This window comes from Thermomicrobium sp. 4228-Ro (assembly GCF_026241205.1).
In the GTDB taxonomy this organism is placed as follows: domain Bacteria; phylum Chloroflexota; class Chloroflexia; order Thermomicrobiales; family Thermomicrobiaceae; genus Thermomicrobium.
The window spans coordinates 1,142,934-1,371,780 of sequence record NZ_JAPFQM010000001.1; the positions used below are offsets into that span (position 1 = coordinate 1,142,934).

The 228,847-nt window shown below is 65.8% G+C and carries 204 protein-coding genes, 1 tRNA gene and 3 pseudogenes (1 of these 208 running past the window's edge); 82 read left to right on the top strand and 126 right to left on the bottom strand.

Translation table 11 applies throughout. The features are described 5' to 3' along the window. The 3 genes from pdhA to OO015_RS05515 all read right to left on the bottom strand — a co-directional run. Positions 1-106 carry the 5' portion of a pyruvate dehydrogenase (acetyl-transferring) E1 component subunit alpha gene (gene pdhA / locus OO015_RS05505; protein ID WP_265940229.1) on the bottom strand. 908 nt of this gene lie to the left of the window's left edge, so 106 of the gene's 1,014 nt are visible here — the first part of the coding sequence; its start codon is at positions 104-106; the stop codon falls past the left edge of the window. Positions 107-216: 110 nt separating this feature from the next. Further along, complete coding sequence (locus OO015_RS05510) at positions 217-714, bottom strand: adenosine-specific kinase (protein WP_416236592.1); 498 nt, start codon at positions 712-714, stop codon at positions 217-219. 29 nt (positions 715-743) lie between these two features. Continuing rightward, positions 744-1,145, bottom strand: a complete 402-nt coding sequence (locus OO015_RS05515) for a zinc-binding dehydrogenase (protein WP_265940231.1) — start codon at positions 1,143-1,145, stop codon at positions 744-746. A gap of 183 nt (positions 1,146-1,328) precedes the next feature. On the opposite strand from OO015_RS05515, the gene pyk reads away from it, so the two are divergent. Both pyk and OO015_RS05525 read left to right on the top strand, forming a co-directional pair. Continuing rightward, positions 1,329-2,768, top strand: a complete 1,440-nt coding sequence (pyk, locus tag OO015_RS05520; protein ID WP_265940232.1) for a pyruvate kinase — start codon at positions 1,329-1,331, stop codon at positions 2,766-2,768. A 295-nt stretch (positions 2,769-3,063) separates the two neighbouring features. Continuing rightward, complete coding sequence (locus OO015_RS05525; protein ID WP_265940233.1) at positions 3,064-3,411, top strand: zinc-ribbon domain containing protein; 348 nt, start codon at positions 3,064-3,066, stop codon at positions 3,409-3,411. A gap of 55 nt (positions 3,412-3,466) precedes the next feature. On the opposite strand, the gene OO015_RS05530 is transcribed toward OO015_RS05525, so the two are convergent. The 3 genes from OO015_RS05530 to OO015_RS05540 all read right to left on the bottom strand — a co-directional run bounded on the left by OO015_RS05530 (position 3,467) and on the right by OO015_RS05540 (position 5,867). Next, on the bottom strand, positions 3,467-4,048 hold the full coding sequence (locus OO015_RS05530) for an FHA domain-containing protein (protein WP_265940234.1): 582 nt from the start codon (positions 4,046-4,048) through the stop codon (positions 3,467-3,469). Positions 4,049-4,170: 122 nt separating this feature from the next. Then, positions 4,171-4,608 carry a hypothetical protein gene (locus tag OO015_RS05535; protein ID WP_265940235.1) on the bottom strand — a complete coding sequence of 146 codons (438 nt, stop codon included), beginning with the start codon at positions 4,606-4,608 and terminating at the stop codon, positions 4,171-4,173. Positions 4,609-4,667: 59 nt separating this feature from the next. Further along, on the bottom strand, positions 4,668-5,867 hold the full coding sequence (locus OO015_RS05540) for an MFS transporter (RefSeq protein WP_265940236.1): 1,200 nt from the start codon (positions 5,865-5,867) through the stop codon (positions 4,668-4,670). 187 nt (positions 5,868-6,054) lie between these two features. Between OO015_RS05540 and OO015_RS05545 the strand changes: the two genes are divergently transcribed. Then, positions 6,055-7,092 carry a threonine aldolase family protein gene (locus OO015_RS05545; protein WP_265940237.1) on the top strand — a complete coding sequence of 346 codons (1,038 nt, stop codon included), beginning with the start codon at positions 6,055-6,057 and terminating at the stop codon, positions 7,090-7,092. A 9-nt stretch (positions 7,093-7,101) separates the two neighbouring features. Here OO015_RS05545 and OO015_RS05550 read toward each other — a convergent pair whose 3' ends face one another. After that, on the bottom strand, positions 7,102-7,578 hold the full coding sequence (locus OO015_RS05550; protein WP_265940238.1) for a DinB family protein: 477 nt from the start codon (positions 7,576-7,578) through the stop codon (positions 7,102-7,104). A gap of 34 nt (positions 7,579-7,612) precedes the next feature. Beyond that, the gene (locus OO015_RS05555) at positions 7,613-9,226 is read right to left on the bottom strand and encodes a transglycosylase SLT domain-containing protein (protein WP_265940239.1); all 1,614 of its coding nucleotides are present in this window, start codon (positions 9,224-9,226) and stop codon (positions 7,613-7,615) included. Positions 9,227-9,542: 316 nt separating this feature from the next. Here OO015_RS05555 and OO015_RS05560 point away from each other — a divergent pair, with 316 nt between their 5' ends. Further along, positions 9,543-9,833, top strand: coding sequence for a 4a-hydroxytetrahydrobiopterin dehydratase (locus OO015_RS05560; RefSeq protein ID WP_265940240.1), 291 nt, complete (start codon positions 9,543-9,545; stop codon positions 9,831-9,833). Here OO015_RS05560 and OO015_RS05565 read toward each other — a convergent pair. Continuing rightward, entirely contained in the window at positions 9,821-10,492 is a 672-nt protein-coding gene (locus OO015_RS05565; protein WP_265940241.1) for an HAD family hydrolase, read from the bottom strand. The genes OO015_RS05560 and OO015_RS05565 overlap by 13 nt on opposite strands. Before the next feature lie 101 nt (positions 10,493-10,593). On the opposite strand from OO015_RS05565, the gene gltX reads away from it, so the two are divergent. From gltX to OO015_RS05585, 4 genes are all read left to right on the top strand, one after another. Further along, the gene (gene gltX, locus OO015_RS05570; RefSeq protein WP_265940242.1) at positions 10,594-12,114 is read left to right on the top strand and encodes a glutamate--tRNA ligase; all 1,521 of its coding nucleotides are present in this window, start codon (positions 10,594-10,596) and stop codon (positions 12,112-12,114) included. An 11-nt stretch (positions 12,115-12,125) separates the two neighbouring features. Beyond that, complete coding sequence (locus OO015_RS05575; RefSeq protein ID WP_265940243.1) at positions 12,126-12,377, top strand: hypothetical protein; 252 nt, start codon at positions 12,126-12,128, stop codon at positions 12,375-12,377. 721 nt (positions 12,378-13,098) lie between these two features. After that, positions 13,099-15,798, top strand: a complete 2,700-nt coding sequence (locus OO015_RS05580; RefSeq protein WP_265940244.1) for an EAL domain-containing protein — start codon at positions 13,099-13,101, stop codon at positions 15,796-15,798. A gap of 57 nt (positions 15,799-15,855) precedes the next feature. After that, positions 15,856-16,566: an SDR family oxidoreductase gene (locus OO015_RS05585; protein WP_265940245.1), complete on the top strand. Its 711-nt coding sequence runs from the start codon at positions 15,856-15,858 to the stop codon at positions 16,564-16,566. A gap of 3 nt (positions 16,567-16,569) precedes the next feature. Here the strand turns inward: OO015_RS05585 and OO015_RS05590 are convergent, their stop codons facing one another. Further along, positions 16,570-18,285 (bottom strand): trypsin-like serine peptidase, encoded by a 1,716-nt coding sequence (locus tag OO015_RS05590; RefSeq protein ID WP_265940246.1) that lies wholly within the window; start codon positions 18,283-18,285, stop codon positions 16,570-16,572. Between the two features lie 154 nt (positions 18,286-18,439). On the opposite strand from OO015_RS05590, the gene OO015_RS05595 reads away from it, so the two are divergent. Next, the gene (locus tag OO015_RS05595; RefSeq protein ID WP_265940247.1) at positions 18,440-19,186 is read left to right on the top strand and encodes a PIG-L deacetylase family protein; all 747 of its coding nucleotides are present in this window, start codon (positions 18,440-18,442) and stop codon (positions 19,184-19,186) included. Between the two features lie 87 nt (positions 19,187-19,273). Here the strand turns inward: OO015_RS05595 and OO015_RS05600 are convergent, their stop codons facing one another. The 5 genes from OO015_RS05600 to OO015_RS05620 form a co-directional block, all read right to left on the bottom strand. Continuing rightward, positions 19,274-20,041: an ABC transporter ATP-binding protein gene (locus OO015_RS05600; RefSeq protein WP_265940248.1), complete on the bottom strand. Its 768-nt coding sequence runs from the start codon at positions 20,039-20,041 to the stop codon at positions 19,274-19,276. Beyond that, positions 20,038-20,901 (bottom strand): ABC transporter permease, encoded by an 864-nt coding sequence (locus OO015_RS05605; protein WP_265940249.1) that lies wholly within the window; start codon positions 20,899-20,901, stop codon positions 20,038-20,040. The genes OO015_RS05600 and OO015_RS05605 overlap by 4 nt, the downstream gene beginning before the upstream one ends. Continuing rightward, entirely contained in the window at positions 20,901-21,089 is a 189-nt protein-coding gene (locus OO015_RS05610; protein WP_265940250.1) for a hypothetical protein, read from the bottom strand. Before OO015_RS05610 ends, OO015_RS05605 begins: the two co-directional genes overlap by 1 nt. Before the next feature lie 479 nt (positions 21,090-21,568). Beyond that, a complete protein-coding gene (locus OO015_RS05615; protein ID WP_265940251.1) occupies positions 21,569-22,621 on the bottom strand; it encodes a DNA-processing protein DprA in 1,053 nt (350 codons plus the stop codon). Between the two features lie 4 nt (positions 22,622-22,625). Further along, positions 22,626-23,186, bottom strand: coding sequence for a ComF family protein (locus OO015_RS05620; protein WP_265940252.1), 561 nt, complete (start codon positions 23,184-23,186; stop codon positions 22,626-22,628). Between the two features lie 243 nt (positions 23,187-23,429). Between OO015_RS05620 and OO015_RS05625 the strand changes: the two genes are divergently transcribed. Continuing rightward, positions 23,430-26,618, top strand: coding sequence for an exo-alpha-sialidase (locus OO015_RS05625; RefSeq protein ID WP_265940253.1), 3,189 nt, complete (start codon positions 23,430-23,432; stop codon positions 26,616-26,618). A gap of 91 nt (positions 26,619-26,709) precedes the next feature. Here OO015_RS05625 and OO015_RS05630 read toward each other — a convergent pair whose 3' ends face one another. Continuing rightward, positions 26,710-27,057, bottom strand: a complete 348-nt coding sequence (locus tag OO015_RS05630; protein ID WP_265940254.1) for a histidine triad nucleotide-binding protein — start codon at positions 27,055-27,057, stop codon at positions 26,710-26,712. Positions 27,058-27,086: 29 nt separating this feature from the next. On the opposite strand from OO015_RS05630, the gene mutM reads away from it, so the two are divergent. Next, a complete protein-coding gene (gene mutM, locus OO015_RS05635) occupies positions 27,087-27,956 on the top strand; it encodes a bifunctional DNA-formamidopyrimidine glycosylase/DNA-(apurinic or apyrimidinic site) lyase (RefSeq protein WP_265940255.1) in 870 nt (289 codons plus the stop codon). Positions 27,957-27,978: 22 nt separating this feature from the next. On the opposite strand, the gene OO015_RS05640 is transcribed toward mutM, so the two are convergent. Next, entirely contained in the window at positions 27,979-29,232 is a 1,254-nt protein-coding gene (locus tag OO015_RS05640; RefSeq protein WP_265940256.1) for a threonine synthase, read from the bottom strand. A 190-nt stretch (positions 29,233-29,422) separates the two neighbouring features. Here OO015_RS05640 and OO015_RS05645 point away from each other — a divergent pair, with 190 nt between their 5' ends. Continuing rightward, positions 29,423-30,604 (top strand): glycosyltransferase family 4 protein, encoded by a 1,182-nt coding sequence (locus tag OO015_RS05645; RefSeq protein ID WP_265940257.1) that lies wholly within the window; start codon positions 29,423-29,425, stop codon positions 30,602-30,604. On the opposite strand, the gene OO015_RS05650 is transcribed toward OO015_RS05645, so the two are convergent. Next, complete coding sequence (locus OO015_RS05650) at positions 30,576-31,667, bottom strand: LLM class flavin-dependent oxidoreductase (protein ID WP_265940258.1); 1,092 nt, start codon at positions 31,665-31,667, stop codon at positions 30,576-30,578. The two genes, OO015_RS05645 and OO015_RS05650, sit on opposite strands and share 29 nt — an antisense overlap. Before the next feature lie 411 nt (positions 31,668-32,078). On the opposite strand from OO015_RS05650, the gene OO015_RS05655 reads away from it, so the two are divergent. Continuing rightward, positions 32,079-33,044, top strand: coding sequence for a TerC family protein (locus OO015_RS05655; RefSeq protein WP_416236593.1), 966 nt, complete (start codon positions 32,079-32,081; stop codon positions 33,042-33,044). 14 nt (positions 33,045-33,058) lie between these two features. After that, a complete protein-coding gene (locus OO015_RS05660; protein ID WP_265940260.1) occupies positions 33,059-33,928 on the top strand; it encodes a universal stress protein in 870 nt (289 codons plus the stop codon). A gap of 5 nt (positions 33,929-33,933) precedes the next feature. On the opposite strand, the gene OO015_RS05665 is transcribed toward OO015_RS05660, so the two are convergent. Then, positions 33,934-35,952 carry an amino acid permease gene (locus tag OO015_RS05665; protein ID WP_265940261.1) on the bottom strand — a complete coding sequence of 673 codons (2,019 nt, stop codon included), beginning with the start codon at positions 35,950-35,952 and terminating at the stop codon, positions 33,934-33,936. 142 nt (positions 35,953-36,094) lie between these two features. On the opposite strand from OO015_RS05665, the gene OO015_RS05670 reads away from it, so the two are divergent. Continuing rightward, on the top strand, positions 36,095-36,958 hold the full coding sequence (locus tag OO015_RS05670) for a cytochrome c oxidase assembly protein (RefSeq protein ID WP_265940262.1): 864 nt from the start codon (positions 36,095-36,097) through the stop codon (positions 36,956-36,958). Between the two features lie 5 nt (positions 36,959-36,963). Here OO015_RS05670 and OO015_RS05675 read toward each other — a convergent pair whose 3' ends face one another. Then, positions 36,964-38,457 carry an FAD-dependent oxidoreductase gene (locus OO015_RS05675; RefSeq protein WP_265940263.1) on the bottom strand — a complete coding sequence of 498 codons (1,494 nt, stop codon included), beginning with the start codon at positions 38,455-38,457 and terminating at the stop codon, positions 36,964-36,966. Between the two features lie 159 nt (positions 38,458-38,616). Continuing rightward, the gene (locus tag OO015_RS05680; protein WP_265940264.1) at positions 38,617-38,958 is read right to left on the bottom strand and encodes an ArsR/SmtB family transcription factor; all 342 of its coding nucleotides are present in this window, start codon (positions 38,956-38,958) and stop codon (positions 38,617-38,619) included. Positions 38,959-39,361: 403 nt separating this feature from the next. Between OO015_RS05680 and OO015_RS05685 the strand changes: the two genes are divergently transcribed. Then, on the top strand, positions 39,362-40,957 hold the full coding sequence (locus OO015_RS05685) for an amidohydrolase (protein ID WP_265940265.1): 1,596 nt from the start codon (positions 39,362-39,364) through the stop codon (positions 40,955-40,957). 97 nt (positions 40,958-41,054) lie between these two features. Here OO015_RS05685 and OO015_RS05690 read toward each other — a convergent pair whose 3' ends face one another. The 6 genes from OO015_RS05690 to cysS form a co-directional block, all read right to left on the bottom strand. After that, positions 41,055-42,461, bottom strand: coding sequence for a M28 family peptidase (locus OO015_RS05690; RefSeq protein WP_265940266.1), 1,407 nt, complete (start codon positions 42,459-42,461; stop codon positions 41,055-41,057). Between the two features lie 10 nt (positions 42,462-42,471). Then, positions 42,472-43,443, bottom strand: coding sequence for a PfkB family carbohydrate kinase (locus tag OO015_RS05695; RefSeq protein WP_265940267.1), 972 nt, complete (start codon positions 43,441-43,443; stop codon positions 42,472-42,474). 225 nt (positions 43,444-43,668) lie between these two features. After that, positions 43,669-45,285: an alpha-amylase family glycosyl hydrolase gene (locus tag OO015_RS05700; RefSeq protein ID WP_265940268.1), complete on the bottom strand. Its 1,617-nt coding sequence runs from the start codon at positions 45,283-45,285 to the stop codon at positions 43,669-43,671. A 64-nt stretch (positions 45,286-45,349) separates the two neighbouring features. Next, complete coding sequence (locus OO015_RS05705; RefSeq protein WP_265940269.1) at positions 45,350-45,607, bottom strand: hypothetical protein; 258 nt, start codon at positions 45,605-45,607, stop codon at positions 45,350-45,352. Between the two features lie 78 nt (positions 45,608-45,685). Beyond that, positions 45,686-46,954, bottom strand: coding sequence for a hypothetical protein (locus tag OO015_RS05710; protein ID WP_265940270.1), 1,269 nt, complete (start codon positions 46,952-46,954; stop codon positions 45,686-45,688). A 108-nt stretch (positions 46,955-47,062) separates the two neighbouring features. After that, on the bottom strand, positions 47,063-48,286 hold the full coding sequence (cysS, locus tag OO015_RS05715; protein WP_265940271.1) for a cysteine--tRNA ligase: 1,224 nt from the start codon (positions 48,284-48,286) through the stop codon (positions 47,063-47,065). A 73-nt stretch (positions 48,287-48,359) separates the two neighbouring features. Between cysS and OO015_RS05720 the strand changes: the two genes are divergently transcribed. Together OO015_RS05720 and OO015_RS05725 are read left to right on the top strand one after the other, a co-directional pair. Further along, positions 48,360-48,497 (top strand): hypothetical protein, encoded by a 138-nt coding sequence (locus OO015_RS05720; protein ID WP_265940272.1) that lies wholly within the window; start codon positions 48,360-48,362, stop codon positions 48,495-48,497. 9 nt (positions 48,498-48,506) lie between these two features. Further along, the gene (locus OO015_RS05725; protein ID WP_323053856.1) at positions 48,507-48,836 is read left to right on the top strand and encodes a redoxin domain-containing protein; all 330 of its coding nucleotides are present in this window, start codon (positions 48,507-48,509) and stop codon (positions 48,834-48,836) included. Here OO015_RS05725 and OO015_RS05730 read toward each other — a convergent pair. Then, on the bottom strand, positions 48,816-50,219 hold the full coding sequence (locus tag OO015_RS05730) for an NAD(P)/FAD-dependent oxidoreductase (protein WP_265940274.1): 1,404 nt from the start codon (positions 50,217-50,219) through the stop codon (positions 48,816-48,818). The genes OO015_RS05725 and OO015_RS05730 overlap by 21 nt on opposite strands. 176 nt (positions 50,220-50,395) lie before the next feature. Between OO015_RS05730 and OO015_RS05735 the strand changes: the two genes are divergently transcribed. Further along, the gene (locus OO015_RS05735) at positions 50,396-51,211 is read left to right on the top strand and encodes an LLM class flavin-dependent oxidoreductase (protein ID WP_265940275.1); all 816 of its coding nucleotides are present in this window, start codon (positions 50,396-50,398) and stop codon (positions 51,209-51,211) included. On the opposite strand, the gene OO015_RS05740 is transcribed toward OO015_RS05735, so the two are convergent. The 4 genes from OO015_RS05740 to OO015_RS05755 are packed head-to-tail and all read right to left on the bottom strand — an operon-like array spanning position 51,178 to position 54,987. Further along, positions 51,178-51,645: a DinB family protein gene (locus tag OO015_RS05740; RefSeq protein ID WP_265940276.1), complete on the bottom strand. Its 468-nt coding sequence runs from the start codon at positions 51,643-51,645 to the stop codon at positions 51,178-51,180. The genes OO015_RS05735 and OO015_RS05740 overlap by 34 nt on opposite strands. Before the next feature lie 31 nt (positions 51,646-51,676). Then, positions 51,677-52,237 (bottom strand): VOC family protein, encoded by a 561-nt coding sequence (locus tag OO015_RS05745; RefSeq protein WP_265940277.1) that lies wholly within the window; start codon positions 52,235-52,237, stop codon positions 51,677-51,679. A gap of 17 nt (positions 52,238-52,254) precedes the next feature. Then, positions 52,255-54,042, bottom strand: coding sequence for a glycosyl hydrolase (locus OO015_RS05750; RefSeq protein ID WP_265940278.1), 1,788 nt, complete (start codon positions 54,040-54,042; stop codon positions 52,255-52,257). Positions 54,043-54,087: 45 nt separating this feature from the next. Next, complete coding sequence (locus OO015_RS05755) at positions 54,088-54,987, bottom strand: HAD family hydrolase (RefSeq protein ID WP_265940279.1); 900 nt, start codon at positions 54,985-54,987, stop codon at positions 54,088-54,090. 177 nt (positions 54,988-55,164) lie between these two features. Between OO015_RS05755 and OO015_RS05760 the strand changes: the two genes are divergently transcribed. Then, complete coding sequence (locus OO015_RS05760; protein ID WP_265940280.1) at positions 55,165-55,980, top strand: fumarylacetoacetate hydrolase family protein; 816 nt, start codon at positions 55,165-55,167, stop codon at positions 55,978-55,980. Between the two features lie 211 nt (positions 55,981-56,191). On the opposite strand, the gene nrfD is transcribed toward OO015_RS05760, so the two are convergent. Genes nrfD through fdh form a run of 3 tightly spaced genes read right to left on the bottom strand, consistent with a single transcriptional unit; the run spans position 56,192 to position 61,123 of the window. Continuing rightward, positions 56,192-57,196, bottom strand: a complete 1,005-nt coding sequence (nrfD, locus tag OO015_RS05765; RefSeq protein ID WP_265940281.1) for an NrfD/PsrC family molybdoenzyme membrane anchor subunit — start codon at positions 57,194-57,196, stop codon at positions 56,192-56,194. After that, positions 57,189-58,037 carry a 4Fe-4S dicluster domain-containing protein gene (locus OO015_RS05770; RefSeq protein ID WP_265940282.1) on the bottom strand — a complete coding sequence of 283 codons (849 nt, stop codon included), beginning with the start codon at positions 58,035-58,037 and terminating at the stop codon, positions 57,189-57,191. The genes nrfD and OO015_RS05770 overlap by 8 nt, the downstream gene beginning before the upstream one ends. Then, the gene (fdh, locus tag OO015_RS05775; RefSeq protein WP_265940283.1) at positions 58,034-61,123 is read right to left on the bottom strand and encodes a formate dehydrogenase; all 3,090 of its coding nucleotides are present in this window, start codon (positions 61,121-61,123) and stop codon (positions 58,034-58,036) included. Before fdh ends, OO015_RS05770 begins: the two co-directional genes overlap by 4 nt. Before the next feature lie 217 nt (positions 61,124-61,340). Between fdh and OO015_RS05780 the strand changes: the two genes are divergently transcribed. Then, positions 61,341-61,691, top strand: a complete 351-nt coding sequence (locus OO015_RS05780; RefSeq protein WP_265941019.1) for a HEPN domain-containing protein — start codon at positions 61,341-61,343, stop codon at positions 61,689-61,691. Beyond that, positions 61,642-61,998 carry a nucleotidyltransferase domain-containing protein gene (locus tag OO015_RS05785; protein WP_265940284.1) on the top strand — a complete coding sequence of 119 codons (357 nt, stop codon included), beginning with the start codon at positions 61,642-61,644 and terminating at the stop codon, positions 61,996-61,998. The genes OO015_RS05780 and OO015_RS05785 overlap by 50 nt, the downstream gene beginning before the upstream one ends. Positions 61,999-62,328: 330 nt before the next feature. Here OO015_RS05785 and OO015_RS14185 read toward each other — a convergent pair. From OO015_RS14185 to OO015_RS05860, 16 genes and pseudogenes are all read right to left on the bottom strand, one after another. Continuing rightward, positions 62,329-62,448: pseudogene (locus tag OO015_RS14185) on the bottom strand (FmdB family zinc ribbon protein); the annotation flags it as partial. A gap of 300 nt (positions 62,449-62,748) precedes the next feature. Further along, positions 62,749-64,632: an endonuclease/exonuclease/phosphatase family protein gene (locus OO015_RS05790; protein ID WP_265940285.1), complete on the bottom strand. Its 1,884-nt coding sequence runs from the start codon at positions 64,630-64,632 to the stop codon at positions 62,749-62,751. 363 nt (positions 64,633-64,995) lie between these two features. Next, positions 64,996-66,921 carry a S8 family serine peptidase gene (locus OO015_RS05795; protein ID WP_265940286.1) on the bottom strand — a complete coding sequence of 642 codons (1,926 nt, stop codon included), beginning with the start codon at positions 66,919-66,921 and terminating at the stop codon, positions 64,996-64,998. A gap of 375 nt (positions 66,922-67,296) precedes the next feature. Continuing rightward, the gene (gene xseB, locus OO015_RS05800; protein WP_265940287.1) at positions 67,297-67,596 is read right to left on the bottom strand and encodes an exodeoxyribonuclease VII small subunit; all 300 of its coding nucleotides are present in this window, start codon (positions 67,594-67,596) and stop codon (positions 67,297-67,299) included. Beyond that, on the bottom strand, positions 67,589-68,827 hold the full coding sequence (gene xseA, locus OO015_RS05805) for an exodeoxyribonuclease VII large subunit (protein ID WP_265940288.1): 1,239 nt from the start codon (positions 68,825-68,827) through the stop codon (positions 67,589-67,591). The genes xseB and xseA overlap by 8 nt, the downstream gene beginning before the upstream one ends. 16 nt (positions 68,828-68,843) lie before the next feature. Beyond that, positions 68,844-69,341 carry an acetyl-CoA carboxylase biotin carboxyl carrier protein gene (gene accB, locus OO015_RS05810; RefSeq protein WP_265940289.1) on the bottom strand — a complete coding sequence of 166 codons (498 nt, stop codon included), beginning with the start codon at positions 69,339-69,341 and terminating at the stop codon, positions 68,844-68,846. 2 nt (positions 69,342-69,343) lie between these two features. Further along, positions 69,344-69,904, bottom strand: a complete 561-nt coding sequence (efp, locus tag OO015_RS05815; protein ID WP_265940290.1) for an elongation factor P — start codon at positions 69,902-69,904, stop codon at positions 69,344-69,346. 87 nt (positions 69,905-69,991) lie between these two features. Beyond that, complete coding sequence (locus tag OO015_RS05820) at positions 69,992-71,089, bottom strand: M24 family metallopeptidase (protein WP_265940291.1); 1,098 nt, start codon at positions 71,087-71,089, stop codon at positions 69,992-69,994. Continuing rightward, on the bottom strand, positions 71,086-71,541 hold the full coding sequence (gene aroQ / locus OO015_RS05825) for a type II 3-dehydroquinate dehydratase (RefSeq protein WP_265940292.1): 456 nt from the start codon (positions 71,539-71,541) through the stop codon (positions 71,086-71,088). The genes OO015_RS05820 and aroQ overlap by 4 nt, the downstream gene beginning before the upstream one ends. Beyond that, positions 71,538-73,211, bottom strand: coding sequence for a glycosyl hydrolase family 18 protein (locus OO015_RS05830; RefSeq protein WP_265940293.1), 1,674 nt, complete (start codon positions 73,209-73,211; stop codon positions 71,538-71,540). The genes aroQ and OO015_RS05830 overlap by 4 nt, the downstream gene beginning before the upstream one ends. A gap of 15 nt (positions 73,212-73,226) precedes the next feature. Further along, on the bottom strand, positions 73,227-74,432 hold the full coding sequence (locus OO015_RS05835; protein ID WP_265940294.1) for a hypothetical protein: 1,206 nt from the start codon (positions 74,430-74,432) through the stop codon (positions 73,227-73,229). A gap of 163 nt (positions 74,433-74,595) precedes the next feature. Then, positions 74,596-75,714, bottom strand: coding sequence for a 3-isopropylmalate dehydrogenase (gene leuB, locus OO015_RS05840; RefSeq protein WP_265940295.1), 1,119 nt, complete (start codon positions 75,712-75,714; stop codon positions 74,596-74,598). Next, positions 75,711-76,229, bottom strand: coding sequence for a 3-isopropylmalate dehydratase small subunit (gene leuD, locus OO015_RS05845; protein ID WP_416236568.1), 519 nt, complete (start codon positions 76,227-76,229; stop codon positions 75,711-75,713). Before leuD ends, leuB begins: the two co-directional genes overlap by 4 nt. 91 nt (positions 76,230-76,320) lie before the next feature. Further along, positions 76,321-77,580, bottom strand: coding sequence for a 3-isopropylmalate dehydratase large subunit (gene leuC / locus OO015_RS05850; RefSeq protein ID WP_265940296.1), 1,260 nt, complete (start codon positions 77,578-77,580; stop codon positions 76,321-76,323). Positions 77,581-77,586: 6 nt separating this feature from the next. Then, positions 77,587-79,125 (bottom strand): 2-isopropylmalate synthase, encoded by a 1,539-nt coding sequence (locus OO015_RS05855; protein WP_265940297.1) that lies wholly within the window; start codon positions 79,123-79,125, stop codon positions 77,587-77,589. 498 nt (positions 79,126-79,623) lie between these two features. Next, complete coding sequence (locus tag OO015_RS05860; RefSeq protein WP_265940298.1) at positions 79,624-80,220, bottom strand: heme-binding domain-containing protein; 597 nt, start codon at positions 80,218-80,220, stop codon at positions 79,624-79,626. A gap of 195 nt (positions 80,221-80,415) precedes the next feature. On the opposite strand from OO015_RS05860, the gene OO015_RS05865 reads away from it, so the two are divergent. Continuing rightward, complete coding sequence (locus OO015_RS05865; RefSeq protein ID WP_265940299.1) at positions 80,416-81,297, top strand: aromatic ring-opening dioxygenase subunit LigB; 882 nt, start codon at positions 80,416-80,418, stop codon at positions 81,295-81,297. Positions 81,298-81,553: 256 nt separating this feature from the next. Next, complete coding sequence (locus OO015_RS05870; protein WP_265940300.1) at positions 81,554-82,522, top strand: alpha/beta hydrolase; 969 nt, start codon at positions 81,554-81,556, stop codon at positions 82,520-82,522. A 585-nt stretch (positions 82,523-83,107) separates the two neighbouring features. Here OO015_RS05870 and OO015_RS05875 read toward each other — a convergent pair. The 14 genes from OO015_RS05875 to OO015_RS05940 all read right to left on the bottom strand — a co-directional run bounded on the left by OO015_RS05875 (position 83,108) and on the right by OO015_RS05940 (position 101,001). Next, positions 83,108-84,436, bottom strand: coding sequence for a phenylacetate--CoA ligase family protein (locus tag OO015_RS05875; protein WP_265940301.1), 1,329 nt, complete (start codon positions 84,434-84,436; stop codon positions 83,108-83,110). Positions 84,437-84,449: 13 nt separating this feature from the next. Beyond that, a complete protein-coding gene (locus OO015_RS05880; protein ID WP_265940302.1) occupies positions 84,450-85,307 on the bottom strand; it encodes an HAD-IIA family hydrolase in 858 nt (285 codons plus the stop codon). After that, positions 85,304-86,821: a biotin carboxyl carrier protein gene (locus OO015_RS05885; protein ID WP_265940303.1), complete on the bottom strand. Its 1,518-nt coding sequence runs from the start codon at positions 86,819-86,821 to the stop codon at positions 85,304-85,306. The genes OO015_RS05880 and OO015_RS05885 overlap by 4 nt, the downstream gene beginning before the upstream one ends. A gap of 12 nt (positions 86,822-86,833) precedes the next feature. Beyond that, the gene (locus OO015_RS05890) at positions 86,834-87,385 is read right to left on the bottom strand and encodes an acetyl-CoA carboxylase biotin carboxyl carrier protein (protein ID WP_265940304.1); all 552 of its coding nucleotides are present in this window, start codon (positions 87,383-87,385) and stop codon (positions 86,834-86,836) included. 98 nt (positions 87,386-87,483) lie between these two features. Then, on the bottom strand, positions 87,484-89,298 hold the full coding sequence (locus OO015_RS05895; RefSeq protein WP_265940305.1) for a PEP-utilizing enzyme: 1,815 nt from the start codon (positions 89,296-89,298) through the stop codon (positions 87,484-87,486). A 427-nt stretch (positions 89,299-89,725) separates the two neighbouring features. Beyond that, positions 89,726-90,109: a preQ(1) synthase gene (gene queF, locus OO015_RS05900; protein WP_265940306.1), complete on the bottom strand. Its 384-nt coding sequence runs from the start codon at positions 90,107-90,109 to the stop codon at positions 89,726-89,728. 96 nt (positions 90,110-90,205) lie between these two features. Then, on the bottom strand, positions 90,206-92,071 hold the full coding sequence (locus tag OO015_RS05905; RefSeq protein ID WP_265940307.1) for a hypothetical protein: 1,866 nt from the start codon (positions 92,069-92,071) through the stop codon (positions 90,206-90,208). A 22-nt stretch (positions 92,072-92,093) separates the two neighbouring features. Further along, entirely contained in the window at positions 92,094-93,704 is a 1,611-nt protein-coding gene (locus OO015_RS05910) for a TCP-1/cpn60 chaperonin family protein (protein WP_265940308.1), read from the bottom strand. A 93-nt stretch (positions 93,705-93,797) separates the two neighbouring features. After that, positions 93,798-95,255: an ABC transporter substrate-binding protein gene (locus tag OO015_RS05915; protein ID WP_265940309.1), complete on the bottom strand. Its 1,458-nt coding sequence runs from the start codon at positions 95,253-95,255 to the stop codon at positions 93,798-93,800. A gap of 18 nt (positions 95,256-95,273) precedes the next feature. Next, positions 95,274-96,173, bottom strand: a complete 900-nt coding sequence (locus tag OO015_RS05920) for a carbohydrate ABC transporter permease (protein ID WP_265940310.1) — start codon at positions 96,171-96,173, stop codon at positions 95,274-95,276. Between the two features lie 4 nt (positions 96,174-96,177). Further along, positions 96,178-97,122 carry a carbohydrate ABC transporter permease gene (locus tag OO015_RS05925; protein WP_265940311.1) on the bottom strand — a complete coding sequence of 315 codons (945 nt, stop codon included), beginning with the start codon at positions 97,120-97,122 and terminating at the stop codon, positions 96,178-96,180. 269 nt (positions 97,123-97,391) lie between these two features. After that, positions 97,392-98,270: an ABC transporter permease gene (locus OO015_RS05930; protein ID WP_265940312.1), complete on the bottom strand. Its 879-nt coding sequence runs from the start codon at positions 98,268-98,270 to the stop codon at positions 97,392-97,394. Between the two features lie 3 nt (positions 98,271-98,273). Continuing rightward, positions 98,274-99,236 carry an ABC transporter permease gene (locus OO015_RS05935; RefSeq protein WP_265940313.1) on the bottom strand — a complete coding sequence of 321 codons (963 nt, stop codon included), beginning with the start codon at positions 99,234-99,236 and terminating at the stop codon, positions 98,274-98,276. Between the two features lie 61 nt (positions 99,237-99,297). Then, positions 99,298-101,001 (bottom strand): ABC transporter substrate-binding protein, encoded by a 1,704-nt coding sequence (locus OO015_RS05940; protein WP_265940314.1) that lies wholly within the window; start codon positions 100,999-101,001, stop codon positions 99,298-99,300. Positions 101,002-101,432: 431 nt separating this feature from the next. Between OO015_RS05940 and OO015_RS05945 the strand changes: the two genes are divergently transcribed. From OO015_RS05945 to OO015_RS05975, 7 genes are all read left to right on the top strand, one after another. Then, the gene (locus tag OO015_RS05945; RefSeq protein WP_265940315.1) at positions 101,433-102,644 is read left to right on the top strand and encodes an acyl-CoA dehydrogenase family protein; all 1,212 of its coding nucleotides are present in this window, start codon (positions 101,433-101,435) and stop codon (positions 102,642-102,644) included. 1 nt (position 102,645) lies between these two features. Beyond that, positions 102,646-103,191 carry a gamma carbonic anhydrase family protein gene (locus OO015_RS05950; protein WP_265940316.1) on the top strand — a complete coding sequence of 182 codons (546 nt, stop codon included), beginning with the start codon at positions 102,646-102,648 and terminating at the stop codon, positions 103,189-103,191. After that, entirely contained in the window at positions 103,188-103,961 is a 774-nt protein-coding gene (locus OO015_RS05955; protein WP_265940317.1) for an enoyl-CoA hydratase/isomerase family protein, read from the top strand. The genes OO015_RS05950 and OO015_RS05955 overlap by 4 nt, the downstream gene beginning before the upstream one ends. A 39-nt stretch (positions 103,962-104,000) precedes the next feature. Continuing rightward, complete coding sequence (locus OO015_RS05960; RefSeq protein ID WP_265940318.1) at positions 104,001-104,765, top strand: electron transfer flavoprotein subunit beta/FixA family protein; 765 nt, start codon at positions 104,001-104,003, stop codon at positions 104,763-104,765. Positions 104,766-104,786: 21 nt separating this feature from the next. Beyond that, on the top strand, positions 104,787-105,776 hold the full coding sequence (locus OO015_RS05965) for an electron transfer flavoprotein subunit alpha/FixB family protein (protein ID WP_265940319.1): 990 nt from the start codon (positions 104,787-104,789) through the stop codon (positions 105,774-105,776). Further along, positions 105,773-107,071 (top strand): FAD-dependent oxidoreductase, encoded by a 1,299-nt coding sequence (locus tag OO015_RS05970; protein WP_265940320.1) that lies wholly within the window; start codon positions 105,773-105,775, stop codon positions 107,069-107,071. The genes OO015_RS05965 and OO015_RS05970 overlap by 4 nt, the downstream gene beginning before the upstream one ends. Positions 107,072-107,133: 62 nt before the next feature. Further along, entirely contained in the window at positions 107,134-108,012 is an 879-nt protein-coding gene (locus OO015_RS05975; protein WP_265940321.1) for a CvpA family protein, read from the top strand. Between the two features lie 114 nt (positions 108,013-108,126). On the opposite strand, the gene OO015_RS05980 is transcribed toward OO015_RS05975, so the two are convergent. Continuing rightward, positions 108,127-108,906 (bottom strand): hypothetical protein, encoded by a 780-nt coding sequence (locus OO015_RS05980; RefSeq protein ID WP_265940322.1) that lies wholly within the window; start codon positions 108,904-108,906, stop codon positions 108,127-108,129. 203 nt (positions 108,907-109,109) lie between these two features. On the opposite strand from OO015_RS05980, the gene OO015_RS05985 reads away from it, so the two are divergent. Beyond that, positions 109,110-110,597 (top strand): aminotransferase class I/II-fold pyridoxal phosphate-dependent enzyme, encoded by a 1,488-nt coding sequence (locus tag OO015_RS05985; RefSeq protein WP_323053845.1) that lies wholly within the window; start codon positions 109,110-109,112, stop codon positions 110,595-110,597. 7 nt (positions 110,598-110,604) lie between these two features. Here OO015_RS05985 and OO015_RS05995 read toward each other — a convergent pair whose 3' ends face one another. The 6 genes from OO015_RS05995 to glnA (OO015_RS06020) all read right to left on the bottom strand — a co-directional run bounded on the left by OO015_RS05995 (position 110,605) and on the right by glnA (OO015_RS06020) (position 117,971). Continuing rightward, positions 110,605-111,714, bottom strand: coding sequence for a hypothetical protein (locus OO015_RS05995; RefSeq protein ID WP_265940323.1), 1,110 nt, complete (start codon positions 111,712-111,714; stop codon positions 110,605-110,607). An 8-nt stretch (positions 111,715-111,722) separates the two neighbouring features. Then, positions 111,723-112,730 (bottom strand): uroporphyrinogen decarboxylase family protein, encoded by a 1,008-nt coding sequence (locus tag OO015_RS06000; RefSeq protein ID WP_265940324.1) that lies wholly within the window; start codon positions 112,728-112,730, stop codon positions 111,723-111,725. After that, positions 112,714-114,084 carry a DNA recombination protein RmuC gene (rmuC, locus tag OO015_RS06005; RefSeq protein WP_265940325.1) on the bottom strand — a complete coding sequence of 457 codons (1,371 nt, stop codon included), beginning with the start codon at positions 114,082-114,084 and terminating at the stop codon, positions 112,714-112,716. Before rmuC ends, OO015_RS06000 begins: the two co-directional genes overlap by 17 nt. A gap of 13 nt (positions 114,085-114,097) precedes the next feature. Then, positions 114,098-114,784: a hypothetical protein gene (locus OO015_RS06010; RefSeq protein ID WP_265940326.1), complete on the bottom strand. Its 687-nt coding sequence runs from the start codon at positions 114,782-114,784 to the stop codon at positions 114,098-114,100. A 195-nt stretch (positions 114,785-114,979) separates the two neighbouring features. Further along, positions 114,980-116,449: a type I glutamate--ammonia ligase gene (glnA, locus tag OO015_RS06015; protein ID WP_265940327.1), complete on the bottom strand. Its 1,470-nt coding sequence runs from the start codon at positions 116,447-116,449 to the stop codon at positions 114,980-114,982. A 73-nt stretch (positions 116,450-116,522) separates the two neighbouring features. After that, a complete protein-coding gene (gene glnA, locus OO015_RS06020; protein ID WP_265940328.1) occupies positions 116,523-117,971 on the bottom strand; it encodes a type I glutamate--ammonia ligase in 1,449 nt (482 codons plus the stop codon). Positions 117,972-118,674: 703 nt separating this feature from the next. On the opposite strand from glnA (OO015_RS06020), the gene OO015_RS06025 reads away from it, so the two are divergent. Genes OO015_RS06025 through OO015_RS06045 form a run of 5 tightly spaced genes read left to right on the top strand, consistent with a single transcriptional unit; the run spans position 118,675 to position 123,197 of the window. Further along, positions 118,675-119,025, top strand: coding sequence for a hypothetical protein (locus OO015_RS06025; protein ID WP_265940329.1), 351 nt, complete (start codon positions 118,675-118,677; stop codon positions 119,023-119,025). Between the two features lie 34 nt (positions 119,026-119,059). Then, positions 119,060-120,064 carry a hypothetical protein gene (locus tag OO015_RS06030; protein ID WP_265940330.1) on the top strand — a complete coding sequence of 335 codons (1,005 nt, stop codon included), beginning with the start codon at positions 119,060-119,062 and terminating at the stop codon, positions 120,062-120,064. Between the two features lie 37 nt (positions 120,065-120,101). Continuing rightward, complete coding sequence (locus OO015_RS06035; RefSeq protein WP_265940331.1) at positions 120,102-120,755, top strand: NYN domain-containing protein; 654 nt, start codon at positions 120,102-120,104, stop codon at positions 120,753-120,755. Continuing rightward, positions 120,736-121,872, top strand: coding sequence for a M20 family metallopeptidase (locus OO015_RS06040; protein ID WP_265940332.1), 1,137 nt, complete (start codon positions 120,736-120,738; stop codon positions 121,870-121,872). The genes OO015_RS06035 and OO015_RS06040 overlap by 20 nt, the downstream gene beginning before the upstream one ends. Positions 121,873-121,919: 47 nt before the next feature. Then, entirely contained in the window at positions 121,920-123,197 is a 1,278-nt protein-coding gene (locus tag OO015_RS06045; protein ID WP_265940333.1) for an aspartate aminotransferase family protein, read from the top strand. A gap of 552 nt (positions 123,198-123,749) precedes the next feature. On the opposite strand, the gene OO015_RS06050 is transcribed toward OO015_RS06045, so the two are convergent. Both OO015_RS06050 and OO015_RS06055 read right to left on the bottom strand, forming a co-directional pair. After that, complete coding sequence (locus OO015_RS06050) at positions 123,750-124,394, bottom strand: MarR family winged helix-turn-helix transcriptional regulator (protein WP_265940334.1); 645 nt, start codon at positions 124,392-124,394, stop codon at positions 123,750-123,752. A 94-nt stretch (positions 124,395-124,488) separates the two neighbouring features. Further along, positions 124,489-125,076 carry a protoglobin domain-containing protein gene (locus tag OO015_RS06055; RefSeq protein ID WP_265940335.1) on the bottom strand — a complete coding sequence of 196 codons (588 nt, stop codon included), beginning with the start codon at positions 125,074-125,076 and terminating at the stop codon, positions 124,489-124,491. Between the two features lie 512 nt (positions 125,077-125,588). On the opposite strand from OO015_RS06055, the gene OO015_RS06060 reads away from it, so the two are divergent. Then, positions 125,589-126,266 (top strand): helix-turn-helix transcriptional regulator, encoded by a 678-nt coding sequence (locus tag OO015_RS06060; RefSeq protein ID WP_265940336.1) that lies wholly within the window; start codon positions 125,589-125,591, stop codon positions 126,264-126,266. Here OO015_RS06060 and OO015_RS06065 read toward each other — a convergent pair. The 5 genes and pseudogenes from OO015_RS06065 to OO015_RS06095 all read right to left on the bottom strand — a co-directional run bounded on the left by OO015_RS06065 (position 126,251) and on the right by OO015_RS06095 (position 131,844). Continuing rightward, a complete protein-coding gene (locus OO015_RS06065) occupies positions 126,251-126,394 on the bottom strand; it encodes a hypothetical protein (protein ID WP_265940337.1) in 144 nt (47 codons plus the stop codon). The genes OO015_RS06060 and OO015_RS06065 overlap by 16 nt on opposite strands. Further along, positions 126,381-128,492 (bottom strand): heavy metal translocating P-type ATPase, encoded by a 2,112-nt coding sequence (locus tag OO015_RS06070; RefSeq protein WP_265940338.1) that lies wholly within the window; start codon positions 128,490-128,492, stop codon positions 126,381-126,383. Before OO015_RS06070 ends, OO015_RS06065 begins: the two co-directional genes overlap by 14 nt. Next, positions 128,467-128,853: an ArsR/SmtB family transcription factor gene (locus OO015_RS06075; protein ID WP_265940339.1), complete on the bottom strand. Its 387-nt coding sequence runs from the start codon at positions 128,851-128,853 to the stop codon at positions 128,467-128,469. The genes OO015_RS06070 and OO015_RS06075 overlap by 26 nt, the downstream gene beginning before the upstream one ends. Before the next feature lie 199 nt (positions 128,854-129,052). Continuing rightward, positions 129,053-130,861 (bottom strand): annotated as a pseudogene (locus OO015_RS14190) (acetate--CoA ligase family protein). Continuing rightward, complete coding sequence (locus OO015_RS06095; RefSeq protein ID WP_265940341.1) at positions 130,828-131,844, bottom strand: GNAT family N-acetyltransferase; 1,017 nt, start codon at positions 131,842-131,844, stop codon at positions 130,828-130,830. Before OO015_RS06095 ends, OO015_RS14190 begins: the two are co-directional and overlap by 34 nt. 111 nt (positions 131,845-131,955) lie before the next feature. On the opposite strand from OO015_RS06095, the gene metG reads away from it, so the two are divergent. Beyond that, complete coding sequence (metG, locus tag OO015_RS06100; RefSeq protein ID WP_265940342.1) at positions 131,956-133,710, top strand: methionine--tRNA ligase; 1,755 nt, start codon at positions 131,956-131,958, stop codon at positions 133,708-133,710. Positions 133,711-133,743: 33 nt separating this feature from the next. Here the strand turns inward: metG and OO015_RS06105 are convergent, their stop codons facing one another. Further along, entirely contained in the window at positions 133,744-135,996 is a 2,253-nt protein-coding gene (locus OO015_RS06105; protein WP_265940343.1) for a transglycosylase SLT domain-containing protein, read from the bottom strand. Positions 135,997-136,144: 148 nt separating this feature from the next. Between OO015_RS06105 and OO015_RS06110 the strand changes: the two genes are divergently transcribed. From OO015_RS06110 to OO015_RS06130, 5 genes are all read left to right on the top strand, one after another. Then, positions 136,145-136,411, top strand: a complete 267-nt coding sequence (locus tag OO015_RS06110; protein WP_265940344.1) for an SHOCT domain-containing protein — start codon at positions 136,145-136,147, stop codon at positions 136,409-136,411. A gap of 86 nt (positions 136,412-136,497) precedes the next feature. Continuing rightward, positions 136,498-136,788, top strand: coding sequence for an SHOCT domain-containing protein (locus OO015_RS06115; protein ID WP_265940345.1), 291 nt, complete (start codon positions 136,498-136,500; stop codon positions 136,786-136,788). Further along, positions 136,785-137,261, top strand: a complete 477-nt coding sequence (locus OO015_RS06120; protein WP_265940346.1) for a c-type cytochrome — start codon at positions 136,785-136,787, stop codon at positions 137,259-137,261. The genes OO015_RS06115 and OO015_RS06120 overlap by 4 nt, the downstream gene beginning before the upstream one ends. A gap of 68 nt (positions 137,262-137,329) precedes the next feature. Further along, a complete protein-coding gene (locus tag OO015_RS06125) occupies positions 137,330-138,121 on the top strand; it encodes a dolichyl-phosphate beta-glucosyltransferase (protein ID WP_265940347.1) in 792 nt (263 codons plus the stop codon). Between the two features lie 34 nt (positions 138,122-138,155). Beyond that, the gene (locus OO015_RS06130) at positions 138,156-139,184 is read left to right on the top strand and encodes a WD40/YVTN/BNR-like repeat-containing protein (RefSeq protein ID WP_265940348.1); all 1,029 of its coding nucleotides are present in this window, start codon (positions 138,156-138,158) and stop codon (positions 139,182-139,184) included. Between the two features lie 25 nt (positions 139,185-139,209). Here the strand turns inward: OO015_RS06130 and OO015_RS06135 are convergent, their stop codons facing one another. Then, entirely contained in the window at positions 139,210-140,466 is a 1,257-nt protein-coding gene (locus OO015_RS06135) for a multidrug effflux MFS transporter (protein ID WP_265940349.1), read from the bottom strand. Between the two features lie 436 nt (positions 140,467-140,902). On the opposite strand from OO015_RS06135, the gene OO015_RS06140 reads away from it, so the two are divergent. From OO015_RS06140 to OO015_RS06150, 3 genes are all read left to right on the top strand, one after another. Beyond that, on the top strand, positions 140,903-142,126 hold the full coding sequence (locus OO015_RS06140) for a DUF4352 domain-containing protein (RefSeq protein ID WP_265940350.1): 1,224 nt from the start codon (positions 140,903-140,905) through the stop codon (positions 142,124-142,126). Between the two features lie 59 nt (positions 142,127-142,185). Next, positions 142,186-142,533 (top strand): hypothetical protein, encoded by a 348-nt coding sequence (locus OO015_RS06145; protein ID WP_265940351.1) that lies wholly within the window; start codon positions 142,186-142,188, stop codon positions 142,531-142,533. Positions 142,534-142,608: 75 nt separating this feature from the next. Next, the gene (locus OO015_RS06150; RefSeq protein WP_265940352.1) at positions 142,609-142,812 is read left to right on the top strand and encodes a hypothetical protein; all 204 of its coding nucleotides are present in this window, start codon (positions 142,609-142,611) and stop codon (positions 142,810-142,812) included. A 6-nt stretch (positions 142,813-142,818) separates the two neighbouring features. Here the strand turns inward: OO015_RS06150 and OO015_RS06155 are convergent, their stop codons facing one another. Beyond that, a complete protein-coding gene (locus OO015_RS06155; RefSeq protein ID WP_265940353.1) occupies positions 142,819-143,856 on the bottom strand; it encodes a helix-turn-helix transcriptional regulator in 1,038 nt (345 codons plus the stop codon). Between the two features lie 95 nt (positions 143,857-143,951). Here OO015_RS06155 and OO015_RS06160 point away from each other — a divergent pair, with 95 nt between their 5' ends. Genes OO015_RS06160 through OO015_RS06170 form a run of 3 tightly spaced genes read left to right on the top strand, consistent with a single transcriptional unit; the run spans position 143,952 to position 146,319 of the window. Then, complete coding sequence (locus OO015_RS06160) at positions 143,952-144,752, top strand: WecB/TagA/CpsF family glycosyltransferase (RefSeq protein ID WP_265940354.1); 801 nt, start codon at positions 143,952-143,954, stop codon at positions 144,750-144,752. A 14-nt stretch (positions 144,753-144,766) separates the two neighbouring features. Continuing rightward, positions 144,767-145,318 carry a B-box zinc finger protein gene (locus tag OO015_RS06165; protein ID WP_265940355.1) on the top strand — a complete coding sequence of 184 codons (552 nt, stop codon included), beginning with the start codon at positions 144,767-144,769 and terminating at the stop codon, positions 145,316-145,318. Beyond that, positions 145,315-146,319 (top strand): bifunctional heptose 7-phosphate kinase/heptose 1-phosphate adenyltransferase, encoded by a 1,005-nt coding sequence (locus tag OO015_RS06170; RefSeq protein WP_265940356.1) that lies wholly within the window; start codon positions 145,315-145,317, stop codon positions 146,317-146,319. The genes OO015_RS06165 and OO015_RS06170 overlap by 4 nt, the downstream gene beginning before the upstream one ends. A 4-nt stretch (positions 146,320-146,323) precedes the next feature. Here the strand turns inward: OO015_RS06170 and OO015_RS06175 are convergent, their stop codons facing one another. The 3 genes from OO015_RS06175 to OO015_RS06185 form a co-directional block, all read right to left on the bottom strand. Then, positions 146,324-148,219, bottom strand: coding sequence for an ABC transporter ATP-binding protein (locus OO015_RS06175; RefSeq protein WP_265940357.1), 1,896 nt, complete (start codon positions 148,217-148,219; stop codon positions 146,324-146,326). A gap of 106 nt (positions 148,220-148,325) precedes the next feature. Then, entirely contained in the window at positions 148,326-148,511 is a 186-nt protein-coding gene (locus tag OO015_RS06180; protein WP_265940358.1) for a hypothetical protein, read from the bottom strand. 67 nt (positions 148,512-148,578) lie between these two features. Next, positions 148,579-149,541 carry an LLM class flavin-dependent oxidoreductase gene (locus OO015_RS06185; protein WP_265940359.1) on the bottom strand — a complete coding sequence of 321 codons (963 nt, stop codon included), beginning with the start codon at positions 149,539-149,541 and terminating at the stop codon, positions 148,579-148,581. Between the two features lie 143 nt (positions 149,542-149,684). Between OO015_RS06185 and OO015_RS06190 the strand changes: the two genes are divergently transcribed. Further along, positions 149,685-150,791: a class II histone deacetylase gene (locus tag OO015_RS06190; RefSeq protein ID WP_265940360.1), complete on the top strand. Its 1,107-nt coding sequence runs from the start codon at positions 149,685-149,687 to the stop codon at positions 150,789-150,791. A gap of 77 nt (positions 150,792-150,868) precedes the next feature. Then, positions 150,869-152,875: an excinuclease ABC subunit UvrB gene (uvrB, locus tag OO015_RS06195; RefSeq protein ID WP_265940361.1), complete on the top strand. Its 2,007-nt coding sequence runs from the start codon at positions 150,869-150,871 to the stop codon at positions 152,873-152,875. Between the two features lie 110 nt (positions 152,876-152,985). Here the strand turns inward: uvrB and OO015_RS06200 are convergent, their stop codons facing one another. The 4 genes from OO015_RS06200 to OO015_RS06215 form a co-directional block, all read right to left on the bottom strand. After that, positions 152,986-153,564 (bottom strand): DUF981 family protein, encoded by a 579-nt coding sequence (locus tag OO015_RS06200; RefSeq protein ID WP_265940362.1) that lies wholly within the window; start codon positions 153,562-153,564, stop codon positions 152,986-152,988. A gap of 120 nt (positions 153,565-153,684) precedes the next feature. Next, a complete protein-coding gene (locus OO015_RS06205; RefSeq protein ID WP_265940363.1) occupies positions 153,685-154,242 on the bottom strand; it encodes a hypothetical protein in 558 nt (185 codons plus the stop codon). Between the two features lie 177 nt (positions 154,243-154,419). Next, positions 154,420-155,076 (bottom strand): response regulator, encoded by a 657-nt coding sequence (locus OO015_RS06210; RefSeq protein WP_265940364.1) that lies wholly within the window; start codon positions 155,074-155,076, stop codon positions 154,420-154,422. Then, positions 155,054-156,487, bottom strand: coding sequence for a GAF domain-containing sensor histidine kinase (locus tag OO015_RS06215; RefSeq protein ID WP_265940365.1), 1,434 nt, complete (start codon positions 156,485-156,487; stop codon positions 155,054-155,056). Before OO015_RS06215 ends, OO015_RS06210 begins: the two co-directional genes overlap by 23 nt. Positions 156,488-156,715: 228 nt before the next feature. Here OO015_RS06215 and erpA point away from each other — a divergent pair, with 228 nt between their 5' ends. After that, positions 156,716-157,102, top strand: coding sequence for an iron-sulfur cluster insertion protein ErpA (erpA, locus tag OO015_RS06220; protein WP_265940366.1), 387 nt, complete (start codon positions 156,716-156,718; stop codon positions 157,100-157,102). Positions 157,103-157,190: 88 nt separating this feature from the next. Further along, positions 157,191-157,273, top strand: a tRNA-Leu gene (locus OO015_RS06225). A 225-nt stretch (positions 157,274-157,498) separates the two neighbouring features. Here OO015_RS06225 and dnaK read toward each other — a convergent pair. From dnaK to prfB, 5 genes are all read right to left on the bottom strand, one after another. Beyond that, positions 157,499-159,406: a molecular chaperone DnaK gene (dnaK, locus tag OO015_RS06230; RefSeq protein ID WP_265940367.1), complete on the bottom strand. Its 1,908-nt coding sequence runs from the start codon at positions 159,404-159,406 to the stop codon at positions 157,499-157,501. A 2-nt stretch (positions 159,407-159,408) separates the two neighbouring features. Next, entirely contained in the window at positions 159,409-160,062 is a 654-nt protein-coding gene (locus OO015_RS06235; RefSeq protein ID WP_265940368.1) for a nucleotide exchange factor GrpE, read from the bottom strand. Then, the gene (gene hrcA / locus OO015_RS06240) at positions 160,059-161,111 is read right to left on the bottom strand and encodes a heat-inducible transcriptional repressor HrcA (RefSeq protein ID WP_265940369.1); all 1,053 of its coding nucleotides are present in this window, start codon (positions 161,109-161,111) and stop codon (positions 160,059-160,061) included. Before hrcA ends, OO015_RS06235 begins: the two co-directional genes overlap by 4 nt. Positions 161,112-161,255: 144 nt before the next feature. Next, positions 161,256-162,356, bottom strand: coding sequence for a peptidase MA family metallohydrolase (locus OO015_RS06245; RefSeq protein WP_265940370.1), 1,101 nt, complete (start codon positions 162,354-162,356; stop codon positions 161,256-161,258). Between the two features lie 70 nt (positions 162,357-162,426). Then, positions 162,427-163,549 (bottom strand): peptide chain release factor 2 gene (gene prfB / locus OO015_RS06250; protein ID WP_265940371.1). Its coding sequence is split into 2 segments (ribosomal slippage): positions 162,427-163,479 and positions 163,481-163,549, totalling 1,122 coding nucleotides; the frame shifts between segments, so codons are not numbered across the junction. Positions 163,550-163,737: 188 nt separating this feature from the next. Here prfB and OO015_RS06255 point away from each other — a divergent pair. Together OO015_RS06255 and OO015_RS06260 are read left to right on the top strand one after the other, a co-directional pair. Then, positions 163,738-164,178, top strand: a complete 441-nt coding sequence (locus OO015_RS06255; RefSeq protein ID WP_265940372.1) for an RrF2 family transcriptional regulator — start codon at positions 163,738-163,740, stop codon at positions 164,176-164,178. Between the two features lie 37 nt (positions 164,179-164,215). Continuing rightward, positions 164,216-165,388, top strand: a complete 1,173-nt coding sequence (locus OO015_RS06260; protein WP_265940373.1) for a cysteine desulfurase family protein — start codon at positions 164,216-164,218, stop codon at positions 165,386-165,388. Here OO015_RS06260 and scpB read toward each other — a convergent pair. The 8 genes from scpB to OO015_RS06300 all read right to left on the bottom strand — a co-directional run bounded on the left by scpB (position 165,385) and on the right by OO015_RS06300 (position 173,032). Continuing rightward, entirely contained in the window at positions 165,385-165,927 is a 543-nt protein-coding gene (gene scpB / locus OO015_RS06265; RefSeq protein WP_265940374.1) for an SMC-Scp complex subunit ScpB, read from the bottom strand. The two genes, OO015_RS06260 and scpB, sit on opposite strands and share 4 nt — an antisense overlap. After that, positions 165,924-166,637 carry a segregation and condensation protein A gene (locus OO015_RS06270; RefSeq protein ID WP_265940375.1) on the bottom strand — a complete coding sequence of 238 codons (714 nt, stop codon included), beginning with the start codon at positions 166,635-166,637 and terminating at the stop codon, positions 165,924-165,926. Before OO015_RS06270 ends, scpB begins: the two co-directional genes overlap by 4 nt. A gap of 10 nt (positions 166,638-166,647) precedes the next feature. Then, positions 166,648-167,292, bottom strand: coding sequence for a site-2 protease family protein (locus OO015_RS06275; RefSeq protein ID WP_265940376.1), 645 nt, complete (start codon positions 167,290-167,292; stop codon positions 166,648-166,650). Positions 167,293-167,298: 6 nt separating this feature from the next. Further along, positions 167,299-168,333, bottom strand: a complete 1,035-nt coding sequence (locus OO015_RS06280; RefSeq protein WP_265940377.1) for an ABC transporter ATP-binding protein — start codon at positions 168,331-168,333, stop codon at positions 167,299-167,301. Beyond that, complete coding sequence (locus tag OO015_RS06285) at positions 168,323-169,348, bottom strand: ABC transporter ATP-binding protein (protein ID WP_265940378.1); 1,026 nt, start codon at positions 169,346-169,348, stop codon at positions 168,323-168,325. Before OO015_RS06285 ends, OO015_RS06280 begins: the two co-directional genes overlap by 11 nt. A 113-nt stretch (positions 169,349-169,461) precedes the next feature. Further along, positions 169,462-171,207 (bottom strand): ABC transporter substrate-binding protein, encoded by a 1,746-nt coding sequence (locus OO015_RS06290; protein WP_265940379.1) that lies wholly within the window; start codon positions 171,205-171,207, stop codon positions 169,462-169,464. Between the two features lie 73 nt (positions 171,208-171,280). Then, positions 171,281-172,231, bottom strand: a complete 951-nt coding sequence (locus OO015_RS06295; protein ID WP_265940380.1) for a branched-chain amino acid transaminase — start codon at positions 172,229-172,231, stop codon at positions 171,281-171,283. A gap of 33 nt (positions 172,232-172,264) precedes the next feature. Then, positions 172,265-173,032, bottom strand: coding sequence for an HpcH/HpaI aldolase family protein (locus OO015_RS06300; protein ID WP_265940381.1), 768 nt, complete (start codon positions 173,030-173,032; stop codon positions 172,265-172,267). Between the two features lie 1,693 nt (positions 173,033-174,725). Here OO015_RS06300 and OO015_RS06305 point away from each other — a divergent pair. From OO015_RS06305 to tatC, 9 genes are all read left to right on the top strand, one after another. Beyond that, entirely contained in the window at positions 174,726-175,250 is a 525-nt protein-coding gene (locus OO015_RS06305) for a YceD family protein (protein WP_265940382.1), read from the top strand. Between the two features lie 88 nt (positions 175,251-175,338). Continuing rightward, the gene (gene rpmF / locus OO015_RS06310) at positions 175,339-175,548 is read left to right on the top strand and encodes a 50S ribosomal protein L32 (RefSeq protein ID WP_265940383.1); all 210 of its coding nucleotides are present in this window, start codon (positions 175,339-175,341) and stop codon (positions 175,546-175,548) included. Positions 175,549-175,576: 28 nt separating this feature from the next. Then, positions 175,577-176,584 (top strand): beta-ketoacyl-ACP synthase III, encoded by a 1,008-nt coding sequence (locus OO015_RS06315; RefSeq protein ID WP_265940384.1) that lies wholly within the window; start codon positions 175,577-175,579, stop codon positions 176,582-176,584. A 4-nt stretch (positions 176,585-176,588) separates the two neighbouring features. Next, the gene (fabD, locus tag OO015_RS06320; RefSeq protein ID WP_265940385.1) at positions 176,589-177,509 is read left to right on the top strand and encodes an ACP S-malonyltransferase; all 921 of its coding nucleotides are present in this window, start codon (positions 176,589-176,591) and stop codon (positions 177,507-177,509) included. Between the two features lie 9 nt (positions 177,510-177,518). Then, the gene (fabG, locus tag OO015_RS06325; RefSeq protein WP_265940386.1) at positions 177,519-178,274 is read left to right on the top strand and encodes a 3-oxoacyl-[acyl-carrier-protein] reductase; all 756 of its coding nucleotides are present in this window, start codon (positions 177,519-177,521) and stop codon (positions 178,272-178,274) included. Positions 178,275-178,280: 6 nt separating this feature from the next. Further along, positions 178,281-179,633, top strand: a complete 1,353-nt coding sequence (gene accC / locus OO015_RS06330; protein ID WP_265940387.1) for an acetyl-CoA carboxylase biotin carboxylase subunit — start codon at positions 178,281-178,283, stop codon at positions 179,631-179,633. Positions 179,634-179,712: 79 nt separating this feature from the next. Continuing rightward, complete coding sequence (nusB, locus tag OO015_RS06335) at positions 179,713-180,219, top strand: transcription antitermination factor NusB (RefSeq protein ID WP_265940388.1); 507 nt, start codon at positions 179,713-179,715, stop codon at positions 180,217-180,219. Between the two features lie 176 nt (positions 180,220-180,395). After that, complete coding sequence (gene acpP, locus OO015_RS06340) at positions 180,396-180,644, top strand: acyl carrier protein (protein ID WP_265940389.1); 249 nt, start codon at positions 180,396-180,398, stop codon at positions 180,642-180,644. A 111-nt stretch (positions 180,645-180,755) separates the two neighbouring features. Next, positions 180,756-181,532, top strand: a complete 777-nt coding sequence (tatC, locus tag OO015_RS06345; RefSeq protein WP_265940390.1) for a twin-arginine translocase subunit TatC — start codon at positions 180,756-180,758, stop codon at positions 181,530-181,532. 4 nt (positions 181,533-181,536) lie between these two features. On the opposite strand, the gene OO015_RS06350 is transcribed toward tatC, so the two are convergent. After that, positions 181,537-183,303, bottom strand: a complete 1,767-nt coding sequence (locus OO015_RS06350; RefSeq protein ID WP_265940391.1) for an Rqc2 family fibronectin-binding protein — start codon at positions 183,301-183,303, stop codon at positions 181,537-181,539. 116 nt (positions 183,304-183,419) lie between these two features. Here OO015_RS06350 and OO015_RS06355 point away from each other — a divergent pair, with 116 nt between their 5' ends. Then, on the top strand, positions 183,420-184,073 hold the full coding sequence (locus OO015_RS06355) for a guanylate kinase (protein WP_265940392.1): 654 nt from the start codon (positions 183,420-183,422) through the stop codon (positions 184,071-184,073). Positions 184,074-184,083: 10 nt separating this feature from the next. On the opposite strand, the gene def is transcribed toward OO015_RS06355, so the two are convergent. The 3 genes from def to OO015_RS06370 are packed head-to-tail and all read right to left on the bottom strand — an operon-like array spanning position 184,084 to position 188,113. Next, a complete protein-coding gene (gene def / locus OO015_RS06360; protein WP_265940393.1) occupies positions 184,084-184,620 on the bottom strand; it encodes a peptide deformylase in 537 nt (178 codons plus the stop codon). Between the two features lie 44 nt (positions 184,621-184,664). Further along, entirely contained in the window at positions 184,665-187,097 is a 2,433-nt protein-coding gene (priA, locus tag OO015_RS06365; protein ID WP_265940394.1) for a replication restart helicase PriA, read from the bottom strand. Further along, a complete protein-coding gene (locus tag OO015_RS06370) occupies positions 187,094-188,113 on the bottom strand; it encodes a D-cysteine desulfhydrase family protein (protein ID WP_265940395.1) in 1,020 nt (339 codons plus the stop codon). The genes priA and OO015_RS06370 overlap by 4 nt, the downstream gene beginning before the upstream one ends. 82 nt (positions 188,114-188,195) lie before the next feature. Here OO015_RS06370 and OO015_RS06375 point away from each other — a divergent pair, with 82 nt between their 5' ends. Beyond that, positions 188,196-189,575, top strand: a complete 1,380-nt coding sequence (locus tag OO015_RS06375) for an aspartate aminotransferase family protein (RefSeq protein ID WP_265940396.1) — start codon at positions 188,196-188,198, stop codon at positions 189,573-189,575. Between the two features lie 21 nt (positions 189,576-189,596). Here the strand turns inward: OO015_RS06375 and OO015_RS06380 are convergent, their stop codons facing one another. From OO015_RS06380 to dprA, 9 genes are all read right to left on the bottom strand, one after another. Next, entirely contained in the window at positions 189,597-190,559 is a 963-nt protein-coding gene (locus OO015_RS06380; RefSeq protein ID WP_265940397.1) for a branched-chain amino acid transaminase, read from the bottom strand. 258 nt (positions 190,560-190,817) lie between these two features. Beyond that, positions 190,818-192,572, bottom strand: a complete 1,755-nt coding sequence (locus OO015_RS06385) for a peptide ABC transporter substrate-binding protein (RefSeq protein WP_265940398.1) — start codon at positions 192,570-192,572, stop codon at positions 190,818-190,820. A gap of 65 nt (positions 192,573-192,637) precedes the next feature. Then, positions 192,638-193,615, bottom strand: coding sequence for an ROK family protein (locus OO015_RS06390; RefSeq protein ID WP_265940399.1), 978 nt, complete (start codon positions 193,613-193,615; stop codon positions 192,638-192,640). 15 nt (positions 193,616-193,630) lie between these two features. Further along, positions 193,631-194,344 carry a glycosyltransferase family 2 protein gene (locus OO015_RS06395; protein ID WP_265940400.1) on the bottom strand — a complete coding sequence of 238 codons (714 nt, stop codon included), beginning with the start codon at positions 194,342-194,344 and terminating at the stop codon, positions 193,631-193,633. Positions 194,345-194,361: 17 nt separating this feature from the next. Next, positions 194,362-195,798, bottom strand: a complete 1,437-nt coding sequence (hslU, locus tag OO015_RS06400) for an ATP-dependent protease ATPase subunit HslU (RefSeq protein WP_265940401.1) — start codon at positions 195,796-195,798, stop codon at positions 194,362-194,364. Then, positions 195,761-196,354 (bottom strand): ATP-dependent protease subunit HslV, encoded by a 594-nt coding sequence (hslV, locus tag OO015_RS06405; protein ID WP_265940402.1) that lies wholly within the window; start codon positions 196,352-196,354, stop codon positions 195,761-195,763. Before hslV ends, hslU begins: the two co-directional genes overlap by 38 nt. 55 nt (positions 196,355-196,409) lie before the next feature. Beyond that, the gene (topA, locus tag OO015_RS06410) at positions 196,410-198,644 is read right to left on the bottom strand and encodes a type I DNA topoisomerase (RefSeq protein ID WP_265940403.1); all 2,235 of its coding nucleotides are present in this window, start codon (positions 198,642-198,644) and stop codon (positions 196,410-196,412) included. Positions 198,645-198,692: 48 nt separating this feature from the next. Continuing rightward, positions 198,693-199,766, bottom strand: a complete 1,074-nt coding sequence (locus tag OO015_RS06415) for a mannose-1-phosphate guanylyltransferase (RefSeq protein WP_265940404.1) — start codon at positions 199,764-199,766, stop codon at positions 198,693-198,695. Then, positions 199,763-200,866 carry a DNA-processing protein DprA gene (gene dprA / locus OO015_RS06420; protein WP_265940405.1) on the bottom strand — a complete coding sequence of 368 codons (1,104 nt, stop codon included), beginning with the start codon at positions 200,864-200,866 and terminating at the stop codon, positions 199,763-199,765. Before dprA ends, OO015_RS06415 begins: the two co-directional genes overlap by 4 nt. Before the next feature lie 104 nt (positions 200,867-200,970). Here dprA and OO015_RS06425 point away from each other — a divergent pair, with 104 nt between their 5' ends. From OO015_RS06425 to OO015_RS06445, 5 genes are all read left to right on the top strand, one after another. After that, the gene (locus OO015_RS06425) at positions 200,971-201,693 is read left to right on the top strand and encodes a response regulator transcription factor (RefSeq protein ID WP_265940406.1); all 723 of its coding nucleotides are present in this window, start codon (positions 200,971-200,973) and stop codon (positions 201,691-201,693) included. 67 nt (positions 201,694-201,760) lie between these two features. Beyond that, positions 201,761-203,026: a sensor histidine kinase gene (locus OO015_RS06430; RefSeq protein ID WP_265940407.1), complete on the top strand. Its 1,266-nt coding sequence runs from the start codon at positions 201,761-201,763 to the stop codon at positions 203,024-203,026. 350 nt (positions 203,027-203,376) lie between these two features. Continuing rightward, positions 203,377-204,570, top strand: coding sequence for a hypothetical protein (locus OO015_RS06435; protein ID WP_265940408.1), 1,194 nt, complete (start codon positions 203,377-203,379; stop codon positions 204,568-204,570). 32 nt (positions 204,571-204,602) lie between these two features. Further along, complete coding sequence (locus tag OO015_RS06440; RefSeq protein WP_265940409.1) at positions 204,603-205,841, top strand: Ig-like domain-containing protein; 1,239 nt, start codon at positions 204,603-204,605, stop codon at positions 205,839-205,841. Positions 205,842-205,981: 140 nt separating this feature from the next. After that, positions 205,982-206,344 carry an SPW repeat domain-containing protein gene (locus OO015_RS06445; RefSeq protein ID WP_265940410.1) on the top strand — a complete coding sequence of 121 codons (363 nt, stop codon included), beginning with the start codon at positions 205,982-205,984 and terminating at the stop codon, positions 206,342-206,344. A gap of 138 nt (positions 206,345-206,482) precedes the next feature. Here OO015_RS06445 and OO015_RS06450 read toward each other — a convergent pair whose 3' ends face one another. The 5 genes from OO015_RS06450 to OO015_RS06470 form a co-directional block, all read right to left on the bottom strand. Continuing rightward, a complete protein-coding gene (locus OO015_RS06450) occupies positions 206,483-207,781 on the bottom strand; it encodes a DUF1015 domain-containing protein (protein ID WP_265940411.1) in 1,299 nt (432 codons plus the stop codon). A gap of 19 nt (positions 207,782-207,800) precedes the next feature. Next, on the bottom strand, positions 207,801-208,193 hold the full coding sequence (locus OO015_RS06455) for a hypothetical protein (RefSeq protein ID WP_265940412.1): 393 nt from the start codon (positions 208,191-208,193) through the stop codon (positions 207,801-207,803). Between the two features lie 211 nt (positions 208,194-208,404). Beyond that, the gene (locus tag OO015_RS06460) at positions 208,405-209,571 is read right to left on the bottom strand and encodes a glycosyltransferase (protein ID WP_265940413.1); all 1,167 of its coding nucleotides are present in this window, start codon (positions 209,569-209,571) and stop codon (positions 208,405-208,407) included. After that, the gene (locus OO015_RS06465; RefSeq protein WP_265940414.1) at positions 209,564-211,342 is read right to left on the bottom strand and encodes a glycosyltransferase; all 1,779 of its coding nucleotides are present in this window, start codon (positions 211,340-211,342) and stop codon (positions 209,564-209,566) included. The genes OO015_RS06460 and OO015_RS06465 overlap by 8 nt, the downstream gene beginning before the upstream one ends. After that, a complete protein-coding gene (locus OO015_RS06470; RefSeq protein ID WP_265940415.1) occupies positions 211,329-212,267 on the bottom strand; it encodes a glycosyltransferase family 2 protein in 939 nt (312 codons plus the stop codon). Before OO015_RS06470 ends, OO015_RS06465 begins: the two co-directional genes overlap by 14 nt. A gap of 118 nt (positions 212,268-212,385) precedes the next feature. Here OO015_RS06470 and OO015_RS06475 point away from each other — a divergent pair, with 118 nt between their 5' ends. The 4 genes and pseudogenes from OO015_RS06475 (at position 212,386) to OO015_RS14195 (ending at position 215,788) form a co-directional block, all read left to right on the top strand. Beyond that, positions 212,386-213,057, top strand: coding sequence for an endonuclease III domain-containing protein (locus OO015_RS06475; protein WP_265940416.1), 672 nt, complete (start codon positions 212,386-212,388; stop codon positions 213,055-213,057). 75 nt (positions 213,058-213,132) lie between these two features. Next, a complete protein-coding gene (locus tag OO015_RS06480) occupies positions 213,133-213,711 on the top strand; it encodes a nitroreductase family protein (RefSeq protein WP_265940417.1) in 579 nt (192 codons plus the stop codon). A 138-nt stretch (positions 213,712-213,849) separates the two neighbouring features. Further along, the gene (locus tag OO015_RS06485; RefSeq protein WP_265940418.1) at positions 213,850-214,053 is read left to right on the top strand and encodes a hypothetical protein; all 204 of its coding nucleotides are present in this window, start codon (positions 213,850-213,852) and stop codon (positions 214,051-214,053) included. Beyond that, positions 214,053-215,788 (top strand): annotated as a pseudogene (locus OO015_RS14195) (heavy metal translocating P-type ATPase). The gene OO015_RS06485 and the pseudogene OO015_RS14195 overlap by 1 nt, the downstream one beginning before the upstream one ends. A gap of 47 nt (positions 215,789-215,835) precedes the next feature. Here the strand turns inward: OO015_RS14195 and OO015_RS06500 are convergent. Further along, positions 215,836-217,002 carry a class I SAM-dependent methyltransferase gene (locus OO015_RS06500; RefSeq protein ID WP_265940421.1) on the bottom strand — a complete coding sequence of 389 codons (1,167 nt, stop codon included), beginning with the start codon at positions 217,000-217,002 and terminating at the stop codon, positions 215,836-215,838. Positions 217,003-217,086: 84 nt separating this feature from the next. On the opposite strand from OO015_RS06500, the gene OO015_RS06505 reads away from it, so the two are divergent. The 5 genes from OO015_RS06505 to OO015_RS06525 all read left to right on the top strand — a co-directional run bounded on the left by OO015_RS06505 (position 217,087) and on the right by OO015_RS06525 (position 220,915). Further along, positions 217,087-217,743 carry an RNA methyltransferase gene (locus OO015_RS06505; protein WP_265940422.1) on the top strand — a complete coding sequence of 219 codons (657 nt, stop codon included), beginning with the start codon at positions 217,087-217,089 and terminating at the stop codon, positions 217,741-217,743. Positions 217,744-217,884: 141 nt separating this feature from the next. After that, positions 217,885-218,595 (top strand): TetR/AcrR family transcriptional regulator, encoded by a 711-nt coding sequence (locus OO015_RS06510; protein WP_265940423.1) that lies wholly within the window; start codon positions 217,885-217,887, stop codon positions 218,593-218,595. Next, positions 218,592-219,518, top strand: a complete 927-nt coding sequence (locus tag OO015_RS06515) for an ABC transporter ATP-binding protein (RefSeq protein WP_265940424.1) — start codon at positions 218,592-218,594, stop codon at positions 219,516-219,518. The genes OO015_RS06510 and OO015_RS06515 overlap by 4 nt, the downstream gene beginning before the upstream one ends. Then, entirely contained in the window at positions 219,515-220,324 is an 810-nt protein-coding gene (locus OO015_RS06520; protein ID WP_265940425.1) for an ABC transporter permease subunit, read from the top strand. Before OO015_RS06515 ends, OO015_RS06520 begins: the two co-directional genes overlap by 4 nt. A gap of 51 nt (positions 220,325-220,375) precedes the next feature. Beyond that, entirely contained in the window at positions 220,376-220,915 is a 540-nt protein-coding gene (locus tag OO015_RS06525) for a type 1 glutamine amidotransferase domain-containing protein (protein WP_265940426.1), read from the top strand. Positions 220,916-220,951: 36 nt separating this feature from the next. Here OO015_RS06525 and pyrF read toward each other — a convergent pair whose 3' ends face one another. Then, positions 220,952-221,797: an orotidine-5'-phosphate decarboxylase gene (gene pyrF / locus OO015_RS06530; protein ID WP_265940427.1), complete on the bottom strand. Its 846-nt coding sequence runs from the start codon at positions 221,795-221,797 to the stop codon at positions 220,952-220,954. A 48-nt stretch (positions 221,798-221,845) separates the two neighbouring features. Here pyrF and OO015_RS06535 point away from each other — a divergent pair, with 48 nt between their 5' ends. Beyond that, positions 221,846-224,512, top strand: a complete 2,667-nt coding sequence (locus tag OO015_RS06535) for a hypothetical protein (protein WP_265940428.1) — start codon at positions 221,846-221,848, stop codon at positions 224,510-224,512. Here OO015_RS06535 and OO015_RS06540 read toward each other — a convergent pair. The 4 genes from OO015_RS06540 to OO015_RS06555 are packed head-to-tail and all read right to left on the bottom strand — an operon-like array spanning position 224,490 to position 228,716. Then, a complete protein-coding gene (locus OO015_RS06540) occupies positions 224,490-226,109 on the bottom strand; it encodes a sensor histidine kinase (RefSeq protein ID WP_265940429.1) in 1,620 nt (539 codons plus the stop codon). The two genes, OO015_RS06535 and OO015_RS06540, sit on opposite strands and share 23 nt — an antisense overlap. Continuing rightward, entirely contained in the window at positions 226,106-226,816 is a 711-nt protein-coding gene (locus tag OO015_RS06545; protein ID WP_265940430.1) for a response regulator transcription factor, read from the bottom strand. The genes OO015_RS06540 and OO015_RS06545 overlap by 4 nt, the downstream gene beginning before the upstream one ends. A 46-nt stretch (positions 226,817-226,862) precedes the next feature. Then, entirely contained in the window at positions 226,863-227,702 is an 840-nt protein-coding gene (locus OO015_RS06550; RefSeq protein ID WP_265940431.1) for an ABC transporter permease, read from the bottom strand. A 15-nt stretch (positions 227,703-227,717) separates the two neighbouring features. After that, on the bottom strand, positions 227,718-228,716 hold the full coding sequence (locus OO015_RS06555) for an ABC transporter ATP-binding protein (protein ID WP_265940432.1): 999 nt from the start codon (positions 228,714-228,716) through the stop codon (positions 227,718-227,720). Positions 228,717-228,847 lie beyond the last annotated feature (131 nt).

The window sequence follows — 228,847 nt, forward strand, 5'->3', positions numbered from 1 at the left end:
CCACTTCCTCGAAACGCCGGATCAGCACCATCAACCGGTACATCTCGAGGAGCTCGCTCTTGGTGAGCGCTACCCCAGGCAGCTGGCCATCGACTGTACTGGTCATCGCAACCCTCCTGCCTCCAGTGGCTGGGTCACAGCTCGTCCCCTCTCCGAGGGATTCACGGCATCGTGAACGCTGCGACCTCCTGACGGTGACACCGGCACAACCAGCGCTTATGATACCCCAGGGCCGAGCTTATACCCAATCTGCCGCAGGAACTGCATTCGCTTGGCGATATCCTCGTCCCCCTCGATGCCCAGCGGCTTGAAGCCGTCGGCGACGCCGAGGACCGCCCGCTGCTCCCCGAGATCGGCCAGGACGACCGTGACCGGGTTCGCTGTCGCGCAGAAGATGGTGCAGACCTCGACGACGTTGCGGACCGCGGGCAGGACGTTGATCGGGTACGCATTGCCGAGCATGATCAGGAAACAGTGCCCTGCGGCGATGGCGAGGACGTTGCGCCGGGCGAGTTCCACGAGCTCCGGATCGGTGCCGCTCCAGCGTACCAGGCGAGGTCCGGATGCCTCGCTGAAAGCGAGGCCGAACTTGATCCCCGGTACGGCATTGACGAGCGCTTCGTGCAAGTCCTCGACCGTCTTGATGAAATGACTGTGGCCGAAGATGATGTTGACGTGATCGGGCTTCTCGATCGGCACAGTGACGAGTTCGATCGGCATCGATCCCCTCCTTTCCGACACCTTCACGGCACGATGACCGCTCGCCCCTCGATGCGACCATCGCGCAGATCACGGAATGCCTGATCGATCTGCGCGAGCGGATAGTAGGACACCGTCAGCTTGATCCGGCCATCGGCAACGAGTTCCATGAGTTCCACCAGTTCCGCGTACGTCCCGACCAGGTTCCCGACGATCGCCTTCTCCTGGTCGACTAGCTCGATCGTCGACACGTCCAGTCGTCCGCCATAGCCGATGCGGAACTGCCCCTCGACGATCCGGAGGTCGGTCCGGCAGACATCAGCACCCTCGATCCGGACGATCACATCGTCGGGTTCGTGGATCTCGGGATCCGGTACGTCCTCCAGTACCAGATGCTCCGGACCTGCCAGCGTCGTGTCGTATCCGTGCAAGCGCGCAGCGCGCATCGATTCCTCACATCCTTCCCTCGATCCGATACGCCGGTAACGGTTGTGATCCTAGCACGCTTGCCCGCCTGGAGCACCAGTGGTGCACACTCGCCGGGTACCGGTGGGATTGCATGCGACCATGGATCACCACTATCCTCGTCTGCTCGTTCGAGGGCCGGAAGTCTCCGAGGAGGGAAAACGGTGCGAGAGCGAACCAGCGTCCAGTGGCACCGTCGAGCGAAGATCGTCGCGACGGTCGGTCCAGCTTCGTGGGACGAGTCGATCCTCGGGCAGCTCATCGCTGCTGGAGTCGATGTCTTCCGCGTCAACGCAGCCCACAACACACCCGAAGAGCGCGGACCGATCGTGGCGCGCCTGCGTGCCGCGGCGAGTCGCGTCCAGCGTCCGATCGCGATCCTGCAAGACTTGGCCAGCTGGAAACCGCGCACTGGTCCGCTGGCGGGCGAGCCGTTCCGACTCATCCGCGAGACGCGCGTGCGGCTGGTGCCCGGCAGCGAGCCGATCACACCGGAGCGGATCAGTATCGACGATGCAGAGCTCGTCGCGCAGCTCGAGCCTGGACATCGGGTTTTGATCAGCGATGGATTGATCGAACTGGCGGTGGAAGCGCGCGAGGGTGCCGAGCTGGTCGCACGCGTCCTGCGTGGTGGAGAGCTGCGCGGGCGCCAGGGGGTGGCTGTCCCCGGTGTGCTCGGCCGACCGTTCCAGTTGAGCGACCGCGATCGCGCTGACATCGCATTCGCTGTGGAGCACGAACTGGAGTACATCGGGGTGAGTTTCGTCACCAAGCCGGAGGACGTCCAGGCAGTGCGACAGGTCGTGCAGGAGTGCGGCGGGCGAGCGCGCCTGGTCGCCAAGATCGAGCGGCCGGAGGCGCTGGCAGCGATCCGCGAGATCGCGCGGCTGAGCGATGCCATCATGGTCGCGCGAGGCGACCTGGGCGTCCAGTTGTCTCCGGAAGAAGTCCCGATCGCGCAAAAGCGCATCATCGCGGCGGCTCGCGCGGCCGGGATTCCCTGCATCATCGCCACCCAGATGCTGGAATCGATGACGACACAGCCGATTCCGACGCGCGCCGAAGTGAGCGATGTCGCGAATGCGGTGCTGGAAGGTGCGGATGCGCTGATGCTGAGTGCCGAGACAGCGACCGGCCAGTATCCGGCCGAGGCGGTGGCGATGATGCATCGCATCATCGTCGCGACCGAGCAACAGCTCAGCCCAGCGTCCGTACCGGAGAGTGACGAGCCGACGACGATCGCGGCGGCGATCGCCCGAACGGCGACCGACCTCGCGCGACGCTGGCGCGCTGTCCGGGCGATTGTCGCGATCACGCGGAGCGGTTTCACTGCCCGGGAGGTCGCGCGCGAGCGGCCCGCGGTACCGATCATCGCCGTGACTTGCGACTCGTATATCGCTCGGCAGCTCGCGCTGGTGTGGGGTGTCTCCCCGCTCGCTCTTCCCTCGTTCGCCGAAACGAGTGAGGAGTTGATCGAACAGGCAGCACAAGCAGCGCACGCCACAGGATTGGTCTGCCCGCAGGATCACGCCGTCTTCGTGGCGAGCCTCCGCTATTTCCCCGAGCCTGGCCATGCCGATACCTTGCATTTGCGTCAGCTGTGAGTGCGGAGGTGGGGGCCGGAGGAGGTGCGGATGCAGCCTGGCCCGCGGGTAACCCGGCCCCGGTGGAAGTGCCCAGCCCGCCGCTGCTCGGATAGCGGGACGCTCTTGCTTCGGGCCCCGCGGTGTGTTATATTGGAATCAATAGCCAAGGGTACCGCGCGCGTGGTCGAGGTGACAGAGAGGGCCTGTCTCCCCGGACTCATCTCAGCGGCGAATCCCCAAGGCTAGAGCGAGTACTGGTCCGGTGGCGGACGTTCGGTTCGCCACCTCGAGAGATCCTAAGGAGACCCACGAGATGAGTTTCGGGTTCGTTGACAAGGTCCTGACTTGCCGCGACTGCGGCACGCAGTTCGTCTTCACCGCGGGCGAGCAGCAGTTCTACGCTGACAAGGGGTTCACGAACGAGCCGTCGCGCTGCCCCACCTGTCGTGCGGCTGCGCGTTCCCGGCGTTCGGCGCGTGGCGAGGGCGGTTCGTACCGGAGCCGCGAGCCGCGCGAGTCCCGGCAGGATCGCCCCATGTATCCGGCGATCTGTAGCGACTGCGGTCGGGAGACGATGGTTCCGTTCCTGCCCCGGCAGGATCGTCCCGTCTATTGCTCCGACTGCTTCCGCGCCCGGCGTCAGGTTTCGTCCAGCTACTGATCGCCTGCACCGGTGAAAACGGACGCCGCCCGGTTGCCCTCGCTGGGCGGCGTTTTCATCGGCGACGGAGCGGCACCCCACCGCGGTTCAGGGCCTCGAGTGTCTTCGACCCCTCCAGATAGTGCACCGTGATCGCCCCGAGCGTGATCTGATCGCCGTCCTTGAGAATCGCTTGCCGGACCGGCGTGCCGTTGATCCGCGTCCCGTTCCGGCTCTCCCGATCGATGAGTTCATAGCGCCCGTCCGGTCGGCGGACGAGTTCCGCATGATAGGCAGAAACCGTCGGGTGGTCGATGACAATATCGTTGTTCGGATAGCGACCGATGCGGATGCGTTCCTGCTCGAGCGGTACCGTTCGCCCAGGCATCACCAACCGCGGACTGCTCCGTCGCCGTTCGCGGGCACGGGCATCGAGCGGCCGGACGAGCGCAGCCCAGAGGTCACCGACCCGTTCCACGAGACCTGGTGCGAACACGGTGAGTGGGGCCGCGAGGACGAAGAAGATCGCTGCTCCCGAAACCAGGTGGAGTACGTCATGGCCCCGCTCCTCAGCTCTCCGCGCGATCCAGTAAAGTTCACCGAGCCAGACCACGACGAGCACGAGGAAGACGATGCCGAGCCACACCTGCGTGCTCATCGCTGCCCCTCCACTCCCACCATGCGGGAGGCAGCGCGCGGTCGCCAGCGTACCTCGCCCTGCTCCCGGGCCGCTACTCAGGTGTCTCTCAGTATAGCGTTCCCTTCTTCCCGTGCAGGTCGTCATTCCAGCACTTCGAGGATCGCTGCGATGACGTCCACTCCCGGTACATCGCTCGCTTCCAGGCGACGGATGGTCTGGAGCAACTCGCCACGCAGTGACGCCCGGCGGAGTTCGGGCGCGAGGATAGGCTGGCTCGCGTGCCAGGCGAGCGCCAGGCTCTCCAACACAGTGCGTGCATGAGCCGGTGCGAGTTCCTCGGTGATCGCGAGGAGGAGCGTGCGGCTCGCTTCACGCGCTTTCGGCGAATGACTGACCAGCACGGAGATCGCGAGCAATGCCGGGACGCCGAGCATCGCCGGAACACGATCGACCAGAAGGGCTGCCACGTCGTCGACCAGTTGCCCGGCCATCGCCGGCGCGAGTCCGGTGAGCCGTGCCAGTTCGATCCGGTACGCTGCTGCCGAGCGATCCCCTTGGAACCAGCGTTCCCACTCCACGGTGCGCTGGTGTCGCTGATGAGCCGGAGCTGCTCGACGCAACGGACGAGGCACGGTTCTCACCGCAGCGGTCTCGCGAGTGGCATCGCACGATCAGTGCTGCGTTGGACGAGCCGCGTTGCGACTACCACGACAGCAGTGCAGGCGAGTCCCGTGACGATGGGTAGACGCGTGTCGAACTCGTACAGGATGCCCGCGAGGAAGGGGGCGATCGTCGATCCGAGTCCGCCGAGAATCTCCGCGACAGCGAACACGCGTGACCGCAGCTGCTCAGGTGTGATGAGCCCGAATACTGCGTAGAACGCCGACCAGGCGACCAGGAAACCGCCACGAAGGAGATACGCGAGAACGAAGATAGCGAAGTGATTCCCGATCAGCAGCAGGAGAAACCCAGCGACCACGGCGCCAGTGGCGACGAGCAGCGTGTTGAAGGGGTGCTGTAACCACCGGTTGCGACTGACCGCCAGGCTCAAGACGGTGCTCCCAACTGCCGCGATCGAGCCGAGCCAACCGATCTGCTCGAGACTCAGGCTGTGCACCTCCTGGAGATAGTTCGGTGCCAGCACCCAGCCGAGCATGATGCCACCGATCGTTCCGACCATGAGTATCGCCGAGAGCGCAATCGGGCGAATGGTCAGGAGTTCGCGATACGATCCTTCTCCCCGGGTGGTAGCCAGATCAGTAGGAAGACGAATCGTCCAGAAGATGAGCGCTGCCGAGGCGGTCGCCGCACTCGCGGCGACCAGCGTTGCCCGCAGTCCCCAGTGCTCGGCCAGCCAACCCGCAGCCGCCGGTGTCACGATCGTGGCGATCGAGGGGGCGACCGTGTAGATCAGTGTGAAATAGCGTGTCCGTGCTTCGCCTTCACTGGCGAGTCCGGCGATCAGGGTGCTCAATGCGGGGAAGGCCACGACACCCAGGCTGATCGCGACGACGCCGGGGAAGAGCTGCCACCACTCCCGCGCGAGCGCGCACAAGGCGAACCCGAAAGCGGCAACGGCACGCATCCCGGCAATCAGGAGGCGCAAAGGGAGACGGTCAACCAGCCAGCCTGATGGGAGCAAGAAGAGCAGCCGCAGGATCCCGGCTGTCCCGATGACGAGCCCGATCTCGGATGGTGCCGCGCCGAGCGAAGCGATGTACAGAGGCCAGAGCGTGAAAAAGAAACCGATCGCTCCCTCGTTGAGGAGCGATCCGACGAAGAGACGCCACGCTGTCCGCTGGACAGCTCCGTTTGCCTGGATCGATTCGTCTCCCATCCCGCCCCCAGCCCATCGCGGCTAGTATACGGGGAACCTGTCGATTCCGCGCCGAGCCCGAGCTGCATCGTCGTGAATGGCTCTGGCGAGCATGTTGTCGCGCTACTCGCTAGCTTCGTCCGATAATGGGTAGCGTGCGGTATCGGGTTGCCGCGCAGCGAGGGCGAAGTAAGGAGCGAGTGCAGGAATGATCGATCTCATCAGCGATACCGTCACGCGTCCCACTCCCGAAATGCGGCGGGTCATGGCGGAAGCGGAAGTCGGCGACGAGCAACTCGGCGAAGACCCATCGGTCAACCGTCTCCAGGAGATGGTCGCTGAACTGACCGGTAAGGAGGCCGCGCTGTTCTTGCCCTCCGGCACGATGTGCAACTTGATCGGCATCAAGGTGCATACGCAGCCAGGTGATCGGATCATCATCGAGCGAACGGCACATCCGGTGACCTCGGAGGCTGGCGGGCCGGGGCTCGTCTGTGGTGTCCTCACCTATCTCGTCGACGGGGTGCGTGGTGTCTTCGAGCCGGAGCAGGTCGAGGCGGCTGCTGACCCAGGCGATGGTGTCCATACGCCGCCGACGACGCTCGTTTGCATCGAGAACACGCACAATCGTGGCGGCGGAAAGATCTGGCCCCTGGAGACGCTCGAGGCCGTCTGTGAGGTGGCCCACCGGCTCGGGCTCAAGGTTCATATGGACGGGGCGCGTCTCTTGAACGCGGTAGTCGCTACCGGCATACCGGCTGCGGTCTGGTGTCGCAAAGTGGACACGGTCTGGATCGACCTCTCGAAAGGGTTAGGTTGCCCGGTTGGCGCCGTGCTGGCTGGTGACCGGGAAACCATCCGGCTTGCGCGCCGGTACAAGCAGATGTTCGGTGGCGCGATGCGGCAGGCGGGCATCCTCGCTGCGGCTGGCATCTACGCGCTGGAGCATCATGTCGACCGGCTGGCTGAGGACCATGCCAATGCGCGTCTCCTCGCCGAGGGACTCGCCGAGACACCCGGTATCGGTCTCGACCCCACCGAGGTCGAGACGAACCTGGTCTACTTCGACGTGCGGGATACCGGGATGACCGCACGCGCGTTCACCCAGGCGCTTCTTTCTGAAGGAGTCCGGATGGGTGCAGTCGGCACGTATCGCGTCCGGGCGGTGACGCATCTCGACGTGACGCGACACGATATCGAACGGGCGATCGCTGCCGTCCGGCGGGTCGTCCTCGCTCGGCGGTAAAGCAGGTTTTCAGCGCCTGATGCCGACAAACTGCCAGACATCCAGCGGTGGGAGCGGTGCACCGAACTGGGTAAAGAGCGTCGCCAGTTGCGAGCGGTGGTCGCACCCGTGAACGACGAGCTGGGAGAAGATCACCCAGGCGGGAGCCGACACGTCACCGAACGTGGGTGAGCGGTACGAGATCACCCGGTCGGCTGGGATGCTCTTGGCGAGCTCGATCAACGCCTGTCCAGTGCGCTCGAGCGAGGCAGCGATCTGGTCGAGGTCGGCATCGGGTGGGAGCCGCTGAGGTTCCTCGCCGCGCAGGCGTGCAGTGTAGGCGGCTTCCGCCGAGGCGATGTGGGCGAGCGTGGCCCGTATCGATCCGTACACCCCAGCCGGAGGGGCCGCATCGAGAAGTGCCGGGTCGACCGACCGGCAGTGACGCACGAGCGTCTGGTTCGCCCACCGGTTGTACGCCAGCAACGGTTCCAGCGACTGGAGCATCGCGACCTCCTTCCATCGAGGACGAGTCCTCGCCTCAGCGTGCCGGTGCCCAAACGGTCACGTCGTTGTTCCGGTCGAGGCCGAGGGCGACGAACGTCAGCCAGGACAACTCGATCACCCAACGGCTGCGCCAACTGGCCACATGACCGGCAGCGACCGTGTCCCCGATCGTACACCAGAGTGCGGTGCCGTTGGCGACCAGCAAGAGCCGTTCACCAGGACGGAAATCCGGATGCACGCAGTAGAAGCCGTTGGGGTCAGGGGCGGCACCAGCGACAGCTCCACCCCAATCGGCGTAGGCAGCCAGCGTTCGCTCCCACCAGGCGGTGCTGTAGCTCGGATCATAGTAGGCGGCGTGACCGCGACCGATCTCGACGAGGGGACGGTCACGCAGCGGATGCGTTCCGGCGGGAAAGCGCTGGCGGAGAGCATCCGCTGCTTGCCGGACGGCCTCGCCCGATGTACCGCGACCGGTCGCTGTCAGATAGGCTGCGAGTCCCGCCTCGGTTCCGTGTTGGGCGACGAGCGAGGCCAGGTAGGCCGCCGCTCGCTCCGCGTTGCGCGTCGGATCGAACGGATATGGTTCCCCAGCTAGTGCTGCGCGTGGTGCGAGCAAGAGGCCGCGCCCAGACAGTGTCTCGGCGAGCGGATCGAAGTGACTCGTCACAGCGGCCACTGCAGCGAACAGATACGGGTCGAGCCCATGGGCGCGAGCAGCTCGGACCAGGACTTCGCCAAAAGGAACGCCGCTCGCCAGAGCGAGATCGTCCGGCTGGATCGGTGCAGTCAGTCCGCGCCACACGCGGTAGTGGAGACCGGCATTACCCCATTCGACGCGCCAGCCGTCCGGATTCTGCGGATCGTAGGTAAGGACACGCCGTTCGAACGCCTGCACGAGGACGAGTCGTTCCTGCCCCTCGACGCGAGTCCGCACCCAGTACGGCTCGCTGATCGGGCGGCCAGTGAGTACCAGCCACGGCAGCGGTTGCGCCTGGAACCATTGCCAGAAGATCCCCGGAATGTTGTGGCCACTGTCGGTGTCGTACGTCTCGATGCGGACTGACGAGTCGCGCACCGCGTCGGGGAAGACACTCCCGTCGCGGGCAAGAAGCGCAGTGACTGGCTGGCCGATGCGTGCTGGTGCCCGGCGCGCTTCAGCCTGCGTGCCGATGGTCGCGAGCCTGTGGAGCGAGGCGTACGTCGGCGCATGCTCGTTGTTCTCCAAATCGCCGGCCAACGGAATCTCGGCTGGCGCGACCGGTACGAAGCGGTCGTCACCCACCTGAATAACGCCCAGCACCATATCGCGGACGAGAAGCCCGAGTGTCAACCCGTGACGCGGATCGCTGGTCGTCGGATCGGCGACTTCGACGCGCGCCTTGTCGAAATAATAGACGGTGCGGGTGCCATTCTGAGCGTCCGCGTAGGGTTCGGTTGCCACCGCGCGGATCGCGGGGCCGAGGATCCAAGACCGGCCAGCTTCCTGGTAGCGGACCCCACCATCGAGTGTCACCCAGAGCGCAGCGACGGCTGGCTGGGCGGTGGTCGGGTCGAAGGTGTCGGTACCTACCTGCGCGGCGAGCGCAGCAGGGGGCTGCAGAACGAGAAAAACTCCTAAAACGAGCAGCCGTATCGGCAATGCTCGCATCCCTTCCCTCCCTGTTCCAGTCACTTTGCACCGATCGCACGAGGCGATCGGCTGTGTGCGCGAGCAGTCGCACACACGGCGGCGGAGTATACGCGCACGAGCGGGAGATGTCAAATTCGTTGCGCGAGTAGAGGATTTCTGTGTACGGTAGTGGGTGCGAGCGCGCACGATCGTGCACGGGCCAATCGGTCGTTCGACGACCGTTCAAATGAAGAAAGAGCTCTCTATCAGAATAGACAAAGAGTAGTGCTACTTTCGGTACGATCGCTTCGCGCTACAATCGGTCGTGTTGGGTTGGCACAGGACGGGAGGCTGTATGCCGAAGCTCGACGACGTGGCGATCGCTCGCGCGCTCCAGGAGTTGCCCGGGTGGCAGCGCCAAGGAGAGACGCTGGTTCGGGACTTCAAGTTCAAGAACTTCCGCGAAGCGATGACGTTCGTGAACCGGGTAGCCGAACTCGCTGAAGAGCGGCGTCATCACCCGGACATCACGATCCGGTACAACCGCGTGCAGCTCGCGCTGAGTACGCACGAGGCCGGGGGAATTACCGAACGGGACGTGGAGCTGGCCCGCGCGATCGATGCACTGGTCGCTCAGTCGTCCTGAGCGAGCAGCGCAGCGACCGCATCCCAGCCGAGCCGGTGCACGACGCGGTCGGCTCGGGCGAGTTCTGGGAAAGGACGGCGGGCGACAGCCAGGACACGGAGTCCAGCTGCTCGACCTGCCGTGACCCCAGCTGGTGAGTCCTCGATCGCGATGCTCTGCTGCGGCGCTGTCCCCAGGCGCGTGCAGCCGAGGAGATACGGCTCGGGATCGGGCTTGCCGCGGGTGACGTCCTCTGCGCTCACGAGCACTGGGACGCGCTCGCGTACGCCAGCTGCCCGGAGCGCCCACTCCGCTTCGTCGGCCAGCGCACCGGTGACGACCGCGACCGGGTACCCGTGGCGGAGCGCTGCCTCGAGCGTGGCCAGTCCGTCCTCGAGAAGCTCGACTGCACCGGCGCGCACGAGTTCACGGTAAAACCGGGCTTTGGCCTCGAGCAGCGGCTCGAGCTCGTGGAGGGGGATCGCCAGTGCAGCCAGGCCAGCGGCGATCGCTTCGCGGTCGGGGCGCCCGAGCATGAGCGCCTGGTACAACTCTGCGGACAGCTCGGGCAACTGGCGCTCGCTGAATGCCAGGCGGGTCGCTTCGTAGTGCGCGTGCTCGCTATCGATGAGAACCCCGTCCAGGTCGAAGAGAATTCCAGCTTGCCGTTCGCTCTGCACCGCTCGTACCGCTCCCTCGTGCTTTCCAGCTCTTCCCGTACCAGCGTTGCATACTTTGTTGCGGTGCGGCGAGGCCGCTCCGGGAAGCGAGGGTGAAAACGATGGCCGAAACGCGTGTGCGTGTCCGTTTCGCACCGAGTCCGACCGGAGACCTGCATGTCGGTGGCGCACGGACTGCGTTGTTCAACTGGCTCTTCGCCCAGCAGCACGGTGGTGCCTTCATCCTGCGCATCGAAGATACCGACCAGGCACGGCTGGTCGGGCAGAGCATCGAAGGGATCATCGAAGGGTTGAAGTGGCTCGGCCTGGAGTGGGACGAAGGGCCCGATATCGGGGGCCCCTATGGACCCTACATCCAAAGCCAACGGCTCTCGCTGTACCAGGAGCATGCCCGCTGGCTGGTCGAGCATGGTTATGCCTACTACTGTTTCTGCACGCCGGAGCGGCTCGAGCGGGTGCGCCAGGAGCAGCGGGCTCGCGGCGAGCCGCCCGGGTACGACCGGCACTGTCGCTTCTTGCCGCCCGAAGAAGTCCAAGCGCGGCTGGCACGCGGTGAGCCAGCGGTGATTCGCTTCAAGATGCCGCTCGAGGGCGAGACGACGATCGTCGATCTCCTGCGCGGCGAGATCACCTACGAGAACCGGTTGCTGCAGGACCTCGTCCTGCTCAAGTCGGACGGGTTCCCAACCTACCATCTGGCCAACGTGGTCGATGACCATTACATGGAAATCTCGCACATCCTGCGAGCCGAAGAGTGGATTCCCTCGGCACCGCTCCATGCTCAACTCTATCGTGCTTTCGGTTGGGAGATGCCGGTGCTCTGCCACCTCCCGCTCATCCTGAGCCCGGACGGGAAAGGAAAGCTTTCCAAGCGACACGGTGCGACGGGTGTCCTGGAGTTCAAGCGGCTCGGTTATCTGCCCGAGGCGATGATCAACTATCTGGCGCTCCTCGGCTGGGCCTACGATGCCGAGCGGGAGATCTTCTCCCGCGAGGAATTGCTTCAGCTCTTCCGGCTGGAGGAGGTGAACCCGCATCCGGCTCGCTTCAACTTCGAGAAGCTCTTGTGGATGAACCAGTACTACATCAATCACATCCTCTCGCTCGACGACTTCGCGCAGCGGTGCGTGCCGTTCCTCCGCGAGGCAGGACTCGTCGGTCCGGAAGCAGAGGATCCAGCCAGCCCTGCCTTCGCCTACGTGCGCGAGGTGGTGGCGCTGGTCAAAGACCGCGCCAAGCTCTTGAGCGAAGTTCCGGAATTGACGCGCTTCTTCTTTACCGACGTCGAGGACTACGATCCGGAACTCCTGCTCCAGCGGAAAGTCGAGCCGGAGACGGTTCTCCACGCGCTCGAGCGCACACTCGCGGTGCTCGAGGAAGCCGACTTCGCCGACGAGGCGGATCTCGAGCGACGGCTGCGCGCGCTCGCTGAGGAGTTGGGTTTGAAGACTGGACAGCTCTTCATGCCGATCCGGGTGGCAGTGACGGGTCGGACAGTTTCGCCAGGACTCTTCGAGACGCTGCGCGTGCTCGGTCGTGAACGCTCGCTGGAGCGACTCGCTCGGGCCCGTGAGAAGCTAGCGAACTATCTCACCGAGCGTGCCGCCAGTACAGCTGGCTGACGAACGAGACGATGACTCGACAGGATCGCGAGCGACGGTACGACGAGGCGACTGCGACCTCGGCAGCCGCGAAGCGTCGCGGTCTTTTCGCCGCGCTCGCGGTCGTTGCCGTGGGTATCGCTCTGCAACTTGCCGTGGTACTCCTTTCCGACCGTACCGTCGGGTTGCTCGAGATCAGTCTCGCGTTCCTGGCGCTGGCACCGCTGGCTGTTGCCGTCGCCGGTGTGCTGTGGCTGATTCGACGTTTCCGTTCCGGGAGTTGAAGGCTCGCGAAGACCGGTATCGTAGGACCAGCGAAATTGTTGCGATTTTGTAACGCCTCTCCTCTTGCATTCGCCTCATCAGCTGGTATGCTCATACTAGGCCCCGACGATTCGAGGCCGGGAATCCGAGACCCGAAAGGGGAGTAGGAAACCCGAACCGAGGATCGTCGGGGTCTGTGCATCTGCTTCGCTTCGAAATCACGAAGCACACACGGCAGTGCTCCTCGTGCTCCGGCGCTCGCTGCGTTCCGTTGCGTCGACTCGCCAGGTACCTGCAGTCGTGGAGTGTTCGATTGCGCTCCGCGGACGATTCGACGCAGACCCACTGCTGGATCGTCTGCTCCGTGTTGCGTTCCGGCGGAGATACGGAGCGTCGGTCAGCAGCTGTGTCGACGTCGCGCTTGCTGATGACGACGGTTCCAGCCGCTGGCGGGATCACCTCCCTGCTGTCGGCAAAAGGGACTCGATCGACCAATCCGATCAGCGAGTAGTTGCCCGCCTGATCCGCTTGCTTCTCATCCCTGGCTGCCTGCTCCGGTAGGCTGCGGCTCGTTGCGCTGGTACGACGGCGATCAGCGAGCAGCTGCTGCTGTGATCCTCGCGAAATGGGACCGATGGGCTAGGAGAACGGTGTGAGAATGAGGCGATATCATAGACAAAGCCTGCAGATCTCGATGAGTAGGTGACGGAAGGCCGTTCACGGTGAGTAGGTAGGGGAACGGTGGAGAATTCAGCCGAATCGTCTCTCCCGGCTTCCGTAGCCGCTGGCACGTCGGCGGAGCAGGAGATCGCGACCCGGCTCGTTGCGCTCGCTCAGGTAGCGCTCATCCTGAATCGAGAAACGGATTTCAATCGAGCGCTGGCTCGAGTGCTCCCGCTCTTGGTTGAAGCTTTCGGGGCGGCAGCGGGGTGGATCACCATGCGAGTCGGCGATACCTTCGAGCTGGTCGCGACGACAGCGCTGCCGCCCGGCCTCGCGGCCGACAATCAGCAGGAGCTCCGTTGGTTTCCCTGCCGCTGTCAGCGACTCGCGCTGTCCGGTGAACTGACGGAAACCGCCGTAGTCATCGCATGCGAGCGGCTCGCCCGGCTACACGAGCGCAGTGCTGATCCAGCGGTGACCGGTGGGCTCACCTACCACCTGTCTGTGCCGCTCCGCCAACCGAACGGAAAGGTGCTCGGTCTCCTGAATTTAGCCTATCGTAGCACTTCCCATTTAACCGAGAGCGAAAAGACGTTGCTGAATCTGGTCGGCCAATTGCTGGCGAGCGCATTGGAGCGTGCGCTCCTCGCTGAAGAAGTAGCTCGGCTGCACGCTGCCGAACGCACCCAGGCGTTGCGACTAGCGCAGAGACTGATGAGTCAGCGGAGCGTCGTCGCTGTGGCGGATACGGTGTTCGCTGCACTCGAGCCGATCCTTCGCCCGGACGCTCAGAGCCTTCTCACGGTCGATCCGACTGGACGGTTTCTCGTCCTCCGTGCCGGCCGGGGATGGTCGGCCGACCGGGTCGGTCGTCTCTGGCTCCCGCTGGAACCGCCATCCCACAATGGACCGGCGTGGGCACTTCACGTGGGTCATGCGTTCGCTCTACGGCTCGACCACCTCGCCCGCCCCTTTCACGTTCCGGAGCCGGTTCTGCAGGCTGGTGTCAAGTTTTCGGCCTTCTTTCCGCTCTACAGTGGTGAGCAACCGGTGGGGGTCGTTGTCGCGAACTTCTTCGAGGTCCGTGAATTGAGCGAGGAGCAGCTTCGTTTTGCAGAACTCCTGTGCGGAATCGGTGCGCTGGCGATCGCTCGTGCGCTCGAGCAGGAACAGAGCGAGGCCTTGATCAGCGAGCTCCCGGTCGGTGTCTTCCAGGCCAACGGGCAAGGGGCGATCCAGCGAGCGAACCGGGCACTCGCGCGCTTATTGGGGTGGGAGAGAAGCGAAGAACTCGAAGGCCGCGTGCTCGATGATTTCTTCGTCGAGCGAGTCGAGGCACGACGCCTGTTCGGAATCTTGCAGCGCGGCGACGTGCTGGCTGGAGGAGAGTACCGTTGGCTCCGACGTGACGGGAGACCCATCTGGGTGCGTGTTTCGGCCCGGCCCGTACTCGGCCCAGGCGGGCAGCTGCTGCTCGTCGAGGGGGTGGTCGAGGATGTCAGCGATCGTAAGAGCGTCGAAGAGCACCTCGCCTATCTGGCCCGGCACGACTCCCTGACTGGGATCGCGAATCGGCATACACTGTTCGATGCCCTGCAAGAGCGAATCGCCCGCTCCATGCGTCGTGGCCAATCCGGTGCGCTCGTGCTCCTCGATCTGGACAACTTCAAGCTGGTGAACGACCAACTCGGCCATGCTGCCGGTGATTCCGTTCTGCGTGCTGTAGCGAACCGTCTCGTCAGCGTGCTCCGGACTGGCGAACTCGTCGCTCGCCTTGGCGGAGACGAGTTCGCGGCGGTGCTCTATCCGGTTACCCGTGAGGCTGCCGAGCGCATCGCAGCCCGCTTGCTCTCGGCGATCGCTCAGGTGACGGTCTCTTTGCCCTCTCGTATGTTGCGGCTCGGCGCGAGTTGCGGCGTCGCGCTCTTCCCAGAGCACGGTGTGACGGTCGAGGAGGTACTGATCGCGGCCGACCGCGCGCTCTATACGGCCAAATATTCCGGGCGTGGCCGGGTCCAAGTCTACGAAGCATCGCGGTCGTCGCACGAGCGAGCGGTTACGATGCCGGTCGAGTTCCTGGAGTCGGTACTGGCGAGCGAACGGTTGATCCTCTTCGCTCAGCCGATCCTCGACCTGCATACTGCTCGTGTGGTTGGCTACGAATTGCTGCTCCGTCTCCGCGAGGGGGAGCGCGTGGTCGACCCTGACATGTTTCTCCCACTCGCAGAGCGACTCAACCTCATGCCACGACTCGATCTTTGGGTCGTCGAGCAACTCGTGCAGTCCGCTCACGTGCACCACGGTCGCGTGCATGTCAATCTCTCGGCGCAGACGTTGCGCGATGTCGACTCCTTTCGCCCGCTCGGTGAGCTCCTGGAGCGCATTCCCTTTCCTGCTGGGCGCCTCGTGTTCGAGGTCACGGAATCAGCTGCGTTGACCGATTTGGTTTGGGCACGCGAGCGACTGCAAGCGCTGCGTGATCGAGGCTGTCTCATCGCTCTCGACGATTTCGGCGTGGGCTACTCGTCCTTCTACCAACTCCGTTCCCTCCCGTTTGACTTCCTCAAGATCGATGGCAATCTCATCGTCGATCTCGCCAGTGATGGAGTCAACCGCAGTATCGTCCGAGCGATCGTCGAGTTGGCCCGAGCGCTCGGCGCTCGGACGATCGCGGAGTGGGTGGAACAGGAGGATCTTCTCCCACTACTCGGCGATCTCGGCGTCGACGAAGCCCAAGGGTATGCGATCGGCAGTCCGCAGCCGCTCGATGCGCTCTAATCCCCAGCGGGCTACACTCATTCGAGGATTCGACGGACTCGCGCAAGGAGGATACCGATGACGAGCGAAGCGCCGGTCGCTCTCGTTACCGGTGGAACCGGTCAGGTCGGCTCGGTCGTCGTGCGTTTCTTCGCCGAGCGAGGAGCGCGCGTCTTCGTCCCGTATCGTACTCTGGCGCACTGGGAGGCATTGCGCGCTTCGCTCGGTCCGCTCGCCGGTTCGGTCGCCGGAGCACAGCTCGACCTCGGCTCAGCGGATGACGCCGAGCGTGCCGTGACCTCGGCGATCGAGCGATACGGCCGGCTCGACTGGGTGCTCTGCCTCGCCGGTGGCTACCGGCCGGGGCGGATCGCCGAGACCGATCCGGCGCTCTGGGAAGAACTGCTCGCCATGAACCTCTGGCCGACGGCCAACGTCCTGCGGGCGGCTGTTCCGCGGCTGCTCGAGCGCGGCACCGGACGGATCGTGACTGTCGGGGCTCGCGCGGCACTCGATCCTGGAGCCGGCTCGGTCGCTTACGCAGCGGTCAAGCAGGCGGTCATGACGATGACGCTCGCGGTGGCACGCGAGGTCCGGGGCACGGGGGTCACGGCCAACTGTATCGCGCCGGCGACGATCGATACACCAGCGAACCGGGAAGCGATGCCGAATGCGGACTATTCCAAGTGGGTACCGCGTGAGCAGGTGGCTGCCCTGCTCTGGTACCTCTGCTCACCCGAGGCTGCTGCGCTCAATGGGGCGATTATCCCGATCGCGGGCGGGCAGTGAGCCCTAGCGTGGGAACACTGCGTGCGTCGGCATGTCGCCGTGCGGCTGGCCGTCCCAGGTCGCTCCGTACAGGTGCCAGCGGAACGCCTCCTCGAGCGAGCGGAGCGTCGCGGAGATCGCTTCCGGAATCGGCTGACCATCTGGCGTGAACCACGGGCCGACCGGTTCCGGTGGGAGCAGCTGCGAACCATGCGTCGGCACTTCCGGATGTGCTGCGCCGTCCCAACTGATGCCCCAGAGGTGCCAGCGGAACGCTTCGACGAGCGCGCGGAGCGTGGCTTCGGTCGTGGCACGGTCGAACCCGTTCGCCGTTACCAGGACCGGCACCGGTTCCCCGGGTTGGAGGCGCTCAGCGTGCGTCGGCATGTCCCCGCGGTGGTCGCGGCCGTCCCAGCTCATGCCGTAGAGATGCCAGCGGAACGCTTCGACGAGCGCGCGAGCAGTTGCGTTGATCGCCTCTGCATTCGGACGTCCCTGGCTATCGAACCAGACTCCGTCCGCGAGGTCCCAGCTCACGACGATGTCCCACATGGTGACGAGGCGATTTCCAGCGACATCGCGTGCTCGCGCGGTTACCGTATAGCGCCCAGGGTCGAGCCAGGCGTCGAGCGTCACGGTCGGGGTGCTGCTGCGTGCCTCTTGGCCAGCGACCTGCAGGACGACTTCTGCGAGCGGCTGTTGTGCCGCGATGGTCGCACTGATCCGTACCTGTCCCGGAAGAACCGTCGACCAGCGAGCAGGCTGGACGTCGACGAACGTGATCGGTCGCTCAGGGCGAGGCTGCAGCGGTGGTTCCTGCGGTTTCTCAGGAGTCGGTGTCTCGGGCGGAGCCGGTTGACCTGGTACCAGAGTCCGAACCTGGCACCCGATCTCCTGGCAGAACGACTGGGCGAAGGCGACGACGTTCGCGTCGACCCGGCGTGCGAAGTTGCTGAAGGGACTTTCGGCGCTGGCGATGCCGAAAATGCCTGCGTCCTCGGTGACCAGCAGCGGGCCCCCGCTCATCCCGATGACGAGGTCCGCCTGTAGCCCGAGGACTTCCGGTGTGACCATCCTGACTCCGCGTCCTGGCGCTCGCCACTGCGTGCCGAACGGCTTGTCGCCCGGATAGCCGGCAGCGACGTAGGAGAAGTTGCTGTCCTGGATCAGCTGATCGTCGAGCAGCACGAGTGGCAGCGTTCCGGACTGGTTACCGACCGGTCGGTCGAGGCTCGCCAGACCGAAGTCGAAGCGCGCATCCCCGTCACGAGCGATCCAACCGCGCGGAACGGTCCCGTCGACCGCTTCGGTGACTCCGAACGGGCTGACCATGCCTTCGAGCGTTCGGTCGGCGCCGGGCACGACGAGGAGCCGATCGAACCAACCACCGAACTCCGCGCTGTAGAGACAGTGTGCCGCGGTCAGAACGACCGACGGTGCAATGAGCGTTCCCGAGCAGGAGTACACGGTTCCGTCCGGGAAGCGGCCGACGAGGAGCGCGATCGCCGAAGCTGGGAGCGACAGCGTCGGGGTCACCCGCTCGCGCTCGTCGGGCGGGAAGACGCGGAAGTACGTCGCCCGCTCGGTACCCAGCGCAGCGAAAAGATCGTCGGTAGCCGATGCGGCCGTGACTCGGTGAGGAACCGGGAGGTACAGGTCTTCCCCGATCGCCCGAGCGAGCGGAGCCGGAAGCGTCGCAGCGAGGAGCACGATGGCGAGTACCGCACCGAGCGAGCGCATCGACTGCCCTCCTCCGAAATCCAGCACCAGAGCCCATCCCAACTCTAGGTGTCGGCAGCGCACGCAGCAAGGATGAGCACATGCTAGAGTGACCGGTGCCGAAGGCGTGGCGGTTCCCGCCGCAGCGCGATCGGATAGCGGAAGGAGCAAGCGAATGACGGACGAAAAGCGGGCGTTGGTGATCGTCGCACACCCGGACGATATGGAAATCGGTTGTGGTGGAACAGTTGCACGGTGGGCCGAGGAAGGTTGGTCGGTCTGGCTCGTCGTCGTGACCGACGGCGGTGGGGGTGGACCGGACGATGCGAGCGACGTCAGCCCGGAGGCCCGCCGGCGCGTCAGCGAGACGCGCAAAGCGGAGCAGCGCGAAGCTGCGCGCATCCTGGGGCTCCGCGGTGTCGAGTTTCTCGACTACCCGGACGGCCGGGTGGAACCGACGCTCGAGCTCCGGCGCGATCTGGTGCGGGCGATTCGCCGGTATCGCCCGCAGATCCTCGTGATCCCCTCTCCGGATCGCAACTGGGTGCCGGCCTATCAAGTCGGGCGCTATCACCCCGATCACCTCGCGGTCGGGCAGGCAGCCCTGGCGGCTGCGTACCCGGCTGCCGGGAATGCCTGGGACTTTCCGGAACTCCTCGTCGAAGGGCTCGCGCCGCACCACGTGCAGGAGATCTGGGTGATCAATGCCCCGGTCTTGAACCATGCAGTCGATATCTCGACGACGATCGAGCGGAAGCTCGCTGCGCTCGAAGCCCACCGCAGCCAGTTCGGCGATCGCTTCCCGCTCCTCGAGCGCTGGCTCCGGCAAGCAGCGATGGAGCGTGGTGTGCGACACGGTCTCCAGTATGCAGAGGAGTTTCATCGCATCCGCGTGCGCGAGCCGTTCCCCTTCCGGCGCTGAGCCCGATGGAGAGTGAACCGCCGCCGACACGCACCGCCGCGCTCCGCCGGCTCCAGCATCCGCGTTCTCGTCGTCCTCCCACGGTCGTCATGGGCGGCTCGCTCGTACCGGCTCCTCGATCGCCTGCTCGTCGAGTGCCGCCAGGATGCGTGCGCGTAAGGCAGCAAGCCGCGCATCGCCACGGTCGCGTGGTCGCGGAATGTCTACCATGAATTGGTTTTGCGCCCTTGCCGGCTTCCCACCGAGCAGGATCACTCGGTCAGCGAGATACACCGCTTCGTCAACGTCATGCGTGACGAGAATCGCCGTGAAACCGAACCGCTCCCACAGTTCGAGCAAGTAGTCCTGCAAGCGCAAGCGGGTCAGCACGTCGACAGCGCTGAATGGCTCATCGAGGAGTAGCAGATCCGGCTCGGTGACCAGCGCTCGAGCCAGCGCGACCCGTTGGGCCATACCGCCCGAGAGCTGGCGCGGCCAGGCAGTGAAAGCGCGTTCGGGCAAGTGGACGGCCGCGAGCGCAGCCTCGGCGCGCTGGCGGCGCTCGGCAGCCGAGACTCCTGGCGCGACCAGCGCGATGTTTTCCCAGGTGCGGAGCCACGGGAGCAAGCGGGGCTCCTGGAAGACGAAGGCGATCTGCGGGGTCGAACCATCGTCCGGACGTTCGAGCCGAATCTGGCCTGCGTGCGCCGGAACGGTACCAGCGAGGAGGCGGAGCAGCGTCGTCTTTCCCACGCCGCTCGGGCCGACGATGGCGACGAACGAACCAGCCGGAATGTCGAGGGACAGGTCGGTCGGGACGGTGTGGCCACCGAGGTCGATCGCGATCGCTTCCAGCCGGACACGTGCGCCGCTCATGGCGTTCCCTCCCCGTCTTGAACGCTGGCGATCGTCTCGCGCCAGACGAGCAGCGCTCGTTCCAACCGGGCGAGGAGCGTGTCGGACAGCTTCCCGAGAAGGCCGAACGAGAGCAGGGCGACGAGGACGCGGTCCGGTCGCATCGTCGACTGTCCCTCGACCAAGAGGAAGCCGAGTCCACTGCTCGCGGCGATGAGTTCAGCGGCGACGACGAACATCCAGCCCAGGCTCAGACCGGCCCGCAGACCGGTCAGGACACCGGGCAGTGCCCCGGGAATGATGACGTGACGGAACGTTCGCCAGCGTCCCAGCCGGTAGATGCGGGCGAATTCGATGAGGCGCCAGTCGATGCCGCCCACAGCGGCGAGCACGTTGAAATAGACCGGGAGAAAGACCCCGAGGGCGATGAGGAGAATGCGGGATGTCTCGCCGATGCCGAACCACAGGAGGAACAGCGGCACCCAGGCGAGCGAGGGAATGGCGCGTAAACCTTGAACGGTCGGATCGAGTGCCCGGCGCAGCCAGGGAGCCAGGCCGGTCAGGGCACCCAGCACGATACCCGGGGCGCTGCCGAGCAGGTATCCCCAGGCCAACCGTTGGAGTGTCGCGACTAGGTGGGTGACGAGTTCACCGCGCTCGGCCATCTCGCGCGCTGTTGCCACGATGGTCTGCGGTGGCGGCAGCTGGTAGGAGGCAATCAAGCCGGCGGTGACGATCCCCCACCAACCGGCAACGATGAGGGCCGGAACGATCCAGGGGACGAGCCAGCCAGCGACGCGCCGCACCAGCGGCCGTGCCTGGTATGTCGCTGCCTGGCTTCGGCTTCGTTCAGTCGGTCTGGACAGTTCGCGCACAACCATCACGCTCCCCCGTTTGCGAGTACTCGTTCGGCCAGACTCGGTTCGAGCAGCGTTTGCAGTGCCCCATCGAGATCAGCCGACGACGGCACGAGATTTTCCTTTCGGATGAGGGGGACGATCTCGCTCAGCGTGCTGTGCAGCGCCTCGCCCGGTACCGGATCGGGGAAGGAAACCCGCTCGCTGAGCACTTTCCGCGCGATCTCGAGGTCAAGCTTGGCGGCCTCGCTCAGAATCTGGGCAAGTTCGTCAGGATGTTGCAGCGCCCACTGGCGCCCACGCTCATAGAGGGCGAGGACGCGCTCGACGACATCTACTGTTCGAGCGGCCGAAATCGATCAGGGAATCAGCACTGGGGGATCACTGGCAGCGGGAACACTCACCGATTCGCGGCCAGAAGGCGAAGACAGCGACCATCGCTGGGCACGGGGGAACCGGTACCGGTCGGTACTGCTCGGTGTTGGAACTCCGCGCCATCGCTCGCATCCTGGCCACAACAACATACCGGCAGTGTTGAACGGTGCTACCAGTGAGTGGAAGGAACAGTTTGCCGCTCGTCAACGATCGATGCCGGTGTCGAAAGAACCGTGCACACCGATGGAATCAGAGGTGATCGTGTCTTCGGAGCTTCGGCTTTTGCCGCCAACAGCCGCTGCGGGAAGCGGAGCGTCTACTCCGAGCGTCGTTCCGCTCCTGTGTCGTCGCTTCTTTCGTCCTTTTGCCTTGCGGCAACCCCTTCGCACGTCCCGGGAAGTGCCGCTTGCTGGTAGTGAGCCTTGTCTGTCGCTCCCCCTGTTCGTTCCCCAGGATTCCGTATCGGCTGCGTCGTGCATAGGGGAGCCGGTGAGCAGGCATGAGAGACTGGGGACGGGTCGCCAACCGGAGTCCTGAATGCAGATTCGGTGACCAGCAGAGCGTCAGAACGGACGGCATTGCTTCCACTCATGAGTCGTTCGAGCTCCGAGAGGTCCTCTGCCCACGCAACGGCGAGTCGTCGTTCGACGAGTTCCTGGCTATGGTCAACGGATAGAGAAGACTGCGGCACGATAACATGGCGGCGGATTTCATTCGCCTTCCTGACCGCGTGCCATGTCCCGCTCTTGCGTGGGCGATTCGACTGCTCGCGCGGGGTCTCTTCCGGACCGGCTTGCCCGACGATGACGATGTTGGCGAGAGCCACGATGAGCAAATTCCTGAGCATCGCGTTCTTGCCGGACCAGGGAGTGGACGGAGAAAATGGGCTCACGATGAGAACGCGTGACCGATATCTCGGGTCTCGCTGGATATCCCGAAGCCGACGCGGCAATCGCTGCCAATCGATCCCCTCAGCCAGGACAGCGATCGTCCTTCCGGTCTCGCTGTCCAGGGCACCCTCGAATGCGGCCCGGTCGATGCCGGGGGCGAATCCGGACACGATCACGTATCCTCGTTCGGCGATCTTTCGAGCGAGCCGGCGAATGTGCTCCTCGATATCAGGTCTGGGGTGACGAGTTCCGATAATCGCGATCTTTGGAGTGTCGGGATGCAACAGGTTCGCTGGCCCCATGAGCCAGAGGCAGCGCAGGTTCTCTCCGGTACGTTTCCCGACGTCGTCGTTCACCTGCCCGGACGGGCGGTTAGAAGAAAATGGCCAGCGCCGAAACGGCCATTCCAAGAATGGCCAGAGCGGATCGTTATTTGTCAACAGCTTCCACGGTTCTCGTCGTTCCGCTTCTCGCTTCATGTCCTCAGTCCGTTGGGCGGGTACGTGTTCGTGTAACGACCAAAGCATACACCCGCGACACGTGCCCCTGCTCCTTGAGTGTCTTCGTCGCTGCGCCGAGAGTCGCACCGGTCTGGTACAGATCATCGAAAAGCAGCACCCAGGCGCCAGCCAGACGGTACGGATCACGGAGGTCGAAGACCCCTTCCAGTTCCTGCCGTCGTCCTGTAGCGCTCTCGATGTTCTTCAACATCGGCGTCGGCTTCACTTTGACGAGGTAGTCCTCGACAAGGGAGATGCCGGTGAGCTGGGCCAGGCAGCGAGCGAGCTCGAGGACGGGTTGGAAGGGACGTTCGGTGTTGGAGGGTGGTATCGGGACGATCGCGTGTAACCGCGGCCGAACGATTCGAGTGGAGAGTGCTTCGGCGAGTGTACGAGCGAGCGGCTCGATTTGCGATCGGTCGTACCGGTACTTGAGCAGGTAGAGGCGCTCCCCGATACTCGTGCGCGAGCCCGCGCTTACCGTATGCCAGTCGAGTGCCCAGCCAGCATCATACGGCCCCGTCGGTAGCCAGAGCAGCTCCATGGTGTCTCCAGTACTGAGATGTCGGTCATCAGAAGTCTACAAATTTTGTCGCAATTCAGTGAAGCGAAGTCGATCCGCGCGGTGTTGCAGCCAAATCCGGAGCAAGCTGGAGTCAGCCCGCTAGCGGTTCGTGCTCGCGCTTCTTTCCCGATCGGGGCGACTGTGCCAAACTGACGGCAGCATCGCCGCTCTGGGCACTACGTAGAGTGGGCGAGCGATCGGCGAGGGAGGAGGGTAGTAACGATGCCCAGGGATTCGATCGGACGCCTGACCGGGGCGCTACGCTTCCGCTGTATCGGCCCGCATCGCGGTGGGCGTGTCGTCGCGGTGGCTGGGCACCCGGACGACCCGATGGTCTTCTACTTCGGTGCCTGTGCCGGAGGCGTCTGGAAGTCCGAGGACGGGGGCACGACCTGGTGGAACGTCTCGGACGGCTTTTTCCAGACGGCTGCTGTCGGTGCGCTCGCGATCGCACCGTCCGATCCGAATGTCCTCTACGTGGGAACGGGCGAGGCCTGCATCCGCGGCAATGTCTCGCACGGTGACGGCGTCTACAAGTCGACCGACGGCGGACGCACTTGGGTCAACGTGGGGCTGCGTGATACGCGGCACATCGCGAAGATCCGCGTGCACCCCCATGATCCCGACCTCGTCTACGTGGCGGCGCTCGGCCACGCCTTCGGGCCGAACGAGGAGCGCGGGGTCTTCCGGAGTCGCGATGGTGGACGGACCTGGGAACGTGTCCTCTACCGTGACGAGCACACCGGTGCGATCGATCTCGTCATGGATCCCCATAACCCACGCATCCTGTACGCGGCACTCTGGCAAGCCCGTCGTTGGCCCTGGAAGCTCGAGAGCGGTGGCCCTGGGTCGGGAATCTTCCGTTCCACCGATGGCGGTGAGACGTGGGAAGAGCTAACCCGGAAACCTGGGCTACCGCGTGGGATCATCGGGCGCGTCGGGCTCGCGGTCTCGGCCAAGCCGGGGCGGCTCTGGGCGCTCGTCGAGGCGGAAGACGGTGCGCTCTTCCGTTCCGAAGACTACGGTGAAACCTGGCAGCGAGTGAGCGAAAAAGGCGACCTCCGCTGGCGCGCCTGGTATTTCCACCACCTCTGCGCTGACCCGGTCGATCCGGATACGCTCTGGGTCCTCGACCTCAAGCTCTGGAAATCGATCGACGGCGGCAAGACGTTCACCGAAGTGCCCACGCCGCACGGCGACCACCACGACCACTGGATCGATCCGAAGAACCCGCTGCGGATGATCAACGGGAACGACGGTGGTGCCTGCGTCAGCTTCGACGGTGGGCGCACCTGGTCGACCCAGTTCAATCAACCGACTGCCCAGCTCTACCACGTCACGGTCGACAACCGTTTCCCTTACTGGGTCTACGGCTCGCAGCAGGACAATACGGCGATCGCCCTGCCGAGTCGCTCGGTCAACGGTGCGATCACGACCAGCGAATGGGAGGAGCCGGGTGGCGGCGAGAGCGGGCATATCGCGGTCAAGCCGGACGATCCGGACATCGTGATCGGTGGCGCGATCGGCAGCGGCGAAGGGAACGGCCGGCTCATCCGGTACAACCGCCGGACCGGCGAGCAGCGCAACATCACCGTCTGGCCCTACGAGACCTCGATGGCCGAGGGGGCCGAGTCGTTGCGCTACCGCTTCCAGTGGACGTTCCCGATCCTCTTTTCTCCGCACGATCCGAACACGCTCTACGTCTGCTCCCAGGTCGTGCACCGCTCGCGCGACCTCGGGTATACCTGGGAGGTGATCAGTCCTGACCTCACGCGCAACGATCCGGAGAAGCTCAAGCCGTCCGGTGGGCCGATCACGCGCGACAATACGGGTGCCGAGGTCTACTGCACGATCTTCGCCTTCGTCGAATCGCCGCACCAGCAGGGTGTCTTCTGGGCTGGGACCGACGATGGCCTCGTGCACGTCTCTCGGGACGGTGGCGCGACCTGGGAGAACGTGACACCACCGGGACTTCCCGAGTGGGCCACCGTCGCGTCGCTCGAGGTCTCACCGCACGATCCCGAAACGGTGTATCTGGCGGCTCACCGCTACCGGCTGGACGATCCAGCACCCTATCTCTTCAAGACGAGCGACGGCGGGAAGACTTGGGTGTCGCTCCGCGGTGACTTGCCAGCGGAGGCGATCTGCCGCGTGCTCCGAGTCGATCCAGTGAAGCCGGGTCTCCTCTATCTCGGCACCGAGACCGGGCTCTGGATCTCATTCGACGACGGCCAGCACTGGCATCGTTGGCAGGGGAACTTGCCGGTGTGCCCGGTCTACGACCTGGTCGTGAAGGACGACGACCTGGTCGTGGCGACACATGGCCGGAGCTTCTGGATCCTCGATGACCTGACGCCGCTCCGGCAGTTCGATCCGACGCTCCTGGATGGCCCGGCCTACCTCTTCGCTCCGCGGCCGACGGTTCGGTTCAAGACGTATCCCGGTTTCGGTAGCGAGGTGCCGAACGCGGTCAACTACCGCTGGGCCGGGCCGATCGTCTACGCTGCCTGGGTCACCGAGCGTCCGACCGGTATCAAGGAGGCGGTGCCCCTCGACGCCGGGCAAAACCCGCCGGATGGGGCGGTCATCACCTATTATCTCGCCGAGGAGCCGGCCGAGGTGACGCTGAGCATTCTCGATGCCGAGGGGCGCGAACTCCGGCGCTTCTCGAGCGAGAAACCGGCCGATCCGTACCCAGATCTACCGGAGGAGAAGAAGCCGTCCCTGCCACCCAGACTCGACAAGACACCGGGCTTCCACCGCTTCGTCTGGGACCTGCGCGCCGAAGGAGCGCGACGCGTCATCGGCGACAGGCCGTACGAGGGCTATCTGGTCGGGCCGCGTGTCGTGCCCGGCACGTACCAGGTGCGACTCACGGTCGGTGACCGCAGCTGGACGCAACCGCTCGAGATCCGGCGCGATCCGCGTCTTTCGGTGACCCAAGAGGATCTCCAGCGGCAATACGATCTGCTCCTCCGGGTCCGCGACAAAGTCTCCGAGGCCCACGATGCGATCAATCGCTTGCGCGATGCGCGACACCAGCTGGTCGAATGGCAGCAGCGTCTCGAGGCGTCCAGCGCCAGCGAGGTGCTCCGCGAGCGGGTACGCGGCCTGAGCGAGCGGCTCGGTGCACTGGTCGACGAGTTGCTCGAGCCGCGGATGGACGACCCGCGGCAGTTCCCGCCGCGTGCGCCGGCCCGCCTGGCGATCCTGCAGAGTTTCGTCGATAGTGCGGACGACCGCCCGACCGCGGGCGAGGAAGAGGTCTCTCGTCTCCTCGCGGCCGAGATCGACGAGATCCTCGGGCGTGTCCGCCAGGCACTCGAAGAGGACCTTCCAGCGCTGGCGCGTGAGCTGGTCGCAGCGGGAGCTAGCCCGATCGTGCCGCGACCGGTTCTGGCCCGGCCGTAAGCGCTCGAGCGGGGCGAGCTGGCCGCCGTACCGGGTGTCCCGGTACGGCGGCCGCCTCGTTACCCTGCGATGTCTGCGTTCGCGAGCGCACTCAACCGAGCGGGAGCCGCAGCGGGTTCCCGCCGAGCAGATGGAAATGCAGGTGGAAGACGCTCTGGCCAGCGTGCGGCCCGACGTTGGTGACGACGCGGTAACCCGTCTCGGCGATTCCCTGCTCGCGGGCGACCTTCGCCGCCACCTGCAGGCAGCGTCCGAGCAGTGCCGGATCGACGTCCTCCGCTTCGGCGAGCGAGCGGATATGCTGGTTGGGGACGATCAGGAGGTGGATACGCGCCTGCGGGTGAATGTCCCAGAAAACGGTCACGGTCTCGTCCTGGTAAACGGTGCGGGCTGGCTGGCGGCCCGCGACGATCGCGCAGAAGATACAGGAGTCGGTCATCCCTTCCCTCCTCGTTCCGTGAGGTCGCTATGCCGGAACTCCCAGAAGTCGAAACTGTCCGACGGACGCTCGCCCCGGTACTGGTCGGGGCGACGGTCGTTGCTGCCGTTCGGGGCGCGCACCCCGACGATATTCTGCTCGATCCCTGGCCAGTCTTCGCACGGTCCGTCCGTGGCCGGGAGATCGAGTCTCTCGAACGGCGCGGCAAGTATCTGGCTTTTCGCTTGCGTGGCGAGTACCGGCTCGTCGTCCATCTCGGCATGACCGGTGAGTTGCGCCTGAGCCACCCGGCGGCCCCGGTGAGTCCGCACTGCCACCTGGCACTGGTCTTGCGGAGCGCGCATCCGCTGCCGCCAATCCTGGTCGATCCTCGCCAGCGTTTCCTCCTCCGCTATCACGACATCCGGCGCTTCGGCCGGATCGCCCTGCTTGACCCGGCCGGCTGGGAAATGCTCTCGGCGCGGCTCGGTCCCGAACCGCTCGATCCAGCACTCACTGCGTTGGCGCTGTGGGAGCGGTTACACGAGCGGCGGAGCCCGATCAAGTCCGCCCTGCTCGATCAGGCGCTCATCGCGGGCGTCGGGAACATCTACGCCGATGAAGCGCTCTTCCGCGCGGGTATCCATCCGGAACGCCACTGCACGACCCTACGACCGGATGAGGTCGAGCGACTGCTCGCTGCGCTGCGTGCGGTGCTGACGGAGGCGATCGCCAGTGCGGGGACGACGATCCGCGATTACCGCGACGGAACCGGTCGAGCGGGCTCCTATCAGTTCCAGCTGCAGGTTTACGGCAAGGAACCGGGAACCCCCTGCCCGCGGTGCGGGGCACCGCTCGAACGGGTACGGATCGCGGGGCGGAGCAGCACGTTCTGTCCACGGTGCCAGCCGCTACGCTGAAGCGAGCGGGATGGTGCATCGCTCATGGGTGCTCGGTCTCGCTCGCGACCACGCGTTCCAGCGAGCGCGGATCGTCTGGATCGAGGACCGGCACCTGGTCATCGGTGGGGAGGAGTTCCGGGTGCTTGAGCCCGCTGCCGGTGAGGAACAGCACGACCTCCTCGGCTCCGGAAAGCCAGCCTGACTCGCGCAGCCGTCGCAGCGCTGCAGCCGTCGCGCCGGCTTCCGGTGAAACGAGGAGGCCTTCGGTGCGAGCGAGGAAATGCATGCCGTCGAGGATCTCCCGGTCGCTCACCGTGACCGCTGTCCCGCGACTCGCGCGGACAGCCTGGAGCACCAGCGCGTCGCCGATCGTTGCTGGGACGCGCAAGCCCGGCGCGACCGTCGTCGCTCCTTCCCACGGTTCTGCTCGCTCCGCGCCCGAGTGGAACGCGCGGACGAGCGGTGCGCACCCCTCCGGCTGGACGATGACGAAGCGCGGCCGTTCGGGCCCGACGAGGCCGAGTGCCTCGAGTTCTGCGAACGCTTTCCACATGCCCACGATACCGGTTCCCCCACCGGTCGGGTAGATGATGACGTCAGGCAGACGCCAACCGAGTTGCTCGGCGAGCTCGATTCCCATCGTCTTCTTGCCTTCGGCCCGGTACGGCTCGCGCAGCGTCGAGAGGTCCGCCCAGCCGCGTTCTCTGGCCAGCTGGCGGACGATGCGGCCACAGTCGGTGATCAGCCCCCGGACCCGGTAGACGCGGGCGCCGTAGGCCAGGCACTCCCGCACGATCGTCGGTGGCGTATCGGCGGGGACGAACACATAGGCCGGAACTCCCGCACGTGCAGCATAGGCACTCAGTGCAGCCGCCGCGTTGCCGGCCGAGGGGAGCGCGACGGCGTGGGCACCGAGCTCGACAGCCCGGCTGACGGCGACAGCCAGGCCGCGTGCCTTGAAGCTGCCGGTCGGATTCCGGCTTTCGTCTTTGAGCCAGAGCGTTCGGAGACCGAGCTCGCGTGCCAAGCGTGTCGCCGCCAGCAACGGCGTTCCGCCTTCGCCGAGCGTGAGCCGGTAAACAGGATCGCGTACCGGCAGCAGTTCGGCATAGCGCCAGAGGTTCCAGGAGCGATCGCGCAGTGCCTCGGGACGAAAGGAGCGTCGGGCGTGATCGAGGTCGTATTGGGCGAGGAGCACACCGCCGCAGGCTGGGCAGGTGTTCCACAGCGCATCGGCTTCGAGCCGCTGGCAGCACTGCGAACAGGCGAGCGAAACGAGCGCACTCTCACCCATCGGCCTTCTCCCCTTTCGTCGCATTCTAGCCCGTCCCCCTGCAGGAATGTCTGCGTCAAGTTGTTGGTACCTCTTGACACGAGAGGACTCAATGCATTATGTTCCCTTGGGTCGGCCCGCGAATGTCGGGTACCGAACCCTCTTCCGCGCAACATTGCTTTCGATCGGGTCAGGGACGGAGGGAAGCGCCATGCGGATCGCGCAGATCGCGCCGCTCTTCGAAGCCGTACCGCCCAAGCTGTATGGTGGGACGGAACGTGTCGTGTACGCGCTCGTCGAGGAACTGGTTCGACGCGGGCACGACGTGACGCTCTTCGCGACGGCCGATTCGCAGACCAGCGCGCGCCTGGTGCCGATGGCCGAAGGGGGGCTGCGTCTCCTCGGCACCAAGGATCCGATCGCGCTCCACGTGGCGATGCTCGAGGAGGTGTACTCCCAGGCCGACGAGTTCGACATCATTCACTCGCACGTCGATTACCTGACCTTTCCCTTCGCGCGTGGAGTGGCGACGCCGACGGTCACCACGCTCCATGGGCGGCTGGACATGCCGGAGACTCGCCGGGTGCTGGGTCGGTTCACCGACCAGCGCCTGATCAGCATCAGCTGGAGCCAGCGTGCGCCCCTGGCTGATCTGCCGCTGCGCTGGGTCGGCACGGTCTACAACGGTGTGCGGCTCGAACATTTCCCGTTCCGCCCGGAGCCGGCCGATCCGCCGTACCTCGCGTTCGTCGGGCGCATTTCGCCCGAGAAGCGCCCGGACTGGGCGATCGAGGTCGCCCGTCGAGTCAGGCTGCCGCTGAAGATCGGGGCGAAGATCGACCCAGCGGACCGCGAGTGGGCGGAGCAGCACTTCCTGCCGTTACTGGACACACCCGGCGTCGAGTATCTCGGCGAGGTGGACGAGCAACAGAAGGCTGAGCTCTTGGGTGGTGCGCTCGCCTTGCTCTTCCCGATCGACTGGCCGGAGCCGTTCGGATTAGTCCTCGCTGAGGCGATGGCCTGCGGGACACCGGTGATCGCGTTCCCGGGTGGTGCCGTGGAAGAGATCGTCGTCGACGGTGTCACCGGCTTCATCTGCCGCACGCGGACACTGGACGAGATGGTCGAGGCGGTACGCCGCGTGGACCAGCTCGACCGGGCGGCGTGCCGACGCCACGTCGAGCGGCACTTCTCCAGCGTCGCGATGGCAGACGCCTACGAGGCGATCTACCGCCAAGTGCTGCTCGAACAGGCTGTGCCGGTGGCTCTAGGCTCCGATGGGCGTCTCCCGCTCACGATGCTCGGCGAGGACCGCGCGGTTCCGCATCTCGGCAGTCGGGCGGGGCAAGCGGTTGCCGGCGGATTCACGACTCCGGTCGCGCTGGAGCGCTGACGAGTGTCTCGACGAGCGTGCGGTACGCGGCAGGATCGGGTTCGGGCAACGCCCGGACGAACACGTGCGTGACCCCGATTGCGGCGAGGCGAGCGAGGCGCGCCCGCAGCTGGTCAGCGGGGCCGATGAGGCAGAGCTGCGCGATGAGCTCCGTCGGGACGAGCTGACGGATCCGATCTGGGTCAGCCGCGCGCCGGATGTCGTGCCAGGGGCGTCCAGCCTGGAGTTGCTCCTCGATCCGCAGCAGCTGGCGCAGCTCTGCGACGAGCCGTTCGACGTCGAAACCGGGGACGATGACCTGCTGGCTCATGCCGGGGAGTGTCGCGAGGAGTGCGAACGCTAGCTTTCGTTCCTCCAGGGCTGGCTCCGGGTTATCGGTCAGCACGAGGTTGGTGCGGACGAAGACTGCAAACCGGTTCGGATCGCGGCCGGCTGCAGCGAGTTGAGCGCGCAGTTCGGGCAGGATTGCGGCGAGGAACGGCTCGCTGGCGAAGTCGGCGATCAGGATACCGTCGGCGAGCTCGGCAGCGAGCTGCCGGGCCTTCGGCCCCAGCGCAGCCAGGTAGATCGGAACCGGTCGTTGCAACGGGGTGATACTGAGTGGCCAATCGTGCACGACGAAGTGCGTACCGGCGAGTGTGGCGCGGTGTGGCGGTCGCCACCACTGGCGGAGCAACTCGACCGTCTCACGAACGGCGGTGAGCGGGCGGCGTACCGGTATGCCGAGCCCGTGCGCGTAGAACTCCGGTTGTCCACGACCGAGGCCGAGAAATGCGCGGCCACTGGACAACCGGTCGAGTGTGGCGATTGCCATCGCGATCTGGACGGGGTGACGCAGGAATGGGTTCGTGACACCGGTACCGATGCGTATCCGCTCCGTTCGCACCGCAGCGGCTGCTGCCACGGCGATCGCGTCCCAGCCGTCCGGATCCTCGCTCAACCAGACCGAGTGCAGTCCAGCGCGGTCGGCTGCAGCGACCGTCTCGAGCGTCCACTCGGTAGCCTGGCGAGGATCGTTGGCCCGAGCCCAGCGGTGATGCGAGAGGTCGAGGCAGAACTCCACAGCTGACTCCTCAACGGTGCAGGCTTGTGCTTGTCGTCGCATCGGCAATGAGGGCGATGGGCTCCTAGGGGATCGCCGTGCCGGTGCGAGGTGGAGGGCAGCATGTCGCACGCATCGCCCAGATGGCACTCTACCATGCCCTCGAGCGCTCGGTCAGGTGTGGAGTGGTCGACCGGGCCTTTCGAAGGCACGGTTGTCCCCGGTGCAATGTTGCAGTACACTCGCTGGGCGCGTGGGGAGTAGCCTCCCAGCGAAGCCGCTGGTTCGTCCGGTCGTCAGCACAGGGTCGATCCCTCGGTCGGACGTGCAGAGAGGCGAGACCACGACGGATCGATCCGATCCGTCTGGCTCGCCTCTCTGCATTCGTTCGGGGCGAGCCGGACGGACGAACGGAGGGAGGTGACTGTTCCGATGGTCGAAGTGCCGCCTTGGGGTTGGATCGCCTTTCTCGCGTTGATTCTCGCGCTCCTCGCGCTCGACCTTGGCGTCTTCCACCGGAAGGCACACGTTGTCGAGATGAAAGAGGCTGGGCTCTGGGTCGCCTTCTGGGTGAGCCTTTCGCTCCTATTCGGTGCATTCCTCTGGTCTATCGAAGGACACGAGGCAGGGCTGCAGTACTTCACGGGGTACCTCATCGAGCTCTCGCTTTCCGCTGATAACATGTTCGTCTTCGTGTTGATCTTCACGGCGTTCGCGGTTCCGGCGCAGTACCAGCACCGGGTGCTCTATTACGGCATTCTCGGTGCGTTGATCATGCGCGGCATCATGATCCTCGGTGGTGCCTGGCTGATCAGCCAGTTTCACTGGATCCTCTACCTCTTCGGTGCCTTCCTCGTCTTCACCGGTATCCGGATGCTCTTGGAAAAGGAAGAACGTGAGGTCGATGTCGAGAACAACATCGCGATCCGGCTCGTCTCGCGCTTTGCACCGATCGTCCCGCGCTATTTCGAGCAGCGGTTCTTCGTCCGCATCGACGGCAAGCGGTACGCGACACCGCTCATCGTGGTGCTCGTCCTGATCGAGATTACCGACCTGATGTTCGCGATCGACTCGATCCCGGCCATCTTCGCGGTAACCCGCGACCCCTTTATCGTCTTCTCCTCGAACGTCTTCGCGATCCTCGGCTTACGCTCGATGTATTTCCTCTTGGCCGGACTCATCCGGCGGCTGGCCTACCTGCGCTACGGGCTGGCGTTCATTTTGAGCTACATCGGCGTCAAGATGCTGATCCAGGACTTCTACAAAATTCCGACGGCGCTCTCGCTCGGTATCGTCATGGTGACGCTGGCGATCAGCATCGTGGTGTCGCTGCTCCTCGCGGAACGTCGGGCCGCGCGGTCGGCGACCGAGGTGCGTTCGACGCAAGAGTGGCGGTAGTGGAGGGTGAAAAGGTGCCAACGCTCATCGTGCCCCTGGAATACGATCGGACGAAACCGCAACCGCACGGAGTCAGCGAGCTCGTCTTGCCCTGGGCGAGGGCGCTGGCCCGCCGTACCGGTGCGACAGTTGTTCTCGTCTCCGTCCTCGAAGTACCGGTCGGGTTGCGGTCGCTGCGGGAGCAAGAACTGCTGCGGGCATTGCTCGAGGACTGGCGACGCGAGTGTCGGGACTACCTCGATGGTGTAGCGCGAAGCTTGTCTGGCGCCTCAGCCGTGCATCTCGTCGTCGAGGAAGGTGACCCAGCGACGATCCTCTGTGACCTCGCTCGAGCGTACCCCGATCCCCTCGTGGTCATGGCGGCGCACGGGCGAGCCGGCTGGCGTCGCCTCGTGCTCGGCTCGGTCACCGCACAGGTGATCGTCAGTGGTGTCGCCCCAGTGTTCGTTGTCCCAGCGCACCTTTCGCCTCCCGCAAAAGAGCCGGTGCTCGATCGCGCCCTGGTGCCGCTGGACGGCTCGCGCATCGCCGAGTCGGTTCTCGACGCGCTCCCGCTGCTGGGCACGACCGGTTGGCAGATCGTCCTCCTGCACGTGCGTGAAGCGCGAGCGCAGCGGATCGAGGCTGATGTTCCCGGTGACGACCCGACGGCGTATCTCGAGCAGGTCGCGCAACGGTTGACGCGCGCCGGCTATACGGTCGATATCGTGGTCGCGGACGGGAGGCCTGAGCGCGTCATCGTGGAAGTTGCTCAGCAACGCACGGTCGACCTCATTGCCATGGTCACCCATGGTCGGAGTGGTCTGCGCGATGTGGCGATGGGCTCGACGGCCGAACACGTGCTCGCTCACGCGCCGGTACCGGTCCTGATTCGTCGCCCGTGAGCGGGCTACTCGCGAAGGTGATACGGAACCATCGTGATCGCCAAATCGGGGATCTGGACGAGTGTCCGGCGAAGCCGCCAGGCGGTCTGCGTGTGGAGCAAGCGCTCCCACCAGTGGGCGGTGACGAACTCGGGGATCACGACGGTGATGAGCGGCGCACCCTTCTCGCGGTGGATTTTCTCGATGACCGCGACGAGCGGGCCGAGCAGTTCTCGGTACGGTGAGTCGACGATGATCAACGGGATCGTCAGCCCAGCCTCCTGCCAGCGTCGCTGCAGTGCCTCGCCCGATTCCGGCTCGGTCGCGACATGGACAGCGACGATATCATCGGCGATCGAGCGCGCGTAGGTCAGTGCGGTGAGCGAGGCACGGTTGAGCGAAGCGACCGGGACGACGGCGACGCTGCGGCGGGGGACGAGCCGCAGACGACGGCGCGCTTCCTCAGGGGCGACACGCAGCTGCTCGGCGACCGAGACATAGTGACGGTGCACGGCCAGCATCATGCCGATCAGCAAGGGGATGAAGACGATGACCATCCAGGCACCATGCGTGAACTTGGTGACCACGATGACTCCGGTCACGATGCCGGTCACGAGTGCGCCGAAGCCGTTGATCACCAGGCTGTGCCAGGGAACCCGGAGCAAGTCGCCTCCCACATGCCGCCACCAGTGGACGACCATGCTCGATTGCGAGAGCGTGAAGGCAGTGAAGACGCCGACCGCATAGAGCGGGATGAGCGCCGAGACGCTGGCGTGACGGGCGATGACGAGCAAGCTGGTCAGGATGCCCAGGGTCAGAATGCCGGTCGAGAAGGCCAGTCGGTCGCCCTGGAAGCGGAACTGGCGCGGCAGGAAGCGATCGCGTGCCAGGAAGTACGCGAGTCGCGGAAAGTCGGCGAAGGCGGTATTGGCTGCCAGGAACAGGATCAGCGCGGTCGCGGCTTGAATCACGTAGTAGAACGGTGAACCGTCGACGAGCGTCCGGGCCAGTTGCGAGACGATCGTCTCGCGCTCGCTCGGAACGAGGTGGAAGTGGTAACTCAGGAGCGTGATCCCGCTGAAGAGGGATCCGAGGATGAGCCCCATGGCCAGGAGCGTCGTCCGTGCGTTGTCTGCTTGCGGTTCCTTGAACGCTGGCACACCATCAGCGATCGCCTCGACACCGGTCAACGCGGTGCTACCGGAAGCGAAAGCGCGCAGGATGAGGAATAGGGTGAGCGGACTCGTCGGCGGTGGTGCCTGGTAGCGGACGGGATGCGGATGTGGCCCGATGCCAGCGAGTGAGGCGAGGCCGAGCAGGATCAAGGCACCGACGCTCGCGATGAAGGCATAGGTGGGAAGCATGAAGATGGTAGCGCTCTCCCGCACACCGCGCAGGTTCGCGATCGTCAGCAGGACGATCGCTGCGACAGCGAGTTCGACTCGAAATGGATAGAGTGCGGGAAACGCCGAGGTGATCGCTGCGACACCTGCCGAGATGCTCACCGCGACGGTGAGGACATAGTCGCTCAGCAGTGCCGCGGCGGCGACCAGTGCTGGGCCGACACCCAGATTGTCTTTCGTCACGATGTACGTGCCGCCACCGTGCGGATAGGCCCGGATCGTCTGGCGGTAAGAGAACAGGACAATCGCGAGCAGGAGGACGATGGCCAGGCCGATCGGCAGCACGAACGCATAGGCTGCGCTGCCGGCCAGGATGAGTACACGCAAGATTTCCTCGGTGGCATACGCGGTCGACGACAGCGCGTCCGAGGAGAAGACCGCGAGTGCCTGTGCCTTGCCGATTCGCTGGTGTGGTGCCTCGGCCGTGCGGAGCGGCCGTCCGATCAGTGTCCGCCGGAGGCGGTACCATGCCTTGCCAAGTGGGCTCGCTGGCTCGGTCAGTTCGGCGACGAAACGGCCAGGGGCGATCTCCCGAATCGGAAGGTCGCTGGAAGCGACGCGGCGAATATACCGGTCTCCCGGGTGCGTGCCCGGGACACTCGTTCCGTTGCGGACTGACGAGCTCGACTCGCTCGTCTCCATCTCCCACCTCGGCGAGCGGCGACAGTTGCCCCGCTCGCTACCGGCGCTCGAGTATACGCCCGCAGTGGATCGGCGGGGGAGGGCATGCTCAGAGTGATACGCTTGACGAGGAAACGAGTGCGGTTCTGCGCGAGGTAGCCCGATGTTTCTACCGGTTCTCCACGTTTGTCCGACCTGCCCGAGCGTGCTCGGGATCACGCTCTACCCGCCGGCGCTCCTGCTGGTCTTCGTCCCGGTACTCGCCTATACGCTCGCGCTGTGGCGCTTGCGGCAACTCGGCCGCATGGTTCCGTCGAGCTGGCCAGCCCTCTTTTACGCGGGCATGCTGAGCGCGCTCGTCGCGCTGGCGGGGCCGCTGGACACCTGGAACGACGAACTCTTGACGATGCACATGGCGCAGCACCTGGTGCTCATCCAGATCACCGCCCCACTCATCCTGCTCGGCCGTCCGGTTCAGGTGATGCTGCGCGCGTTGCCGCCCCAGCGGGCAGGCGTGTTGACGCGCCTGTTGCTCCGTCCCGTCTGGATGCGCCGGCTGCTGACCGTGCTCACTGCCCCGCTGGTCGCCACTGCGCTGGCGAATCTCGCGCTCGTCGTGTGGCATTTTCCTGCGCTCTACGAGCAAGCTGTCCTGCGCCAGCCGGTGCACGACCTCCAGCACCTCAGCTTCTTTGGAACGGCGCTCCTGTTCTGGTGGCCGATCATCGATCCGGTCCCACGGCACCACCGCGTGAGCGGACTGTGGGCGAGCCTCATGGTCTTCATCACTGCCGTCGTGAGCACGATCATCGGTGCGATCCTCACCTTGGCGGACGAGGTGCTCTACGAGCCGTACCGCTCTGTGGCGATGCCATGGGGGTTCACTCCGCTCGTCGACCAGCAACTCGCTGGTCTCCTCATGTGGATCGGTGGCGGTACGCTCTATCTCATCATCATTCTGGCGCTGCTCGCCCGCTGGTTGCTCCGCGAAGAAGGGCAGCGCGTGGCTCGCGAGTCGACGGCGTGAGCTGCTCAGCAACACGTCGATGTTCCGACGGTCGAACGCGCCGTGTTCCCAGCGCAGCAAGGCTCTTCACTGCTCGACTGGTCGGTGCAGTCGGTCGGGCTCGGCACCGTGCCACGGCGGGGCCAGGGGCAGGTCGGAAATTGCTCCTCTCGGTTCGACGGCGCAGTGCAGCAGAGCGAATCGGTGCGGAGCTGCAGCGGTACCTGCACCGTTCTGGCCACGCACTCTGGTTCGGTCGGCTCACTGCAGCAGGCCACACCCGCTTCTCCCGAGCACACGCCTGTCGCTGGAAGCTCGAGTTCGACACGACGGGCTGCCTCCCAGTCTCCCGCCAGAGCCGCGACGATCGAGCGCACTTGCTCGTAGCCGGTCCGCAGCAGAAACGTCGGGGCTCGCCCGTAGCTCTTGAGCCCGACGATGAAAAAGTCCGGTTCCTGCGGATGGGCGAGTTCCGCGAAGCCGTGCGGTGGCACCGTACCGCAGCTGTGGGAGCGTGGATCGATGTGCGGGGCAAGCGCGACCGGCGCCTCGACGATCGGATCGAGAGCCAGTCGCAACTCGCGGAGCGGCGCGAGATCGGGACGATAACCGGTCGCACACACGATGCGGTCGACCGGCGGAAGGGCGCGCTCGCCGCTGTACACCGTGATGCCGGCCCCGTCCGCCTCGACACGATCGACCAGGACACCGGTATGCAGCGTGATGGTACCGCTGGCCAGGAGTTCAGCCACTCGCTGGCCGAGACGCCCTCGTTCCGGAAGTTCGTCGCTGGGACTTCCCAGACGGCCGGTAAGCGAGCGGCGGCGGATCGCCCAGTGGACTTCGGTGCCTGGTACTTGCTCAGCAAGCGCAACGAGGTCGAGCAGGACACCGAAAGCGGAGTGTCCCGCACCGACGATGAGTGTCCGCATTCCGGCATAGTGCTCACGCTCGCTGCCCAGAACATCCGGCATCCCGTAGGCGATCCGCTCGGCGAGGTATGTCTCGCCGAGCGCCGGAAGACCGGATGCTCCGAGCGGGTTCGGCACAGCACCAGAGGCATCCAACACGGCGCGAGCGAGGAACTCCTGCTCGCCGACCGACGTGGAGACGCGGACGAGGAACGGCCGACCAGCGCGATCGCGGCTGGAAAGCTTGTCACGGCCCTGGCGGGCGACAGCCGTGACCCGGTGGCCGAGGCGCAGGTACGGTGCGATCGACGGGTGCGTCGCCAGCGGCTCGACCCAGCTGGCCAGGAGCTCGGCACCGGTGGGGTACTGCTCCGGATCGGGCGCGACCCAGCCCTGCTCAGCCAAAAGCTCGGCGGCGCTGGGATCGACGTTGTAGCGCCAGGGGGAGAACATCCGTACGTGGCGCCAGCGACGCATCGATGCTCCGGCAGCGTCTCCGCTCTCGAAGACGAGGAAGGGTAACCCTCGAGCTGCGAGATGGGCCGCGGCGACGAGACCGATCGGCCCCGCTCCGATGACCACCACGGGAAGCTCGTCGCGATGAGGCATCACGAGTCTCCTTTCCTTCTCACGATTCGTTCGCCCAGACTCCTCTCGCGCAGCAGCTCGGCGCGCTCTCGGGTGTCCTGGTCGTTCAGATTGATCCATTAATTGATGTCTATCGATGTAAGCGCGATGATTCTCCCGCCCTCCGTCTCGGGACGCTCTTCACGGCACGGTGACCGGATCGGCCAGCAGGTGACTGAGCTGACGGAGCACGTTCTGAGCCAGCGGTGTCGCTGCGTAGTAGGCCCAGGTTCCGCGTCGTTCGACAGTGACGAGGCCTGCCTCGCGGAGGACCCGAAGGTGATGGGAGACCGTCGGCTGTCCGACCGGGACGTGCTCGACGAGGTGGCAGACACAGAGCGGTTCCTCGTACCGGGTCAGCAGGGCGAGGAGCGTGAGGCGTGTCTCGTCGGCCAGTGCCCGGGCGAGCGAGGCGATACGGCTGATCGGCATGGTCGCCACCGTTGCATCGGGAGACTCCATCGGGCAGCACCGACCGTCCATCGCTCACCTCCGGAGTCAGTGTACGGGGTGTATCGATAGTTGTCAATGCCTGCAAAATGTATACAAGCGAGGCAACCGCAGCATCGCACTACCATGCGGTCGGTCGTGCGGCAGGACGCGCGCACCGCGGAGGGCAGTTCCCTGGACGGCAGGGGGATCGTGACAGGCCCGTTCACAGCACGGGGTCGTACTGGCGAGTCCTCGCTGGCCGGAGTGGTGTTGCGTGTCCCATTCAGCGTTCGCCTCTCCGTGGCTCGGGAAGACGGGGTCGATACCTGCGCATCGACTCAAGTCTTTGCGTCGCTGCAGTTGTCTATAGTGTGCGACTTGCCAGCCTGACTCGATCCCGCTACTGTGCCGAAGCAGAGTAGCTCTCCGGTCGTACTCGCGGAAAGGACGCACGATGGACGCCTATCTCGTCACGAACGGAACGATCCTGACGATGGATCCCGCGCAGCCGACCGTCGAAGCGTTCGGCGTGATCGGCGAGCGGATCGTCGCGACCGGCTCCATCGCCGACGTGGAGGCAGCGCTGCCGCGCGGCTACCGGCGACTCGACCTCGCCGGCGCGACCTGCTTGCCCGGGTTCAACGAGGCGCACAACCACATGATCAACTTCGGCTTCGTGCTCGGCCAGGTCAACTGTCGGTACCCAGCGGTGCGGTCGATCGAGGAGATCGTCCAGCGCTTTGCCGAGCGAGCGAGCCGAACAGCGCCCGGAACCTGGATCCGGGGGCGTGGCTACGACGACAACGTCCTCGCCGAGCACCGCCATCCCACGCGCTCCGACCTCGACCGGGCCAGTACCGTGCATCCGCTCGTGCTCACGCACAGCTCGGGCCACATGCTGGTCGCCAACTCGCTCGCGCTCCAGCTCGCCGGTGTGACGCGGGAGACCCCCGATCCTCCTGGGGGCCATATCGTCCGCGACGAGCACGGCGAGCCGACCGGGCTCCTGCAGGAGAACGCGATGGAGCTCGTCGAACGGGTCATCCCTGCTCCGACGCTCGACGACATGGTGGAGGCGCTGCGCCGCTGCAACGATGCGTATGTCGCGGCCGGGATCACCTCGAGCCAGGATGCTGGTTCCGACCACCCGCTCCAGGTCGAGGCCTACCAGCGAGCGGTCGAACGTGGTGTACTCAAGCTCCGTACCTCGATGATGATCCGGCACCAGCTGCTCCCGCATCTGCTCGGACTCGGGGTCAAGCAAGGCTTCGGGGACGATCACCTGCGCATCGGCCCGGTGAAGCTCTTCGCTGACGGAAGTCTCATCGGCCGTACGGCTGCCGTGAGTCGTTCCTTCCTGAACGATCCCCGCCCGGACAACTACGGCATCACGATCTGGACGCAAGAGGAGCTGGACGAACTCGTCTGGCAGGCGCACTCGGCAGGTTTTCAGGTCGCGACCCATGCGATCGGCGACCGGGCGATCGAGATGGTGCTCGATGCCTACGAGCGTGCGCTCGCGCGGCTGCCACGGCCAGATCACCGGCACCGGATCGAGCACTGCGGGGTGCTGCGTCCCGACCTCATCGACCGGATCGCCCGGCTCGGCGTGCTGGTCGTGAGCCAGCCGATCTTCATCGCCGAGTACGGCGATGGCTTCATCCGGCATCTGGGACTCGAGAGGATTCAACTGACCTATCCGTTGCGGAGCCTGCTCGAGGCGGGTATCCGGCTCGTCTTCTCGACCGACTGCCCTGTGTCCGCCTACCAGCCACTCCGCTGTATCCAGGCTGCTGTGCTCGAGCGGACAGCGAGTGGGCGCTCCTATGCCCTGGAAGAAGCGATCACCGTAGAGGAAGCGTTACCGCTCTACACGGTCAACGGCGCGTATGCGACCTTCGAGGAGCAGCGCAAGGGGATGATCCGGCCCGGTATGCTGGCCGACTTCGTCGTCCTCGAGCGCGACCCGCGCACGGTCGACCCGGAGGAACTGGCTGAGCTGCGCGTGCTCCGTACGGTCATCGGTGGCGCGACCGTCTACGAGGCGTGACCGGGAAGAGCGCGTCGCTCGGGGGCTCGCTCGCCCGACAGTCAGGTAGCGGGTGCTGGGAGCGATCTGGCTGCATTCCCAGCACCCGCTGCGCGTGCTAGATCACCGGACCTTCCGTCGCCCGCACCCGCTCGAGAAGGCCAGCGTCGGCCAGTTGCTGACGCACTTCTTCCGGCGTCCGCTGTCGCCCAGGGAAGTTCTCGTCCTCGCTGAGCCGGATCACGAGCCGCGCCGCCAGCGCAGCAGCCATCTGGATGCTACGCAACGTCACCTTGTCCAGCGTGTCGGCCTCGGTGTGTCCCCATCCGCGCCCGATCATCCCGGCAGTGGCATCGCGGCTGCTCAGCGTTGCGTTCGGGATCCCGCGCAAGGCGAACGGGAAGTGGTCGGAGTGCGCGTTCAGCTCGTCGCGGATCGCGAAATCGTAGGGAAGCTCGCGGGCGATTCCCTGGAAATATGCCACGAGCTCGGGGAGTCCCGAGAGGACGAGTTGCTCCTGCCCGCCCGTGCCGCGACCGGCCCCGTCCAGGTTCAGTACGAAGCGGATGCATTCTCCGCGCGCAGCTGCCTGTGTGGCATGAAAATAGGCGCCGAGCAGCCCGAGCTCCTCGGCACCGAAGCAGATGACGCGGACTGTCCGCGCGAGCTGGCCGCGGAGCTGGGCGAGCGCGCGCCCCACCTCGAGCCCGACGACGGTGCCAGCACCGTCGTCGCCGGCCCCTTGCGCGATATCGTGACTGTCGTAGTGCCCGCCGACGAGGACGATCTCGTCGGGTCGTGTGCTACCGGGAATCTCGCCGATCACGTTCGCTGACTCCGCGTCGAGCGTCCGGTTCTCGGTCGCGAGGCGCACGCGCAGCCGGCCACGCTCGGCGAGACGCCGGAGAAACTGACCAGTCTCGTAGCTCAAGCCGATACCGGGAATCGGTGCCTCGCGGTCGATGGCGCGTGTCCCGTTCAGGTTGCGGCCAGTCAGCGAGCCGGTAATGTGGAGCTGGCCCGGGTTCTGGTTGATGAAGAGGACAGCGACCGCACCGCGCTGGACGGCCCAGTTGAACTTGTCGGTCCGGTGACTCTTGCGCTCGCCGGGACGGTTGGTCTCGGCGTCGGTGAGCACGACCTTCCCGAGAATCTCGCTGGCCAAGCGCTCGAAATCAGGAAGTTCGCCCTCGCCGACGTCGATCACGTCAGCTTCGATCTGTGCGGTCGGGCAGTAGGGCATGGCGATGGCCGGGAGTTCCCGCTCGAGCGGCTCCACGACAGCGAGATGGCACGGCCCACGCTCCCAGGTCGCCATGGGAAACGGTTCGAGTCGGACATTCTCGAGTCCATAGGCGCGCATCCGGTCAGCGAGGAACTCGGCTGCACGCCGTTCTCGCTCCGACCCGGCGAAGCGATGGCTGAGGTCATCGCAGAGGTAGACGAGGTTCCGCCAGGCCTCGCTGGATGTCCAGATCTCGCCGAGGACGATGCGGTCCAACTCGCGGACGTGCTCTCGGTCCATCCCTCGCTCCTCACTCGTGACGCGACACGTCGCCCGACATCGTCAACAGTCGCTGCACCTGGCGGCGGGTGGGGAGGGCCGGAATCGCCCCCCGCCGGGTGCAGACGAGCGCACCGACGGCATTCGCGAGCCGGAGTACCTGTTCGACCGCGCGTTTCGACCAGTCGAAGCCCTGCTCGAGGAGCCCGACGAGGAGTCCGGCCACGAACCCGTCGCCAGCGCCGGTCGTATCGACGATTGGCACAGTGAAGCCGGGTACTTCTCCCTCCTCCTGCGGCGTGAGATACGCGCAACCGGCCGCACCCAGCGTCACGACGAGCAGCTGCAAGCGGTCGTGCCACAGCTGGCGTGTGGCGGCCGGGTCGCTCGACCCGGTGAGGAAAGCGAGTTCCTCGCGGCTCAGCTTGACGATCTCGGCGTGCTCGAGCCCACGGAGCATACCCGCTCGTGCCGCTTCAGGCGAGGGCCACAATGCGAGACGCAGGTTCGGGTCGTAGGAAAGCCGCGCTCCGTGCTCGCGGGCAGTCTCCATGGCTACCAGCGTCGCTGAGCGTGCTGGTTCCTCGATCAGCGAGATCGATCCGAAGTGGAAGATCCGCGTCGTACTGGCGACTGTCCGGTCGACGTCTTCCGGACGCCAGAGCATATCGGCGCTCGGGTGCCGGTAGAAGAGGAAGTCGCGTTCACCGTCCGCACGGAGGCTCACGAAGGCGAGCGCTGTGCGTGCGTCCGGCGAGAAACGCAACCCCCGCACATCGACGCCGGCGCGCGCGAGCGTTTCTGCCAGGTAATGGCCGAAGTCGTCGTCACCGACCTGACCGAGGAAAGCCGCTCGCCGGCCGAGCCGTGCGACACCGACGGCCACGTTGGCCGGTGCGCCACCAGCGGCCCGGCGGAACGCCGGTGCCTCGGCCAGCCGCACGCCCCGCCGGAGCGCGACGAAGTCGACGAGGAGTTCCCCACAGCTGACGACATCGAACACGCCTCGGCTCCACCCTCTTCCGGCTCCAGCCGTCAGCCTGACGATGGTGCAGTGCTCGGCGTCCGGTGTCAAGACGTATCGGGGCCAGGAGCGGCTGTGCGTGCCGCGGCGTACCGCGAAGCTGCGCTGCGTCCTATAACGGGCGAGTGCCGGCCACTGGCGGCGCAACGACCTGGTCTACGACGAACGCATCTGACGCTCCGGTTGCACGGTTGTCGGTGGTGGCTAACGGCCCGGCAATCCGCTGAGGGCGACGACGCAACCCTCGTTGGGGCGCAAGAGAAGCGTGCCGCGCACCGGCTCGCCGTCCCGGTCGAGGTGCGTCGAAAGCAGGACATACCCGTCCAGTGGCTCACGAGACGGGCGAAAACCCTGCTCATGACCGCTGAAGTTGAGGACGATGGCGAGTCGCCTACCACCAGCCGTGCGCTCGTAGGCCAGGACGTCCGTCGTCACGCCGAGCGGCCGGTACTGCCCGATAGCGAGAGCCGGCTCGGCGCGGCGGAGCAGGAGCAACTCGCGGTAGAGGCGGAGCATCGACCGCGGGTCTTCGCGTTGTGCGGCCACGTTGCGGGTCTCGTAGTCCGGATTCAGGGGGAGCCACGGCTCGACAGTCGAAAATCCAGCGTAGGGGCTCGCATCCCACGGCATCGGAGTACGGCAGGGGTCGCGTCCCGCTCCCGGACCGATCGTCCGCTCGAGCGGATCCTGTCGGCGCTCGGGTGGAATGGGAACGTCGGCGAGGCCGAGTTCGTCGCCGTAGTAGACCGTCGGTGTACCGCGTAACGTGAGGAGCAGCATTGCCGCCACGCGTGCCTGCGCTTCGCCGACGCGCGTCGCGACCCGTGGCTGGTCGTGGTTGCTCAAGACCCAGTTGGGCCAGTCATCGGGGCCGAGTAACCCTTCGTAGGTGTCGATCGTGGCAGCGACCTGGCGTGCGGTCCAAGGGATCAGCAGGAGCTGGAAGTTGAACGGAAAGTGCAGCTCTCGCTCGTGGCGGCAGCCGTAGTAGGCGACGAGACGGCTGATCGGGATGTACATCTCGCCGATCAGCACCCGCTCGCCGAACGCGTCGGTGACATGGCGCATCGCTGCCAGGATCTCGTGGAGTTCGTATTGGTCGGCACTGTAAGCGGGAATCAACTCGTTGAACGGTAGTTGGTCGGGTGAATAGTCCGGATTCGGTGGGTTGTCCCGAAACGAGGCGTCCTTGATCAGGAAGCGGAGCGCATCGATCCGGAAACCGTCCACTCCCCGCTCGAACCAGAAGCGCAGCACGTCGAACATTGCCGCGCGGACTTCCGGATTACGCCAGTTGAGGTCAGGCTGCTCCTTGAGGAAGGTGTGCAGGTAGTATTGCCCGGTCGCAGGATCGAACTCCCAGGCACTCCCACCGAAGACGCTGCGCCAGTTGTTCGGCGAGCCACCGTCCGGGGCCGGGTCGGCCCAGATGTACCAGTCACGGCGCGGGTGATCGCGCGCGCTCCGCGCTTCCTGGAACCACGGGTGCTGGTCGGAGGTATGGTTCGGCACGAAGTCGAGGATGACCTTGAGGCCGCGTGCATGGGTATCGGCGATCAGCCGGTCGAGATCGGCCAGGGTGCCGAAGATCGGATCGACGTCGCAGTAATCGCTGATGTCGTACCCGAAGTCGGCCATCGGTGACGGAAAGATCGGCGAGAGCCAGATCGCATCGACCCCGAGCCAGACGAGGTAGTCGAGCTTTTGCCGGATTCCTTCGAGGTCACCGATTCCGTCGCGGTTACTGTCGGCGAACGAGCGAGGATAGATGTGGTAGATGACGCCACGTTGCCACCAGCGCCAGCGACGTCCCTCGTCCATGCGGTCTCCCTTCCGTGGCTGCGCGTCGCAGCGAGCGGGCCACCCGCAGGCGGCCCGCTCTCGTTCAGCGTCGCTGGACGACGTGTGCCGGGAAGACGCGTGCTAGCACGACGCTCGTGCCGGCGGCCACCAGGAAGACCAAGGGAATGTCGATCAACAGGAAGCCCCAGGTCAACGCCAGCTCACCGTTGATCAGGCTGGCTAGCGCACCGAAGATGACGCTCAACGCCACCAGCGCGACGGTGCGCAGGCGAACCGATGCGATCCGCCAGCAGATGAGTCCGACGACGACACCGGCACTGATCGGGAGAATTTCGCCCATGACTACCCTCCTCGTGTCCCGGTTCCAGCCTGCCGCAACCAGGACAGGCTGTCAAGCTGCGGCGTGCACTCGTCCGCTTCATTTGCCGAGAGTGATCATGGTCAGTACTGCCTCGATCCGCTCGCGCAGGCGTTCGAGCCACTCGAAGATCCGGCGTGCCTCGTCCGCTGTGACCGGTGGCAGACCGCTCGGGGTGAAATGCCACGTGCGGGCGAGGAGTGCAGGTTCGTCAGGGGCCGTCAGGATCGGTGTGCCACGGTGGGTCAAGATCGCGGCGAGCCGCTCAGCGATACCGAGTTCGCGAGCGAGCAGGTGCTCCCACGTTTGGGCAGCGAGGTCTGCGAACCAGTACCTGAAGCGCACGAGCGGGAGCTCACCGAGCGTCTCGGCGACGTTCGACCAGCCGGTGGTGTCGTCCGGTGCTGGCGGGAAAGGATCGAGCGACGCGCCGTGGGCCTCGGCTACGGTGGCCGGAAACCAGGCAAACCAGATCGCCCAGAAACGCCGGAAGGCAGTGACGAGGTCGCGGATCTCGAGTTCCTCGGGTGGCCGCTCGGCTTCGAGTTGCCCCATCGCGGTCAGGGAATAGCGGAGCAACTCGCGGAACGCGCGAATCCGTTCTGGTAACTCGAGATTCGCGGCGTCGAACCACCGCTTCTGGTATGCCCACGTGCCGACGAGTTGGGCAAGATCGAAATCACTGTCGGCGAGTGCGACTTGGACGGTCTGGTCAATCGTTTCGATTTCTTCGGCCGCTGCAGTGGCATGCTCCAGGAGCGTTTCGATCCAGCGCAGGCTGGCCTGGCATTCCTCAGCCGTAATGTCGAGTGGGACGGGAAAGGTGTACCGGTCGAGACAGCCGCGTGTCCAGTTCCCGCCGAAGGGATCCAGGACGACCATCGAGAAACCGGTCGGCACTCCGGGATCCTCGAGTGCCAGGTCGAGCCAGCGCACGATGCCGAACTCCTCGGCGAGTGTCCGTGCCAGCGGATGCTCAGCGAGCCCGGGGAACCAGTACCGGAAACGGACGATGTAGAGGTCACCGATCGCATCGCGGAGCGCTTGCCACCCTTCGTGGTCGTCGTCAGCTGGGATGTAGGCACGGGCGTTCACGCGTGCGAGGTTGTACGGGTCGCTCCAGAGGCGTTGCCGAACTGGGTGGTCTTCCGGCATATACTCGGCGATGAACGCGGTGAACCACAGGTGGAAGAATTCGTAGCTTCGCCAGAGATCGTACGAGGGAATGAAGAACGCCGCTTCGTGATCGCTGGCCAGGTTGCTCGCATCGAAGTAGGTCGCACGCAGGAACGCCAGGTCGTAAGCGATTTCGCGCATTGCCTGGCTCATCGCTTCGTCTCCCTCCAGTCGTCAGCGGTCAACCCGCGTCGAGTGTCCGCGACTGGAGAGAACCCTGTCGTTCCCGTTCTGTCGTGCCGTACATCCTCTGGCGCGACGTCACCGTGTCACGGTGAGGCCGAGGAGCCCGCCCATCTCGCGGAGCTGCTCGCGGGCCCGCTCGATGTCGCGCCCCTCCCGCGCGGCGGTCAGGAGCCGTTCACCTGCCTCGGCGAGGAGTTCGATCGCGCGCGGTGTATCGAGGTCGTCGGAGAGGGCAGCGACCATCGCGTCGCGCAGCGGTGCGAGGTCGAGCGGTGTCGCTGAGCCGCCGGTCGCGTTGACCGCCTCGCGTAACCGCCGGACGAGCGGCTCGAAGCGGGCTGGCCCGTCGTCCTCGTAGGCGAACGGTGTCCGGTAGTGGTGACTGAGGAGGTAGAGGCGGATCGCATCGCCGGAGTGACGCCGCAGCGTGTCGCGGACGAGGACGAGATTGCCCAGCGATTTCGACATCTTCGCACCCTGGTATTCGACCATCGCGACATGGACCCAGAAGCGCGCGAACGGCTTGGCGCCGGTATAGCCCTCGGACTGCGCGATCTCGCTCTCGTGGTGCGGATAGATGAGGTCGTAACCGCCCCCGTGCACGTCGATCTGGAGGCCGAGGTACTTCATCGCCATGGCGCTGCATTCGATGTGCCAGCCAGGCCGTCCCGGTCCCCAGGGACTGTCCCAGGTCGGTTCGCCGGGCTGGGCAGCTTGCCAGAGAACGAAATCGAGCGGGTCTTCCTTCCGCGGATCCTGCGGATCGGCGCCCCGCTCGGCCGAGAGCCGGATCATCTCCTCGCGACTACAGCGACAGAGCTGCCCGTAATCCGGATCGCTGGCGACGCGGAAGTAGACGTTCCCGTCCCGCACGTAGGCGGCGCCGCGTTCGATGAGCCGCTGGATGATCTCGATCATGAGCGGGATTTCTTCGGTCGCTCGGGGGAAAACGGACGGGAAGAGGACGTTGAGCGCGTTCAGGTCTTCCTGGAACTGGCGGATATAGCGATCACCGAGTCGATCCCAGGGCTCGCCCACCTCACGCGCCTTCCGCAGGATGTCGTCATCGATGTCGGTGATGTTCTGGACGTACTTGACGCGCCAGCCATGGAACTGGCAGATCCGATTGAAGACGTCGAAGACGAGATAGGTCATCGCATGGCCCATGTGCGTGGTGTCGTAGGGGGTCACGCCACAGACGTAGAGTCGTACCGTTCGCCCGTCGGCCGGCGCGAACGGTTCGATCGTTCGAGTGAGCGAATTGAACAGCTGCACGGCTTCTCGCGCTCCCTCCAGCACTCGCGTCCCTCGCTTCGGGTATCGTACCATCGGAAAGGCGAGCGGAAAGCGCGTCGAGCGGGAAGGACGTGGCATGGCAGGACGAGTCGGTGAACGAGCACCGGAATTCCGTTTACCGAGTACGCTCGGTCGACCACTCGCGTTGAGCGAGATCCTCCAAGAGCGGATCGCGCTCCTCGCGTTCTTCCATTTCGCCTTCACCGGTGGTTGAGCGAACCAACTGTCCCAGTTGTGGGGCAGGATCGAGGAGATCCGTGCGCTCGGCGCCGAGGTCTATGCGATCAGTTGCGACAGCCACTTCGCTCAAGCCGCCTGGGCACGCGAACTCGGGGTCGGTTTTCCTTTCCTCAGCGACTGGAACCGCGATGTCATCGCCGCCTACGACGTGAAGCTGGACGAGCTGGCGGGCTACCGTGAGGTGCCAGCTCGGGCGCTCGTCGTCGTCGACCGCGACGGGACGATCGTCCACCGGGACCGTGCGCCGCTCCGAGAACTCCCGGACGTCGAGGCTGCGGTCGCGGCGTTGCGGTCACTGGCGGCGCGCTCCTGAGCTGACCACTGGTGACGCGGGAGATTCGACCGGCCCTGGTGCCTCGCGGAGCCTGCGGAGTGCCGCTTCGACCAATCGCCGGGTCGCCGGTGCCGGTTGGCCGACCTTGAGCTGGACCAGTTCGGGCGGGAAGAGCAGGTCGAGCGTCCATTCCATCGCCAGGCGGATCCGCCGGTCCCAGCGCGGGATCTGCAGGAGCGCATAGGTCCGCCACAGCCACCAGGCCGGAAAGCCTGTCACGGTGACCCGTCCGAGCCAGGCGATCGCAGCGTGGTCGCCGAGCGTGACCATCATCCCACGGGTGCGGTAGCGCATCGGTTCGAGCGGGCGACCGCTGAGGCTGGCGACGAGGTTCCTGGCCAACAGCTTGGCCTGGCGCACTGCGTGCTGGGCAGTCGGCGCGTACGGGCGGCCTGTCGCCGGATCGGTCACCGCAGCGTTGTCGCCGATCGCCCAGACGTCGGGGAATCCAGCGACACGGAGGAACTCGTCGACGAGGAGCCGCCCGCGCGAATCGAGCGGAAGCCCGAAGGAGCGAACGATGGGGTTGGGCTCCACACCGATCGCACTGACGACCGTCCGCGACTCGATCGATGTGCCGTCATCGAACATGACTGCTGCCGGATCGACCCGGACGACCTTCCGCTCGAGCGAGACCTCGATGCCACGCTGCCGGAGCTCGCGCGCGGCCCGCTCGGCTGCTTCCTCCGGGAAGCCGGTGAGGAGCCGCGGTAGGGCCTCGACGAGCACGATACGCTCGGTGCCGGGGCGGATGTTCCGGTAGAACGGGAGCGCGTGGGTGAAGAGGCTCCGGATTTCGGCCGCGACCTCGACACCGGTCGGCCCACCGCCGATGACGACGACGGTGAGCAGTCGTCGTTGCTCGTCCGGATCGGATTCGATATCGGCCTGCTCGAGGAGATCGATGAGGTGGTTGCGCAGCGCGAACGCGTTCGAGAGACGCTGCACATCGAACGTGTAGTCGTCGAGTCCGGGGATACCGAAGGTCGCTGGGACACCACCGAGGGCGAGCACCAGATGGTCGTAGGGAAGCTCGAGAGGGTGTTGCTGGTGCTGGTAGAGGCCGTGCTGGATCGTCACGGTCCGTCGCTCGAGGTCGATCCCCGTCAACTCGCCGGCGTACAGGCGAGCATGCGGTACGACGTGCCGGATCGAGGTGAGGATCGTCTCGACCCGCAGCGCGCCGGAGATGACCTCCGGCATGAGCGGATAGAAAACGAATGCGTTCTCGCGCGAGATCACGGCGACTTCGATGTCGCCAGCGCGTGCTGCTTTCCGGAGCGCGTGGGCAGTGGTGACCCCAGCGAATCCACCACCGGCGATCACGATCCGCGTCGGTCGGTTGTCCTGTGCTCTCTTCATCGTTGCCAACCTTACTCGTCCCGGCTCGCGACGAGCGTTGCCGGACGAACCCTTCATTGTATCGCACTGGGCGGTAGCCGATATGCCAGTGTCTCTCGGCTCCGGAAACGCTATCTCCGGTCGTTCTGCAACAATGGAGCGGGACTGAGAGGTCGAGATTCGCTGGGGAGGACGCGATGGGTGCACGCGGGTTCGGCCTCGCCGCTGCAGTGTCCCACGAGGTGATCCGTGCTGCGGTGAGCGCCTGCGAGACACTGGGCTATCGCACCTTTTGGGTCAACGATACGCCGGACGGTGATGGACTGGCTGCGCTGGCCGCTGCAGCTGCGGTGACGAGCCGCATCGCGCTCGGTGTGGGGGTCTTGCCGCTCTCGCGCTGGACGCCGGAGCGGATCGTCGAACGTGTCCGGGAACTCGACTTGCCGGTCGAACGACTGCGCTTGGGGATCGGTTCGGGCGCCGGAAGCGGAGCGCTCGAACGAGTCCGTCAGGGGGCGCAGGTGCTCCGAGCGGCGCTCTCGTGCGAACTGGTCGTCGCCGCGCTCGGCCCCCGCATGTGCCGGCTGGCGGGCGAAGTCGCCGATGCTGTCCTCTTCAACTGGTTGACACCGGAGTTCGTCGATCGCTCGACCGATTGGCTCCGCGAAGGTGCCGAGGCGGCCGGCCGACCGCTCCCGAAGCGCTACGCGTACGTGCGTGTCGCCCTCGGACAAGCGGCGCTCCCCCGCTTGGAAGACGAAGCAGCCCGGTACGAGCGATTCCCTGGCTATCGTGAGCACTTCCAGCGTATGGGTGTCCCGGCACGCGCGACGGCGATCGCGGTGGAAAGGGCTGAAGACCTTTCGGCGGCGCTGGCTCCGTGGGAGGAACGTCTCGACGAGACGGTCGTGCGAGCAGTGACGGCGAACGACCGGCTCGAGGAGGTCCTGGCGCTCGTCGAGGCAGCGGCACCGGGCCGTCAGCTCGGCTCGGGGGGCCACGGGGTTTCCTGACCAGCGAGCAGGCGCTCGATCTGCTCGAGATGTCTGCGATCGTGCTCGACCAGCTCTTCGACGAGATCCTCGACTGTGACCTCGCCGAGCGTCTCGTGGATGGCGGCTCGCTCCCAGTCCTTCAGCGAGAGTGTCATCAGTGTCGTGAGCGTCTCGCCGCGCTCCTGTCCGAGCCGTTTGAGTGCCTCGGCGAGCGATGGAACCGACTCGGCCACGACGGCGAGGTCGGTCGCGCGGAAGTACGGCGTATCCTGCGCGACCATCCGCAGGATCCGCTCGCGCATCAACGCTTCGACCGCCGCGAGGTGGGCGACGACCCGCGTGAAATGCTCCGTACCCGTCGCAGAGGGAACGTCCACGTTCTCGAGTAGGCTGGTCAGCCGCCGCGGTGTCTCGGCGAGGAGGTCGATCAGTTCCTGATACGGATGCAGCATGCTGGTGCGGTCCCTTCGTCTGGCGGGTGATTCAACGGCTGGGCGGTTGGCTTTCCGCAAGGTCGGTGATGTGCCACGTGATACCGAATGGGTCGCGGAAGACGAACGCATGCTCGTCGCTCTGCGCCACCGGATACTCACGGACGAGGACGTCCGCGCGCAGTTCAGCCAGCGTTTCGGGCGCGACCCGCAGGCTGAGGTGAACGAGCCGCGGTTCGACGAAGACCGTGCCGCGCCCTGCGAACTGGAGCAGCAAGGCGAGCGGTCCATTGCGGAGCAACACGTACTGGGGGTAGATGCCGGTACGGATACCGGCATCCCAGTCGAAGTCGGCCGGAAGGTACTCCCACCGCTCACCAGCGCGCCGCACGCGCCAGACGACTTCCATCCCGAAGAATTCCCGGTAGAACGACTCGGCAGTGCGGAGGTCAGCGACGCGGATCGCCACGTGCTGGACTGCTTCGATCCGCAGTTCCCGCGGCGCCGGAAGCAGGGGCTCGCGTCCCGGATCGGGAAGCCCGTAAGGGAGCAGTCCACTACCTGGTGGAGCGGGGACGATCTCGGTGCCAAAGGGCGTCAGTGGCTCGCGCATCGTGTCCTCCCGTTCACCTAGCGGTACCAACCGAGCGTCTGGAGTGCCTGCGCGCCGAGGAGCCCGAGCTGCACCTCGTACCGTGTCCCAACTGCCTCCGGATGGAACTCGAAGCGTGCCCGCTCGAAGTACTGGACGGTGTACTCTTTGCCGTCGCTCGGGTTCACCTCGCGGAACTCCGGACTGATCGGCAACCCGAAACGAGCCAGCCCACCGTTCTGCTCCCAGTATCGCAAAAAAGCGCCGCGGACGACGAAGCCGGTTTCCGGAAAATAGCGCTCGCCGGGGGCTGGCTTCTCCGGCGGTGGTTGCGCAGCGAAGCTGTGGTTCCCGAGCGCCCAGCGTCCGAGATGAGCGAGTTGCACCTCGTTCGGAGTACCGCGGAACTCCGGCCAGTACTCGAAGCAGGCACGCTCGAAGAACTGGACGAGTCGTCCGCCGCTCCAGAACGGTTCGGTGAGTGGGTAGCCGAAGGCAGCCAGTCCACCGTTCGCTTCCCAGTAGCGGCGGAACGGCCCGCTCAGGGTGTGTCCGGTCTCCGGAAAATAGCGCACGTTGGGATCGTCCGGGGGCGCGACGCGGCTGGTCGGCAACGCGTCCGGTCGGGCCAGGCTCTGGTAGACGAGGAACGCTGGCTTGCGCGGCCAGGGTATGGCCTCGCGACCGTAGACCATACTGGAATCGAGCAGGCGGACGAGCCCCCAGTTGGCATACCCGTGGCTGGTGCCGAAGTCCTCGAACTTGAACCAGAAGACGCGCTCGACCTCGGGGGCCTGCTCCCAGAGGAGTGTGTAGACCTGCCGGAGAAACGCTGCCTGCGCGAGTTCGGCCGGCGTGGGGTCGAGCACGCCTGCCGGTGACCACGCTGCTGGTTCAGCCGGCATCCCGACTTCGGTGAGCCAGATCGGACTCGTGTCACCGTACTCCAGCTGCACGGCCCGGAGTTCGCGGACTGTGGCGAGCACGCTCGCTGCGTTGGGCAGAAAATAGGGGTGGAGCGAGAGCGCGTCCCATGGATATCGTCCGGTTCGTGCGCGGAAGTCCTGGACCGCCGGGCTCTCGTACACGGCACGGAGCCAGGCGAGATGCCGGTCGCCGTCTTCCTGGCGGTCGAAGAGAATGCTCCCGGCGACGACCCGGGTCGAGGGGCTCTGGCGCTTGACGGTCTCGTAGACATCGACAGCGAGCCGCCCGTAGATATCGGGCCGGACGGCATGCACCTGCTGGTTCGTCTCTTCCCACAGGAGCTCGTTCGCATTCGGCTCGTTCAAGAGCTCGATCGCCGCGAGCGCTGGGCCATAGCGTCCCGCGATGTCGGCGGTGCGCTCGACGAACGCGCGCGTATAGCGATTGCGCCCGTCGCGGTCCGGTGGAACGTTGATGTGCGAGAACGCGTAGCTCGCATCGAGGTCGGCGAGGATGCCGGAGCCGAGGACGGCGAGCACCTTCATGGCGTATCGGGGAGCGAGCTCGAGGAGGTACCAGTCGTGCTTTTCCCAATCGATCCAGCCTGGTCCGGAAGGCTGGTCGTACTCGGCGTGGAACTCGATGCGCACCCAGCGCGCACCCATCCGGGCCATCTCGGCCATCATCGTCTCCAGGAACGCGCGGTTGGTGCGGACCGGGTACCGCTCGGGATCGGTATTGAACTCGTACCAGGGGTCCCGGCCGACGATACCGAAGAACTCGCCGTAGCTCGCTGGGTCTCGTGCTGCCTGGCTGGGGGGTGACGGGGCGAGGACCAGGCTGATGAGCGTGAGCGAACAGGCCAGCACGACACGCAACGACCGGCCGATGACCTGCACCGAACCCCCTCCCTTCCCTGTCTTGTCGATGCTCCACAGCGCCTGTCAGGCCAGCGCTCGGACTCGCCGCCACGGCTCGAGCACGAAGCGCTCCAGTGCCTCGACGACGCCGTCTTCGTCGTGCCCCCGGACGACTGCGTCAGCCTGGGCGCGGACGTGTTCCGGCGCGTTTCCCATCGCGACCCCGAGCCCGGCAGCGCGGAGAAGCGGCAGGTCGTTCTCGCCGTCCCCCACGGCGAGGACGTCCGCCAACGTCAACCCGAGACGGCTCGCCAGGGTCTCGACGCCAGTCGCCTTGCTCACGCCAGGTGCATGCACGTTGGCGACCCAGCGCGGCAGCGCCGGTAGCCACTCGAACGGCCCGTGATGATAGATCGGAAGCCCAGCACGGGCCAGCCGCGCCGTCGCCCGCCGCAGCGCGAGTTCCGGTCCGAAGAGGTCGACGGTCAACACGTCGTCGAGTTCGAGGACCTGCTGAGCGGCTCGATGGTCGACATCACCCGTGCGCGGCAGGAGTTCCTGCTCGAACTCCGGCAGTCGCGGCAGCGGGTCCGTCACCAGAACCATGCGCTCACCGCTCGCCGGACCGCGTAACACGAGCGCACCGAGCCCTTCGCGTTCCGCCTCCCGCAGTGCACGTTCCAGTGCCGTACGGTCCAATGGCCGCTCGGCCAGCGCTGCCTCGTGCTCGGTATCCCAGACCAGCGCACCGTTATAGAGGACGAGCGGGAGCTGGATACCGAGTTCGCTCACGATCGGCCGCGTCGTGCGCAGGCGCCGTCCGGTGGCGAGGACGACTTCGACTCCGAGTTCTCGGCAGGACTGGATCGCCTCGCGCACCACGGGACGGACCACGTCGGTCGGGTCGAGGAGCGTTCCGTCGATATCGAGGACGACGAGGCGGAAGAGCGGGGCTGATCGGTCATTCGGATGGCGGGTGTTCATCGGGCCTCCAGCACTCGGTTGCCGGGTTTTGGTATAGCACACAGGGGAGCACGACCGGTTATCCACCGAGTCACTGGTTCGGTACCGCTTCTGTCGGACAGCATCGCCGGTATCGGATGCATGCTCGACAGGGGACGGGACCGAGGGGACAATAGTCGCGAAAGGGAGGGTCACCAGGTGTACCTCACGCGTCACCGCACAGTGAGTGGATCGCGCTGGGCCTGCGATGGACAGTGGCTCCCGGAGGGATTCCGGCTGAGCTGGCTCCTCGAGCTGCCAGCCGACGCGGTGCGTAACGTTCTCGTTCAGCTGCCCCGCTCGGGCGTCGCGAGCGGCCCGCTCCTCCCGCCGGTCGAGCCGGAGCAAGAGGTCTGGGCGGCTGGCGTCACCTACCTCCGCAGCCGGGACGCGCGGATGGCCGAGGCGCAGGTCAAGGACATCTACTGGCGCGTCTACGAGGCCGAGCGGCCGGAACTGTTCTTCAAGGGACAGGGCTGGCGGATGGTGGGGCCGGGCGAGCCGGTCCGCGTGCGCCGGGACAGCCGCTGGAACGTCCCCGAGCCGGAACTCGCCGTTGTCTTCACCCGGACACTCGAGATCGTCGGCTATACGGTCGGGAACGACGTCTCCTCGCGCGATATCGAAGGCGAGAATCCGCTCTACCTTCCACAAGCCAAGATCTACGATGGGGCCGGGTCGCTGGGGCCCGGCATCGTGGTGGTCGAACACCCCGGGATGCTGCGCGGTCTTCGGATCGCTCTGGAGATCCGTCGCGGCGAAGCGGTGCTCTTCCGGGGCGAGACGACGACCGACCAGATGAAGCGCCTGCCGGAGGAGCTGGTCAACTGGCTCGGCAAGGAGCTGTCCTTCCCGTACGGAGGCATCCTGATGACCGGCACCGGGATCGTCCCACCGGACGACTTCTCCCTCCAGTCCGGTGACCGCGTCGTCATCCGGGTCGCTGACATGGTGCTGGAGAACCCGGTGAGTTGACCAGAGTACGCATCCTCATACCGACAGCAGTGAGCCCAGTTATCGGCATGCCAGTAGACACAGGGGTCTGCGCGGGCTTGTCCGGAGCGGGCATCTCCCTTTCGCTACCGCTCGTTCCTCAGGCAAGTGTGCGGTGCGTGGGGCATCGCTCCACAGGGGATCGTTTCGAGGACGAAAGAGCCAGGAATGACCCGGGGCAACGGTGGGCGGTTCAATTGCGTTCCCGCGTGATCGCGAACGTCGCCGCCGGATCGTCGGCCGACCGGCGACCACCGAAGACCAGCGCAGCCCGCAACAGGAATGCGCCAGCGAGGGCGACGAGACTGGCGAAGACGGTGACCGGTCGGCGCCAGCGTCGCGGCAGCAGGTGCGCCAGCGCGTGCAGCGCCAGAGCGAGCGCGGTGCCGGCACGGGCCGCCGTGTAGGCCTGCCCTTCCAGGCCCTTGCGGAGGGGCCGGCCGACGACCGGGCCGCTCCGCCGCTGGATCGTCTCGAGCAGGACGAGTTCTCCAGCCAGCGCGACACGCTCGACGCGCTCGAGTGCCTGCCGGGCGCGTGCCGTCTTACCCTGGTGCCCCAGCAGGAGCGAGAGCGCGGCAGCCGCACTGGAGAGCGCCGAGCAGAGAAAGAGCGGTCCGAGCAGGAGCGCGTTCCGGGCCCAGAGCGGAACGGCCGTCGCGCCGAGCAGCACGCCGGTGTACCCGGCCAGGAAGAAGGCCGGGAGCGCGCTTGCCGCTGCCAGCCCCCGGTCGGGAAGTCGGCGTACCAGCCGGGCCAGTCGCTTGCTGCGACCCAGCAGGCCGTCGTCGCTCGCCTGGCGCAGCGCATTCGCGAACGCGGTGAGACTGAAGCCGATGAGTCCCCACACACCGAGCGACATCGGCGAGCGGAGCTTGACGACGCGCAGCATATGGTGGAACCGTTCCGGCCGGCCGAGGTCGACGATCAAGAGCAAGGGGCCAGGGAGCACCGCGAGAAAAGCGAGATAGCGACCGGCGCGGACGACCGGGCGGGCCCAGTGTCCACCGACGAGTCGAGCGACTGCTGCCAGGACAGCGCTCCCGCCAGCGAGACCACCGAGCACGAAGTAGAAGACGATCGGCCAGCGCCAGTGCGGGCCGTGGATCACCGGTAGACCGTAGTAGCTCTCGCGCGTTTCGGCGCTGACCGGTTGCCCGGGTTCGCGGCGATGCCGCCAGGTGCGGACGTCAGTCATGGCGTGCTTTCCTTCCCTGCTTGAACGACAGGAGCGCCGCCAGGCCGAGCGCGAGCGCGGCGAGCGCGCTGGTCAGGAAAGCGGGGAATACGCGTCGCTGGGGGAGTTCCGGTTCGGCCGGGAGGTTGTAGACCTCCGGTGGGGCTGTCAGGATGAAGAAGGCGTTGAGCCCGCCGATCCCACCGGTGCCGCCGAGCGCCTCGTCGCCGTAGATCCGTGCCTCGATCCCCTGTGCCTGCAGCTCGGCGACGCGTGCCCTGGCTCGGTCCATCAGGGCATGCACCGGACCGAACTGGATGGCATCGGTCGGGCAAGCTTTGGCGCAGGCCGGTTCGAGCCCGTCCTTCACCCGGTCGTAGCACAGGGTGCACTTGTGCGCCTTCCCGTCGTACGGGCTCAGGGCGGGAACACCGAAGGGGCAGGCTGGGACACAATAGCCGCACCCGTTGCAGATGTCCTGCTGGATCACGACGGTGTCGAACTCGGTGCGGATGATGGCACCGGTCGGGCATGCTTCCATGCATCCGGCGTTGACGCAGTGCTTGCAGACATCGCTCAACATCAGCCAGTTGCTCTGGAAGGGAGCCAGGCGGGTCGGTCGCCGTCCCTCGCGGTCGCTGATCCGCTCGATGAAGGCGACGTGGCGCCAGGTGGTCGCGCCGAGGTCGCCAGTGTTGTCGTAGCTCATCCCGGTAAAGCCGAAGTCGTCCATCGGGAGCTGGTTCCACTGCTTGCAAGCGACCTCGCAGGCCTTGCAACCGATGCAGAGGGTCGTATCGGTGAGAAAGCCGAAAGCCCCGGGCCGGGCGCGCGTCCGCCCGACCGGCACCGCGCTGCTCATGGTTCAGTCCCTTCGCGTCGTCGTCCCTTGCGGACCGTGCAGGTAAACGACTTGGCCTCGTGGATGAGCGAGTTGGGATCCTCGACCAGCGCAGCCAGCTCGTTGGCGATCCCTCCCGTTGCCAGTCCGCCGAAGCCGAAGTGCCAGGGCATCCCGATGACATGCACCGTCCGGCCGGCGATCCGGAGCGGCTGCACGCGCTCGGTGACCAGCGCACGCGCTTCAGCTGCGCCACGGGCGGTCTCGACCACCACCCAGTCGCCATTGGCGATACCCAGCTCGCGGGCCAGCTCCGGGCTGATCTCGACGAAGCCAGCTGGCTGCAGTTCCGCCAGCCACGGTACCCAGCGACTCATCCCGCCCGCTGTATGGTGCTCGGTCAAGCGGTAGGTGGTGATGACGTAGGGGTAGCGTGGATCACCGATCTCGTGATACGGGTTGTCGGGGCGGAGGATGAGCGGTGCGACCGGGTTGCGCGGCTGAGACGGGTAGAGCATGTTGGTGACCGGTGTCTCCCAGGGCTCGTAGTGCGTCGGGAGTGGCCCGTCGAGGAGACCGACCGGGACGAAGAGCCAGCCCAGGCCGTCGAGCATCATGATGAAGGGTGCTGTTCCCGGGTGCGCGTCGAGCCCGCGAGCCCCTGGTGGTGGCTGGTAGTCGGGCGGCTTCGTCGCAGGAAAGTCGGGGACATCGTAACCGACCCAGCGCCCCTGCTCCGGATCCCACCAGATCCACTTCTTGCGCTCGCTCCACGGGCGACCCTGCGGGTCGGCCGAAGCGCGGTTGTAGAGGATGCGCCGGTTGGCTGGCCAGGCGAAGCCCCAGTCCAGACTGGCCCGGTCGTCGCCGCGCCGCCGTTTGGCACGGTGCTCGCCGTCGGGTGTCACGATGCCGGAATAGATCCAGCAGCCGCAGGCTGTCGAGCCGTCGTCGGCGAGCTCGTGGAAGCCAGCCACCGGTCGACCATCGGCCACACGGTACCCGCTGATCTCCTTGGCGACTGCCATCAGGTCCGGCTCCTCGTGCGGCCCGACCGTCGGATAGTCCCAGGTCAAAGCCTGGATCTGCCGGCCAGCCGGTGAGTCGTCACCGGCGTAGAGCTCCTTCAGCCGCCGCCCGAGGTGGTAGACGAAGTGTGCTTCGGAGCGGGCGTCACCCGGTGGATCGATCGCCTTGTCGTGCCACTGGACGAGCCGGTGGGTATTGGTGAAGGTGCCGTCCTTTTCGGCTGCGATCGCGGCTGGCAGGAAGAAGACTTCGGTCTTGATGTCCTGCGGGCGAATCTCGCCGCTGCGCACTTCCGGCGCGTCGTACCAGAACGAGGCCGTCTCGATCTCGTGGACGTCGCGCACGACGAGCCAGTCCAGGTTCGCTAGCGCCTGGCGTGCCAGCCGGGCGTTCTGTCCACCGACGGCCGGGTTCATGCCCATGACGAAGAGGCCTTTGACGATGCCGTCCTTCATCATGGTGAGGATCGACTGGAAGGAGTAATCACCGCCGATCTTGGGCAGGAAGACGTACCCATACTCGTTCTCCGGTGTCGCTGCCTCGCCGTACCAGGCCTTGAGGAGCGACACTATGAACTTCGGCATGTCGTACCAGAGCCCGGTCGCTGGGCGTTCGCTCGCGAGGTACTCGGCCAGCGTGGCGTGCTCGGGAATAGCCCGCGGCATCTTGAGGTAGCCCGGGAGGAGGTCGAAGAGGGTCGGGATATCGGTCGAGCCCTGGATGGTGGCGTGGCCGCGCAGGGCGAGGATGCCACCACCGGGCCGGCCGATGTTGCCGAGCAGGAGCTGGAGGAGCGCGCAGCAGGAGATGATCTGGGTACCGATCGTGTGCTGGGTCCAGGCGACCGCGTAGCAGAAAGCGGTCGTGCGGTCGCGTCCCGAATTGGCCAGGATCGTCTCGGCGACATCGAGGAAGAGGTCGCGTGGGACGCCGCATGCCTGCTCGACGAGTTCGGGTGTGTAGCGCGCGAAGTGGCGCTTGACGAGCTGGAAAGCGCAGTGGGGGTGCTCGAGCGTCGGGTCGCGCTCCGGCTCGATGCGCGGTCGGCACGGCCAGCGTTCACCCTCGAGCGGGCGCCTTTCGCCGGCGTACTGCCAGCTCGCCGGGTCATAGCGGCGCTGCTTCGGATCGTAGCCGCTGAAGAGTCCTGCCAGCTCTTCAGTGTCGCGGAACTCCCCCGAGACGATCACGCTGGCATTCGTGTAGTGGACGACGTACTCGCGGAAGAAGGGGTCGGTGTTCCAGCGTTCCGCATTGAGGACATAGTTCACCAGTGCGCCGAGGAAGACGAGGTCGCTCCCCGGGCGGATCGGGACGTAGAGGTCAGCGAGCGCCGAGGTACGCGAGAAGCGCGGATCGACGTGGATGATCCTAGCGCCACGCTCGCGCGCTTTCACGACGAAGCGGAAGCCGACCGGGTGGTTCTCGGCCATGTTCGAGCCCATGATGACGATGCAGTCGCTGTCGGCCAGGCTCGCCAGCGTCGTCGTCGCACCACCTCGACCGAGTCGGGCGCCCAGACCGGGCACCGTGCTGGAGTGTCATATCCGTGCCTGGTTCTCGACGGCGACGATGCCGAGTCCACCGGTGAACAGCTTCTTGATGAGATAGTTCTCCTCGTTGTCCAGCGTCGCGCCACCCAGATGGGCGATACCGAGCGTGCGGTTGACCACCAGGCCGCGCTCGTCACGATGGACGAACGTCGCGTCGCGCGTTTGCTTGACCAGTTGCGCGATCCGCTCCATCGCCCACTCGAGCGGCCGCTCCTCCCAGTGGTCGCTGTAGGGAGCGCGGTACTTGACGCGGAGTTCGCGCAGCGGACTGTGGATGAGCTGCCAGGTCGCTGCGCCCTTGGGGCAGAGGGTACCGCCGTTGATCGGGCTCTCGTAGTTCCCCTCGATGTCGACGATGCGCCCGTCCTTGGTGTAGACGAGCTGCGAGCAACCGACCGCGCAGTACGGGCAGACGCTGATGCTCACGTCGGCGCCGCGGACGCGCGCATGCGCCTCGCGCGTCGTGCGACTCACTGGGTTCGGAACTAAACCGATATGGTTCCGGAGACGCTGGACGATACCCATGACGCCGGCCACCCTTTCGTGATCGACAACGAGTGTACTCGCTCGTGGCGGGCGCTCCCACGCCCGGCTCTCGCGTCGACCTGAATCGGCACGGTAGGCAGCGTCGTACCCGCGATTGTGTTAGGCTGGGGTCGAAGGCATCGGCTGCGCGTCCCTGCGATGGGTGTGAGTTGTGGCGAATCGTGGACGAGACTAGCTGGAACAGGCGAAACGCGATCTGGCGCATGCCGAGCATGCGCGCCAGGCTGGGGACTACGAATGGGCCGCGTTCGCGGCCCAGCAGGCAGCGGAAAAGGCGGTGAAGGGGCTGCTCCTCAGTCTCGGTGGCGAGGGCTGGGGAGACAGCGTCTTCCGCTTGCTCGAAGGTCTGCGCGCCCGGATCGACATCGATCCGGCGCTCCTCGATGCGGCCCGGCGCCTGGACCGGCACGACGTCCTCGCCCGGTATCCGAACGGCTACCCGGCCGGGCTCCCGGGGGAGTACTACACTGAACGTGATGCATCGGAGGCGATCGACGATGCACGGGCCATCGTCGGGTTTTGCGAGCGTGCGTTTCCTGGATCGTGAAGCGGTACTGGCTGCCATCCAGGCAGCGGCTGCACGAGCGGCGACCTGCCCCGGCGTCCTCGCTATCTATCTCTTCGGTTCGTTCGCCTCCGGCGTGCCCACGCCACGGAGCGATGCCGATCTCCTGGTCGTCATCGCCGATGATGCCGACCGTGAAGGAGTGCGGGACTGCTGTCTCGAAGCCTTTCGGCCGGTGCCGGTGCCGGTCGATCTCTTCGTCTGGACGGACAGCGAGGTGACCGCGAGCCTGTCCAGCGGACGCGGTCTTCCGGCGAGGGTCCTGCGCCCGGCGATCCGGCTGCGCTGAGTGCTGCGCGATTCGCTCGTTCGCTGTAGCAGTCAGCGCGCCGGCCATTCTGACGCCCGTACCACTGTCCCCGTCACCGAAACAGCGCTCACTTCGGGAGCCCGCAGCAGAACCGGTACCGGTCCGGGGCGGTAGCCGTGTCGATCCGCCGCTCAGTGTCCGATCATCCACGGGCGCCCGTGTGACCGATGCCAGCGTGGCTTCGGCTCGGGATCGGGAGAGGGGAGACCGCTCTCCTCGCGCGTCACGACACGCGGTTCGTGGCGGGAGCGCTCCTCGCGCGAGACCCTCAGCGATCCACTTCGGTGTGCGCGGGACGTTGGGTGGGGTGAAGACGCGCTGGGCGGGCTGACCGCACCATGGGCATGCCAGCGGAGAAGCAGCTTCAGCGAGGGGGCGCCGTACTTCGAGCAGACCGTCCTGCGAGCAGGAATACAGATACAACGGCATCGCTCCCGTCCTCCCGAGGCCTCAAGCGACAACTGGCCGGAGATGTCCCATGAGAATCAGATAGCCAGGTAGCCAGGCTGTGGGGGCACCCTGCTTGACCCTGTCTGTTCCCAGCGTAACGTCATGTCCGATCGGCGATACTGGCCGTGTGCACCAGTGACGGGCTGCAACGTGTGCTCCCTGCCTTAGGCGTAACAGCCGCATGCGATCGTGCGGGAGAATCCGGTGTGGAATATCCGGTAAGTCTCGCGAATCTGTGCGTGCGGGTCAGATGAGCATGTTCCGCTGTCTCAGAAACTGTTAGCGCAGCGTGAGCCGCACGACCACCGGTCGGTGGTCGGAGGCCGTGACGCTCGGCACTCGGCCGCCGCTGACCTCGAATTCCCCGGTGACGAAGAGGTAATCGATCCGGCGCTGGTCGGCTGAAGTCGGTCCGGTGGCTCCGATCGCTGCGGCAGCATCGATCAAGCCAGCCTCGAGGAGGCGCTGGTACTCCGGGCTGCCCGGCTCGGCGTTGAAGTCGCCACCCAGCACGACTGGTCGCCACGGCTGGAGGAAGACCAGGAGCTCCTCGATCTGTACGAGCCGGACACCGGTCGCGCTGCGCGGATCGTCCAGGTGCGTGTTGGCCAACCACACTGACCCGTGCGGCGTCGCCAGTCGCACCGCGACCGCGCCCCGGCGAAGGTTTTCGGTCGTCCGGAAGCGCGTCGTCCGCACTTCCAGCGGTCGCCCGCGCGTCAGGATGGCGTTGCCCCACAACCCGTCCGCACTCGCCGGACCCCAACTGGCCTGCATGCCGAGTCGGCGAGCGAGCCAGGAGAGCTGGTCGGTGCTCGAAGTGACCAACCAACCACGGCTGACTTCCTGCAACAACACGACGTCCGGCTGTGCTGTCTCGATCACCTGAGCGGTCGCCTCGAGATCCCAGCGATCCCTGCTATCGTAGCCGGACTGGATGTTGTAGGTCATGACGACGAGTTCGTTGCCGATCATCGTCAGCGAGGTCGCTCGCCCGCGTGTTTCGACGGCCTGCCAGAGGATCGCTCCGGCGAGTGGGAGCAGGACCCCGATGGCCAGATGGGGGAGTAGCGCCACGGTGCCGGGCGCGAGCGCGCGCGGCCAATCGAGTGCGACGACGAGCGCCAGGATGCCCCAGAGGCCGAGCAAGACGACGCGATCACCGGTCGCCGTGAAATACCGGAACAGCAAGGCCACCTGCACGACCTGGCCGAGCGCCAGCGCGAGTGCTACTCGTCCAGTACTCGCCGGATTCCGCAAGACACGTCCGCCGATCGCTGCCGTCGACGTGAAGATCGTCCAGCTGGCTACTGCCGCCAGCAGGCCGAATGTCCCGCGCCACCCCTCTCCCCAGGCCAGCCATAGACCCAGTGCACCGATGAGTGTCGTCGCAGCCCAGCCCGACCAATGCCGGGTCGCTACCGAGAAGGCGAGGATCCCGATCGCGAGGCCGATCGTCAGAACGAGGGTCGCGGGAGCGAGCGAGCGGCTCGTGTGCACGACGGCGAAGCCAGGATTCGTCACGACGAGGTGGGCGAGCCCGAATGCCGGACCGAGCGCGAGGAATCCGAGCGCACCGCGCGGCTCGAGCGGCCCGCGATCGGCGAGGACGAAGACCAGAGTGGCGAGCAGCCCAGCCAGCACCACGGCTGTGCCGAGGTGACTGCCGAAGCCTGGAAGCCAGGGCAGGTCGATGGTGTCTCGCGCCGTTCTGATCGCCAGGTCGAGCCCGCACCCGAGCACGATCCCGAGACCGGCTCGCGCTCGCCAGCGGAGCAACGGTATGAGGAGCCAGCCGAAGGCGACGAAGCCGAGCGCTCCCAGTACGACGCGGGCCAGCGGCCACTCGATGAACTGCAGCGGGGCGCGCGCGGCGACCAGCACGCCGGCAGCGATCGGCAGCAGCCGTCCGCCGGACAGCATACTGACGACGGGAGCGAGAAGTGGGCTCGCGAAGGCCGCCAGCATCAGCACGAGGAGGACAGTTCGTCGGCTCTGGTCGATGACGAAGACACTGTCGGAGACGAAGACACGCACCGACTCGAGACCGAGCACCGTCGCGCAGGCGACCGCGAGCGCTGCCCACAGGATCGTGTCCGGCGTCACACCGGCGGCACGTGTTCGTGTCCCTTTAGTCGCGGTGCGACCGGTCGATCCGGTCACGCGGCGCTCCAGGGGATTCGACGGCAGGTCCGCTCACGCACAGCCTACGAGAACGCAAACGGGAGCGCAAGGGGTGCGGTTTCTGTCTGCTTGTCGGGGGTGCAAGGTACAGCGTTGCTGGCACCTGCGATCGAACCTGCGCTCGCCGGTCACCGCCGCACGGTGCACGCCTGCTCCGGCATGGAGACGAGCGGGACTGCTCGCAGCGGGACGGCCCATCGAAACGCGTGCCCGTGCCGGGGTCGAGCGCGGCGTTTCCCCTCTTCCTGTTGTCTCGTGTGCCGGTCTCGCTGCACCGATGCAGCAGGGAGGAGCCTGGTGCCGATTTCCGGCGCCTGGCTCCTCCCCGGTCGTGCGGTGCGCTCAGCGGCGGGCTGATGCGACGACGGTGATGGTCAGCGAGCGTGTGTTATCCGTCGGATTGGCATCCCCGCTGAGCGGTGCGGAGGCGGTCACGGTATAGGTTCCCGGCGCTGTCCGCGAGTTCGTGCGCCAGGTGAAGGACAATGTCCGCGTCTGCCCAGGTGCCAGCGTGACGCGCTTGCTGACGGTTCCCATTGCTGGGTTGCCCGGACTCGTGCTCAGGCTGACGACCACAGTGACACTGCTCGTCCCGCGGTTTGCCAGCACCACCGAGATGCTCGCGGACTGGCCACGGGTGAGACTCGTCGGGCCGGTGAGGTCGGTAATGGCGATATCGCGTGTTGGACTGGTCTGTTGCGTCACGGAAACCGTTGTGCTCCGCTGGTTGTCGTTCGGATCGCTGTCGTCGGCGATCGTCGCACGTGCCTCGAGCGTGTACGTACCGGATGCAGTGGGCTGCCAGGTGAAACGCACCGAACCGCTCGCGCCGGGATCGAGCGATAGCGTCTGCGGCTGTCCGATCGCCTGTCCGTTCGCTGTGAGCGTGATCGTGGTCGTCTCGCTCGCTGTTCCCTCATTCCGCAGGGAGACGGTAACTGTGGTGGTGCTCCCGAGTGTTAGCGACGATGGGGCAGAAAGTTGCGTCACGGCGATATCGTGCGTGAGGGGTGCGGTGCCACCGTTGTCGGAGCCTCCACCGGATCCGCCGTTGCTCCAGTCCGCTCGGACGAGCCGTTGACCGAAGCTGTCCCAGAACCCCGCCTCGCCGATCGATGCGAGGAAGCTCTGGACTTGACTCGGTGAGGCTCCCGGATTCTGAGCGAGATACAAGGCAGCGGCTCCGGTGACGTGCGGTGCGGCCATGCTGGTGCCGCTCCACCGTTGATAGCCACCGCCAGGAACAGTGGACAGGATGGCATAGCCCGGTGCGTAGAAGTCGACCGCCGGACCATAATTCGAGAAGGAAGCCCGCGTGTCGTCAGCGCCGTAACTGGTGCCTGGCCCAAGGCTGCCTGGTTTGCCATCGGTGTCGACGATCGCACCGACTGCGATGGCTTCCGGATAGGCAGCCGGAACGGTGTTGCTCGCGTCACGACCGTCGTTCCCGGCGGCAACGACCAGCGTGACGCCAGCTTGCACGACGCGGCAGACGGCTTGGTGGAGCGGGTCGCTCGAGCCTCCGCAGTTCGGCGTGTCGCTGCCGCTGGCTCCGCCACTGTAGTTAGCGACCTTGATCGTGCCAGCGTTCGCAGCGACCCAGTTGAGGCCGCAAATCAGCCAGGAAACATAACCAGTTCCGTTGTCGCCGAACACCTTGACGGCCCAGAGTCGTGCGCCGGGTGCGACGCCGACGACACCGATACCGTTGTCGCGCGCGCCGATGATCCCCGCCACGTGCGTTCCGTGTCCGTGCCGGTCGACCCAGCTTCCGCTCCCCGTGCAGTCGTACCCGCCGACGACATTGAGATCAGGGTGGCTCGGATCGATTCCGGTATCGAGCACTGCCACGTCGATCGGTAGCGGATCGTCCACACCATCGATCTTGGCAGTCGGGTTCGCGAGTGTTCCGATGCGTTGCACGCCAGTGGGCACGGCTTGCGCTGCCAGGTGCGTTTCGACGTCGGGCACGATGCTCGCGACCGATCCGGTCGCTCGGAGGTGCTCGACCTGCCGCGGTGTCAAGTAGCCGGCGAAACCGTCCAGCACGGTGTCGTAGACGACATCGGGTCGTGCACCGACTGCTTGGGCCAGCTCGAGCGCACGACTGCGCCGTACCGGCGCGAAGTCGCTGGTGGCCGTCTGTGGGGCGACGAGCACGATATACCGTGCCGGTGGCCCGTCCGCACTCGCTGCTGCGATGGCAGCAGCGCCGAGTTGCAGCGCGATAACGAAGCTGACGAATAGCCGGATGATCGCCCGTCGCATGGAGCCCTCCTCGATCGTTTCGCGGCGGCGTGCGCCTTCCGATCGAGGAGGTCGGCAGTCGTAGGACGGCGGCGGAGAACGATCGGGTACTGCGGATCACTAGGTGTTCGTGCCCGGGGGCTCCTAGCACCGGCGGGTCGGGACAGCCGGGCTCACACGATCGTCTCCCGGAAGCTGGTCGCCGGTCACCCGGTCAGAAGTGCGGAGAGGCTAGCTGGGGCGCTGGATGACTGGTGATCGGGGGTCTCGAGGGCGAGACGAGAAGACCGGCTCTTCGACGATGTAAACCGGTATTTCCGGCAGGGCCAGGCGATACGCTCGTGCCTGACCGGAAGCGGTCATCGTGTGCCAGTGGTCGTCGCGGTGCGCATCGCGTCAGGAAAAGGGAAGATCGCCGTCCTCATCACCGGCGAAGTCGAGCGCTTCCGTGGCCGATCCGATGTCCGATGTTGGCCCGCCGAGACGGAGCTGGCTGATCTGCAGTTCGGCGTGATCGAGGATCGCGTTGCAATGCCGAATCAGCTCGACCCCGCGCTGATACTCGCGGATCGCTTCGGCGAGCGGGAGTTCGCCACTCTCGAGGCGCTGCACGATCGTCTCGACCTCTCGGACGAGTTGTTCGAACAGATCGATCGGATGGAGCGGCGTACCGGATCCATCGACGCGTTCAGCCATGCGTCCCCCCTCCCGTTCCCTCTCGTTGGAGCGCCTCGACGACTGTGTCGGCTCGTCCGTCGTTGAAGTGCAAGCGCAGCCGCTGGCCGATCGCCAGCTCGTCGATCGAGCGCACGAGCTGGCCGCTCGCCGCGTCCTCGGCGAGGAGATAGCCGCGCGCCAGCGGGCCGTACGGGCTCAACAGCTCCAGCTCGCGTACCAGCGCCTGGAGGCGCTGTCGTTCAGCGACCAGTCGCTGGGCCAGCGCGCGATCGAGCCGCTGTGCCGACTGGTCGAGCCGCTGGCGGAAATTGTCCACACGATGCCGAGGTGCTGCCCGGTTCAACCGCTGTGCGAGGTGCCCGACCTGCTCGCGCGCACGCTCGAATCGCTGCTGCATCAGGTCGTGCAGGCGATTGTCGAGTCCAGCCAGCCAGCTGAGGAGCGCCAGGCGATCGTGGGGCGTCACGAGTTCGGCGGCTGCCGAGGGGGTTGGTGCACGGTGGTCAGCGACGAAGTCACAGATCGTCCAATCGGTCTGGTGGCCGACGGCCGAAACCACGGGGATACGGCACGCGAAGACAGCCCGGGCCAGCCGTTCGTCGTTGAAGCACCAGAGGTCTTCGAGCGAGCCACCGCCGCGCGCGATGATCACCACCTCGGCTCGCCCGTCCAGTTGCACGGCCTCGAGCGCCGCGATGAGCGACTCGACCGCGCCGTCACCCTGCACGCGCGCCGGTGCGAGAATGAGGTGCACGTAGGGATAGCGGCGACGCAGCACGATCTGGATGTCGTGCCAGACTGCACCGTGCGGCGAGGTGACGACGGCGATACAGCGCGGAAGCGGTGGTAAAGCACGCTTGCGGCTCGGATCGAACAGCCCCTCGCGTTCCAGCTTCTGCTTGAGCTGCTCGAGCTGCAGGCGCAGTGCGCCGTCCCCGAGTGGCTCGAGGAATTCGACGTACAGCTGGTAGACACCGTCGCGCTCGTACACGCTGATAGAGCCGGTGGCGATCACCTCGTCGCCGTCGTTCGGCAAGTAGGGGAGCCACTGCGCGGTGCCCCGGAACAGCACGCAGCGGAGTGTCGCTTCTCCCTCGCGCAGGTTGAAATACCAGTGGCCGCTCGCGTAGGTGCGGGCATTGGTGACCTCGCCGCGCACGCGGACGAACTGGAACTCGGGGTGGCTCTCGAGCAACTCCTTGATCTGCTGCGTGAGCGCTGCGACGCCGATGACCTCGCCCCCGAGCATCACCTGTCTCCTCGCGTCAATCCGGCCGCAGGCGCATCAGTGGCTGACCATACTCGACCGGTTGCCCGTTCTCGACCAGGATCTCGACGATCGTCCCGGCTCGCTCGGCGACGATCTCGTTCATCACCTTCATCGCCTCGATGATCGCCACTGCCTGGCCTGGTTCGACGTGGTCACCCACCCGCACGAACGGGTCGGCGCCGGGCCGCGGCGCAGCATAGAAGGTGCCCACCATCGGCGCGACGATGGTATCCAGCTTCTCGGTGGGTACTGCCGTTTCGGCCGTTCCCGGTACTGCGTTGACCGATGCCGGTGCGACAGCGGCGTGTGCCTGGAGCGTCGGGGGAGCGAGAGCCGGTGAGGCGCTCTCGAGCGTGATGCGCAGATCCCCCTGGGCGACTTCGAGGCGCTGCAGGCCGGCTGCCCGCATCACTTCGACCAGTTCGCGGACGGTGCGGGTCAGCGCAGCGTAGTCCGGATGCTGCGCGGACGCGGTTCCGGTCGGTTCGGCCATCGTTAGCTCACCCGTTCGATGTACTCGCCGGTGCGCGTATCGACGCGGACGACATCACCGACCTCGACGAAGAAGGGCACTGTGACGACGATGCCCGTCTCGAGCGTCGCTGGCTTGCCACCGCCGGACTGTGTGTCGCCACGTACCCCCGGTGGCGTATCGACGACGCGGAGATCGACCGTCACCGGCAGCTCGACCTCGACCGGCTGGCCGTTGTACGTGAGAAGATCGAGTTGGAGCCCTTCCTTCAGGTAGTTAACTGCGTCGCCGAGCGCCTCTCGATCGACTGCGAACTGCTCGAACGTCTCGGTGTCCATGAAGTGATACTGCCCGCTGTCCTCGTAGAGGAACTGTACCCGGTGTCGCTCGAGCGGGGCGAGCTCGAAACGTGTCCCCGCTTGCACGGTCGTGGTCGTCGTCGCTCCGGTGCGCAAGTTCTTGAGTGTCAACCGGACGAAGGCGCTCCCGCGGCCCATCTTGACGTGCTGGAAGTCGAGCACCCGGACGAGTTCGCCGTCGATGAGCAGCGTCATGCCTTTCCTGAGGTCACCTGTCTCGATCATCCGGCGTTCCCCCTGAACGTGAGGTCTTCTTGCCTCGCTCTTGCCGATCAGTATACGGATTCCCGCTGCCTGCGCACGACCGACCCGTCAGCTCAGGTGCAGGCGTTTCGGTGTGCGTGTCAGCACCTCGACGCCGTTCTCGCGGATGACGACGAGATCCTCGATGCGCACCCCGCCCCAGCCGGGCAGATAGATCCCTGGCTCGATCGTCACGACCTGTCCGGGCGCGAGGGGCTGCTCGGATGCGGGAGAGAGTGCTGGCGCCTCGTGGACGCGCACGCCGACCCCGTGCCCGAGCGAGTGGGTGAAGGCGTCACCATAGCCAGCTCGCTCGATCACCTCGCGGGCCAGCCGGTCGGCCTCGCGTCCCGTCATGCCGGGCCGGATACCGGCCTCGGCGGCTTCCAGGGCAGCCAGGACGATGCCGAAAATCCGCTCCAGCTGCTCGTCCGCCTGGCCGAGCCAGACGGTGCGGGTCAGATCGGCGCAATAACCGGCCACGACTGCTCCCATGTCGATCACGATCGGTTCACCGGCTGCGATCGCCCGCTGCGTCGGCCGGTAGTGGGGCAGCGCGCCGTGTGGCCCCGAGGCGACCGCGATCGGGAAGGCGGTACCGTCCGCACCGGCCTCGACGAGTGCCTGTTCCAGGCGCAGCGCGACTTCCCGTTCGCTCATCCCCGGCCGCAATTCGCGCACCACCGCCTGGAACGCTGCATCGGTGACCGCTTGCGCCCGAGCGATGAGCGTGAGCTCTTCCTCGTCTTTGACCACACGCAGGTCGTCGACGAGTGACCCGACTGGAACCAGCTCGACGCTGTCGCCAAGCGTTTCCTCGAGGACACGTATGTCGCGATAGAGAACGGCGCGGTCCTCGAAGCCGACCCGGCGTGCACCCAGCTCGCGGAGCACCGCGGCGTCGCCCCGCGCGAAATCGCGCTCGCGGTCGAAGATGCGGAAACCGCGTGCCTCCTGCTGGGCGAGCGTACTGTTGAGGCGACTGGTGACCAGCACCGCGTCCTCGTGGCTGATCACGAGATGCCCGGCTGATTCGTTCGGCGGGATGTCTTCCCCAGTGAAGCCGCTGAGCCAGAAGCGGTTCGAGGGATGGGTGATGACGACCGCATCGAGTTCCTGCTCGCGCAGCCGCTCGCGGAGCCGCGCGAGCCGTGCCGATGTGTTCACCCTGACGCTCCTTCCGCTCGCCGGATCAAATACATGAGCGCGAGTTCGTAGCTCATCGGGCCGAACCCGCAGATTTGGCCGACCGCGACCGGCGCGATGACCGAACGGTGCCGGAAGGGTTCGCGGGCGTGGATATTGGAGAGATGGACTTCGACGACCGGTGCGGGTATCGCGGCGACCGCGTCACGCAAGGCAATACTGTAGTGGGTGAGGGCACCCGGATTCAAGACGACACCGATGACGTCCCAGCCGTAGCGTTGGAGCAGGTCGACCAGTTCACCCTCGTGGTTCGACTGCGCGCAGATGACCTCGATCCCGTGAGCAGCGCCGAGCTGTCGGAGCCGTTCGTCGATCTCCGCAAGTGTCATCGATCCGTAGATCTCCGGCTCGCGTCGGCCGAGCAGGTTGAGGTTCGGCCCGTGCAGGACGAGGACGCGCCTAGCTGCTGTCACCGGATCCACCCTTTCGCGCGCACGAGGTCGGTTCCGAGGAGCCCCAGCAGCACCCGATACGGCTCTGGGTTGTCCGGATGGTACTCGAACCGCGCCCGTTCGAAGTACTGGATCGTCAGCCCGGTCGCTGGATCGGTGAACGGTTCGGAGAGCGGGTAACCGAAGAGCGCGAGCGATTCGCGAAAGGATATCCCCGGATCACCGAACTCCAGACCGTGCGACTGCCAGTAGGCGAGGAACGCGCCGCATACCGCATGACCGGTTTCGGGGAAATAGAGACAGTCCTGACCGGCAACCTCCGGCGGGACGGGCTGGAACGGCGGTGTGCCGAGCAGCCCGCGGCGCTGGGCGTCCTCGGCGCCGAGGCGTCCGAGTTGCACCTCGTAGGGAGTCCCGGCGAGTTCTGGGTGGTACTCGAACCGCTGGCGCTCGAAGTACTGCACGGTGAACGGTTTGCCGAGGTCAGGATTGATCTCGGTGAATTCCTCGGTCAGCGGGTAACCGAACACCGGTAACCCGCCACTCCGTTCCCAGAACGCCTTGAACCCGTAGGAAAGCGAGTGCCCCGTTTCCGGGAAGTAGCGGCGTTCGGGGGTCGAGGGAAAGGCGGGAATGCGTGTCGCTGGCGTGTTCAGCCGGCTGAGTTCGGACCAGATAGCGGGATCTTCGTGACCGAGTCGCCAGAGTGCGACCCCGGCCAGACCACGGTCGAGCGCCAGGTTCAGCCGTGCAGTCACGCTTCGGACGTCGGCGTGCCAGACCTCGTGCTGGTGGTCCGCATCGTCCAGGTAGCGGAGCCAGGCTTCCTGCTCCACCGCGTCGTACCCACTCGTCGCGCCTGGTCGGCGTTGCAGTTCCTGTACCTGGTCGTAGCGGACCGAACGAGCTGGCGGACCGGCTGTCGTGTCCCAGTCGTACCCGTAGAGTGGTATACCGAGGAGCAGTCTCCCGGCCGGGATGCGTGTCGTCGCGTAGTCCACGACGCGGCGGACCCAGCCGATCGGCGCCACCGGACCGGGCGAGCCACCGGCGTAGTGAAAGTCGTAGGCCATGATCACCATGTAGTCGTTCACCGCGGCGAGCGCGGCGTAGTCGTAGGCCCCGCCCCAGGTCGTCGGTGTGTCGGAAGTGCGGGCGACCACGGCTTGCGTGACCAGCTTGCCGCGGGCGTGCAACTGGGCTGCGAGTTCCTGCATGAAGGTGGTGAGGTGTGCCGCATCGCTCGCATTGACCGCCTCGAAATCGATGTGGATGCCGCTGTAACCGCGCCGTTCGACTAGCTCGACGATCCGTTCGATCGCGGCCGCGCGTCGTTGCGGGTCGGCAAGGAGCGGTGTCAACTCGTCCCAGCGCGGGATGTTCTTGATCATCGGGAGGACGGTGTACCTGCTCTGGCGGAGAAGGGTGTCCGCTGCCGGATCGCTCAGCTCCTCGATCGTCCCGTCGGCGCGCAGTTGGAAGAAATACGGCGACACGATATCCAGGTTGCCGAGCTGCGCCTGCAGCGTCGTCCAAGACGTACGGTCATAGGTCACGTAGTAGCCCCAGCGCACGAACGTCCCAGCTGCCTGAACCGGGCGGTGGAGCGCGAGCGGGTCGGCGACGATGGAGGCGAGAACGAGCAACAGGACGAGCCGCGAGCCAACGAGCGCGTCTCGGAACCGTGCCAACCTACCCCCTTTCGCTCAACCCCGCGGTGCTACCTGGGCAGCGACCGCAGCGACGGTGACGGTCACCGGTACCGGTTCCGGATAGCCCGCGAACGTCGCGGTGCCTCGGAACCGGACAACCGGTGTCAGGTACCGTGTCATGCCCTGCCCAGCATCGACCCAGGCCAGTTCGGCCTTGGTGATCTTGGCCGTGCCCTGCAGCGGGAGATTTGCCTGCCTGAGGACGGACTCGTCGATCTCTACCGTACCGCGCCGGTTCACGACGTCCTGCCAGAGCGCATCGGCCGGTCGCAGGCTGTAGGTCGACGATTCCATCGAAGCCGGCCAGGCGACGAATGCCTGGCGGATCGACCCATCGGCCGCGACGGCGAGCGTCGCGCCGGGAACAGCCGAGAGGACCGGCGATGGCTCCGCCGGGCCGAAGGTGACGATCACCAGGCCCTGCTCGGGAATGCGCTCGCGTACGGTGCCGGCATCGAGCGGTGTGGAGACGAGCTGGTGACGCTGGAGCCAGGACCGCGCAGCCTCGATCGCGATGGCGTCGGACAGGAGCGAGGATGCCTCTGGCGTTGGCTCGGGTGTCTCTTTCGGCGTGGTCACCGGAGTAGGTGCCACCGCTGGTTCGGCTGCCTGATACTGTACGGTGAAGCCGGTTACCACGAGTTGTCCGGCTGGGCCCCGTACGACGAAACTCCCCGTCGCTGTGGACTGAAGCGTACCGTCGATACCAAGCTCGCGCGCGAGTTCAGCCACTCGTTCCTCGTTCCAGTCCGGTGGGACGAGCCGGTAGACCGGAGCCTCGCTGGGAAGTGTCGCCAGATCGAACGCCGGTTCGAAGATCAGGTCGAGCTGACCGGGCGGGAAGGCAGCTTGCGGTAGGTTCGGTGCTGGCAATTCGCCGAAGGCACCGACGACGACCGGTGCCGGTGGTGTCGGAGTCGGTGTGGGTGTCGCGGTCGGGCCGGGTGTGCCAGCTTCCGCTGGGACCGTGGCCGTGGCTTCGGCCGGGCTGGTTGTCGGCGTGACGACCGGGAGCGTGCCTGCCTCGCTCGTGGCGACCGGACTCGTGGCCGGCGGTGACTCGGTGCGGAGCAAGCCCCGCACCGCCCAGGCCGCGAGCGCGAGCATGAGAACGAGCGCGACGGCACCGAAGACGAGCGGCCCACGCGCGCGACGCGGTGGCTGCCGTCTGGTGCGCTGACGTTGGGACGCGGCTGCCACGTCCCCTCCCTTCCCGTCGGAGATGAGCGTACCACTCGACCGGACACGTGCGGGAGGAGCTGCCGGCTGCGGTGTGGGTGCCGGGTTCTGCCGTCAGGTTCTCGGCAAAAACAACGCGGGGGCCGAGACGTGACCCACCGTCGACCCCCGCGTGTCGGCGTTCTCATCCGAGCAAGCGATCGAGTTCTTCGAGCACGCGCCCAGTGAAGGCTTCCGTACCGAGCGGCGTCTCGCCCGGCCGCGCCAGGTCGGCCGTGCGGGCGCCGCTGGCGAGTGCGACATCCACTGCCTGCTCGACGGCTGCTGCAGCTGGCTCGTCGTCGAGTGACCAGCGCAGGAGCATGGCCGCGCTCAGGATGGCACCGATCGGGTTGGCGATCCCCTTGCCGGCGATGTCGGGTGCCGACCCGTGTACCGGTTCGTAGAGGCCGAATCGGCGTACCGGGGACCCTGGTCGTTCCGGCGGGCGTCCGTGCAGGCTGGCCGAGGGAAGCATCCCCAGCGAGCCAGCGAGGACAGCCGCCTCGTCGCTGAGGATGTCGCCGAACAGGTTCTCCATGACCAGGACGTCGAAGTCGCGCGGTCGGGCAACGAGGCGCATCGCGCACGAATCGACGAGCTGGTGTTCGAGTGTCACGTCAGGGTACCTTGCTCCGATCTCGGTCGCCACCTCGCGCCAGAGCGCCGACGTGTTGAGGACATTGGCCTTGTCGACGCTCGTCACCTTGTGCCGCCGCTGGCGGGCCAGCTGGAAAGCGAGATCGACGATCCGAGCGATCTCCTCTTCCCGGTACGGCAACGTATCGACTGCCCAGCGGCCACTCGGCTCGCGGCGGAGTTCCGACGGTTGCCCGAAATAGAGGCCACCGGTCAGCTCGCGCACCACGATGAGGTCGACGCCGCGCACGACCTCCGGCTTGAGCGGTGTCGCATCGGCCAGTGCGTCGAAGACCCGTACCGGCCGCAGGTTCGCGAAGAGGCCGAGTTCCTTGCGCAAGCGCAGGAGACCCGCTTCCGGACGGGTCGCCTTCGGCAAGTGATCCCACTTGGGGCCGCCGACTGCTCCGAGGAACACTGCGTCCGACTGCAGCGCGCGGGCGATCGTTTCGTCGCGGAGCGGTGTCCCGTAGGCGTCGATGGCGGCACCACCGACCAGGTCTTCCGCGAAAACGAACCGGTACCCGCGTTGGTTCCCGACCACTTCGAGCACTCGCCGTGCGGCGGCCAGGACTTCCGGCCCGATCCCGTCGCCGGGGAGTAGGAGCACGTGTACCTCGGTCACTGCCCGGCCTCCGCTGCCTTGTGTGCGGCCAGACGCTCGCGCACGGCGTTCAAGAGTCCACCGGCCCGGATGATATGCTGGATGAATTCGTCGTACTGGGTCGCCTTGTAGGTCTTACCGGTCCGGAGATTGCGGACGATCCCGTTCTCGGTATCGATCTCGAGTTCGTCACCGGTCTCGGTCTCGCGTACCGCTTCCGGTGCCTCGACGACCGGCAATCCGATGTTGATTGCGTTCCGGAAGAAGATCCGCGCGAACGATTCGGCAACGACTGCCTGAACCCCGGCCGCCTTGATCGCGATCGGGGCGTGCTCGCGTGACGAGCCACAGCCGAAGTTACGACCGGCAACGATGATGTCGCCGGGTCGTACCTTGCTCGCGAACTCCGGGTCGATATCTTCCATCACGTGCTGGGCCAGCTCCTGGGGATCGATCGTCACCAGGTAGCGGGCCGGGATGATGACGTCGGTGTCGATATTGTCGCCGAACTTCCACACTCGCCCGCGCATCGGCACGGGTACTGCCCTCCTCCATTTTCACAGCGTGCAGGTCCGTGGACTGCCCGACTGGGTAGCGAGACGGTCAGCTCGCTACCCAGCGGGTCGTTCAGTTGAGCTCGAACGGCGAAGCCACGCGTCCCAGGACAGCGCTGGCAGCAGCGACGGCCGGGCTGGCCAAGATCACTTCCGACTCGCGGTGCCCCATGCGCCCGCGGAAGTTGCGGTTGGTCGTCGAGACGCAGCGTTCACCCTTGGCCAGGACGCCCATGTAGCCACCGAGGCAGGGACCGCAGGTCGAGACCGAGAAGACGGCGCCGGCCTCGAGGAAGATGTCGACCAGGCCTTCCTTGGTCGCCTGCTTGGCGACCTCCTGGCTGCCGGGTATCACGATACAGCGCACGCGGGGGTGTACCTGCCGTCCTTTGAGAATTTCTGCGGCGATGCGCAAGTCACTCAGCCGCCCGTTGGTGCAGGAGCCGATGACGACCTGGTCGATCGGCAGGTCGCGCACCTCGTCAGCCGGGCGCACGTTCGATGGCAGGTGTGGCAGCGCGACCAGCGGGCGCAGGTTGGAGACGTCGAACTCGATGACCTGCGCGTAGTGCGCATCGGGGTCGCTATCGACCGGCTCGTAGGGTTCGGAAGTCACCTGGGCCAGCCACGCGCGGGTCTTGTCGTCGCAAGCGAAGATCCCCGTCTTGGCACCGGCCTCGATCGCCATATTGGCCATCGTGATACGGTCGTCCATCGGCAACTCGTCGATAACCGGCCCGGTGAACTCCATGCAGGCGTAGAGTGCGCCGTCGACGCCGATCTGTCCGATCGTATAGAGGATCAAGTCCTTCCCAGTCACGAACGGCGGCAACTTTCCTTTATAGACGAACTTGATCGTCGGTGGTACCCGCATCCAGGTGGTACCGGTCGCCATCGCTGCCGCGATATCGGTCGAGCCCATACCGGTCGCGAAGGTGTTGAAGGCACCGTAGGTGCAGGTATGCGAGTCGGCACCGATGATGACCATACCGGGGCGCGTCAGGCCGTGCTCGGGAAGCACCACATGCTCGATACCAGCCCGGCCGATCTCGAAATAGATCGCACCCTGTTCGAGTGCGAACTCGCGCATGATCTTCGACTGCTCGGCCGCTTTGATGTCCTTGGCCGGCACGAAGTGATCGGGGACGAAGACGACCTTCTTGGGGTCGAAGACGCGGTCGACACCGAGCTTCTTGAACTCGGCGATCGACAGCGGTGCGGTGATGTCGTTGGTCATCACCAGGTCGACGGCAACCTCGACGATCTCACCTGGCTCGACACGGCTCCGCCCAGCCGCCCGTGCCAGGATCTTTTCAGCCATCGTCATGCCCATGGCGACTCACTCACCTCCACTTACCGGTACTGTCGCAGTCAATGCAGCGCGGTTCAGCGCCATGAGATAGGCGCGGATACTGGCCTCGATGACGTCCGTCGCGACGCCGCGGCCATTATAGACCTGCATCCCGCAGCGCAGGTGCACGGTCACCTGGCCCTGCGCGTCCTCGCCCGGACTGACGGCATCGACGTGGAAGGCCTCCAGTTCGCAGCGGCGGCCGACCAACCGGTCGATCGCCTTGAACAGCGCGTCGATCTGGCCGTTGCCGGTCGCTGACGCCTCGCGGTCGATCCCGTCGACTTCCAGCTTGACCCAGGCCTCGGCACGCCCGTCGGAACCGGAATGGGCACGCCAGCCCTTGAGGACGTAGCGTTGCGGAACCTGGGCCAGCTGATCTTCGACGATGGCGATGATGTCGGCATCGGTCACCGTCTTCTTGCGGTCGCAAAGCTCGATGAAGCGCTGATAGAGCTGCTCGATCCGCTCCGGTGCCAGGTCGCCGTAGCCGAGTTCTTTCAGACGTGCCCGGAAGCCAGCCCGGCCGGAGTGCTTGCCGAGCACCAGGCGGCTCGCTTCCCAGCCGACCGACTGCGGCGTCATGATCTCGTACGTCATCCGGTGTTTGAGCATACCGTCCTGGTGGATTCCTGCCTCGTGGGCGAACGCATTGGCACCGACGATCGCCTTGTTGGGCTGGACCTGGATTCCAGTGATACGCTGAACCAGCTTGGAGGTCGGTACGATCTGCTCGGTCACGATACGCGGCTGAATCGCGCCGAACACGTCGCGCCGGACGTGCAGGGCCATGACCACCTCTTCGAGCGCCGTGTTGCCGGCTCGCTCGCCGATTCCGTTGATCGTTACCTCAGCTTGCCGGGCACCGACGCGGATGGCTGCCAGCGTATTGGCGGTCGCCAGTCCGAGGTCGTTGTGGCAGTGCACGCTCACCGTAACCTTCTCGATGCCGGGTGTGTGCTCCATGACATAGCGGACGAGTTCGGCGAACTCGTGCGGGACAGCATACCCGACCGTGTCCGGGATATTGATCGTCGTCGCCCCTTCTTCGATCGCAGCTGCGAAGACCCGGCACAGGAAGTCCCAGTCGGAACGGGTCGCGTCCTCCGCCGAGAACTCGACGTCGCCGACGTAGCGCTTGGCGGCGCGTACCGCGAAGCGAGCGGCCTCGAGGACCTGCTCTGGAGTCTTGCGCAGCTTGTACTCCATGTGGATCGGCGAGGTGGCGATGAAGGTGTGGATGCGCGGCTGCTCGGCCTCGCGCACCCCTTCCCAGGCAGCATCGATGTCCTGCTGGTTGGCGCGGGCCAGAGCGCAGATAGTGACCCCCTTCACCTCGCGACTGATCCGCTGGACTGCACGGAGGTCTCCCGGTGACGCCGCCGGGAACCCTGCCTCGATGATGTCGACACCCAGCTTGACCAGCTGGCGGGCTACTTCGACCTTCTCGTCTTCGGTCATCGTCGCGCCCGGCGACTGCTCGCCGTCGCGCAGTGTCGTATCGAAAATGATGACTCGCTCGCTCATCGTCTCCCCTCCGGTGGTCATTACTGACAATCAGACGGCCTCCCAGGCGGGAGGCCGCGAGCCAGCTCGTTTCTGGCGACCGTCACGCCCGTCCCGCGTCGCTCGTGGCCCCTCCCCGGGGCCGGCTAAGGGAGAGTCGGAGCAAGCTCGAGACTCGATAGAACATCGCTGTCCCTCTGACGCCAAACGGCCCGTCCGCGAAGGGACGGGCCGTTCCCGTGGTACCACCCTACTTGGCCGTCACCACGCTGCGTGGCGACGCCCGCTCTCTGCGCTGTAACGGGCGCATCCCGGCACGCGCTACTCGGACGCGTTCACGCATGCAGCTCCGGGACGAGTTCGCGCGCTACTCCGGGCCGGGCTCCCACCACTCCCCGGCTCGCTGGCCGGACTCGGCGCGCTACTGCTTCCCTTCCGCGCCTTTGCGGGAAAGACTAACAGACGCTCCTGGCGTTTGTCAAGTGTCGCGTTGCTCATCCTCGCTCGTCCACCCCGCGCTCACGAGGGGCGGATTGCGACGGGCAGACTGGTCGAACCTTCCTCTTCTTCGCCGTTCTCCTGTTCCGGCGCTGCCTGACGGTTGCGCTGTTCGCCACCTTCTCCACCTCCCCCACCTTCCCCACCTTCACCGAAGGTCGCGATCAGTCCCTGGATGAGTTGCTGCTTCTCCTGCGCTGAAAGATTCGCTTCCGGATGGACCGGCAGGTAGAACCACGGCGGCATCGTGCCTTTCTGGATCTGCTCGACCGATTCGTCGCACTTCGCTTCGCCACCCACCCCCCACTCGGAAACGTTGCACTTCTGCCGTCCGTCGGTGACGTCGCGGTAGGCCAGGAAGGCAGCCGGAGCGACGTAGGTGTACCAGCGCCAGTTCGTCTGGTTGGAGTGGCAGTCGCCGCAGGCCCGCATGAAGAGTTCGCGTGTCTGCGGACTGTCCCAGTTGGGTTCGGCGATGACGGGCGGGTTCGTCCGTGGCAGTGCCAGGGCGATGCCCTGCAAGGCGATGAAGAGCGCGACGAGCACGCCGCCAGCGACCAGCGCGACCCGTCGCCAGCGCGATCGTGCCGTGTGTACGACTGTTGTCGGTGCGGCCATGCGTGCTGTCCTCCTTTCCCTTCCGAGCACCCCAGCCCGATGACTCGAGCTTTTCGAGACAGAGTATCGATGCCTCGTGTAAACGCAGTGTAACCGGAGCGGGCGAGAGCGCTGGTGCTCGCGATGCTCGGGACGGCTTGCGCCCGAGCCAGCGAGCCCGGATACTGCCTCCGGGAAGATGGCGAGGAGGGAACGATGGGAATCGTTTTCGGGGCGGTGGCTCCGCACGGGTTTCCGATCATCCCGGAACTCTCCGACGATGCCGAGGGTGGTCTCGCGACGCGGGCAGCGATGGGGGTGCTCGCCCAGCGGTGTGCGTCTGCGCGACCGGACGTCCTGGTCGTGGCGACGCCGCACGGCGTCCGTGTCGATGGGATGGTCTGTCTGGCCTATACGGCACGCGGTGCCGGGACGTTGCGCTGGCACGGGCGGCAGATCGAGATGAACGTGCCGCTCGATCGGGCAGCGACGGAAGCGATCGCGGAAGCCGCGCGCGAACTGGGCGTGCCGATCGCGCTGGCGGGGTTCGCCGGCAACCGGTGGGACCAATCGGTGATTCCGCTCGATTGGGGCACCATGACGCCACTCTGGTTCCTCGGTCACGGGCGGAACCTGGCCGGCCACGGTGACGTGCTGGCGCCGCCGCCGGAGGAGGATACCGGCCCGCCGGTCGTCGTCGTGACGCCCTCGCGGCGCGTGCCGCGTGACCTGCTCGTGACGTTCGGTGAAGCGGTCGCGGTGGCTGCCGAGCGCGACGGGCGGCGGTTCGCCTTCATCGCGAGCTGCGACTGGGCGCATACGCACCGAGCCGATGGGCCGTACGGGTTCCACCCGGATGCAGCGGAAGTCGATCGCATCGTGGTCGAGGCGTTGGCAGCCAACGATCCGGGCCGGCTGATCGACCTCCCGGAGGAGAAAGCGACCAACGCCGCGATCGATGGTCTGTGGCAGACGCTGATGTTGGCAGGTGTCATGCGTCGCGTGCCGATGCGAGGCGAGGTGCTCTGTTACGAGGCGCCGAGCTACTACAGTATGATCGTTGCGGCGTTCGAGCCGATCACCATGACACCAGCTTGAGTCGCGCTGTCGAGTCACTCGGTGTTAGCCAGGACCGGAGCGGCCTCGCACGCTGCGGTTCCGTCTTCGCGTGCCGAGATGCACGCTGCTCCCGGCGGCTGCGTACTGCTCGACCGAAGTCGGCTCGGGTGGGAGCGGCTCCCCGACCGCGACAGGCCGGTTGGCTACGATACAACGCTTCCTTGCTTTCTCTCTGACCGTGCGATAGGGTCGCAGTGTCGTCCAGAAGGTCGCGCGTGGAAAGCGGGGTACAGTGATGTCGGTGTTCGAACGAATCGACCCAGAACTCGCGGCAACGCTCGCCGCATTCCCGGAGGAGCTCCTCCTCGATCTGCGCGATATCGCGCTGGCACGGCGCCGCATCGTGGTGTTGCGCGAGGCGCTGGCGAGCCTGATGCCGCCGCTCCCGTCCGACGTTGCCATCACTGACGAGTTCGCTCCGAACACATACGATGGCACGGCGGTGCGTGTTCGCCTCTACCGGCCAGCCGCGGCGCAGGGCACACTCCCGGCGCTGGTCTGGATCCATGGTGGGGGCTACGTAATGGGGACGCCGGAGATGAACGACCCGCAGTGCGCCGAGTTCGCGCGCTCGTTACCAGCGCTCGTCGCTTCGGTCGACTACCGCCTGGCACCCGAGCATCCGTATCCCGCGCCACTCGAGGACTGCTACGCAGCGCTCCGCTGGGTGCACGAGCGAGCTGAGCAACTCGGTGTCGACCGCGAGCGGATCGCGATCGGTGGGGCGAGCGCCGGTGGGGGACTCGCTGCAGCGCTGGCCTTGCTCGCTCGCGACCGTGGCGAGGTCCCGGTGCGGTTCCAACTGCTCATCTACCCGATGCTGGACGACCGCAACGAGACACCGTCGAGCTACGAGATCACCGACCGTCGCCTCATCTGGACGCGCGAGTGGAACGTCGTCGGTTGGCGCGCCTACCTCGGTCGGGAACCGGGCGGCCCCGATGTTCCGGCCTATGCAGCACCGGCACGGGCCGAGAACCTGGCCGGATTACCACCAGCCTATGTCATGGTCGGTACGGCTGACCTCTTCCGGGACGAAGACATCGCCTACGCGCAGCGGCTCATGCAGGCTGGTGTGCTGACCGAACTGCACGTCTTCGCCGGGGCCTTCCACGGCTTCGATGCGTTCGTGCCCTCCGCCTGGGTCAGCCAGCGGGCGAACGCCGAGGTACTCGCAGTCTTGCAGCGGGCGCTCGCTGGCTAGGCTGGCCACGGTCCGTTCACCGGAGCGAGAGGCGTCGCGCCCGGCTGCAGCGGCGAATGCGGCGCTGAACGAGGCATCGCATTCCCCGTAACAACGTGCCCAGGGGAGAAGCGTGCTTCACGGGATTGGCGTCTCAGGCATCTGCCCGAATCCAACGAGACTGGCTCGGTCAGGCAGCGCCTGGTCCCAGTGGAAACGAGACTGGTTCGCGAGGCACACCGATCGTGCTCGAGTTGTGCGTGATCGATCGCTCCATCCGCGTGAGCAGGGAACGCGCGCCTTACTAGGGTGCGTTCCCGTGGCCGATCGGCTGTCGTCTCATCCATACGTTCTCTGTTCGATCCGTCGTTCTGTGCTGCTCGGAGCTGCGCGGATTCGTTCGAGCGCTCGATCGCTCCGTTGAGCTGCGGCTCGCGACCGTCGTTCGACCGCGCCAGTGGTCGAGCGTCTCTTCTCGTGGTTCTCGGGGTGGGGGCGAGGGTAATGGTGGGAAGCTGCTGGTCCTTTATTTCGTGCTGGCGAAGGTGCGTCCGAGCGTGGAAAAGTTCCTCGTTGGAGGGGAAAGACAGGCGAGAGACCGCTCTCCTACTCGCTCCGGACGATCACCTGGCGCTTCATGCTGCCGGTCGGAGCGAGTTCACCTTTGGGGACGAGGTGGACGACGGCTCGGAAGATCAGCTGCGCGCGGATCGCTTCTTCGATGTCCTTTTTGAGCTTTTGGAGGTCGCCGGGCTCAGGGCCGAGTTCGACGACGATTGGTACCGGAGGCTCGATCGGTAGGCCGCGGGCCGGAAGACGGATCTGGAATTCACCGGTCACGCGTGGGCGGAACGAGGCGATGACGTCTGCGACCGCACTCGGGAAGACGTTGACGCCGCGGACGATGAACATGTCGTCCACGCGCCCGACGCACCGGATCCGAATCCCGGTGCGGCCGCATTCGCACGTGCCCGTTCCTTCGATCCGGACGAGGTCACCGATCCGGAAGCGGATGAGCGGGACGCACTCGCGCGCGATGGCGGTATAGACGAGTTCCGCCAACATCCCCTCCTTCGGCTCGACCGGCTGGCCGGTGGCCGGGTCGACGAACTCGGCGATGACGAATCCCTGGCCGATGAAGTGCATGCCAGCCTGTGCTTCGCACTCCGTCCAGAGGATGGGGGCGAAGTCGGCAGTGCCCATCGCGTCGTAGACCTTGCACTGCCAGGTTTCTTCGATCTGTTGCCGGATCTGCGGTACCCCAGCACCCGGCTCGCCACCGAGGGCCATCGCCTTGAGTCCGAACGAGGCGGGGTCGATACCCAATCGCTCGCGTGCGACGTTCGTCAGGTAATTGACGAAGGTCGGACTCGAGACCATGTAGTCGACCCCTGCCCGGCGGATAACGTTGAACGTCCGGGACGCTTCCATCGTGCCGGACGGGTAGACAGTCGCGCCCATCTGGCGCAGTGCCTCGTAGAAGCTGAGACCAGCGATGTACCAGCCGAGCGTCACCGCGAGCCAGACGCGCGTTCCCGGCCGTACCCCAGTCGCCCAGAAGAAGCGGGCGAGGATCTCGTTCCAGGTTCGCGAATCAGCTTCCGTCAACCCGACGAGTGTCGGCTTACCGGTCGTCCCCGATGAGGCGTGAATCCGGACGACCTCGTGGAAGGGAACGCAGGCGTGACCACCGAGCGGGGGATAGTCCTCTTGCGTTTTCCGGACTTCGTCTTTGACCGTGAACGGGAGCAAATGGAGCGTATCGCGACCGATCGTCAGCGGATCGATTCCGGCTTCGCGGAACTTCTGCTGGTAGAAAGGGGATCGCTCCCAGACCCAGCGGAGCTGCCAGCGAAGTCGCTCGTCCTCCAGTTTCCACAACCTGGCTGGATCGATCGTCTCCATTTCCTCGTTCCAGTACCGTCGCTCGCCCATGGCGACGAACTCCTCACCGGTCGGCTGCTCCTTCCCGCATGCACGCTTCCCGGAGGAGCTCGAGGAGCTCCCCGACACCGCTCACGACGAGATCACCGAGAAGCGGTGTCTCGATCGGTTCGCTGCCGCGTCCAGTCCGCACTTGAACGGTCGGGGCTCCCGCGTCACGTCCCATCCGTAGTTCGAGGTCAGGATCGTCGCCGACGACAGCAGTCGCAGCGATCTCCGTTCCCAGCAAGCGCGCGACGGCACGGAGCGCTTCGACCGAGGGCTTGCCGACCACGCGCGGGTGCTTGCCGGTCGTCTCGGCGATCGCGATCGCGATCGACCACGACCACCCGGGCTTGAGCCCCCGCTTGGAGACGAAGGCGCGTGCCGCTGACGTGACCAGGAGATCAGCGCCGTTCCACACCGCGCGGCAGGCGATGTCGAGTTGATCATACGTCAACGATCGGCTCCAGCCAACGAGGACGACTCCGGCTGTCTCCCCTTCCTTCCCGTCGACGACCCGAATGCCCCGGGCCTGGAGCGGCGCGACCGTGCCCTCCTCGCCGAGCACGTAGACGGAACGCCCGGGGTAGTCGGTCGCGATGATCTCGGCGGCGGTCACCCCGGTCGTGATGACTTGCCAGTCCTCGATCGGGAGGCCAGCTGCGCGCAAGCGTGTGGCGTAGATCTCCGGCCGGTGCGTGCTGCCACTGGTGAACAGTGCGAAGGGGTAACCCTGTTCCCGGAGCCACTGCAGGAGCTCGACTGCACCCGGTAGCGGGACGGCTCCGCTCCAGTCCGGGCTTTCCGAAAGGATGAGCGTGCCGTCGACGTCGAACACGAACCCACGGACGGTACGGAGATCGACGTGCGAGACGGTCATGTGCCTTGCGTCCTTCCTGTTCCGGCCTGGTGCGTCGCCTGCCGACTGAGCGTCAGGCGAATTCCGTCTTTCTCGAAGTGGAAGAAGCTGATCGTCGGCCGTCGTGCGACCTCGGCGATCAACTGGGTGAGCGGATGGGACAGTCCGTTCCCGTTCACCCCGACATTCCCTGTCTTGCGAGCGAGTGCGGCATCGACCTGGTCACCGGGAAGAGCCCAGCGCAGGAGCAGCTCTTCGTCGGGAATCGTGCCGCCGAACTCGCGACGCAGCTCCTCCAGCGTCGGTTCGGCGATGGGGACGTCCAGTTCGCGTGCCCGGGGCAGCGAGAGAACGCGCTCCTTGACCCAGGGGTCGATCGGTGCTGGTGGCGGGCCGTAGCGTCCGAGGACATACTTGATGACCTCGTCCGGTACCTTCTCGTAGCGTTCGCGCGATTCGAGGTTCATGAGGGCTTGCGTGGCGACGAGCTGCGAGTAGGGCGTGACCATGATCGGGTAGCCCAGCTCGGCCCGGACGCGCACGATCTCCTCGAGGACGTCCTCGAAGCGGTGCTCAGCCCCAGCCTCCTTGAGGTGGCGGCGGAGCGTCGTGATCATCCCGCCTGGTACCTGGTGGCGGTAGTAGGACACGTCGTACTCGAGCGGCTGCCCGATCGGATAACCCTTGCGTCGGGCGAGGCGGAACAGGTGCTCCGAGACATGCTGAAGCGGCTCCAGATCGATCTCGACCTCGCAACCCAGCTCGCGGAGGTTCGCGACCGTGCGGTAGATGGACGGAAGCGAGGTACCTTCGGCGAGCGGTGGGATGGCCGTGTGCACTGTCTCGACACCGAGCTCAGCTGCCTTGAGATAACAGAGCGGTGCCATGCCCATGTTGCAGTGCGAGTGGATCTCGAGCGGCATGTCCTCGCCGAGCGCGCGCTGTAACGCTGGCACGATCGTCTGGACTCGCTCCGGCGTGAGGAGGCCGGACGGGTCCTTGATATAGACCGTATCGATGAGGTGCGGCTCGCGGGCCAGCTCCTCGGCGCAGCGCACGTAGAACTCGTCGGTGTGCACGGGGCTGATGCTGTACACGAGTCCCGCGACGACCGTTTCCGCTCCTTCCTCGCGGGCGATCCGGGCTGCCTCGAGCAGCGCGCTCATGTTGTTCATTGGCTCAACGATTTGGATGCGGCGGATACCATGCCGGATCACGACGCGCATGGCGAGGCGAATGATGGTCCGCGGTGCTGGCTCCCAGGTGATGAAACGCATGCCGGTCGTCATGAAGATGAGTGGCGTGTTCGGCATGAGCTGACGGGCCAGCCGGATCTTCTCGTAAGGATCCTCGCGGTGATAACGCACGCTGATCGCCATGTGCGTGCTGGTCGTGAAGTCGATGCATTTGAATCCGGAACGGTCGAGCCAGGGAGCGACCTCGACGACCGTGCGCGTATCGATGCCGATCGCACTCCAGAGGCTCTGGTTTCCGTCGCGGAGGGTGACGTCGATGAGCCTGATGCGCTTGGCCATGGTTGTCGCTCCTCACGATGTCGCTGCGGATGGGTGTTGCTCTGCCACTGGCTCGCTCGGTCGGACCAGGAACAGCGGCTGGCCGCGATCGACCGCCTGGCCGTTCTCGACGCAGACCTGGACGATCGTTCCGCGTACCCCGGCCTGGACGGAATGCATGAGTTTCATGACCTCGATAATGGCGACGACCGTGTCCTCGCGCACCTCGCTCCCCACATCGACGAACGGTTCAGCCCCGGGGCGCGGGGCACGGTAAAAGATGCCCTTGAGTGGGGCAACGATCGGGACCAGTGTTTCGTCGCGGGGCACGACCGGCTCCGCGCGGGGCGGTTCCGCTGCAGCCGGACGTTCCGCCGGTATCGTCGCGGCTACTTCGCTCGCCTGGCGCGTGGACGATTCCGCCGCTGTTGCCGGCTGGGGAGCCGGTACGACGGTGCTGCTCGTCCCGTCGTGGCCACGGCGGACGATCAGCTTGAGCTGCGGCGTCTCGAGATACAACTCGTCGAATGAAGACTGCTCGATCAGCTTGAGAATCTCTTGCACGTCTTCCGGCGTCAGTTCCATGGGGCGATCTCCATTCTGGTCCGATCTTTTTCAGGATACTGCACCGGTGAGCGGTGCCCAGCTCGCCGGTTCGTGTTGCTCGCTCCTGCACGGTGGGATCAATCGAGAATCGTAACGGTACCCTCGTTCCCGTCGACTCGCAGGCGTTGTCCGGTACAGATCCGCTTGGTCGCTACACCGGTACCGAGCACTGCCGGGACACCGTATTCTCGAGCGACGATCGCAGCGTGCGACATGACGCCGCCGATATCGGTGACGATGCCACGCACCTTCGCGAAGACAGGTGCCCAGCTCGGCTCGGTGACCGAACAGACGAGGATCTCGCCGTCCTCGACCGTCTTGAGTTCGGCGACGTCGAAGATCACACGCGCTGGTCCCTCGACGACACCCGGTGAGGCGGCGAAGCCGCGCAGCACATTTCCTTCGTCCTTGGTTACCCAAGCCCGCAGGCGCTCGGGGGTGATGCCCCAGAGCATCACGATGGCAGGATCGGCGATGACCTCCGGAACCACACCGAGCGCCGGTGGCGGGTTGAAAACGCGGAGCTTCCGCAGGATCTCCTTCCGACGCGCGACCACGTCCGGCCAGTGCTTCGGGCCGTACGCCTCGGTACCGATCGACCAAGCGAGCAAGAGGTCGGTGAGTGCCTGGCTCACTTCCGTCCAGTGGAGGTAGAACAGGTCGTCGACTTCGCGGAAGAAACCGTGTTCGACGAAGAGCGCGCCGAGTTCGCGCAGTTTGTTCCACCAGATGCTCATAAACCAGTGGTCGACCCAAAACTTGTGGTCCTCGATCGAGTAGTAGACCCGCCGCACGAGGCTGAGGAGCTGGTCAAAGGCAGCGCGGTCCTCATCGCTCGGTAGGAGCGCGCGATACTCAGCAGTGATCCGCTCGCGTTCCTCGCGAACCGGCGCCGTGTCCCGCTGGAGCGACTCACCGCGGGCTGCGCGCTTGACGTACTCGATGAGGATCGGGAAGATCGGGCTCGGGTCGTCGCGCCATGCCCGGAACTGGTGCTGGAGCCCGTCGCCAGCGTTGATCCAGAACCATGGCTCGCCGCGTTCGTCCCACTCGCGCAACCAGGTTCGACCGTTCTCGCACTGCTGGAGATCAGCGAAGACGTCCTGCCAGCTGCGTCCCTCGACGAAGGCATCGGCCACTCCCAGTTCGACGGCTCGCTTGGCGAGGGCTCGGAGCTCCTGATCGGGACGCATCATGCTGACGTCGATACCGGAGACCATGAGCGTGATCTGCTGGTCGGGAATCTCCGGGAAGAAGCGCTTGCAGAACTGGTAGAAGGTCAGGTAAGCGGCGAAGCCGATCATCACGATCTCGCAGTGGATCTGGGCGATGCGGAAGAGGCTCTCGATGACGCGGTTGTAGCTCTCGAATATCGTCTGGGCTGTGCCGATGCCACGATGCGCGAAGACGAGTTCCTCGGGTTCGACGTCGGGAAGCCTGGGGAAGGGGATCTGCTTGAGTGCCTCGATCTCGGCGATGACGCGTTGCTTCCAGTCTTCGTAGATCGCCGACCAGTTCTCGTAGTAGTGACCGGCTCGCCGCTGGAAGAGTTCGGCGCGCTCCTGCACCTTCTGCGGGTCGAGCACTGGAATCCCGCTGATGTAGACGTAGCCGTTGAGTACGCGGAAATCGACGCCGAGCGCCGGGGGAATGCAGAAGAAGCGGGCGTTCATCTCACCGATGGCGACGTAGAAGGCCTCAGCGGTGATGACATCGAAAGGCGAGATCGGTTCCGGGAAGTGCATGCCGTTGTAGAACCAGAGGCGTGACTCCTCGAGTTCTCGCCGTTTCTCCGAGAAGCGCATGTAGGCCGGGTACATCTCTTCCCAGCCATCGCAGCCGGCCGGAGTTTCTACTTCGAACGGGCTCGGAAACCGCAGCGTCCCGCTCATCGCTACCCCCGCTTCGCTCCTCGACGACCGCTCGCGCTTCACCGACGTCCTGCGCTCGCGTTCGCGCGTTATCAGCTGCCCAGTGCTCGCTCTCTCGACACGAGCCGACACCCAGGTTCGCGTGACCAATGTGCGTGCCGGATCGGCTCTCTCACGGAACTGTGCAGCGTGTGTTCGGTCTCGCGAGCGTGATCACTGTCGGCTAAGCTTCAGTGTTGAAGATACGATGCCTCGCTGAGGGTGTCAAGAGCGAGGCGGTCGCTCTTGTGTGCGCGGGGAGGGCAGGTCGAGTGTACGGGTTAGCCAGGAGTGCCCAGCCACACCAGTGCAGTCGTCGGTACGCCGATCGATGTGCCGTTTCGGCCAAGGTGGCGCGGAGTGAGCCAGGCGGGACGATCCGGCCTCCGGCGGGTGTCCGGCGCGCTGCTCAATCTGCGGTAGCACGCATCTCCTCGATCGTCTGCTCGTAGCGGGCGGTGACGACAGTGTGCAGCCCGCCGCGGATATTGAAATCGGCGACTACGGTCATGCGGCGCGGCTGGAGCGTCCGTACCAGGTCGTCGAGGATCGTGTTGGTGACCTCCTCGTGGTAATGCCCCTCGTTCCGGAAAGACCAGAGGTAGAGCTTGAGCGACTTGAGCTCGACGATCCACTGGTCGGGGACGTAGCGGATGGTGATCGTCGCGAAGTCCGGCTGGCCGGTCCGCGGGCAGACACAGGTGAACTCGTTCGTCGTGATCTCGATCTCGTAGTCGCGCTCGGGTTTCGGGTTCGGGATCCGTTCCAGTTCCTTGCTCGGTTGCGTCGGCATCGGCGAGCCTCCTCGCTCCTCGTTCCTCGGGAACAAGTCTTGCGGACGAGCAACCGGTTCCTCCGGCCCGGCGCTGTCGATACTCACGTTGTCCGATCAGGAAGCCGGACTGTCAGCCGAACGGTGCGCGGCCGGCACTCCCCCGTCAACGAGGGAGAACCACCAGACATTCCCGCCCACGTCGGCAGCGTAACCAGAAAGTACAGGCGAAGCTGGGTCACCAGCCAGTGCGACGATTGTCTGTTCCGGCTGGTCAGGGGCGAGCGCGCGGAGTTTGCCGCTTGCTTCGCAGTACCAGAGACGGGCCCCTGCGGCGAGGAACCAGCCCGAATTGCCAGCGCGGCCGAGCGCGGAGGCCGGACTGTCGAGACGACCGATGCGAGCGATCCGTGGCCGTTCGAGCGGCCGGTGCACCAGCCACACGTCCGTCTCGATGACGACGAGGAGCGCTTCCCCGTCCACTGACCAGAGCAGGCGCGCCATGGTCGTCTCGGGCAGTGTCTCGGGCCAGCGGTGATGGTGCCAGCGTCCTCGTGACGTCGAGAGCACCGACAACGTATGGTGCAGCGAATCGGCATGAAGGGCCAGGAGCGCGAGTGCGCGACCATCGGGGGCGAGCGCTGCCCCTTGGACATGCGCGAAGGTGTCCGTCTCGTCGGTGTGCCACGTGTTTCCGCTGTCCATCGAGGAGACGAGCGAGACCAGTGGTTCCAGCGTCTCCTCGAGCGTGTACTGGACCAGGAAGACCGTCCGGCCGTCGTCGCTGACTACGAGCCAGGCCGATTCCGAGAGATCGGTGATTTCGTGCACGGTCTCCCACGCTCGCCCATCATGAGAACGAAGCAGCGCATCGAGCGCGAGCGCGAAGACCGGGCCGCTCGTTCCGCCGGCGAACTGAGCGATGCCACGCTCGAGCATCACGGTCTGCCACGTCTCGCCCCGATCGACCGACTGGAAGATCGTTCCGGAATAATCGGCGATAACGAGTTCCCCGGTGCGACGCGTGACCAGACCGACCGGAAGGCGACCGTAGAGTCCGCTGTTCCACGACAGCCAGGCGGCCGTGCTGGTCTCCCAGCGGAGACATCCCTGTGCGAGGGTACCGGCGACGAGGCGTTCGCTATCGAGGATCGCCAGGGACAGGATGTGGCTGGGTACGTCCGGCAGGCGCTGCCAGGTGTCTCCTCCATCGGGCGACCGGATGACGTGGCGATCGATCGCGGCGGCGACAGAGTGGCCGGTCGGGTCGGTGGCGAGTGCGCTGCAGCTTCCCTCGACCGGTAGCGTGGCGGCTTCCCAGGTGCGGCCGCGGTCACGGGAGCGGAAGAGTCCCTCCTCTCCACCGGCGAGAAGCGTCAGTCGTCCGTGCTCATCGACAGCGATCGCGCCGCATTCGAGCATGGCTGGAGCCGACTCGATCTCGTGCCAGCTCCAGCGGCGCGAGCGACTGAGATAGATGCCATCGGCGGTGACGAGCATCGCAGTGCGGTCGCGCTCGAACTGCGGAGAGAGCGTGAGGTCGACAATTTCGACCAGCTGGGGCAAGCCTGCATTGGCGGGCTCCCAGTCCGTTCCGGCATTGGAGGAAACGAGGATGCCGTCCAGCTGATCAGCGACAATGACGAGTCGTCGCGTTCCATCGGCAACCGCCCGGATCGCGACGATCGTTCCACCCTCCAGGCACCGCTGCCAGTTGCCGTTCGGCTGCTGGCGGAAGAGACCCAACGGTGTCGCGATATACCGGTCACCCCAGGGCGCGATCACGACAGGGTTGGCGAGTTCCAATCGTCCCCAGGTGTCAGGTAGTGCGAGCGTTTCCCAGGTGTCAGCGTCGTGCCGGGCGAGAAAGGCACCACTCGCTGTGCCCGCGAGGACGGTTTGCCCATCGGTCGCGAGCGCGAGAACCGCGCCGCCGGGTTGGCGAGTGAGGTGGCGCCAGACGAGGTGCGTGTCTCTTCCCATGGTCTCCCCTGTTTCGCTATGCTCACGGTTCGGCACTCGAGGCAGGCCAGGTACGATGGACCAGCACGTCCGTGGAGAGGAAGGCACGCGCGAGACTCCAGCTCGCCTCCACGGCGGCCTCGAGAACACCGAGGGGATCCAGCAGGCCATGCGACCAGGGATCGACCCAGCGGTCGTCTCGCACATCGTAGACGAGGCGCGGTGCCTGTGCCAGCGTCTCGTGGACGACCGGGCCTGGCTCGATGCCGGCATTGGCGACGAGGGTTCGCAGCGGTTCCAGCAGCGCAGTGTGGGCAGCACGGAGAACTGCACGCTCGGTCGGTGAGGCGCTGGTGACCTCGTTCGCGAGTGCGCGGGCTGCCACGGCGAGGCTCGCCGCACCGCCGGGGACGAGCCCGGTCTCGAGAGCGACCTGAATGGTGCGAGCGAGCCGCTCGAGCATGAGCAACCGGTACTCCTGCTCGCTGGGTGTCTGCCCGCCGACGCGGATCTGAAGGAACGCACCGTGCAGCCGGGCCAGCCGTTCCTGCGCGCGGCGGCGCGCAGCTTCGTCCTCGGCTCGCTCCCGTTCCGCCTCAGCGATGGCGAGACGCTGACGAATCGCCGCCCGCGTCCCTCTCCCACCGAGCACCGCGAAGTTCCAGCGCGTGACCAGTACCTGCCGAGCGCTCCCGAGGTCCGTGAGGCGTGCCTGTTCCGGACGTTCTCCGGCCTGCTGTCTGAAAGGGCGCCCCCCGCAGAGCGCTGCGAGATCCTCGAGGATGCGCGTCTGTTGCAGGCCAACGGAAGGAGCCGCAACGACGGCGACCTGTTCCAGGGTACCCCGGGCGAGGTTCGCTGCGAGGAGGGCCCGTGCCGAGTCGCCGAGCTCGCTCGCCACGATGAGGAGACGCCGGACACGGTGGCGTACGCAGTCGTCGAGGAGCGGCGCGAGCTGGTCCGCCTCCTCGAGCTTCCAGTCGGTGAGGAGGATGCGCGGCTCGAGGAGCTGCCAGCTGGTCGTGCCGGTCGGAAGGAGTTCCGACGCGAGCAACCGGCTCTGCCAGTGAATGCCCTGGACGAGCTGGACGCGGACGTCGGTTCCATCGTCCGGATCGGCGAGCACGATACCCTCTGGGCCGATCGCTTCGAGACCTTCGAGGAAGTCGGTCATCACCTCAGGAGGGAGATCCAGCGGTGCCAGCAGGCCCGCGAGGTCATGGATATCCTCGAGGGGTCGTGCGAGGGAGCGGAGGGTCGTCGTGACGATGGCTTGGGCACGGTCGAGCGCTCGTGTCAGCTGGTGAGGCGACTGATCACTGGCGAGCAGGCGGCCGAGTTCGTGCAGCAAGCGGGCAGCGAGGACTGCCGTCGTCGCCGTGCCGTCACCGGTCCGCTCGTAGACGCGCCAGGCGGCGTGACGGAGCAGCATCGCACCCGCGTTTTCGAAGGGGTCCGGCAGGCGGAAGGTACGGCGTGCGACGAGGGCGGCTGTCGAGAGGACTTCGGGCGATCCCGGTTTGAGCACCTTCTCGATAACGACGGTCCGACCGAGCGGGCCGAGCGTCGGTGCCAGGAGGCGAGCGAGCGTCGCGCAGCCGGCCAGAAGCGGCGCACGCGCAGCATCGCCGAAACGGATACGCGTCGTCTTCATGGTCGTGCACCTCGTCGCCCGACAGATTCGAACGGGGGACGCTGACGAGCGTCCCCCGTGTTCCGTACGCGGTGCCCCGCGAGGTGACCCGGTTCAGGCTCGGTTCTCCGGCTTGCTCCAGATCTCCTGTGCGGCCTTGACGAAGTTCGCCAGTGCCTCCTTAGGTGAAAGCCGGCGGACGCAGAGGTCCTGCATCATATCGCCGATGACGAACTTCGTAGCCAGTTCGCCGAAGGCACCGAGCGGTGGCGCAGCGTAGGCCATGATGCGTCCCGTCGAGATGATCTTCTGATACTCGCTGTAGAGTTCGTTCTTCTGCCAGAGGTCGTGCTTGATCATATCCTTCCAGCAGGGAAGGAATCGTCCCTTCAATTGCTCGTTGATGTAGCTCGCGTACCAGGTCGGCTCCATGAGTGCAACGAGGCAGATGCGCGCGTTGTCGCCGCCTTTGCCGTTTTTGAAGAGCCCCTCGGTCCAGACGTCCACTTGACCGAAGGAGCCAGCCGGACCAGCTGGGTAGCTGTAGAAGCGGGTCTTCTGAGCGAGCTCAGGCTTGTTCTTGAGGAGCCAGTTGTAGATGCTGGTCGGGTTCGAGGTCAGGACAAGCTGCTCGCTCTGGTAGCCCTGGTTGTTTCCACCGTCATCCCAATTGACCGAGCCGGGCGGGATGATCTGGTCCTCGATGTACATGGTTTGGATCAGCGCGAGACAGTCGAGCCATGCCTTGTCGTCAGCAGTGACGCCGAGCGAACCGTCCTCGTTCTGGAGCTTGCCGCCGAAGGTCCAGACCATCCCGAGTGTGTGGTTGTTGGTGTCGTTGATGCGGCTGAGTGTCATCCCGTAGTAATACAACGGTGGCTTGGTGAGCGCCTTTCCCTGCTGGCGGAACTCGTCCCAGTTGGCAGGAAACTTGAACCCTGCCTGGTCGAGGAGGTCCTGGCGTGTATGGAACGGCCAGGCGTTGACGGCGAGCGGTGTCGCCCACCAGCGACCCTTGAAGGTGCATGTCAACTCCACCGGCTGCCACACACCGCCGTTTTGCTGGAGGAAGGGGGCGACTAGGTCAGTCACGTCGGTCGTCTGGCCTTGCGCGCGCCAGAACTGAGTCTGATAGTCATAGAGCCGGTAGATATCGGGCGGCGTACCGGCCTGCACGGCAGCGTTGAAGCGGTTGTAGCCCTGCGGATTGTTCGGAATTTCCTCGAATGAAACGGTGAACCCGTTCTTCTGGGCGATCTCGTCGAGGCGTTGCTTGATGAGGGCGGTCGTCTCCGGCAGATAGTCGACGGTCTGCCAGACGACCACCTCGCGACCGGGAATCGGCGTGAGCGCCGGTGCCTGGGCAGCCACGGCAGTGGGTGTGGCAGCGGCCCGCGTCGGTGTCGCGGCGCCAGCTGGAGTCGGGGAAGCAGCGGGTGCAGGAGTCGGGCTCGGCTGCGGTGCTGGGGTCGGTGTCGCTTGCCCGCCGCCGCCGGCACAGGCGGCGATCGTCGTCCCGAACCCGGCAGCCAGGACGGCGAGGAACCGGCGTCGCGAGAATTGCTGGCGCATGGCTCTCCTCCTCCTTCGTCAATCTTTGACAGCTCCAGCAGTCCAGCCGGCGATGACCCACCGTTGCCCGAAGAGGTAGACCACGAGGGGCGGCAGCGACATGATGGTCGCGGCAGCCATCATCTGCCCCCAGTAGTACTGGTCACCGATCACGTAAGCCGAGAGGCCCACAGGGGCCGTCATCACCTCTTGCTTCTGCAGCAGGACGAGTGCGTAGAGGAACTCGTTCCAGGAGAGTGTGAAGGCGAAGACCGCAGCGACGACGAGCGCCGGTCCGGACAACGGCACCATGATGCGCCACAAGACTTGCCAACGGCTGGCACCGTCGATGAGCGCCGCTTCCTCGAGTTCGATCGGGACAGTGCGGAAATAGCCCATCAGCATCCAGGTGGCGAAGGGTACTGTGAAGGTGAGATAAGCGAGTGTGAGGCCAACGAGGTTATCGCGCAAGCCGAGTCGGCTCATCATGACGAAGATAGGGATGAACAGGATGGTGCCAGGTGCGAGATAGGCGTAGACCAAGAGCCGTGCCAGGATCGTCCGGCCAGCGAAGCGGAGGCGGGTGAGTGCATAACCGGCCATCGCACCGAGCAAGGTCGAGATCGCCGTCGTGGCGGCTGCGACGACAGCGCTGTTGCGCAGCTGGCGCAAGAAGGGATAAGACGGTCCGAGGATCTTGTCGTAATGCTCGCCAGTCAGGACACGTGGGAGCAGCGTGACGGTCGGACTGAAGAGGTCGACATCCGCCCGGAGCGAGGTCGCCAATTGCCAGTAGACCGGGAAGAGCGTCCACAGGGCGAGCGCCAGGAGCACGAGATAGCCAAGCACGTAGTACCCACGATTGCGGTAAGCGAGCCAGGTGAGGATGCGGCGCTCGCTGGGGCGTGCTCGTTCGATCGAGCGAACTGCTTCGGCCATCGCTTCAGCCCTCCTGCCGGAGCATGCGGCGCGTGAGGAAATAAATGAGAATGGCGAAGACCGGGAAGAAGACGAGCGGAATCGCCGATGCGATCCCGAGGTCGTAGGCCGTCATCCCCTCATGGTAGGCCAGGAGTGGGAAGGTCTCGGTCACATTGGCTGGCCCGCCGTTCGTCAAGATGTAGACGTATTGGATCGCGTTCGATGTCCAGATAGCTGAAAGCATGACCGTCACCGTGATGACCGGTGTGAGTAGGGGGAGCGTGATGCGGAAGTACTGTTGCAGCGGCGTCGCACCATCGATCGCCGCTGCCTCGTACAGCTCGCGCGGAATCGCCTGGAGACCAGCGAGGAACGTCATCGTCCAGAACGGTGCACCTTGCCAGATGGCCGCGACGAGCACTGACCAGAGGGCGATGCGAGGATCGGCCAGGAAGAGGATCGGGCGCTCGACGAGTCCAAGATTGGTGAAGAACGTGTTGAGGACGCCGTTCACGTCGTTGTAGATCCACTTCCAAGTAAAGGCTGAGACGACGGCGGGAATCGCCCACGGGACGAACAACAAGGTGCGCCAGAAGTGCCGAGCGCGGATCTGGGCATTGAGGATCAGGGCGCTCACCATGCCGATGACGAACTTCCCGGCTAGCGCGCCCCCGGTATACAGCGCCGTTACCTTCACGCTGTTCCAGAACAACCCGTAGATGCGGCTCTGGCTGTCGAAGAGCAGGCGCGCATAGTTGCCGAAGCCGATGAACTGCCCCTGCCCACCGACCTTGATGTCCTGGAGCGAGAGCCAGAACGCATAGCCGAGCGGATAAGCGACGAGTCCGACGACCACCAGGACGGCCGGAAGCGTCAGCGCATAGCCGAGCCAGAAGTCCCGGCCGAGCCGAGATGTGCGGACACCCGGTGACGCGACGGTGCGTTCTGCCTGACGCAACACGACCATGGTGTTCAGCCTTTCGAACACTCCGCGTCGCGACGCGGATATCGGGTAAGCGAGACATCCTTACGGTACCAGAGGCCGGGCGAGCGTGCAAGTGGGTGGGAGCCCAAGCAAGGGCACGACCGGGGTGGGAAGGAGGTTTCCGGGCGACAGCGCGATCGCGCGTGCTGGGCCTCTCCGTGCCTTCCGATGCCTGCATACCAGTGAACGAAGCGAGGAGCCGGAGGCAGAAGTACCCCCGGCTCCCGCTCGCTTTCTCGCGTGGGCAGTCGCTACTGATTCGTCTGGGCTCGCAGGCGTGGATCGAAGTAGTCGGCGAGCATGTCGCCGATGATGTTGAAGCAGAGGATCAGGAGCGTGACGATGAGGCCAGGGAAGATCACCATCCACGGTGCACGGGTGAAATAGAGCGAAGCTGCACCGGTGAGCATGTTTCCGAGCGAGGGATTGGGCGGCTGGACACCGAGTCCGAGGAAGCTCAGGCCAGTCTCGACGAAGATCGCGGCGCCGAGGTTGAGCGACGCGAGAACAGCAACTGGACCGAGACAGTTGGGAAGGACGTGCCGCAGCATGATGCGCCAGTGGCTCGCACCCATGGCGCGTGCCGCTTCGCAGAAGAGCGACTCAGAGACTCGTAACGCGGCGGCTCGCATCACGCGGACGCCGACCGGGATCAGCGAGAGGGCGACGGCACCGATCAGTTGCAGCCGACCAGGGCCGAGGACGGCAACGACGACACTGGCGACGACCAGGGAGGGAATCGCCGTGATGAGCTCGACGCCACGTTGGAGAAGGAAGTCGAGGAGCCCACGGCGATAGCCGCCGATGAGACCGAGGAGCGTACCGATCAGGGTTCCGAGCAAACCACCGGGCACAGCAATAAAGAGCGTGGTGCGCAAGCCGTAGAGTGCTCGCGTGAAGATGTCGCGCCCCAGTTCGTCGGTGCCGAAGGGGTACTCGGCCGACGGCGGCTTGAGACGTGCCACGGCATTGGTGGCGGTCGGCGAGCGTGGATTGACTGACGGCCCGATGACTCCCGTTACCACGATGATCGCAAGCACGATGGTGACGATGACACCGATCCAGGGGATGCGGCGGCGGGTCGGCGTCGTTCGCTCGCGCGCGAGCGGCGTCGCGACTGCTTCAGCCATGTTCTAACCCCTCTCGCGCAACCGGGGATCGAGGAAAGAACACGCGATATCAGTGAGGAGGTTGATGATCACGAATGCTGTCCCGAGTATGAGGACAGCGATCTGAATGACCGGGAAGTCGCGGCGGGCGACTGCGTCGACGAAGAAGAGGCCGAGCCCCGGCAAATTGAATGTCGTCTCCACGATGACCACGCCGCCGAGCAGGTAGCCCACACGAAGACCAGAGAAGGCCAGAGTAGGCGCGAAGGCGTTGCGGAGGACGTGCCGGAATACGACGGTCGACTCGGCGAGTCCCTTCGCCCGCGCCACCTGCACGAACGGCTCCTGCAGTACTTCCAGGACAGCGTTCCGGATGAAGCGAACCAGTCCAGCAGCCAGGACGAAACCGAGAACGACGATCGGCAGGACGATCTGTTGGAGATGAACCCACAGGTTTTGGGTGGGCGGCACGAGGCCAAGCGGTGGGCGCCAACCGAAGACGAGAAGCACAAAGATCAGCACGAGCAGGCCGAGCCAGTAGGCTGGAACGGCCGACGTGATGAAGAAGAAAACCCGCGTCAATGCCTCAGTGAAGCGGCCACGGCGCAGCGCGCTGAAGAGGCCGAGCGGCAGTGCGAACACCCAGGCGGTGAGTTCGGAGAGAAAGGCGATCTCGATGGTGAGGGGCAACCGGACGCGAAGCTCGTCCGCGATCGGTCGCCCCGTCACGTACGACTTACCGAGCCCGCCAGTGACGAGCCCAGCCAGGAAGTCGGCGAACTGGACAATCAGCGGCTTGTCGAGGCCGAGTTCCTGCCGGACCTGTGCCACGCGTTGCGGGTTGATCGTGATGTTCTCGCCCGTCCCGCCGACGATGAGCGCGGCAGGATCCCCGGCGAGCCGGATGAATGCAAAGACGACGAATGTGGCCAGAAGGACGACGAGGAAACCACCGATCGCGCGTCGAATGAGATATTGGACGAACATGGTCGTGCGCCTTTCCGGTTCGCTCGAGTCCTCTGCCGCGCTCTTTCCTCAGCCACCGTTCCTACTGCCGGAGCCAAGTCGTCGCGTGCTTCTCGGTCAAGTTGTAGTTGGGCTGCGGTGTGAACCCCGCGAGTATGCCAGGTCGGAAGACATGCCAGATGACCGGTCGGTAGACGTAGATCATACCGAATACCGGATCATCGAGCGTCCGGAAGTCGAGTTCGCGCGTGAGTTGCTTGCGCTTCTCGATATCGAGCTCGCGGTCGATCTGCTGGTAGAGCTGGATCAACTCGTCGGACCAGAGACCGGTCAGGCTCACTTGGTCGTCATTGGTGATCCAGGCAGCGAAGGTCGACTTCGGCTCGTCGACCCAAGGGGCGTTGAAGCCGAGCGCCATCTGGAATTCGCGCGCGACGATCCGCTGGACGTATTCACCCAGCTGGAGGATTTGGGTATTCACCTTGATGCCGACCTGCGCCAGCTGGTCAGCGATGAGACTCGGTGTGGTGACGTCGAGGTTGAAGGCGAGTAATTCGAACTCGAGCCCATTGGGGAAGCCTGCCTCGGCTAAGAGCTGCTTCGCTTGCTGCCGATCGGCATCCTTGTCCTTGCCGAAGCCGCGCGCCTGGCGCACGCGTTCCTCGGGCAGGGCCCACGCGCCGTAGGGGTGCATCCAGCCGGACAGCACGCTCCGCCCTTCGGTCATGGCGGCGATCATCGCATCGCGGTCAAGCGCGAGCGTGATGGCACGGCGGACGCGCTCGTCCTTGAACGGCTCGAAGCTCCGGGCATTGAGAATGAGGCGCCAGACGAGGGTCGTCGGCACGCCGACCACTTGAATGTCACTGTGTCCCTGGAAGAGGTCGAGCGGCGGCGTGGTGAGCGAGCGGTAGAGGTGCAGCTGTCCAGCCAGGAAGGCCTGCGCGACTGCGTTCCAGTCGGTCATCGGATGGCCGACGATACCGTCGAGGTACGGAAGATCCTTTTCGAAGTAATTGGGGTTCTTCTCGACCTCGAAGGCGACCCCTGGCGTATAGCTCTTGAACTTGAAGGGGCCGGTACCGATGAGGCTCTTGGTGTCGCGGAGGTCGGCCCCCGATTCGATGAGGTGGGCGGGGTAGATACCGGTCCAGGGGATGGCGACGTTGTAGAGGAGCGCTGGGTCCGGTTGCTTGAGGACGAAGCGGACGGTGTAGTCGTCGGGCGTTTCGATGTGGTCGACGGTGTTGAAGAAGACGCCGCGGGGGCTGTTGACGCCTTCGGGTGGGCTGATGATGCGCTGGAAGTTGACGAGGACGTCCTTGCTGGTGAAGGGGGAGCCGTCGTGGAACTGGACGCCCTGGCGGAGGGAGAAGGTGTAGCTCATCCCGTCCTGCGCCATGTCCCAGCGTACAGCGAGACAGGGGAGAATCTTCGTCTGATCGTTGGGATCGAACTGGAGCAAGGTGTCGAAGCAGGGACCGATACACCAGAGGTCGGTACTGGTCGTGGCCTGATGCAGGTCCAGGTTTGCCGGATCGCCGGGGAGATTGAAGTGCAGGATCCCGCCGCGGCGGACGGCTTCGGTCGTTGGGGTGGGGGTCACCTCCATGACGGCCGTCGGCATGGCCATCGGTGTGTTGGTCGGTGTGGGCGCGGTGGTTGCTGCTGGTGCTGTGGTCGGGGTCGCTTCACCACCGCCACCGCTGCGACAGGCGACCAGCAATGCAGAAATGAGTGTCCCGGCTGTTACGCCGAACAGGCGACGCCGCGTGAAGGTACGCATCGTCCTCCTCCTTGTGCCCGTGTCTGCCGCTTACCAAACCCGCTAGCGGATGCTGGTTCAGAGATTAAACGAGCGAGTATCGGTTGTCAAGGTGCCTCGGTGAGAAAGAGCCACCGGTGCCCGTTTCGGCATGGTTTGCGGCAAAAGCGATTCTGAATGGGTCATTCCTGGGCTACCTGATGATTGTCGGGTGGGTGGTCGGCCGGTGAGGCAAGATGAGAGAGGCGATACATGGCAGGTCGCGGCTAGGGCTCCCAGCGCTTGGCCGGTCGAACGGGAAGAGAACGCTCCGAGCCGACGGCGTTGCGAAGAGGCCCTACTCCCGTCACCGGTCGCTTGTGCGCTCCCGGCGGCTTTCCTATACTGCCGAACGGAGCGTGCCGAGGCGGCAAGCCCGAGACCAGCAGTGAGGCGCGCATGGGAGGTCAGTCATGGATTTCGAGTTGACTCCGGAACAGATCCAGGTGCGCGACATGGTGCGCGAGTGGGCGCAGCGTGAAGTCGCGCCGTATATCCGCGAGTGGGACGCGAAGGGTGAGTACCATCCCGAGATCTACCGGCGGATGGGCGAGCTGGGCTTGCTCGGCCTACCGATTCCCGAACGCTACGGTGGTGGCGGCTTCGACTACGTGACGCTGGCCCTGGTCTGCGAGGAGCTGGAGGCGGTCGATACCTTCCTCCGGGTCGCGATCAGCGTCCACGTCGGGCTGAACAGTCTCACGCTCCTGCAGTGGGGAACGGAAGAGCAGAAGCAGCGCTGGTTGGTCCCTCAGGCGCGCGGCGAGAAGCTCGCGACCTTCGCCTTGACCGAACCGGGTGCTGGCTCCGATGCCGGGCACATCCAGACCCGCGCCGTCAAGGACGGCGACAGCTATATCCTCAACGGCGAGAAGATGTGGATCTCGCTGGCCAATACCGCTGATCACTTCCTCGTTTTCGCGACGCTCGATCCGTCGCTGGGTCACCGTGGCTTGTGCGCCTTCATGGTCGAGCGCGGTATGCCGGGGCTCACGACCGGCTCCATTCACGGCAAGCTCGGTGTGCGGGCCGGCGACACCGGTTGGATTTCGCTGCAAAACGTTCGGGTCCCGGCGGAGAACATGATCGGTGAGCCGGGCGAGGGGTTCAAGATCGCCATGAGCGCGATCGACCAGGGGCGCTTCACGGTGGCTGCTGGGGCGTGTGGGCTCATCCGCGCGTGCCTCGAGGCGAGCGTGAAGTACTGCCACGAGCGGCAGGCCTTCGGGCAGGAAATCGGGCGGTTCCAGCTCGTGCAGCAGATGATCGCCAAGATGGTGCGTGGCTACGAGACCTCGCGCTTGCTCGTCTTCCGCGCAGCCGAACTCAAGAACCGCGGTATCCGCAACACGCGCGAAACGTCGCTCGCCAAGTGGCACGCCTGTGACTGCGCATTCGAGGCGGCCAACGACGCCGTGCAGATTCACGGGGCATATGGCTATTCGAACGAGTATCCGGTCGAGCGGTACCTGCGCAACGCACGCGGTGCCGTGATCTACGAGGGGACGCGCGAGATCCACACGCTCCTGCAGGCGGAGTATGCGCTCGGCTATCGCGTCGACAAGCCGCTCCGCTGCCCCCAGCCGCCAGCCCAGGGCTACGAGGCAGTCGCCGCGCGGGGGTGAAATGGAACCGCTCGTGCTTCCGTATCGCGGGAAACAGCCTCGACTGGCTGAGGATGTCTTTCTGGCACCGACTGCGGTCGTCATCGGTGACGTGACGGTCGGGCCCGCTTCCAGTCTGTGGTTCGGCGTGGTGGTGCGCGGCGACATCGGGCCGATCCGTATCGGTGCGCGCGTCAATCTCCAGGAGGGAGTCGTCGTCCACCTGGACGAGGGGTTCCCCGTCGTCATCGGGGACGACGTCACGGTCGGACACGGTGCGATCGTGCATGGTGCCCAGATCGGTGCGGGGGCACAGATCGGCATGGGCGCAGTGCTGCTGACCGGCTCACGGATCGGTAGCGGGGCGATCGTCGCCGCTGGAGCCGTGGTTCCCGAGGGAATGGAGGTGCCGCCGGGCACGGTCGCGATGGGTGTCCCGGCGCGTATCCGGCGCGAGGTGACGGCGGAGGAGCGGGCAGCGTTGCTGGAGCGGGCTCGGCGGTACGCGGAGCGAGGGGCCGAGTTCCGTGCGCTGCTCGCGCAGCGCGGACAGGGGAACGGGACATGAGCGTGCGGGTGGAGCGGGAAGAACCGATCGCACTCCTGGTGCTCGATCGTCCCGAGCGCTTGAATGCGCTCGACACCGCTGGTCTCCGTGCGCTGCTGGAGGCGATCCGTGGACTTGCGGCCGACGAGTCGATCCGCGTCGTGATCCTGACCGGTGCGGGCGACCGGGCCTTCGCGGCCGGAGCGGATATCGGCGAAATGGTGGCGAAATCGCCCGGGGAAGCCCTGGCCTTCGCCGAACTCGGCCAGGCGGTCTGCCGGGCGATCGAGGAAGCGCCGCAGCCCTACATCGCGGCGGTGAACGGGTATGCCCTGGGCGGCGGCTGCGAGCTCGCGCTGGCCTGCGACATCCGGCTCGCGAGCGAGCGAGCGGTGTTCGCTCAGCCCGAGGTGACGCTCGGAATCCCGCCAGGCTGGGGCGGCTCCCAGCGGTTGCCGCGTGTCGTTCCGCCAGGCGTCGCCCGCGAATTGCTCTACACCGGCCGGCATCTCGGTGCGGAGGAAGCGCTGCGCATCGGCCTGGTCAACGCGGTCTACCCAGCGGGAGAGCTGCTCGAGCGGGCTCGCGAACTGGCCCAGCAGATCGCTGCCAACGGGCCGATCGCGGTTCGCTTGACCAAGCAGGCCGTGCGCATCGGGCTCGAGCACGGGCTGGCGGCTGGGCTCGCCTACGAGCGGCAGGTCTTCGCGCATGCCTTCACCACTGACGATCAGCGCGAGGGGATGCGCGCATTCCTCGAGAAGCGAAAGCCGCTGTTCCGCGGACGCTAACTCGCCTGTCGGAGCCTAGAGTTTCGGACGGAGGGGTACGTGAAAATCGCAGTGCTGATCAAGCAGGTGCCCGATCCGAACGCGCTCCGCTTCGACCCACGCCTCGGTGATCTCGTTCCCGGTATCCAGCCGGTCGCGAACGAGTACGACCTCTATGCGCTCGAAGCTGCTCTGCGCTTGCGCGAGCAGACCGGCGGTGAGGTGGTCGTCGCGAGTGCCGGCCCGGCGCGCGATGCGCTCAACCGGGGGCTCGCGATGGGAGCCGACCGGGCTGTTGCGATCGAGGGTGAGGGACTGCCCGGCGACAGCTGGGTGACGGCGACTGTCCTCACCGCCTGGCTCCGTCGCGAGCAGCCAGACGTGATCTGGTGCGGGCAGGAGACGAGCGATTCCGGAACAGGGAACGTCGGGCCGACGGTCGCTGCCAGGCTCGATATCCCGCTGGTGAGCAATGTGGTCGGCTGGGAATTCCGCGACGGTGTCTTCGAGATCGAGCGCGAGATCGAGGACGGGCACCAGTTCCAGGAAGTCGCACCACCGGTCGTCCTCTGCGCTCTCTCGGCCTTGCCGCAGCCACGCTTGCCGACGCTGCGTGGGATCATGGACGCGCGCAAGAAGCCGGTCGAGCGGCTCGCACCGGCCGATCTCGGTCTCGATCCGGGCTCGCTGACTCCGCTCGTCCGCTGGGAAGGGCTGCGCCAGCCGGCCGCCAAGTCTGCCGGAATCGTCCTGCAGGACGTCCCGCCCGACGAAGCGGTGGAGCAACTGCTCGCTTTCCTGGAAGCGTGTGGCTTGTTGGGTTGAGAAGAAGGGGTACAGGGGGCGATGGCAGGGAACGGTGTCCTGGTCGTTATCGAGACGTCGGGTGGGCAGCCGCGTCCAGCTGCACTGGAACTCTGCGGGGCAGCCCAGGCCGTGCAGGAGGCGCTCGGTTCAGCGACCGCGCTGGTCGTCGGGCAGGGGATCGGTGCGGCGACCGAGCAGGCCGCGCGACTGGGAGTGGCTCGTGTGCTCGCTGTCGATGCGCCGGAATTCGCTGAGCCGGTTGCCGAACGGGTGGCGCGTGCAGTCCTGGTGGCGTGGGAGCAACTGGATCCAGCGCTTGTCCTCTTGCCGGGGACGACCCTCGGTCGCGATGTGGCAGCGCTGGTGGCAGCACGCCGTGGCGTACCGCACCTCGTCGATGTCGTCGCGCTCGGGGTGACGGCGGACGAACTCATGGTGACGCGGCCGGTATATCAGAGCAAGCTGCTCACGACAGTTCGGGCTAGCCGGACGCGTGCCGCGGTCGTCACCGTTCGGGCTGGTTCGTTCCGGCCGCCGGAACCCGGCGAGCCAGTGCCGATCGAACGCTTACCGGTCGAACTCCAGGAACCCGACCGACGGGTGCGGGTCACGCGGATGGTCGACAAGCCACGTGGGCAGGTCGATCTGGAGAGTGCTCCGGTCGTGGTCGTCGGAGGACGTGGCGTCGGCGGCCCCGAGGGGTTCGAGCAGCTTGCTGAGCTGGCAGAACTCCTGGGTGGTGCGCTCGGGTGCACCCGAGCGGTCAGCGATCTCGGCTGGCGGCCACACTACGAGCAGATCGGCCAGACAGGCAAGCAGGTACGGCCGAAGCTCTATCTCGGTGTCGGCGTCTCGGGAGCGGTGCAGCACACCGTCGGGATGCAAGGGAGCGAGACGGTGGTCGTGATCAATCGAGACTCGAACGCACCGCTGGTCAAGCAAGCTGACTTCGCTGTCATCGCGGACTGGAACGAGATCGTGCCGCGCCTCATCGCCCGGTTGCGCGAGCGACGGGGGCGCTCAGCATGAGCCAGGAGCGCGTCGAGGTTATCGTCGTCGGGGCAGGGCCGGCTGGGGTCGCGACTGCGCTGACGCTCGCCCGGGCGGGTGTCGAGGTGATCGTGCTGGAACGGGGTGCCTACCCAGGCGCCAAGAACGTGATGGGGGGCATCCTCTATCGCCAGCCGACCGAGGAACTCGTACCGGAGTTCTGGCGCGTGGCGCCGCTCGAGCGCGCGATCATCGAGCAGCGCTACCTGCTGCTGACCGGTGAGGACGCGATCGGTCTCAGCTACCGGACTCCCACCTTCGGACAGCCGCCGTACAACGCGTTCAGTGTCCTGCGTGCCGAATGGGACCGCTGGTTCGCCGAGCAGGCTGAAGCGGCCGGAGCGCTCATCGCGACCGGTGTCACAGTCGAAGATCTCCTCTGGGAAGACGGACGGATCGTCGGCGTTCGGGCGGGCGAGCAGGGTGAGCTGTATGCGAACGTGGTCGTGCTCGCCGAGGGGGCGAATGCGCTCCTCGTCCAGAAGGCGGGCTTGGCGCGCGACTGGCAGCCGGACGAACAGGCCCTGGTCGCCAAAGAGCTCCTGCGCCTTCCTGTTCAGGAGATCGAGCGGCGCTTCAACGTGTCCGCCGGGGAAGGGGTCGCGATCGAGGCGTTCGGTGCCTCGACCGGCGGATTGCTCGGCTACGGGTTCATCTACACCAACCGGGAAACGCTCTCGATCGGCACCGGAGCGCTCTTGAGCGATCTCATCGCGCACGAAGTGAACGTGAGCGATCTTCTGGAGCGCTTCAAGCGACATCCAGCGATCGCTCCACTGCTCGAGGGAGCGGAACTGGTCGAATACAGTGCACACCTGATTCCGGAAGGTGGCTGGCGGGCGATGCCAGCGCTCTTCGCGGACGGCGTGCTGGTGGTCGGAGACGCGGCTGGCTTCGTGAATCCGCTCAGCCGCGAGGGGTCGAACTTCGCGATGATCTCGGGGAAGCTGGCAGCGGAGACGATCCTCGAGGCACGTGCAGCCGGTGACTATTCGGTGCACGCACTGAGCCGCTACTGGGAGAAGCTCGAGGAAAGCTTCATCCACCCGGATCTCGAGGCGATCCGGAACGTGACGCCGTTCGTCCACGCTCGCCCCTATCTCTTGCGCGACTATCCACAGGCACTGGCTCGTGCGTTCCGGCAGTATCTGACGGTCGACGGGACCCCGAAGGCGATCAAGTACCGTAGGATCGGGTGGAAACTGTTCGCTGACCTCGACCCCATGCGTCTCTTGCGAGACGTCGTCTGTGCTGCCTGGCACGTCCTGCGCTGAACCCTGGCTGCTCTGCCGCTCGTGGTAGGCTTGGCCTGGAAGACGTGCATCGCGCGGGGTTGGTGCGGACCGTGACGCTCTATCTCGTCCTCGACATTCTCCTTCTTGTCCTGCTCGCGCTGTTCGTTCCGATCGGCTTCTGGCGCGGTGCCTCGCGTGAGGTGCTGGTCACGCTCGGGATCCTGCTCGGGTTCGCGCTCGGCGAGTTCTGGGCGCAACCGTGGGGGCTGTCGCTGTCTGAATGGACCGGACTCGGTGAGGGGGCTGCCAGCTTTCTCACCGCAGTGCTCATCCTGGTTGCCTGTACGTTCTTGATCGGTTATGGTGCCAGTGCAGTCATGCTCGTTCCTCAGCCTGGTCTCGCCGGGCGCCTGCTCGGTGCACTCATCGCGTTCGCGAACGGCACGCTCCTCCTCGGTTTCGCTTTGCGAGCGATCCGACTGTATCTCCTCGGCGGTGCGCCGTCGGGCCTTTTCGAACGGTCGATCATCGCTCGTCTGCTGAGCGAGAGTATGCCGTGGGTCCTCTTGGGTGGGGCGGTGCTGGCGCTTCCGATCATCGTGGTCACAGCGTTGCTCGGTTCCCATGCCGTCGAGGCGGAGATCGCGAGCCCCTCGGGAGAAGGCGAATTCGCCTACCAGCACACGCCCACGCGTCCGCTCCCACCACGTGCACCGTTCGCCCAGCGCCAGCCAGCCGTCACGTACAAGGCGGAGCCGATCCGACGGCACGAGGAACCGACCCGGCCGTTGCGACCGACCGAGATGGGAGCCGATGCGGGCGAGCATCGAGCTGCGGGGCTGGCCGATCGAGAGACAGCCGTGCTGGCCCGTCCGGAGTCGCCCGGGCAGTCGCGTCCGACTGGTAACCGCTGCCCGTACTGCCATGCCGATATCAGCGAGGCTGAGGTCTTTTGCCCACGCTGCGGCCGCGTGTTGTAGCGCTGTGTGCTGTATTTCCCCAGTGCAGAACTGCAAGAGCCTGAGAGAAGCTCCAGACGCCGGCAGTTCCGTGCTGGCCCGAAGCCTTAGGAAAGACAGCTTCAGTGGCGAGGATCAGAATCCACCGTCGCGCCCGATCGCCTGAAGTTCTTCGAGGATCAGCCGGAGTTCGGCTGCCCGGGCATGCATCCGGACGATCGGCTCGCCCTGGGGGTCGAGGAACAGGACATCCACATGGTCGTTGGCCTCGACGAGTTCCGAGCCGCTGTAGTCGAGTTCGACCGTGAGCACGGGAGTGAGCCGGTCGCTCGGCTCGGCGGGCTCGCCGTGCGGTGCGTGCGTCAGCGCGTGACGATAGTGCCCGAGCAAGTCGGTCAGCGCACCACGCTCGTTCGGTTCCTCGCCCAGGTAGAGCGAGAGGTCGATCCGGCCGTCGCTGATATGCAGGTAGTAGCCGTCGTCGGCGTGTTCGAGCGCGATGTCCTGCGGGAACCAAATATCGTAGATGACCAGCGGCCGGGGCTCCTCAGCAGGTGGCGAGGGTTCCTCTTCCATCTCTTCGGCTGGTGCCAGCCACTCCGGCAGTTCCCGACCGTGGATGAGCCAAAAGTGTGCCAGGCCGTAGCGGTAGAGCAGCTCGGCGAGCCGGGTACGCACCGGCGCCGTGAATGCGCCGGGAAATTCGTCCTCGACGACTCGCTCGAGTGCCTGGATCATCCGCTCGAATTCCGGACGATCTCGCAGTTCCCGGTCGATGTAGCGCCGGGCTTCCTGCAGAGCTCGCCGGAGTTCGGTGTCGATCGTATCGGACGACTGTTCACGGAGGAAGCGCTGGATCGCTTCGAACAGCTCGTCGTCGGGCTGGAACTGGTCGCGAATCGGCTGTTCTGCCACGGCGCACTCCGCGTCCTACCACGCATGGCGTGGGTCAGTATCGAATGCCATTATGCACCTCCCCTGACGGCGTGTCTACCAGGGATCGGCGCGATTGCCTGTCGATGCTCTCCGGCTCTATCCAGCACGAGGCGCCTGGTGCCCGGTGCAGAACGCGTATACTTGCCCCTTCGGTGATCGGAACGGGGCGGGAGGGCACCGACGTGGCCGACGAACAGTCCCGGGCACCGTATCTCGAACGGTGGCTGACGTATCTAGAAGAGGGTGTCGTCCCCTTTTCGACACCCGGGCACAAGCAGGGACGTGGAGCGCCACCGGAGTTTACGGACGCGTTCGGCGCGCGTGCGCTGGCCCTGGATATTCCCCACGACGGTGGTACCTACGAAACGCATCTGGCGGTCGATCCGCTCGATGAGGCCGAGCAGTTGGCTGCTGCCCTCTGGGGCGCTCGTGACGCCGTCTTTCTCGTCAATGGCAGCACGACCGGAAACCTCGCCGCGCTGTTGACGCTGAGCCAGCCTGGTCGGCCAGTGATCGTGACGCGAGCGATGCATAAGTCGCTCCTCGCTGGGCTCGTGCTGAGCGGCGCGCGACCGGTCTACGTCGTACCCGAACTGCATGGCGAGAGCGGACTCCTCCTCGATATCGCGCCGGAAGCCGTCGAGCAAGCTCTTCAGGCGTATCCGGACGCGACTGCAGTCATGATCGTCAGTCCGACGTATACCGGCGTGACAAGCGACATCGCTCGACTCGCCGTGATCTGTCACCAACACGGTGTCCCGCTCTTCGTCGACGAGGCCTGGGGACCACACCTCCCGTTCCATCCGGCGCTGCCGCCAGCGGCCATTCCCTCAGGTGCTGACCTCGCCGTGACCAGCCTGCACAAGTTAGCCGGTGCACTCACGCAGACGGCGATCCTGCTCGTCGGTGGTGACCTCGTCGATACGGCACGACTCCGAGCGGCGGTCGCCATGGTGCAGACGACGAGCCCGGCCGCTTTCCTCTATGCATCGCTCGACGCGACGCGACGGCGGCTGGCCTTGGAGGGCGAGGGTCTCCTCGCCCGAACGCTCGAACTCGCCGAGCGAGCGCGTGGCGCGCTCGCGAGTATCCCCGGATTGCAGGTAATCGGTCCCGAGATCGTCAGCGGTCGACCTGGCGCCGGGTTCGATCGCACCCGGCTCGTCGTCGACGTGCAAGGGATCGGGCTGACCGGTCTGGAAGCGAAACGCCGCCTGCGCCGTGACCACGGGATCGCTGCCGAGATGGCAGATCTCGTCAGTGTCGTCTGCCTGTTGACGGTGGGTGATACGCCGGAGACGATCGATGCGCTGGTCCGGGCATTCGCTGCACTGGCTGCGGAGCAGAGAGCGCATCGGTGCTCGTACGACGTGCGCGAACTGGGCGCGCTCTTGCGGGCGACCGGGCCGGTCGTCGCCGGTGCACCACAGGTGCTGACACCACGCGAGGCGTACTTCGCACCGGTCGAGCGCGTGCCGCTCACCGCCGCTGCAGGCCGTATCGCCGCCGAGCCGATCACGCCCTATCCACCGGGTATTCCGGTCGTCGCACCAGGAGAAGCGATCCGGCCCGAGGTGGTGGAGTTCCTTCAGGCTGGGATCGCTGCCGGTATGCGCTTCAACGGTGCGAGCGATCCGACCCTGCAGACGATCCGCGTCGTGCACGAGTGAACCCCGGTTACTCGCGCGAAGCGTACCGTGATGCTGATTCCCGGATCGCTGGCACGCAACGGTCCGTCTCGACGTCGCACGGACTCTCCGGCCAATCCGGCGGGAGACCGAAAAGGTGTGACGGGGTTTCGAGTACCCAGAGACCGGCCGCGTGCGGCCTGGCTCCGGCCTGCTCGAGGAGCGTGAGGAAGCGATCCGGTACGTGGTGTTCTCGTTCAGGGGAACTGCACAGGACGAGCGGTGTCCGGCCGATCGTCCACGGAGTCAAGCCAGGTGCGACCAGCAGAGCGGAGACCGGGTCCGGCAGGCGCGGTATGAGTTCGACAAGCAGGTCAACGAGCGATCGGAATTCGACCGATTGGGCGGTAGAGAGCGCGAGGACGAGCGGGTGCTCGAGCGAGCGGAAGCGCCGGGCCTTCGCCTGCACCTTGGTCACGATTCCCCGGGGCACGCGCGTCTCGTCCGTCGGAGAGCTGGGGAGAACCGGTCGCGTGTCGGCCTCGCTATCCGCCAACGCTTCGAATGCGAGCGTCCAGCCCCCGCGTTGCCAGACGAAGCGCGCCGGTGCAGGCACCTGGGCGTCGAGCCCGATGAGCCAGGCGGCGAGTGTCTCGCGGAGCTCGCGGAGGGGAGGTGTACCGATCCCGTATTCGACGTGAACCAACCGGATCGTCAGGGCCGGGCGACGGAGCTCGTGCAGGACGTCGAGGATCGGGTACAGGCGTCGTTCAGCCCGCCACGCTTCGGTGGGTGGGGCATGGATGAGTGCTTCCACATAGAATACCTCGTTGGCACGGGCCACGAGGAAGTCCGGCCGGGGCCCACGCCGGCCGGTAGCTGGATGCAGCATCAGCTGGTAGCCGTGTCGACGGAACAACTCGTGCAGATACAGTTCCCAAAAGGCAGCAAGCGCGAGCCGTGGATCGCGCTCCCAGAAACGGCTGCGGATATCAGTGCGTGCCGGTTCGGGAATCCGAACGAACCAGCTTTCGAGGAGCGACCGAATCCGGTTATCCGCTGGGGTAGCAGCGCGGGCGAGCCGTTGGGCGACCGTCTCCCGGTGCGGTGCGACGGGACGGGTCGAATGCGCTTCCGGTGGGGTTGCGAAAAGACGCATCGGCGTGCTCAGTTCTGCCGGGCTGGGGCTCCAGCACGACGCACAGCGCGGACGATCGCCTCGATGGTGGCCTCGGGTGTCGCGATCGGAATCACGCAGCCAGGTGTCACCATCAGGTGGCGCCCACCGAGCTGCCTGACGGCATCGACTGCTTCGTCTGCCGCCGCTTCCGGCTCGCGCTCAGCGAGCCGGGTCTCGTCGATGCCGCCGGCGACGCAGCGCCCGCTCCGCTGCTCGCCCTCGCGGAGCGAGGGCCCCGCCCGGCGGTCGTGCCAGTTGAGCACGTTGACTGGATAGTCGAGGACGAGATCGAAGTGCGGTTGCGGACCGTGGAGGTGCAGCAGCACGATCGACGCTCCGGACGCTTCCGCGAGGGCGTCGAGATCCCAGGGGCACCCCCACTGTGCGTAGGTCTCCGCATCCATCACGTCAGCGGTCGCACACTGGGTCGCGAAGAAGATCCCGTGCGCGCCGGCAACCAGCGAGGCGCGAATCAACTCGCGTGTCGTCTTGGTGATCGCCGCTAACGCCTCCCTGACGCGATCGGGGTGTGTCGCGATGTCCTGGACGACGCGGCCAGCCGAGAGTTTGAAAGCCACCGTCAAGGGACTGAAGATCGTCTGTAGGACAGGCACGGTTCCCTCGAGTTCCTGGACGACCAGCCGTACGCTGCCGATGACGACGCGGAACGCTCCCCGATCCACGCGGAGCGGCCGGATCGTCGCCCAGTCCTCCGCCCGCTGCACGGGACAGCGCGTCACGGTGCGTGTACCGTTCGGGGAACCGCGGTACTCGCTCGCTCCGCCCCAGGCGATGACCGGGTAGTCGCCGGGCGGCATCGCTTTGACGAAGTCGAAGGCGAAACGGCGCTGCCAGGCTACCGTCGCGGCAGCCAAGGATTCGGCCTGCTGGTCGACCTCGGGGAAGTGCCGCCACAGACTCACCGGCGGTGCGTCGAGCGGTGCGCCGGCCAGCGCTGCCTCGACCCGTTCCCAATGCTCACTCGGCGTCCGCACGCGCGTCGTCTCCGTCCAGTTGCTCGACGAGCGCAGGGGGTGTCGCCCCACTGAGCGCTTGCATCTGTCGCAAGGAACCGAGCGCGCTCGCGGTCTCGCGGGCGAGCGCATCGCGACTATTCTGCAGCATCGTGAGTCCTTTGGCGAATCGGCCATTGAGCTCGCTCTCCATTGTCCGGAGCGCCTGTTCGAGCTGGTGCGACAGCGCGGAGATGCGCGCGCTGTCCTCCTCGCGGAGGAAGCGCACCGCGAAGTGCAGGAGCGTGAGGAAGTAGGGGATCGCCATGCTGTAGGAGATGACCACCACGCCACGCTCGAGCGCCCGAGCATGGAGCCGTTGCGTCCAGCGGTAGACCGCGTCCGGGACAGCGATGATGGCGAGCCCCAATGTCAGCTCGGGATCGAGGTAGACGGTGACTTCGTCAATCCGCCGTTCGAGGAGCACTTCCAGTTCGCGACGCAACTGGTCACTGGCTGTCTCCTCGAGTTCCTCCAGCTGGCGGACACCGACCCATTTCGAATCGACCGGGACATGTTTTCCGTTGGGCAGGCGAAAAGCGAACTCGACGGTGCGGTTCCGGATCGTCAGGTTGAACGCTTTGAACTCGGCCGGAAGGTGCTCGAGGATGGCTTCGAGGACGTGCTCGCCAGCCGCACCGCGCGAGGCCGACCCGGTCAGGACAGCATCGATACGGGCGACGAAGCGGGCCAGCTCCTCCTGCTGGCGGCGCGCTTCCTCGTCGTTGCGACGGAGTTCGAGGAGTGCCTGCTGGGCGGTCACCAGTGCCTGCTGCAGCTGATCGATTCGCCCGCTCGTCGTATCGTGTTGTTTTTCCAAATTCTGGAGACTGCCGCGGAGTTCACCGAGCAGTTCGCCGAGTCGCTGCAGTGCATCCTGGAGTTGCACCTGCCGTTGCTCGCTTGTCTGCGTACGGCTTTGCAGCTCGGCCGTGCGCGTGGCGAGTTGCTGGAGTGCCTGGACGAGGGTCGTCGTGTGCTGCAGGTGTTGGCGCGCTGACTCGTCGAGTTTTCCCTGGAGTTCCCGCACGGTCTCGCTCAATCGCTGCAGACCGCTCTGCAGCTGCAGCTGATACTGCTCGGTCGCCTGTGTGCGGGTCTGCAGCTGGGAGGTGGCGGTGGAGAGATCGGCCAGCGACCGTGCCAGCTCACTGACCTGTTGCGACTGGCTGCGCGCGGTTTCCTGGAGCACAGCGAGTGCACTCTGCAGCGGAGCGAGGTCGGGAAGCGGCCCACCGGTCCGTCGGCTTGCCCAGAGAACGAGCGCGAGCGCAGTCGCAAGCCCGACCAGGCCGACCGCACCGACCAGCACGACGAGCGTCGCCGTGTCCCCCACTGCATCCCCTCCCTCACGGTTCGCTGGTGCCTGGTGGCTCGATGGTGAACGACTCGTCGAATCCCCAGTAGCGCAGGACGAGGACGGAGCCGTCTGCGTACTCGGTACGGAGTTGGCGAGGCAGTTGATCTGCCTGACCGATCCAGAGTGTCAGCTGGTTCGGTTTCTGGCCCGCTGGTGTCACGATGATTGCCCACTTTTCGCAGATGACACCGTCGATCGTCTCGGACGGAAGTTCCTCGATCGTCACGCTGGCTGCGCCGGTTCGGGCTGCAGCGAGTTCGGCTGGATCGTACAAGCTGGCGAAATCGGGCGACTGTTGGATCTGTCCCAGTTGCCAGCGGTCACCGGAACGGATCCAGCCGGCATCACCGACGATGATCCACTCCTGGGCAGGTTGCCCGCTCGCCGGATCGTACTGGATGGCGTGCAACCGATCGGGGAGGACGACAGCGAGTTCGAGCCGCTGGCGGAGCGTACCGGAGGTGTCGTAGGCCGTGATCTCGGCACGGAACCGCTGGACGGTTGCCCAGGCATCAGCCCAGGCAGTCACCCGGGCCTGGTCAGCCGGAGAGAGGGCCGGTGTTCCCTCGGGAACGGGTGTCGGCGTCGGGGGCAAGGGTGTCGGTGTCGGTTGCTGGGGCAGCGAACAGGCGCTGAGAACGAGCACGACCAGCAGGAGTACGATGCGACGAACCATCCACCTGTCCCTTCGGTGCTGAGCACTGTCGTAGCGAGTGTCGGCTATAGCAGGAGTCACTGTCAAGTTCGGGCTCGCGCACAGGTGGGAACTGAGGGGCCGCGTGCTCGCTCGTCGTACGGGCTACGGCGAACACCACTGGCCTGCCCCGAGCCGGGGCAGGCCAGTGTGAGCCGTCCGTTGGAGCTCGTCCGATCAGTAAATCTCGAGGTACCGATCGAGTTCCCACTGCGTGACGTACTGGCGGAAGGCGTCCCAGTCGCGCTTCTGCGCCTCGAGCAGCCGTTCGAACACGTGCTCGCCGAGTGCCTCGCGGATCACCTCATCCTTCGCGAGTTCGTCCATGGCCTCGCCGAGCGTGGAGGGCAGCGTCTGGATATTGCGTCGCTTGAGGTCCTCGTCGGTGAAGTGGTAGACGTTCTCCTCCACCGGTTCGGGCAGCGGCAGCTTGCGCTCGATACCATCCAGGCCGGCTGCCAGCATGACCGTGTAGGCGAGGTAGGGGTTGGCCGAGGGATCAGGGCAACGAAGCTCGATTCGCGTGGCCTGTACCCGCCCGTGCCGCACTGCTGGGACGCGGATGAGCGCTGAGCGGTTCTGGCGAGCCCAGCTGATGTAGACCGGCGCTTCGTAGCCAGGAACCAGTCGCTTGTAGCTGTTGACCAGCGGTGCCAGCACCGCGCACATCCCGCGGGCGTGATAAAGCTGCCCGGCGATGAAGTGCTTGGCGAGGTCGGAAAGCCCGTAGGGGTCATCCGTATCGACGAACAGGTTCTGGCCGGTCTCGATCGAGGCCAGGCTCTGGTGCGTGTGCATGCCGCTCCCGTTGATCCCGGCGATCGGCTTGGGCATGAAGGTGGCGTAGAGGTCGTGCCGCTGAGCGATCGCCTTGAGCGTGTACTTGAAGGTAATCGCGTTGTCGGCCGTCGTCAGTGCGTCGGAGTATTCGAAGTCGATCTCGTGCTGCCCCACGGCGACCTCGTGGTGCCCTGCCTCGACCTTGATGCCGAAGGCCTCGAGCGCCCGGATCATGTCCTTGCGGACCTCGGCGGCGAGGTCAGTCGTCAGGTCGAAGTAGCTACCCTGGTCGTGGGGGAGCGGCGCGATCTTGCCGCTCTCCTTGCGGAAGAGGAAGAACTCCAGCTCGGGACCGGTGTTGTAGACGAAGCCCAGCTTGGCGGCGCGCTCGAGCTGCCGCAACAGCACCACACGCGGATCGCCGGGGAACAGTTCGCCGTTCGGATTGTAGACCCAGCAGATCACGCGAGCCGTCTGGGGATCCCACGGGATCGGTGCGAAGGTCGAGAGGTCGGGCATGAGGTACATGTCGCTCTCGGCGATCCGGGCGAACCCCTCGATCGAGGAGCCATCGAACCACTGGCCCTGTTCGATCACGTGCGGAAACACGTCGATGGGGATCTGGACGTTCTTGACGATCCCCATGATATCGGTGAACTGCAGGCTGACGAACTCGATCTTGAGTTCCTCGGCGCGCTTGAGCACCTCATCAGCGGTCGGAACTGGCGCGCGCCGACCGACGACACGCGTATCGACGACCAAGGCAAACCCTCCTTCACGGAATCGACGATCGTTGCCGATCCACTTGCGGCGCCCATGCCACCCGATCGGCCTGGGGGCAGCGCCGTGGCCATCCGGGCCGACCATGAGTGTACTCCCTTACGTCATGGTCCCATTACCGTTCCATCCTTCCCCACCCACTGCGCGTCTGGCTCGCTCATCAGACGTCGAAGTACAAGTAGAACTCGTCCGGATGCGGTCGGATGTCGACCTCGCGGAGTTCCTTCTCCCGCTTGTAGGTGATCCAGGTCTCGAGCAGGTCGCGCGTGAAGACGTCACCCTCGAGCAGCCAGTCGTGATCGCGTTCGAGCGCATCGAGCGCCGCACCGAGCGAGCCGGGAACGTTCTTGACGGAGTTCGCCTTCTCGTCAGCGAGGGGATAGATGTTCACATCCAGTGGACCGAACTGGCTGGCATCGAGCTGGCGCTGGATCCCGTCGAGACCGGCCATCAGCATGGCGGCGAAGGCGAGGTAGGGGTTGCAGCTCGGATCGGGTGGCCGGAACTCGATGCGCTTAGCGGCTGCGTTCTCTGGTCCGGTCGTGTACATCGGGATACGGACGCAGGCGCTGCGGTTGCGCTTGGAAAAGGCGACCATCACCGGCGCCTCGTAGTGCGGAACCAGCCGCTTGTAGGAGTTCGTCGTCGGGCTCGTGAGGGCGAGCAGTGCATCGACGTGCGTCAGCAGGCCGGGCACGTACTTGAGGGCCAGGTCCGAGAGTTCGGCGTAGTGACAATCGGCGTAGAACAGGTTCCGGCCGTCGCGCCAGAGACTCTGGTGGGTGTGCATGCCGTTCCCGTTATCGCCGAAGAGTGGCTTGGGCATGAACGTGGCGGTGACCCCGTGCTTGCGTGCCACGTTCTTGACGACGTACTTGTAGATCATGACCTTGTCGGCCATCGCCGTCAGGGTGTCGCGGCGCATGTCGATCTCGCCCTGACCGGCAGTCGCAACCTCGTGGTGGTGCATCTCGACCGGGACGCCGATCTGCTCGAGGATCAGCGCAGCCTCGCTGCGGATGTCCTGGAACGTATCGTGCGGCGGAGCGGGAAAGTAGCCTTCCTTAGGCCGGATCGTGTAGCCGAGGTTCGGTCGCCCGTCGTTCCGGCCGCTGTTCCAGTAACCCTCGCGCGAGTCGATCGCGTAGTCCATCCGATACGGGAGGACATCATAGCTCACGTGATCGAACAAGAAGAACTCGATCTCCGGGCCCCAGTAGCTGGTAGCGGCGATCCCGGTTGCCCGAAGGAATTCTTCGGCCTTCTGGGCCACATAGCGCGGATCGCGCGAGTAGGGGCGGCGTGTTTCCGGGTCGAGGACATTGCAAATGATGGCGAGCGTGGGGATCGTCGCGAAGGGATCGACGAATGCGGTCTCGGGATCCGGCATGAGGAGCATGTCGCTTTCCTCGATCGCCTGGAAACCCCGGATACTCGAGCCGTCAAAACCGATCCCGCGCTCGAAGTCGATGAGGCTCAACTGGCTCGCTGGCAGCGAGGCGTGTTGCCACGTACCTGGGATATCAGTGAAGCGGAGGTCGACGATCCGAATGTCGTGCTTGCGGATCAGATCGAGAACTTGCTCTGGAGTCTTGCAGGAGCCGTACATGGCAACCCTCCCGCGCGTCCGTAAAGCTGCCAGAGCGGACTGCATCACTGCCGCAGCCCTGCACACAGGATAGGTCACCACGTCGCGAGACACCTCGGCGCAGTGCTCAGCAGAAGGGATCGTATTTGTGCATCGTGCACAATCGGTTGGGGACCGGTGACATCGGGGACGAAGACGCACGGCCCTGACTGGCAGCCTCGCGGCCGACGCACCCTCACAACTCTCATTGGCCCGCGGTGCCGGTTCATCACCGGGCCCCGCGACCGCCAATGGCGGCTCGGTGAGAGCCAGGGCCGGTCGGCTTTCGCCGACCGTCGCGCCGATCGCGCACTCACCCGTCAGGGCCGTGCATCGTCAGTATACTCCGGCGTGACTGCTGTGTCAAGGGGGCGAGTGCGACTCGGATCTAGTCGCGAAACGTAGCCGCTAACCTCGATCCAGTCGGTCATCCGACGGTCTCGCTGCTCGAGCTGTGTACCGCTAAGGGGCTGTGTGTCACCAGCTGCCGCTCTCCTGCCGCTCGAGAGACGGATTCGGCGTATTGGGGAAGCGCATGATGGTGCGAGCCAGTCCGCTCTTGCGCATTTCTGGCCGTTGCCGGATACTCGGGGCGACTCGGGTTCTCTGCCGTGTGGTCGGCCTGTCACTCGCGGTGTACCCTCATGGCCGAGTGGACGAGAGGCCCGGACAGGAGGTGGGGCGGATGTACCTGACCGACGCGCTGCAACGCATCCGCCAGCGGCTGGTCGCCAACCAGGCACGACCCGAGACGCTCGCGCTGGTCGACAGCGTCCTGGCGACCGCAGAGCGTGCCGGCGGTGACCAGGCCCAGGTGCGCTCGTTGCTCGAGCTGGTTCGCCGTCTCATGCGTACGCCGCAGGCCAACAGTAACATCGCGATCTACGACGACCTGGCAGTCCTCGAGGAGCAGCTCGTCCAGCAGGCAGCGCAGGCTGCAGCGGCACGAGCGCAGCAAGAAGATCGCCCGCTCCCGAAGCCCAAGAAGTACTACCGCCAGCTCAAGGAGCGGGAACGCGAGAAAGAGAGCGACTGAGCGAGCGCGGTCGAGTGATGGAAGGGAGCGGAGTGTGGGCGGACGGGTCTATCGGGTCGTCCAGTACGGGCTGGGACCGATCGGTCAGGAGCTGGCACGCCTGGCGCTCGAGCGGGCGTCCTACGAGCTGGTCGGAGCGGTCGACATCGATCCTGCCAAGGTCGGTCGCGATGTCGCCGACCTCCTGGGTTTCGATCGGCCGACGGGTATCGTGGTGCGAGCGGACGCTGAAGCGGTGCTTGCCGAGACGCGCCCCGATTGCGTCTTGCACACGACAGGTTCCTATCTCGACCGCGTCCTTCCACAGCTCGAACAGATCGTCCGAGCTGGCTGCAATGTCGTCTCGACATGCGAGGAGCTCTCCTACCCGGCAGCCGGGCACCCGGAACTGGCCGCCCGGCTCGATGCGCTGGCTCGCGAGTACGGTGTCACCGTGCTCGGCACGGGAGTCAATCCTGGGTTCGTTATGGATACGCTCCCGGTCTTTTTCAGCGGCGTTGCCCAGTCGGTCAGTGCTGTCCGTGTCGAGCGTGTCCAGAATGCCTCGACGCGCCGGAAGCCCTTGCAGGAAAAAATCGGTTCGGGCAAGACGGTCGAGGAGTTCCAGCAGCTGGTCGCGACTGGTACGGTACGGCACGTCGGCTTGCGCGAATCGGCCTATCTTATCGCGCATGGGCTCGGCTGGACGATCGAGCGCTACGAGGAGCGGATCGAGCCGGTGGTCGCCGAGCGCCGCATCGTGACACCGTACTTCACCGTCGAACCCGGGCGCGTCTGCGGAGTCGACCAGCTCGGTCGCGCCTTCGTCGCCGGCGAAGAGCGGATCACGCTGCACCTGCGCATGTACCTCGATGCCGATCCGGCCTACGATCGCGTGCTGCTGGAGGGGCCGACGCCGCTCGAGCTCGTCATCCCGGGCGGGCTGCAGGGCGATCGTGCGACGACTGCCATCGCGCTCAATGCCGTGCCGCGTGTCGTGGCGCACGCGCCTGGTCTCGTAACGATGGTCGATTTGCCGATCGTCACTGTTCGCTCGTGATATCGCTGGGCTGGTGCAGTCGAGGAGGTTTTTTCCGATGGTTTTGGCGAATCAGATGGATCGTGTCGCCTTGTTTTTCGATATGTCCAACCTCTATTTCGTCGCTCGTGACCTCGGTGTCCGCATCGACTACGCACGCTTGCTCGATTTCCTGGTCGCTGGTCGTCGGTTGGTCTGTGCTTATGCGTACGTCACGCTGGCGGGAGAGGAATCGAGCGCAGTGCCGTTCCTGACCTGGTTGCGGCGTAACGGCTTCCGCGTGGTCACGCGCACGCTGCGGCGCGGTAGCGACGGTGTCCTGCGCGGTGACCTCGACCTTGAGCTCGCGGTCGACGTGCTGCTTCAAGCACCGCACGTCGACGTCATCGTCCTAGTCACTGGTGACGGCGACTACTGCTACCTCGTCGAGGCTGTGCAGCGGCTCGGCCGACGCGTCGAGATCGCCTCGGCACCGCGCAACACCGCCGTCGAGTTGATGGAGCTAGCCGACTATTACATCGATTTGGAAGCCAATCTCCGTCACTTCAGCCAGCCGCGACCGTCCTCGATCGGCCGTGGTGAGCCCGGTGGACGGGCCAGCGAGAACTGGCGCACCCGTCACGAGGAAGAGCCGGAGGAGCGCGGCTACGAGCTGGAGCGCGGGTCGGAGTGGGGCGAGCAGGAGTACCGCGATGACGATTTCGGTCGCTGAGGTTGCCACCCGGCGGGACTCGCTCCTGGCCGAGGTGCAGAGGCTCGTCGAACTCGAGTCGCCGAGTACGGAGAAGGCCGCTGTCGACCGCCTAGTGGCGTACGTGCGCGAGCGGGCACGCCAGCTGGGGGCGATGCTCGAGGAACACCCGCAGGCCGACTACGGCGACCTGACGGTCGCCAGCTGGCCGGCGTGCGGCGCGGCACCGCCCGAGCCACTCCTCGTCCTCACGCACCTCGATACGGTGTGGCCGGTCGGCACGCTCGCACGTCGTCCCTTCCGGGTCGAAGGAGACACTGCCTACGGCCCTGGAATCTACGACATGAAGGCGAGTGTCGCGATGTTCCTCGAGGCGGTACGGCTCTTGCACGAGCGGGGCCTCGCCCATCGGCCGCTTCGCTGGCTGATCAACACGGAAGAAGAAGTCGGGAGCCCGGTCTCGCGCCCGCTGATCGAAGCTGAGGCGCAGCGGAGCGCGCTCGTGCTCTGCCTGGAGCCGCCAGCGCCGGGCGGTGCCTTAAAGACCGCCCGTAAAGGGGTGGGGATCTTCACGGTACGGATCACCGGGCGGGCTGCGCACGCCGGGGCCGATCCAGAGCAGGGGGTGAGTGCCATCCAGGAGCTGGCCAACCAGATCGCCTACCTGCACAGTCTGAGCGACCAGTCGCTCGGCACCACCGTCAACGTCGGTGTGGTCGGGGGCGGGACACGCTCGAACGTGGTCGCGGCCGAAGCGTGGGCGAAGGTGGACGTACGGGTGGCGACGCGCGCGGAGGCGGAGCGGGTCATCGCGGCCGTGCTGGGGGCGCGTCCCTGGCTGCCCGGTGCGACGGTGACGGTCGAGGGCGGCCTGAACCGCCCGCCGATGGAGCGGACACCGGCGATCGCCGCGGCCTTCGAGCGGGCGCGGGCGATCGGCCGGGAACTTGGGGTAGAACTGAGCGAAGCCGCGACCGGTGGCGCGAGCGATGGCAACTTCACGGCGGCACTCGGTGTGCCGACACTGGACGGGCTGGGCTGCCCGGGCGATGGTGCGCATGCCGAGCACGAGCGGATCAGTCTGAGCGGCTTGATCGAACGGACCGCGCTCCTGTCGGCACTGCTCCACCGGCTGTGAATGAGGGCATGGGATGGAACGACGGAAAGGGAAAGGGGTTTGAGCAGATGCGTCTCGAGGTCGATCCACTACAGATTCTGCCGCGTGTGCTGGCTCGCTACTCCTCGGTCGTGGTCGAGCGGGCCGAGGGGCTCTACGTCTGGGACAAGAACGGCGAGCGCTGGATGGACTTCACCTCGGGGATCGCGGTGGTCAACACCGGCCACTGCCACCCGCGCGTGGTGGCGGCGATCCGCGAGCAGGCGGGGAAGATCATCCACGCGCAGGCCAACATCCTGATCCACGAGCCGATGCTGCGGCTCTCCCAGCTCATCACAGCGACGATGCCACCCAAGTTGAATCAGGTGTTCTTCACCAACTCCGGCGCCGAGGCAGTGGAGGGGGCAGTCAAGCTGGCCAAGGTGGCCACGGGTCGTCCGGCGGTCATCGCCTTCCGCGGTGCCTTCCACGGGCGGACGCATCTCGCGATGGCCCTGACTAGCTCGCGGGTGAAGGTGCGCGGTCACTACGAGCCATTGGTGCCCTCCATCTACTACGCACCCTATCCCTACCCGTTCCGCAATCCCTACAACGTGCCGCCGGATGACGTCGACCTCGTCTGCATCGCAGAGTTGGAGCGCCTGTTCCAGACGATGGTGATGCCGGACGACGTGGCAGCGATCATCGTCGAGCCGATGCTCGGCGAGGGTGGATACATCTTGCCGCCCAAGCGATTCCTGCAGAACCTGCGCGCCATCTGCGATCGCTACGGCATCCTGCTGATCGTGGACGAAATCCAGACGGGGGTCGGGCGCACCGGGACGATGTGGGCGTTCGAACAGTTCGGAATCGTGCCGGACATCGTGACGGTGGCCAAGGGGATCGCTTCCGGGCTGCCGCTGGCCGCGGTGGTGGCCAACAAGGAACTAATGGATCGCTGGGAGCCGGGAGCCCACGGTGGCACCTACGGCGGCAACGCGGTCGCCTGTGCGGCTGGCGTGGCGACCTTCGAAGTGATGCGTGACGAGAAGTTGCCGGAGAACGCTGCCCGCATCGGCGGCTACCTCATGGCGCAGCTACGCGAGCTCCAGCAGGAGTTTCCCGTTATCGGCGAGGTGCGTGGACTGGGTCTGATGATCGGTGTCGAACTCGTGAAGCCCGACCGCTCGCCGCATCCCGAGGCGGTCAAGAAGGTGGTGCAGCGCGCCCAGGAGCTCAAGACGCTCCTCATCACGGCGGGCGAGTACGACCACGTGATCCGTGTTATCCCGCCGCTCGTCATCACCCAGGAGCAGGCCGACGCCTTCCTGGACGTGTTCGCCGAGGCGCTCAAGGCAGCCGAGTGACGCTCGGTGCTGGGAGCGAGCCGCACGTCTCGTCTCCGAGCATCGCCGGACGGGGATCATGCGTGGCGCTTCGTCGCCTCTCCCGGCCCTCCTGCCTGGAGCTGTGCGGAGCGTGGCCGGCACGGTGGGTGGAGGCTCGCTGACGCTCTTGTTCGGCCAGCCCCGTCGCTTCTGCTCGCCTCGACCTCGGCGGTGACACCGCAATCGATTGCGGCCCGTCGCGTCTCACCCTGGACGAGCTCGTGCCTCGACCGGGAATCGTCGTTGACGACCGGAGCGGGTGGATCGCTTCGTCCGGTGCGGCCCTCTGATCACCAGTGACCGTCGGTGCGATCGCCCAGGCTGGGCGAGGCGAAGTGAACCGAGATATCCGGGGCCGCGGTGCGGAAGAGCAGCGTGTCACCCCCTCGAGAGGAGGCATCGGCTCCACGCCAGGGGAAGTGTCGTCGCTGCATCAGCGGAGCAGGGATAGCCGCGAGGGGCCGCTCCCGTTCTGTTGTCGTGCGACAAGCACGTCCTCCCGTTGCTGCGGGAGGGAGGTGTGCACCGGACTCACTCGGCTGCGATCGGCAGGAGGCCCTGAGGACGTTCTGGGGCATAGTCAGGACAGGCCAGACGGGCCTCCTGCTCGCTCAGGAATCGTTCGATGAGGTTGCAGCGGTGCGGTTCGTCCGTGCCCGGCGCGACGTTCTCGCGGAAGTAGATACAGCCGCGGCAGGCTTCGGCGACCTGGAGGAGTCCACCAGCACGGAGGCTCCAGACCACCGCTCCCAGCCCGCGCTCCAGCGCTGCCAGCTCCTGGTCGTCCAGTCGGGCGAGCGCTTCTTCGAGCGTGTGACCGAAGGTATCGAGCCGTTCGACGACTCGTTCCCCCTCCGCTGTCAAGCGGAGGAGCGTGACGCGGCGGTCGATCGGGCTCGCCTGGCGGGTGACGAGTCCGGCGCGCTCGAGCGCGTCGATAATACCGATCGCCGTGACGTGTGTGACACCGAGGGCTTGGGCGAGCCGTCCGACCGAGGTGAGGAACGGCTTGGTGTAGCGGATCCACAGTAACGCTTGGGCTTGCAGCGGTGTGAGGCCGATTCCCTTGACCTCGTCGGACGAGATCGCCTTGACCGCATGACTCAAGCGGAGCAGCGCCATCGCGATGCGGGCTGCTCGGGAGTGTTGCCGGAGTTCCGGATCGAAAACGGTCATCGCGCGGGACTCGTCCATCCTGATTCGTCGAGAACGACGTCACTCGTCAGCACGTGACGAGTATAGCACCGGTTACGTTGCGAGCCGACGTGCTCTAGAAGACACCCTCCTTCACGTAGGGATACGTCCAGAGAATGGCCTGCAGGAGCACTGCCTTCAGCCAAGCCTGGTGCATCCGCTCGACCTGAGCTGGGTCGCTCTCGCCTCGTTCGAGGAACGGGCGCACGGTCGCATAAATGGGGTAGACGAGCGCGATCATGTAGCGATAGTGGACGAACGGCGGGGCTCCCTCGACGTTGTCGGTCTGGTTCTTCCGATCGAAGTGGCGGCGTCCGATCTCGTACGCGTAGTCCAGCCAGCGCTGGTCGAACTCGGCCCGGCAGGTATCGAGGACCCATTGGCCGAATCGCTTGCGTACGCGTGCCAGATATTCCTGGTGTGGCCCCTCGGGTGTGGAGAAGTAGCGGAGCAGGAAGTCGTGGCCACCGACGAACCCGTACCAGACGTCCAGGAGTTCCTCGACGTGCGGTGCCAGGATCTCACCAGCTCGCCGGAGCGCAGCGGCATCCTCCTCGGTAAAGAGGAGTGCCTGCTTCAACGTCGCCAGGTCGGCTTCCGTGTACGGAGCACGGGGCAGAGCGGGATCACCGAAGCGATAACCCGGAATCGCTGCTGTCGTCATCACTGACCTCCTTCTGATCACCCGAATATGTCGGATAGCTACACAATAGCGATTCCAGCGCTGGTTGTCAAGATCCGTGTGCCGTCGACAGTGCGATCCGGTCGGATGCGAGAGACGGGGGACGGATAGCCAGCAGAGAACGGTCGAGGACCCGTGGGCGTGGTGCTGGTTCGTCTGGCCGCAGCCGCGATCGGTGCTGGCCTGCGTTGACCAGTGCTGGCCCGGCATGGGAGAACAGGGGGGCCAAGGTGCTGTCTCACTCGCGGTGGCAGACACTGCTCGGTCGTGTCCATGGTGCGTCTCCCCTGCGGACAGTACAGGGGATGTCTCGCTCCCCTTCCGCTTCGTTGGAGAGCGCTGGTGGAGTGCTCGTCGCAGGAGGGTCCTCTCCGCGCAGTCTGGTCGATGGAACGCGTGCAGCGCAGGAGCGCAGCGGTCGCGGAGTAGGATCGAGCAGAACGATATCGAAGCTTTACTGTTATGCTATGCTTCCATCAAGAGGAGGTGCGGCCATGCAACGCGCGACGATCGCACCCGACCGGCCCTCGACGCGTGAGCAACTCCTCACGCTGCTCAAGAAGAGCGAGGGGCTCACGGCTGATCAGCTCGCTCGCATGCTGGGTATCACCTCGATGGCGGTGCGCAAGCACCTCGCGGTGCTCGAACGAGATGGCCTGGTGACGACGTCGCTGCTTCGCCGAAAGGTCGGTCGACCGGCCCGCCTGTACCGGCTCAGCGAGCGGGCCGATGCGCTCTTTCCCCAGCACTACGACGCCGTGCTGACGGAGCTGCTTTCGGACCTCGCCAGCCTCGATGGTCCAGCCAAGGTGGACCTTCTTCTCCGGCGTCGAGTCGAGCGCACGGGCCAGACACTCGCTCGCGAACTCGCGGCTCTCCCGACGCTCCGTGAACGCGTCCGTCGCCTCGCCGAGACGCTCGATGCGCTCGGATACTACACGACGTGGGAGGAACTCGACGGCGAGACGTACCGGCTCTGCCAGTATCACTGTCCCATTCGGGAAGTCGCGGTGCACTTCCCCGTGACCTGCGACGCCGAGGTCGAGCTGTACCGCGGACTGCTGCGCGCCGACGTCGAGCGCCAGTGTCGGCTCGCTGCTGGCGCTCCCTGCTGCTGCTACGTCATCCGTCCCATCGCGGTGTCCCCAGCCGACGCTCACGCGGCGAGCTGAAGCAGCAGACCGAGCAACCAGAGACTCAGAACCAGCACGATACAGACCAAGATGCCGAAGAGTACGCCGAGCAGCGCGGCGGTGCGAAGATGGAGCTTTCGGCTCGGCTCACGTTCAGCGCCGGACATCGCCCCGTCCGTCCCAGCCGAGGCGTGCGCTGTTTGTCAGGATGAAGAGATCAGGTACCACTTGCGCAGTCGCTGCTAACGTGGGTGGCAAAACGCCGAGTGCCGCCAGACTCAGGCCGACCAGATTGTAGAGGCCGGTGCTGACCAGGTTCGTCAGCGCGGTCCGGACTGCGCGACGTGCCCAGCTGATCGTCAGCGGAACCAGCGCCCAGTCCTCGCGGAGGAGGACAACGTCGGCCGTTTCAGCTGCCAGGGCTGTGCCGGCGCGCCCCATCGCGATGCCGACGTCCGCCTCTGCCAGCGCGGGCGCGTCATTGATCCCGTCACCCACCATCGCTACGATATGCCCGGCTTCTCGGTACGAGCGGGCGAGAGCGAGCTTGTCCTCCGGCAGGAGGCGCGCTCGCCAGCCGATACCGAGCTGCGCAGCGAGGCGTGCGGCTGCTCGTTCGTGGTCGCCGGTCAAGAGCTGGATCTCGCGCACACCGAGCCGGCGGAGTTCGGCGATCGCCTCGGCGACACCGGGGCGCAGCGTGTCAGCGAACGCGATGACTCCGATCCGCTCGCTGTCGCGCTCGACGATTGCCACTGTCTTCCCTTGCTCGAGCAACTCGGCGAGCGGTGACCAGTCATGGTCCATAGCGGTCGGGGCGCGCACTCGCACCGTTACGCCGGCTACCTGGGCTACGACACCGATTCCGGCTTCGTCTGTGAACGACTCGGGTGTACCGGGGATGAGCCCATGCTGACGGGCTGCTATCCGGATCGCCTCGGCGAGTGGATGCACTGCGTACCGCTCGGCAGTGGCAGCCAGCCACAACAGTTCCTCGATGCTCGCCCGTCCCTCGACTGGTACGATGTCCGTAACGACCGGCTGGCCGAGCGTGAGCGTGCCGGTTTTGTCCAAGAGTACGACGTCGACATGTGCCAGTCGCTCGATTACAGCACCGCCTTTGATCAGTACGCCGCGGCGTGCTGCCCGCCCGATGGTCGCGACGAGTGCCATCGGTGTCGCTAACGCGAAGGCACACGAGCAGGCGACGACCAGAACAGCTGCCATTGCCAGCGGATCGCGCCGTATCGCCAGGGTCATCAGTGCTACGGTGACCACGACCGGAAGGTACTGGTCGGAGAAGCGATCGGCCAGGCGTTCCATGCGCCCGCGCTGCGCATGGGCGGTCTCCACGAGACGCACGACGCGCGCGAAGACCGACTCGCTGGCCGGTGCTGTCGCGCACACGCGCACATACCCGCTCCGGACGACTGTCGCGGCGTACACGGTGTCTTCCGGCCCGACAGTGCGCGGCGCCGGCTCACCGGTCAGCGGTGCTTCCTCGACCGACGCCATGCTAGCGAGCACCAGACCGTCGATCGGTATCGCCTCACCGGCCCGCACGACGACCACTTCCCCAGGGCGCACGTCCGAAACCGGTACGTCCAGTTCCTGCCCGTTTCGCTCGACACGTGCCCGTTGTGGGGCGAGTGCCGCCAGGTCGTGCAACGCTCCCCGCGCCTGGCTCGCTGTGACCTCCTCCAGCGCAGCCCCCAGTCGCATGAACAGGACGACGATCGCTGCAGCTGCCCACTCACCGACCGCCATTGCCGCGATCGCGCCGAGCGTCATCAGCGTATGGGCTGTCACGCGCCGCTGCAGTGTGGCCCGTACGACCTCGCGGAAGACCGGATACCCCCCGAGCAGGGTCATAGCGGCCCACAGTGGCCAAGGGATCCAACGGTTCAGGAGTTCCAGCGTGCCGGTCAACTCAGCGATGACGACGCCGATGACGATACTCGCCGCCACGGCAGCGAGGAATGCGACACGTCGCCAGGCTGTCTCCCCATCTGTACGGTCTTCGTCGACCGGATGCCCGGTTTCCGCCAGCGCTCGCGCGATCACCGTCTGATCGACGCGAGCTGGATCGATGACCACGATCACCTTCCCGGTTGCCGGCAATGCCTCTACCGCGAAAACCCCCGATAGTCGGCAGAGGGCCTGTTCGATCTCACGAGCGCACTCCGCACAGTCCAATCCCCGTGCACCGAGAACGAGCGTCGTACGGCCGTCCAACGGCTCAGCGGGCGTCGATCGGCTGGCCATCGATGGACACCTCCTGTTCCTGGTGCTGTTCCAGAGGCAAGAGCGTGTACTTCGGGCAGGTCAGGACACCGCGAGCCGATTCAGCGAGGAGCTGTTCGGCGAGTGCGAACAGCTGTGCACACCGCTCGTCGGCCAGGCGATAGACGGCATGCTGTCCACGCCGCTCGCGCACGACCAGACCGCAGTCGCGCAAGCAGCGCAGGTGATTGGACACGTTCGTCACTCCCTGGCCCGTCAGCCGCGCGATCTCACCCACGGTGCGCGGTCCGCCGCGCAACACCTCCAGGATCGCCAGCCGGCTCGGATCGGCGAACCCGCGAAAGAGTTTGGCCTTGAGTTCGAGGTAATGGCGGTCGAGCATACTCGCTCCAGCATTTCAGCAAAAGCTGAAGAATAGATACGCGAGCCCTACCGGTCCTGTCAAACCTGGAGCGCACCGGTCGTGCGTCGTCGTACCGTGCGGCTCGTGTGGTGCTCGTCGGACAGCGAGCGTTCTCCGGGTGCCGATGCGCCGTGTAGCTCGTCCAAAAGACGGTCGCGAGCCTGCCGGCAGCGTTGCATCACCCGGCACGGCGGTCGCCAGCCGGGTGCGTGACCCACCACGGCCGGGTTCGTGCTCCCAGGGGCAGGGGCGGCTCGGCATGCTCGATGCGGATGCGGGCATCGACGACGACGACACCATCCGGACGAGCGATGACCGGGTTGAGGTCGAGTTCCGCGACGTCCGGGAGTTCCTCCGCCAGGACGCTGACGCGCAGCAGGAGTTCCTCGACGGCAGGCACATCGACCGGTGGCGCGCCCCGGTAACCGGTAAGCAACGGAAAGCTCTTGAGCTCGCGCAGCATTTCTCGTGCGTCCTCGACGGCGAGCGGCGTCAAGCGCACGGCAATATCCCGCAAGGGTTCGACCAGCACGCCGCCCAGTCCGCAGACGACGACCGGGCCGAAATGACGATCGTGCGTCACACCGACCAGGAGTTCCACGCCGCCGACGACCTGCCGTTGCACCAGGAAGTGGACGCTGGCGAAGCCTTCCCGCGTCAACCGGTCCTGGATCTCGCGCGCCGCCGCTTCGACTGCCTCGGGGATTCCAACCCGAGGCGGACTGCTCCACGCTCGGTCTTATGCGTCAACCCGGGCGCGACTGCCTTGAGGACGACCAGCCCACCGATGTGGCGGGCTGCTTCGGCCGCTTCCTCCGGTGTGGTGACGAGCGCTTGTTCGACCATGCGTATGCCGAAGCAGGCCAGCACACGCTCCGTCTCTTCCGGATCGAGCCAGCCGCCGCCTCGTCCCAAGGCGTTGGCGACGATCGCGGCTGCTTCGTCGCGGCGGATATCAGGGAACTCCGGTGTTGGCGTGATCGGTCGTTCGCGCCAGGCTGCATACTGTGCCGCCCGGGCCAGTGCGATCGCCGCCGCTTCCGGGAACGCGTACGAGGGGACACGGACATCGGGTGCACGCAGTGCTTCCGGAATCCCGTGTGAGGAGAGAAAGACGGCGGCGACCGGCTTGCCGAGCGTGTTCACGTCGCGGGCTGCATCGACGATCGCGCGTGCGACCTCCTCGCTCGGCACGCGCATCGGTGGGAGAGAGATCACGATCACCGCATCGACGACCGGGTCGTGCGCCACCAGCGGAATCGCCTGCCGGTAGGCTTCCGCATCGGCGGGAGCAGTCAGGTCGACCGGATTGCCGACGCTGGCATGCGGCGGGAGCAACGTCCGAAGCTGCGCCTGAGTCTCGGACTGGAGTTCCGGTACCTCCAGTCCGTGAGCGACGCAACTGTCGACCGCCAGGATGCCGGGACCGCCCGCGTTGGTCACGATCGCCACGCGCTTCCCCTTGGGGAGCGGCTGATTGGCGAGCAGCGTCGCGACATCGAAGAGCCCCTCCAGCGTCTCGGTCCGGATCACGCCGGTCTGGCGGAAGAGTGCGTCCACTGCAATGTCGGACGCAGCCAGGAGCGCTCCGGTATGGGAAGACGCAGCGCGCTCCGGCGCTCGTCCGCCCGCTCTTCACTGCCACGATCGGTTTCGTCCGACCGACTCGCCGTGCGATGCGGGCGAACTTGCGCGGGTTCCCGAACGATTCCAGGTAGAGCAAGATCACGTCGGTTCGGGGATCGGTCTCCCAGTAGTTGAGAAGATCGTTTCCCGAGATGTCTGCCTTGTTACCCATCGAGACGAAGCTCGAGAGGCCCAGGCCGAGCGAACGGGCGTAGTCGATGATCGCCAGCCCCAGTGCACCGCTCTGAGAAGCGAATGCGACTCGCCCTTCCGGCGGTGGCAGCGGGCCGAACGTCGCGTTGAGACGGACGTTGGGATCCGTGTTGATCACACCGATGCAATTCGGACCGATGAGTCGCATGCCGTACGCTCGACAGATGCGCAGGAGTTCGTCCTGCCGTGCTCGTCCCCCCCCGGACCGATTTCTGCGAATCCGCTCGAGATGACGACGAGCGCGCGGACCCCTTTCCGCCCGCATTCCTCGGCGACTTTCGGTACTTCCGGCGCTGGCACGGCGATCACGGCGAGGTCGACCGGCTCCGGGATCGCTTCGACTGAAGGGTAAGCGAGGACCGATTGCACGACGCGCGCATTGCGGTTGACGGGGAACACTGGCCCGTTGAAGCCGTATTCGAGCAAGTTGTGGAAGAGTTCGCCGCCGACCGTTCCGCGCTGGCGGGAGGCCCCGATCACCGCGACGGTCTTCGGGTAGAGAACCGCCTCGACCGCGTGCGCGGCGGCGATTTGCTCGCGCCGCTCGAAGCGCTCGATCGCTTCCGGCGTGAGCGATGTCGGGAAGGTGACGACGATTTCGCTGATACCGGTTCGGATTTCGACAGGAACACCGAGGTCGCGGAACACCTGGATCATGCGGTAGTTCTCCGGCAGCACCCAGGCGACGAAGACACGGATGCCGTTCGCATCGGCGATCTCGGCGAGTTGCCCGACGTGGATCGTTCCCGAGCCGCGTCCCTGGTAGTCATCGGCGACCGCGAGCGCGACCTCCGCGCGCTCACCGTCGAGCTTGCGGTACGTCGCGACACCGACGATCCGGTGCGTCGGGCCAGCCTCGGCGATCAAGGCGAAGTCGTTGCGATAATCGACCGAAGCGTCCTCCTGGGCTGCCCTGGCGAGGTCGACCGCTTCGCCGAAGAAGCGGAGCTTGCGTGCTTCTGCCGACAGCCCTTCGTAGAACGTGCGGATCGCTGGCTCGTCCTCGGGCCGAACGGGGCGTACGTGCACGGTGCTTCCATCGCGCAAGACGACGTCGGCTTCACGGTGCGCTGGATAGATTCCTGCATCGCGTGGCCCCCTCCGCTCCCACTGCCGATCTGGATCGAGCATGCTCAGGATACTCCGTCCCGTTTCCGTATGGGCAGCGCGAGGCGGACGCGCGATCTGCTTTAATCGAGAGGCGAAACGAGAAGCGTCGTCGAGCGGTAGGAGCGATGGGCGATGCCTGAAACGATCGGTGTGTTCGTTGCCTGGCCGTATGCCAACGGAGACCTCCATTTGGGGCACGTCGCTGGGGTCTACATTCCGGCCGATACCTTCGCACGCTACCACCGGCTCCGTGGCGATCGCGTGCTCATGGTCAGCGGCAGCGATGCCCACGGCACACCGATCACTGTCGCAGCCGAGCGTGAAGGTGTGACGCCGGAGGATATCTTCAAGCGGTATCATCGTCGGTTCCTCGAGACGTACCAGCAACTCGGCATCGCGTTCGACCTGTTCACGCACACGCACACTGCCAATCATTTCCGGGTCGCCCAGGACATCTTCCGAACGCTCTACGAACGCGGGTACATCTTCACGCAGACCCAGATCCAGCTCTACTGTGAGTACGACCGGCGCTTCTTGCCTGACCGTTACGTCGAGGGTACCTGTCCCTATTGCGGCTATCCGAGCGCGCGCGGCGACCAGTGCGATAACTGTGGGCGGACCCTCGATGCGATCGAACTCATCGAGCCACGCTGTCGTCTGTGTGGTCAACGTCCGGTTCCGCGCGAGACGGAACATTTCTTCTTCGATCTACCGGCCTTCACCGATCGTCTCCTGGCGTACCTCGAGCGCCAGACGCACTGGCGACCGAACGTGCAGCACTTCGTCCGCAACTTCATCCAGGACGGTCTCAAGCCACGACCCGTCTCGCGTGACCTGGAATGGGGCGTTCCGCTTCCCATCCCAGGCTACGAACACAAGGTCATGTACGTCTGGTTCGAAGCGGTGATCGGTTATCTCTCGGCCAGCATCGAGTGGGCCCTCGCTGAAGGACAGCCGGACGCCTGGGAAGCCTGGTGGCGAGATCCGTCAGCACGAGGCTACTACTTCATCGGTAAGGACAATATTCCGTTCCATGCCATCATCTGGCCGGCTGAACTCATGGGCTATGATGAGTCGCTCAACCTGCCCTACGACATCCCGGCGAACGAATTCCTGAACCTCGAAGGACAGCAGTTCTCGACCAGTCGCAATTGGGCCATCTGGGTTCCCGACTTTCTCTCACGGTACGCGCCGGATCCCTTGCGCGACTACCTCACCAGTATCGCGCCGGAGACGCGCGACAGCGAGTTCACCTGGCAGGGGTTCGTGGAGCGCAACAACAACGAGCTTCTGGCGACGTGGGGGAATCTCGTGCACCGCATCTTGACCTTCGTTCAGAGTCGCTTCGAGGGACGCGTGCCGGAGCCGGGTGACCTCGACGGGCGCGACCGGATTCTTCTCGAGCAGATTGCGACCGGTTTTCAGCGCATCGGTGACCTCTATGCGCGCGTCGAGCTCAAAGCGGCTCAGCGCGAGGCGATGGCGCTCGCGCGGGAAGTCAACCGCTACCTGGACGAGAAGGCACCGTGGTTCCAGATCCGCGAGGATCGGCAGGCAGCGGCGACGACGATCTTCGTCGCCTTGCGTGCGATCGACTCGATCAAGCTGCTGCTGGCACCGATTCTCCCCTTCTCGAGCGAACGGCTCCACAGCCTGCTCGGCTACCAGGAGCCGCTCTTCGGCGAGATCGCTATCGAGACGGGGCCGCAGACCGGTGGTCACGAGGTGCTGCGCTACCGGCCCATTCCAGGCGAAGCACGCGACCGTTGGCAGCCGAGCGAGCTGGAGCCAGGCCGTCCGCTTCCCCCGCCACAGCCGCTCTACCTGAAGCTGGACGAGTCGGTCGTCGAGGAGGAGCGGCAACGGCTCCTGGCGCAGTCGCGCTGATGCCGTCGCACTGGCTCACGGCTGTCCGGCGGATCATCGCGCACCGTAGAGCTGCTGGTACGCGCGATAGCCGGCATAGACGCGCTGGACGTAGGCGTAGGTCTCGCGATAGGGGATCCGCTCGGCGAAGAGGTCTGGATCGCTGGCTGGTCGTTCGCGGAGCCATTCCTGTACCGCTCCCACACCGGCGTTATAGCTCGCCAGCGCCAGGTACAGTTGTCCGCCGAATTGCTCGAGACGACGAGCCAGTTCCGCTGCGCCGAGAGTGAGGCTGGTCTCGGGTTGGAACAGCTGATCGGGGTTCCAGGTGCTGAGGCCGAGCTGGGTGGCGAGTCCTGCACCAGTTTCGGGGAGTACCTGGGTCAGCCCGCGAGCACCGGCCGGTGAGACGGCAGTGGGCTCGAAGGCACTTTCCTGCCGGACGAGCGCAGCCACGAGCAGCGGATCGATCCGAAACTGCGCGGCGACCGTCGCGAGAACCTCCGGGTAGGGAACCGGTGCGACGAGCGGAGCGACGACTTCTGTCGGCACGTCGCTGTTCGCCTGAAGCTGCAGGCCGATGCGATAGGCGAACGCTGCCTCGCCACGCCGGAGGAGTTCCCAGCCGAACAGTGCCAGCGTGACCGGATCGTTCCGCAGCGTGTCACGTGCAGCGTCCACTTCCCAGCTCGCCGCCTCACGGTCGCCGAGATCGAGGAGCAGAAGCGCGCGCCGCACCGGATCATTGGCCATCAGACGTGCGGCCCTATCCGTGGCAGTGAGTCCGAGAGTCGCCAGCCAGTGCTCGTACGCGCCGGTGTCCGGAGTCAGCGTCATGTCGCCGGCAGAGATGAACGCGACCGGCTCGCGTCCGGCGAGGAGCTCACCTGCCCGGATACCGTAGAACCCTTCCGGGTCGAGTGTACGAGCGCGCTCCCAGGCCCGCTGCGCTGCTGCTCGATCTCCGGCGGCAGCGAGTGCTTTGCCGTACCAGAAGGTCGCGCGGGCATCGCCGCTGTCCGCGAGGACGCGCCAGATCCGAGCTGCGCCAGCCGCGTCACCTCGGCCGAACGCGAGCAGCCCCAAGCGGAACCGTGCCTCTCGGGCTGCGCCGCTAGCTGGATACTGCGTGAGGACGCGCTCGTAGACCGCTTCCGCAGCCGGTTCGTCGTGCCACTCGACGAGTGTCCCGGCAGTGACGAGCGCGTCCGGTGTCCGCTCGTCTCGTGGATACCGTTCGGCCATCGCCAGGAGTTCGTCGATGCCGGTCTGGAGGTCACCGCTGCGGATCCGGGCGATCGCCCGCTGGTACCAGGCATCGGCCCGCGAAGGATCGCTTTCGAGCACCGTACTGTAGGCAGCGATCGCTGCAGGGTAGCGCCCGCTGGCGAATGCGATCGCCGCTCGGCGGTCGAGCGGAACCGTATCACCGGCGCCGAGCGCATCGAGTTCGTCCAACGCCGCTGCTGCCGCGGCGCTCTCCGGTGCGGTCTCGATCGCAGCCAGGAGGTCAGTCCGTGTGGCGACCACGTCGCCGAGCGTGCGTGCGACCTGTGCTCGTTGCAGCAAGAGCGTCGCCCGGTACGTCGGAATCGTCGCCAGTTCGAGCAAGCGATCGAGCGTCGCTCGGAGGGCTGCGTCGTCGCCGTGCTGCTGGGCCTGTTCGCGTTGCCATTCCAACGCTGCCACAGCGAGGCGCCGGATGGGCGCAGTCGTCACGATATGGTCGACGAGACGCTGCGCCTCGTCGTGCCGCCCTGCTCGCACGAGCGCGTCGAGTGCCCGGTACTCGAGGTAGGGAGCGATCTCGGGAAGGAGCGTGCGGGCGACCTGAAGTTGCTCGATCGCCTGATCGACCTCCCCGAGTTGGAGGAGCGCCTGGGCCGTGATGGCTGCTGCCTCGCCTGCCTGCTGCTGGTCAGGAGCACGGCGTGCGACCTCGGCTGCGAGTTCGAGCGTCGCGTGCGGATCGCCGCTGGGGAGCATCGCCCGGGCTAAGAGCAAGCGGGCCTGCATACGCACGGTCGGCTCTCGTGCGCCGAGCGCCGGCGCGAGGATCCGTGCGGCTTCAGCTGGGACACCGGCAGCGAGGAGGCGCTGTGCCTGCTCCAGGGCAGCGATCGGATCGGCCGGCACTGGCCGTGGGGTCGGTGTGGCTGCTGTCCGATCGCTCGAACTCTCGCGACTCGGCGGAGTAGGCCCGTTGGCTGGCTGAACCGGAAGCGTCCGAGTTCCGAGTACCAGGGTCGTCAAGAGGGTGAGCACAACGAGCGTGCTGTGGAAGAGCATCCGTGGCTGAGTCGTCACATGCCCCCCGACGAAGGCCGTGTCTCCGCTCCTGAGGATAGCCGGTCTCACGAGGGGCGAGCAGGACCGTCCGAGGTCGAGCGGAGTCGGTTTACCGCGCGTTTGCAGACGGCTTTGCATGCTCGTCGTAGAGAAAGGAGGACACGAGATGCGCTGGTGGTTCCATACACCGGTTCGGCTCGACCATCCACTCCCACGCGAATGGTTTTGGCAGGGCCTCGCACAACTCGCCTTCAGCCTCGCTCTCCTCGTGGTGATGCTCGCGTTTTTGGCCTGGGTCGTGCACCGGATGCTTCGAGCCCTCCCAGCGGCTCCGACACAGGCGCGCGCCATCCTCGACGAGCGCTATGCACGGGGCGAACTGACGCGCGAACAGTATCTCGCCATGCGGCGTGACCTGGAGCGAAGCGATTGAGACTTTACGGATTCGCACGCTCTTGTCACGCTGTGGATAGTCCCAGGGGGTATACTGGTCTCGCAGGTGAAAGGAGCGTACTGGCGATGATGTGGTGTCCCGGTTGTGGTCCGTGGGGTGGCGGCATGATGTGGGGCTGGGGTGGTTGGCTCTGGGGTCTCGTCATGCTCGTGTTCTGGGTACTTATCCTGGTCGGTATCGCGCTCCTGATCGTCTGGGCAGTCCGACAGTTCAGTCACGGTGGCCCGAAGTCGACCAGCGGCGGAACGAGCCGTGCACTAGAGATCCTGCAGGAGCGGTATGCTCGCGGTGAGATCACGCGCGAGCAGTACGAGCAAATGCGCCGTGACATCCTGGGCGAAGGTGGCGGGGGATGAACCGGCTGTGGCTCATCGCCGCCGTGCTCGCGATCACGATCGGCGTGCTGGGACTGCTCGTTACCGCGGTCATCGCATCCAGTACGGGTCCGGTGACGGCTACTGCGGCCGATCGTGGACGCTGGATCTACTTCACGGCGACCGATCCGGATACCGGTGCGCCGATCCCGTACACCGGCGGCATGATGATGCCGATGGCCTGTGCCGATTGTCATGGCGCGGACGGCCGCGGTCTGCGAACACCGATGTTCGTGAGTCCGGACATCCGGTATCGCAATCTGACCGATCCGGCTGGCATGGTCGAACCGGACGGGAGCCGCGGCCACTCGTATTACGATGACGATGAGATCTGCCGGGCGATCAGGCAAGGTGTCGATCCAGAAGGCGAACCGCTCGCCTGGCCGATGCCGCGCTGGCAACTGACCGATCGACAGTGTGCTGACCTCCTGGCCTTCCTGAAGTCGTTGCCCTGATCCACGCCGGCGGCGCGCGCTTGCGGAGCTGTTACAATCCCTCCTAGCGACGCGGTGCGGAGCGTGCGATGGGCGTCGAGTTGAGCGTGATCGTCCCGGCCTTCAATGAGGAACGGCGATTGCCGGGAACCCTCGCTGCTGCCTACGCCTATCTCACGGCCCGAGACTGGCGATGGGAGTTGCTCGTCGCCGATGACGGGAGCGATGACCGGACACCGGAGATCGTGCGCGAGTGGAGCGAGCGCGACGCGCGGATCCGCCTGCTCCGTCTTCCGCATCGCGGCAAGGCAGCTGCCGTGCGCAGCGGTATCCTCGCCGCTTCTGGCGCATACGTCGTGTTCACCGACGCCGATCTTTCGACACCGATCGACTATCTCGAGCCGGCCCTCCGCTTGCTCCGCGAGGGCTGGGACATCGTGATCGGCTCCCGCGAGGGTGCGCTGGCACGTCGGATCGGTGAACCGTGGTATCGCCACGCGATGGGTCGCATCTACAACCGCCTCGTCCAGTGGCTGCTCTTACCCGGAATCGACGATACGCAGTGCGGCTTCAAGGGTTTCCGGCGCGACGTCGCGCTCGACCTGTTCGGTCGCATGCTCTTGTACCGCAATGGCCAGCGCCCCGTACGCGGCCCTCGCGTGACCGGATTCGACGTCGAAGTCCTCTACATCGCGCGTCGCCGTGGGTACCGCATCGCGATCCTTCCGGTCACCTGGCGGCATGTCGAGGGCTCCAAAGTCCGCCCACTCGTCGATGGGCTGCTCATGCTGCGCGATGTGGTGACCGTGCGGCTCAACGCCTGGCGTGGGGCCTACGACGGTGACCTGCTCCCTCTCGAGGAGCGGCTTCCCGGCGATTGACCTCCTTGCGCCCTCAGTCAACGAGGGGAAGCCGATGACGATGCTGTACACCGTAACCGGGAACGATGTCGTCCGTCTCCAGGAGACGGCCCGGGGATGGCGAGTCGAGGTTCTGCTGCGTGCGGTCGGGGCACAGTGCGTGGCAGTCGATCCGCACGATGGGCAGACGCTGCTCGCCGGTACCTTCGACCAGGGGCTTTTCCTGAGTGTCGATGGTGGCCGAACCTGGCGTCGGGCAGAAACGCTGCCAGCATCGCGCGTCCTCTCCGTCGCGATCAGCCCGTCCTGGCGTGTCGATGGCCGGGGTGTTCTCTTCGCCGGTTGCGAGCCGAGCGCGCTTTTCTGGAGCGAGGACGGTGGTCGACGCTGGCACGAAGCAGTGGCCCTGCGTGCGCTGCCGAGCGCTCCGACCTGGTCGTTCCCGCCGCGCCCTTGGACGTCGCATGTCCGTGCCATCGCGCTGTCCCCGGACGATCCCGGGCTGGTGCTGGTCGGGATCGAGCTGGGTGGTGTCCTGCGCAGCACCGATGGTGGGCTCACCTGGGTCGATCGACGGCCGGGTTGCTCTCTCGACTGTCACGCACTCCTGCTTCATCCTGCGGCACCCGAGCTCGTCTACGAAGCAGCTGGTGGCGGTGTCGCCGTGAGCCACGATGCTGGCGACACGTGGCAGTCGGCGGACGACGGGCTCGATCGCCGATACGTGTGGGCCCTCGCGACACCACCGGACGATCCGCTGACCTGGTTCGTCTCCGCAGCGCCGGGTCCGCGTGAAGCGCATGGCCCCGGTCCGCATCGGGAGGCTCGACCGAACCCGGCCGGTGCGGCGCAGGCACGCATCTTCCGTCGGTACGGAAGCGAGCCCTGGCGTCCGGTCGAAGGGTTGCCCGATCCTTTGCCCTCGATGCCGTACGCCTTGCTCGTCCCGCCCGCTGAGCCGCGTACGCTCTACGCTGGTTTCCGTGACGGAACGCTGTGGCGCGGGCTCGATCTCGGTGCGTCCTGGCAACCGCTTCCGGTCCGCCTCGACGCTGTGCTTACGTTCGCTGCCGCACCGGCCTGAGCGCGTCCGTTCGGTCGGGAGGCATTCAGGACTCGCCTGCCGTTCTCGCGCGCATCCAGCCTAAACGCCACACCCAGGCGAGTACGACCAGATTGCCGAGTGCCAGGAGCCACAGACCGAAGGCGAAGCGATGCGGCTCGCCCTCGCTGATCTGCCCGATCGCAGTACCGAACAAGCTGGCGAGGGCGGTGCTGCCGAACCCGACGAGACTGCTGGCGAAACCTGCGATGCGACCGAGCGGCTCGAGTGCAGCACTGTTCGTATTGGGGAAAATCAGCGCGATCGCGAAGAACATGAGCAATACGCCGAACCAGAAGACCGAAAACCGGTCACTCAGCACGCTCGCCACCACGAGATAGCTCGTCGCAGCGGCGAGGATCGCCAGCGCAGCAGGCAGGACACGGCGTAAACCCAGCCGGGTAATGAGCGTCCCATTGACGATCGTGCCGACGACCTGCGCGAGCCCTCCCAGCGCGAACGCGATCGCGAACGCCCGGTTGCTCAGTCCGAAAGAGTCCTTCACCAGCTGTGAAGCACTGGCGAGGTACGCTTGTAGCACGCCGTAACTCAGGCCGAGGATGACGGTGAACGCCACGCTCACCTTGACTGCCCAGAATGCCTCGGCCGCTGTCCAGAGATGAGCTGGGCTTTGGGCCGTCCGGCGCTCGGGCGGCAGGGTCTCCGGCACGCGCACGAGAAGCCAGAGAAAGAGCACGACTGCTAGGAGTGCCATGAAGCCGAACGGTGCTCGCCAGCTCCAGCGCAGGAGCAGCACACCGATCGAGGGCGCAAAGAGCGGGGCGGCCAAGAGCACCATGAAGGCGAACGAGAGGATCCGGGCCATCGCCTCGCCCCGAAACGAATCCCTGACCAGCGCTGTCCCGGCCGCACGTAACCCGGACGAGAACGCTCCTTGCACGAAGCGGAGCGCGAGCAGGAGGCCGAACGTCGGGGCGGCCAGCATGCCGAGGACAGCGACTCCGTACCCGGCGGCTGCGACCAGGAGCGGCAGCCGCCGACCGACCTGGTCGCTCCAGGGCCCGAAAAAGAGCTGACCGACAGCGAAGCCGACGAAGTAGACGTTGACGACGAGTTGCGCGCGCGTCTCGGCCACGCCGAATGCCGCGGCGATGTCCTGGAGAGCTGGCAGCATGATGTCGATGGCGAATGCTCCCGACGCCATCATCAAGCCCATGAGTGCTGTCAGCTCCCAGGTCGAGAGCGCTCGTCGTGCGAGCGGCTGCACCCCAGCCGATGCAGTCACTCGGTCTCCGTCACCCACGATCCTCCCTCTCGATCGCCCGGCCGAGTATACGCCCGGTGCCTCGGCCAGTAGATCCAGTTTAGTGCGAAAAGAATCACCTGTTTCGTGAGCGGGAAGGCCGGAGGAGCCGCACTGAGCATAAAGTCGAGCAAGCTTCTGGCCCGCAGGGGGCTCGCAGGTTACCGGCACGCCAGCTGGAGCGAGGTCGTCCTGCGCCGTACGAGTCGACTGCGACGGGACAGGGTCAAGCATTTGCCTGGCTCCTGACCCGCTCGCCCCCGGTGTCCCCTGTATGCAATGGACCGCTCCGCGAGAGGCGAGCGGACGCCTCCAGTGACGGGTCGGCACAGAAACGGGTGGAAACGGGAACAGCTCTATTCCCGACCGGTGCCCAAACTGGAACACGGAGGGCCCTTCCAGAAGAGGTTCGGATCCGATCGAGGAGGTGTCGAGGATGCGGCGGCTGATGAAGATTCTGCTCATCGGGGCAGGCGGCCTGCTCGTGCTCTGCGTGCTCGTTGCGGTCGTCACGTCGAGGGGCGGTGGAGGGAGCAGCCCGACACCGACGCCCGCACAAGCACAGCGAGCAGCGACTCAGGCGCCGGCTGAGGCAACTGCGACTGCTCCTGCGGCGGTGCGAGCGACCGAAGCGTCTGCACCTGCGGCACAGCCGACGACGGGCGCGCCGGCAGCTCAACCAGCGGCGACGCCGACCCTCCCATGGGGCACGAGCAAGGAAGATGTCCACGCCACGCTCGCCGAGGGACAGACGGCTGAACTCGTCGATGGGAAGGACGTCTATCGCCTGACGCTCGAGCGGATCGTCGACGGGGCAGTCTCGACTAACCAGTTCCAGCGACCGAAGGAGGGTAATCGCTATCTCCTCTTCTCGATCGTCATCGAGAACGCCGGGACGCGAGCGCACCTGATCACGGCAGCGAACTTCCAGCTGCGCACGACTGCCGGCTTCGACTACGACCCGGTCTTCGCGCCGGTCGGTTTCGAGGAAGGAGAAGCCTTTTCCCAGGAGATCGGCCCCGGCGGGAAGGCCCGCGGGATCGTCGTCTTCGAGATTCCGGAGGGGGAACAACCGCTGTTCCTCAAGTTCGACCCCAACCCGATCACCCCGGCCGAGCTCTACTTCGATGCACCGAACGCGCTCGAACTCGTCCAGTCCGGTGCTGTCGGTCAGGCTGCCCCGGCACAACCGGAAGGGACACCGGGCGACAAGGCTGGCAAGAGCTGGGGAACGAGCAAGAACGACCGTCATGTCCCGCTCGCGTCGGGGCAGAGCGGTGCGATCGCTGACGGGAAGCAGGTCTACCGAGTGACGATCCAGAACATCGTCGACGGAGCGACCTCGAGCAATATGTTTGTCCAACCCAAGGAGGGGCAGAAGTTCTGGCTCGTCCAGGTGCGCTTCGAAAACGCGGGTACCAGCTCGATTCACCTCACCGGTACCGAGTGGGCGCTCCGTACCCAGGACGGGTTCGACTACGAGCCCGAACTCGTCGTCACCGGTTTCGCCGAGGGCGAGCTCTTGAGCGGCGAGGTCGGCCCGGGTGGTAAGACACAGGGAATCGTCGTTTTCCAGATCCCGCACGATGCCCAGCCGCTGTTCCTGAAGTTCGATCCGAATCCGCTGACGAGCGCGGAACTCTACTTCGACGCGCAGTGAGCAGGATCCGGGTGGGAGAGCCTGACTCTCCCACCCCCCACGTCTCCGGGAGGTTCGAGGTGCGGGTCGCTTCGCTCGTTCTTGGCCTCACAGCCGGCCTCGTCGGCATCGCCATCATGCTCCTGCTGCTCGTGGTCGGCGGTATAGCGCTCGCTCTCCGTGCCGACGGTTGGGGAGAAATCGTCGCTCATCTCATGGTCACGGTCGTCATCGCTGGCATCGGGATGGTCGGTGCTGCGCTTGCGCCCAACCGACCGGGTGCGAGTGCGGTCCTCCAGTCGCTCGCTGCAGTCAGCGGGCTCCTCACCGCGGGTCTCTTTTGGCTGCTGTCAGGGGGACTGTTCGGCCTCGGAGCGTTCACCGGGGCACTCGCCTGGTGGCGAGCGCGTCGTCGCGGCGCCGGCTGAGGACGGCCGCGGGCGACAGAATGAGCGAAATCTGCGACGATAGCGCAGGAGGCGCAGGAAGGGATTCGGTGATCCATGCGACGGCGCAAGCGGGAGTTTCCCCGCCATCAGCTCTTCGCGACGCATCGGAAGCGCAAGCGGACGCGATCGGAGGGTGACCGCGTGAGTAAGCAGCCAGCACCCGGCGAGCCGGGCGGAGGACGACCAGCGTACTTTCCGACGGGCCGCGAGCCGACGGAACGGAATCCGTACCAGGAGGAACTGCGCGCGGCGGATTGACGGGCCTCACTGCGCAGCGCCAGCAGCTTCTGTCTGCGTGCTCTCCCTGGCACCGTACTTGTGGAGGATGCCGCGTGCGTGCGCCAGGATCTGCTCGCGCAAGGCTTCCGGACGCACGACGGTGACCTCCACGCCGTAGTTGAGAACCCAGCGCACGAAGTCCGGCGTGATCGGCACCCGAACGCGGAAGCGGATCCCCCCATCCGGGAGCGGTTCGATCTCCTGCGTCGGGTGCCACTCTTCTTCGGCGATCCACGGTGCCGCGGTACGGGAGAACTCGAGCTCGACCTCCTCAGCCGGCAACTCTGGGGCATCGAAGATGCCCCAGTTGGCAGTCAAGAAGTCGCGCAGGGAGAATTCCGGCCGGATCTTGAACGGGTACCGCGTATCGTGGATTTCTTCCATTCGGTCGACCTTGAACGTCCGGATCGCCCGGCGGAGATGACACCATCCGATGACGTACCAGGAACGTCCGAAGGGCACGATACCGTAGGGATCGAACTGCCGTCGGGCGCGGTCACCACCGCGCGACGCTGTCCGGTAGACGATTTCGACCGTGTGCCGCAATGCCATAGCTTCGAGCAGGGTGCGCAAGCGTTTCCGTCGCTGCTCGTCGAGCGAGCTGGGAGAGCGGACGTGCGCGACCTTGTCCAGGAGTTCGCGGAACGGCTCGGGGAGGACGGCACGAAGCCGGGCCAATGCTGCATGCAACTCTTGTGTGGAAACGCCGGGAACCACGTGCCCTGCTTGCGCAGCGAGCAGGAGCGCCAGTGCTTCGCTCAGGGAAAGCTGCAGCGCCGGGAGCCGCGGTATGCTCGTCAGATAGTAGCCGCGTCCGCCCGGATCGCGCTCGATCGGCAGATGCAAGCGGTCGCGCAGGAGCTGGAGATCCTTCGTGATCTGTCGTTCGCTCACGCCGTAGCGCTCAGCGAGCGCCGCCCGGTTGTACTGCCTCGGGTACTGGCACAGCTGCAACACGATGTCGACGAGGCGCGCAACGCGGTCTTGATCACCGTGACGTTCGAGTTCTTCTTCCCACGGCATACTGGCCCATCCTTTCGATCGATGCATCGAGTATAGCGATCGATCGCTCATCAGGAGTGTCACCGGATCGGTATCCTTGCCACGGGAGTAGGCTGGTGATCGACCACGGAAGCACGTTGGCGACATCGCTCGACGGCCGAGTGTTGGTACCGTTGCGGACGGTCCGGATTCTCGGGATTCCGGTCCACGATGTGACGCTCGCGGAAGCCGTAGCCTGGATCAGTGCGTGGTGCGAGCCGGGGGAGTCGCTCCGCCAGGTCGTCACGCTCAACCCGGAAATGGTGATGGCTGCTCGGCGTGATCCGGTGTTCCGTACGGTCATCGAGCAAGCGGCACTCGTCACGCCGGACGGTGTCGGCATGACTCTGGCTGCGCGCTTGCGTGGCACACCACTGCGCGCTCGTGTCACCGGCGTCGATCTCGTGGAGGCGCTCGCCATGACCGGCCGCTCGCTCTTCTTGCTCGGTGCCGCCCCGGGCGTCGCCGAGCGCGCTGCATCCGTTCTCGAACACCGTTATGGAGCACGCATTGCCGGTACGTGGGCAGGCTCGCCAAAGCCGGAGGACGCTGCGGCGGCGCTCGAACGGATCGCGGCCGCTCGTCCCCACATCCTCTGCGTCGCCTACGGCGCGCCCGCGCAGGAATGCTGGATCGCTCGCTACCGTGCCGAACTGGCTGCGTGCGGCGTGCGTGTCGCGCTCGGTGTGGGCGGTACCTTCGACTATCTGGCCGGGGTCGTCCCGCGGCCGCCAGCGGTCGTCCGGCGCCTCGGGCTGGAATGGTTGTATCGTTTGATCCGCCAGCCCTGGCGCTGGCGACGGCAACTCGTGCTTCCGCTCTTCGCGTGGCTGGCGATCGGCGAAGCGATCGCTGTACGGCTCGGGCCGCGTACCTGACGTGAGGAGGAGTAGTGGTCACCTCGCTCGACGAGCGTCCCTGTCCGCGTCACCCGTCCATCAGCACGCGACTGCGGTGCAGCAAGTGCGGGACGCCGATCTGCACGCGTTGCATGGTCGAGACGCCGGTCGGCTACCGCTGCCCGCAGTGCGCCGGTCTTTCCGGTCTGGGCTGGAGCGACGTGCCGACGCCGTTGCTCCTCCGTGCCACACTCGCTGGCCTCGCTGTCGCGCTCGTGGTCGGGTGGCTCTGGAGCCGCATTCCCGACTGGCAGTTCTATCTCGCCTTGCTGCTCGGCTTCGGTGTCGCCGAAGCGATGGCCTGGGCTGCGCGGGCCCAGCGTGGCCGTGCCCTCCAGACGCTCGGTGTCCTGTGCGTCGCGGTCGGGCTGCTGGTCTCGCGTCTCCTCCTGCTCGCAGAAGCTGGGTCGACGCCGGGTGATCTCGTACGTATCTTCTCGGATGCTCGCCTGTGGACGCTCGTTCAGGTCCGTCCGATCCCGGACCTCCTGTTCGCCGTGCTCGCGCTCGCGATTCCGTTCGTTCGCTTCCGGGTGACACGATGACGGTTCGCCGGACGCGCCTGCTCGACCTCCTGTCGCGGATTCCGACCAAGCGTTTCCTGGTCGTCGGTGACCTCTATCTCGATCGCTATGTCTTCGGTGAGCCGGCACGGATCTCGCGCGAGGCTCCCGTCCTCGTGCTCGAGGAACGGCGGATCGAGCACCGGCCGGGTGGTGGTGCAGCGCCCGGGCTCGCTCTGGCTGCACTCGGTGCGTCTGTCGAGCAGCTCGGTGTGATCGGTGACGACACCGAGGGCACGCTCCTCCGGCAGCTTCTCGGCGAGCGCGGTGTCGACGTCTCCGGCATCGTCGTCGATGTGACTCGACCGACGACCGTCAAGACACGCGTGGTCGCTGTCGGCCCCTACAATGTCCTTCCGCAACAGATCGTTCGGGTCGATCGGCAGGTCCGCGACGCGCTCGCACCGGAGCTCGAAGGAGCGCTCGCTCGCGAAGTGACCTCCCGGGCTGGTCGCGTCGATGCGCTCCTCCTCTCCGACTACCAGAGCGGTGTGCTGACGCCGCGTCTCGTCTCGACCGCTCTGGCCAGCGGACGGCTCACCGTGGTCGATTCGCAAGGGCGTCTCGATGCGTTCCGCAGCGCGACCGTGATCAAGTGCAACCGGGCCGAAGCGGAGCGCTTCCTCGGGAGTTCGCTGGCGACACCGGACGAGCGCGCGACAATGCTGGCGCACCTGTACCGTGCACTCGACTGTGCGCTCCTCGTGGTCACGCTCGGCGGGGAGGGTGCAGCCTTGGTGAGCGCCGAAGGCTACCGCGAATTTCCGCCACCGGCCGTGCGGAACGTCTTCGATGTGACGGGCGCAGGCGATACCGTGCTGGCGCTGCTCGCTGCTGCACTGGCAGGCGGTGCGACGCCGGACGAGGCGCTCACGCTGGCTCAGCTCGCTGCTGGCATCGTCATCGGGAAGTTCGGCAATGCCCAAGCGACACGAGAGGAACTCCTGGCTGCGATCGAGGAGCACCTGAGCGGAGTGTCATGAGGCCTCAGGCTGCCGAACCGACCGCGAACTGCAGCCGGTAGAGCCGTGCATAGAGGCCGCCCTGAGCCAGGAGTTCGCCGTGCGTCCCCTGTTCGACGATGCGTCCACCATCCAGCACGAGGATGCGGTCGGCAGCCAGGATCGTCGACAGCCGGTGCGCGATGACGAGCGTTGTCCGCCCGCGCATCAGCGTGGCGAGCGCGTGTTGGACGAGCCGCTCGGACTCGGAGTCGAGTGCCGAGGTCGCTTCGTCGAGTACCAGCACCGGTGGATCGGCGAGGAGCAAGCGGGCGAGGGCCAGGCGCTGCTTCTCGCCACCGGACAGGCGATAACCCCGCTCTCCAACGATCGTCTGGTATCCCTGCGGGAGTTCGCGGATCCGGTCGTGGATCTGCGCTGCTCGTGCGGCCGCTTCCAGCTCGGCATCGGACGCATCCGGCCGCGCATACCGCAGGTTCGCGGCCACCGTGTCGTGGAAGAGGTACGGCTCCTGCGTGACCATCCCGATCGCGCGGGCGAGCGTCTCGAGCGAGAGGTCGCGGAGGTCGTAGCCGTCGAGCGTGATCCGTCCCCGCGTCGGATCGAAGAGGCGAGCCAGGAGATAGGTGACCGTCGTCTTGCCGGCTCCGCTCGGTCCGACGAGCGCCACGAGTTCTCCCGGCTCGACGCGGAAGGACACGTCGGCGAGTGCCCAGTAGCGGACTGGTCGGTCGTCGCTGTCGGCCGCTTCGGTGCGTACCAGCGTGGCGAGCCCGTCTCCAGCCGGTCGCTCGGTGACGTAGGTGAACCAGACATCCTCGAAGGCGATCGCACCGCGCGGCCGTTCCAGCCGTATCGCGTTCGGCCGTTCCTGGATCTCGATCGGACGGTCGAGCAACTGGTAGACGCGCTCGAAACTCACCAGCGAAGTCGCCAGATCGACGTGCGTATTGAGGAGCGCGGTGATCGGGCCATAGAGGCGAGCCAGGTAGAGCGTGAAGGCGACCAGCTCACCGGTCGTGAGTCCACCGCGAATCGCGAGGAAACCGCCAGCCCACAGGACGAGCGCTGTGCCGGCTGCTGCAGCCAGGCTGTAGAGGAGCATGAGCCAGCGCCCAGCGACAGCGAGCTGGACACCGGTATCCCGTACCGCAGCTGCCCGCTCGCGGAAGCGAGCGAGCTCATCGCGGTGGCGCCCGAACAGTTTGACCAGCAGGGCACCGCTGACCCCGAGCGTTTCGGTGAGCTGTGCCGTCATCGCTGCGTTTCGTTCCATCTGTGCCCGCGTCAGCTCGCGCAAGCGTTGTCCGAACCGGCGGAGCGGGAGGACCAGCAGCGGGAAGACGAGAAACGCCACCACTGTCAAGCGCCAGTCCATCGTGAGCATGATCGCCAGCGAGACCACGACGACCGCCACGTTGCTGACCAGCGTCGTCACTGTGTTGGTGACGGTCCGCTGGGCACCGACGACGTCGGTGGTGAGCCGCGAGACGAGTTCGCCGGCCTTGACGCTCGTGAAGAAGCGGAACCCCTGCCGTAAGAGGTGCTCGTAGAGCGCACTCCGCAGGTCGAAGATGATCCCTTCGCCGACTTGGGCACTCAGCTGTCGCTGCCACACGCCGACGAGGCCAGTGAGCAGCGGCAACAGGATCATCCCGAGGCTGAGCACGGTGAGGAGCATGAGGCTGCCCGGTCGCCCGGCTGCCGGCAGTGCGCGGTCGATGAGCAACCGCAAGAGCTGTGGCTGCAGCGCGTCGATCGCCGATGTCGCGAGGATAGCTCCCACCATCAGGGCGATCGACCACCGATACGGTGCCGCCGACTGCACGACACGGCGCAGCACGGCACGGTTCAGCGGTGGTCGCTCGTCCGGCTCGCCGTGCCGCCAGTGCCAGACCGGTGGTGGAGGAGTACCGAGCATCGCTGAGCCTCCGGGGCGAACCGATCGCAACGCTCCGAGGATACGAGAAACCGGCTGGAGCGACACTCCAGCCGGTCGATGTCTGTACGTCGGCACGATACGCGCATTAACCGAACAGACCGACGACGATCATGACCAGCGCCATGACGACGATCACTGCGATCGCGATCCAGCCGATGACCGCGAGGCGCGGTAAACCGAGCCGTCGCGCGCGTACGGTTCCCGGGACGCTCCAGAGCGCTGCGAAGAGCGCCAGGATTCCCATCGAGACCATCGCTGGATTGTCCGCCATGACCGTGCTCCCCTCCCGTCCGTGGCCCGTACACCCGACAAATCGTACCGTACTGCGTCTCTTGCTGTCACTCGCTCCGGCCGAAACGCTCGTCGAGCGCCGCCAGAACGCTCGCCAGTGCTGCCTCCTCGGCCTGATAGTCGTTCGCCGGGATGAGCATCGTCAGAATCTCGTCGATACCGCTCTCGAGCAATTTGGCCAGTCGCTCGCCGACCGTGTCCGCATCACCCCACACGACGAGGTGATCGAGCAAAGCATCGCTCGGCTGCCCGTTCTCGAGTGGAAAGCCGGCTGTCGCGAACATCTGCGCATAGAACGGCATGCGGCCGTAGAGTCCGACGACGGGCCGGGCTTTTTCGCGCATCGTCGCCACATCGGTCGTCATCACGATCGGGACGTGCACGATCAGCCGTGGCCGGCGACTGCGACCAGCGGCCTGCGCACCTTCTTCGAGGGCGGGAACCGCTCGCTCGTGGATGTACGCCGCTGGGCACATCCAGGAGATCGCACCGTCGGCGATCTCGCCAGCGAGCCGGAACGCCTTGGGACGCAGTGCCGAGGTGTAGATCGGTACCGGCGCTGTCTCCGGTAGCCGCTGCCGGACGCGGAAGAACTCGCCCTGGAAATCGACCTGGCCCTCCCAGAGAAGTGCTCGCACGATCGTCACGTACTCCCGGAGATGCGTGAGGGGTTTCTCCATCGGGATGCCGAGCGAACCCTCGATGATCGGCCGATGGCTCGGACCGAGCCCGAGGCGGACCCGCCCGGGTGCCAGCTGGTGCACTGCCAGCGTCTGTTGTGCCGTCACGAAGGGATGGCGCGGATAGGTCGGAATGATGCCGGTTCCCAAGACGATCCGCTGAGACTGCACGGCCGCTGCAGCGTAGACGGTCAGTGCATCGATCGTCCGTCCACCCGTCACGGTCCAGATCGCTGGCACTCCCGCTGCCTCGAGCCGCCGGATGGCAGCGAGCGCACCGACAGCGTTGCTCCGGTCGGGCTGGTCGATACCGACACGCGGCCAGGCCATCCTCCGCCTCCTCTCCGCACGGATGGGTTCCCGAACGGTCTGCCGGCGCCAGTCTAGCACGGACTCGCTTGCGGGACGTGTGCGATCTCCGCCATCATCCGCTCGATGGTCTGTGTCGTTCCATCGGAGGAGGAAGCCGAGCGATGCGTCTGGCGTACTGCTACGACGAGCGATTCCTGCAGCACGACACCGGTCTCGACGCGCACCAGCTGCCGGACGGCTCGACGCTCGAACCGGTCGAGCATCCCTCCAGTGCGCGCATCATCCGGCGGACCGCACAACTGCTCGCTGCATCAGGCTTGCTCGATGACGCACTCGTCGTCGCGCCACGACCAGCGACCGAAGACGAGCTCGCTGCCTACCACACGCGCGACTACATCGCGCACGTGCGACGCGTCACGAGCGAGGGTGGTGGCTGGCTCGACCCGGAGACGCCTGTCGTCCCGGGTTCTTGGGAAGCAGCGGTCCTCGCCGCTGGCGCAGCGATCGAACTGACCGATGCTGTCCTGGATGGTCGAGCGCGTCGTGCCTTCGGCCTGCTCCGTCCGCCCGGTCACCACGCGATGCGCGACCGCGGCATGGGATTCTGCGTCTTCAACAATGTCGTGATCGCTGCACGTCATGCACAGCGCCGCGGTATCGGGCGCGTCATGGTGCTCGACTGGGACGTCCATCACGGCAACGGCACGCAAGACGCCTTCTGGGACGACCCTTCAGTCCTCTTCGTCTCGTTGCATCAGGACAACTGGTATCCAGCTGGCTGGGGTTCCGTGGATCAGGTCGGTGCCCCCGGTGCCGAGGGGACGACGGTGAATATCCCGCTGCCGCCGGGCACTGGCAATCGCGGCTACGCGCTCGCGCTCGAACGGGTCGTGCTTCCGATCGCACGCCAGTTCCGGCCGGAGCTGATCTTCGTCTCGGCCGGTCAGGACGCCAGCATGGAAGACCCGCTCGGTCGCATGCTGGTGACGATGGCCGGGTACCGGGCTATGGCGGAATCGGTGCGCCAGCTGGCCGAGGAACTCTGTGATGGACGGCTCGTGGTACTGATGGAAGGCGGGTACTCGTTGCGCTACGTGCCGTACTGCACGCTCGCGATCCTGGAAGGGATGACCGGGCGCATCAGCGGTATCGGTGATCCACACGAGGGGACGAGCGAGCTCGCTCAAGCCGAGCGCGAGTTCCGGCCGGATCAGGAGGCTGCGATCGAGGCTGCTCGCTGCGCACTGGCAGCCTACTGGGAACTGTAGGGAGGGATGCGTTCGGCTGCCCGCGTGCCCGGTATACTTGACGGTCGTACGATAGCGAGCGAACCGGGAACTCGAACATGGGCGAATTTCGACTCGTCACCCCCTTCCAACCGACCGGTGACCAGCCGCAGGCGATCGAGAAGCTCGTCGAAGGCCTCCGGCGTGGCTACCGGCATCAGACATTGCTCGGTGCGACTGGTACCGGCAAGACGTTCACGATGGCCAACGTCATCGCCGCGGTGCAGCGTCCGACGCTGGTGCTGGCACCGAACAAGACGCTGGCTGCCCAGCTGTATGCCGAGTTCCGCGAGTTCTTCCCGCACAACGCGGTCGAATACTTCGTCAGCTACTACGACTACTACCAGCCGGAAGCGTACGTCCCTCAGACCGATACCTATATCGAGAAAGAGACGGAGATCAACGACGAGATCGACCGGCTCCGCCTGGCAGCGACGCGTGCTGTCCGCACGCGCCGGGACGTCATCATCGTCGCGAGCGTGTCCTGCATCTACGGTATCGGTTCGCCCGAGGAATGGGACAAGTCGATTCTCGCGCTCCGGCGTGGCCAGACAGTGCGCCGCGACAAGATTCTCCGCCATCTCGTCGATCTCCAGTACGACCGGAACGACGTGACGCTCGTCCGTGGCACCTTTCGCGCCCGTGGGGATGTCATCGAGGTCTTTCCGGCCTATGAAGAGTTCGCTGTCCGTATCGAGTTGTTCGGAGACGAAGTCGACCGGATCGTCGAGTTCGATCCGCTGACCGGGGAAATTCTGGCGACGCGCGAAGTGATGGAGATCTTTCCGGCCAAGCACTGGGTGACGAGTGGCGAACGGCTGGAAGTAGCGATCCGCAGCATCGAGGCCGAACTCGAGGAGCGCCTTGCCGAGCTCCGGGCTCAGGGGAAGTTGTTGGAAGCCCAACGACTCGAGCAACGGACGCGCTACGATATCGAGATGCTCCGCGAGGTGGGATACTGCAGCGGCATCGAGAACTACTCGCGGCATCTTTCGGGTCGCAAGCCAGGCGAGCCGCCCTGGACACTGCTCGACTACTTCCCCGACGACTATCTCATGTTCATCGACGAGTCGCACCTGGCGATCCCGCAGGTGCGCGGCATGTACCACGGTGACCGCTCGCGCAAGGACGTGCTGGTCGAGTACGGTTTCCGTCTCCCGTCGGCACGCGACAACCGGCCGCTGACGTTCGAAGAGTTCCTCGACCGGATCAACCAGGTCATCTACGTCTCGGCGACACCGGGCCCCTGGGAACTCCAGGTCAGCGAGCAGATCGTCGAGCAGATCATCCGGCCGACCGGGCTCCTCGATCCGGAGATCAGCGTGCGGCCGACCAGGGGGCAAATCGACGACCTCTTGCACGAGATCCGGCAGCGGGTCGCGCGCGGCGAGCGGGCACTGGTGACGACGCTCACGAAGAAGATGGCCGAGGATCTCGCTGACTACCTCAAGGAGGTCGGTATCCGCACGCATTACCTGCACAGCGAGATCGATACCATCGAGCGGGTGGAGATCTTGCGCGACCTTCGCCTCGGTGTCTACGACGTCGTCGTCGGGATCAATTTGTTGCGCGAAGGGCTCGATCTCCCCGAGGTCTCGCTCGTTGCCATTCTCGATGCGGACAAGGAGGGCTACCTCCGCTCCGAGAGCGCGCTCATCCAGATGATCGGCCGGGCTGCCCGGCACGTGAACGGCCTCGTCATCATGTATGCCGACACCGTGACCGACTCGATGCGCCGGGCGATCGAGGAGACGTACCGGCGCCGCAAGATCCAGATGGAGTACAACGAGCGACACGGGATCCAGCCGCGCAGCATCGTCAAACAGGTGCGTGACCTGACGGATCGTCTCCGCCAGGCTGCCGAAGAGCGCGCCCCCTACCATGTCGGGCTGGCTGCACCGCAGGCTGGAGTGCTCAGCGAGTTGTCACCGGATGAACTGGCCCGGCTCATCCGCGATCTCGAGCGGCAGATGAAAGAAGCAGCCAAACAGCTGGAGTTCGAGAAGGCAGCGCTCCTCCGTGACCAGATCTTCGAACTCCGGCGGCTGCAGGAAGTCCTGCGCTGAGCAGTCTCTCCGGCGTGGCATCGGAAACTCTCGCCAGCAGAGCGGCTTCTGCGAACGGGACGAGCCTGGACGGAGCACTCCGTCCAGGCTCGTCCCTGCTGGTTCCCCGCTCAGGAGCGCATCGGGAGCGGCCGCCACTTCCCGAAGTTGTCCGGCCCAGGGTGCTCGATGTAGGCCCCGATGGTGCCGAAGGCGAAGATCGCTGCCCCGATGACGAGCAGGAGGGCTGCGATCGGGCGGAGCACCGGTACTCGATAGGCGAACGGCACCAGGATCGCGCCGATGCCGATCGCGGCATAGGCGATCGCCCACGTGACCGGACTGCGCGTCAAGCTGTGCTGCAAGATCGCGATGGCGATCGTCACTAGCACGACACCGCCCGGCAAGCTCAGCCAGGCCAGCGGTCGCAGGTCGTGTCCTTGGAGGATCACCAGACCAGCGACCGCCAGGAGGACGCCGAAGTAGACGGCTGGCTCGCCCATGATGATGTTGTTGCCACCCGGCAGCGGCCAGGTCAGGGTCAGGTGCAAAGCCGGTATGGCCAGCACCAGCCCGATCGCGAGGAAGCTCCAGCCCCATGGACGTACTGCCTCGGCTGGCGCCTCGAGATACCGCCAGCCGTAGAACGCCGCCAGCAACGAGCCGGTGACGACAGCGACCATCATGAGCGTGAGATAGTCGATGAACATCGCTTGCCCCTCCCTTCCCTCCACTCGATTCAGGAGTGTAACGACTTCTCAGGATTTCAACGTGACAACGGCGTAACAACGAGCGACAGCGTGCAGCCCCACCGTCAGCGACCGATCGGCTCAGTGGCCGCCGTGCAGCGGCACACCCGGTACGACCACATCGAACACGTCCGGGTTCTCCGGTCCCTCGACGTGGATCACACCGGAAGCCCCCTTCATCAGACGACCCAGTGCATGGTCGACCATGACGGAGGAGTGGAGGTCGATGTTGTGCGGTGTCCGGTTCTCCGGTGGGTTGCGCATCGTACGTTCGACGATATCGTCTTGTCGCACCCGGATCATCGGCCCGGGCACGGTGCCTCCGAACGTGAAGAAGACGAAGCCGACGTTGTCATCGATCAGCGCTGGGATCTCACGCGTTTCGAGTTCCACCTGAACGACGGTCGCTGGGCGCCCATTGACCGGTGGCGCGACCTCAGGAAGCGGGAGGCGTTGTAAACCGTTCGGCACTACGGCCGTCGTGCTCGGCATAGCAGGGCTCGCGGCCTGTGCCAGAGCTCCCCGATTCGCCTCCGCCGCATCGCCACACGCACTGGCGACTGTGCCCAACACCGGTATTGCTGCAAGAAGCCCGCTCCGGAGAAGAACCGATCGTCGCGTGAATCGGATCTCCGTCATTGTCGCTCTCCTTCCCGCCTTCGATCGCCTCGAGCGATCGTTTCCGAGGAGGAAGGATCGCGCTCGTGCTGGAGATCCCACACGCACGGAAGGGCAGTTCCTGCCTACCCGATCGGACAGAAATCCGACTTACCCGACCGGGTAGGTCGGAGAGTCGCACGGGTACCCGTCATCGGCTCAGGGAGCAGAACCATTCTGGTGCGCACGGACCAAGCCGGTCCGCAAGGCGTAGGCGATGACCTGGGCGCGGTTCTCGAGGTGGAGTTTGCTCATGATATTCCGCAGGTGATATTTGACCGTATTCTCGCTGATGAACAGCCGCTGCGCGAGTTCGCGGTTCGAGGTCACGCCCTGGACGAGCAGCTCCAACAGCTCACGCTCGCGGTCCGTGAGTGTCGCCTCCTCGGTCCGAGGAGTTCCACCCCGTCCGAATTCCTGGAGGACACGTCGAGCGAGCCGTGGGGTGAAAACCGGTACGCCAGCTTGCACTGCCTCGAGTGCACGGAAGAACTCGTTCGTCTCGAGATTCTTGAGAAGGTACCCGTAGGCGCCGGACTTGATCGCCTCGAACAGGTCGGCCTCGTCGTCCGAGGCCGTGAGGACGACGACTTTCACCTCCGGCAGCTCGGTCGCCAGGATCCGGGTGGCGGTCAAACCGTCGACTTCCGGCATGGTCAGATCCATCAGCATGATGTCCGGTTTGAGCTGGCGCGCGAGTTCGACCGCCTCGCGCCCGTTCGCGGCCTCGCCGACTACCTCGATGCCACGTGCTTCCAAGAGACTCCGCAGGCCGTCGCGGAAGAGCGGGTGGTCATCGGCGATCAAGACGCGCATCCAGCCCTCCGTTCACGTTCGCCGGTGCGGCATTCAGGGGGATTACAACTTCGACGGTCGTCCCGCATCCCGGTGCCGAAACGATCCGCAGCGTACCACCGACTGCCTCGGCACGTTCGCGCATCGTCGCGAGACCGAACCGTGGGAACTGTGCGCGCTCGAGAGCACTCGGATCGAAACCGATACCATTGTCTCGGATACGAACGCGCACGGCTCCATCGACCTGGGAGAGCTCGACGATGGCTTCGGTCGCCCGCGCGTGCTTGCGCACGTTCGCCAGCGCTTCCTGCACGATCCGCAGGAGTTGGAGTTCCGCTATCGGCTGAAGGCGGCGGAAAGCAGCATCGTCTGGCTCGATCACGAACCGGGCAGCGATGTTGCTCTGCTCTTGCCAACGCTCGAGATAACTCCGCAGCGCGTCGGGGAGATTCCGGTCCGGAGCCAGGTTCGTGCGGAGCCCCAGGATCCCTTCACGCACGTCTGCATAGGCGTCACGAGCGGCTCGCTCGAGCTGCTCCAGGTGCCGTTCGATATCCGGGAGTCGTTCCGGTTGGCGCAGGAGTTCTCGCACAGCGGACACTTTGGTGATCACATACCCCAGAACCTGGGCGAGACTGTCGTGCATCTCGCGAGCGATCCGCTCGCGCTCCTCGCTGATCGCCAGCCCCATCAGCCGGCGGTGCAAGCGCGCGCTGGTGATCGCGAGCGCTGCCTGGGTCGCGAACCGCTCGAGTCGCGACCGGTCCTGCTCGTCGAACGGCAAGCCGTCTTCCCGATCGGCCAAGTAGAGGCCACCGAGAATGCCTTCCTGCGTCCTGATCGGTACCCCGAGCAGGCTCTGCATCGGTGGATGCCCCTCGGGATACCGACGAACACCGGGATACCGCTCGAGATCCTCGATATTGAGCGAACGGTTCTCGCGCAGGACGAGTTCCAGGATGCCGTGCTCGCCCATCGAACTCTCGGCACACTGTGCCGTTCGTGGGTACCCGGACGTGAAGAGCGTCCGGTTCCCCTGCTCCTCCTGCAGGATCAGGAGTCCATAGCGGGCACCGACGAGTCGTCGGGCTTGGTCGACCACTCGCTGCAGGACGACAGCGAGGTCGAGTTCAGCCGCGATCGCGAGCCCAGCCTCGTGCAGTGCGGCGAGTTCGGCATGTTGCGCGAGCAACTGGCGGTGGAGTCGCCCGACCAGACGGAAGATCCAGTCCGCGAAGGCGACGACACCAGTGACAGCGAGGATGCTGCTCACTCCCCAAGCCCAGCTGGCACCGAGGAGAGAAACGAGTCCGTGGCCGAGAAGGACTAGCAGAGCGAGGAATCCCAATGGCAAAACGATACCGAGCCGCTTCAACCGGCGAAGCGAGCGTTCGAGCTGGATGGTCGGATCGGAAATGCCCGCTCTCGACATCGTGCGTCGCAACCCTACCCGATTCATCAGGATACCACCGCTGGCATCGGCTTCGGACTGGCTCCTCACGCTGTCACAGGTGCCGCGACGAGACGAATACGGAAGTAGCTTCTGGGTGCCAGCGTAGCCAGCACCGGTGCAGTAGACTTGTACTTGACAGCTCCGTGCAACGGAGTATGATCAGAAACAGCGCGGTTGCGAAATCGCGGAAGGAAGCGGAGCGAGACCATGCAGCAGACGACGCTCATCACGATGACGCCGGAAGCGGTGCGCCGCCTCAAGGAGTTCATGGACGAGCAGGGGATGCCGGACGCGTATCTCCGCGTCTTCGTCGCTCCTGGCGGGTGCTCTGGCCTCCAGTACGGGATGGCGCTCGAGGAGTCGGCCGAAGAGGACGACTTTACGTTCGAGATCGACGGTGTCCGCGTCATCGTCGATCCCTTCAGTGCCACCTATCTGGAGGGAGCGGAAATCGACTACGTGAACAGCCTGATGGGTGGCGGCTTCACCGTCCACAACCCGAACGCAGTGGCGACCTGTGCTTGTGGCCACAGCTTCGATGCCGGTGGCAATGCCGGAACGGCACAGGGGTGTGGTTGCGGTGGCGGCTGGTGAACCTCGTTTCGCTCGTCTGGAAGCGGACAAGCGCGACGGCAGCTTCTCCAGCGGGGAGCTGCCGTTATAATTTGTGCTGACACCGCCCGGGGGAATGCCGGAATTGGCAGACGGGCGTGACTTAGGATCACGTGCCGAAGAGGCGTGTGGGTTCGAGTCCCACTTCCCCCACCGCAAGTTGGTCGGTCCGCAGCACGACGTACCGCTCCTTGCTCGCGAGCGACATGCGTCTACCTTACCCCCATGCCTGAACAGGCGAGCTTCCGGGTATCGGGACGCTCTTCGCCCGATGATGGCGGATGATGCTGGCGTAGAGTACCAGTGTCCTGCGACTGAAAAGACATGGACCGGCCGGGCATTGCGGCCGGTCCACGTCCGTCTTTCGTGTAGCGAGCCTCACACCTCGCGGTACTCGCCTTCCACCGTCTCCTCGCCCGACGTGCTGCCGCTCGTGGTACCGCGACCGCCGTCCGGACCGGTGCTGCTCGTCGTCCCGGCCTGCTCGTACATCCGGGCACCGACCTGCGAGAGCGTGCGCGCCAGCTCGTCGTAGGCCGGCCGCAGCCGCACGGTGTTCATCGGATCGCGCTCGACGATCTCGCGGACAGTCTGGATCTTGTTCTCCAACTCCAGCTTGAGATCGGACGGGATCCGATCCGAGAACTCGTTCAACGTCTTCTCGGCCTGATAGACGAGCGCCTCGGCCTGGTTGCGCAGCTCGATCGCCTCGCGCTTGCGGCGGTCCTCCTCGGCATGCTCTTCTGCCTCGCGGATCATGCGCTGGATCTCTTCTTCGGTCAGGCCGGTCGAAGCGGTGATCGTGATCTTCTGTTCGCGACCGGTCGCGAGGTCGCGTGCCGAGACCGTGAGGATCCCGTTGGCGTCGATATCGAACGTGACTTCGATCTTCGGCACGCCACGCGGTGCCGGCGGGATGCCGTCCAGGATGAAGCGACCGAGCGTCTTGTTGTCCGCTGCCATCGGCCGCTCACCCTGCACGACGTGGATCTCGACCTGCGTCTGGTTGTCGGACGCGGTGGTGAAGATCTGACTCTTCCGCGTCGGGATCGTGGTGTTGCGCGGGATGATCGGCGTCGCCACGCCACCCAGCGTCTCGATCGCCAGAGTGAGCGGTGTAACGTCCAGCAGCAGAACCTCCTTGACCTCACCGGCCAGGACGCCTGCCTGGATCGCTGCACCGATCGCCACCACCTCGTCCGGGTTGATCCCCTTGTGCGGCTCCTTACCGAAGAACTCCTGCACCTTGCGCTGGATCAGCGGCATCCGGGTCTGCCCGCCGACCAGCACCACCTCGTCGACGTCGCGCGGGGACAGCCCGGCATCCTTGAGCGCCTGCTCCATCGGCGGGATCGTCTTCTCCACCAGGTCGGCGACCAGCTGCTCGAGCTTCGAGCGGGTCAGCGTCTTGACCAGGTGCTTCGGCCCCGTCGCGTCCGCCGTGATGAACGGCAGGTTGATCTCCGTCTGCTGCACGCTCGAGAGCTCGATCTTCGCTTTCTCGGCAGCCTCCTTCAAGCGCTGGAGCGCCATCCGATCCTGACGCAGGTCGATCCCGGTCTCGCGCTTGAATTCGTCGCACAGCCAGTCGATGATCCGCTGGTCGAAGTCGTCGCCACCCAGGTGCGTGTCGCCGTTGGTCGCCAGCACCTGGAAGACACCTTCCGAGATATCGAGGATCGAGATATCGTAGGTGCCGCCACCCAGGTCATAGACGGCGACCTTCTCCTCGCCCTTCTTGTCGAGACCGTAGGCGAGAGCCGAGGCCGTCGGCTCGTTGATGATCCGCAGGACTTCGAGACCAGCGATCCGCCCGGCGTCCTTGGTCGCGTTGCGCTGGCTGTCGTCGAAGTAGGCCGGTACGGTGATGACCGCCTTGTCGACCTTCTCGCCCAGGTAGGCCTCGGCATCCTGCTTGAGCTTCTGCAGGATCATCGCCGAGATCTCCTGCGGCGTGTACCAGCGGTCACCCATCTTGACCTCGACGCCACCGTTCTGCGCGCGCCGGACTTGGTACGGCACCAGCTTGATCGTCCTCTGCACTTCCGGATCGTCGAAGCGACGACCCATGAAGCGCTTGATCGAGTAGATCGTGTTCTCCGGGTTGGTGATCGCCTGCCGCTTCGCGAAGCGACCGACCAAGCGTTCACCGCTCGGGGTCACGGCGACCACCGACGGTGTCAGACGCTCCCCCTCGGCATTGGGGATGACGACCGGCTCGCCGCCTTCGATGACGGCCATCACCGAGTTCGTCGTTCCGAGGTCGATTCCGATCACGCGTCCCATGGTTACTCCTCACCTCGCTTTCCTGCTGCAGATTCTTTCGGAGCTGTCGTCTCGGCTGCGGGCGGTGTCGCCCGCCGTTCGACGCGCACGAGGGCTGGCCGCAGAACACGCCCACGCAGCCGGTAGCCACGCCGGATCTCTTCGACGACGACATGGTGCGGCCCTTCGCCCGTGACCGCGACCGCCTCGTGCTCTTCCGGAGAGAAGGGTTTGCCGACCACCTCGATCGGCTCGACACCTTCGCTTTCGAGCACAGACCAGAGCTTGCGCTCGATGAGCAGTAAACCCTGTACCCAGGGGCTGTCCTTGACGTCCTCCGGCAGGTGCGCGATCGCCAGGTGAAAGTCGTCCAGCACCGGAAGCAGCTTTTGAATCAGCTCCATGTGCGCCAGGTGCTTGAAGTCCTCGAGTTCTTGCTCCACCCGACGCTTGTAGTTCAGGAACTCAGCCCGCGCTCGCCGCGCCTGGTCGAGATACTCCTCAGCGAGCTGCTTGAGGTGCTCGTTTTCCTGGCGGAGCGCCTCGAGTTCGTCCGCTGGGCCGGGCGGTGGCGGCTGGAGCTCTTCCGGCGTGGCCACCTCGCTCGGCACCGGAACCGGCTCGCTCGTTGCCTCCTCCACCGGGTTCTCGATGCGCTCCGGCTGTTCGTGCATCATCGGACGCCTCCCTCCCATTCCGGCTCACCGGAAAGTTCGCTCATGAGTTCGGACACGACGGACGACAGGAACCGCACTGCGGCGACTGCTCGAGCATACGCCATCCGTTGTGGCCCGAGTACGCCGAGCCAGCCGGTGATGTCCGTGCCCGAGCGATAGGACGACAGCACGAGACTGAACGGCCGCAGCTCGCGCAGGGCGAGATCGGAACCGATCAGGACGCGTACCCCTTCACCTGGCTCCAGGCGTGGTAGAAGCCAGGTCAGGAGCATACCGCCCCGCAACACTTCCAGCAGTACCTGCGCGAGGTTCGCCTGAGCGAACTCCGGCTGCCGGATCACGTATTCGAGCCCTTCGGCGTACAGTTCCGAGCGCTGCTCTTGTTCGATGAAGCGGAGCGCTTCGGCGATGCGCCGCAACACGAGCGCGATCACCGGTTCCGCTCCCCGCGCGCGTCGCTCGACCGCGTGTCGGTCCAGCCAGCGCAGCTCCGGGTTGAGTCGCTGGCTGAGCGCGCTCAACTGCTCCTGTTCGAGCGGTTCCTCGAGCTCCAGGAGCGACTGATGAATCGCTCCCGACTGGGTCACCAGCACGAGCAGCACGACGTGCCGCCGCAAGCTGATGAGCTCGAAGTGGCGCAGTCGCTCGACGCGCGCACGCGGTGGTGTCACCAGACCCACATTGCCGCTCGCATCAGCGAGAACCGAGGCTGCCAGTTTGAGCCAGCTGGGTACCTGCTGCTCGACCTGGCGGAACTGGTGCCGGATCATCAGCTGCTCTTCCGGCGTCAGCTCGCTTTCCTCCATCAAGTGCTGCACGTAATAGCGTAGCCCCTGCTCGGTCGGGACGCGACCGGCCGAGGTGTGTGGCTGCGCCAGGAAGTCCAGCGCCTCCAGCACACTCATGTCGTTGCGCACCGTCGCTGGACTGACCCCCAGCGAGACGCGCTCGACGAGCGCCTTGGAACCGACAGCCCGCCCCGAGCGGAGGTACTCCTCCACCACGTGCCGGAGAATCTGTCGCTGTCGTTCGGTCAGCTGCACGCTCATCGCACCCCGCTTAGCACTCGCGACCGCCGAGTGCTAGTCTACGGCAAGGATAAGACTTGCTACGGATCATGTCAAGGTTCCAGGCCGGACACCGTTATGCGCAGGGTCGTGACAACACGTGCCGAGCGGAACGCACGCCGATCGTCACCGGTACCACATCGCGAACGCGAGAATCCCGATGAGTTCAGTCAGAGCGAGGAGGACGACTCCGGCTGACGGCGGCCGGGCGTGGGTGGCCGGCTGGTCGCTCAGCCACTGCTTCCATGCTCGGTCGAGCTCGTCGACAGTCGTTCCGAGACTGCGGGAGAGCGCTTCGTCGTCGGTCATCCCTTCTCGGTATGTCGCGAGGAGGCGCTGCACCCCATCCTCGCCGTACGTCAGGAGGATGAACTGGACGACGCTCCGGCTCGCTGCATACCCGAGGAGTGCTCGCTCGGGGTCAGTGCCGAAACCGCTGCTGAGTGCGCGGAGCGAGGGAAGCGTTCCCTCCCCGCGCGCTCGCTCCAGGGCGGCGTCGAGGCGGGGATCCTCGACGGCCTGATACAGGGTCGCGAGTCCTTCGTCCAGCCAGGTAGGTGGCGCGCGAAAAGGATTGTCGGTCGCCTGGGCGATGACCAGGTGGAGCACTTCGTGACTCAAGATCCGAGCGAGTTCCTGCTGTGCGCCTGGCCCGGGCACGATCCCGGCCAGAACCAGGCGATATTCGGGGATGGCGATACCGCCGATCCACTCCTCGCTGTGTGCTGGGAGTGCACTCCGCAGTGCTTCCGGTGAGGGGTACAGAAGGATCCGGAGCGGCCCTTCCAGCGAGACGGCGAACCGTTCGGAGAAAGTCGTGACCGCTTCATCCGTGACCGTAAGGGCAGCTTCGATGAAGCGGCTATCATCGACTGCGCTGTAGACCTCGATCGATCCTCGGGTACGCTGCGTCCAGCGGTAGCGATCGTCGAAGTACGCGAGCGTTCGTTCTGGCGATTCGCTCCAGCTACCGTCAGCGAAGAAGAGTCGCCAGCGGTACACGATATCGATCCCCGGTGGGAGATAGTTGACGCGCATGTCGCGCTCGTAGCGGAGTGCGAGGTGAGTCCCTGGTACGATCGATGGGCGAGCGACGAAGGTGATGCGACCGGGTACGGGCCGGTACCGGAGCTCGACTCGCACGATCGGGGCCGTACTCTCCGCTTCAAGGGTGAAGACGATCCGGTCCGGAAACGTGACGGCCGCACCGAGGTCAGCGACGTGCACGCTCGGTGCGGCGCCAACCGCTTCGCTCCGACTCCCGACGGCGACGAGGAGAAGAAAGGCGAGCAGGAGTTCAGTTGTCCGCCACGCCCGCTTCCGCGTTGTCCGCTGCGTGCTGGTGCAGGTAGGCCTCGATGAACGGATCGATTTCTCCTTCCAGCACTGCCTGGATGTTCGGCGTGCTCACCTCGGTCCGGTGATCGGTGACCATGGTATACGGATGCAAGACGTACGAGCGGATCCGGTTCCCCCAGCCGGTAATGACCGGCTTTCCCTTCAGGCGTGCCTGCTCCTCCTGGCGCTGGCGGATCTTGAGCTCGAGGAGCCGCGCCTTCAGGATCTTCATCGCCGTCTCGCGGTTCTGAATCTGTGACCGCTCGTTCTGGCAGGTCACGACGATGCCAGTCGGGATGTGCGTGATGCGCACTGCCGACTCGGTCTTGTTGACGTGCTGACCACCGTGTCCCGAGGCGCGGAAGGTATCGATCCGGATGTCCTCGTCGCGGATCTCGACATCGTCGTCGTCCTCGACGAGCGGCAGGACTTCGACGAGCGCGAACGACGTGTGGCGACGGTGCGCCGCGTCGAAGGGCGAGAGGCGTACCAGGCGGTGTGTCCCTGCCTCACCCTTCAGATAGCCGTAGGCGTACGGCCCGCGGACCTCGACCGTCGCGCTCTTGATGCCTGCTTCTTCTCCTTCGAGGAGGTCGACGACCTCGGCCTCGAAGCCAGCCCGCTGTGCCCAGCGGAGGTACATGCGCAGGAGCATCTCGGCCCAGTCCTGCGCATCGACCCCACCGGTCCCGGCATGGACAGCGAGAATGGCATCGTGCGCGTCGTACGGGCCATTGAGCAGCAACCGGAGTTCGAGTTGCTGGACGCGTTCGGCGAGTTCGGCTGCCTCGCGCTCCACCTCGGCCGCCAGCTCGAGGTCCTCGCTCGCGAGCGAGCGCAGTTCGACGAGGTCGCGAGCCTGCTGGGAGAGCGTCTCCCACTCGCTCACCAGTTCCCGCAGCTGGCTGAGCCGCCGCAGCAGTCGCTGGGCGCGCTGCGGATCCTGCCAGAGATCGGGATCGGCAGTTTCGTGTTCGAGCTGCTCGATCTGCTGCCGCTTGCCAGGCAGGTCAAAGACGCACCCCGATACGATCGAGTCGCTCGACCAGCTCCTCCAGATCGACAGTCATCGGCTGGACCATACTCCACCACCTCCCACGGAAAAAGCGGCTGACCGATCTGGCCAGCCTCTTTGAGAGTATAGCAGAATCACCCGCCGGTTGACGAATCCCGACCTGTGCGGTAAGGTAAGAGCGCGGGGCGAGAATGATTCTCAGCTGCGAGCGAGTCGCAAGTCGCCCCGACTTTCGCCAGCGAGAGGACGCGAGCCATGAAGGTATCGACGCGTGGTGAATATGGGCTGCGAGCGATGGTCTCGCTGGCACGCATGTACGGTCGTGGGCCGATGCCGCTCAGTGTGATCGCCCAGGATTCGGCCGTGCCGGTCGCGTACCTGGAGCAGCTCATGCTCCCGCTCCGGCGTGCTGGCTTGGTCGTTTCCACCCGCGGTGCCCATGGCGGGTACCAGCTCGCCCGGCCACCGGAGCAGGTGAAGGTCGGCGAAATCTACCGCGTCATGGAAGGACCGATCGCACCGATGGACTGCGTCCGGGAGGATGCCGACGAGGAGACCTGCCCGATGATCGATGGCTGTGCGACCCGTATCGTGTGGCTCAAGTTGCGGGATAGCATCGTCGAGGTTCTGGATTCGACGACGCTCGCTGACCTGATCGCGCAAGCGCCGCGGCCGCGTGCCGAGCAGCCAGCCTGACCTACTCGCTCCACGGACTATCCCTCGGGAGGTACCAGTGAACCGGACCGAGATTTACCTGGATCATGCTGCGACGACACCAGTCGACCCGCGCGTCCTCGAGGTGATGGTGCCGTACTTCACCCGGTCGTACGGTAACCCTTCGAGTATCTATGCCCTAGGACGCGAGGCGCGAGCTGCGCTGGATCAAGCGCGCGCACGGATCGCGCGGATCCTCAATTGCCAGGCGCGCGAGATCGTTTTCACCAGCGGAGGAACCGAGAGCGACAACCTCGCGTTGAAGGGTGTCGCCTTCTGGCACCTCCTCAACGGGCGCGGCCGGCACATCGTGACGACGGCCTTCGAGCATCACGCCGTGCTCCACAGTGCTGAATATCTGGAGCGGTTCGGTTTCGAAGTGACCTATGTCCGGCCGGACCCTGACGGCATCGTCCATCCCGAAGCGATCGAGGAGGCGCTACGACCCGACACGATCCTCGTCTCCGTCATGTACGCGAACAACGAGATCGGCACCGTCCAGCCGATCCGCGAGATCGCTCGCCTGTGCCGCAAGCGCGGTGTCACCTTCCATACCGACGCCGTCCAGGCGGCCGGCACGCTTCCCCTCGATGTCGAGAAGCTCGGTGTCGACTTGCTCTCGGTGAGCGCGCATAAGTTCTACGGTCCGAAGGGTGTGGGGTTCCTTTACGTGCGCAGCGGCACGCCGATCCTGTGGCAACAGCATGGTGGCGCGCAGGAGAGCAACCGGAGAGCCGGAACGGAGAACGTTCCTGGCATCGTCGGGATGGCCTATGCGCTCGAGCTGGCCTATGAAGAACTCGAGGAACGCAACGCGCGGATCCAGGCGCTCCGCGATCGGCTCATCGACGACATCTTGAGCCGCATTCCGGATGCTCGGCTCAACGGGCACCGCGAGCGCCGCTTGCCCAACAACGTCAATGTCACCTTCGAAGGGGTCGATGGCGAGACGCTCCTGCTCAATCTCGATCTGCACGGTATCGCTGCTTCCTCGGGATCGGCGTGTACCACAGGATCGACCGAGCCGAGCCACGTGCTGCTCGCGATCGGTCGCACGCCCGAGCAGGCCCGCAGCAGCGTTCGCTTGACGCTCGGGAAGGACAATACGCCGGAAGAGATCGAGCGGACGCTCGATGTGCTCCAGGAGACGGTCGCTCGACTGCGCTCGCTGGCACGTGCTCGAGCACGTTAAACCGGTTCGCGCCGGGTGACCAAAAGCGCGCGGAGTTCCCCCGGGAGCGGGGGAAGCGCGCGGAGATCGGGCAGCCCGAAACGCTGGAGAAACAGCGCGGTCGTACCGTACTCGACCGGTTGCCCAGGGCTCGCACGCCGACCGACTGGCTCGATCAGGCCGTGTGCCAGCAAGGTCTGGATCGCTCCGCTCGAGTCGACACCACGGACGGCGTCGATCTCCGCCCGCGTCACCGGCTGCAAGTACGCGACGATCGCCAGCGTTTCCAGTGCTGCGGTCGACAACCGGCTCCGTTCCGGAATGCCCAGGAACTGGGCGATGACTGGGCCGAGCTCCGGCGCGGTGGCGAGCTGGAGACGGTCATCGTGGTGGAGAAGGACGAGCCCGAGCGTGGCTGCTCGCTGGGTCAGTTCAACGACGACGGCATCCAGTTCCTCGAGCGAGACGCCGAGCACGGCAGCGAGTCGTTCGCGAGAGACCGGCTCGCCGGAGACGAAGAGCAACGCGCCGAGGAGCGCGGCACGATCGGGCAGGGTCATCCTGTACTCCGTGGTCGCACCCAGATCTCGCCGAACCGTTCTGGCTGTTCGATGTCGATCTCGCGACGACGAGCGAGCGTCAGGAGTGCCAGCAAGCCGACGGCAACGTCGCTTCGTGTCGGGTGTTCACCGAGCAGCTCGCGGAACGATCGCCGTTTCTGGAGCTGCCTGCGGAACCGCTCGATCATCGCCGTGAGCGTGATGACTGGCCGCAAGCGAAGCGGGAGCGGAGGAGGCTGGCAGCGGCGTGCCCAGCGGACCAGTGCCCGCCTGAGCTGCTCGCTCGAGCCTTCCACGAGTCGAGCGGGGGATCGCGGTGGCGCTGGACGAGTCCAAGAGCGCCAGCCAGAAGCCTCGCGTGTCCGCAACCATTCCGCTGCCTCGCGAAACGCGCGGTAGCGCCGGAGTTCGACGACGAGTGGATCCTCCGTGTCCGGCGATTCTGGCTCCGGCCGGGGCAGGAGCGCACGGGCCTTCAAGGCCGTCAACCGGCTGGCCACGACGAGGAAGTCGGCCAGGAGCTCCGGATGAGCTGTCTCGATCGGTTCGAGGGTGGCGAGGAACTGTTCCGTGACGGCTTGGAGCGACACGGCAGTGATGGGCAGCTCCCGTGCCTGCACGAGCTGGAGCAACAGATCGAGCGGCCCGGAAAAGTCACCCACAGTCACCGGGATGTCACGGAGATGAGCCGAGAGTACTGCGGCTCGCATCGTTCGGTCTCTAGAGCGGCGACTGACCGACGACCAGTCGGAAGAGCAACCGATAGACCGGCAGGTACATCGCTGCCAGGATACTCCCGCCCACGCTCCCGAAGACGATGAGGACGAGCAGGATACCGACACCGTAGCGTTCGAGCGGGGCCAGTACGGGATACCAGAAGGCGGGCAGGATCCCGAGAAGGATCTTCAACCCGTCCAGCGGTGGGATCGGTATGAGGTTGAATGCCGCCAGGAGGAGATTGACCAGGATGAGTCGCTGGACGACGGTCATGACCGGTTCCGGTGCCGCCGGCAACCCGATCCGGTAGGGGAGGGCGAAAGCCAAAGCCAGGATCACGTTCGAGAGCGGTCCGGCGAGTGCCGTCAGTGCCATACCCCGATGGCCCCAGCGCAGCCGGTTCGGGTTCACGGGTACCGGCCTTCCCCAGCCGATCCCGAATCCGAGGAAGACGATCAGCAAGAGACCGATCGAGCCGATCGGGTCGAGGTGCGCCAGTGGGTTCAAAGTGACCCGACCCAGCCGTGCTGCCGTGTCGTCACCCAGCCGGAGTGCAGTCCACGCATGAGCGAACTCGTGGATCGTGATGGCCACCACGAACGCGAGCAACGTTGCCAGGATGGTTTCGGCATCGAATCGACCGAGCACGGCAGCCTACGGCGTGCAGCCTGGGTAGAGGTGGCAAGCCACGTAGTGACCGCCGCCCTGGTCGACGAAGCGCGGCTCGACCTTCGCACACACGTCCATCGCGTACGGGCAGCGCGTGTGGAAGCGGCACCCCGACGGCGGGTTGATCGGGCTCGGCACATCGCCGGTCAGGATGATCCGCTCCCGTTTCTTCTCGATCTTCGGGTCAGGAATCGGCACGGCGCTGAGCAGTGCCTTCGTGTAGGGATGGAGCGGGTCGTCGTAGAGCGCGTTGCGGTCGGCCAGCTCGACGATCTTCCCCAAGTACATCACCGCCACGCGGTCGGAGATGTGGCGCACCACACTCAGGTCGTGCGCGATGAAGAGATAGGTCAGGTGGAATTTCTCCTGGAGTTCCTCGAGCAAGTTGATGATCTGTGCCTGGATCGAGACATCGAGTGCCGAGACCGGCTCGTCGGCCACGATGAAATCCGGGTTGGCGGCCAAGGCGCGGGCGATCCCGATCCGCTGGCGCTGCCCCCCGGAGAACTCGTGCGGGTATCGGTTGGCGAAATACGGATTCAGCCCCACGACCTCCAGCAGTTCCTGCACGCGTTGGTTCCGCTGCTCCTTGGGAACCAGATTATGGATCTGCATCGGCTCGGCGATGATACTGCCGACCGTCATCCGTGGGTTGAGGGAGGCGTAAGGATCCTGGAAGATCATCTGCATGTGCCGGCGCATCTTCCGCATCTCGCCGGGCGGTATTTTCGTGAGGTCGACGCCATTGAAGAGGACCTGTCCTTCGGTCGGCTTGTAGAGCTGGAGGATCGCCCGCCCGGTCGTGCTCTTACCGCACCCGCTCTCGCCGACGAGCCCCAGGGTCTCCCCGCGGTACACCTGGAACGAGATATCGTCGACTGCCTTGATCCACCCGACGCGTCGTTGCAGGATGATGCCGCGGGTCAGGGGGAAATACATCTTCAGGTTGCGGACATCGAGCAGGACCTCGCGCTCCTTGGGCGTGTTCGCTGTCGGCTGTGCCTGCACCTCAGTTGCCATCGTCAGCCCTCACTTCTCCATGACGCCGTGGGCCGGCCAGCGAGACTTCTTCCCAATACCAGCACGCCGAGCGGTGGACCGGGTTGACGTCGAAGAGCGGCGGATTCTTCTCGCTGCACTTCTCGCGCGCGAAGTCGCAGCGCGGGACGAACGGACACATGTCCGGCAAGTCGATCAGGTCAGGTGGGAGGCCGCGGATCGGGTTGAGCCGCTCCTTGCGCGGCGCATCGAGCCGCGGAATCGAATTCAAGAGCCCCACGGTATACGGATGCTTCGGATTCTCGAAGAGCTCCTCGGTCGGTGCGGACTCGACGATATGTCCCGCGTACATCACGTTGATCCGGTCGGTCATCCCCGCCACGACTCCCAGGTCGTGGGTGATCAGGATGAGTGCGGTATTGTGCTCGCGCTGGAGGTTCCGGATGAGATCGAGGATCTGGGCCTGGATCGTGACGTCGAGCGCTGTCGTCGGCTCGTCGGCGATCAGAAGCGAGGGATTGCACGAGAGCGCCATGGCGATCATCACGCGCTGGCGCATGCCGCCGGAAAACTGGTGGGGATACTGGTCGATTCGCTGCTCGGCATTGGGGATCCCGACCATTTTGAGGAGCTCGATCGCCCGCTGCCGGGCCTGCTGCTTGCTCATGCCCAGATGCAATTCGAGAGCTTCGCTGATCTGGCGGTTGATCGTGAGCACCGGATTGAGCGAGGTCATCGGATCCTGGAAGATCATCGCGATCTTCCGCCCGCGGATCGACCGGACCTCGTCGTCGCTCATCTTGAGGATGTCCTCACCCTCGAAGAGGATCTCCCCGCTCACGATCTTTCCTGGGGGGCTCGGGATCAGCCGCATGATCGAGAGCGCGGTGATGCTCTTCCCGCATCCACTCTCGCCGACCAACCCGAGCGTCTCACCAGGCATCAGGTGAAACGAGACTCCATCGACCGCTTTGACGACACCGTCCTGCGTAAAAAACTGTGTCCGGAGATCGCGCACCTCGAGCAGCGGTTCCATCGCGCCTCCTCACATCCGCTGGTCAGTCACAGGCCGGAATCCCGCTCGCAGCGGCTACGCGCTCAGTCTAGCGGTTTCGCGCTGCACCGTCAACAGTCGCGAACCGTGATCGATCATCCGGGCTCCTGTACCTGCCACTGCTCGATACCGTACCGTGTCCGTACCACCAGCGCGTTCAGCGTTGGAACCTGCAGCCGTTCGGAGCGTACCACCACGACGTTCGGGAAGGCGAGGGGCAGGACCGGGAGATCGGTCAGCAGCCGCTCCTCGACTGCGCGATACAGCTCCGTCCGCCGGGTACGGTCGCTCGTGGCGACGGCCTCGACGAGCAGCTGATCGACCTCCGAGTTGAGGTAATGCCCGAAGTTCAAGCCATCGAAGAATGAGTCGCTCGACCAGACCGCGCTCTGATCAGGATCGACGTCCCAGAGGATCCCGATCAAAAGCGCCTCGAAGTCCCGTTCCTGTGTCGCTCGCCGCCGCACTTCGGCCCAGGAAGCGAGATCGAGCTCCACCTCGACACCGATGGCGCGCCACTGCTGCTGCAGAAGCTCCGCGATCGCGTGGCGGCTCGGGTCGGAGCCGGTGGCCAGGAGACGGAAACGCAAGCGTTGTCCGCCCTGTACCCGGATACCGTCGTCACCGGGTACCCAACCTGCTTCGTCCAGCAGTCCCTGTGCTTCTGCCGGATCGTAGCGGTCGCGCACGGGGGGCTCGCCAGCTGCCCAGGATGCGGGTGGCTGGAGCCCCTCGGCGACCTGGGCTCGATCGCCCCACACCTTCTCGACGAGTGTTGCCCGATCGATTCCCAGGAGGAGCGCTCGTCGGATGCGGGGATCGCTGAACAGCTTGCTCTTGGCGGGATCGAGCTGGAATGCGACAACGACGAGTTCGTAGCTCGGGAATTGCTCGACCTTCACGCCATCGATCGGCGGCAACTGCCCCGCTCGTGCCGCGTCGACCACTGCCCAGTCGATGCTCCCGTCCCGCAACCCCTCGGCGAGTTCCTCGAGTGTCGCGACGACCCGATAGGTGTACTGTGGTACCCGAGGGGCGCCCCGATAGTACGCGGGATTCGCCCGGAATGTGAGCGACACGCCGCGTACCCACTGGCTGAAGACGAAGGGGCCTGTCCCGACTGCCGACGAGAGGCCGAACGGATCGGTCACCAGCTGTTGCGGGAGAATGGTACCGAGCACGTGCTCCGGTACGATGCCGATCGTTCCCAAAGTCGGCAGGAACGATGCGTCGGGCCGGATGAGCGTGATCCGCACGGTCTGCGTGTCGACCAGCTCGACCGATTTCACGCGTTCGGCGAGTCTCGAGTAGCGCGGTGAGCGGACGTCAGGATCGAGCAGGCGCTGGTAGGTGAAGACAACATCGTTGGCCGAAAACGGTTGACCGTCGTGCCAGGTGACTCCTGCGCGGAGGTGAAACGTGTAGACTGTCCCGTCGTCGCTGACTTCCCAGGATTCGGCGAGTGCCGGTACCGGTTCGCCGGTCGCTGGGTCCAGTGCTACCAGCCCATCGAATACCAGGTGACTCAGGGCATCCGAAAGCGGGTCGGACACGAAGAGCGGGTTGAGTGTCCGCGGCTCCTCGAGACCGGCTTCGACGATACCGCGGCTGGTTGCCGGTCCGGTGCCTGGTGTTGCCGGGAACGGCGTTGCGATCGGCGCCGGTGCTTCTCCCGTGACCGCCGATGTACTCGGGACGAGCGGTGCCGGAGCTGCGGTAGTCACCGCAGGCGTCGGTGTGGCCACCACGGGCGTGTCCACGTTGGTCGAAGAGGAACGCCGGCAAGCGAGCAGGAGAACCGCCAAGAGCGTGATAGCTACAACCAGCGATCGTCGTTGCACACCTCGCTCCAGCATCCCTCGCGTCGCTCGTGCCCCAGTGTTCCCACCGGGCTGGGCAAGCGTACCACGCCGTTCAGCGTGCCTCTGCTCGGTGCGCGACAGGGACTCGCGTCAAGTAGTGCCGGTAGGGTGTGTCGTCGCCACGCACCACCGAGAGGTAGAGCTGTTGGAGGCGTGCCGTGATCGAGCCGATCTCGCCACTACCGATCGTCCGCCCATCGATGTTGCCGATCGGCGAGATCTGGACGCCGGTTCCGCAGAGGAACGCCTCGTCGCAGATATACAGCTCGCTCCGATCGATCTCGCGGACTTCCACTGGGATCTCGAGGTCGCGAGCGAATTCCAGGATGGTCCGGCGGGTGATGCCCTCGAGGATGTCAGCCGTCACCGGAGTCGTGATCAGTGTCCCGTTGCGCACGATGAACAGGTTCGCTGCGCTCCCTTCGGCGACCTTTCCGTGGTGGTTCAACATGATCGCGTCATCGAAGCCGCATTCCATGGCCTGGTCCTTGGCGAAGGCGGAGTTGACGTAGGCACCGCAGACCTTGGCCCGGCTCGGGATCACGACGTCGACGGTCCGCATCCAGGAACTGGTCATCAAGCGGATCGGGTGCGTGATCGGGAGATATTCCTGCATCGGGATCATGTAGATCGCCAGTTCGTCGCGGACCCCTTTGAGCTTCGGGCCGATCTCGAGGTCAGCCTTGTAGACGAAGGGTCGGATGTAGACGTCCGTACGCGGTGCGTTCCGGCGCACGAGTTCGACGATCAGCTCCCCGAGCTGCTCGGCATCGTAGGGAAGCTCGGCACGCAGCAGTCGGGCCGACTGCAGCAGCCGTCGCGTGTGGTCGCGGAGCCGGAAAATGTTGATCGTCTGCCCGTCACGATCGAGGTACCCGCGGATACCAGCGAAGACACCGGTCCCGTACTGGAGTGCATGGGTGGCGATACTGACTTTGGCTTCTGCGATCGGAACGAAACGTCCCTCGAAAAAGGCCACCGGGAAGATTTCCGTACCCGCCATCGCTCTACCCTCCTTACCGCTCGCGCACCTGGTTCACTGTACCGCTGCTCCGGCTGCTGCGAGAAGTGCTCGTGCTCCGGCAGCGAGCAACGCCGTCGTGTTCGTAGCCAGCATGCGGAAGCCGCGCTCGAGCTGACGCTGCACGAGTTCCGGTGTGGCAGCGGTCGTCCCGAGCGGTACACGACCGCCGACCCGCTGGACGATCTCGTCGATGACCTGTTGCACGTCCGGATGCATCGGCTGCCCGGGGTATCCCATCGATTGCGCCAGGTCGTTCGGCCCGACGAAGAGGACATCGATGCCTGGAATCGCCAGGTACTCCTCGAGCCGTTCGACCGCGCCGATGTTCTCGATCTGAACGATCACGAGCGTCTGGGCATTCGCCTCGCGGACGTACTCGTGCAGTGGTCTGACGAGGCCGAAGGACGCGGCGCGTACACCGGCGACGCCGCGCCGGCCGTCCGGATGGTAACGGCACGCTTCGACGACCGCAACGGCGTCCTCCGGCGTGTTGACCTGTGGGACCATCACGCCAGCGGCACCGAGGTCCAGATAGCGGAGGATCACCTGACGGTGGCCGAACGGGACGCGGACGAGCGGTACGGTTCCAGCACACTCAGCGGCCAGCACCATGTGGTACGCTGATTCCTCGGTAACCCGGCCGTGCTCGGCGTCGATCAGGACGAAGTCGAAGCCGAGGTAGCCGCAGATCTCCGCCAACTCCGGGGATGGGTACGGAACGAAGCAGCCGATGACTGCCTCGCCTGCCTGGAGCCGCCGTTTCACCCGATTCTCGCGCATCGGTCTGCTCCCCACGCCGCAACCGACCTGCGCGGGCATTCTACCGCGACGGGCCGCTGCTGCCACGGGGATGCCACTGGTAAATTCGCAGCGCTGCGATCGCACCCCGGAGCGGTACGAGTAGCGCGCTCGACCTCGTGCACGGGGCGATTCCCTCACGAACCGGCTTCATGAACTCTCCCACTGGTGACCAGCTGGGAACGTCTCGCTCCGGAGAGTATTCGACGGCGCAGCACGCCCGGCGATCGAGCGATGAGGAGCGGTCTTCCCTCACGTCTGGTGGTGCGCGCATCGATCCATCTGCTTGTACAAGACCTTTTTCGCTATACTCGAAGTGTATCGGTTCGCTGGAAGCGAGGTGCAGGACGAAGCGATCCGCGCTTCGTGTTCTGTTCTCCGTTGCGGTGCTCGTCGTGACATTCGCTTCTGCCCCGGGGGTAGTTGCGCAGGATGGAGTCGCCGAGTCACCCGAAGTCTGGGGCCTCGTGCAGAGACTCGCAGTACAGCCGGATCCAGCAGAAGCGTTTGCACAGCTTGATCCAGAGGAACAAAAGCGCGTAGCCGACTATTTGACCACTGGAACCCTCGTCGTGACGCCGATTTTTGGGAAAACCAATTATACTGTAACTGGCGAACGCTGCGTCACACGGGGGACATCGGCGGTTTTCTACGTGGCGAATGGTGCAGCCTGGACGTACACGCTGATGATCCAGGCGTGCGATAATGGTGTCCGGATTACCCGGTGGAACACGTGGCGCACGGTCGATGTCGCCTGGTGGGCTGTTGGGTGCAGGTTCGTCGGGGATTTCCAGCAGCTTTCGTTCCTGGGCCCGAATGCTACCTCTGTGTATGCCTATCGTCAGGGACACTTTCAGTGGTGTATGGGATCCTTTGTCTGTTTCAGTGAACGGTATCCATGGGCCTGGTATCGCATCTACGCGAATGGATCGTGGCAGTATGGTTGGGGAGGCACGTGAGCGAAGGAGTTAGAGGAAGATTCGGCAGGGAGAGTCCGGCGCGATTCGTGTCGCCAAGAACATGATCGTTCTACTCGTGCTCATTCTCCTCGCGCTGGTCACATTTTGGTCGTTATTTGGGTCCCTGCTGTTTCTGGCAAATGTTGTTTTTGGGCATGGTGGTGGTAGGGCGTTCATCGTAGAGCCCGGGTGAATGCTCCTGCGGCGACACGCGTTTGGAAGGGTACTCGGAGGCAGCGTACCCTTTGCGGTGCAGCAACGCGTTCGACCGCTGATCCCGCGAGAGACGCGTCACGCAGCTTCGCGGTCTTGGGCTGTGCTTCTGATGTGGGCTTCTGTGGGGAGAGTGCATAGATTTTGTTCGCATCGGTCATCCGGAATAGGCTGGATCTGAATCCTAGCAGGGTCTTCCGCTTTCTCCACAGGCGTTCTCGCAGTATTCCTCATGAAAGCGGAGTCACGGATACTGTCAGGCCGCCGGCCAGGGGGCTCAGGCCCCCGCTGCAGGCCAGGTTGGTCTGGGGCGGTGCCTCGCGGGGCCTATAATCGGACGGTGAGGCTGTACATGGCTGGCGTCTGCCGGTCGGGAACGGTGTCCAGTGTCGTGAATGCGTGTGTGCAGAGCAATGGTTTCGCGGTCGATTGCCGCTCCCTGCACCGGCGGTTACACTTAGGCGGTTGTGCGTCCCCCCAGGACGCCACCGGAGGGCGATCCCATGCGTGTCAGGCACCTCGAGAACGATACGATCATCAACGTCGCGCAGCTCCTCAAAGCCCCCGTCGGTACCGAGCGGTATTTCACGGTCCATCTGGATGAGCTGGTACTCGATAGCGATCTCGCCGTCCGCGATGTCGATGCCGCGGTCCGTCTCCTCCGGACATCGAACGGCATTCTGGCCACCGGTGACCTGCGCGTTACGGCGCACCTCACCTGTGTCCGCTGCCTGGCCGAGTTCGACGGGCGTTTCGAGGAAACGTTCGAGGCGGAGTACTGGCCGACAATCGACGTGCTGACCGGATTGCCGCTCCCACCGCCGGAGGACGAGGACATCTTCACGATCGATAAGAATCACCATCTGGACCTGCACGAGCTCCTGCGGCAATTCGCGGTGCTGGCTGTGCCGGTCTACCCGGTGTGCGGTCCGCAGTGTCCAGGCCCGGAGTCGCTGTGGAAGCCGCCAGAAGAAGCGGTCGATGCTCGCCTGGCAGTGCTCCAGGCGCTCCTTGACGAACGGGCCTGACTGTGCGACAACTTTCCTCCAGCACGATCGGGCTCCCAGGTGGAGCCAGGTAGCGCACGAACTGCAACCGGATGGAAGGATCGACGAGATGGGTGCTGTTCCGAAGCATAAAGTCAGCAAGCGCCGGCAGGGGTTCCGCGCGGCGCACCAGTACATCGAGGTTCCGCCGTTGACGACCTGCCCGACCTGCGGTCAGAAGCACCGCACGCACTATGTCTGCCCGCATTGCGGGCACTATCGGGGCCGGCTCGTCGTCGACGTGAACCGGCAGAAGCGGCAGCGCCGCCCGGAGGCGTAACCGGAGCCAGCGGACGAGGTGCGTCGCGATGGCACAGCGTGCCGCCATCACTGGCTGGGGCGCCTATGTCCCAGCACGAGTCCTGACGAATGCCGACCTCGAGCGGATGGTCGAGACCTCCGACGAGTGGATCGTCACCCGTACCGGTATTCGCGAGCGGCGGATCGCTGGCCCCGATGAAACCACCGTCCGCATGGCGACCGAAGCAGCCCAGCGGGCCCTGGCGACGGCGACGCTCGAGCCAGATGCCCTCGATCTCGTAATCGTCGCGACGACAACGCCGGACTACCTTATGCCGGCCACCGCCTCGCTGCTCCAGGCTGCTCTCGGGGCGACGCGGGCGGGCGCCTTCGATCTCGTCGCGGCCTGTTCGGGCTTCGTCTACGCGTTGAGCGTCGGTGCCCAGTTCATCATGGCTGGGACCGCTCGAGCGGTTCTCGTCGTCGGTGTCGATGCGCTGACACGCTGGCTCGATTTCACCGATCGCAGCACGTGCGTGCTCTTCGGTGACGGCGCGGGTGCCGTGGTGCTCGAGGCGAGCGACGCGGACGAGGGGGTGCTCTCGACCGTCCACGGGTCCGACGGGAGTGGCGCGATGCACCTCTATCTCGAGGGCTTCCCCGAGCTTCTGATGTCGAACGGGGCACTGCCGCCGAAGCGTCCCTTCATGCGGATGGACGGTCGTGAGGTCTTCCGCTTTTCCGTGCGGATCATCGGCGAAGCAACGCTCGAGGCGGTCCAGCGTGCCGGCTTGACGCTCGACGAGATCGATCTCCTGATCCCACACCAGGCGAACCTCCGTATCATCGACGCGGCGGTCAAGCGGCTCGGGTTGCCGTGGGAAAAGGTCTGGGTCAACCTCGACCGGTACGGCAATACCTCGGCAGCATCGATCCCGCTCGGTATCGCCGAGGCTGCTGAGCGTGGCGTGCTCCAGCCAGGCATGAACGTCGTGCTGGTCGCCTTCGGTGCCGGGCTGGCCTGGGCAGCCAGCGTGGTGCGCTGGGGGGCAACGGGTGTCCGACGCGGGGGGTGAATCCGTGCACCATGCGTGGGTGTTCCCGGGCCAGGGGTCGCAGTCGGTCGGCATGGGGAAAGCGCTCGCGGAGCGAGAGCCACTGGCCCGGGCGGTCTTCGAGGAAGCTGATAGGATTCTGGGCCTTCCGCTCTCCCGCATCGTTTTCGAAGGGCCAGACGAGGAACTCGCAGCGACACGGAACCAGCAGCCAGCGCTGCTGGCGACCAGTATCGCGTATCTCCGCGTCCTCGAAGCACGTGGCGCATTGCCGGAGCCGGCAGTCGTCGCTGGGCACTCGCTCGGTGAGTACACCGCCCTCGTCGCTGTGGGGAGCCTCGATTTCGCTGATGGTCTCCGCATCGTGCGGCGGCGTGGCGAATTGATGGAGCAGTACGGTCTCGGCGGTATGCTGGCTGTCATCGGGCTCGACCGGGCGACGCTGGAGTGGATCGCCGCTGAGTCGGGGGTGGAGCTCGCGAACGAGAATGCACCGAACCAGCTCACGCTCAGCGGGCGTCCGGAGGCGCTCGATCGAGCTGCGACGCTAGCCCGCGAGCGTGGTGCGCGTCGGGTGGTGCGGTTACCCGTCAATGCTGCCTTCCATTCGTCGCTCATGCGGCCGGTCGCGGAGGAGCTCGCGCGTGACCTGGCAGGTGTCACGATCCGTCCACCGCGGGTACCGCTCATCGCCTGTTCGGACGCCCGTGTCTTGACCGACCCGGAGGAGCTGCGAACCGAACTCGTGGTTCAGATCGCTGCGCCGGTGCGTTGGGTCGACGTTGTCCGTCGCGCGGTCGAGTGCGGTGTCTCGACCTTCTGGGAGGTCGGTCCGGGGCAGGTGCTGAGCGGGTTGATCCGTCGTATCGAGCCGGATGCAGCGACCCACACGGCGGAGCAACTGCTTGATGGCGTCCTGGCACAGGTGTCCGAACCGAGCCGGTGAGGGGGAGCGATGGAAGCGACGAGCGAACGGGGTGCAGCGATCGTGACGGGTGCGGTGCGCGGCATCGGTCGCGCGACTGCCCTGCGGCTGGCCCGGGATGGGTTCAAGATCGTGGTCAACTACCGGGGCGAGGAGCAGCTCGCCGAGGAACTCGTCCGCGAGATTGTCGCGCAGGGCGGGACAGCGATGGCCTTCCGCGCCGATGTCACCGATCCCGACCAGGTCGGCGCGATGATCGAGGCGACGATCGACCGCTTCGGGCGGCTGGATGCCCTGGTGAACAATGCTGGGATCACGCGCGACACGCTGCTCCTCCGGATGCGCGACGAAGACTGGCGTGCCGTGCTGGAAACGAACCTCACGAGCGTCTTCTACTGCTGTCGGGCAGCCCTCCGGCCGATGCTGCGACAACGATACGGGCGGATCGTCAATGTTTCCTCGGTCGTCGGCCTTGTGGGGAACATGGGGCAGACCAACTATGCCGCTGCCAAGGCTGGGATCATCGGTTTCACGAAGTCATTAGCGCGAGAGGTCGCAAGTCGCGGTATCACCGCGAACGTCGTCGCACCCGGTTTCATCCAGACGCGCCTCACCGAAGTGCTGCCGGCCGACCTTCAGCGCAGGATCCTCGAACAGATTCCCGTTGGCTTCTACGGCACCCCAGAGGACGTGGCCGAGGCGATCGCCTTTCTCGTTTCGCCTGGTGCACGGTACATCACCGGTGCGGTCCTGGCGGTCGACGGTGGCCTCTTCATGGCTTCGTGAATGCCGATGATCCGGAAAGTCCTGATCGCCAACCGTGGTGAGATCGCCCTGCGCGTCCTGCGTGCCTGCTGGGAACTCGGTATTCCGGCCGTGGTCGCTTACTCCGAAGCGGACCGTGACTCGTTGCCGGTGCGCCTGGCCGATCAGACGATCTGCATCGGGCCGGCACCAGCTGACCGGAGCTATAACAACATTCCCGCGATCATCAGCGCTGCGGTCGTGACCGGGTGCGATGCGATCCATCCCGGATACGGGTTCCTGGCGGAGAACGCGCTCCTGGCCGAGATCTGCGAGGAGTGCGGGATTACCTTCATCGGGCCGCGCCCGGCGACGCTCCGGGCCCTCGGGGACAAGGCCGAAGCGCGGAAACTGATGCAGCGTGCCGGACTCCCGATCGTTCCCGGCAGCGAGGATCCGGTGCGCGATGTCAGCGAGGCGCGCCGGGTCGCCCGCCAGCTGGGCTATCCGCTCCTCGTCAAGGCGGCGGCCGGTGGTGGCGGGCGCGGTATGCGGATCGTGCGCGACGAGCGGGAACTCGCCACTGCCCTCCAGGTTGCGCAACAGGAAGCGCAAGCGGCGTTCGGTGATCCCTCGGTCTATCTCGAGCGGTACCTCGAGCGACCGCGACACGTCGAAGTGCAGATTCTGGCCGACCAGTACAGGAATGTCTATGCCGTCGGCGAGCGTGATTGCTCTATCCAGCGTCGGTACCAGAAGCTGATCGAGGAGGCACCGGCACCCGAACTCTCCCCGAAGCTCCGCCGTGCACTGCACGAGGCAGCGGTCCGCGGCGCGCGCGCTGTCGGCTACGTCGGTGCGGGAACGTTCGAATTTCTCCTCGACCAGGAAGGGCGTTTCTACTTCACGGAAGCGAACGCTCGGATCCAAGTCGAACATCCAGTCACCGAGGTCGTGACCGGACTGGATCTGGTGCAGTGGCAACTCGCGATCGCTGCTGGCGAGGTGCTCAGCCTCCACGAGCGTGAGCTCGTGCCGCATGGACATGCGATCGAGGTGCGTATCACTGCAGAGGATCCTGACCGCGATTTCGCTCCCAGGGCTGGGAAAATCGAGGAACTGATCTGGCCCGGTGGGCCGGGGATCCGCGTCGATTCCCATGCCTTCAGTGGTTATGTTGTCCCGCCGCACTATGACTCGCTCCTCGGCAAGGTGATCGCCTGGGGAGTCGACCGCACGCAGGCGATCGAACGGCTCGATCGAGCGCTTCGGGAAACGATCGTCCGTGGCGTGCCCACGCCGATTCCCGTTCTGCGGCGCATCCTCCAGCATCCCGATTTTCGGGCTGCGCGCCACAGCACGACGTTCCTGGCCGAGTTCCTGTCCAGCCAGCACTCTTGACCGCGGGTACAATCGGTGTGCGGGCTACAGCCGTAGCACCGCTCCAGCAGACGGCTCCTCACGCCGGGAGGATCCGGAAATGGTCACGATCGCCTCGTCCACAACCGAAGTTCGCCGGCGGACGACCGGCCAGCGGCGGGGGAGCCGGGAGGAACGGACGATGACGCTCGCTCGCATCCGTCGCCAGGCGCGGATCCTGGCGCTCCAGATTCTGTACGAAGTCGATGTCGCCGGGCACCGGCTGGACGACGTGCTCGAACGCTACCGCTCGGAGGCGCAGATCCCACAGCCAGTACGCCGCTATGCCGAGCGCCTCGTCACCGGAGTCCGAGCCGACCTCGAACGGATCGATCGGATGATCGGCGAAGCAGCACCGGCGTTCCCGGTCGAGCAGCTTCCGCCGGTCGATCGGAACATCCTGCGTATCGCGATCTACGAGCTCTTGCACGAACCGGACGTCCCGCTGAAGGCCGCGATCAACGAAGCAGTCGAGATCGCCAAGCAGTACGGGGGTGAGAGTTCCGGCCGCTTCGTCAACGGGGTGCTCGGCACGATCGCGGCGAACCTCGCGTCTTCCGGAGGATAGGGGTAACCGGTGTCGGCCGGGCTGCGGCCATCGATGCTGCCGCCCGCAGTCCTTCGTCGACGAGGAGGTCGACTTCCCGTCACGCCTGCTTGCACAAGACGGGCGTCTCAGTCATACTACCGGAGAACAGTGGATGCCCTCGGGGTGCAGGTTCGAACGCTGGGGAGGTGGTTCGCGTGTCCTCGTCATCGATTCTTGAGCGGGTGCAGGCCGTCGTCGCGGAGCAGCTCGGTGTCGATCCGAGCGAGGTGACGCTGGATGCCGAGTTCGTCAAGGATCTCAACGCCGATTCGCTCGACCTGGTCGAGCTGATCATGCAGCTCGAGGAGGAGTTCGGTATCGAGATCTCCGACGAAGAAGCAGCCAACATCGTCACGGTGCGCGACGCGATCAACTTCATCGAGGAGCATCTCAACAAGAAGTGACGTCCTGGCGGCGGTACCCGAGGGCAGACGGGCGCGAGACTCGTCGTCTCTGCGCCCGTCTGTTACGCTTGTCGACGGGAACGAACTCGTCGCGCAGCAGCGAGGGAGACGATGGTCAGCCTTCTCGATCGTGTTCGCGGGCAGTCCGCTCCACAGCCGAACGAGCCGGAGCCAGAACCGGAAGAGTTCTACAAGGAAATGACCCTCCAGGAGCATCTGGAGGAACTCCGGCAGCGGTTGATCATTTCTCTCCTGGCTGTCGCAGTCGGCTTCATCATCGGTCTCGCACTCGCCTTCCCGACCATGCGGCTCATCGTCCGCATGTCGGGGATCGAACGGCTCTATTCCATCACGCCGACTGAATCGTTCATCACTTATACGAAGGTCGCGCTGTATCTCGGTGTCGGCTTCGCGATGCCGGTCATCGTGTACGAGCTGGTGCGTTTCCTCGCGCCCGGTCTGACGCGCAAGGAACGACGCTATCTCTTCCGCGCGCTCCCCTTCGTCTCGATCATGTTCGTGTCCGGTGTAGCGTTCGCTTTCTTCGTCATCGTCCCGCGTGCACTCTCGTTCCTCTCGCACTTCGGCGCGAGCGTGTTCGAGGCGCAGTTCCGCGCCGAAGAAGTGATCTCGTTCTACATGACCTTGCTCTTGTGGGTCGGTGTCGTTTTCGAGCTTCCGGTCGTCATCTTCATCCTGGCCAAGCTCGGAGTCGTGACGGCGAAGCGGCTCGCCTCGCTCCGCAAGTTCGCGATCTTGATCATCGCGGTGGCAGCGGCGATCATCACGCCGACGCCCGATCCGTTCAACATGTTCCTGGTCGCTGCGCCGATGTACGTGCTCTACGAGCTCGGTGTGCTGCTCGCGCGCTTCGCGAAGCCGGTCTGAGCCTTTATCCTTCGCTGAGGCCGAGTTCGCTCGGCGGGAGCGGTCGGACATGGAGCGTCCGCTCGTTCCGGTAGCGGACGAGACCAGGAGCCGCTCCAGGAATGCGCCGCACATCGCGCCGCCGTGTGGCGTCGACGGCGACCCGCGTGCTCTCCCGTCCCTCGCTGTACCAGGCGGCGAGCGCAGCCGCTTTCTCGAGAATGCGCGGATCTTCCGGGCCAGCCCACTGGACGATCACGTGCGATCCGGCGAGCCCGCGAGCGTGGAGCCAGGTGTCGTCGGGGCGGGCAACGGAAAACGTTATCCAGTCGTTCTCGCGGGCGTTCCGGCCCACGATGATGCGGTCGCCTCGCTCCGTCCGCCAGATGCGGAGCTTGCGCTGACTACTCTTCTTGCGCGGTGAGGGCGTCGCTGTTCGTTCCCCGGCGAGCCCCAATTCCTGCCGCAGCATTTCCAGTGTCTCAGCCGATTCTGCAACCGTCGCGAGGCCGCGCAATTGCTCGAGATACTCGAGTTCCAACCTGGTCGCTTCCAGGCGTGCCGGTACCTGTTCAGCGGCTGCTTTCGCCTTGCGGTAGCGCTCGAAGTACTCCTGGGCATTCTCCACCGGCGTCCGCTCCGGATCGAGCGGGATCTGCAGGCCATCGAAGACGAGTTCGCGCTGGCCCGGTTCGATCGTGCCGAGCGAGGCCAGGATCGCCTCGCCCATGAGGCGCCAGCGTTCTGCCTCGGCGGCGTGATCGTGCTCTTGCTCGAGCGCCCGGAGGCGCGCCTCGACCCGTGCACGTTCGCGCTCGATCGCCTCCAGCAGCCGTAGGCGACGCTGGAGATATCGGTCGGTGGTCGGCTCGGTCGCCTCGGCTCGTTCGGCGAAGAAGCGCTCGATCGCCTGCGATATCGTCAGGCAGGTTTCGACGTCGAGCCCTTGCAGATAGTGCAGGCGGATAGCTGCGAACGCCACCGGTTCACCGCTGCTCCAGTACACGGTTGGCTCGAAGACGTGGGTCTGCAGCGGCTCGAGCACGCTCGCGACCGCGGCGGCGAGTCGGGCAGGCCCGTCCGGCTGCTCGCGAACGTCGGCGACGGTCACGCCGGTGGCACCCAGGGCTCGAAACGTCGCTTCCCGCGCCATTTGTGGGCTGAATCCCGCGAGGTGCTGCACGAGGAGCGTGGGCAGCTCCGTGTCCGGCCGTGCTTCCAAGAGGAGCGACGCGACACTGTCGGCCGTCAGCTGGCGGGGATCACGCTTGAGCTGCGGTGGCGGGGGCTGGTAGGTGCGGCCTGGCAGCACCGGTCGCGCTGTGCTCATCGTCGGTGGAACGCGCTTCAACGCATCCAGGATGCGGCCGTCCGCGGTGACCAGTATCGCGTTGCTGTGTCGTCCCATCAGTTCGACGATCAGTTCCGTCTCGACCGGGATCCGCTCGATGCCACCGCGGCGTTCTTCGACGAGCACGGTAGCGAACCGGAACCGGAGGATCCGTTCCAGCGGTACCTGCTCGACTCCCACGAGCCGCGCACCACGGACGTACTTGCGGAGCAGCAACAGGAACGGTGTCACCTGGTCGGGATCGCTGGCGGGCAGTGCACGGCTCAGAAAGAGCTTCGGTTCCTGTGGCCTCACGTCGATCACGAGTCCCCAGCGCTGGCCGACATACACTTCGAGGGCTGCCGCGAACGGTCCGGTCTGCACGACTTTCTGGACACGGCCGCCGACGAGCGTGCGCTGCAACTCGTCGACGAGAGCAGCGATCGTCAGCACGTCGAACACGATTCTGCCTCCGTGCGTCTCGCGATCGAATCGCGCGAACTATGGCACAATGACCCTGGGTGGCGGGTACCGCCGCGCAGGGTGGGAGCAGCAGGCAAAACAGGAGGTCGGTGCCGGTGACGGACGATCTCGGGTTGAATACGCAAGCCGACGAACTGCTCGAAGAACTCCGGCAGCGTGTCCGCCCGAAGCTCATCGTCATCTCCGGCCCTTCCGGTGTCGGGAAGGACACCGTCATCGAGCGGATGCGCCAGGCGCACCCTGAGTTCTACTTCGCCGTCACCGCCACCACCCGACCGCGCCGGCCGGGCGAGATCGACGGTGTACATTACATTTTCATGACGCGCGAGGAGTTCCTCGCGGCCCGCGAGCGCGGCGAGTTCCTGGAATCGGCTGAGGTCTACGGTCACCTCTACGGTGTCCCGAAGGAGCGTGTGCGCCGGGCGCTCCGCAGCGGCAAGACCGTCGTCGTCAAGGTCGACGTCCAGGGAGCGGCCTCGATACGGCGCCTCGTGCCGCAAGCGATCCTCATCTTCCTCGCTCCACCGTCGATGGCCGAGTTGATGCAGCGGCTGCGGAGTCGGAAGACCGACGATCCCGCGACCCTCATGGAACGGATCGCCACGGCGTCGCGCGAACTCGCGCGGGTCTACGAGTTCGACTACGTGGTCTTCAACGAAACGGATCGCATCGACCAGACGCTCGCGACCATCGACGCAATCCTGCTCGCCGAGCAGAGCCGTGTCCATCAGGCCGAGATCGTCCTCTGACGCGGCGTTTTCACGACGCCGCGGCCTCGGCGGGCGGTGCCTCCTCGTCCGCTTCCTCAGGAATGTAGCGGAGAGTCGAGCGGTCCTCGATCCGATCCACGAAGAGGATGCCGTCGAGATGGTCGATCTCGTGCTGGAGGACACGCGCGAGCAGGCCGCTGCCCTTGACCCGTACCTCCCGGCCGTCGAGGTCGAGCGCCTTCACCGTCACGTGCATGAAGCGCGGCACTTCGCCGTACCAGCCAGGAATGCTCAAGCAACCCTCGAGCCCGACCTGCCGACCGCTCGCACGTACGATCTCGGGATTGATCAACGTGAGCTCGACGCCGGGATCGCCCTCCTCGACGTAATCAGGGGGGATCGATACCACGACGATCCGGCGCAGTACCCCGATCTGCGGCGCTGCCAGCCCCAGCCCTCGGGCTTCCCGCACCGTATCCCACAAGTCGCGCGCCAGTCTCCGCACCTCTTCATCGACGGTGCGGATGCGCAACGATTTCTGTCGGAGCCGCGGATCACCTTCGGTGATGATCGTCCGTACTGCCATCGTCCTCGAAACCCCACGCTCGTATCCGCAAAAAGTATAGCTGCTCAAAGCAGGCTGACGGGGTCGACGTCGACGAGCCAACCGCCGTGCAACGGTACCTCGGCGACGACTCGCGGACCGTCCGCGCCGCGCAGGAGGAGCTGCCACTGGTAATAGCCACGGATACGGCTCACGAACGCTGGTGTCGGCCCGAGTACCTCGCAGTCCGTGTTTCCTCGTGCCTGCGCGCGTGCTTTCAAGCGTGCAGCCATCTCTTCAGCCGCCATCCGACCCGCGACTTCGTCCCGGTGACGAACCAGCAAGCGGACGAGACGCCGGAAGGGCGGGTAACCGTGTCGTTCGCGGAAGGCGAGTTCCTCCTCGTAGAACGTGTGGTAGTCTTGCTGGCTCGCAGCGCGGATCGCGTAGTGCTCAGGCGTGTACGTCTGGATCACGACGCGGCCGTGCGGGAGATGTCGCCCAGCTCGCCCGGCGACCTGGGTCAGCAGCTGGAACGTGCGCTCGGCGGCTCGATAGTCTGGCAAATAGATGCCGCTATCGGCGTGGAGGATCCCGACCACCGTCACGGCCGGAAAATCGAATCCTTTCGCGATCATCTGCGTGCCGACGACGATATCGATCTCGCGGCGGAGAACTGCTTGGAAGAGACGCCGCGGATCGCTCCCGCGTCGTACCACGTCCTGGTCCCAGCGCAAGACTCGTGCGCTCGGAAACCGCAGCTGGGCTTCCCGCTCGACGCGCTGCGTCCCCGCGCCGTAATAGCTGAGCGTCGGATGCCCGCAGGCTGGGCAGGTGAGGCTCGGGAGTCGGCGGAGGTCGCAGCGGTGGCAGATGAGCTGGCGCCGGTCAGCATGGAAGACGAGCGGCACGTCGCACAGCGGACAGCGTTCGACGTGCCCGCAGGTGCGACATTGGACCAGCGTGGCCAACCCACGCCGGTTGATGAGGAGCAACGTTTGCTGGTTGGCCCGGAGTGCGCGTTCGATCGCCTCGACGAGCGCTCGGCTGAAGAGTCCCGGATTGCCGAGCTGGTGTTCGAGCCGCATGTCGACGACTTCGACCACCGGTAGACGGAGCGCGATCCGCTCGACTCGCCCAGCACTCCCGACCACGGCTGGCCCGACACGTTCGTGCAAGCGCACGACCCGGATTTCGCCGATCGATGCTCGATATGCCGTCGTGACATCCGGTGTCGCGCTCCCGAGGAGGGCGACCGCTCGGGCCAACTCGGCGAGTTTGAGAGCGACAGCTCGGGCGTGATAGCGCGGGGCCGGCTCTTGCTGCTTGTAGGCCGCATCGTGCTCCTCGTCGATGACGACGAGACCGAGATCGCGGAACGGTGCGAAGAGGGCCGAGCGGGGCCCGACGACGATATCGGCGCGTCGCTCGTGGATCGCTTCCCAGCTCGCGGCACGCTCGGCCTCACGCAGTCCGCTGTGCAGGAGGACGGTGCGGCCCGGGAACCGGGCTGCGACACGCTGGACGACCTGCGTTGCCAGCGCGATCTCCGGAACCAGAACGAGCGCTTGGCGCCCCCGGCGCAGGCACTCGCCGATGGCACGAAGGTACAGTTCCGTCTTCCCGCTCCCGGTCACGCCGTGAACGAGGATCGGCCGCGGGCACGGCTCGTCGAAGGCCGACCGGATCGTCTCCCAGGAGCGTTGCTGCTCAGCAGAGAGGACCGGCGGACGATCGATCGGCCCGGACAGCGGAGCGAGAGCGCTCCGCGGCAGCTCCAGACACTCCAGCGCTCCGCGTTCGATCAACCGCTGGATCGTGCGGGGGGCGATCCCGAGTCGCCGAACGAGCGCCCGTGGGAGCAGCGCACCCTCGTGTTCCTGCGTCCAGTGGGCGATCCTTTCGTAGGCGGTACGGGCTTCCTCGTCCAGAAGCGCGACGCCCGGCCGTAGCTTGAGAAACTGTTCCTGCGCGACGCGTTGCACCGGGCGCACGACCGGAACCCGTTCGATGGCGCCAGCAGCGATCGCTCGCTCGACCACCGTCGTCAACGAGCGTCCGAGCATCCGGCGAGCTTGCTCGAGGGTCAGGGGGCCACGCTCCTGCAGGAGTTCGAGCAAGCGCCGCTGCAACGGCGAGAGCCGCGGGGGGATGCAGCCGGTCGGTCGCAACAGGTAGGTGACACGTTGGGTCAGGCGGGGCGGGAGAAAGAGTGCCACTGCCTCCCAGAGCGTGCAGAGCGTCTCCTGGACGAGCCATTCGGCGAGCGCCCACTGGACGGGGGTGAGCGCGAACCCTGGCTCGACGACTGCCACCAGTGGTCGAACCGCGAAAGCAGGCGGGTCGTCGTGGAGGCGTGCGACGACACCGAGCTGGACCTCGTCCCGCAGCGGTACCCAGACTGCCTGGTAGGGGCGTATGCTGCCGGCGAGCGATGCCGGTACGCTGTAGGTCAGGATCGGATACCGCTCGGTCGGATCGAGCTCGAGCACGACGTCGGCAAAGCGCTGTTCGCTCACGATGCGACCGTGTCCCCCGCCGCGAAAAAGTGTGCCAGTTCGCCAGCCTGCGCGAACAGCGCCGGAGCTCCGCCGGTATGCAAGAAGATGACCGTTTCGCCCGGCTCGATCTCCCCGGCTCGGGCGTGCCCGATCAGTCCAGCCAGCGCCTTGCCAGTGTAGACCGGGTCGAGCACCAACCCCTCGGTCCGGGCTGCCAGCGTCATCGCCTCGATCGTGCTCGCATCGGGAACGCCGTAGTCCGGTCCGATCCAGCGGTCATCGACGAGAACATCAGCGGGTGCGAGTCGCACGGCGAGGCCGAGCGTCGCTGCTGTCTCGTTGGCCAGTGCGACGACCCGCTCACGGATCGTTGCCGCATCGTGCTCGACTGCCACGCCGACGATGCGGAAGGGGTCGCCGAGCAGTTTCGTGCCTAAGGCCAAGCCAGCATGCGTGCCTCCCGACGTCGAACTCGCCAGGAAGAGACGAGTCGGGTGCACCTGCCGCTCGACCAACTGCTGCACGAGTTCGAGCGCTGCCCGAACGTAGGCTGCGGCTCCGACTGGTGTCGAACCGCCGGTAGGAATGACGTACGGCCGCTCGCCACGTTCGGCTCGTTCCTGGGCGAGCTGCTCGAGCAAGCGAGCGCGTTCCTCGCGTGTCCGCACCAGGTGGATCTCGGGGCCGAACAGGTGATCGAGCAACAAGTTGCCCTGTGGCGACGGACGCTCCTCAGCGCTGCTCAGGACGAGGACACAGCGGAGACCGGCCCGCGCAGCGACAGCGGCAGTTTGCCGGCAGTGGTTGGACTGGACTGGCCCCTCGGTGAGGATGACGGTGGCACCGTGGGCCAGCGCGTCGCCGAGGAGGTATTCGAGCTTCCGCGTCTTGTTGCCGCCTAGTGCGACCCCTGTCAGATCGTCGCGTTTGACCAGGATGCGGAAGCTGCCGAGCGCGGCGCTCAAGCGCGGTGCCTCCTCGAGTGGAGTCGGCAGCTGGGCAAGTGGATATCGGGGGAGATCGAGTAGTCGCATCCAGCGCCTCCTTTCCTTCACGCCTTCCGTTCCCATGCGATAATCCCTTGCGGGGCAGCAGATAGGCAGAGAGGAACGGACGATGGCCCGGCGAACGCTGACGATCGAGGAAGAATACCGCGCCAAGCATCCGACGTCCCAGGCGCGCTACGAGCGCGCGCTGCGCGATTTCCCGAGCGGGGTGACGCACGACGTCCGATACCAGAAGCCGTTTCCGCTCTATGTCGACCGTGCGAGCGGCTCCCGCAAGTGGGACGTCGATGGTAACGAACTCATCGATTACACGATGGGACACGGGGCGCTCCTCCTCGGGCACGCCCATCCCCAGATCGTCGAGGCGGTGCAGGCACAGATCCGGCGCGGCACCCACTACGGAGCAGGCCATGACCTGGAACTCGAGTGGGCCGAGCGGATCCGCGAGCTGAAACCCTCGTGCGAGCGGGTGAAATTCACTGCTTCGGGCACTGAAGCGACACTGCTCGCGATGCGGCTGGCTCGTGCCTACACCGGACGGGAGAAGATCCTCAAGTTCGCTGGGCACTTCCACGGCTGGCAGGACTACGCGTTGCCCGGCGAGAAACCACCGTTCGCAGGAGGGCCGATACCCGGGGTGCCACGGGCTGTCCTAGAGTCGGTCGTCGTCGCACCGGTGAACGACCTGGAGTTCGTGGAGCGCCGGCTTTCGGAAGGCGATATCGCTGCGGTGATCCTGGAGCCCTCGGGGGCCTCCTGGGCGTCCATCCCGCTGCCCGAGGGGTTCCTGCACCGGCTCCGGGCTATCACCGAGCGAACCGGAACGCTCCTCATCTTCGACGAAGTGATCACCGGCTTCCGCTGGTCACCCGGTGGTGTCCAGGGGCTCGTCGGGATCCGCCCGGATTTGACCACGATGGCCAAGATCGTCGCCGGTGGACTTCCGGGCGGTGCTGTCGGTGGGCGTGCCGACATCATGGCGCTCCTCGAATTCCGCGACGACCCGGAGTGGAATCGCCGGCGGGTAGCGCACCCGGGTACGTTCAATGCTAACCCACTCTCAGCAGCCGCTGGTTGCGCCTGCTTGCAGCTCGTCGCTGATCCGGCTGTCCAGCGCCACGCCGATGCCATGGCGGCACGACTCCGGCGCGGTATGAACCAGGTTCTCGTCACGCACGGCATCCCAGGGTTCGTCTGGGGTGAGAGTTCCGTCTTCCATATCGCACTCGGGCACACCTGCACGAACCAGCGGGGTGACGATATCCGTATGCCGGAGGGTGTGTCCCCGGTCGTCCTCAAGACCGGCATGTCACCAGCGCTCGCGACGACGCTCTATCAGGCCATGGTCAACGAGGGTGTCGATCTCTTCCATGGCGGTGGGCTTTTGAGCGTCGCACATACGCCGGACGACATCGATCGTACGGTCGAAGCGTTCGAACGCGCCCTTCTCCGCATGCGCGAGGAAGGCTGGTTCGACAGGGTGACCTGAGTCGAGTACAGCCAGAGGCGGTCAGCTCCCGGCTCCCGGCACTGCGGCGCGTTCGGCGAGCCCGACCGGTGTCCGCCACTCTGGCCGCCGCGGATCGATACCACGCGCGATATCGTGGTACAGCCGCTCGAGTGCTCGGGTCACCGGTCCCGCCTGGCCATCACCGATCTGGTAGTGGTCGATTTCGCCGACCGGTGTGATCTCGTAGGCCGTGCCGCAGAGGAAGACCTCCTCAGCCACGTAGAGTTCCGTGCGATCGACCGCACGCTCCTCGACCTGGAGACCGAGCTCTTCGCGGGCCAGCCGGAGGAGGGCATCGCGCGTGATGCTTTCCAGGATGCTCTGCGTGATGTCGGGAGTGATGAGCTTTCCGTTGCGCACGAGCATCACGCAGGCGCCCGGTGCTTCGGCGACCTTCCCCTGCTGATTCAACAAGATCGCTTGGTCGTAGCCGTCGAGTTGCGCTTCCATCGCCGCGAGTTGTCCGTTCCGGTAATTGGAAATGTTCTTGACGCGCGGTGGCATGACCTCGTCGCTGATCCGTCGCCAGGAGCTCACCTTTGCCCGGACGATTCGCCCGGTGAGTAAGTGGGAGGGCATCGGACGGGTGACGATGTAGAGGCCGGATTCTTCGGAAAAGCCGCTCAGCGTCTTCGGGCCAGCTGCGCGGTAGGCAACCGGCTGGATGTAGGTGTCCTCGCGACACTCGTTGTCGCGCAACAACTGCAGAATCGCACTGGTCAAGTCACCGATACTCCAAGTCGTTGCCAACCGGACGAGCCGCATCGAGCGGAGCAGCCGCTCGAGGTGCTCGCGCAAGCGAAACACGTACGCCTCGCCGGTCTCCGCGTTCCAGTAGGCACGAATCCCTTCGAAAACCGCTCCGACCGTCGACCAGCCGAGTTCGGTCACATGGACAGTCGCCTCTTCCCAACGAACCTGCCGGCCGTTCCACCAGAGATACCGTGGATGCGTCTCGCTCACGACGTGCCTCCAACCCTCGCGTGGGGACCGTTCCCGGTCGAGTTCGTCCCTTACCCTTCCTGGTCAAACCGCCGATCATCGTAACACACCGCTGCGAAACGCGGTAGTGAGGAAGCGGCTGCATGAAACCGCCGATCTGCTGAAACGGCACGAAACAGGATCGAGTGCCGCTCGTCGCTCGCCGAAACGAACCCATCATGTCACGAACGGCACAGAAACGCCTGACGGGAGTGAACTGGCGCTCAGAGGCCGCAGTCGTTACGGTGACGGTATCGCGCGCCGCTGGGCATCGAGGACCACCCCGCTCACGAACCGGTTGAAGAGCAATCCTGGACCGACCAGCATGCCGTTCCGCGCTCGGGGCAGACTGGCGACCCATGGCTGGACGAGATACGTGGCCACTGGGTAGACGACCGGGACGGCGACGTAGGCTTCTTGGACGAGTGTCTCGCATTGCCGGTATGCCCCCAGCCGGCGCGTCGTCTCGGTTTCGGCGCGTGCGAGCGTGAGGAAGCGCTCCAGCTCCTCGTGTTGCCAGTGTAGACCCCGAAGTTTCTTGCGGTCCCGGCTCAGGAGCCATTCGTAGACGGCCGCACCGTCGGGAAACGGCAGCGGCCACCGCCACCAGAGGAGCTGAAAAGTCCCTTCGTCGACCGTCCGTTTCCAGTCGGACGGGCTCGCTCGCTCCAGTGTGACGTCCACACCGAGGTTCATGCGCAGTTGTTCCGCGACATCCAGTACGACTGCCTCCTCGACCGGGTCGTTCGTCTCCGGAGCGGTCAGTCGGAGCGGTCCGGATCGCTGGTTCCGCACTGGTTCCCAGCGCAGGTACGCCTCGAGCGGTGCGAAGCGGTGGAGAGTGGCGAGTTGCTCGTCCGCGACGAAGCCAGGGACAGCCGGTGGAACCAACGCCGACGCTGGTTCGACTGCCCCGTAGACGAGATCCCGCAAGCGTTGGCGGTCGATCGCCCGGCTGAGGGCCGCACGGAGTTCCAGCTGATCGAGTGGTGGGGTGTCCGGTTGTATGACGAGCAGCCAGACTTCCGGGAGGATACTGCGCTCCAGCTGCTCCAGCAGTGCCTCTTGGCTCGTGACTTCGGCGAGCTGCGTGAACGGTACCGGTGCGAAATCGACCTGGCCGCGGAAGAACGGCAAGAGCGGGTCTTCCTCCGGAGCGATCGTCACGGTGTAGTCGTCCACCATCGACAATGCCCGGTTCCAGTAATATGGGTTACGTGTCAGGGTGTATCCCGAACCGTGGATCCAGGAGACGAGGCGGAAGGGGCCGTTCGAGACACACTTCCCGGCTTCAGTCCAGCGATCGCCCCATTGTTCGACGGCTGGTCGGTACGCTGGAAGGAAGCCGGTAGTGCCCAGGATGAGCGGAAAATACCCGGCTGGGTGCTCCAGCTCCACCTCCAGTGTCCGCTCATCCAGTGCCCGGACCGCGAGTGCGCTGGGTTTCGCTTCTCCACTGCGCACCGCTCGAGCGTTCCCGACGATGTCGAGCAGCCAGGCTTGTGGTGCCGTCTGGGCAGGATCGAGCATGCGCTGCCATGACCAGACGAAATCGGCAGCTCGAACTGGTTCGCCATTTGACCAGCCGGCTGGTGCCTGCCGCAGGGTAAAGACCCAGCGTGTCCCATCGGCCGATACGTCCCACCGTTCCGCCCAGTCGGGTCGGACGTCATAGTCGGGAGAGAGACGGACCAGACCGGCGAAGAGTTCCGGCTCGCCACCGCAGGAGAGGTCACGGTTGAAGTCGTGGCTCTGTGGCTCGTCCGTGCGTGAACGCGCAAAGACCAGCTTGCTCCGCTGTGCGGTCGGTGTTGGGGTTGGGCTGCGCTGGACAACGGTCGGAGAAATGCGAACCGTCGGTACGGTTGCGGTTGGACTCGTCGGTGCTGGCAGACTCGGTGTGGGGACGGTTCCTGGACTCGGGGATGTCTCGCTCCGGCGACAAGCCGTGAGCAGGAGCCCCGGGGCCAACGCGATGAATCCGCGGCGTGTCATGCGACGTCTGGCAGATCGTGTGCCGGTGGACGGCACGCCCACGATGGCCGTCCTCTCGGGTCCGGTCAGGGGAGCCGGATTTCCGCTCCGCTTCCTTCGCTCGCCAGGAAGGCGCGAGCGGCGGCACCGTACAGTCCCGTGTCGTCGCCGAGTGCCGAGAGGCGAAGCTCGACGTGCTCGACGATATAGTGAATCGCGTAGACCGGGAGCCAGCGGCGCAATGGGTCGAGCAAGAATTCCCCTGCCCGAGCGACTCCTCCCCCGAGCACGATCAGTTCCGGGTTGAACACGTTGACGAGCCCAGCGAGTCCTTGCGCGAGGGCGCGTGCAGCGTTCTCGAGGATCGCCTGGGCAGCATTATCCCCCGTGCGGGCAGCTTCGACTACATGCGCAGCTGTCACCGGGCCATCACTAGCCAGCTCGCGCAGGCGTTCCGAGCGACCCGAACGGACGAGTGCTTCACCGTCTCTGGCGAGCGCCCAACCGCCGATGTAGGCTTCGATACAGCCAACACCACCGCAGCTACACCGTGGCCCGGTCGGATCGACCGAAACGTGCCCGATCTCGGTGCCGAGGCCACGTACCCCTTCGATGAGCTGGCCATGCGAGATCACGCCGCCTCCGACCCCGGTGCCCAGCATGACATGCACGAGGTGGCGGCATCCCTTGGCTGCCCCGAACAGTACCTCACCGAGGGCTGCCCCGTTCCCGTCGTTGCCGAGCACGACCCGACGACCGAGGCGCTCTTCCAGGAGTGTGCGCAACGGCACGTGTTGCCATCCGACCAGGTTCGGCGCGAAGAGGACGACACCGGTCGCGGGTTCCAGCGGCCCCGGCGCGACGATGCCGACCGGAACGGACCGGTCGAGGCTGGCGTCACTCGCCACCTGTTCGACCAACCGGGCGATCCGCTCGATAACTGCGACGACACCATCGCGCGCACCGGTCGCCGTCTGCCGATGGTAGAGGAGGGTTCCGTCGCGGCGGACGACCGCAGCACGCAAGTTGGTCGCTCCGAAATCGACGGCGAGTACCGTCTCCATCGTCTCACCTGCCTGTCAACGATCGAAAAGGCGGCAGCGGAGCAGCGTCCACAGAACCGTCAGGCCGTCTCGCCAGGTAATCTTCTTGCCTTCCCAGTACTCGCGCCCGTTGTAGGAGATCGGCACTTCGTAGATCCGGTAGCCCCGCTTCAAGATCTGGGCCGTGATTTCGGGGTCGAACCCCCAGCGGTCGCTGCGCAACCGCAACTGACGGGCGACCTCCGCGGTGAACACTTTGTAACCGGTTTCCATGTCGGTCAGTGTCGTATCGTAGAGCAGGTTCGTGACGAGTGTGAGGAAGCGATTGCCGACCCAGTGCCAGAAATACATCGCCTTGTGCTCACCGAGGAAGCGCGAGCCGTAGACGACCTGGCTTCTTCCCTCGACGATCGGTCGGAGCAAACGGGGATAGTCACGCGGATCGTACTCGAGGTCGGCATCCTGGACGATCAAGACGTCGCCGGTCGCGGCAGCTAGTGCCGAGCGGATGGCTGCACCCTTCCCGCGGTTTTCCGGATGACAGATCAGGACGAGATCGCGTGACTGCATTGCTTCTCCCTGCAAGTACTCCCGCGTCCCATCGGTCGAACCGTCGTCGACCACGACCAGTTCGAGCTCGTACGGGAGCTCGACCGCTCGGACACGGCGAAGGACTTCCCCGACCGTCCGCACCTCGTTGTAGACCGGGATCAACACCGAGAGGCGACGGATCGGTCGGGGTTCGTGCATCTGTTCCCTCCATCCGTTCACAGGATGAACTTGCTGAGGTCCTCGTCAGCGACGATCTCACCGACCCGCTGGCGGACGTAGTCGGGGCCGATCCGCACCGTCTGGCCCGCGAATTCCGGAGCCCGGAAGCTGATTTCCTCGATCACTTTCTCCATGATCGTTGCCAGGCGCCGCGCACCGATATCCTCGGCACGACTGTTGACCAGTGCTGCGAGTCGCGCGATCTCGCGCAACCCATCTTCGGTGAAGTCCAATTCGACACCCTCGACGCGCAAGAGTTCGCGATACTGACGGGTCAGCGCGTTCTCCGGAACCGTCAGGATGCGGTAGAGATCGTCCTCGGTCAAGCGGTGCAGCTCGACGCGGATCGGAAAGCGTCCCTGGAGTTCCGGAATCAGGTCGGACGGACTCGCGTTGTGGAACGCTCCGGCTGCGATGAACAGGATATGGTCCGTCCGCACCGGGCCGTAGCGTGTCATCACGACCGAGCCTTCGACGATCGGGAGGAGGTCGCGCTGCACGCCTTCACCGGAGACGTCCGGCCCGTACTCGCCGTCCTTCGTGATCAGCTTGTCGATCTCGTCGATGAAGACGATACCGCTCTCCTCGGCCCGCTTGACCGCTGCCTCGACGACGGCATCGAAGTCGACGAGTCGCTGGGCCTCCTGCTGTGTCAGGATGCGCCGGGCTTCCCGGATGGAGACACGCCGCGTCCGTCGCCGTGTCTGCAGCGATTCGAGCAGATCAGCGACCGTCTCCTCGAACTCCTCGAGGTCGAGTCCCCCGTTCTCGGCATACGGCGTGACGAAGAGATCGAACTCGGTTTCGAGGTCCAGTTCGATCGTCTCGTCCTCCATCCCGTCGCGGGAGAGGAGTTCGAGCAGGCGCCGGCGCTCGCGGGCCATCCGCCGCTCGCGCTTGCGCCGTTCCTCTGGCGGCTCCGCCTCTTCCTTCTCGCCCTCCTGACCGTGGCGCTTGGCCCGGCGACGCTCGCGCTGCTCCACCAGCAGATCGGCCAAGCGCTGGAGGGCTGCGCGCGACGCTTCCTCGCGCACTGCCTCCAGCCGTTCGCCGTGGAGCATGCTGATGCTGACTTCGACGAGTTCCCGGATGATCGACTCGACGTCACGACCGACGTAGCCGACTTCGGTGAACTTCGTTGCCTCGACCTTGACGAACGGTGCGTCGACCAGCTTGGCGACACGGCGAGCGATTTCTGTCTTGCCGACCCCGGTCGGTCCGATCATGAGGATGTTCTTCGGGACGATGTCGCGCCGGAGTTCTTCCGGCAGCTGTTGCCAGCGCCAGCGGTTCCGGATCGCGATCGCGACCGCCCGTTTCGCCTCCTGCTGCCCGACGATGTACCGGTCGAGCTCGGCGACGATTTCGGCTGGCGTCAAGGGAATCGTGCCCCGTTCAGGGCGAACGTTGGGTGTCATCAGTGTATTCATCATCTCCGCGCTCTGGTGGTGCGGTGAGGATCGTCACCGCATGATTGGTATAGACGCACAGGTCGGCGGCTACCTCCATGGCCGCACGAGCGATCTCGACTGCGCTCATCCGGGTGTGCCGGAGCAGTGCCCGTGCTGCTGCAGCAGCGTACGGCCCACCGGTCCCGATCGCTGCGATCCCATCGTCGGGCTCGATCACGTCGCCGTCTCCCGAGATCATCAGGATCTGACCGGGATCGGCGACGAGAAGCTGCGCCTCGAGACGCCGGAGATAGCGATCGGTTCGCCACTCCTTGGCGAGCTCGACGGCCGCGCGACGGAGGTCGCCGTCGGCTGCGCGCAGCTGCTGCTCGAACTTCTCGAAGAGCGCCAGCGCATCAGCGACCGCTCCGGCGAACCCGGCGAGCACGCGCCCACCCGCGAGAGCGCGGATCTTGCGTGCACGGTGTTTGAGCACCACGTCACCGGCCGTCACCTGCCCGTCGCCGGCGATCGCCACCCGTCCGTCGCGCAGGACGCCCAGGATGGTCGTCCCGTGCCAGATCGCGCCCTCGCGCACGCTGTCATCCTCCTGCGGCCGGTGTGGCCGTCAACTCCTCAAGTATACCCCCTGCTCACACCTCGACTGCTGCAGCCTCTTCCGCGGGGCGGTAGCTACAGGACGAGCAGTGGACGCTTTCCTGGCCACGGCGCTGGCTGACGACGAGGAGCCCACCGCACTGGGGACACCGCTCACCGGTCGGCCGCTCCCAGCTCACGAAGGTGCACTCAGGATACCGGCTGCAGCCGTAGAAGATGCGACCCTTCTTGCTCCGCCGCTGGACGAGCTCACCCTCGCCGCACTGCGGGCAGGTGACACCGATCTTCTCGAGCAGCGGCCGCTTGTTCTTGCACTCGGGGAAGCCGGAGCAGGAGAGGAACCGGCCGTACCGGCTCTCCTTGATCACCATCGGCCGCCCGCACAGCTCGCAGGCTTCGTCCGTCGGCTGATCGGCGATCCGCACGCGCTCGATATTCCGCTCGGCCGCTTCCACCTGTCGGTGGAACGGTTCGTAGAACTCCCGCACCACCGGTACCCACTCGCGCTCGCCCGAGGCGATCTCGTCCAGCTCTTCCTCCAGGCGAGAGGTGAAGGTGACGTCGACGACGTCCGGGAAGTGCTGGACGAGGAGATCGGTCACCAGCGTACCGAGCTCGGTCGGTACCAGCTTGCGGTCTTCGACGACCACGTACCGGCGCTGCTTGAGCGTCTCGATCGTCGGCGCGTAGGTGCTCGGCCGGCCGATACCGAGTTCTTCGAGCGTCTTGACCAGCGTCGCCTCGGTGTAGCGCGGTGGCGGCTGCGTGAAGTGCTGCTCCGGCCGGACAGCCAGCAGGCGCAGCCGTTCTCCCTCTGTGAGCGGCGGCAATGGCCGCTGGTCGAGTTCGTCCGTTTCCTCCTCGTCACGTCCCTCGCGGTAGACGACGAGGAAACCGGGGAAGCGCACCACCGAGCCGCTCGCCCGCAGGAGATAGGGCGCATCACTGCCGGCCTCTGGGCCAGCTGCGATCTCGACCGTCACGGTGTCGTAGACAGCTGGGGCCATCTGGCTGGCGATGAAACGCTCCCAGATGAGCCGGTAGAGCTGGTACTGACGTGGTGTGAGGTACGGACGTACCGACTCCGGGTCGCGCGCTGGATCGGTCGGCCGGATCGCCTCGTGCGCTTCCTGTGCTCCTTTGGCCTTCTTGGCGTAGACGGGGGGCCGTTCGGGCAGGAAGTCGGTACCCCAGCGCGCAGCGATCACCTCGCGGGCCCGTTCTTGTGCAGAGGCCGCGACCTGTGTCGAGTCCGTGCGCATATAGGTGATGAGACCGACGCTGCCCTCCGGGCCGAGTTCCACGCCCTCGTAGAGCTGCTGGGCCAGCTGCATCGTGAGGCTGACCGGAAAGCGCAGCTTCCGTCCAGCTTCCTGCTGCAGCGTGCTTGTCGTGAACGGTGGGGCGGGTCGTCGCTGCTTCTGACGCTCTTTGACCGAGACGACCCAGTACCGGGCAGCCTCCAGCTCGCGCGCGACGGCCTGGGCTGTCTCCTCGTTCGGCAGTTCTGGCTTTTCTCCCCGGATGCGTGCCAGCGACGCAGTGAACGGTGTCGGCTCGCGCGCACCGTTCACTTCCGGTACGAGGTCGACGTCGATCGTCCAATATTCTTGCGGCACGAACGACTGGATCTCGCGTTCCCGATCGACGACGAGGCGCAAGGCGACCGACTGGACACGCCCGGCCGAGAGACCACCCTTGACCTTCCGCCAGAGGAGGGGGCTGATCTCGTAGCCGACCAGACGGTCGAGCACCCGGCGCGCCTGCTGCGCGTTGACAAGCCGCATGTCGATCCCGCGCGGATGCGCCAGCGCCTCGCGGATCGCGTCCTCGGTAATCTCGTGGAAGACGATCCGCCGCACCGGCTTGTCGTGCGCTTGCGTCGCCTCGATGAGGTGCCAGGCGATCGCCTCGCCCTCGCGGTCCGGGTCGGTCGCCAGGATCAACTCGCGTGCCTTCTGCACGCTTTCTTTGAGTTCCTTGACGACCGGCTGCTTCTCCTTCAGTACCGTGTAGGTCGGCTGGAAGTCGTGCGCGACGTCGACACCGAGCTTGCTCTTCGGCAGGTCGCGCACGTGCCCCATCGAGGCCTTCACCGTGTACAACGGCCCCAGGAACCGGCTGATCGTCCGCGCCTTGGCCGGTGACTCGACGATGACGAGCGCCTTCCCCTCCGCACTCGCCGTGCTACCGGTCGTGCGCGTCGTCACCTGCTTCGTGCTTCCCTTCTTCGCTGTCGTCTTCTTCGTCGTTTTCTTCTTCGTTGCCATCGTCCCCCTCTATGGATGTCTCGGCAACCAGTGCCTGCTCCACGAGCCTCAGAGCAGGTCGTGCCGCCCGAGTTCTTCGAGACGACGGACCACCTCGCGGACCGCTTGTGCCCGCGAGCGGTGTGCGACCAGCAGCACGTCATCGGTGTCGACGACCACCAGGTCCTCGACGCCGAGCGTCACCACCAGTCGACGGCCGCCATAGATGAGCGTAGCACGGGTGTCCAGTCCCAGGTGCTCGCAACCCAGCACGACCGAATCGTCGGCATCGTCTGCCAGGAGGTGCGCGAGCCCATGCCAGTCACCGAGATCGGCCCAGCCAAAGTCGGCGGGAACGACTGCGACCTCGTCGGCCCGTTCCATGATACCGTGATCGATGGTGATTTCCGGTATCCGCGGCCAGTACTCGGCAAAACACTGCTCGGCCTCCGGAGCATCCCAGCAGGCCGCGATCGCTGCTAGCGGTGCGTACACGTCCGGGAGCAGGCGACGGAGCGTCTCGAGAAAGCTATCGACGCGCCAGAGAAACATGCTCGCGTTCCAGCAGTATTCCCCGGAACGCACGTATTCCTCGGCGGTCGCCCGGTCCGGTTTCTCCTTGAACTGCTGGACCCGGTGGACCGTCAACCCTTCCGCGGTGAGGAGCGGTTCCCCAACTCGGATATAGCCGTACCCAGTCTCCGGATAGCGGGCCGGTACCCCGATCGTGACCAGATAGCCCTCGCTGGCCGCTCGCAACCCGGCCCGAACCGCTCGCCGGAACGCTTCCGGGTCGGCCACGTAGTGGTCGGCGGCGAACGAGCCCATCAGCGCACTGGGGCTGTGCCGGGCGATGAGGAACGCTGCCAGGCCGATCGCCGGACCGGTACCCCGCGGAGACGGTTCGGCGATGATCCGGTCAGCGGGCAGCTCGGGGAGGTGTTCGCGGACCGCTGCGACATGCGCCGCGCCGGTGACGACGAAGCAATGGTGCGCAGGGACGAGCGGCCGCAGGCGTTCCCAGGTCGCCTGCAGCATCGATTGCGGACCCGGAAGCGGCAGCAAGAACTTGGGTCGGTTGCGGCGGCTGGCTGGCCAGAGGCGCGTGCCGCTTCCGCCAGCCGGTATCACGGCCCACATCATCGCTTGCCTCCTCTCGCCAGCGCGGGTACGGCGAGCGCGTAATGCTGTGCACCGAGGTGCGTGACCAGTCCTTCCAGTTGCAGTTCGAGCAGGAGCGCGCTCAGCTGTGCGATACCCATTCCGACCTCCGCTGCGAGCTCGTCGATGTGCTTCGGCTCGGTACCGAGTGCAGCGAAGACCGGTCGGGCGTGCTCCGGAACGACTGGCGGCGTCGCGAGCGGGAGCTGTCGCGCCTCGAGCTGCAGATCCGCGAGTACGTCCTGGGCCGAGCCGACCGGTATCGCCCCCTCGCGCAGGAGCCGGACGATGCCTGCTGCTCCGCTCGAGAAGATCGGTCCGGGTACGGCGTAGACAGTGCGGTTCTGGTCGAGCGCGAAGTTGGCCGTGATGAGTGCCCCGCTCCGCTCGGGCGCTTCGACGACGATCACTCCGAGCGAGAGGCCGCTGATGATCCGGTTCCGGATCGGGAAGTTACCGGCATGCGGCGGCGTTCCCGGCAGGAACTCCGTCACCAGCGCTCCCTGTTCGGCGATCCGCTGAGCCAGGAAACGATGCCCAGCCGGATAGACGACATCGATCCCTGTTCCCAGCACGGCGACCGTCCGTCCGCCGGCATCGAGCGCTGCCTCGTGCGCTGCCCGGTCGATACCTCGCGCCAGCCCGCTCACGACGGTTACACCAGCCTGGGCGAACTCGGTGGCGAACGTCCGGGCGACCTGCACACCGTAGCTCGATGCCTGCCGCGTGCCGACCAGCGCGACCGCCCGCGAGTCCGCCGGCTCGATCGTACCCTTCACGAAGAGTGCGAGCGGTGGGCTCGCGATTTCGCGCAGGAGCGGCGGATATTCCTCGTCCGGATAGACGAGAACCCGGGCACCGGCCCGCTCGGCCGCCTCGAGAATCCGGTGGGGAAGGCCGGCACGGCGCGCAGCGACCAGGCGAGCGAGCGGCCCTTCCGGTAGGCCGAGTGCCCGCAGCTCGGCTTCCGGCGCGTTCCAGGCTTCCTGTACTGTCCCGTAGTGCGCGAGCAACCGTTCCAGCCTTTGCAGGCTGATCCTCTCGATCGCATGGAAACCGAGCCAGGCGACACGCGCGTCCATCCCGCGCCTCCCGAACGTGTGCGGAATCCTACCAGCCGGCTGAACACAGCGTCGACGTCTGGGCCTGTTCGATGACTGGTACACTCGACATCGGGAGGAGGCCGATGGCCCGCATCATGCTCGTCGAAGACGACGAAACGTTGCAGGTAACCATCCGGTACAACCTGGAGCGGGCTGGCCACGACGTGATCGTCCTGTCCGACGGCGAGGCTGCGTTGGAACGGGCTCCAGCGCTCCGGTCCGACCTCGTTATTCTCGACGTCATGCTTCCCGGCCTCGACGGCTTCGAAGTCTGTCGACGCTTGCGCGAGCAGAGCACGGTACCGATTCTGATCCTGACAGCCCGCGACGACGAGATCGACCGGGTGCTCGGTCTGGAACTCGGTGCTGACGACTATCTGACCAAACCGTTCTCGATGCGCGAGCTGCTTGCCCGTGTCAAGGCCCTGCTCCGTCGACGCGAGCTGCTCGCGCGCGAACTGCGGAGCGAACCGGCAACCGGCGATGTCTTGACGGTTGGCCCGCTCCGGATCGATCTCGCGCAGCGGCGTGTCTGGCGCGGGACACAAGAGATCACGCTCAAGCCGCGCGAGTTCGACTTGCTCGTCTACCTGGCGCGACATCGCGAACGCGTCTGTCGTTCCGAGGAAATCCTTCGGGCCGTTTGGGGTTACGAAACGTTCGGTGATCATCGCACACTGGCTGTCCACGTCCACGGGTTGCGCGAGAAGCTCGAGGACGATCCGCGCCAACCGCGGCTGATCGAGACCGTTCGTGGCGTCGGATACCGTCTGACGGTGCGGCACGTACAAGCGATGGCGCGCTGAGTGCCATCGGTTCGTCACACGCCCACCGACTTCTCCCGTTTACACTCGCATCTGAGGGCGGAGAGCGATGTGGACACTCCTGCTCGCAGTTGGACTCGGAATGCTCGCCGGTGCGCTCATGGTCTGGGCCTGGCAGCGCTGGTCGCTGCACGAGCGCCTGGCGGCAGCGCTCGATCGGCTCCGGCGCGAACACCCGTCGGTGGCCCCGCTCCAGCGCCCACTCCTCGGCGACGATGCGCTCGATGCGCTCCTGAACCAGCTCGGCGAGTCCTTTCGCTACCTCGAACGCGAACTGGAGCAGGCCCAGGCACGCCAGCACCAGCTGGCTGCGCTCTTCGACCACCTGAGCGACGGTGTCGTCCTGATCGATCCGGAGGGACGTGTCGTTGGACTGAACCGGGCGGCTCGGAACCTTCTGGCCGGCGCACGCGACAGCGCTGTCGGGCGGCCGTATCCGGAGGTGGTGCGTGACTACGAGCTGAACGAGCTCGTTGCCCAGGCACTCGCCGGGTCGGATACGCAGCCGGGGCGTTTCGTCGAACTCGGACGCCCCCGGCGTAGTGTCCAGGCGCTGGCCTCCGTGCTTCACGGTGCCGAGCAGCCGCTGGTCACGCTCGTCCTGCGCGACATCACCGAACTGCGGCGGACGGAGACGATCCGCCGTGACTTCGTGGCCAACGTCTCGCACGACCTCCGCACGCCGCTTGCTGCATTGCAGGCGCTGGTCGACACACTCCTCGACGGAGCGCTCGCTGACCGTGCAGTAGCCGAGGACTTTCTGCGCCGCATCGCGACCGAGGTCGAACACCTGACCCGTCTGGTGAGCCAGCTCCTGGAGCTGACCAAGGCCGAAAGTGGCCAACTGCATCTCGCTCGCGTACTGACCGACCTGGTGACGCTCGCGCGTTCGACGCTCGAGCGGTTTCGTCCCCGAGCGGACGCCAAACGGATCAGGCTCGAACTGGTGGCTGACGATCGATTACCGCCCGTTCCCTGCGATCCCGACCGGATCGTCCAGGTACTGGCGAACATGCTCGATAACGCGCTGAAATTCACGCCAGAGGACGGCTGCGTGCGGCTCGAACTCGCGCGTGACGAGAATGCAGTGCATGTCCGCGTCCGCGACACTGGCCCGGGTATTCCGAGCGAGGAGATCGACCGCGTCTTCGAGCGGTTCTTCAAGGGCGACCGGGCTCGCTCGAGTTCTGGCAGTGGGCTGGGGCTAGCGATCGCGAAGCATCTCGTACAGCTCCACGGTGGTCGTGTCTGGGCCGAGAACGCACCAGAGGGTGGTGCGGTCGTCGGCTTTACGTTACCGCTGGCACGCGACTGACGTGCCGAACATTCATGGCTCCGCAAACTCCTTGGCCACGCCTGCTGGTATCGTCGGGGTGGGTCGAACGGAGCACGCAGTCTCGCGCAGCCCCGTACTCCTCCTCACGACCGGACGGTGCCGAGCCCCCACCGGCACCGTCCGTTTTCGTCTACCCCCTGAGCGGCTCGCGTGGGGCACTGAAACCGTACCCGTTCCTCGATCGTCATACCATTGAGAGCGGCTGGAGCCGGGTGTCTCGGTGAGCGCTCCGCACCGGTGTTTTCTCGAAAGAGCGGGTGACTGCTGCACCTCGTCCTAGCCAGGCTGGTACCGAACCGAGCAGTCAGTCACAGGGAAGGAGGTCACCCATGCGAACCGGTCGACGAGCGTCGCGGTTGCTCCGAATCGCTACGGCCCTCGTGCTCGCTGCGAGCAGTCTCGTGATGCTCGTGCCGAGCGTGTCTGCAGCGCCACCCCTCAGCGAGCAGCAATCCCGCGTCACGCTCGCTGCTGTCTATAACGGCGAAACATTGCCCGGCGGCTTCGGCCCGCTCTGGAGCACCGTCGTCGTCCAGAACCTCGAGGCTTTGCCGATCGAGATTCGCGTGCGGAACCAGCGCATCGGCGGTACCATCCAGGGCCCCTTCACGCTGGCACCACGGGCGGCCCGGGCGTTCACCGCGGCGGAGCTGGCGGGGTTCGGCCTCGTGCCGAGCGGCGGCAGCGCCGGGTTGGTCATCGAAGCGAGCTTCACCGATACGAGCCAGGCCATTCTCAGCGAACTCGGCATCTGCACGGTTGCCTGCAACCCAGCGATCGCCGTCGTCGAGAAGCATGGTGGGCCGAGCGCGCTCGGCATCGACCTGCGCACGACGAGCGCCTTCCAGAGCGTCTCTGGCGCGACTGGGATCCGCGATGACGACTGGGAAGCGGCCAACTTCGGCCGTAACTGGGTTCTCCCGGTCGTCCAGACGAACAGCAACTGGCGCACGGTGATCAAGATCGCCAACCTGCGCAACCAGCTCAACCAGGTGACCGTCACGCTGCGGCGCTCGCGCGGTGTCACTGCCGGTGAACAGACCTACACGCTGAACCAGACGCTGAGTGCTGGCCAGACTTGGACGATCGATCTCTCCAGCGTTGTCCCGCCCGAATGGGTCGGTGCTGCCTTCGTCGATGCCACCTCGACCGGCGTCGCGGTCGTCGCGGAGCGGTACAAGCCGGAGTGGCGCATGCTGCTCACCAACGAGGGTGTGCCGCGTGTCACTGCAACGACGCGTTATGCGCCGATCGTCTTTCGCGATTTCAACAACTGGAACACCGGTATCACGGTGGTGAATCTCGACTCCTCCAACTCGAACACCTTGACGTTCACCTACTTCGACCGGAACGGTGTAGCCCAGGTCGTGCCACCGGAACTTTCGACGATCACGCTCCAGCCGGGGAGAGCGCCTTCATCTATCGCCCGGATATCAGCGCCGTTCCGAGCGTCGACCCAGCTCGCGTCAATGCCGTCGTCATCAGTGGGCAGCGTCCGTTCGCCGCGGCGGTCGACGAGGTGAAGTATCGAGCCGGCCCAGGACAGGGCCAGGCGATGAGCTATATTGCGCCGGCAGCCCCCGACTTCTCCGGGAGCAAGCAGAGCTGGTCGGCGGCTGAAACGCAGTCCGCGACTGCTGGGCAGGTTACCGGTCGGGCCTGGTTCACGCACACGCTGGCCTTGCCGCTGTTCCAGGTGGGTGACACGAACGGCCAGGGTGACATCAGCGGCTTCACGCTCTTCAATCCGACCAGCCGGCAGCAGCTGGCTAATGTCCAGATCCTGAGCGCGAGCGGGGCCGCAGTGCCGCCCAGCCAGGTGGGTACCAGCGAGAATCCAGTGCTCGTCGCCGTACCAGCCGGTGGCTACGCCGTCATCTACCCGTACCCGACCGACTTCGGGACGACCTTCACGAGCGTGCCGCGTAATTTCACCGGGACGGCCCTGGTCGGCGTCACCGACGGGGCGGGCAGCGGGAGCGGCTTCCTTGTCGGCGTCTCGAACGTCGTCAACTACCAGGTCGCTGGTGACGGCTCGGGCGTCTTCGTCCTCACGCCGACCCGCCACCCGGCACTCACGCTCGAGAACTTCGCCCTCCGCCTCGAGCCGAGTGTCACGCTGGCCAAGACCGGCGAGGAGGTCACCCTGACCGCCACGCTCACCGCGGACGGCTCGCCGCTCGAGGGCCGCACGATCCGCTTCCGTGTCAGCAGCGAGGGTTCTCCCGACCCCGCGACCGGGTCGGCGACGACCGACAGCGACGGTCGAGCCTCGTTCGCCTTCAGCAACGACACCGCCGTGACGAACACGGTGACCGCCTGGTGGGATATCAACCAGAACGGTCTGCAAGACGTCGGCGAGCTGGCCGACACGAGCCAGGTGACGTGGGTGGCGACCGTCAGCGGTGAGCTGACACTTCAGGGCGGTGTGAGCGGCTCGGCTCCGAACTACACCGTACCGGCGTCCAGCCTCGCCGGGAGCGGAACGGTTACTACCCAGGCCCGCTGTGACCTCGACCCCAATACGCCGACCGGTATCCCGGTGCTCTTGCACTTCGAGAGCACCGGCGGTGCGACAGCCCGCTGGGGCGGAGCGCCGACCGCGAGCACGTCCGGCACCACCGCCGTGGTGACGAGCGGTGCGAACAACGTCGCGACAGCGAACCTGATCCTGGTCGATGGGAGTGCGGGGAACACCTACACCGTCACCTGCTACCTCGACTACGGCGCGACCGGCGTGCTGGAGAGCACCGATCCGTTGCTCGACACCGTGACGATCGAGGTCACGAGCTGATCACAGGCGAGCGACCGCCCCGGGGCTATCCCGGGGCGGTTTGCTTCCCGGGCCAGCTCCGCTACAATCGGCGCGGTGTGCAGCGCGGTCGCCCGCGCGCCACTGGACGGGAAGGAAGCGAGGGAGAGGAGCGGATCGCGATGGCTACTGCCCAGCGCCAGTCGTCGGCCTTCTGGGACTACGTCGCCGCGCTCGTCATGGTCATCGGGCTCTGGATCGCGGCGTCCCCCTATGTCATTCCCGATGCCTGGCTCTACGACGTGACCCGCCTGAGCGCGACCTTCTTCGGCGGCTGTATCGTCATGTTCGCGATCGCTGAGCTGGCGCTCTCGCCAGGCCTCCGCTGGGTCGGACTGGCCAACGTCCCGACCGGCCTCTGGATCGCCGCCGCACCCTTCGTCAGCGGCGAGACGGCCGTCAGCGCGATGGTCGTGAGCTGCGTCGTCGCCGGGATCGCGGTCGCCGTGCTCAGTCTGGCCAGCGTCGTGTTCGCCCGCCGCTGAATGGAGCGCATCCGCGCAACGACTGTCGGCCGCCGTACCCGCGGCGGCTTTCGTGGTGCCTCTCCTCGCTTCGGCTGGTGATCCACCGGTGCGCTGCACCGACTGGTGCCGGCGGTTCTCTGGGGGGAAGGGGTGGCCTCAGCCGAGCGTGAGCGGGTCGGCAAGGTCGTAGAACACGATCCCCTGTGGCAACTTCGGGAAGAAGTAGGTCGTCTTCGGTGGTAGCAGCTGACCGGCCTGCGCCCGGGCGAGGATGGTCGCCAGCGGGGTGGGACGGAGCAAGACCGCCAGCACAGCCCGACCGGACTGCACGGCAGCAACTGCCTCGCTGGTGTCGGGCGTGTAGGTGGCCACTCGCTCGATCGTGGCCTGGTCGAGCGCACAGACGTGCCGCAGGAGCAGCCTGTCGACCACGACGGCGTCCGGCTCACCGTCGGCACCGGTGGGGAGTTCGACGGCCAGGAGTTCCTGGCGATGGAGCAACAGGACGTGCGGACGGCGCGAGCGCGCGAGGTCACCGGCCAGCTGGACGACACCGTCGAGCGGTCGGGGGGTGAGCGAGTCGACCGCTGCGTGTCGGGCGAGATGGGCTCGGAGCGTGTCCCAGTCGCAGGGCAGCCAGGACAGCACGCGGTGGATCGGACGGACAACCAATGCCGGGTCGGCCGCGTCGACCACATGCACGGGCACCCAGGCACGTGGGTCGGCGCTTGGATCGCTGACTCTGGCTCGCTCGGCGAGGCGCTGGGCAGCCGCGTAGCGGTGGTGTCCGTCAGCGACGACCAGCGGGCGACTGGTAGCGAGCGCAGCGAGTTCCTGTGCACGAGCACCGGTCACCGCCCAGAGGCGGTGCTCGTCGCCGTTCACCGTTACCGACCAGAGCGGTGGTTCGTCACGAACGATCGCCTCGAGTGCTTGTCGCAGCGCACCGTCCCCAGCCCAGATCGCGTAGACCGCGCCGGCGTGCGCCTGGACGGCTTCGAGCTGACGGAGGCGGCGCTCGACGAGTTCGGTTGTCGTCCCCTCGTGCGGGAGCAGTCGTGCACCCGCGACCGGATCGAGCGAGGCGACGAGCAAGACACCGAGCCGTTCGAAGCGAACTCCTTCGAGTGCGAAACGGTGGGCATAGACGTAGCAGGCTGGCTGGGCATCGCGCTGGAGCACTCCCTCGGCACGCCAGATCCGGTACCGGCGGGCAGCTTGCGTGAACTGTTGACCATCAGCATCCGGAACCTCGAGATGCAGACAATGATACGGATGCTGGGCAGCCAAGGCAGCAGCAAGCTCCGCGCTCGGCACATCGTCGGGCGGGCCGAGCACGGCTGCCAGGTCACCGACCCGCTCCGGGGCGTAGCGGACAGCACGGAACGGCCGGAGCGGAAGCATCCGTGCTGCCGTCCCGTCGTACGCGCGGTCCGGCTGCGGTCTCGCTGTCACGAGTCCACCGGTCGGGAACTCAGGAGCGCTGTGCCTGCAACGCGGTGAGCTGGGCGAGGACCGGCTCGTCGTCTTCCTCGGCTCCGAGCAGGACGAGGACGACCGCTTCCGGTACCGGTTCGGTTTCGGCCAGCGCCTCTTCGGGGGAGGGAACGTAGCGATCGTCCGCCCACTGGCCGGGCCGATCCGGGTGGTAGGTTTCCACCAGCCACGTCCGGCTCACGATCGCGTTACTGCCGAGCTTGCGCCGGGCGCGCTCCTGATAACGGTCGATCCGGCCGTCCGGATGGAGGACGAACAGCTCGACCACCCGACGCCCCTCGTGCCGGCCGCGGTGGAGGATCTGCTGGCCGGTCGCCTCGTCCAGTTCCCGCGCTGGCTGACCACGGTCGGTCTTCAAGAAGTACCGCACGGCCTTCCTCCTGGTCATGGTTCCAGAGCTGCAGCGGAACGTTCGCTGCAGAACACAAGTGTACCGCGTCGGGGCGAACGGTTCGCCGGTCGTACGGCCGCACCAGGCGCACGGTCCGCAGTCTGCGTCCAGTGCGTAGCGGCTGGTCAACCGAGTTCTGTGCAGTACGCCATCGACGCGGCGATCCGAGCGATGTCGCTGCTCGATCCCTTCAGTCGCCCCACGAGTATCTGGACCACTGTCGGACCACCTCGTACAGCTGCGCATGGCGCTGGGCGATCCGTTCCCAGGCGAACGCGGCGGCAACGGTGCGGGCGCCCGCCCGTAGCTGGTCGCGACGCGTGGGGTCAGCGAGGAGACCGGCCAGTGCCTGCGCGAGTGCTGTCGGATCGTCTGGCGGGACGAGGCAGCAGTGCTCGCCGTCGCGGAGCGGGAAGAGGAGAGTCGGATCGGCTGGCCGCGTGGTGACGAGCGCTGCGCCGGACGCCAGCGCGGCGATCAAGCTGCCATGCCGGAGGCTCGCTCCGTCCCGGAACGGGAGCGCGACGACGTCGGCTGCTGCCAGAAGATCGGCGACGTCCTGAGCTGGGCGGTACCCGAGATCGACGAGCGGTACGGCGGCGATGTCCCGGTAGGCGGTCGCGTCACCGGCGCGTGCGCCGGGCGTGTCCGGTCGGTCGCCACCGAGCAAAACGAGCAGTGGACGCGGTTCGGGCAGGCGTGCGATCGCCGCGATCAGTGTCTCCAGCCCCTTCTCCGGTTGCCGGAAGCCGAAGAAGGCGACCAGCGGTTGCTGGCGCGGCAGACCGAGTCGCTGGCGGGCGGCTCGCGGATCGCGCGGAGCCGGGAGATTGGAGCCGATCGGGATACGCCAGAGTCGTGCGCCGGAAATGTCCCAGCGGCGTACCGCCCGTTCGTCCTCCGGATTGGTCACGACGACAGCAGCGCTGGTCCGGGCCAGCCAGCGCAGAACGAGATGCCGGAGCGGGCCGGCCTTGGGGAAGAGGTACGGAACGCGCAGGTCATGGAACGTCGTGACGACCGGGAACGGATGCGCCAGTTGGGGCAAGAGGGCGATGCGCCCTTGCAGGTCGAAGGCTCCGGCCTGGTACTGGAGGTGGACGATGCCGCGCCAGCCCTGAGCGTAGAGTTCCTGGAGTATCTCCCGGAGTCGCCAGCCCCAACCGGTCGTCACGCGGATCGCTGGACTGGTTGCAGTTCGGTCCGGTGACGGCCGCGTCACCACCGTCACCGACCAGCCGTGGTCGGTGAGCGCTTCCGCCAGGCGCGCCGTGTAATCACCGACGCCCCCACGGAGCGGGGGATACTCGCCAGTCACGAAGAGGACAGCTCGGTCGATCGGCAAGCGGTCAGCCACGTTCGGCCCACATCCGGACGATTCGGGGTCGCAGGAGCGAGCGAAACGCGTGCCAGTCGCGGGCCATACGGCGCCAGCGGAGCACACGCTTGTGCCCGACCAGCCACTTGGCAGCTTCGCGAGCGAAGCGGACGGCATAGGTGAGGAGGAGGAAGGCACGGAGCACCTCGGCGGCCAGCGGCCCGTACAGGCTCCGGAACAGTTGCACCTTGGCTGTATCGAACGCAATCTGCCGGAAGGCCGACTCCGGCTCGCTCGATCCCCCTTCGGCGTGCACGACTTCGGCATCCGGGAGGTAGTAGACGCGCCAACCGGCTCGCCGCACGCGCCAGAACCATTCCACTTCCTCGGAGTAGAGGAAGAAGCGCTCGTCGAAGAGCCCGACCGTTGCCAGCGCCTCGCGGCGGATCGCCAGGCACGCTCCGACCAGCCAGTCGACCTCTTGCAGCTCGTCGTCGCTCCGGTCGGCAACGTAATAGCGCCGGAGGACCCGGTTGTCGCGCCAGTAGTCCTGAACGAGCGTGCTCTCCAGAAAGCCGGTCAGCAGGGTCGGGAAACGCCGCCGTGACGGTTGCGTGCGGCCATCCGGATACCGGAGACGCGGCCCGACGGCACCGGCTGTCGGGTGCTGGTCGAGGAACCGTACCAGACGACCGAGGGCTTCCCCGACCAGCCGCGCGTCCGGATTCAGGAGCACGATGACGCGTCCGCGCGCGAGCTGTATCCCCTGGTTGGCTGCTGCCGCGAATCCCCGGTTCGCCGAGTTGGCGACGAGGCGGACCCAGGGATAGTGCGTGGCGACCAGGTCGGCCGAGCCGTCCGGTGAGGCGTTGTCGACGACGATGACCTCGCCGCGCAGCTGGCTCGCCTCCAGGCTCTGCTGCACCGAGTCGAGGCATCCGGGAAGGTGCGCGCGGCTCCGGTAGCTCACGATCACGACCGAGACGTCGAGGGCCGCTGGCTCGGCGAGCGCGGTGACTCGTTGGCTCCGCCGCAGTGCACGCCGCCGCCAGAGGCGGACGACCAGGATCCAGGTTACCAGCGTGGCGAACGCCATCATCGTCGCCAGGAAGAGTCCGTCGAGGCCATCGCGGTATCCCCGGAGCGTCACGAAGCGACGCCAGAACTCGCGCAGGGGCTGCCCGAGGAACGTCCGGCGGCGCGGCCGTCTGCCCTGCAGGACGAGCGAGCGGGCAGCGAGACGCGCATAGGACAACTGTTTCCGCACGAACTCCCGTCGCGAGTCGTAATTGAGGTGCACGAGCGGTGAAGCCAGATGTCGCGCCTCACCGTCCAGCTCGACGACCTCATGGACGGTGATCTCCGAGCGGTACCGGGCACGTCCGACGCGCAGGAGGCGAAGATGCTCGTCGGGCCACCACCCGCCGCCACGGATCCATTTCCCCCACATCCAGTTCTGCGTCGGGATCCAGAAGCCAGCGACCCGCTCGTCTCCCTGGGCGAGCGCAGCCCGGATCTCTTCAGCCAGTTGCGGAGTCACCCGTTCGTCGGCATCGACGAAGAGGACCCACGGCTCGCGTGCCAGCGCCAGGGCCGCATTCCGCTGCGAGGGAAAGTCGACGAAACGATGCGTCACCACCTCGGCACCGGCTGCCTGTGCGATCTCCACAGTGCGGTCGGTCGAACCGGAGTCGACGACCACGAGTTGCCGTCCCAGCCCACGCACGCTCTCCAGGCAGCCCGGGAGGTGTCGCTCCTCGTTGAGTGTCAGAACGATGACGGACAGCGGTAACGGATCACGCTGGTTCATCGTCGCTCGATGCCTGGCGATAGATGCGCGCCGCCTCCTGCAGGAGACACGCTCGCTCGGCGAGCTCGGGTCGGCCGGTCAGGTGCGCCCGGAGCGCCGACCAGCCTGCGGCGAGCGATGCCAGCAATGCCAGCCGCTGGACGAAGCGGGGACCGTGCCAGCGGCGAAAGTACCGTGCCCGGCTCCGGTGCAGCTCGAGAAAGCTCCGGGCCGACACCTGGCGCGTACTCCCCCCGGCGTGGTGGACGACCAACGCTGCCGGTGCAGTCAGGATCGTCCAACCAGCCGCCCTGATCCGGCGGCACCAGTCGATCTCCTCGCTGTAATAGAAGTAGCCTTCGTCGAGTCCACCCACCTGCTCGATGACCGCACGCCGGACGAGCATGCACGCTCCCAACGGATGGTCGATCGCGAACGGCGAGAGGCCGTCACCGGGACCGAAGCGACCGTTCAGGCGCGAGCCGATGAGGCGCGGATGGATCGGGAAGAAGTCGAGCACGTTCTGGACGTAGCCGGGAAACCGGTAGCCGGCCGATTGGAGGGAGCCGTCGGGGTTGAGCAAGCGTGCTCCCACCAGCCCGACGTGCGGGGCAGCCTGCAGCGCAGACCATAACCAGCTGATCGCGCCCGGGCGGACTTCGGTATCCGGGTTCAGGAGGAGGATCGCCTCGCCGCGGCTTGCCCTGATTCCAACGTTGTTCGCAGCGGCGAAACCGCGATTCGCTTCCAGGGCGATGAGGTGTACCCACGGGTAGCGTTGGCGCACCAGCTCGACCGTCCCGTCGGTCGAGTCGTTATCCACGACGATGACTTCGCTCGCGAGTCGGCTCCGTGCGAGCTCGCGGGCGAGGCTGTTCAGACAGGCCGGGAGCAGTTCCCGGACGTTCCAGCTGACGATAACGACCGAAAGGTCGCAGCCGTCCACGGATGCGCACTCCTTTACCGTCCACCATCCTAGCGTGCTCGACGCAGGACCGTCGAATCGGGGCCTGGACCTGTTATGCTCCGGCCGGGATATGACGATCCGATGCAGGGACGAGACGATGCAGCGCGAGGCGGACTCCTTCGACATCGACGAAGCGATCCGGCGTCTGCGGGAGGTGGTGCGCTCGCTGCCACCGGCAGCCTTGTTCCAGCTGGCTGCAGAAGGCTTTCGGACACTGTTCGAAGTGCTCGTCGCCTGTATCGTATCGGTGCGAACCCGCGACGAGGTCACCGTACCGGTCGCGCGGCGTCTGTTCGCGCGTGCTCGCACGCCGGAGGCCCTCGCGCAGCTCACCGAGCCGGAACTCGCCGCGCTGCTCCGGCCTGCCACCTTCGCCGAGACGAAGGCGCGCAATTTGCTCGTCATCGCCGGGCGCCTCCAGCACGAGTCCGACCAGAAGCGGCTCTGTGACGAGACGTTCCTGCTCCAGCTCCCCGGCGTCGGCCCCAAGTGCGCGCATCTCGTCCTCGGGATCGCCTGCGGTCTGCCACGCATCGCGGTCGATGTCCACGTCCACCGGATCACCAACCGTTGGGGATACGTGCGGACCCGGGCACCCGAGCAGACGTTACGGGAACTCGAGCGGAAGCTGCCCCAGCAGTACTGGATCGAGATCAACCGGTTGCTCGTTCCCTTCGGCAAGCATATCTGTACCGGCGTCCTCCCTCGTTGCTCGCAGTGCGTGCTCGCTGACCTCTGTCCCCGGATCGGTGTGGCGCGGCACCGTTGAACGAGAGGCCGCGGGGACACTTCGTCAGTGTCATACTGGGCACTGGGGACGGTACGGCGAAGAGGGGAGGTCAGCATGACCGCGCTGGCGAATGTCGCGGACGTGCTCGAACAGATCCGCAAGGTACGGCAGATCCGGCAATACCGGCCCGACGCGGTTCCCGAGGCTGTGGTCTGGCAGGTGCTCGAAGTCGCTCGCTGGACAGGAAGCTCACGCAATACGCAACCGTGGCACTTCATCGTCATCGACGATCGGGAGATTCTCCGGCAGCTGAGCCAGCTGCGCCCGCCGATCGCCTGGCTCGCCGGTGCGCCGCTGGGCATCGCGATCGTCCTCGATGGGCAGAGCGAGATCAGCGAGGCCTACGACGAGGGGCGTGTCACCGAGCGACTGCTCATCGCAGCCAAACTTCTCGGTCTCGGCGGCGGGGTGGCTTGGTACGGTGACGCCGCACAGCAAGCGGAGGCCAAGCGGATCCTCGGGATCCCCCAGGAGCGGACAGCCCGCTCGATCGTGGCCATCGGCTATCCCCTCTCGGCCCGTGACCCGAGGCCGTCGCCGGTGCAGCGCGGCCGCAAGCCGCTCGCCGAACTCGTCAGCTGGAACCGGTATGGCCAGCGGCGTCAGGCGACACCAGACGGTTCCGATTCGTGAGCGCGCAGCCCGTGTACCGGGAAACGGCTGACCGCGGAGAACCAGCTGGCCGCGCATGCGCCTGCTCGACGAAGATACCCCCTATGGGTATACTGGGGTGCGCTGCCAGCTGCCCATGCGGGGCATGATCCAGGCCTCTTGCGGCGCCGCTTCTGGATCTCGCTCGTTGCGACGATCCCGGTGGTACTCGTCCAGAGCCCGTTGCACGACCTGCTCGGTCTCCCGACCGTACCCGGTGCTGCCATCGTCGCACTGGCGCTCTCGCTCTTCGTCTATGCAGCGGGGGCATCATCTTCCTCCAAGGAGCCCGCGACGAGCAGCGCGCCCGCCATCCTGGGATGATGACGCTGGTCGCTCTGGCGATCACCGTCGCCTTGCTCTACAGCCTCGCCACGACGCTCGGTTTCCCCGGCGAACCGTTCTTCTGGGAGCTGACCACGCTGATCGTCGTCATGCTGCTCGGGCACTGGCTCGAAATGCGGGCCGTCGGGCGGACGCAACGGGCACTGGAGGCGCTGGCACGGCTGCTCCCCGCCACCGCGGAGCGGGTCGAGCCGGACGGCAGCGTGCGCGAGGTACCGGTCTCCGAACTCCGTCCTGACGATATCGTTCTCGTCCGTCCCGGTGCGCGGATCCCGGCTGATGGCATTGTCATCGACGGTGAATCGGAGGTGAACGAAGCGGCGGTGACCGGCGAGTCGCGCCCGGTACCCAAGCAGCCGGGGAGCGCGGTCATCGGTGGGACGATCAACGGCTCTGGCCTCTTGCGCGTCCGGGTGACGCACGTCGGAAGCGAGTCGTTCCTCGGCCAGGTGCTGCAGCTCGTCGCTCGCGCCCAGCAGGAACGCACGTGCCTGCAGGCACTGGCCGATCGGGTCGCCTTCTGGCTCACCATCATCGCGATCATCATCGGTACGGTGACCTTCCTCAGCTGGCTGGCCGTCGGTGATGTCACCACCGTGGTGACGCGAGCCGTCACGGTGCTCGTCATCGCCTGCCCCCACGCGCTCGGCCTGGCTATCCCGCTGGTGGTCACGCTCTCGACCGGTCTCTCGGCGCGGAGCGGCATTCTCATCCGTAACCGGCAAGCGTTCGAGCGAACTCGCGCCGTCGATACGGTCGCCTTCGATAAGACCGGGACGCTCACGCGGGGCGAGTTCGCTGTCGTGGAGACAGCCGTGGCTCCGGGGTTCGACGAGGGGCGAGCGCTGGCGCTGGCTGCTGCCGTCGAGAGCGGTTCCGAGCACCCGATCGCGCGGGCGATCACCCAGCGGGCTGCCGAGCGCTCGCTGCCGCTACCGGTCGCCGAGGACGTGCGTGCCATACCTGGACACGGTATCACGGCGCGTGTCGACGGCCACACGGTCACGGTCGGACGGCTCGGCTTGCTCGACGGACGACCGGACTGGCTCGAGCCCGCTAGGAAGAGCGTGGCATGACGATCGCCGTCTTGTTGGTCGACGAGGAGCCGCGTGCCGCCTTCGCGCTGGCTGACGAGATCCGACCGGAGTCGCGCGAAGCTGTCGCACTGCTGCATCGCGTGGGGATCCGTGTCGCCATGTTGACCGGCGACCAGCGGGCTGTGGCATCGTGGGTGGCTCGGGAACTCGGTATCGACCGTTTCATGGCCGAAGTGCTGCCTGAGGACAAGCAGCACTCCGTCCGCCAGCTCCAGCAGGAGGGACACATCGTCGCCATGGTCGGCGACGGGATCAACGACGCGCCGGCCTTGGTCGCGGCTGACCTGGGGATCGCCATCGGCGCTGGTACCGATGTGGCGATCGAGAGCGCTGACGTGGTGCTGGTGCGCAACGATCCGCGCGATGTGGTCACGGTGCTGGAGCTGAGTCGCCGGAGTTACCGCAAGATGCTCGAGAACCTGGGATGGGCACTCGGCTACAACGTCATCGCCATTCCACTGGCTGCTGGCGTGCTGGCACCGTATGGCATCGTGCTCGCACCAGCGGTCGGCGCGTTGCTGATGTCGCTCAGCACGGTGATCGTCGCGCTGAACGCGCTCACCCTGCGAGCCGGCTCCGCGCTCTCGGGAAGTGTGGCGACAGCCCACGCGCACTGACCGCGCGGCAGTCCGGCATAGTACGGTGGATCGGATACGGTTCTCGTTCAGTCCGAAGACGCTGTCGCGTGTGTCGAGAGCGGTACACCGGTGAGGAGCCGTGCGCGAAAGCCGCTCGGTAACGCGGAAGGCGCGACCTGCTTGCCGAAGAGGGCGACGCGGAAGCGCCCCATCCCACCTGGATCGAGGAGGTGAAAGGCCGCGGCACGCGCCGCAAGGTAGCGCTCGGCGGTCATGCCGGGCTCAGTCTGGAGCGCGACGAGCAGTTCACCCAGACCGCCGTGAGCGAGAAATTCGGCTTGCGTAGTGAGCGCGAGCGGTACGAGGCCGCGGTCCTGTGCTGCGAGCTCGAGCATCGTGAAGTCGACGTGCGCGGTGATGTCCCGCTCGCCCGTGTCCTGGAACGGATCGTCGGCGACGGTGTGGCCAGCGTAGGTGCGGATCGTCCCGGTGGGAAAACGCTCGGCATCGTAGCGTTGCGGAACGGGATACCCGTAATCGAGGACGAGGAGAAACCCGCGATCGAGAAACCGTACGGCCTCGTCGAGCCAGGCGAGTATGGCCAGGCAGAGTTCGGTCGTCTGCCCCTCGGTCAGCTGCACGCCGAGTCGATCGAGCCAGTGGGCGAGTTCCGCTGTCGAGAGCGGCCCGGCGACTTCGACGAAGCGCGTCCCGTCCCAGCCGACGTACAGCTCGCGCAGCTGCCCTCGCTCGCAGCGGAGCCGGTGGACGGGCAGCGCGTCGAGCACTTCGTTGGCCAGCACGATACCGGTCACCGGTTCCCGCGGTGGCTCGATCGCGAGATGCCCGAATCCGGCCTGCTGGAAGCGAGCGACGAGCGCCTGTCGAGCGACGGGGCTCCGTTCGATCGGGCAATAGCGCACGCAGCCGAGCAGATCCGGTTCGTTCTCGGCCAGATAGGCGCAAATGCCCAGTGCGAGCGTACCGGTTCCCGGACCGTACTCGAGGAGCGTGAACGGGTCGGGCTGGCCGAGGGCGTCCCAGAGTTCGCGCAGTTGCCGGGCGATCACCCAGCCGAAAATGGGGTGCATCTCGGGTGCGGTCAGGTAGTCGCCGGTGCGACCCACTCGGATCGCACGTGTGTAATAGCCGTAATCCGGATCGTAAAGCGCGTACTCCATGTATCGGGCGAAGGTGATCGGCCCGGTGCGCTCGATTTCGTTGCGGATACGCGCGACGAGTTCCTGGCTCACCGAGGCAGCCTCCGCTCCCTGCTCAGTCTACGCGATCGACGCTGCGCAGCGTATGGCTCCGTAGAATCAGCCTAGGGGTGAACGATGGAGCGACGCGAACGGCCGATCACCGAGCGACGCTTGCAGCGGATGCGCGAGGTGCTGGCACGTCGCCAGCCTGATCTGACGGTCGTCCTCGAGAACGTGCACGACCCGCACAACGTGAGTGCGGTCCTGCGGTCCTGCGATGCGGTCGGCCTCTTGGCTGTCCATCTCGTCTACACCGTCGAGGCGTTTCCCGAGCTGTCCGAGAACGTGTCGGGCAGCGCGCTCAAGTGGCTCGACCTGGTCTTCCATCCGACGATCGCTGCCTGCTGCGAGACGCTCCGCTCGCAAGGGTTCACCATCTACGCAACCTATCTGGGCGATCTTGAACACAGTTTCGATCTCTACGAACTCGATCTGACCAGGCCAGTCGCGCTCGTCTTCGGGAACGAGCAACGGGGTGTGTCCGACGAGGCGGTCAGGCTGGCCGATGGGAACTTCGTGATTCCGATGATGGGAATGGTGCGGAGCCTCAATATCTCGGTCGCCTGTGCGGTCTCGCTCTACGAGGCCTTGCGCCAGCGCCGGTTGGCGGGCCAGTACGATCGGCCGAAGCTGAGCGAGGCGGAGCGGCTGGGGCGCCTGCGGCGCTGGCTGGAGCGCGAGGGGCGGGCGCTTCCGGAAGAACTCCTCGGCCCCTCGCTGTCCAGCAGCTGACGGGCGATGCCGCGCGGACAAAGGGACGAGCCTCGTCGCGACGGCAGGTTGCGACGCCGGGTGGCGTGTCGCACCCTTGGCGTCGCGTCGCCAGTGCTGGACGATGAGACGGAAAAGGTCAAAGTCGTCTCAGGAGTCTCCATGCGGCGGATGCGGGCGAGCACGGAAGCGCGGATCATGGAGGCAGCCAGCCAGCTCTTCCTCCGGTACGGCTTCGAGAAGACGACGATGGACGACATCGCCCGGGAAGCTCGGGTCGCCAAGGCGACGCTTTACCGCTACTGGCCGAGCAAGGAAGCGCTGTTCGAGTCGCTGCTCTATCGCGAGATCCGCCTGGTAAATCGTGACTTCCTCGCCCGCGTCGAAGCCGACTCACGGGGTGGCACGATCGGCCGGATCATCTACCACGGCTTTGCGGCGGCCTACGACCGCCCGTTCCTGCGCGCCCTCATGACGACGGAAAGCCGGACGCTCGGTGACTTTCTCCGTCGCCACAGCCCTGACCTCTCGCATTGGCAGTTCCGGCTCGACCGGCAGCTCGTCGAGGCGTTGCAGCGCGCTGGCGTCCTGCGCGACGACATCGAGCCGGGATTGCTCACCTACCTCCTGTCGGTGGTTTCGCTCGGCCTAGCGAGCGCGGCCGAGTTCATCGCGCCCGACTACGCACCGCCGGTGGAGGCCCTGACCGAGGGGATCGCCGAGATGGTCGAGCAGGCTTTCGCACCGCCGGGTGACGGTGATTCGGCGCGCGGCAAGGAGGTCCTGCGCCACTTCATCGGTGTGATCGACGAGCGTCTCGCCGAGCTGGAGCGAGCGACCCGCCGGAGACTGCTGGAAGGAGACGCGGTATGAGCGGGAACCTGCCCATCACGGTCGAGCAGTTGACCCGGAGCTATGGAATGCAACGTGGCGTCATCGACCTGACCTTCACGGTCGAGCCGGGTGAGATCTACGGTTTCTTGGGGCCGAACGGTGCTGGGAAGACGACAACGATCCGCGTCCTCATGGGGTTCCTCCGCCCGACGAGCGGCAGCGCTCGTGTCTTCGGTCTCGATTGCTGGAGCGAGTCGACACGTGTGAAGGAGCGCGTCGGCTATGTTCCGGGTGACGTCCGGATCTGGGAGGACATGACGGGCAAGCAATTCCTCGAGTTCATGGGGGCATTCCGACCGTCTGTCTCGCCCGAGCGGCGCAGGATGCTTCTCGAGCGGTTCCAGGTCGAACTCGACAAGCGGATCAAGCAACTGTCACGCGGCAATCGACAGAAGCTCGCCCTCGTCCAGGCGTTCCTGCACGATCCGCCGCTCCTCGTCCTCGACGAGCCGACCAGCGGGCTAGACCCGCTCATGCAGCACGAATTCCTGACCTTCCTGCTGGAAGAGAAGGAACGTGGCAAGACCATCTTCCTTTCCTCGCACCAGCTCCCGGAGGTCGAACGGGTGGCTGATCGAGTCGGGATCATTCGGGAGGGGCGTCTCGTCGCGGTCCTCACGAGGGAGGAACTGAAACAGCGCCGGACGCGTCCGATGGAAGTCGTCTTCGCCGAGCCAGTCGACCCGGAGCGTTTCGCTGACCTGCCGGGAGTGCGCGTCCTCTCCGTCGAGAACGGGGGAACGCGTTTCCAGCTCGGGGTGCGCGACGATCTCCGGGCGCTCCTGCGCCGGCTGGCCGAGCTGCCGACCGTCGATTTGACGTACGCCCCGCCCGACCTGGAGAGTGTCTTCCTCACCTATTACCAGGCTGAGCACCGTGAGCGACAGGAGGCGGCGTCATGAGCTGGCCGATGGTCTGGAAGGCGATACGGGATCTCAGGTGGACGGTGTTCTGGTATGCCCTCGGGTTGGCGGTCTACATCGTGCTGCTCGCCTCGTTCTACCCGACGCTCGAGCGCCAGCGCGAGGAATTCGAGCGCGTGCTCCAACAGTACCCGGAGTTCCTCTTTCGTGTGTTCGGGATCGATCCCCAGCACACCCTGTTCACGAGCTTCGCTGGGTTCATGCATGCAGAAACGTTCGGTTTTATCTGGCCAGCGACGGCGCTGATTTTCGTCGTCCTGAGCGGTGCGGCAGCGGTCGCGCAGGAGGTCGAGCGTGGCACGGCGGAATTCTGGCTGTCGGTGCCGGTCTCGCGCGCTCGCTTGCTCATGAGCAAGCAGCTCGCATTGCTCGCTGGCATCCTGTTCGTCGTCCTGACCAGTGCGGTCGCGCTCGCCGCGAGTGCGGCTGCGTTCGGCGGCGAGTTGACTGGCCGCGGGCTCGGCCAGCTCGTCCTGACATTGACGAGTTTCCTCGTCGCCTTCGCTGGGTTGGCCACGCTCGCTTCGGCCTTCACGAGCGAGCGGTCGAAAGCGGCAGGCCTCGTCGCGGGCGTGATTCTCCTCATGTATCTCGCCTGGCTCGTCGCGGGTCTCAGCGAGGAAGCACGCTGGCTTCGTTACCTTTCGCTCATGACAGCCTATGACCCGCAAGCCGCGATGCTGGGTGGGCTGGCCTGGTACAAGCCGATCGTCCATCTTGTGGTCGGCATCGGCGCGGCGCTCGCGGCACTCGTCGTGTTTGCCCGACGTGATATCGTGGCCTGAGGACATGGCACACTAGAGAGAGACGGGCCGGTACAGCGAGAGGGGGACGCGATGGCTGAACTCACTGGCAAGCGGGTCGCGATGTTGCTCGCCAAGGATTTCGAGGACGTCGAGGCGACCGATCCGAAGCAGTACCTGGAGGCGCGTGGCGCCGAGGTCGTGATCGTCGGCCTCGACCGGGAGCCGATCACCGGCAAGAAGGGAACCGTGCTGCAGCCGGACAAGACGATCGACGAGGTGACGGTCGAGGAGTTCGATGCGCTGGTCATTCCGGGCGGTGGCTCGCCCGAAAACCTTCGCATCGATGACCGAGCGGTCGCCTTCGCGCGCGCCTTCGTCGAGAGCGGCAAGCCGGTCGCGGCCATCTGCCACGGGCCGCAACTCTTGATCTCGGCCGATGTGTTGCGTGGCCGGACGGTCACCTGCGTCAAGAAGATCCGCGACGACGTGAAGAACGCCGGTGCGATCTACGTCGACGAGGCGGTGGTCATCGACGGGAACCTGATCACCTCGCGTGTCCCGGCGGATCTGCCGCTCTTCGACGAAGCGATCGCCAAGGCGCTGGCTGCTGTCCCAGCGCGCGGTGATTGAACTCCTGCCTTGTACCAGCGGGTGGGCGGCCGGTCTTCAGCGGCCGGTCGCCTGCTCTTGCATTTCGGCCCGCACGCGTTCGATCCGGTCGCGCAACCGTCGGGCTACGTCCCGGGCTGCCTGAGCGAAATCGCTCCCGCGACTCGCATAGAGGATCGCCCGCGAGACGGTGACGAGCAGGGGGCCGTTTCCTTCGCTGATCCCCGCGCGTACTGCTTCCTCCAGGTCACCGCCCTGCGCACCGACACCGGGAGCCAGGATCGGGAGATCCGGGCAGCGTTGCCGGATCAGTGCGAGGTCGACCGGGTACGTCGCACCGGCGACGATCCCAAGATTTCCGTATCGTTCGTTCCATTCCCGCACGCGATCGGCTAACCAGAGGTACAGGGGGTCACCGGCTTCGCCGACCGGCGCGTCCTGCAGCTCGACCGCACCCGGATTCGAGGTGCGCACTAGGACGAAGACGCCGCGGTCAGCGTACGCGAAGAACGGCTCGAGTGCCTCGCTGCCGAGGTAGGGATGCACGGTGACCGCATCGAAGCCCAATGCCTCGAAGACCGCCTGCGCGTACGCAGCCGACGTGCTCGCGATGTCGCTGAGCTTGGCATCCAGGATGACTGGGATCTCCGGTGGAACGAGTTGCCGCGTTTCGGCGAGCGCCTCGATGCCCGCGGCACCGTGGGCGAGATAAAAAGCGAGGTTCGGCTTGTAGGCGCAGACGAGGTCGCTCGTCGCCGCGACGATCGCGCGGTTGAACGCGACGATGCCGCGCGCATCGCGCGTCACCCCCTCGGGAAACCGTTCGGGGTCGGGATCGAGTCCGATGCACAGGAGTGACTGGTTGCGGGCTATCGCCTGCTCGAGACGCTCGCGAAACGCCACGACCGCGCTCCTTTCACGAGCCCTAGAATAGCAAGGAACCCGACACGGGTGTCCGAGCATGCCATGACGACCGGTGACGAGCTACTCACGACGACGCTCCAGCGTCTCTTCGGTCCACGGCTCGGGGGCTGGGCCAGTGCACCGGCTCGAGGCCGGTCAGTGCCTGAGCGCCTTGCCGTCGTGTGGTGGCGAGGACAGCTCGTGCTCCTGCTCGCTCGTCTCTGCTGGAGACGTCCTCGGGTCGATCTCGCTGATTTCGTGCTCGCACTCCATCTCCACGGTGCGACGCTGCGGGACCTCGCGGCGGTCAGTGGGCTCGACGAGGAGCGATTGAGCCAGCTGGTTCTCGAGGCTCGCCGGCGCTACAGCGCATCCTGGGTGTCCCCGTGCCCGGACGGTGCTGACCTCGTGACCCGCTGGCGCGACCTCGCAGCCGAGCCCGACAGCTGGCGGCTGTTGCTAGCGCACAGCGCGTCGTGCCGATCCTGTCGTTTCGCCCTCGCCGCCTGCCGCCTCGCCGATGAGCGCTTCGCGGCTGGCCCGCTCGAACACGGCGTCGTTGCACGATCCCGCCCAGGCAACCGGTTCGTCCGTGCACTCGCCGTGCTGGCCGTGCTGCTGCTGGTGCTCGGACTGGGTTACCCGCTGCGGCGGGAGCCAGCACCCGCTCTGCTGGATGCTGTGCCACCAGTGTCCGGCCCGTTCGTCTGGCTCGGATCGGCTGGGCCGTACAGCCTGGCCTTCGATCTGGGGCGGCGCCAGTGGATGCCCGTGCCAGTCCAGTTTCCTGTCGATGCAGGGAGCTTCCGTCTGCTCAGCCCGGACGACCAGCTGGTCGCAACCTGGACACCTGACCCGCCGCGCGAACCGCGCTGGCTCGACGTGCTCGCGCTCGACGGCACGCGGATCGCGCACTGGCGGTGGGACAAGACGACGACACGGCGGCCGCTCGGCTGGCTCGATCGTGTGACCCTGCTCGTGCGCGAGACACCGAGCCGCCTTCCCTACGAGCGCGAGGCCGAATATCTCGAGCGGCTCCAGCAGTCTTCCCGCTTGCTCGCGGTTTCAATCCCGAGCGGCCAGGAAACGATACTGGCTCAGGAGCTGGTGAGCGATGCCGTCCCGGCACCGGACGGGAGAACGCTCGCGCTCGTGCGAGCCATGGAGCCGTTCGGCACTGGAGCGACGAGTCGTGCGATCGAGCTCCGCACGCTAGGTGGAGCGGAGTCTGCCGGTACGCTCGCGCGCGTCGACGGCTATCTGGGCTCGATCGGCGAGCAGCCGCTCTGGCTGCCCGACAGTTCGGGCCTCGTGTTGGCACGCCGTCCGCCGGGTGCTCCACCGACCTTGCCGGCACCGACCGAACTCGTCCTGCTCGAGCGTGACGGTACGATCCGCACGCTCTTCCCAGCTCGCCCTGATACGATCGTCCGTCCGCTGGCCATCGCGCCCGATGGTTCGCGCCTGCTCGTCGTGGCGATCCCGATCGGGCAGTTCGAGCGCGGGGACTTCTACGAGCTGAACCTCCGCGACGGGAGTCAGCGTGCCGTGTTCGGTCTCGATCGTCTCGCTGGGCCGATCGCTGCGCGGTGGCTCGGGAACGAGGCGCTCCTCGTCGTCGTGCGGGCGCTCCCGAGCGCTGCGACCGATCCCTCGGTGAGCGAGTGCACGGAACTCTACATGCTCACTGGGAAAACATCGGTCGCACTCGGCTCCGCGCCCGGTCGTTGGGGGTTCGACGCCTGGGGTCAGTCGCTCCTGAGCGTGCTCCCGGCTCTCCCGGCTGGGACGCGCACGCCTTCGTCGGTCCCGCGTGGACCAGCGGATGGGCCGTTGCTACTCGCCCCTGGCGGGCGCTGGCTGCTGGCAGCCACCCGACCTGGTTCCCTCGCTCTGTGGGACGCGCAGAGCGGGATCCCGTTGACCGAAAGCTGGCAGCTCACGACTCCGGTTTGGCATCCGAGCGGGTTCGGCTTCTACGCTCTCGGGCAAGATGGGCAGCTCGTCTTGACCACACGTTCACTGGACGGTGTGTGGACACCGATCCGGCTCGTGTTGCCGGATCGCGAGCCGGTCGAGCGCGACGGCATCGCGATCGGGCCCGATGGACGCGTCGCTCTCTGGCAGCGCGCAGCGGACGGGTCGCTGACGCTCCGGATCGGCTTCTTGCCTGCTCTCGTGACGGTCGAACGTGCGACCGTCTCGCCCGCGAGCGGGCGTGCCTGCGCCGTCTGGCGCGCAGCCGGGCGGCTGCTCCTCGCTGAGCCAGGAGCGGGCGATCGCCTGGTGCTGAACGAGATCGTTCTCGCTGGGGACGGCTCGCTCCGCGAGCAGCCGCTCACTCGCGTGCGACCGTTCGTCGGACGGGCGGTCGAATCGTGCGAGCTCGCGGTCGATCCGCGTGGAGAATGGGTTGCGCTGCGTGCCCGCAGCGGCGATCGAGCGAGCGTGCTGCTGGTGCCACTCGCCGTGCCACAGGAGCCGGTCTACCTCGCCGAGGGGATCGCTGGCCGGAGCCTCTCCTGGTCGCCGGACGGGAGCGCACTGGCCTTCGACTTGGGCGAAACGGTCTTCGTCTGGAAACGGAGCGGGTCGGAGGAGCAGCGCCTGGTCAGGGGACTGGCTCATCTCGCCTGGGTCGACCCCGAGAAGCTGTGGCTCCTCGTCAGCGAGGGTGAACAGGCGCATTTCGTCACGTGGACGCTCGGGGAGTGAGCTCGCCGTCGCCCTGCTGGGCCGTGGAGTCCGGCTGAGCGACAGGCAGTGTGAACGACACCGTCGTACCCTGGCCAGCCTGGCTCTCGATCCAGATCGTTCCTCCCTGTGCCTCCACGAGCTGGCGGGCTACGGCCAGACCGAGACCGCTCCCGCTCTGCGGATCGCTGGTCGAGCGGTAGCGACCGAACGGTTCCTCGAGGAGCTCAGCCGGGAATCCCGCTCCGGTATCGCAGACCTGCACGATGACAGTGCTACCGGCGTGGGCAGTGCGCAGGTGGATGACACCTCCTTCCGGTGTATGACGGAGCGCGTTGTGCACGAGGTTCATCAGGACCTGACGGAGTCGCAGAGCATCGGCGTGCACAGGCGGGCAGTCCGGTGAGACCTCGCTCGTCACCACGATCCGACCGGCTCGCCAGGCGAGCGGTCGGACCGACTCGACGATCGCGGTGAAGATAGTCGCGAGATCGACTGGAGCGAGATGGAGCGGGAGCCCTCGCTCGTCGAGACGCGCCAGGGTGAACAGGTCCTCGATGAGCCGGCTGAGCGTCTCCGTCTCCTGGGCGATCTGCTCCAGCTCCTCCTGGAGATCGGGTCGTTCGCGGGCTACGCGCTCGATGAGGTTGTCGGCCCGCACCCGGATGAGCGCCAGCGGGGTTCGGAGGTCGTGCGCCACGTTGGCGAAGAACGCTCGACGCTGCTGCTCCAGGCGCTCGAGTGCTCCGGCTAGCAGGTTGAACCGTGCGGCCAGCCGTCCGAGTTCGTCCCCTGAAAGGACCGCCACGCGGCGTCCGAGCTCACCGCGCACGATCGCGTCGGTGGCTGCCTCGAGTTCCTGCAGCTGGCTACGCATCCGTCGCGTGAGGAGAAAGCTCGCGACGAACGAGACGATCGCTGCCGGAATAGCCGCGGTCAGGAGGAAGTCGCCGACAACCAGGCCGAGGCCGAGAGCGAGCGAGGCGAGGTGTCCAGCGAGCGTGGGTGGTGGGTGACCGACTGGCTGGGTCCGGAGTCCGACGGCTCCGAGCAGCGTGCCGTCCGGTGCGACGATCGGGTAAGCACTGACCAGCATCGTGCCCTGCTCAGCGCGCCGGACGAGTGGCCCCTCGCGAGAGAGGTCGCGTGTACCAGCGAGCGCGGCGCGAAATGCCTCGCGCCACTCGAGCGGCTCCAGTTGCTCGAGGGAGCGGACGGATTCCAGGGTCGTCGCCAGAACCGTCCCGTCGGGCGCGACGACGGTGATCCCGGTCTGTTCGTTCACTGTGCCGCCGAGCGGGCCGCTCCCCGGGATGGCAGTGGAACGGAGCGAGCGGAGCGTCTCGTCGAGTGCGCCTGGATCGTCACGCGCTCGCTCGACGTGCGGTGGGAGCAGCTGGGCGATGAGCCGTGTGCCGTTCGCGAAATCGGGATCGTAGGTGATACCCGTGTTGAGCAGTTCGTCACCGCGGGTGAGGACAGCGATCACGACGTAGGTCACGACCACCAAAACGAGCGTCAGAAAGGCGACCGCGAGGTGCGAGACCAGGAGCGTGCGGCTCAATCGGCCCGTTAGCAGGCGGTGAGGAGCAGTGCGGAGCGGGTGCCAAGCCGTCATCGGTCGCCGTCCCGTCGCGCGAACCGGTAGCCGACCCCCCAGTACGCAACGAGGCGGTCAGCTGGCGAGCCTGGGCCGCCGAGTTTCTTTCGAATCCGGGCGATACAGGCATCGACTGCGCGTGCGCCGACACACGAGTCGTTCCCCCAGACACGATCGAGGAGGTACTCCCGACTGAAGACCCGATCGGGATTCGAGGCGAGAAACCAGAGGAGCGCGAACTCGCGAGCAGTGAGGTGCACGAGCCGGCCGCGGCTCTGCACCGCGTGCGTCGCAGGGTCGATGACGAGGTCCGGCAACTCGATCCGTTCGTTACCCTCTGCCAGCCGACTCGCTTCGGCCATCGCCTCGACACGACGCAGGAGCGCGCGGACCCGAGCGACGAGCTCGCGAAGCGAGAAGGGCTTCACCACGTAGTCGTCAGCGCCGAGTTCCAGTCCGAGCACGCGATCGAGCTCGCTGCCCCGGGCTGTGACGACGAGGATGGGGACGAGCGACTCACGACGGAGCGCTCGCAGGACATCCAGGCCGTCCAGCCCGGGAAGCATGAGATCGAGGACGACGAGGTCGAAGTGCTCGCTGCGAGCGAGCGCGAGTCCGCTCGGCCCATCGTAGGCGGTCGAAACACTGTGACCGGCCTGCTCGAGAGCCGTGCGGAGATGACGGGCCAGCTCGATCTCATCCTCGATCACGAGGATCCGTGCCACGGGTAGGACTCCCAGCACTGTGCAGGCATGATACCTGAAGCGCTCCCTAGTTGCTCGACCGCACCTCGAGGTCCCGACGCTGGAACCACCATACGGTGAGCGCAGCGAGCACGATGGTCCAGAGGAGCACGACGAGAACAGCCTGTCCGAGCGGTGGCGTACCCGGTGAGACCGCACCACCGAAGGCTGGGGCACGCGCGATCGCTTCGGCGTTCCAGAGATAGAAGAGGCGCGGGATTTCGGCCCACCAGCCACCGAGCCCTTGCAACAGGGCAGCCAGCACTCCCTCGGTCAGCACCAGCCCGATCGTGATACCGACCGCGACGGACTGCGAACGTGTCCAGACTGTCAGGGCCAGAGCCAGGACGACGGGTGCCACGAGCGATCCGATAGTCCGCAGCGGGAGGAGGAGCACCGCCACCAGCCACGCCTCCATATCCGGGGCGACCAGGGCCGGTCGGTCGAGCCACAACGCTGCAAGCAGCGGCGCAGCGCTCAACGGGACGAAAGCGGTCGCGAGTACGAAGACGACCGTTCCGGCGAGGAGTGCGAGCAGCTTGGCCCCTAGCGCTTGCCAGCGAGGAAGACCTGTCGGCAAGATCAGTCGCCAGGTGCCCCAGCTGTACTCGTTGGCCACGAACGTTGCGGCGACGATAGCCAGGAACGTCTGACCGAAGCTCCCTGCGAGATAGAACGCCTGCTCGTAGGCACCAGGAAACGTCAGGCGCGCGACGAACTGGTCGCGCACTGCTGGAGCGCCGCGCTGCGCCATCCAGAGGGCGAAAGCCAGCCAGAACAGGCTCAGCCCGATACCGAGCAGAACGGATACGCGGAAGAGCCGTAGACGACGGAGTTTGAACCATTCGACCGCTACTGCTCGCAGCATTACTCACCTCTCTATTCATCGGCGCAAGCGCGACCAGATCGGCCGTCGTCTCGCCGTCTCGCTGGATGGAGTCCCCTCTGCCTCCGTCATCGCCAGGAAGAACTGCTCGAGCGTGGTCTCCTCCCGGCACAACTCGAGCACCGGAATCGCATGCTCGACGAGAAGCCGGGAGAACGCTTCGTGACGATCCGGCGGAATCAGGAGACGCATGAGCTCACCGTTCTCCTCGAGAACCTGTACCCAGGGCAGCTGCTGGAGCGCAGCCTGCAGCCGCGCCCAGTCCGGCGTACGGAGTCGGAAAGTTCGGTTGCCTGTCAGCAAATCGGCTAATGCACCCGTGGCGACCGTCTCTCCCCGCGCGAGAATCAGGACGTGGCTGCAGGTCTGTTGCACTTCGGCGAGGACGTGGCTGCAGAGCAGGATCGTCTGACCACCAGCGGCGAGGTCGCGGACGAGCTCGCGCACTTCGACGATCCCTTGCGGGTCGAGCCCGTTGGTCGGCTCATCGAGGACGAGGAGTGCCGGTTCGTGCAGGATAGCAGCGGCGATCGCCAGGCGCTGCCGCATCCCGAGCGAGTAGGTGCCGACCCGCTGGTGGGCTGCCTGGGGCAACCCGACCAAATGCAGCGCCTGCGCGATCTGCCGCTCCGGTACGCTGCGAAGGCGGGCGAGGATCGCCAGGTTCTCCCAGCCACTGAGATAGGGATAGAACGTCGGTGACTCGACGAGCGCACCGACATGCCGGAGGGCCTGGTGCGCCGCTCGGCGCGCATCGATCCCCAGGACCCGTATCTCGCCTGCGTCCGGCCGCACCAGGCCGAGCAAGGCGCAGATCGCCGTCGTCTTGCCCGCTCCATTCGGACCCAGTAACCCCAGCACCTGACCGCGCTCCAGCGTGATCGAGAGATCGCGGAGGACGACGCGCCGGCCGTACCGCTTGGTGAGACCGCGGACCTCGAGCACCGGCGGGTCTGGCGCGGGAGTCAGCGCGTGTCCGGCTCGAACCATCGGCATTTGCACCGATCGCCTCCTTCCCACGTGCGGCCTCCCGTATCCCGTCGAATGCCATTGTCGGAGTGACCGGTGACGAAATCGTGACAGGACTGTTCCGATCTGATGACACTCGTTCGAGCGGTCGAGTTCGA

Excerpts from the sequence above, each read along its gene's own strand:
- OO015_RS05515 (WP_265940231.1), bottom strand. The coding sequence starts at position 1,145 with ATGCGCGCTGCGCGCTTGCACGGATACGACACGACGCTGGCAGGTCCG.
- OO015_RS05525 (WP_265940233.1), top strand. The coding sequence starts at position 3,064 with ATGAGTTTCGGGTTCGTTGACAAGGTCCTGACTTGCCGCGACTGCGGC.
- OO015_RS05530 (WP_265940234.1), bottom strand. The coding sequence starts at position 4,048 with ATGAGCACGCAGGTGTGGCTCGGCATCGTCTTCCTCGTGCTCGTCGTG.
- OO015_RS05540 (WP_265940236.1), bottom strand. The coding sequence starts at position 5,867 with ATGGGAGACGAATCGATCCAGGCAAACGGAGCTGTCCAGCGGACAGCG.
- OO015_RS05545 (WP_265940237.1), top strand. The coding sequence starts at position 6,055 with ATGATCGATCTCATCAGCGATACCGTCACGCGTCCCACTCCCGAAATG.
- OO015_RS05550 (WP_265940238.1), bottom strand. The coding sequence starts at position 7,578 with ATGCTCCAGTCGCTGGAACCGTTGCTGGCGTACAACCGGTGGGCGAAC.
- OO015_RS05555 (WP_265940239.1), bottom strand. The coding sequence starts at position 9,226 with ATGCGAGCATTGCCGATACGGCTGCTCGTTTTAGGAGTTTTTCTCGTT.
- OO015_RS05560 (WP_265940240.1), top strand. The coding sequence starts at position 9,543 with ATGCCGAAGCTCGACGACGTGGCGATCGCTCGCGCGCTCCAGGAGTTG.
- gltX (WP_265940242.1), top strand. The coding sequence starts at position 10,594 with ATGGCCGAAACGCGTGTGCGTGTCCGTTTCGCACCGAGTCCGACCGGA.
- OO015_RS05575 (WP_265940243.1), top strand. The coding sequence starts at position 12,126 with ATGACTCGACAGGATCGCGAGCGACGGTACGACGAGGCGACTGCGACC.
- OO015_RS05585 (WP_265940245.1), top strand. The coding sequence starts at position 15,856 with ATGACGAGCGAAGCGCCGGTCGCTCTCGTTACCGGTGGAACCGGTCAG.
- OO015_RS05590 (WP_265940246.1), bottom strand. The coding sequence starts at position 18,285 with ATGCGCTCGCTCGGTGCGGTACTCGCCATCGTGCTCCTCGCTGCGACG.
- OO015_RS05595 (WP_265940247.1), top strand. The coding sequence starts at position 18,440 with ATGACGGACGAAAAGCGGGCGTTGGTGATCGTCGCACACCCGGACGAT.
- OO015_RS05600 (WP_265940248.1), bottom strand. The coding sequence starts at position 20,041 with ATGAGCGGCGCACGTGTCCGGCTGGAAGCGATCGCGATCGACCTCGGT.
- OO015_RS05605 (WP_265940249.1), bottom strand. The coding sequence starts at position 20,901 with ATGGTTGTGCGCGAACTGTCCAGACCGACTGAACGAAGCCGAAGCCAG.
- OO015_RS05615 (WP_265940251.1), bottom strand. The coding sequence starts at position 22,621 with ATGAAGCGAGAAGCGGAACGACGAGAACCGTGGAAGCTGTTGACAAAT.
- OO015_RS05620 (WP_265940252.1), bottom strand. The coding sequence starts at position 23,186 with ATGGAGCTGCTCTGGCTACCGACGGGGCCGTATGATGCTGGCTGGGCA.
- OO015_RS05625 (WP_265940253.1), top strand. The coding sequence starts at position 23,430 with ATGCCCAGGGATTCGATCGGACGCCTGACCGGGGCGCTACGCTTCCGC.
- OO015_RS05630 (WP_265940254.1), bottom strand. The coding sequence starts at position 27,057 with ATGACCGACTCCTGTATCTTCTGCGCGATCGTCGCGGGCCGCCAGCCA.
- mutM (WP_265940255.1), top strand. The coding sequence starts at position 27,087 with ATGCCGGAACTCCCAGAAGTCGAAACTGTCCGACGGACGCTCGCCCCG.
- OO015_RS05640 (WP_265940256.1), bottom strand. The coding sequence starts at position 29,232 with ATGGGTGAGAGTGCGCTCGTTTCGCTCGCCTGTTCGCAGTGCTGCCAG.
- OO015_RS05645 (WP_265940257.1), top strand. The coding sequence starts at position 29,423 with ATGCGGATCGCGCAGATCGCGCCGCTCTTCGAAGCCGTACCGCCCAAG.
- OO015_RS05655 (WP_416236593.1), top strand. The coding sequence starts at position 32,079 with ATGGTCGAAGTGCCGCCTTGGGGTTGGATCGCCTTTCTCGCGTTGATT.
- OO015_RS05665 (WP_265940261.1), bottom strand. The coding sequence starts at position 35,952 with ATGGAGACGAGCGAGTCGAGCTCGTCAGTCCGCAACGGAACGAGTGTC.
- OO015_RS05670 (WP_265940262.1), top strand. The coding sequence starts at position 36,095 with ATGTTTCTACCGGTTCTCCACGTTTGTCCGACCTGCCCGAGCGTGCTC.
- OO015_RS05675 (WP_265940263.1), bottom strand. The coding sequence starts at position 38,457 with ATGCCTCATCGCGACGAGCTTCCCGTGGTGGTCATCGGAGCGGGGCCG.
- OO015_RS05680 (WP_265940264.1), bottom strand. The coding sequence starts at position 38,958 with ATGGACGGTCGGTGCTGCCCGATGGAGTCTCCCGATGCAACGGTGGCG.
- OO015_RS05685 (WP_265940265.1), top strand. The coding sequence starts at position 39,362 with ATGGACGCCTATCTCGTCACGAACGGAACGATCCTGACGATGGATCCC.
- OO015_RS05690 (WP_265940266.1), bottom strand. The coding sequence starts at position 42,461 with ATGGACCGAGAGCACGTCCGCGAGTTGGACCGCATCGTCCTCGGCGAG.
- OO015_RS05700 (WP_265940268.1), bottom strand. The coding sequence starts at position 45,285 with ATGGACGAGGGACGTCGCTGGCGCTGGTGGCAACGTGGCGTCATCTAC.
- OO015_RS05705 (WP_265940269.1), bottom strand. The coding sequence starts at position 45,607 with ATGGGCGAAATTCTCCCGATCAGTGCCGGTGTCGTCGTCGGACTCATC.
- OO015_RS05710 (WP_265940270.1), bottom strand. The coding sequence starts at position 46,954 with ATGAGCCAGGCAATGCGCGAAATCGCTTACGACCTGGCGTTCCTGCGT.
- OO015_RS05720 (WP_265940272.1), top strand. The coding sequence starts at position 48,360 with ATGGCAGGACGAGTCGGTGAACGAGCACCGGAATTCCGTTTACCGAGT.
- OO015_RS05730 (WP_265940274.1), bottom strand. The coding sequence starts at position 50,219 with ATGAAGAGAGCACAGGACAACCGACCGACGCGGATCGTGATCGCCGGT.
- OO015_RS05735 (WP_265940275.1), top strand. The coding sequence starts at position 50,396 with ATGGGTGCACGCGGGTTCGGCCTCGCCGCTGCAGTGTCCCACGAGGTG.
- OO015_RS05740 (WP_265940276.1), bottom strand. The coding sequence starts at position 51,645 with ATGCTGCATCCGTATCAGGAACTGATCGACCTCCTCGCCGAGACACCG.
- OO015_RS05745 (WP_265940277.1), bottom strand. The coding sequence starts at position 52,237 with ATGCGCGAGCCACTGACGCCCTTTGGCACCGAGATCGTCCCCGCTCCA.
- OO015_RS05755 (WP_265940279.1), bottom strand. The coding sequence starts at position 54,987 with ATGAACACCCGCCATCCGAATGACCGATCAGCCCCGCTCTTCCGCCTC.
- nrfD (WP_265940281.1), bottom strand. The coding sequence starts at position 57,196 with ATGACTGACGTCCGCACCTGGCGGCATCGCCGCGAACCCGGGCAACCG.
- OO015_RS05770 (WP_265940282.1), bottom strand. The coding sequence starts at position 58,037 with ATGAGCAGCGCGGTGCCGGTCGGGCGGACGCGCGCCCGGCCCGGGGCT.
- OO015_RS05785 (WP_265940284.1), top strand. The coding sequence starts at position 61,642 with ATGCACGGGCCATCGTCGGGTTTTGCGAGCGTGCGTTTCCTGGATCGT.
- OO015_RS05795 (WP_265940286.1), bottom strand. The coding sequence starts at position 66,921 with ATGCGACGGGCGATCATCCGGCTATTCGTCAGCTTCGTTATCGCGCTG.
- xseB (WP_265940287.1), bottom strand. The coding sequence starts at position 67,596 with ATGGCTGAACGCGTCGATGGATCCGGTACGCCGCTCCATCCGATCGAT.
- xseA (WP_265940288.1), bottom strand. The coding sequence starts at position 68,827 with ATGCTCGGGGGCGAGGTCATCGGCGTCGCAGCGCTCACGCAGCAGATC.
- accB (WP_265940289.1), bottom strand. The coding sequence starts at position 69,341 with ATGGCCGAACCGACCGGAACCGCGTCCGCGCAGCATCCGGACTACGCT.
- efp (WP_265940290.1), bottom strand. The coding sequence starts at position 69,904 with ATGATCGAGACAGGTGACCTCAGGAAAGGCATGACGCTGCTCATCGAC.
- leuC (WP_265940296.1), bottom strand. The coding sequence starts at position 77,580 with ATGGGCATGACGATGGCTGAAAAGATCCTGGCACGGGCGGCTGGGCGG.
- OO015_RS05855 (WP_265940297.1), bottom strand. The coding sequence starts at position 79,125 with ATGAGCGAGCGAGTCATCATTTTCGATACGACACTGCGCGACGGCGAG.
- OO015_RS05860 (WP_265940298.1), bottom strand. The coding sequence starts at position 80,220 with ATGGCCGCACCGACAACAGTCGTACACACGGCACGATCGCGCTGGCGA.
- OO015_RS05865 (WP_265940299.1), top strand. The coding sequence starts at position 80,416 with ATGGGAATCGTTTTCGGGGCGGTGGCTCCGCACGGGTTTCCGATCATC.
- OO015_RS05870 (WP_265940300.1), top strand. The coding sequence starts at position 81,554 with ATGTCGGTGTTCGAACGAATCGACCCAGAACTCGCGGCAACGCTCGCC.
- OO015_RS05875 (WP_265940301.1), bottom strand. The coding sequence starts at position 84,436 with ATGGGCGAGCGACGGTACTGGAACGAGGAAATGGAGACGATCGATCCA.
- OO015_RS05880 (WP_265940302.1), bottom strand. The coding sequence starts at position 85,307 with ATGACCGTCTCGCACGTCGATCTCCGTACCGTCCGTGGGTTCGTGTTC.
- OO015_RS05885 (WP_265940303.1), bottom strand. The coding sequence starts at position 86,821 with ATGGCCAAGCGCATCAGGCTCATCGACGTCACCCTCCGCGACGGAAAC.
- OO015_RS05890 (WP_265940304.1), bottom strand. The coding sequence starts at position 87,385 with ATGGAACTGACGCCGGAAGACGTGCAAGAGATTCTCAAGCTGATCGAG.
- OO015_RS05895 (WP_265940305.1), bottom strand. The coding sequence starts at position 89,298 with ATGAGCGGGACGCTGCGGTTTCCGAGCCCGTTCGAAGTAGAAACTCCG.
- queF (WP_265940306.1), bottom strand. The coding sequence starts at position 90,109 with ATGCCGACGCAACCGAGCAAGGAACTGGAACGGATCCCGAACCCGAAA.
- OO015_RS05905 (WP_265940307.1), bottom strand. The coding sequence starts at position 92,071 with ATGGGAAGAGACACGCACCTCGTCTGGCGCCACCTCACTCGCCAACCC.
- OO015_RS05910 (WP_265940308.1), bottom strand. The coding sequence starts at position 93,704 with ATGAAGACGACGCGTATCCGTTTCGGCGATGCTGCGCGTGCGCCGCTT.
- OO015_RS05915 (WP_265940309.1), bottom strand. The coding sequence starts at position 95,255 with ATGCGCCAGCAATTCTCGCGACGCCGGTTCCTCGCCGTCCTGGCTGCC.
- OO015_RS05920 (WP_265940310.1), bottom strand. The coding sequence starts at position 96,173 with ATGGCCGAAGCAGTTCGCTCGATCGAACGAGCACGCCCCAGCGAGCGC.
- OO015_RS05925 (WP_265940311.1), bottom strand. The coding sequence starts at position 97,122 with ATGGTCGTGTTGCGTCAGGCAGAACGCACCGTCGCGTCACCGGGTGTC.
- OO015_RS05930 (WP_265940312.1), bottom strand. The coding sequence starts at position 98,270 with ATGGCTGAAGCAGTCGCGACGCCGCTCGCGCGCGAGCGAACGACGCCG.
- OO015_RS05935 (WP_265940313.1), bottom strand. The coding sequence starts at position 99,236 with ATGTTCGTCCAATATCTCATTCGACGCGCGATCGGTGGTTTCCTCGTC.
- OO015_RS05940 (WP_265940314.1), bottom strand. The coding sequence starts at position 101,001 with ATGCGTACCTTCACGCGGCGTCGCCTGTTCGGCGTAACAGCCGGGACA.
- OO015_RS05945 (WP_265940315.1), top strand. The coding sequence starts at position 101,433 with ATGGATTTCGAGTTGACTCCGGAACAGATCCAGGTGCGCGACATGGTG.
- OO015_RS05950 (WP_265940316.1), top strand. The coding sequence starts at position 102,646 with ATGGAACCGCTCGTGCTTCCGTATCGCGGGAAACAGCCTCGACTGGCT.
- OO015_RS05955 (WP_265940317.1), top strand. The coding sequence starts at position 103,188 with ATGAGCGTGCGGGTGGAGCGGGAAGAACCGATCGCACTCCTGGTGCTC.
- OO015_RS05965 (WP_265940319.1), top strand. The coding sequence starts at position 104,787 with ATGGCAGGGAACGGTGTCCTGGTCGTTATCGAGACGTCGGGTGGGCAG.
- OO015_RS05970 (WP_265940320.1), top strand. The coding sequence starts at position 105,773 with ATGAGCCAGGAGCGCGTCGAGGTTATCGTCGTCGGGGCAGGGCCGGCT.
- OO015_RS05995 (WP_265940323.1), bottom strand. The coding sequence starts at position 111,714 with ATGCGTCTTTTCGCAACCCCACCGGAAGCGCATTCGACCCGTCCCGTC.
- OO015_RS06010 (WP_265940326.1), bottom strand. The coding sequence starts at position 114,784 with ATGGTTCGTCGCATCGTACTCCTGCTGGTCGTGCTCGTTCTCAGCGCC.
- glnA (WP_265940327.1), bottom strand. The coding sequence starts at position 116,449 with ATGGTCGGCCCGGATGGCCACGGCGCTGCCCCCAGGCCGATCGGGTGG.
- glnA (WP_265940328.1), bottom strand. The coding sequence starts at position 117,971 with ATGTACGGCTCCTGCAAGACTCCAGAGCAAGTTCTCGATCTGATCCGC.
- OO015_RS06025 (WP_265940329.1), top strand. The coding sequence starts at position 118,675 with ATGTACCTGACCGACGCGCTGCAACGCATCCGCCAGCGGCTGGTCGCC.
- OO015_RS06035 (WP_265940331.1), top strand. The coding sequence starts at position 120,102 with ATGGTTTTGGCGAATCAGATGGATCGTGTCGCCTTGTTTTTCGATATG.
- OO015_RS06040 (WP_265940332.1), top strand. The coding sequence starts at position 120,736 with ATGACGATTTCGGTCGCTGAGGTTGCCACCCGGCGGGACTCGCTCCTG.
- OO015_RS06045 (WP_265940333.1), top strand. The coding sequence starts at position 121,920 with ATGCGTCTCGAGGTCGATCCACTACAGATTCTGCCGCGTGTGCTGGCT.
- OO015_RS06050 (WP_265940334.1), bottom strand. The coding sequence starts at position 124,394 with ATGACCGTTTTCGATCCGGAACTCCGGCAACACTCCCGAGCAGCCCGC.
- OO015_RS06055 (WP_265940335.1), bottom strand. The coding sequence starts at position 125,076 with ATGACGACAGCAGCGATTCCGGGTTATCGCTTCGGTGATCCCGCTCTG.
- OO015_RS06060 (WP_265940336.1), top strand. The coding sequence starts at position 125,589 with ATGCAACGCGCGACGATCGCACCCGACCGGCCCTCGACGCGTGAGCAA.
- OO015_RS06065 (WP_265940337.1), bottom strand. The coding sequence starts at position 126,394 with ATGTCCGGCGCTGAACGTGAGCCGAGCCGAAAGCTCCATCTTCGCACC.
- OO015_RS06070 (WP_265940338.1), bottom strand. The coding sequence starts at position 128,492 with ATGGCCAGCCGATCGACGCCCGCTGAGCCGTTGGACGGCCGTACGACG.
- OO015_RS06075 (WP_265940339.1), bottom strand. The coding sequence starts at position 128,853 with ATGCTCGACCGCCATTACCTCGAACTCAAGGCCAAACTCTTTCGCGGG.
- OO015_RS06095 (WP_265940341.1), bottom strand. The coding sequence starts at position 131,844 with ATGCTCGATCCAGATCGGCAGTGGGAGCGGAGGGGGCCACGCGATGCA.
- metG (WP_265940342.1), top strand. The coding sequence starts at position 131,956 with ATGCCTGAAACGATCGGTGTGTTCGTTGCCTGGCCGTATGCCAACGGA.
- OO015_RS06110 (WP_265940344.1), top strand. The coding sequence starts at position 136,145 with ATGCGCTGGTGGTTCCATACACCGGTTCGGCTCGACCATCCACTCCCA.
- OO015_RS06115 (WP_265940345.1), top strand. The coding sequence starts at position 136,498 with ATGATGTGGTGTCCCGGTTGTGGTCCGTGGGGTGGCGGCATGATGTGG.
- OO015_RS06120 (WP_265940346.1), top strand. The coding sequence starts at position 136,785 with ATGAACCGGCTGTGGCTCATCGCCGCCGTGCTCGCGATCACGATCGGC.
- OO015_RS06125 (WP_265940347.1), top strand. The coding sequence starts at position 137,330 with ATGGGCGTCGAGTTGAGCGTGATCGTCCCGGCCTTCAATGAGGAACGG.
- OO015_RS06130 (WP_265940348.1), top strand. The coding sequence starts at position 138,156 with ATGACGATGCTGTACACCGTAACCGGGAACGATGTCGTCCGTCTCCAG.
- OO015_RS06140 (WP_265940350.1), top strand. The coding sequence starts at position 140,903 with ATGCGGCGGCTGATGAAGATTCTGCTCATCGGGGCAGGCGGCCTGCTC.
- OO015_RS06150 (WP_265940352.1), top strand. The coding sequence starts at position 142,609 with ATGCGACGGCGCAAGCGGGAGTTTCCCCGCCATCAGCTCTTCGCGACG.
- OO015_RS06155 (WP_265940353.1), bottom strand. The coding sequence starts at position 143,856 with ATGCCGTGGGAAGAAGAACTCGAACGTCACGGTGATCAAGACCGCGTT.
- OO015_RS06170 (WP_265940356.1), top strand. The coding sequence starts at position 145,315 with ATGACGGTTCGCCGGACGCGCCTGCTCGACCTCCTGTCGCGGATTCCG.
- OO015_RS06175 (WP_265940357.1), bottom strand. The coding sequence starts at position 148,219 with ATGCTCGGTACTCCTCCACCACCGGTCTGGCACTGGCGGCACGGCGAG.
- OO015_RS06180 (WP_265940358.1), bottom strand. The coding sequence starts at position 148,511 with ATGGCGGACAATCCAGCGATGGTCTCGATGGGAATCCTGGCGCTCTTC.
- OO015_RS06185 (WP_265940359.1), bottom strand. The coding sequence starts at position 149,541 with ATGGCCTGGCCGCGTGTCGGTATCGACCAGCCCGACCGGAGCAACGCT.
- OO015_RS06190 (WP_265940360.1), top strand. The coding sequence starts at position 149,685 with ATGCGTCTGGCGTACTGCTACGACGAGCGATTCCTGCAGCACGACACC.
- uvrB (WP_265940361.1), top strand. The coding sequence starts at position 150,869 with ATGGGCGAATTTCGACTCGTCACCCCCTTCCAACCGACCGGTGACCAG.
- OO015_RS06200 (WP_265940362.1), bottom strand. The coding sequence starts at position 153,564 with ATGTTCATCGACTATCTCACGCTCATGATGGTCGCTGTCGTCACCGGC.
- OO015_RS06205 (WP_265940363.1), bottom strand. The coding sequence starts at position 154,242 with ATGACGGAGATCCGATTCACGCGACGATCGGTTCTTCTCCGGAGCGGG.
- OO015_RS06210 (WP_265940364.1), bottom strand. The coding sequence starts at position 155,076 with ATGCGCGTCTTGATCGCCGATGACCACCCGCTCTTCCGCGACGGCCTG.
- OO015_RS06215 (WP_265940365.1), bottom strand. The coding sequence starts at position 156,487 with ATGTCGAGAGCGGGCATTTCCGATCCGACCATCCAGCTCGAACGCTCG.
- erpA (WP_265940366.1), top strand. The coding sequence starts at position 156,716 with ATGCAGCAGACGACGCTCATCACGATGACGCCGGAAGCGGTGCGCCGC.
- dnaK (WP_265940367.1), bottom strand. The coding sequence starts at position 159,406 with ATGGGACGCGTGATCGGAATCGACCTCGGAACGACGAACTCGGTGATG.
- OO015_RS06235 (WP_265940368.1), bottom strand. The coding sequence starts at position 160,062 with ATGATGCACGAACAGCCGGAGCGCATCGAGAACCCGGTGGAGGAGGCA.
- hrcA (WP_265940369.1), bottom strand. The coding sequence starts at position 161,111 with ATGAGCGTGCAGCTGACCGAACGACAGCGACAGATTCTCCGGCACGTG.
- OO015_RS06255 (WP_265940372.1), top strand. The coding sequence starts at position 163,738 with ATGAAGGTATCGACGCGTGGTGAATATGGGCTGCGAGCGATGGTCTCG.
- scpB (WP_265940374.1), bottom strand. The coding sequence starts at position 165,927 with ATGACCCTGCCCGATCGTGCCGCGCTCCTCGGCGCGTTGCTCTTCGTC.
- OO015_RS06270 (WP_265940375.1), bottom strand. The coding sequence starts at position 166,637 with ATGCGAGCCGCAGTACTCTCGGCTCATCTCCGTGACATCCCGGTGACT.
- OO015_RS06280 (WP_265940377.1), bottom strand. The coding sequence starts at position 168,333 with ATGGCAACTGAGGTGCAGGCACAGCCGACAGCGAACACGCCCAAGGAG.
- OO015_RS06285 (WP_265940378.1), bottom strand. The coding sequence starts at position 169,348 with ATGGAACCGCTGCTCGAGGTGCGCGATCTCCGGACACAGTTTTTTACG.
- OO015_RS06295 (WP_265940380.1), bottom strand. The coding sequence starts at position 172,231 with ATGGCGGGTACGGAAATCTTCCCGGTGGCCTTTTTCGAGGGACGTTTC.
- OO015_RS06300 (WP_265940381.1), bottom strand. The coding sequence starts at position 173,032 with ATGCGCGAGAATCGGGTGAAACGGCGGCTCCAGGCAGGCGAGGCAGTC.
- OO015_RS06305 (WP_265940382.1), top strand. The coding sequence starts at position 174,726 with ATGCGTGTCAGGCACCTCGAGAACGATACGATCATCAACGTCGCGCAG.
- rpmF (WP_265940383.1), top strand. The coding sequence starts at position 175,339 with ATGGGTGCTGTTCCGAAGCATAAAGTCAGCAAGCGCCGGCAGGGGTTC.
- OO015_RS06315 (WP_265940384.1), top strand. The coding sequence starts at position 175,577 with ATGGCACAGCGTGCCGCCATCACTGGCTGGGGCGCCTATGTCCCAGCA.
- fabG (WP_265940386.1), top strand. The coding sequence starts at position 177,519 with ATGGAAGCGACGAGCGAACGGGGTGCAGCGATCGTGACGGGTGCGGTG.
- accC (WP_265940387.1), top strand. The coding sequence starts at position 178,281 with ATGATCCGGAAAGTCCTGATCGCCAACCGTGGTGAGATCGCCCTGCGC.
- nusB (WP_265940388.1), top strand. The coding sequence starts at position 179,713 with ATGGTCACGATCGCCTCGTCCACAACCGAAGTTCGCCGGCGGACGACC.
- tatC (WP_265940390.1), top strand. The coding sequence starts at position 180,756 with ATGGTCAGCCTTCTCGATCGTGTTCGCGGGCAGTCCGCTCCACAGCCG.
- def (WP_265940393.1), bottom strand. The coding sequence starts at position 184,620 with ATGGCAGTACGGACGATCATCACCGAAGGTGATCCGCGGCTCCGACAG.
- OO015_RS06370 (WP_265940395.1), bottom strand. The coding sequence starts at position 188,113 with ATGCGACTACTCGATCTCCCCCGATATCCACTTGCCCAGCTGCCGACT.
- OO015_RS06375 (WP_265940396.1), top strand. The coding sequence starts at position 188,196 with ATGGCCCGGCGAACGCTGACGATCGAGGAAGAATACCGCGCCAAGCAT.
- OO015_RS06385 (WP_265940398.1), bottom strand. The coding sequence starts at position 192,572 with ATGACACGCCGCGGATTCATCGCGTTGGCCCCGGGGCTCCTGCTCACG.
- OO015_RS06390 (WP_265940399.1), bottom strand. The coding sequence starts at position 193,615 with ATGGAGACGGTACTCGCCGTCGATTTCGGAGCGACCAACTTGCGTGCT.
- OO015_RS06395 (WP_265940400.1), bottom strand. The coding sequence starts at position 194,344 with ATGCACGAACCCCGACCGATCCGTCGCCTCTCGGTGTTGATCCCGGTC.
- hslU (WP_265940401.1), bottom strand. The coding sequence starts at position 195,798 with ATGATGAATACACTGATGACACCCAACGTTCGCCCTGAACGGGGCACG.
- topA (WP_265940403.1), bottom strand. The coding sequence starts at position 198,644 with ATGGCAACGAAGAAGAAAACGACGAAGAAGACGACAGCGAAGAAGGGA.
- OO015_RS06415 (WP_265940404.1), bottom strand. The coding sequence starts at position 199,766 with ATGATGTGGGCCGTGATACCGGCTGGCGGAAGCGGCACGCGCCTCTGG.
- dprA (WP_265940405.1), bottom strand. The coding sequence starts at position 200,866 with ATGGACGCGCGTGTCGCCTGGCTCGGTTTCCATGCGATCGAGAGGATC.
- OO015_RS06425 (WP_265940406.1), top strand. The coding sequence starts at position 200,971 with ATGGCCCGCATCATGCTCGTCGAAGACGACGAAACGTTGCAGGTAACC.
- OO015_RS06430 (WP_265940407.1), top strand. The coding sequence starts at position 201,761 with ATGTGGACACTCCTGCTCGCAGTTGGACTCGGAATGCTCGCCGGTGCG.
- OO015_RS06435 (WP_265940408.1), top strand. The coding sequence starts at position 203,377 with ATGCGAACCGGTCGACGAGCGTCGCGGTTGCTCCGAATCGCTACGGCC.
- OO015_RS06440 (WP_265940409.1), top strand. The coding sequence starts at position 204,603 with ATGAGCTATATTGCGCCGGCAGCCCCCGACTTCTCCGGGAGCAAGCAG.
- OO015_RS06445 (WP_265940410.1), top strand. The coding sequence starts at position 205,982 with ATGGCTACTGCCCAGCGCCAGTCGTCGGCCTTCTGGGACTACGTCGCC.
- OO015_RS06465 (WP_265940414.1), bottom strand. The coding sequence starts at position 211,342 with ATGAACCAGCGTGATCCGTTACCGCTGTCCGTCATCGTTCTGACACTC.
- OO015_RS06475 (WP_265940416.1), top strand. The coding sequence starts at position 212,386 with ATGCAGCGCGAGGCGGACTCCTTCGACATCGACGAAGCGATCCGGCGT.
- OO015_RS06480 (WP_265940417.1), top strand. The coding sequence starts at position 213,133 with ATGACCGCGCTGGCGAATGTCGCGGACGTGCTCGAACAGATCCGCAAG.
- OO015_RS06505 (WP_265940422.1), top strand. The coding sequence starts at position 217,087 with ATGGAGCGACGCGAACGGCCGATCACCGAGCGACGCTTGCAGCGGATG.
- OO015_RS06510 (WP_265940423.1), top strand. The coding sequence starts at position 217,885 with ATGCGGCGGATGCGGGCGAGCACGGAAGCGCGGATCATGGAGGCAGCC.
- OO015_RS06515 (WP_265940424.1), top strand. The coding sequence starts at position 218,592 with ATGAGCGGGAACCTGCCCATCACGGTCGAGCAGTTGACCCGGAGCTAT.
- OO015_RS06520 (WP_265940425.1), top strand. The coding sequence starts at position 219,515 with ATGAGCTGGCCGATGGTCTGGAAGGCGATACGGGATCTCAGGTGGACG.
- OO015_RS06525 (WP_265940426.1), top strand. The coding sequence starts at position 220,376 with ATGGCTGAACTCACTGGCAAGCGGGTCGCGATGTTGCTCGCCAAGGAT.
- OO015_RS06540 (WP_265940429.1), bottom strand. The coding sequence starts at position 226,109 with ATGACGGCTTGGCACCCGCTCCGCACTGCTCCTCACCGCCTGCTAACG.
- OO015_RS06550 (WP_265940431.1), bottom strand. The coding sequence starts at position 227,702 with ATGCTGCGAGCAGTAGCGGTCGAATGGTTCAAACTCCGTCGTCTACGG.
- OO015_RS06555 (WP_265940432.1), bottom strand. The coding sequence starts at position 228,716 with ATGCCGATGGTTCGAGCCGGACACGCGCTGACTCCCGCGCCAGACCCG.